Here is a 230,686-nt window from a genome sequence, read left to right on the forward strand (position 1 = left end):
CAACGGTCCCGAGGTGTATGCTAGCAGTATGACCAAAAGGCATTATCGCTTCATCGAATTATTTTACATCGTAACAGGATCTTTCTTGACAGCTGCAGGAATTGCTCTATTTGCCACCCCTGCAAAAATTGCAAGTGGTGGAGTCAGTGGTATTGCAACCATCCTCTACCATACACTTGGATTTGATACAGGATTGGTTATCCTGGTACTCTCCGTACCATTATTTGTCCTTGGTGTAGTAATTTTTGGAAAAGAATTTGGTATTAAATCTCTTTCGGGAACAGTGCTTCTTTCCCTGTTTACCTCTCTCTTGAACCAAATATTTGGCTATGGAGGGGTATTGGACTATACCAATGTCCTTTCTGTATTGCTTTCTGCAATATTCGGAGGCGTAATCATGGGAATTGGTTGCGGACTGGTATTGAAAAGCGGAGCAAATACAGGAGGCACGGATATCGTTGCCCAGATCCTTGCCCGATTCACCCCACTCTCCCTTGGATCTTCGCTCTTTCTTGTCGATACAGTGATCATTGTAGCAAGTGGCTTTTTCTTTGGACTGGAAAGTGCACTCTATGCAACCATAACCCTATATATAATGGGTGCTGTCATAGACAAGGTAGTACTTTCCTTTGGAACCAGATCCGCGAAAACCGTATTCATCATCAGTGAAAAACGAGAAATAATCCAAAAAGCCATTCTGGAGCAACTAGGACATGGCGGTACAATACTTTCGGGCAGTGGAATGTTCACAGGAAGTGACCGTCCCGTTATCATGACGGTTGTCATGAATCACAAATTGGCTCAATTGACCAATATCGTCCACAAAACAGATAACAGGGCCTTTATGGTAGTCCAAGAAGCGTACCAAGTTCTCGGGGAAGGATTCACTCCCATCGAGGAGGCCGCTTGGGCAGGCCTCTCGGACGTAACACAGCAACAAGACAAAAACTAATCAATTGCTCCAGAGTTTTTCCGGGTAATATCCTTGTTCGGTTTTCTTGGCAAGTTCATCATGAACCAATTGACGGTCAGCACTATAGGTCATGCCAAACCAACTTTCCTGGGTTGTATAGAATCGAATTTTCCCTTCATGGTTAGTAACGATTCGACTCGCTCCATTAGGAAGAAAGCACTCAGTTTTCGCAGCGGTTATATTGTCCTTGAGGAATTCCTCCCAATAGGTACCGAAACTGTCAAAAGCCGCTGGTGTAAAACCAAAGAAATTCATCGACACCCATTCCTTGCCTGTCAGTTCAACATCCTGTCCATCGATATGGCTGATGACCTTATCTGCGACATACTCAATTTTTGTATTTTCACGCATGCTGACCAAGTAATTATCCTTGACTGTGCAGATTGCCCTGGATACCGAACCACTCTTGCTCATGGTATGATCAAGGACATACCCTACCATTGCGTGTTCCACACTTCCCTTGGTTACGGAACCAAGATGTTTGGAAAGAATGGAAAAAGCTTCCCTTCCATAGTAGTCATCCGCATTGATAACTGCAAAGGGTTCTTTTACTACATCTTTTGCGCACAGGACAGCATGGATAGTGCCCCAAGGCTTCTCACGATTCGCGGCAAGTTTGACCTGTTCTTTTGAAAGCAAGGTATCCTTTCCCTGGAATACATACTCCGCATTCATATTCTTCGCGATTCGATCGAACAAACGTTCACGAAAGTCGGTTTCGATATCCTTGCGAATAATAAAAACTACCTTGGAAAAACCACTCTTCATTGCATCGTAGACACCAAAGTCAAGGAGAGTTTCTCCATGAGCACCAACGGAGTCAATCTGCTTTACCCCTCCATATCGACTTCCCATCCCTGCTGCTAGAACTACAAGTGTAGGTTTCATATTACAATTCTCCCTTGCCTTATCAAAGGCATGTAAGTTTACAACGGCTAGAGTAAGGAAGTCAAACATCATCACAAGGAACCAATGACAAAACACATGGAAAAATCTTTTGCCATGCGATATGATGCCACCAAGGAGACTTGAGTGAATAATCTGGAATGGTATACAAAAGTAAAAGAATTTTGCCTTCTTTCTGAAACTTGCAAGCAATGCCCCTATTCCCTTTTGAACGAGGACAAGGAAGAGGCGCCCTTGCATTGTTTCAAGAATAAGGAAGCCTTGGAAGCCTTGAGCTCATGGCTTTGCTTACCATGTGAGTCTATAGCGGAAGGTGAACAGGAAAATGACCTCGAAGACAACCAATGGCTCAAGGATCTGATTAACAAACAATTCGAGGATGATGAATCCGATGACGACTTATTTCTTGAGGAAATATTGCATTAATTGACTTCGATACTTAACTGGATGGCAGAAGAATACCAACCACTGGAATAATCATCAGGAACAAAATCCGGAATTTCTGCAATGATCTCTCCGGTTTCATACACGATTTCCTCATTGTTGGCATACACCCCACGGACCCCAAGTTCCTTTTCCATTGCTTTATTTCCAACAACACTCACACCTCCGGTTATATTACTCGAAACCCGGACAGTAAATGGCAACTCACTCTTTTTCCCTTTATCGATGGGTTCCCCTCGGTCATGGGAAAAAGCAAATTGTTTCTCTGAACCTTTCTCACCTGGTTTGATATATAAATGAAACAAGGAATTGCTATTATTGGAAATCAAGACATACGTACCCACATTTATGGAAGTATTCCTATGTTCAGAAAGATTGAAATTCAAGGCTTCCTGATTTTGAACCACCGAAAAAACCTCTGATGTAGACATTCTACCCAGAAGGGCAATAGTGTCGACAGAAAGAGTTTCTGAGCCAAGAGGAACAAGAAGGCTGCTCAATACCATAATGGTCAGTAATATTTTTTTATGAACTCGCATATTATTCTCCCTACTGTATGCAAGCATACTCTCTGTAATAGAGTGTAATTACAGGCAAAACAAGTGTCAAGAGTTTCGTCGTAAATTACGATATTTCAACGAGTGTTAACAATACATTATTTACAACTTATTACACAAAAAGAATTAAATAGATTTAATCTAGTGTCATAGGAAGGGAAAACTATTTCCCTTGACACGAATACTCGCTTAGCCGTACCATTAAGCGATTTTGGGCCCGTAGCTCAGCTGGATAGAGCGTCTCCCTCCGGAGGAGAAGGTCGCGCGTTCGAATCGCACCGGGCTCAATAGCAAGGAATACCCCCTCAGGTTTCCTTGCTTTTTTTGGGTCAAATCATCATTCTCAAACGAATATCACGACTACTCGAGCCGAGCCGAAGTTCAAAACCACCCTCTCCCCTGACAAATTGCCGGGTCACGACATCATAATGGCTAAAGGCTTCTTCGGTAAGTAAAAATGAGACTTCTTTCGACTGACCAATCGCCAAGTTGATTTTTTCGAATTGCTTCAATTCCTGTTCAGGTCGGAATACGACAGGATGTTCTTCATGCACATACAATTGAACCGTTTCCTGCCCTTCAATCTTTCCTGTATTGGTAACTATCAAAGAAACAGCGACAGTACCATCACCACGCTTAATAACCTGCAAGCTTTCATATGAAAAGGAAGTAAAGGAAAGTCCATGACCAAAGGGAAAAGCTACCTCAAGGGCTTGGGTGTCAAATAGTCGATAGCCTACCAGGAGTTCTTCTGTATATGGCATATCCCAGACAGTTCTTTTTGCAGGATCACCTTGCCCTCCTTTTATTCGACTGATCCCAATCTTATCATAGTCTTGGACATAGGAAGCCACCGAGCGATAGTGTGAGAATGACCTTGCCATGGAAAAAGGAAGCTTTCCTGATGGATTGCAACGCCCAAAGAGAATATCTGCAAGAGCCTGGGAGGTACTTGATCCCAGATAGAAAGCATGCAAGACAGCTTTTGCCCCAGAAATCCACGAAGAGGTTTCCATATCCCCACCCCCATGCAAAATGACAACCAAATTGTCATTCAAGGATGCCACTTTGTGGATTTCGGTAATTTCTTCCTTGGAAAGAGCCCATTGCCTGTCATAGGACTCGCTTTCATATATGTTATCAAACCCTGTCGAAAAGACAACGGCATCACAAGACTTTACGCGCTCACGATACCTTGCCTGCCTCCACCAGTGTGTAGGAAGCAGGATCACTTCCACTTTTTCATCCAGCAAACGTTGGGCAAGGTTCACTGATTTTTCCAAGACCTGGATCATGGAAGACCCTCCTCCTGCCGGAACTTGGAAACTATTCCTTCCTCCTACGCAAAGGACCATTTCCTTTCGTTTTTTCAAGGGAAGCAAGGAATCCTGGTTTTTCAACAAAACCACTGACTCCCTTGCCAGTTCAAGGGCAACCTCTGCATGTTCCAAAGTCCCCACTGTTGCCTTTGGATCTACCATAGGTCGTGTAAACAGCCCGGCTTTCTCATAGGCAGAGAATATATGAATCAACTTCGCATCGATATCGGCCATCGAAATGGTACCTGCCTCCAGTTCCTTCTTCAAGGCATCAGGGGCAAACCACTTGGGACCGGGCATCTCAAGATCTACGCCATAGCGTACGGCTTTTTGTGTCGAGTACAAGGAATCCCAGTCGGAAATAACCAAGCCTTCGAAACCCCATTCCCCACGAAGTATCTCTCCTATAAGGTAGGGATGTTCACTGCAATAGGTTCCATTGACTGGGTTATAGCTTGTCATCAACCCCCAGGCTCCTGCCTCGATGGCTTTCTTGAATGCAGGAAGATATAGTTCCCGCAAAGTCCGTTCATCAACCACCGAATTGCATTTATGCCGGTCATATTCACTGTTATTACAGGCATAATGCTTTACTGTGGAAATAATCCCTTCAGATTGTAGGCCTTGGATGTAGCTTGCAGCCATTGTACCTGCAAGATAGGGATCTTCCCCACAATATTCAAAATTTCTTCCTCCGGTAGGGACTCTGGCGATATTGACCCCAGGTCCCAAAAGAATACCAATGCCAAGAGCCCGGCACTCTTCACCAATAGTCTTCCCCACCTTCTTTATAAGGTCACTGTCAAACGAGGCAGCCATTGCAATGGTCGCAGGAAAATCCGTTACCCTCTTTTTCCAACCCCGCAATCCCATTGTTGCATCGCTGGTCCAAACAGGTTTCAGTCCTATACGTTCAACTCCAGGAATGCAAAATTCTTCCGTTCCACTTAGCAACGATAGTTTTTCTTCCTGGGTAAGAGCCTGGAGAATACGTAAGGGCAAGGACTTTTCATCCTCCTTGGACAAAATCAAGGACATGGACTCGGTATCGGAAAGTGGCTCCCGGGGAGCCATCATTTTTATCATTTTTCGTTGGATTATTTTTTTCAGGAACAGTTCAAACCTTTGCATCGGGAACTCCTTGGGTATAGTCCCTACATTATATCATGTGAACACTTGCCTATGCAGGGAAAAAATCGTTACTCTAGATACATGAGCATACGAGTACTCTTCCTAGGTGAGATTGTCGGGAAACCTGGCATAGCCACCGTAAAAGGTGCGCTGAAAAAATTGCGCGAAGATAAACAGATTGACCTGGTCCTGGCAAACGGAGAAGGGGCTACCGGAGGCTTTGGTCTCGGGCGAGCCCATGCCATGCAATTATTCAAGCTAGGTATTGATATTCTCACAGGTGGAGAAAAGATTTACTTCAAGAAAGACATGGTGGAGTTCATTGGCAAGAACCCAAGCATCCTTCGCCCCGCAAACTATCCCCAACAGAATCCCGGTCATGGTGTCAGATATCTGATAGTCAAGGACCAGAAAGTTTGCATCATCAACCTGCTGGGAAATGCAGATTTTCCCAGGACCCATCTGGGCAATTCCTTTTCTTTGGCCCAGATGTTGGTGGACAAGGCCAGGGAAGACAACCAGATAGTATTGGTCCAATATCATGCCTCGACCACTGCTGAAAAAGCCACCATGGGTTTCATGCTGGACGGAAAAGCCTCTGCGGTAATAGGAACCCATACGAAGATTCTCAGTGGCGATGCGCGAATCCTTGAACATCATTGTGCCTATATCACCGACAACGGAAGGTGTGGAAGCCAAACAAGTGTCGGGGGGTTTCTCAGTGAGACGGAAATAAAAAAATACATCTCCCAGATTCCTGCACGGTCAAACGAATGCTGGGATGATCTGGAACTCGTCGGAGTGCTCGTCGATATCGAGAACGACGGAAAGGCAACAAGTATCGAAACAATTAGGATAGCAGTCGACACACCGACTCGCCAGGAGGAATAGTATGTATGAACAGGTAACCATTACCAAAGTCATAAACAAGGATACCATTCAGGTTTCATGTTCCAGCAGCGCTTGCAATGGTTGCAAGGGCGAAACTTTTTGCAACAAGAAAGGAAAGGATTTCGAAGCCAATAATAAACAAGAGCTTGATCTGAAACCAGGAATGACAGTTGAATTATTTCTTAAACCTTCCAGAACCATTGCAGGGACGATGATCACCCTGATATTTCCTCTGGCTCTTTTCCCCGTTGGGTATTACCTCGGATCTTTTCTCACCCATTCCGAGACAATGGGTCTTATTGCAGGCCTATTGGGAATAGGGATTGGCTTTTTGAGTGCCTGGGCATATTTTACGGCAAAAAAAAGCAAGTATCTTCCACAGGTAGACCATATCGTAGACGAAATCGACGAAACGTGAACAAAGTTCCTTCTCTCAATACGAGATTGTCGAAAGCCAAAATGACAGGTATACTTACAACCATGTTCAATCGAGGTATTCTTGGCATGGTTCTTGCTATCACTCTTTTAGTCTCCTGCTCTGCTGAGCAAGGAGTTCCAAAAAACGAGCAAATGAAGGAACAACCAGATATCCAGCTCTCCAACGCAACGTACACAATTGGAAGGGATACGGAAAACCCCATCACCATACAGGCTTCTTCCATCTCCCTATACCTGAAGACCAACAAGGCCTTGTTGGAAGACATCACCTTCGAACAGCAAGACCAGCAAGACCAAGTGGACCTTACGGGCTCAGCCCAGAAAGCAACGGTAGATACCGAAAATTATGACGTACAACTGCAAGGAAGCATCAAGATCAGCAAAAAAACGGAAAATTTTACCATTGAAGCAGAAAATCTTAGCTGGACCAATGATAGCCAACTATTGCAAAGTGACGAGCAGTCTCCTGTATACGTTTCCTTCAACGATGGGGATACAATTTCAGGAACGGGTTTTTCAGGAAACCTGAAGGAAGGAATCTATGAATTCTCTTCCATAGAAAAGGGAGTCCTTGGCAAATGAAAAGGTATTTGACACTATGCCTCCTGCTTACCTTGGCAATGCTTCCCCTCTTTTGTGAGGACATTACCTTTTCCGGTGGCTATACCCGTATGAAAATGCAAGAGGAAAACAAAGTAATAACCCTTGGTAACAAGGCAACCGTAACAGTGGGTTCCCTCACACTCAAAGCAGACAACATTGAGCTTTCAGGAAAAGACTTTTCCATTATCGATTGCACTGGTTCCGTCTCGGTAACCGACTCCGAAAAAGGATTTTCCCTCGTTTCCAAGAACCTGCACTATGACAGAATAGAAAACAAACTCATCGTAGATAGCTGGGTTGAATTGCAAGATGCCACCAATGCCCTGGCTGCATCTGCAGGCTGGCTTGAATTTGACATGGGCAAAGGATCCATTCTCTTGCAAATCCATGCAAGACTTTTCCATGACACCAGTGAGGGACCAATGGTTTGCAAATCCGATATGGTTCGTCTGGATAGAGAGGGACAAACCCTGGTACTTACAGGCAATGCCACCATAGATTGGAAAAACGATGCCTATGAAGCCCAGGTAATACAAGTCAACCTGGAAACCAAGGAAATCAAGATGGATGGGTCAATCAAGGGGACAGTTCATGGCTAATCATTACAACAGCATCCTCGAGATACAACATCTGGCAAAATCCTACGGAAAAAAAGACGTGGTCAAGGATATTTCCTTTTCCATGGAAGCAGGAGAAATCATTGGGCTGTTAGGGCCAAACGGTGCAGGAAAAACTACAACCTTTTTTATGATTGTCGGGTTTCTGAAAGCAAAGAGAGGAAAAATTTTGCTCAACGGTGAAGATTTGACAGACCTCCCTATGTTCATTCGCTCTCAAAAAGGACTCTCCTACCTACCCCAAGAACCCTCTATTTTCAGGAAGCTGACCGTAGAGGAAAATATCCGTCTTGTCGTGGAAACCAGAAAAGACCTGTCAAAACAGGAACAAAAAGAGTTGGTCGAGCAGCTTCTCCAGGAATTTGGCATAGAAGCCCTGAGAAAACAAAGAGGCTATACCCTGAGCGGAGGGGAAAGGCGCCGAACGGAAATTGCCCGGGCACTGGGTTGCAATCCAAAATTTCTGTTGCTTGATGAACCTTTTGCAGGAATTGACCCAAAGGCAGTATACGAAATCAAACTACTGATCAAAACACTTGCAAGAAAAGGTATAGGAATCCTGCTTACCGACCACAATGTAAGAGATACTCTTTCGATTACCTCTTGTTCACATATCATAAGCGAAGGCTCCATCCTGGTCTCAGGGGGAAAAAAGGAATTGCTTGCCAATGTAATTGCCAAGGAAATCTATTTTGGTGAAGATTTTGGGGAGGATTTCTAATGGGCATGTCAACTTCGCTTTCCCTTAGCCAGAAACAGCAGCTGAAACTCAGTCCCCAGCTACTTCAATCCTTTGAATTGATGACATTGCCTCTTGCAGAACTCCAAGAAAAAATCAAGACGGAAATTGAGGCAAACCCAGCTTTGGAACTTCCCGGAATGGGAGAATTATCCTACGAAAAGTATGCTGAGACTGCCAGTCAACAAGAAAAAAAGAGCCAGGAAGAACCGTATTCCGATTCATCCAGCTATGGAAGCGACCTTGGAAGAGGCAACGACCCAGGAAGTGGCAGCTATGATGCAGAAGCTTCTGACCGTCAGCAAAAATTCTTGGAAAATGCCCTGAGTACCGAGGAGACCTTGCAGGAAAGTCTTCTCAGCCAACTTGGATGCGAACATTTGACCACCGCAGAATATGAAGTAGGTGAAATCCTCATAACCGATTTGGATGCCAATGGCTTTTTTCGACAAACTCCCGAAAGTCTGCTCAAGATAGAACAATTGCCGCATATGAAAAAACTGATCAAAGTAATCCAGGGATTTGAACCGATAGGAGTCGGAGCCAAGGATTGGAGAGAATCCTTGGTTCTTCAGGCAAAGAACAAAGGCCTCAATGAGCAGGATATGGCCGTCTTCACTCCCTTGGTATATGAAAAGCTGGAATTGATGCGCGCCAACAAGGAACAAGTTGTTGCAAAACAACTGGGAATTGATATGGAGCAATTGGATAGCCTCTATGGCTTTCTGAAAACCCTGACACCGTATCCAGGACAATCCTTTGCAAATGGACCCCAGAATTATATCATTCCGGATCTTTCAATTCATCAAATCGAGGGAAATCTGGTAATGAAACTGAACGACTCCTCACTTCCCGAGCTTACCATCAATCCTGAATTCGCTTCCCTGGCACAGGATCTCGGTGAATCCGAGGAGGCGAAAAAGGCCCAAAGCTATATCAACCATCATATCAAGGACGCCAATGACTTGATTTTCCAGGTCAAGGTACGCAACCAAACTCTTTATAAGGTTGGCGAAGTGTTGCTCGATTACCAGAAAGAATTTTTCTATAATGGACCACAGTACATCAGGCCTCTTACCCAAAAGACGGTTGCTGACATCATAGGGGTCCATGAGACAACCATCAGCCGCATTTCCACGGCCAAATGGCTTGATACAGATTGGGGCATCATTCCGGTAAAAAAACTTTTCAGCAACTCAGTCGGTGATGAAGGTGAAGAAATTTCCAAGAATGCTGCCAAGGAAACAATTCGGCAAATCATCGAGGAATATCAAGGGAAAAAGGCTTTGTCAGACCAGAAGATCTCAGACTTGCTAAAAGAACGGGGAATTTCCGTAGCACGAAGAACAGTCGCAAAATACAGGAATGAGCTGAATATCGACCCATCTTTCGTACGTGGCACCAATTGACAAAATAGAAAAGTAGCCTTTATATCAGTCCATAGGAAACGGGGTGCTTTCGCACCCCGCTTGTCTTATTGGATATTTATCAATGTTTCTTTATCAGTGTTCCTTAATTTTACCTTTCTCCTTCCGGACAGTAGCTTCGATCTTGTCTGATATCAGTTCAATACCTTCAAAAAGCTCATAGCAATCATAGCTAACCATCTTGATGGTTCCCCATGTGAAATGAAGCTTGGCATCTAAATGATACCCTTGTCCTTCGGTCTCCCGTGTGATTACGATGTCCAGATCCTGAAGATACTCATCTGCGAAATGTATCTTTTCCAATTTCTTGTCCAGGAATGCACGTGTCTCGTCACTCGGATTGTAACGGATGCCTCTGACTGTTAAATTCATAAGCCCTCCAATGACTATAGTCGTATCTAAAAGATAAGACTTGAAATTGGATACGTCAATGGACAAATGCAAATCGAAAGAGGCTTGCGGAACAAGAGTAACAATTGTATAGTAGAATCGAAACAAGGTATGCTTTTTTAAAAGGAGCCAGTGATGTCCGATTTTACCGTCCTAGATCTCTTGGACCTGGATTTGAAAGAACATAACCATCTCAGCCTGAATTGCATCGGGGGCAGGGCTGGTCTCTCCAGGAAAATAACTACCAGCAAGATAAGCCGTCCTGGTTTACCCCTCAGTGGATTCTTCGAAGAATTCAGCAACAACAGCATCCAAGTATTCGGAAGAGGCGAACAAGTATACCTCTCCAAGCTTGAACGGGAAAAAAGCCTTTCGAGCATAGAACACCTTTTCAGTTATGATATCCCTTGTTGCGTATTCTGCGACGATGGTTCCCCGAATGATAGTTTTCTTGAATTGGCCGAGCAATCGGGAACAGCCGTACTCAAGACCCCGCTGATATCCTCAGATTTCTCCCGTCGTCTCTATCAGACTCTTGATGAAGTATTTGCCCCGACCCAGACTATCCACGGGGTTCTTGTGGAAGTGTATGGCATAGGGGTGCTCATTACCGGAGAAAGCGGAGTTGGAAAAAGTGAAACCGCCTTGGAACTGATAGAACGTGGTCATCGGTTGATCAGCGACGATACGGTCAGGCTGAGAAATATCAGTGACAACTATCTTATTGGCATGGGTGAAAACCCCTTGCTTGCCCATCATATGGAAATCAGGGGGCTGGGGATCATAAATTTGGCCAACCTCTTTGGTGTTGGGGCCATCAGGGATCGTAAACAGGTCCAATTGGCCGTGCATCTTGAAGAGTGGGAAGCAGACAAGAACTATGATCGAGTCGGGGAAAGCAGCCTCAATGATACATATCTGGGCATATCCATCCCGATGGTGGTAATTCCGGTAAAACCAGGCAGGAATATTCCGGTAATCATCGAAACCGCCGCCCGTAATGAGAGGTTGAAGAAATTAGGCTATTACTCTGCCAAGGAATTTGATCAAAGTGTGCTCAAATGGTTGGAAAGTGAGTCAGCAAGAAAAATGTATTACATCAATGAGGAGACACTTTAATGGTAGATAGGGAATTGACTGTCTGCAACCGTGCTGGCATCCATGCCAGGCCAGCAGCAAATATCGTAAAGGTAGCCAATAAATTCAAGAGTGAATTATTTTTGGAAAAAGAGACCATGAAGATCAATGGAAAATCCATTATGGGCATCATCACCTTGGGGGCTACCTACCAAAGCAAGCTGACCATGATTTGCGAGGGTCCGGACGAAGAAGAATTGGCCGATGCCATACAGGCATTGTTCAAGAACAGATTTGAGGAGTAATACATGCGAGAACTTACGGATCGACAAAAAGAAGTAGCTTCCTTTATCAGCAAGTTCATCCGAAACAACAATTATGCACCTTCGGTAAGGGATATAGCAGAACACTTCGGTTTTTCCGTAAAAGCCGCCCATGATCATCTCAAGGCCTTGGAAGCAAAAAACGTCATCAAGACTACCGATGGCATTTCCCGTTCCATCGAAATTATCGGAGAGGACTATTCTCCCAGGGCCGAAATGATCGATATCCCCGTCATGGGTACCATCGCCGCAGGGTTACCCTTGATGAGTGAACAAAATACGGAATATCTTCTGAATCTCCCAACCAGCATGCTTCCCAACAACGCCCATTCGACGTTTTTTGCCTTGAAAGTCAGAGGGGACAGCATGATCGAGGAGGGTATCTTTGATGGTGATATTGCCGTTCTCAAAAAATGCGAGACAGCAGATAGCGGGGATATCGTTGCAGCCTCGGTAGGTGAAGATGAACAAGGAATAACTCTCAAAGGGTACTACCCTTCCAACGGAAATATTGAATTGAGGCCTGCGAACTCTTCCATGGGCCCGATCATCACCCGATCCTGCAGGGTGTTCGGCAAGCTTTCCCTGATTATAAGAAACTACGCATGATAGAAGCTTCATACCTCTTGCTCGGACCGGAAACGGGAGAAAAGGAACTGCGACTCAAGGAAATACGAAACGAACTGAGAAAGCAAATCGGGTCAGAACCTGAATTGCATCGTTTCTATCCCTTTGAAACAGAGAATGGGGAAATCTTTGCAGCCCTGGACAACAATTCGCTATTTGCGGATTATCGTCTGGTTCTGCTCAGCCAGGCGGAAAACCTGAGTACTTCCCTGGCAACTTCCCTAGCCCAATATCTGGCCCACCCCAGTACTTCGGCGACTTTGATAATCATATCCAGCGAGAATTCTGTTTCTCCTAAGATAATGAAAGCGGTCTCCCGTGAGAACACCAAGGTTTTCTATGAATTATTTGATAACCAGAAAGCCGATTGGGTACGGGATTTCTTCCGTCGTTATGGACAGACCATAACCTCCGATGCCATTGACTTGCTGTTGGATTTGGTTGAAAACAATACCCAGGAGTTGAGGACCACATGTACGCAACTTGCCTTATTCTGGCAATCCGGTGAAAAAAAGAATGCCATAGGGGCAGATGACGTTGAAGCCTATATCCACCATAGCAGACAAGAAGATGCGTTTACCCTTTTTCCGGAAATTGCCAAGGGAACGCTCAAACAAGCCATCGACACCCTGCATAGCATCCTGGGAAGTGGCGACAGCGGGGCTCCAATCCTATTGGTATCGGGCTTGCTCTGGCAATTCAGGAGACTTTTGTCCATTGAAGAGGCCCTAGCCTCAGGATCCAGTGAATATGAGGCTTTCAGCAGCGCAAATGTGTTGGGCAAAGCTTCTTCGATTCGGAACCCAAAAGACAAGACAACCTACCATATCGCCTTGGCAACATACGATATACGGCAATGCAGGAATATCATTGCAACCCTTGCCGATGCAGATCTGGCCAGCAAGGAAGCTGGAAACGACATGGTGGAATTGGTCCTGGAACAAATGCTCTACAAAATCATTGTCAAGAAAGGCGAGCAAACCAAGGGAATACCCTTTGCCTCCTTTCCTACAGCGTAAGAGCTTTCAGCAACCGCTGGGCAACCACTAGCGGGATATTTCCTTCATCTGCAAGTTCCTTGTCAGTCTTCTTGAGCATTTCATCCATGCTTCCAAACGTCTTCATAAGCTCTTGGCTTCGTTTCTTTCCTATTCCCTCTACAGATTCCAAGAGCTTGAAGGAAGCCTCGTGGCTTCTCATGGCCTGATTCGCATTGGTGGCAAACCGGTGGCATTCATCCCTGACAGCAATCAATAATCGTAGCTCTTCGCTCTGTTCTGGAAGCAAGAGAGCCGGTCTGCCGTCATCAAAGACGATTTCCTCGACATCCTTGGCCAATCCAATGACAGGAATATCAAATAGGGAAAGGTCATCCAGGACTTCCCGTACGGCATTGACTTGTCCCTTGCCTCCATCAATGAGTATAAGGTCCGGCCTCTCAAGATTTTCGTTGAGTATCTTGGTATATCGGCGGGCAACAGCTTCCCTCATCGATTCATAGTCGTCAATCTTTCCTTCGAGGGTCCTCATGTTATACCTTCGATAGTTTGGTTTGTCAGGATTACCGTTACGAAAGGAGATGAGCGAGGCCACGGTATATTTACCGGATAACTGGGCAATATCGAAGCCCTCGATCAAGGAAGGAGGATTTTCCAGGCCAAGGGCGCTGGCAAGTAATTCCAAGGCAGGGGTATTGTCCCTACCCTTAAGCCGCTTTTCTACGTCACGGGAGGCATTTTCACTGGCCATCCGCAAGATTCTGTAATGCTTGCCATCGATAGGGACCGAAACATCAAGCTTGCCACCCAGTTGCTCTGCAAAATATCTCCTGATCAACTCGACATCGATTTCATGGGATACATACAAAAATTGGGGAAGTTTAAGACCATCTGCATAATATTGGACGAGAAAGTTCAACAAAGTCTCGGTCTCGTCGCCTAGAGTCTCTGCCCGATACAGGGCACGGCCTATCAATCGGCCTGACCTCATTTGCATGAGCGATATGGTACAAAGGGGACCTCGCATTTCGATGGAAGCATAGTCCCGGCTCTCTTGGACAAAATCCTCGACTTGCTGTTCTGTGGATATTACCCGAATTGCATTGAGCAAATCACGTTTGCCAGCGGCCTCCTCAAATTTCAGCTCCTTGCTTGCCGCCTGCATCTGCACCGTGAGGTCCTTGATCAGCTGTTCATTATGCCCTTCCAACAAATTCTTGACCGCAATTATGGCTGTATTGTATTCCTCTTGGGAAACCATCCCTGCGCAAGGTCCCGAACAAAGCCCTATATGATAATAAAGACAAGGCTTTTCCCTTTTTCGCAAGGGGATGCCACATCGCCTGAGCGGAAAGATTTTCTTGATCAGGTCCAGGCACATTTCAAGCTTGCCAGCATCGGGAAAGGGACCAAAATAGGATGATCCATCATTGATGATTCTCCGAGTCTTGAACACCTTGGGAAAGGGTTCGGCCGTGATACGAATCATCGGATAACTTTTGCCGTCCTTGAGGGAAATATTATAATGGGGGGAATACTTCTTGATAAGATTGTTCTCAAGTACCAGAGCCTCGTATTCATTTCCGGTAATGATATGTTCTATGCGAACGATTTTTTTGACCAAAGCCGCTGTCTTTGCATTCCTGTTGGCAAGGAAGTAACTGGTAACACGTTTACGTAAATCCTTGGCCTTGCCGACATAAATAATCGTATCGGCCTTGTCACGCATAAGATAGACACCACTGGAATGGGGTAATTCCTTGGCTTGGTCTGAAGGTGGAGTTGTTTCCATGACAATGCTCCCAAAGCTTTCCACTTCGGCTTCACTCTCATAGGTTGCCATCTCTTTCTTTTTCATACTGCTAAGAATACCTATACAGCCTTGTTTTGGCAATCGAGAATCGTTAAACTGTCGTCATGGACACCCCACTCTTCAAAGCCCTGCCTGAAACCGAAAAAAACTACCTGGAAATTCTAGACCAGACCTATCACTTCAGTTTTCAGGAACAACGCTTGCTTATAGAGATAGCAGCCGATCTCCTTCAATGGCAAAAAGGACCTCTCTCAAAATGGATCGACGAGAAGCGGGCGACAAAAGCCCAAGGCAGCAGAAGAGCAAAGATCCTGATGAAAGATCTTCAGGATAAAATTGGCAAGGAACGACAGCAGCCTACAAATTACGAGGACTTCTTTCCAGAAACGAGACTTCCTGATAAATATCAAAGCATCCTGGTTTCCACTGACAAGCTCATGGGCCGTTGCCCGTGTCCCGTGGAAGGCGAAAAAACTCGATGCTGCAATCTCAAGACCCTGGATGCGGTACAGCAGTGCGCCTTCGGATGCTCCTATTGTTCAATACAATCCTTTTATAACAGCCACCAGATACAGGTTGTAGGCAACTTGAAGGAACGGATGGAAACCATTGAACTGGATGCTGATACCTGGCACATAGGAACCGGGCAATCCAGTGATTCCTTGCTTTGGGGAAATGACTTCGGAACCCTGGATGCGCTTTGTATCCTTGCCAACCGTTATCCCGATACCATCCTGGAGCTGAAAACAAAAAGTCACCGTTCGGATTGGATCGAAAGACAAGCCTTACCTAAAAATATTGTTGCAACCTGGTCTTTGAATGCTCCGACCATCATTGAAAAAGAGGAACACCTTACAGCATCTCTTACAAATCGAATACAAACTGCACGAAAGGCAGCGGATAAAAAAATTCCCATAGGTTTTCATCTTCACCCCATGGTCTATTTCGAGGGTTGGCAGGATGAATACAGGCAGGTAGTCGATTTGGTCGTAAATTCCTTTGCCCCGGAGGAGTTGGTAATGTTCTCCCTCGGGACCCTCACCTTTACAAAAGCCGTATTGAAACAATTGAGGGAACAGCATCGTCAGAGCAGAATCCTTGACATGGAACTGACCAGTGCCGCAGGAAAATATTCCTACCCTCTTGCAACCAAGCAAGAGATGTTTTCCTTTGTCTATTCCCTTTTTCCCGAAACCTGGAAAAAAGGAAGCCCCTTCTTTTATCTCTGCATGGAAGATCCCTTGCTCTGGGAACCTACCTTCAAATATAGTTATGCCAATGACAGGATATTCGAAAAGGCCATGAAAACAGCCTATCAAGGCTCAATCAATCGCTTCAGGAAAGCAGGGAATGCATCTTGCCCAGCTTGATTCTTCTCGTAATTCGTTCTTTTTCTCTTGCCCCACACATAGCAAGGCGCTAGACTGATACAGATTTTCCCGGTAAATAAGGACTCTCCATGAATAAACGCAATGATGCCGTACGAGTATTTGATATTCTACCCTATAAACAAGTTTTTCCCTTTGTCATGAGAAAACGAAGTGAAGCCCTGGTTTTCCAAACCATGATCCTGGATTTGACGAAGGCAGTGGAATTCATCAAGAATAACAAAGCTCCTGATGGCAGGAATTATAGGGTTTTTGAACTATTCATTGCAGCTATAATGAGAACCATTGTATTACGACCGGAATTGAATCGCTTCTTGGCAAATAATAAATATTGGCAAAGAAATGATTTGTCCGTGAATTTTGTCGTCAAGGAAGACTATACCGATGATGCTCCTGAACATAGTATGCCTCTCTATTTCAAGGAGGATATGATTCTTCCTGAATTTTCCGAGATCATCAACCAGGCCATCATCGATCAGAGAAAACCATCAAATTCCTCATCTACGGATGATCTTATCAGGTTTTTCCTTCATTTCCCCCAATGGTTCATCAAGCTCTGCGTGGCATTTTTGAGAGTTCTTGATAATCATGGGAAGGCCCCGAAGGGCCTTCTGGAAGCCGATGGCCTTCATACAACTATTTTCATCAGCAATATGGGAAGTATAGGACTGGGAGGGGGAAGCCCCCACCATCATTTGTATGAATGGGGTACCACCAGTTTGTTCGCAACCATGGGAATCATGCGCAGAACTCGCAAGAAGGTCGAGGACAAGACAATTTTCACCGATTTAATGGAAGTAGGGTTTACTGTCGATGAACGAATAACCGATGGTTTTTACTTTACGAAATCCATCAATCTCATGCAGGATTTACTCAATAATCCAGCTTCCTTGATGGAACGGCCGGTGTTGCCACCCAAGCCGCTCACGAAGAAAGAGTTCAAGAAGAAACTAAAGGCTCAAAAAAGAGACCAAAAGGCCGTTATTTCAGCTTAGCTTCGAAAAGTTCCTTGTTCCTGCCGGTAAGAGGGTTGTCCAGACCAGAAAGCATTGATTTGAGCGCAACCATCTCGCTGGCACTGAAGGCAGTACATCCTACTTTATATTCGTCAAAGGCTTCCGTTGCAATCGGGCACACGGCTCTCACCATTTCAAGGATGACCTGGGCATAGGCACGAATCTCGTACTGGGCATGTTCATCAAGCCTCAATTGCAGAAAATGGAAAAGATTATGCAAATCCATTTGCCAATACCATTCTGTGTAGAGGCTCAAGGGAAGGTCGATACGTGACAATTCCCGGGCAATTCCCAGATCGAGCAATTTCGTATAATTCTCATAGCTTCTCTTCTGGTCTTCCTCGAGAATGGCGAGCACCTGGTTTGCCAGGGCGTCATCGACACACTCAAGACAGCGTCCTTGCTTGTTGTCATCACTCTGTAAGTTGATGTGTTCTTTGTCTGGGCGATAGCAGTCGTCGGTCATGACACTGTATCTTCCGCTTATCTCATTGACCCTTCCCGTCCTATGGCGTATCCACTGCCTGGCGACAAAAATGGGCATTCTCAGGTGAAACGTAAAATTGACTTGCTCAAACGGGGAAGTATGGTCATTGCGAAGCAAGTAAGTTATCAGGCCCTTGTCCTGTCGATAGGATTTTGTTCCACTGCCATATGAGACCCTGGCACTCTGGACAATACGTTCATCACTTCCCAGATAATCGACCAATCGGACAAATCCATGATCAAGGACAGGAAATTCCTTGTCCAATAGTTCCTCTGCTGCGTTCACGATGCAATGGGCCATACGTTTTCTCCTTACTTGAATCTATCGCATTATGCTAAAAAAGGCGGGGTTTTACAACAGCCGCATTCTCCCGAGCAGTACCGCCAAGCCTGCTGAACAGGCAGTCTCGGTACGAAGTATCCTCGAACCAAGGGAGGCAGGTATGAAACCTGAGGATAACATCACCTTCCGTTCGCGGTCACTGAAACCCCTTTCAGGTCCTATTGCAAGGACTACTGGGAAATTTGAGGAAAGTTCCAGACTTGAGAGTGGCTTCCCTTCAAGAATATTATCCAAGAATATTCGCTTAGTATTTTCCTGCAGAAGCTGCATACTGCAGTCCAGGGAACGGGCAAAAAGCACTTCACAAATCCCTGTTTCCCCACTTTGCATTGCCCCGTCGACAAGAACGGATTTATATTCCCCTGAAGTATACAGATTTGCATCCTGGTAGGATTTTTCGGTTGTATCAGAACCGGTAAGAATGATCCGCTCCACGCCGAGGCTTACTGCTTCCCTGAGGATCCTCTTCATGCATATGGGACGCACTTGCGCTACAAGCAAGGTTACCGGATAGAGACCGGGACCTTCCGTGGAGTTTTCGACAAAGCTGAACTGAATTCCTGTCTTGTCCATTGCCGTTATGGTGGCAGTTCCCTTGTGCTTGTTGATGATACCGACCTGGAAGCTATCCCCTAGGCCCAGATGGAGAATTTTCTTGATATGTTCACCCCTATAATCTGAAAAAGGGAGAAAGTTTTCGGAAAAAAGTTCGTCAAAAAGGATGATATTCATGGGCAAAAGTATAGCATAGGGAAAAACAAGGGACTAGAGTAAAGGACATGGACAATGTCATCTATATTGCAACAACTCATAACTGTGCTGCCAATTTGGCTGGTGAGGCCTATCTGCTGGGCCAAGATCATGACCATATCCTCTATCTTTGGGTCAACGACCCGTGTATTGTCCTTGGCCGATACCAAAACCCTTTTTCAGAATGCAATCTCGAAGCCATGGAGCGCAACCAGGTACAATTGGTCAGACGCCAGAGCGGTGGCGGGGCTGTGTACCATGACCAAGGGAATCTTTGCTTCACATTCGTAGGAAAAAAAGACGAGGCAACCAAGGAAGATAATTTCCGCATTGTCTTGGATGCACTTGCATCCCTTGGCTTAAAGGGAGAACTCTCAGGAAGAAATGACATTGTCCTGGATGGAAAAAAAATTTCCGGCAATGCCTTCCAGACTACCAAAGACAAGTTTTGCCATCATGGGACCTTGTTGATAAAAAGCGATTTATCGGTGATGGGCAACTATCTTACCCCCAGCAACTCAAAGCTTACCTCCAAAGCAGTAAAATCAGTTGCTTCCAGAGTAGGCAATCTGCAACAGGCTTATCCGGAAATTACGATGCAAGAAGTCCAGGATGCTTTTATTTCAGCGTTTTGCAAGGTATATGGTACAACTCCGATAACCGAAATTGACTTTTTGCATTTTGCCCAGGCCCAGGATAATTATCAGCTTTTCGGAAATAGGGAGACCATATTGGAAAAGACGCCTCCTTTCACTCATTCCCTATCCAATCGCTTTTCCTGGGGAGAGGCTACCTTGCATCTGGAGGTCAAACAAGGAACCATCCAGGCAGCAAGGGTCTATTCTGATTGCCTCGATACAACCTTGGTTCCCCAGATAGAAAGAAAACTGGAAGGTATTCTGTACGGAAAGGAAGCTCTCAGGGCCTTGGCAGAAAACGAAACCGAACCCAGGATGCAAGAATTGTTGAATTTTTTGGCAGGAGAGCTCTAAAGCCCTTCCCTGCCATAGATTTCGATCATACCTCGGAGTCTGTCGACTCTCCAGACATCCAAGTCCAACGACTGAAGTTGCCAGCTCCAATTCCCCTTACCGCAGGTGGAAGGAACATTCATGCGTCCTTCGCTGCCCAAGCCGAGCAGGTCCTGTATAGGAAGAATCGCATATTTGCTTGCACTCATCAGCATGACCCGAAGCATCTGCCAGATAACCTGGTCATCGGGAGCCTCAAGATAACGTCTGACCTTGTCTTTCGTTTCCGCGCCCAGCTCAGTATACCAACCCACGGTAGTATTGTTGTCGTGGGTACCTGTATAGATGACACTGTTATACTGACAATTATGAGGCAGATAGGCATTGGTAGCATCAAGCTTGCCATTCTCCGAAGAAAAGGCAAATTGGAGGATTTTCATCCCCGGAAGGTTGTTTTCGTCTCTCAGTTTTTCGACGTCCTCGGTTATGACACCCAGATCCTCTGCAATGAGGGGAATACTGTCACCCAAGGCTTGCCTGAGAGCTGAGAGAAGTTTCATACCGGGTGCGGGGACCCATTTTCCCTTGATCGCCGTCGTCTCCCCCAGAGGAACTTCCCAATAGGCAGAGAAGCCACGAAAATGGTCTATCCGCACAATATCGCAGAGTTTGAGGGTTTCCTGTATTCTTCTTATCCACCAGGCAAAATGTTCTTTCTCATGTTCTGGCCAGTTATAGACCGGGTTTCCCCATAGTTGGCCTTCAGTGGAAAAAGCGTCAGGGGGAACACCACTGGAGGCGGTCTGCCTCCCGTTCTTGTCCATCTTCAGCAGTCGGGTATTTGCCCAGGCATCAACGCTATCGGGGGCCACAAAAATGGGAATATCCCCTATGATCTCGATTCCATTTGCATTTGCATAGGTTTTGACGGCTTTGTATTGCTTGAAAAAGAAATATTGCTGTACCTTGACCTGTTCTATCTCGTTCGCATAGGTTTCCCTGGCTGTTTTCAATGCAGACGGGTTACGTAGTCCCAGCTCCTTGGGCCACATGCTATTCCAACGGGAGTCGTTATACACAGAGCAGAGGACTTGGTAGAGGCCATAATCTTCAAGCCACCAGTTATTTTCCTGGCAGAAGGTTTCATAGGATTCTTTCTGTTCATTTTTAGGCATCACGAGAAAGGCATCGGCCGCTTTTTTCAGCAGAGGTTCCTTGAAAGAACGAACCAGTTCATAATCAATCCGTTTCTTAGGGAAAACCGGATGAGTAAGTATGTCCTCGATTTCCAGGAAACCGTCATAGACTAGAAGTTTTACATCAATGAGCAATTCATTCCCGGCAAAAGTTGAACGGGCAGCATACGGAGAGTCCCCATAGCCGGTCGGGCCGAGAGGAAGAATCTGCCAAAGTGTTACCTTTGCACGTTTTAATAGGTCTACAAAAGCCATAGCTTCCTCGCCAAGACTTCCAATACCATATTCCGAAGGAAGAGAGGTGGGGTGCATCAACACTCCGCAGCGTCTTTGAAGATGTTCCATGTTTGTCACTATACTGTATTTAACTTGTTTATGGCTATTGGCAAATAATTTGTCATTGCTTGTTTTTAGTCAAAAAATAAGATATAATGGCGCTATGAATTCAGTGCCGAATAATGTTCAATTCACGGTCGGAGACCATGTGGTTTACCCTCTTCAGGGAGTTGGTATAATCAAACGTATAGAGGAACGCATTTTCAGAGGTGCAAAGACCCTTTATTATGTAATTTATCTGGATATTTCCGATATGACTGTGATGATTCCTGTAGAGAAATCAGAAGAGTTGGGTATCAGGGGTATCGTGGAGCAACCGGAAGCGCAAGCGGCCATTGACTCCATTTCCAGTAGATACGAACCAATGCCCGTGGATTGGAAAGCGCGCTATCAGATGAATGTGGACTTGCTCAAGCAAGGTTCAATTGCATCGATTGCCAAGGTAGTACAGGCCCTTTATCACCGGAGCAAAATAAAAGAACTCCCTGTCCAGGAAAGAAAGCTCTACGACAATGCTCTTAGGCTCTTGATTGACGAAACTGCATTTTCGTTGGACAAGGACAAGAAGGAAATCGAAATGCTGGTTTTCTCCAAACTGGAGAAATAGGATGGGGTTCCCTTCACATGCTGTCATAGTAACTGCCGCTGGACACAGCGATCGTTTTAACAAAACAAAGAATGCAAGTGTAAAAAAGGAATATCTAACGATAGATGGCCATACGGTCCTCTATCGTTCCGTTGTTCCTTTTCTCCAGATTCCCAATTGCCAGGCTATTGTAGTAACGTGCCCGAAAGGCATGGAAGATCAGTGTGCCGTAGCTCTAGAGGATATTTTCGAACAGAATATCATTCCTGTGATCATTGCCCACGGAGGCGAGAATCGTCAGGCTTCCGTATACAATGCATTGAAAATAATCCATGACATGACCTTGCCCATCGAATACGTCGCCATCCATGATGGAGCTCGTTGTTTCGTATCCCCCTCCTTGATCATTCGGACCTTGGCTACGGCAACAGTCTTCAAAGGGGCTGTTCCTGCTTTGCCTCCGACCGATGCCTTGAAGACAGTTGATGAAAACGGAGTTCTGTCCGGTCATATTGACAGACGCAGGACCGTTGCGGTCCAGACGCCTCAGATATTCCATTTTCCCGAGATTTTCCAGGCACACCAGGCAGCTAAGGTAAATGAGAAAGTGTATGTAGATGATACAGAGATTTTTTCTGATTTCGGGCAATGCGTGGGAATATGTGAAGGCGAACGCGATAACAAGAAAATTACCTATCTGGAAGATATTCCTGATGCTGAGCAACAGATTGCCCAATACCTGGAGGACCTTGAACAAGGTAGACGCAGTGCTGAGGCAGCCAAAGCCCTGCATATGGCAATGGAAAGCGTAAAGAAGGAACAGGCAACAACATGAGGATAGGGACAGGGTGGGATATACATTCACTGGTTGCAGGCAGGAACTTGATTCTTGGGGGATGCATCATTCCCCATGACAAAGGTGAAGCTGGGCACAGTGACGGCGATGTCCTTGTCCATGCCATTATCGATGCCATCCTGGGGGCTTTGGCCCAAGGGGACATCGGTTCCCACTTCCCTGACAACGATCCACTCTATAAAGATGCAGACAGCCTTCGGTTGCTCAGACAGGTCAAGGAAGAAGAACTCAAGGCCTATACCATCGAGAATCTCGATTGCACCATCATTCTTCAACAACCCAAGCTCAGGCCTTTCATTGACACGATACGAGCAAATCTTGCCAAGGTCCTGGAATTGAACCTCGACCAGATCTCAGTCAAGGCAAAAACTGCTGAGGGCATGCTCAATGAAGTCGGAAAAGGCGATGCGATCATTGCCCAGACAGTCATCCTGCTCTCCCCTATTGGCTGTTGACATACTCCTAAAGATTATTCTATAGTTGGTCCTGCGCCCAGGTGGCGGAATTGGTAGACGCACTAGGTTCAGGTCCTAGCGGGGTCACACCTGTGAAAGTTCGAGTCTTTTCCTGGGCACTTACGGCAAACCTTTGAAAGCAAGAAATTGCAGAGGGGTTTGCCTTTCTTTTTGTCAAAATTATCCCTTCAATTTCTCGACCAGACTTGAGTACTGTACTCAGTTGTGTACTCAATAAGATGGCTCAAATCATTTTCTTGTGGGATGCTGAACGAATATAGATAAAAGAAAAGCCTTGGGTTGCAAAAAGGGACGGCATTCCTTACGTTGTAGTTACCGCACTCCAACAAAGAGGAAAAAGCCGTCCCCATGCATGACACTATCACATTCGCCCATGGCCTAGCAAGCTTCGATGTTACCGTCGATCCCTCCCTCGTACTTTCCAGCACTGGTGAAAGACTGACCCTTACCCGCGGGGTTGTCAGTGGGGAACCACCAAGGGTTTGTCCACACTGCGGTGGCCCGATGGACATCCACCAGGACCATGAGACTACCCTGAGGCATGTCCCCCTGCAGTCCCGCGGCCATCTTTTGCGAGTCGGGCGAAGCCGTTCGCCCAGGGGCATACCCTCAAGTCGGTGTCGCTGGAGTTCTGCATACACCCCTCGATCGTCAAGGACATAGACAAGTCGCGTCTCAGGCGATGGTTCGAGAACAGGCGGCCGACCTCCTACAGCAAGCATATAGCGATAGACGAGTTTCTCCTGCACAGGGGGCATCGCTACGCGACGGTGGTCATCGACCTTGACAGCGGCGACATCCTGTGGTGCCAAGAAGGAAAGAAGAAGGAGCAGGTGTATAACTTCATGGAGTATATGAGAAAGGACTGGATGGAACACGTGGAGGCGGTTGCCATGGACATGAACGCCCAGTACGACAGTGCCTTCGTCGAGCGAGGTCCCTGGATAGCGGTGGTCTACGATGTCTTCCACCTGGTCAAGCTGTACAACGACACGGTGCTGACCGCCATGCGGCGAAGGAAACAGCGGGAGCTGGAGGAGTCAGGGGACCGCCAAGGCTACCAGCTCTACAAGGGAAGCCGCTACATAGTCATCGCAGACCGCAAGACCTTGCGGAAAAAGGACCAGCTGGCCCAAAAGAACAACGGGAGACTCAATTCCCTGGACATGGTTCCCTCCTGAATTTGTTTTGTTATTCAAGAGGGTAAGCGGATGAAGGAGCAACAACAAGTGCCTCTCCCATCCTTATCTTTTGGTAAACTATCTGCTTATCGACTGGTAAACTTTCAAACGATCATGTGGTCTATATTTAGATTATCATAGACACATGCCGCAATCCCTTGGCGGGCAAGTCCTTGATGGTGAAGGCATAGTCATCCAGATAGCCTTGGTAGATGTAGCTGTACAGCGTCTTGGTGCACAGGTGGGTACAGAAGCCAGGCCAGCCATGCCCGTCGAGATGCATGATGAGGGTGTCAGGGGACCATTTGTTCCCCTTGAGCATGTCTGCCATGAACATGAGCTGCTTGCTGTTGCCGCCGATCTTTTCCGCAGGCCCCTTGGCGGTTCCGTTCTCATAGGCACGGTCCTGGGCAAAATCCGCATTGTATTCCAAAGCTTCAGTCAGGTCGGACTTTAGATACCGGACGGATCCCCTTTTCTTTTCGCGATAGATGGTCCTTTCACAGCGTCCCAAGATTTCAGCGATTTTGCTGACAGTCGTTTTTTTCTGCAGCAACTTCTGGATAGTAAACCTCTCCTCATGTTTCAGATATGGTTTTTTCCTTGTCCTTCTACTATCATTGCAGGTGTCCATGCATGCTCTCCTTGATTAGGTTGTGGTAACTCAATCATAGCAGAGATTTTACATGGACCTATTTATTATCTTTTGAGCTCCTCTCAAGCTCTAGAAAAGAGTATTTCCCAAGGTTTGGGCTCTTCTCCCAAACCCTTAGCTTTACTGTCTCTTCATATTACAACCGGGGATACTCACAATTAGCTACAGTTTTAATTGCGATACTAGCTCGATAGGCTTATAGTTAAAACCAATAGAGGTTTTTGAAATGGTAGACAACAGACAAAAACAATGGACTTCTGCTGATGCTTCAGACATTGCAAGGATTAGCAAGGGGAAAAACTCCCACCAGATTTATCACGTTGAAGCTTGGAAGAACAGATGCGGCAATTTATGCTAGGGCATCGCTACTTGATTTTTCACAGGAACCTGCAAATCAATTGACATACAGGGCGAGATAATTTTTCTCGATAATTACACGAAATAAAACAAGGAAATAAAATGGGAGATTTCACTCTATCTGGGTTTTCTGCTGAATCATTTGAGCAATTTGTTCGGGCATTAGCCATAGCTATTTTAGGTCCAGGGGTAATGGCTTTTGGGAATGGCCCAGATGGGGGTAGAGAAGCTACATTCTCTGGAAAATTAGATTTTCCATTTCCATCAAGTGAGCAATGGGATGGATACGGTGTTATACAAGCAAAATTCAAAGAAAGTAATGAAAGCAATGCTATAGACCAAGAATGGGCAAAAAAACAATTAGAGAGTGAATTAATAGCTTTCAATGAAAGCAAAAAAAGAAATCCTAAACCACAATATTATATCTTCGTAACCAATGTCTCTCTTTCGTCAGTTAGCCAGACTGGCGGAAAAGATAAGTGTGTAGAATTATTAAATCAATATAAAGAAATTTTAAATTTACAGGGATTTGCAATTTGGGATTACAATGAACTGATTGCTTATATTCCTCAGTATGATTCAATACGTAAATATTTCTTTTCGTTCTTAACTTCTGGTGATATATTAGAGCCTCTGTTAAAACAAATTACATCTCAAGAGGCTGAAGTAACCAATGATCTGTATATAGATATTGAACGTAAATTGAGAACTGACTCACAACCACGTCTTGAACAGGCTGGAGATAGAACTGATGAAAGACTCTCAATAGCAAATCTATTTTTCGATTTGAGAGCCTCTGAAAAAGCAGATTTAAAAGCACCCGAAGAGGAACGAAATCCTGAAGGGAAATTACCACATGGTATATTATTTGAATTACTGCATGTATCATCTAGAAAATTAGATCCAAAAACGATCTTTGAACTAGAACAGACTAATGATCTTACAGCAGGCTATGTTCTATTGGGTGGTCCGGGCTCTGGGAAATCAACACTATGTCAGTTTCTGGTACAGATCAATAGAGCTGCTATTCTTGATAGGCGTTCAGATCAATCTAGCTACTTGCTACCAACCAGACAGATTATTTCAAATACAAAAAAGGCATGCCTCAATAATGATTTTCCTTGGCCAGCCAGGCCTAGGTATCCCTTTAAAATTGACTTGAATCGATTAGCAAAAGCCCTTGAATCCTCTCAAAATAAGAAATTAGATTTCAGTTTTGATATATATCTCTTGGAAAAAATATTAAATCTAAATACTACCAAAATTCAAAAAATTGAAAATTTTATATCAGTTATGCCACTTTTACTAATTTTCGATGGTTTAGATGAAGTACCTATAAAATACAGAAGTAATATCTTAACTATGTTAAACGACTTTCTAGCAACCGCTAGAACCATCCCAACATCAGACGTTTTTATAATTGCTACTTCAAGATTACAGGGTTACTCAGGAGAATTTAAAAATTGGCCTGTAGCGTGTAAATATATTTTGCCTTTATCCCAAAATCGAGCAATGGATTATATAAAAAAATTTGCAAAGGTGAAATTTTCTGAAGATGATCAGAGAGCAGCCGAATTAACGGATGCACTTAAATTGAGTTTAAAGAGACCCCTGACAGCTCAATTAATGGAAAGCCCCCTACAAGTTTCTTTTATGGCAATAATCGCTTCCGCAAAGGGTGACCCAGGGGAAAATCGATGGCAATTATTCGATAGTTATTACCGAACAATTTATGATCGTGAACAACAGAAAGCAGTTTCAACCTATAATACGGTACTCACTAGTTATAAAACAATAATTGACAAACTCCATTTTGAGGTTGGATTTTGGCTTCAGTACAAGGGAGAATTTTCTGGAGAGAATTCCATAGGTTACTCGTTAACATCTTTTGCTGAATTAGTGAGGAAATATCTGACAAATTATGGAATTGAAGGCGATGAATTGAGTGAATTAGTCGATTGTATCGTTGAAGCAGCGCAATTCCGCCTAGTATTTCTTACCTGCAAAACGGAAAATATTTTATCTTTTGATGTTCGCTCACTACAAGAATATATGGCCGCTGAATGTTTATTATCTGTACCAGACCTAGATTTATTTAAGAATAGATTAAAGAGAATTGCAATAAATCCCTACTGGGATAATGTTGTGTTAATCATGATAACAAAATGCTTCTCAGATACTCATTTGCAAGGATACCAAGATTCTATCCCTTCTATTTGTTTCGATTTAAATAATTCGAAAAAAAATTTGTATAACGAAATCAACCGTGGGTCAGAAATTGCAATCGAAATTCTTTTAAGCGGTGCTGCATCAATTAACATAAACATTCAAAAACAATTAATTATAATAGGATTGGAATTACTTGAATATCCAACATTTGACAAACACCAGATTGGACCTTCTAATGAGCAAAAATTGGCTAGTATTTATAAAGCACGTTTTAAAGAAATATATGCAAATTATTTTCAGCTCCATCTTGGGCAGTCGGATATATATTCAAATCTAGGTGCATGGAACCTAATATTCAAGTTAAGTAATGAGGAATGTTTTGAGGAATTAATTCATACGATGCTGCCAAAACAGCACGATCAAATTGTTGTAATTGCATGGTTATTATCCAATTCTATAGAATATATTGATAGTACAAAATTTGAACAAATTCTAAATCTTCTTTCACCGACAGATCTAACTGATAGCAGGTATAAGTTTTATCAATTTAGGGGAAGAAGTAAAAATCGGGATCCCTTTATTTTCAAATTTGCATACAACCTCTGGATAACTCATAGGCATTCTATACATGTAAGAATTAATAAAAATGACTCACCTATTGACGGATACAGTCTCGGCTTAACTACTATAGAGCAAGATGGATTAGACGGTAATTTATCTGCATTAACAGAGAAAAATATTGAGTGGTTGCCATATCTTATGTTATTAAAATTTGTAGATAACCCAACACTTGGGGAACTACTGAACTTATTAAAGGACTTTTCAGCTAAAAATCTCTTGAAAACTTTACAGGTATCCCGGAAACTTTCACTTCCTTGGCCTTTGTATTTCAGCCTATCCTTCATTAATGACCACACAGACCTCAATGCATTATACCAATTCCTATCAAGTTTTGACCAATCTTTAAATTTGGTAACTTTCGAAGATAACTGGATAAAAGAAGGCTTAACTATTGAAGATTTACTTGATAAAAGGGATTTCACTAAATGGTCATTACAAGACTTTTGGGATTACTGTTTTCTTCATTATGCTTACAGTACAATTACGGTAAAGAGATATGAATTAAATCAAATCCAATTATTATTAGAACAAATTAAGGTTGGAACTCTTGAACAGGAATCTACAATTTGGTGGATTATTCAGGCATGTAAATATTCAGATTTATTGTATTCTATTCTAACTCCACAACAATATTTAGAATTAAACAGAAATAATAACAATTTTTCTAAAACTATCGATTTAGTCGATTGGGTACAAAACAAGCCCCCTGTAGATTTTGAGAATTGGATTGATTTCTTTGATCAATTGGGAAAATGGAGTTTATCAATTGAAAGGTCATTATGGAGTCTGTTGAATGAAGACAGGAGCTCATATTTTGCTGAATGGTGTGAGAAATTTCAAATTGCATATATCCAGCAGCCATCCAAAATTGGACTCTTAAGTTTTATAGGCACACTTTCTATGCTCGGATGTGAAATAGAAATTTTAAAAAAGAAATTATTACCGACTAAATCACTAGATATTGCTTATAAGTCTGAATTGGATATCTTACTAATAAAAATTGGATTAGCAAAGAATTCAACTGATTTTGAAACTTTATTGATTGAATTAAAAGTATTTTTCAATAATAGCGAATATTCACAGAATTCAGGAATGCAAATATTTCGCACTATTGAAGCTCATATACAATTTTCCGAACCGTTTACCGAATTTACAATAAAACTAAAAAACATATTTCCATCAGCTCGCTATATTGAGAAATCAGAATGTTACAATCTATTAAAACGTGTACATAAAAATTATCCTAACAAGTTATTAACTAAAGACTTTCTTTATTTGAAGTTACCTTTATTAATAGAGTAATAAATTAATTTTATGTTATAAAAACAAAATCCATCAGTAAATCATGGGGAGTAGCGAAGTGAAACCAGCTTCGCCTTCCCATTCCGTTAATTTTCAGAGATATCTTTTTTACAGAAATTCCACCAACACTCCAATTGGTTGATAACGTATACTGAAGTTCGCAATTTAAGAGTAGATTGAAAATGGTCATGAGAAGACCCATACTAGTAAGTAACCAAACCACACTAGGAGGGAAAACAACTCATGACCGACTCAAATAGTACCAAAGAGCTGGAGAAAAAGCTACTGTCGTTCATCACGGAAGAGGATCCGATGCTGTGCATGTTGCAGTGGATCACCGAAAAGTTCATGGAGATCGAGGTAGCCAACAAAGTGGGAGCACAGAAAGGCAAACACAGTGCAGAGCGTACTACACACCTCAGTGGAAGTCGTGTCCGACGATTCGATACCAGGATGGGCACGATGTATCTGACCATCCCCAAATTGTGTTAAGTCTAGCGAAAAAGGATAAAATGGTATCAGAATTTCCCTATTTGGGTCGTCCCTGAAAACTAGAATTTTTCTACACTTTTTGGCTCTCCTTTCCTTTCGTAATCGTTACCACCTGGTCTCTCATAAGAGAGTGCTCCAATCTCCAGTCCTTGGTTCCCATATCTATCAGATGGCCGTAATGGACCAACCTGTCAATGATTGCTGTTGCCAGTTGCTCATCGGTCATGAGTTTTCCCCATTCACTGAAGGGAAGATTGGTGGTCACTATCAACGACTTGGTTTCATAGCTGTCGGCTATCACCCTGAACAGGAGCTGGGCATCCTCCCTGCCTATCTGGCAGTACCCCCATTCATCAATGATAAGCATGTCAAGCTTCTTCAGTTCGGACAGGGTCCGTTCCAGCAGGCCCTCGGAACGGGCTCTCGCCAACCGTGCAACCAGCTGGTTCATGGTCATGAACCTTACGCTATACCCCTGGTTGCATGCCATGATGCCCAATGCTATGGAAAGCATGGTCTTGCCGCTGCCGCAGATGCCATAGAAGATCAGGGTGCGTCGTTGCTTGATGAAATCAAGGGACAGCACCTCCTCCTTGCCCATCAGGGCGGGGAACCTCACATTGGAAAAATCATAGTCATCCATGTGCTTTATGCTAGGGAAACCCGCATGCTTGACCATCCGTATCTTGCGGGTCTCGGCCCTGCGTCCCAGTTCGGAACCCAGGAGCCCGTCGAGGTACTCCAATTGTTTCGGCGTACCTGTTTCCAGTGCTTCTTGGATGCTTTCCCGGGAAAAGAAGAATTTCCTCATCCGGGTGGTAAGCGCAACGGTGGACAGCTCCTGTCTTGCCTGTTTCGTCCTCATACCGCCGCCTCCCTTACCGACCTGAGCAATGCATCATACACGCCGAGGTTTACGTTGGTGGGATTGTCGCTTGCCTCGAGGGGAAAGGTTGCCATACGGTTGCAAAGGACAAGCAGGTCCTCCTTGGCAGGGATTTTCCCCTCCTTGCATAGCCTGTTCGCCGCAACGGAGGCCAAGCCGAACCCAAAACGGTCGGCACACTCACTGAGCATGTACAGGCCTCGCCTGCGTCCTGCATTGTCAGTCCGGTCAAGGTATTGCCTGAATCCCCCATCCTCCATCGCCTCCCTCACGGGGCTGTTCATCCAGGCGTTCGGCTTGTAGATGCTCGCCCCCAGCATGGCCTCGATGTCATAGGTGGTGGTGGGGTCGCTGCCATAGGCACGGGGAAAGGTCTTTATGAACGCCCCTGTACCGGTATGTACGGAAATTTCCCATGCCCCCTTGGAGACCAGGACCGATTCAAGCGAATGCCCCGGGCCCAGGACATAGGTATGCCCTGCATCCAGGCAGAGGCATCCGGCCCCGTCTGTCCTCATCGTATCGATCCTTGCCACATGGAAGGGGCTGGAATGCAACGGCAACAGGGCCTTCCTGTCCTGGATGAACAGCTCCTCGCCGGTCTTCCCCTTCTCATAGTGTGGTTCTGCGGCACGGAAGGCAAAGGATTCGGGGATCATCACATCCCTGTTGAAGTCCTGCAACGGATAGGAAAGTTGCAGGGGAGGAACCAAAAGATTCCTCCTCAACGTGCCCACCCGGTTCTCCACGTTCCCTTTTTCCCAGCCGGCACGGATATTGGCAAACCGGGCCATGAAACCGTAATGAAGCCTGAACCTGGTGAAGAGCTCCGATTGCTGCACGATGTTGGCGAAGCGCTTCGCTATCCCCGTGGCATTGTCAAAGACGATGAGGCAGGGTACCCCGCCGATGAACAGGAAGAAATCCAGCAGTCCCTGGCAGACGCATTCCCCATTCTCCCCGGGCAGGATCTCGTATACCGCGATGTTTGCTTTTGATATTCTATAACTCCCCAATTGGGGGTGAAGACATTTTCTTGGACTTTCGAAGGAGCAGGGAATGTATTCATATGAAGAACGAAAGAAAGCGGTATTCTTGTACATGAAGTATGGCAAAAGCATCAGTGCAGTAATACGTGAATTAGGATATCCAGACAGGAAGTCGCTTACTAAATGGTATCGAGAATTCAAAGTGTATGGAGATTTACCAAAAGCAAGCAAACAACGATATACCGAGAAGCAGAAAAATGCTGCTGTTACCTATTACAAGGAATATGGGAGAAGCCTCGCCAGGACCGTGAGGATGCTGGGCTATCCAAGTCGCGCAATCCTGGGGGAATGGGTACATGAGTATCTTCCTGTCTCTTGCCATCCTGTGAAAAGGGGAAAGTCTGTTGTACAGTATACAGACGAGCAGAAGATAGACGCGGTAATCTCGGTTGCCTCAGGGGAGAAAACTGCAAGAGAACTGGAAACGGAGATCGGAGTGACCAGGAGTGCCGTTTCACAATGGAAGCGTCAGTTGTTCGCAAAAGAAGAGAGGGCAACGATGGGCAAGACAAAACCAGGGGAACCGGACAAGGATAAACCCGGACGAGATGCTGAACTCAGGGAAGAATGCGAGATCCTGAGAGAAGAGCGGGACAGGCTGCAAAGACAAGTTTGCCAACTCCAGATGGAAAAAGACATTCTGGAGAAAGCTGCATCCTTGCTAAAAAAAAGGAAGGGCATCGACATTGAAAACCTGTCGAACAGAGAAAAGGCCGTGTTGGTCGATGCCCTTGCCAGAAGATACCGCCTAAAGCATCTACTGGCTTCTGTACACATGGCAAAGAGCAGTTTCTTCTATCAAAGAAACGCCATGCAAAAAGATAAGTATGCCTCGGTAAGGGAACGCTTGAGGACTGTATTTGAGCAAGCCAGGAGTTGCTATGGCTATCGTCGCCTACACGTAATTCTGACAGCGGGCGGACAGGTCCTCTCCGAAAAGGTTGTCTTGCGTCTGATGCATGAGGAGCGATTGGACGCAGGCGTTTCAAAGAGGAAGAAATACAGTTCGTACATGGGCGAGATAGATGCCGGGGTCACGAATCTGCTCCAACGTGATTTCCATGCCGAGAATCCCAACGAGAAATGGCTGAGCGACATCACGGAATTCAGCATTCCCGCTGGGAAAGTATATCTCTCTCCTATCGTTGACTGCTTCGACGGCTACGTCACCTCCTGGACCCGGGGACCGAGCCCCAATGCGGAGATGGTGAACTCGATGCTGGATAAGGCCGTGGGTACATTGAAAGACGGTGAGTGCCCACTGGTACACACCGATCGTGGAGCCCATTACCGTTGGCCCGGCTGGATCGAGAGAATGGATAATGCCGGATTGGTACGGTCGATGTCGAAGAAAGGCTGCTCTCCAGACAATTCGGCATGCGAAGGTTTCTTTGGCCGATTGAAGAATGAGATGTTCTATATCCGTTCATGGTTTGAGGTATCGATTGAGGAATTCTGTGCACAGCTTGATGATTATATCTGTTGGTACAATGAAGAGAGAATTAAAATGTCGTTGGGTGGCAGAAGCCCTATGGAATATCGTAGGAATCTTGGGTTAATATCGTAGAAAAGTCCAACTTTTTGTCCTCACCCCCGACCAGAATTTATTGATATCAAACTCGTGTTTCAGTAAAGAAGACATCAATCCATTGCAGTTGCATACATCTTTTTTGAAATCTCTATCTGCTTTACTGGAAAGTAATTCTTTTATTTTTCTTATGTTGCAACAACGAATCAACTCTTCTTCAAGGTTTTTAACTTGCGGGATACAAAACACACTCTTTATTGCTGATTTTCCGTTAAGGAACTTGATGTTTCTTTGTACGATTGAAGAATCGTCGGTATCTGTATCAAAAACTAGAATCGCGACAGTTCCACGTTTCAATGGTGTCAGATGAGACGGAGAGAACAGCTCTTCAACTACATTGAATTTCTTGACTTTTCCAGGAATGATTATCTGCAAGTCAGTTTTCAGGACCTGGATTATTTTCTCTTCAGTCTCACCTTCCACATAATACTGATAGTTTTGCGCCATATCAACCTACCTTTAGAGTTGGTTAATCCGACTGACATTCGGAGCAATTGAAAACAAATCATTCTCAACTGCTTTTCTCAATGAATCGGTATTCCGCTTCAAGTAGGTATCGGCATATACACATCGCACCCCAAAGCCCTCGCAAACTTTCTCTTTTTTCAAAAACACAAAAGAATGCTTCGGAAGCGTCATGTCCAAAATATCCGTATTATGCGTAGTGAAGAAGAGCTGCTCATTGTTTCCTAATTTTTCTACCATTTTGGCCAGTATCTCTTTCTCCATATCACTGTGGATATACGAAAACTTTTCATCACAATAATAGAACCCATTTTTGTGAGTTATCATCGAAGTAAGCATAATTGCAATATCGATTCCAGACTTTGTCCCGCTTGAAAGCATCTCACCATTCAGAATTCTTTCATCAGTCAGTATTAGATCATGACCGCTTAATTTAATCACATACGACCCTTCGATATCAGTCCCTTCCTTAATCCCCTGGATGGAAGGATCCAAGGCAGACAAGACTATATCAAGAACAGAACAAAAGTCTTTTCTTTCCAAGCGTTTTGTATTCTTAATATTGTTTTCTGGCTGGGGATAGGAAAAAAACCAACCAATACTCTCAACTTCATCGAGGGCTTTGATATAAGAGATCTTTTCACTTTCAAGGTCATCCAGTCTTTTTACACAGGTTTCATAGCTATCCTGTTTGTTTATTGAGACAGACTTAACTACAAGATCGATATCCTCTTCCCGATATGAATCTGCTTCAGTAGGACGTATGGTAGCTTCCACACGATACAAGGTTTTTGTATTTGTAACAAATTCAAGGGAAAATGATGCATTTTTTGTTTTATCATTGATGCAGGAAGTTATCGAATCTGGAGTCTTTTTAGAGATAAAGTTGAAAATTCCCATAAGAGATCTTCCCAACGTCGTCTTTCCAGAAGCATTGGCTCCCATCAGTATAACCAATTTTTTGTACCTAAAGTTCGGGCATTCGCTCAAGAACTCATCTTCAATATTCGAGTTCACGATTCTTTTGGGGTATGCCATATTGATATGGAAATCATTGAAAGTAAAAATATTATTCAATGTCAGGTCCATTACTACCATTGTTATACTCCTTTTATTATTTCGTACTTTACGAACTAATAGTACACCCAATGAATACATATGGCAACCTATTAAACTATTTAAATTGCCACCCTGCTGCCAGGACCAACCAGGATTCTCTTATCATTACCAAAATCAGGAAATACTTCACCAGTAAGTTTGGATGTTCATTCGTGCCCAAAAACTCAAGTTCCGTACGGTCACCACTGCATAGATCAAGTCCTTTCTGGATATTAAGGGCAAATCGCCCAAAGGATTGTTAATTCTTGTTATATTCTTGCGTTTACCATCTGTTATTGGCATAGTACCTACAGGGGAGGTAACAAATGAGTCCAAAAGAAATACTTTGCCAATGGGTCGAGGCCTTCAATAATGCTGATGTCAAGACTCTTGTCGCATTATATGATGACAATGCAACAAACCACCAAGTAGCAAATGAACCCGTCATCGGGAAAACTGCCATCAAAAAGATGTTTGAACAAGAATTCTCCGATGCAAAAATGACTTGCATCGTCGATAATATGTTTGAGGATGGTCAATGGGCTATCATGGAATGGAAAGATCCCCTGGGATTGCGTGGATGTGGGTTTTTTCAAGTAGCCAATGACAAAATCATTTTCCAGAGAGGATACTGGGACAAACTGTCATTCTTGAAACAACACAATCTGCCTCTCGCGTAATGCTCTTCCCTCCCCTGTTTGAATATTTGACATAGACAGGGCTTCATTATACGATTCACTTTAGACTGTGGTTCCTCTTTATTCCCTTACAAACAAACCTAGGATTGCCAACAATGAAAGAATTTCTTGTCCCTACCGTACAGAGTATACTTCGCTATAATGAATTCCCAGGTGAGGGAGTTCCCATTCTCTTCATCCATGGTCTGGGATGCGCAGGGTCATTTGATTATCCACAGGTGATATCCCAATCTGAATTGAACCATGTCCATTGCGTGGCCGTGGATCTATTCGGGGCTGGATATAGTGACCACCCAGAAAATTTTGGTTACTCTGTCGAAGATCATGCCAAAACTCTCCAGCAACTGGTTTCCTTTCTTCATTGGGATACCTATACAATTTTTGGACATAGCCTGGGAGGCGCAATAGCCCTGTCGCTTGCCAATCTGGACAGAAAAAAGGTCTCTTCCATCATCCTCAGTGAAGCAAATCTCGATGCAAGCTCAGAAGGTTCTACCAGCAAATTCATCGCGAACCAACAGATGGACTCCTTCCTTGCAACAGGATTTCAGCACTTGATCGAAGAGAGCAAACATTCGGGAAATACCATGTGGGCAGCGACTCTATCACATTGGTCGCCAAAAGCAACCTATCTCATCTCAAAATCCGCAGCAGAAGGAGTCAGTCCTTCCTGGCGGGAAATCTTGTATTCCCTTCCCTGCAAGAAAACCTTCATCTTTGGAGAAAGAACGCTCCCTACCCCTGAGTACCAAGAACTTTCCTCCCAGAAAATTGAAATCCAGATAGTCCGGGACGCAGGACATTCAATGGCTTGGGAGAATCCCCAAGGATTGGCTCAGGCCATAGCAAAGGTTTTGAACTAACCCAGTTTTGCCGATCGAGCTGAAATTTTCCCAGGAACAAAAGAAAGGAAGTATACATCGTGTTACCAAACCAGATACAAACCTACATCAATACCCATACAGAAGAAGCTTTTGCCCTTCTACAAGAACTTGCAGCCATCCCCGCCCCCTCCAACAATGAAGAACAAAGAGCTACCTTTATCAAGGAGTAGCTGGAACAACAAGGTGCCTGCAAGGTGTTCATCGACGAGTCCCTGAATGTCATCTATCCGATCGGAGGCACAAAGGACAATCCACTTGTAGTCTGCACGGCCCATCAGGATGTAGTCTTCCCCGACACAACCACCTTAGCAGTAACCGTTACCGACGGAAAAATCATGGCCCATGCAGGTTCGACCGATTGCAACATTCCCCTCTCACTGGGAATTCCCAGTGTTTGTCTCGGCTGTTACAACGGAGGGAAAGCCCATACCTATGAAGAATGGGTCGAAATCGCCTCACTTGAGCCTGGCTATCGGGTTGCCTTCAAGATGGTCCTGTCCTATTTCCAAGAAAAACAGGAACTATAGGCTTTTATAGGATACAGCAGTATCCCCCACTTGCAAAACAAGGTCTCTTTCAGGTCCCAGCCTTCCGTTATTTACGGCTAGGATCTAAACAAGCATGCCGTATTTAGATATTTAATATCTACAGTATTATACGGTATATCATACCGTTCTAAGAATATTATAACTGCATATAGTTAGGTAATTGGTATATCCAGGCTTGCCAGCTTCCGGCAAAAAGCAACAAACTGCATTATCACCTGCGTTTTCAAGAAAATTCCTATTGTTGGAAAAACCCATGATTGGTTACATTTTGCTTGTTTTTCATTGGTGTATTGCCCTACAAAAACAACTTTTTGTAATTCCTATCATTTTCCTTTACTTTAATCTTGATTCAGTCGATAAATTATTATACGTTTAACACCTGTTCTATACACCAAGGAGTATAACAATGAAAAAAGCAATTAATCTATTCTTGCTCGTCTCTCTTGTCCTTGTAGGTTCTTTTTCAGCGATCAGCTGTTCAAAGCCTGCTCCCGTTGCCCAAGCCCCTGCACCTGCTGTAGTAGCAGCACCCGTATCTGATGGTTCCGCTGACTTGAAAGTCGCCTATCAAGTAAACGTTGCAAAAGCAGACGATGCCAATTTCTTCTCTTTCACCGGCAATATCCGCTATATGGCAGTTGAAAAAGACCATGCCGATGCAGTAACCGGTGCTTCCGCACTTGGATCCACTCACCTGTTCCATGCTTACCTCTATGATGTAGAAGGCAAGACCACCATGTCGGCCGCAGTTCGCAACTTGTTCCTCTATGGTGTAAATCCCTTCGAGCAGCAAGCTATTGATGACCTCAACGTATCAAAGGCTGCCGACGGTACCATCACCATGCAATATGCCCACCGTGGAACCGCCTACCGCATTGTCACCGACAAGACCGGCAAGCTCAACTTCCCCAAGGGATCTTTTGAGATGAGACCCATCGGCTACATCAAAGGTAGCGCCCCCCAGGTCATCAGCAAGGATTTCTCGACTGACGGGACTGCAGCGACCATTGACTGGGCCAAAGTATGGGACAGCAAGATTGCCAGTGGAAAGTTGGTAGATGACAAGGCAACCTCAAAGACCGGTGATATCAGCAGATATGCTGACGATCCTGCCTCGATGTACTATTTCGATGGCACCTTGATGGTAACCTTCGAGAATGACATTCTCTCCATCAATGGAACCTTGACTGCCGTAGAACGCTAAAACCTACAGCAATCAGCATTATCGAGGTCTTTCCCATTGGGAAGGACCTCATTTTATTTTCAAGCTTCCTCTGGATATAGTACTATGTGTTACGTATACTCAAGGAAAAAGTATAGGAGGTCTGTCTACCTATGAAAATTGCTATATATGGCGCTGGTTCTTTGGGAATCATTTTGGGAGCCTATCTTACCAAAGGAGGTATTCCTGTCGATCTTGTAAACAGAAACATCTCACAAGTCGAAGCCCTGCGAAAAAACGGGGCCCAAGTAATAGGTTCCGTTGCATTTTCCGTACCGGTATCCGCCATGTTGCCAGAGGAGATGCAAGGACCTTACGATATCATTTTCCTTATGACCAAGCAATTGCAAAATGATCAGGTAGTTACCAGCCTCAAGCCCTTGCTCGGTGAGAAAGGAATCCTTTGCACAATGCAAAATGGCTTGCCAGAACGAGGTATTGCCAAGATACTCAAAGAAGAAAGAGTATTGGGTTGTACAATTGCCTGGGGAGCGACCTTGCAAGGGCCAGGTATCTCCCAGCTTACCTCAGAACCTGACACCCTGACCTTTAGTCTGGGCGGAGTGAATCGAAAAAAAGATGATCCATTGCTTCAGGAAGTCAAACATATCCTGGAAAAAATGGGACCCGTCGAAATCGAGGAAAACTTCCTGGGAGCACGGTGGGTGAAGTTATTGGTGAATTCAGCTTTCAGTGGAATGGCTTCCGTCTTGGGTTGCACCTTCGGCGAAGTTTCACAAAACAAGGAAGCAAGGCTTTGTGCCCAGCAGATCATCAAGGAATGCATAGAGGTCGCAAACAAGGCAAACATAGTGATAGAGCCGATCCAAGGCAAGGACATAGTCAAACTCTTCGACTACCATTCAAAACTCAAACAAAGAATCTCTTTTATTCTCATCCCACTGGCCATGAAAAAGCACAATGGTCTCAAACCCAGCATGCTTCAGGATATCGAGGCAGGGAAACCTTGCGAAATAGATGCAATCAACGGAGTTGTTTGCAACTATGGCAAGGAAGTACAAGTACCTACCCCCTATAATGATCTGGTGGTTGAAATCATCCATGGGTTCGAGCAAGGAAAGGGAAAGCCAGGGTTCGATAATTTGATTCGTTTCAATGAGTTGAAAGAAAAGTAGAACACACCCTAGCTATACTGATACATCCCAAAAGAGAAGGAGCCACTATCATGGACAGAACAGGACAAATAATTGATGCAATGATCGAGTATTATCAAAAAGATGTCCGGCGTATCAACCATTGCTTGAAAGTCTATGCCTTTGCGAAAGCCATCGGGGAAATGGAAGGCTTGGATGAAACCACGCAAGAAATCCTTGAAACAGCGGCATTGACCCACGATATCGGCATCAAGAACAGTGAAAAGAAATACCAAAGCAGCGCTGGGACCTACCAACAGATAGAAGGTCCCCCAGAGGCAAGGATTCTTTTGGGAAACCTGTCCATCGAACAAATGATCATCGATCGGGTTTGTTTTCTCATTGCCCACCACCATACCTATCTATCCCAAATCGACCTCGATTTGCAAATCCTCATGGAAGCAGATTTCTTGGTAAATGCACAGGAAGAGGCAATGACAAAAGAGACCATCAACAAAGTCAAAGAAAAAATATTCAAGACGGAAACAGGCAAAAGATTCCTTCAAAACATCTTCGCTTGAGTATATACGAATATATGAACAAAGTATGAGAACTGTCCAAAACAATGGACAGTACAACGGACCCATGCTATATTTTATTTACGAAAGAGGGTTGAGTGTCGAAAACGCCGCTGTTTATAAAAATTGCACGACCGACGTACGGCGCGTACCTGTTGCGCCGAAATCATATTGAAACCATTGGTATGGATATCCTTGCCCAGATACAAGGACCTTTCCTTGTATTGGGCAATCATACGCATACTCTGGATTCCTTTTTTATTTCCGCCGCCTCTCCCGTGCACATCAGATGGGTGGCTGGGGCCTACCTATTCAAGCTTCGCGGAGTCAAGACAATGCTGGGAAGCTGGATCGGAGGAATATCCAAACAACAAGGAAGAAGTGATCTTTTCACAATAAAGGCCATTTCGGCGGCCCTTAAAAAAGGTGAGGTAGTTGGGTTGTTTCCTGAAGGAACCAGGACTTGGGATGGAGAGCCCGTGGGCTTTGACAACGCTACCGCCAAGCTTGTGAGAATGTTCAAGGTACCGGTTGTTATCATCAATCTTGAAGGTGGCTACTTGCTCAAACCTCGATGGGCTGACAAGACTCGCAAGGGAAAGGCAATCTTACGGGTATTGCCTCCCCTGATGCCAGAGACCATCAAAAGTATGACCCTTGCCCAGTTGAAAACCTATCTGGAGTCAAATATCGGTTTTTCTCACCAGGCTTGGCAAAAGCAACACCACACCCCATTCAGAAGCAAAACCAAGGCAAAAGGGCTGGAACGAGTCCTTTACCTCTGTCCAGACTGTGGCTGCCGAAGCTGCCTTACCACAAGCGGGAATTCAGTTGTATGTTCCCACTGTGACATGACCGTAAAATTTGATGAATATGACCATTTTACGCTCGTAAAAGGCAAAAACCCGTTTAAGGATCTTCCTTCTTGGCATACTTGGGAAAAAGAACAATTACGAAACTTACTTCAAAATGAAAAAAAAGAAGACCTGCTCTTTCCTCCTGACCAAGGAGTATTGCTGCAAAAAGGAAAAGGAAATAGATTGATTCGTCTTTCCAAGCATTTTGAACTCACCCTGTCCAGGGAGGGCATGGTTGCCCATACGCTTGAAACCAAGCAAGAGAAAACCCTTTCCTTCCCTTTCGATCAGGTACAGTCAATGATCATCAATGCAAAGTCAACGATAGAACTCTACCTTGACGGAGAATTGTATCGTATAAGAATTCAAAAAGATTCTTCAATCCTGAAATATATTGAATGCTACAAGACTATAAAGGAACTTACCAAAGCTTTACCACTAGAGGTGTCTACATGAACTGGAACTACATAATCCATATTGGCATTATCTCCTTCGCCTTGCTTCTTGCCGCGCTCCTTCGGGCACGTATTCGATTCTTTCAACGGTTTCTCATGCCTGCCCCAATCATTGCAGGGTTGATCCTCTTGGTCTTTTATAATTTTCTTGCTCCCTTATGGAACCTCCAAAATGATTTCCTCGGGGAAATCGTCTACCATTTACTCAATATCTCCTTCATTGCCATGTTGCTACGGGTTACTCCCCGTGACAAAAGCAAGGAAGGGGGGAAAAAGATGCTCGCCGAAAATGTCATGGCAGTAATGGGCCAATACGGCATTCAGTGCACACTCGGACTTTTGACAACAGCCCTATTGATCGCAACTATACAGCCAGATTTGTTCCCGGCGATTGGCTTTACTCTCCCCCTTGGTTTTGAGCTGGGACCGGGACAAGCCTATTCCATTGGTTCGACCTGGGAGAAAATGGGCTTTCGAGGAGGCTCTTCGGTAGGCTTGACCCTTGCAGCGATCGGCTTCCTTATAGGTAGTTTCGGGGGTGTCATACTCATTAACCAAGGATTGAAAAGAGGTTGGATTCAAAAGAAATACAGAGACAAGATCAACAGCAAGAGCATTCGCACGGGGTTTTTCAGCCGGAATCAGAAAGAAAGACCCATCGGGTCCTATCTTTCCACGGACGGGGAATCTCTCGATACCCTGAGTTACCATATCGCCTTGGTAATGTTTACCTACCTATTAAGCTGGGGGTTTCTTACCGGTCTAAGCGCCTTGCTCTCTCTCATCGGTCCCATTGGCAATGAATTGGCTGACAGTCTTTGGGGAATCAACTTTGTATTCAGTGCCCTATGCGCCATCGGAGTCAAGATGGTCATGAGACTCTTCAAGGTGGAAACCACGATTGATAGTGCTACATGCAATCGTATAAGCGGTTTATCCGTAGACCTTACCGTTGCCTCTTCCTTGGGTGCAATCTCTCTGGTAGCCGTACAGGGCTACTGGTTACCAATCCTCGCCTTGGTCATCGTAGGACTATTTTCCACCACCATCATCCTCCCCTGGTATTGTTCCAGGCTGTATGATGACCACCAATTTTACAGGATGCTCTTGATATATGGAACGGCAACCGGCACGCTCCCAACGGGACTGGCACTTTTACGGGTTGTGGATCCTGACTTCGAGACCCCGGTGGCTACCGATTATCTTTACTCAGTCGGTATCGTATTCATGCTTGCAATTCCCATTATATTGAGCATAAATCTTCCGGCTTTCAGCATTACCAAAGGAAAACCTAGCCTCTTCTGGCTTGCCGTAGGAATTTCGGGCATCTATATGGTAGGCTCATTCATTGCCTATATTCTTTTGGCAAAAAAGAAAGCCTTTGCAAATCCTGGGAAGCTCTTTTATACAGAGAAAGCAGAATGACAAGCTAAAGCAGGGAGTCCGTAAAAATAGCGAAAACAGCCCTGTCTTAGCTACGACACCAAGGTCACTCTCTTAATCCATACCTATTGCAATCCCCATTTCCTTGATCGGCAAGAAACCTGGATTTGAAGGGGTTGCAATACCAAAAACCAGGTTTTCTTTCTTTTTAACTACGAAATATTGGCAAACCTCTGGACAAGCCTTGCTGTTTGGTGTATTAGTTATCTAGTGCACTATTATAGACAAGGAGATACCCTATGACCGAACAGGTACAATTGGAAACCGTAGACCAAGGACCAGAGCCTTTGGTGCAAATGCGGGATATCAGCTTCCAGTATGGAAAGAAACCAGTTTTCTCCCATCTCAATTTGGAAATTAAGAAAGGTAATATATATGGATTGCTGGGAAAGAACGGAGCAGGAAAAACTACCTTGCTCAAATTGCTCTCGGGTCAACTGTTTCCTACGCAAGGTTTGATCAAGACCCTTGGATTCGATCCTGAACAAAGGCGTCCTGACATGCTTAGGGAAATATTTTATTTACCGGAAGAATTTCCCCTCCCCAAGATGAAATTGCAAGACTATCTGTCGATGAGAACGCCCTTTTACCCACGCTTCGATAAACAGCAATTCGAAACCTACTACAGGACTTTTGAGCTCGATGTCGATCAAAACATCAATGAACTCTCCTTCGGACAGAAGAAAAAACTGCTTTTATCCTTTGGCCTTGCATCAAATACCGCCCTGCTTATCCTGGATGAACCAACCAATGGATTGGATATACCTTCCAAAAAACAGTTCAGACAAATAGTAGCCTCTGCGATGACTGAAAACAGAACCTTTATCATCTCCACCCACCAAGTCAGGGATATGGAAAATCTCATTGATCCACTTGTTGTTCTTCATGATGGAATTGTAATTTTCAACGACTTTGTCGAAACCGTAACAGACACCTATACCTTGCATCTTTCCCAGACAGAACCAAAACCAGGGGAAGCACTGTATTTTGAGAAAACCCTGGGAGGGTGGATCGTGATGCAAAAAAGAACTGATGAAGACACCAGCCAGACTCCAATCGATCTGGAAACCCTCTTCAACGCTATAATCGAAAACCCAACAACGTTTGCATTCAAAGTATCAGGAGGTATGCAATGAGATTCCTGTATGTAGCCAACCGTGAAATACAGACACGGAAAAAAGAATTGGCAATCTATGCCATTACCATAATTCTCATCCTGCTGGTCCAGGAAACCGCCCAGGCAATATATTCAAACTATAGTGGATACGTAGTGACTGAGACTACCTATGCCAGTTTCTTCAGTGGCCTCTTGCTTATCGGGGGATTCATCCTTACCAGCATAGTTTTTGCAAGGGATATGTTCAGCAAGGAAGGACAGAATGAATGGCTGATGCTTCCTGCCACCTCCTTGGAAAAATTTTTGGCAAAAGCCATTTTGACGGCCTTTGTCTATCCAGTGGTACTTATTCTTGTAATGACAGCCGCCTCGGCAATCATTGAAGCCCTGATGCTTCTTTTCTTCAGGAATCCCTTTGCCATGTTCAATCCCTTTACTTCGGAAGTAGGATCCCTGCTTGCTACATATTTTGTCTGGCAATCGGTCTTTCTCTTAGGTGCCACGGTGTTTCATAAAGCTCAATTCATCAAGACCGTCTTGTCTCTCTTCGTCCTCACCATAGTAATGGGGTTGCTTGGGTTGTTATTTGCCAGAATTTTCTTCCCCCTGATTACCGGAAGCTCCCATTTCTCCAGTGCATTTTTCATTTCCATAGGAGCAGGCAGACAGCAGGCCTCACAAATACCAGGAATGCTTGCTTATATGAGGATAGGAGAAATATTCTACTATGGAGTACTGCCGGTATTTTGCTGGATTACTGCCTATTTCAAGGTCGAGGAGGTCCAGGCAACCGATGCAATTTAATACACACTCACCAATTTATCTCCAAATTGCCGGATATATCCACGACCTGATTCTTAACGGAATCTGGACCGATGGAGAGAGAATTCCTTCGGTACGAGATCTGGCAGTGGAACTTGAAGTCAATCCCAATACGATTGTACGCACATATGCTGTCCTCCAAGAGGAAGGGACCTTGGACAACCAACGAGGCATAGGGTATTTTACAGCTCCCCATGCCAAGGACCTTGTCCTCAAGAAGAAAAGGGAACAGTTTATAAAAACAGAACTTCCCTCACTATTCTCTTCTTTGAAGGTGTTGGATATTCCTCTAGAGGAATTGGAAACTTACTACAGAACGTTCCAAAAGGATGCACAAAGCAATGAAAACAAAGATGAAACGAAGTAATAAAATGTTGATCGGAGCAGGTATTTTTCTTGCCGTCTATCTTCTATCCTCGGTACTTTTTGGCTCTATCATGGTACGTAAGTATGCAAATACTTCAAATTTTGTGAACCATTACAGCTATTCTGTCTCAACCTATTGATAACAGAATACCATCGCTGAATCAGTAACTCCATTTTTTGGGCGTGGTGCTTTTGGGCATCACGTCCTTTTTATTTGGTGAAAAACAGTAAGCCTCACCATATTTATCCATAGAATTACGTACATGGTTCACGATTGCCATATGGTTTTGTTTTTCACTAGGTACCGTTCTTTATTTGTGTCATTTTTTTGTAACATATGACGCAAAATCTATCAGTATTATGTTGAATATGTCAATTTCAATGGATTTCTTTCCATTATCAAAACACTCCCCACACAAACAAGCACAGAGGGAAACATACCACAAGATATACATATCAATATTGTTCACACCAGCGTTTGACCCACCCCCTCCCCCTCGCTATGTTTTATCCAGATCTTTATTCCAGGAGGAAAGCATACCAAATGAAAAAGAATTTCAGAACTTGCTGGGTAGTCTTGGCAATAGTATTGCTCGGACTTACTCCCCTCGTCGCAGCTACCACCTATGAAGGACTCTCGGTGGCAACTTCATATCCTTCGCTTAACGTCAGCAATACCGATATGATCGTCTTTGACCTGACAGTCAAAAATTATAATCTTGCTCCCCAAAGGGTGAATTTATCAGTAGCTGGGTTGCCCACCGGATGGGAATACCAGTTTGTCGGTGGCGGCGGACTTATCAACGCAGTATTTGCCGAACCAGACAAGGCTGCAACGGTCCAATTGTGGGTTGTCCCGACAAAAACCACGACAGCTTCTGCTCACGACTTCACCGTAGTGGCAAAAGGAGAGGACAATGCAAGTTTCTCGCTTCCCCTTACCGTAACGATGGGTCAGAAACTCCCCCAGAGACTCGCCCTTGATACAGAACTACCCACAATCGAAGGAGCAGCAGATTCCGATTTTGCCTTCGAGGTAACCCTGCACAATAACAGTGCCGCAGAAACCTTGGTAGACTTGGCTGCAAAACTTCCCGACGGTTTTACCGCAAAATTCGCAGAGCAATATGCCTCAAAGAATGAAAACACCCTTTCCATTGCAGCTGGGGCCGCAAAGACCCTCAAGGTAACGGTAACCCCACCCCAAGGACTTGCCGAAGGCACCTATCCGGTAACAGTCATTGCCAAAGCAGCAAGTGCAAGTGCCAATGTGAGCGTAAATCTTCAGGTCCAGGGACAAGCTCGTTTAAGTTTGACTGGAGAAGGAGGCTTGCTCAGCGGTAATGCTGTTGCCGGAAAAGAACGGGTAGTTACCCTGGAACTAAAGAATTCAGGAACCGCCGATGCAAAGGACATCAAACTTTCTGCTTACAGTCCGACCAATTGGAATGTAACCTTCTCTCCTGAAAAAGTTGATGTAGTGGCAGCAGGAAAAACCCAGACAGTCAAGGCAACACTCAAACCTTCCTCTCAGGCCATCACTGGTGACTACAGCGTTACATTGAAAGCCGACTCAACCAATTCGGGCAATATCTCCACCCAATATCGTGTAACGGTCAAGACTTCTTCACTTTGGGGTATTGTCTCAATACTGATCATTGCTGCCGCAGCGGTAATTCTGGTATTTGCAATCAAGAAATTCGGCAGACGCTAAGAGGAGGTTTCCATGAAAAGCGAACAAGTGCTGAGCGTCTCAAATCTGAGAAAGCAATATGCAAATGGAACGCTTGCGGTCGATGACATTTCCCTGACACTGAACAGACGAGAAATCTTCGGATTGCTCGGCCCAAATGGGTCAGGGAAGACTACCACCATCCTCATGTTGTTGGGATTGCTCGAGCCAACCGCGGGATCTGTCGATATCCTCGGTTTCGATCCCCTCAGGACACCCCTGCAAGTAAAAAGAAGAGTTGGGTATATGCCTGACACCGTAGGTTTCTATGATACCATGACAGCCTACCAGAACCTTGATTATACAGCACGATTTCTTGGCTTGCCTGCCGAGAAACGACAGGAACGTATCCTGGAAGCCCTGGTGAAAATGCGGTTGGAAAAGAGAAAAGATGACAAGGTCCACACCTTTTCCCATGGCATGAAACAACGCCTTGGCCTGGCGGAAGTACTGGTAAAGAGACCTGAAATTGCTATTTTGGACGAGCCTACCCAAGGGCTCGATCCAGAAAGCGTTGCAGAATTCCTTGCCTTGATAGCCTCTTTGCGAGATACCGAGAACATGACAATCCTCCTTTCCAGTCACCAACTGGAAGAAGTACAATCGGTATGTGACCATGTAGGGCTGTTTTCCAAGGGAAGACTGATCAAGGACGGCACCGTCGAGGAACTTTCCGAACAGGAGTTCGGGGGACGACAAATCATCGAACTGAAGGTAAATTCACAAAAAGATCTCAGTCAGGCTTTCAAGAGCATTCCCCAGATTATAAAAGTGAGCCCTGCAGGAAAGCAACGTTGGAATCTTGAATGCATAGAAGATGTCAGACCTGAAGTAGCCGCTACGGTTGTCAAGGACGGTGTAGGCCTTGTCTCAATGGAAATGCAGATGCATTCGCTGTATGACATTTACAAGGCATGTTTCAAGGAGGTAGCAGATGAAACAACGTGAAGGATCTGCCTTGACTGGCTTGAATGTCGTTTTCCATAAGGAACTGCAGGATTTTACGGGAAGTGTACGCATGGTAGTATTGACCATTCTCATCCTCCTGACTGCAGGGGCAAGCATGTATGTGGCAGCACAAACGCTACGCTCCATTACAGGAGAAGATACCTTCATGCTCTTGGGTTTGTTTACCATTTCCAAGGACCCGATTCCTTCGTTCCTTTCCTTTATGTCCTTTCTCGTACCCCTGACCGGAATTGCCCTGGGTTTTGACACTATCAACGGGGAATTCCAAAATAGGACACTGGGAAGGATATTGTCCCAGCCGATATACCGGGATGTACTGATGTTCGGCAAAGCCTTGGGAGCCTTGGTGGCCATGGCCATCGTTCTTTTGGCCCTTTGGTTGCTGGTCATCGGTTCAGCAATGCTTTTTCTGGGAGTTCCGCCTTCCGGGGAACAAATTGCGAGGGCCTTGGTCTTCTATGTGATTACCCTATTGTATGGAGTCCAATGGTTTGTCATTGCCATGCTTTGTTCAATTATTTTCAGACAGAGCGCAACGTCAGCCTTGGTTGCCATAGCCATTTGGCTCTTTTCCATGATCTTCTGGCCGATGATCTCGCAATTGATCTCCATCGGTATCGGGGGAGACGGAAGTTTTTTGGCTGCAAAACTCAATGTCGTGCTCTCCAGGATCTCACCCTATACATTGTATTCGGAGTCCTCGATAGCTATCCTCAATCCCTCGACAAGATCGTTGGGAGTAGTTCTCTTCTCGCAAATCCAAGGGGCAATGTTGGGATCCCCACTTCCCTTTGGACAAAGTCTCTTGCTTATCTGGCCGCAGATGACCTCTTTCTTTGCCAGTATCCTTTTGTTTTTCACCGGTGGATACGTACTCTTCCAACGACGGGAAATCAGGATGTAACGATAATGCTCTCTCGTGAGCCACGGATAAAACCGTGGTTCACCTCATTTTTCACCTAATGGAACCTTCCTCGATGGTTATTGTCCGTGAACAATACCTCTGAACTTCATCCCTGTTATGGGAGACAAAGACAACAGGACACCGTGCAGACAACAGTGCAGGTTTGAGCTCTGTATCGATGGAATCCTTCAACTCATTATCCAAGGCAGAAAAAGGTTCATCCAAGAGAATTGCCTCCGGTCTTGAAGCCAGAAGCCGGGCAATTGCCACCCGTTGCTGTTGCCCCCCAGAAATACGCAGCGGATTCTGGTAAACAAAAGATGCTAGCTGAACCATATCCAGATACTCCTGGGCAACCTGCTGGGCACGTCTCTTCCAAGTTCCATAGGATTCCCCTGGTTTTCTGCCAACGCCACTCATCACATTCTGCAAAATGGTCATATGGGGGAAAAGTGCATAGGATTGAAACAGATACCCTACCTTCCGATCCCTCGTGGGTATATTGCAAGGAGAAGAGGAATTAAACAGAACTCTTTCATTGAGAATAATGGAACCTTCATCAGGCTTCATTATTCCGGCGATGCTCTTGAGGGTCATGCTCTTGCCGCTTCCCGAAGGACCGAGCAATCCTACGATTTCTCCGGAAGCAACCGAGAGTCTTGCATCGAGGAAGAACGGCTTGCAGCCTTTCTCATTTTTTGTCTTCATTTTGATCAGAACTTCCAGGCTCATGATTTTCCCCTGTTGAACTTGGCCAGACCTATCAAGGAAAGCCCCGAGAGGGCTATGATGATCAGTACCCAGATCCAAGCAGTCTTCATGTCGCCGCCTGATGTGGCAAAGTAGATGGCCATCGGTATTGTCTGGGTCTTTCCAGGAATGTTGCCGGCGATCATGAGTGTTGCCCCAAACTCTCCCAGGCTTCTGGAAAAACTCAAGACCAAACCAGCCAGGATCCCAGGCCAAGCCTCGGGAATCATGACCAGAAGGAATATCTTTCCTTCCCCCATGCCAAGAGTACGAGCCGCCCAAATCCTTTCCTCATCCACTTGTTCGAAAGCACCCCGTGCAGATCGATACATCAGGGGAAAGGAAACGACCATGGCAGCTAGAACTGTCGCATACCAGGTAAAAATGACACTTCCCCCGAACTTTCCAAGCAAAGAACCTATCGGACCATTCTTTCCAAAGATGACCAAGAGGAAAAAACCCAGAACAGTGGGAGGAAGCACCAAAGGCAACGTAAAAAAGGTATCGACCAAAGAGGCCACGGTACCTTTGAGACGCATACTCCACCGAGCGGCAATGGTTCCCAACAAAAAAATCAGGGAAGTCGAAAGCATTGCCGCACGTAAGGATATCAGTAACGGGGAATAATCAAACATGGCTCTCGAGTGCAGTGAAGCCATACTTTGTAAAGACAGCCTTGGCTTTCTCGGTAAACAGGAAATCCTCGAATACCTTTGCCTGAACTGGGTGCTTGGTATCCTTTATCACCCCTACCGGGTAGATGATGGGTTTATGGCTTCCCTCGGGGGCTTGAGCACAAATGACAACACCCGTGCTGATCTTTGCATCAGTTTCATAGACGACCCCAGCCTGCACATTCTCTGTCTCCACCCAGGAAAGTACCTCCCGCACATCCTTGGCCAAGACAAGTTTGGAACCAATCGTGTCAGTGAGTCCAAGGCTTTCGAATACTTGGGCAGCATACTGTCCAGCAGGGACAGACTTGGGTTCTCCCACTCCGATCTTGGTAATGGAAGCATCAGACAATGCCTCAAAACCTGAAAGCTTTTTCGCATCCTTGGCAACAATGAGAACGACTTTATTCTCCAGAATATTCTTGACAGTAGCATCATCCATCAAGCCTTTGGCCTTGAGTGCATCCATTTGCTTGATTCCGGCGGAAAAAAAGACATCGGCAGGAGCACCCTGTTCGATTTGCATCTGCAAGGAACCAGAGGAACCATAATTGCAACGCACCGTAATGGAAGGATTATCCTGCATGAACAAGGAACTCAATTCCCCCATGCAGTTAGTCAGGCTGGCAGCAGCACTTACCAGAATCTCGGTCTTTTCCTCTTCTACCCCTTGGGCACCCACAAAGGAAACACAAACAAGCGAAACAAACAGAACCAGCAACAATTTCTTCATACGAATCCTCCATCTTCAGATATAAAATATTGGTCTAGGAGTTTTGCTCCCCTGCTGAGGGCAAGGTTGCGCACTCCTTCGATTTCCCACTAAGCATCAGCAACCCATGTTCCAAGGGGTTGAGAATGGCATTCAGGTTTTCCACTGCTGCCTTTGGGCTGCCTGGAAGATTGACAATGAGCGTACGTTCCCGGGTAGCACAGACACTGCGGCTCAAGCAAGCCCTATCGGTGATGTGCATGCAGGAAGACCTCATGAGTTCACTAAGTCCCGGTACCTGGCGTTGGGCAATATCAAGAGTTGCCTCAGGAGTAACATCCCTGAGAGAAAGACCGGTACCCCCTGTTGTCAGAAGCAGATCAGCCTGATAGCCATCACAGACTTCAGCCATCTTTGCCGAAAGTTGGACACGGTCATCGCCCAAGAGACTGGTTCCCACCAATTCATACCCGGCAGCCTCAGCCAGTTTGCAAACGGCAGGGGTACTCTCGTCTACCCGAGTTCCCGCATATCCCTTGTCACTGGCACAAAGTACAAATACTCTCATTTTAGAATAGGCTCTGAGGAGCATTCCCGGTTTCAGGACTCCTCCATGCAAGACTCGGGTAAAAACGCCTTGGGTCGGCATGATGCACGTTCCCATTTTCTTGAAGATATCGCATCCTGAATGACATTCCTTCCCTATCTGGGTCAATTCCAAAACTACCGAGCCTGCCATGAAAATAGTCCCAAGAGGAAGCGTGGCAAGATCGATTCCTTCCACCAAGAGATTTTCTCCGAAAGCCCCTTCTGAGACCTCTGCCCCTTGTTGCCTGAATGCTTCTACTTTATCGTACGAAAGCAAGCTCACCTGTCTATGCCAGGTTCCGCAATGGGCATCGCCGTCCAATCCCCATTGGGTCTTGGCCAGAACCTCGATTCGTGGTTCCTTTGCAGTCCCTTTTCCCGAGCTGGTACAGACAGCCTGTATTATTCCTTCCAACATTTTGTCATCCTCCAATGGATGCAAGGGAACAAGAAGTCATTCCCTGCAAGGAAAAATCGTGATGCAACGGTTTTTTTTGCGATAAACCGATGAATGGCAAGCTCAATGGATTCATCTGAATTTCCATTTTCAAGCAGTTGCCTGAGATCCAACGTATCTTGGTGGTACAAGCAACTTTTCAGCAATCCATTGCTTGTCAATCTCAACCGGTTGCAAGTCTCGCAAAAACATGCAGACAAAGCTCCTATAAGACCAACTTCAACTGAGTCATATCTGTGATACGTAGCAGGGCCACGTCCCTTTTCATCTCCCAGAATACTTTGTTGGGGACTTCCATACTGTTGCTCGAGAAAAGTTTGCAAACGTTCGATGGGAACTCCCTTGAGGGAACATCCATTCCCGATGGGCATCAATTCAATGAACCGTACGGAAATTGCATTGGCTTTTGCCAATTCCATTACCTGCACGACTTGGCTTTGGTAGGAATCCAGGAGAGGAACACAATTGAGTTTTACATACAAACCTGCTTCCTTTGCCTTTTTTATACCTTGCAAGACAGGTTCCACCCTACCGCCTCCACTCAAAGTGGAAAAAAGAGTGGCATCAGTGGCATCAAGGCTAAGATTTATGCCATGAAGTCCAGCCTGGGCCAAAGGAAAAGCCATTTGGGGAAGCAGGGAACCGTTGGTAGTCATCTCCATGCGGTCAAAACCAAGTTGGGAGAGAGCTGCAACCAAGGAGGGAAGATTCTTTCTGAGCAAAGGTTCTCCGCCGGTAAGCCGAAGCGTACGTACTCCAAGTTTTTTGAAAATTCTGCATAGATGCACGAATTGATCATCACCAAGCGTTCCCTGTGATTGTCCGGGACCACAATACACACATTGATAGTTGCAACTATCGGTAAGGGAGAGTCTCAGGTAATCGAGGATACGGCCATACCCATCGGTAAGCGAACCTGAGGGGAGACTATCAGTTTGCAGCATAGGTACCGCTTTTTCCTCCATCCTTGAACAGGAGGTGTACATCCTCGATTTGCATCCCTCTGTCGAGGGCCTTGCAGAAATCATATATGGTAAGCAAGGCAATGCTTACACCGATAAGTGCTTCCATCTCCACTCCGGTCTTTCCCGTAGTGCCTACGGTACAAAGCACTTCGATTCCCCGGATTTCACAAAGAAATCGGAAATCGACCTTAGCCGAGGTCAATAGCAAGGTATGGCAAAGAGGAATGAGCGAAGAAGTCTGTTTGGTTGCCATTATTCCTGCAATTCTCGCAGCGGAAAGCACATCTCCCTTAGGAACCTGATTTCCCCCGATGGCATCGAAGGCTTTCTCATTCATACGGATCCGACCACAGGCGATAGCTGTACGTTTGGTATCTTCCTTGGCAGCTACATCCACCATCAAGGCTTTTCCTTCTGCATCGAGATGAGTCAAGACTTCCATCAGATACCTCCCATACCAAAATTACAGTTGGGAAAATGGCAAACAGGACATTGCAGGCAAAGCCCCCCATTTCCCCATCGCGCGATATCCTCGGAGGTCAGGGGAATTCTGGCAACAATGCGAGGCAAGGCCAGATCAAAGACAGTTCTCTTTGCATACATGACACACCCAGGAAGGCCCAGAACGGGGACCTCGTCTATAAAAGAGACCAAGAACATAGCCCCTGGAAGCACAGGAGATCCATAGGTCACGATTTTCGCACCAGAGTCCTTTATTGCCCCCGGGGTTCGGTCATCGGGGTCCACACTCATTCCTCCTGTACAAAGAACCATGGAAGCACCATCGGATACTGCATGCTTGATACATTCACGTATATAGGACTGATCATCGCCCGTATAGATCTTCTTGGTGACTGCAACCCCTACTTCCTGGAGCTTTTGTTCCACCACAGGAGAAAAGGTATCGATTATCAAATCCTTGCTTACCTCGCTGCCTGTTACCAGCAAGGTGCAGTCCTTTATCGAAAAAGGATGGATGGAAAGCAAGGGATTTTCAGCATTGGCAATACAGGAAACCTTCTCCATATGACCAGATTCAATAATGAGGGGAATTACTCGCATCCCGGCAAGTTTATCTCCTATATGCACGACTGAATGGTTGACGCGGGTGGCAATCATGACTTTTTCAAGGCTATTTATTGCAAGGAGTCTTGCAGTATCAATCTCAAGGACGCCCTCTGTCGTTGCCTTCAGCTCAATCTTTCCTTCCTTGATGGCAGAACGTTCCATGAATGCATTCTCGCAGGCTTCACACAAGATACGTGCCCCATCATCCTCATGAAGCATACCTTCCTGCATCTCCCAAACATACAAATGCTCTTTTCCCATGGACAAGAGCACAGGAATGTCTTCTTCCTGCACTATATGGCCTTTACGAAAACGAGCATCCTTGGTAACCCCCACGATTATCTGGGTAAGATCATGGCAAAGAACCTTTCCCACTGCGTCTACGGTCTTGATTAGTTTCATTGGTTCGCCTCCGGGAAATAGGTTTGAAAGCAGGAATCGACTGCCTTGCCGGCTTCAAGGGAAAAGGCATCATAGCGTTGCATGAAGGAACGACCTTGTTCGGTCAATAGGGAACCACCTCCATCGGAACCTCCGATGGATTTTTCTGTCAAAGGATACCCCAGGCTACGTTCAGCCTCCCTGATAATTTTCCAGGCTTTTGAATAGGACATCCGCATGGAAAAAGCAGCTCCAGCCAAGGATTTTTCTTTTTCCACCATATGCAACAGCTGATTGACCCCAGGACCATAAAAGAGGTTTTCTTCCCGGAACCTGATTTTAAGAGAACAGGAAAAAAGCATGGCAACTCCACCGTTATGTTTTTAAAAACATAATGAGTATAAAAGGAGCCATTATATTTGTCAACATACAATGAACCGACCTTTCTTGTAGAACAACTTGGTCACGTATCCCTGGTATCATAAAGTCGTGTGACATTGAACTGAAAAGAAACCTGGATATCCATACACGATCGACATAACATGCAGATTGCTTGCCTTTATCCTATTCCTTCCCATTCACTAGTATTCCAATAGATTTATAAGTATATAACATATATGTACTTATTTGACAAAAATCTGGGTGCTGATATTTCCTGCAGGAAATAAGCATGGTATACAATCAATAGGACCCTATGACCTTCGTTCGACAGCCCAACCTTTTGGAGGCCCGCGATGAAAAGAAATATTTCCTGCGTCTATGTTGCATATTTGACAATGGCACTGACTTCCCTCTTGTTTTTCGGATGCACGTTGGAATCGGGAGATGACAACCCGATACAAAGGACGCCTGACAATCTGCTGTTCATCGAAGAGAGCGTCGATACCAATTTTGGACCGGAAGCAACCATGTGGTTTACGTCTCCCCAAGAGTTTGGATCTGCAAGCTATACCTTGCAATATTCAACCGACAATAAAGCAACCTGGGACAATTTCCAATCTTCTGGTTCCGATTTAACGGCAACGCTTGGCGAGGATAATTTCAGTGTCGATATCAATAGCGATTGCTGGTTGCGACTTTCCATCACGGGAGGGACCTACGACGGGCAAACCTCGAACGAAATGTATTGCACCCGGTGTACCACTGCCGGCTACTTCAAATCCACGGGGCTTGGAGAAGAGATGGCAAATACAGGTATCATGGCTCCCAATGTAGGCTATGGATTGGTTGCCAGTTTTTTGGTTCATAGATTGCCAGCGGATACAGAAATCGTGGATTGCCTTACCTACCAGTGGTATCGACTCGATCCAGAGGATTACGAAAACATGACCCCCGTCCTCGGGGCAAATTCACTTTCCTATACGACGACCAACGAGGACATTGGGTACCGAATGCTCATCAAAGCCACAGGTAACAATGTCGATTTCAATGGCTTTCATCAGCTAATGGCAACCTCTATCGTTAAATAGATACTATTTATAATTAACCTGATCATTGAGTAAGGACCTAAAAGTAAAACTACCTTTTCCCAGAAACCGCTACTCAGGGTTTTCAAAAAATCACTCATTCTTCTCGTGTAAAAACTGAGTTGCATTTCTTTTTATACCTTGAAATACACATAATCGTGAGTAAAGATGCTTTGACTATAGTACCTATATCTCAGTAAATACATGTCCTCTGGCAACCTTTTCTCAAACCTCACTGTTATAAAGGCCATAAACGGAATATAGTCAGTATGGTATTTTCTTTTTTTTTGGAGGGGGGCTTTTCCATGAATAGAACACATAGGGGTATTAGGTTCTTGACGCTGAACGCAATACTTCTTTTACTGGCAATCCCCGTCTTTGCTACCTATTCGCCCAAAAGAATTCCGCTATCATCCCAATTATATGATCAGGTAGATGTCCTCTATAGACTGGAAGGTCTGGGACGACCATCCGATGCCCGTCCCTGGAGCAATGAAGAAGCAAAACAAATTATCGAAAAAATTCCAGATAAGAGGGAAATCCTGAACCTCAAGAAAAAAACCCTTGCTCTTCTCGACACCACCCTTCCTTCAACCGGCTCAAATGATTTTTCCTATAACCTCTCTGCCATCATTGCCTTGGAGGCCTATACACATACAAACAACAAGGATTTTGTTATTCAGGAAGACTGGATTTATGGGGAAGATGAAAGGAAACCCGTGGTCGATTTCCGCATGGAAGCCCAGTTCGGAACAATTTTCTATTTCGGGACGGGTATAGAGGTAGGAGCTGGAAGTTCAACAGGCAATGATGAAACGGAAAACCTTTCCGATTCTGAACTGGGAATAATACTTCCCTCCTCAACATCTTTAATCGAACATATTACCTGGTCTGCACTCTACCATCGGCTTTTTTCTACTAATGCGATAACCACAGAAACCCATTTCAATGCTATTTGGCCTAGCAATTCCCAGATAAATCTTGGAGGAACCTGGTGGAATATCTCGATGGCAAAAGGCCCAATTAGATGGGGAAACGGCAAGAGTGGGGATCTGATAATTGGAGATCATATCAATTCCCAAAATACCCTGCGTTTCGATTTTTACAGCAATATATTTAAAATGGAACTGCTCTATCTCTTTCTTGAGGATTCCCTGGACGAAGAAAATCAAAGAATTTTCATGGGACGAAGATTTGAATTCCAGGCCTCTGATTCGTTGCGACTGACCCTGACTGAGAACGTCATGTTCAGGGGTCCCTCACTTGATCTGAAATATCTCAACCCAACATCCATATACCATAACTACTATAATTCCGATAAATTCAATGCCATTGCCAGCCTGGAGGCAACCTATGCGCCTTGCAAGGGAGTCTTGCTCTATGGGCAGTTTGCCCTTGACCAGTATCAGCAACCCAATGAAACAAAAACCATTGCAAATGCGGCAGGAATATTGGTAGGTGGAGAATTTTCCTGGATATACAAAACCGGGGTCTTCTCGACAAGTCTTGAATATGTGCTTACAGATCCCTCCCTATATCGAAGAGACAAGGTAAATTTTCTTCTGTACAGAGGACAAAAGAACAACGGAAGACCCTATATTTTTGATTATCTTGGGTATCAATATGGTTCGGATAGCCAAGTCCTCCGCTTCGATCTCTCCTATCTTGTTGCAGGTAATTACAAGATAGGGTTCAATGCTACGGCTATACGCCAGGGAGAAGTAGGAATGTATTATTCTACAGGTGATACCGATTCTGCCTATGCCAATATCTTGGGAACTGCCCCAAGCGGCAATATCTTGTCGCAAAGACTGATTGTCGGATTGCAAGGAACTTGGTGGCCTTCTTTTGCACCAGTCAAGTTATATTGTCAGCTAGACTCCATAACCAGATGCACCTATACACGGAGTACAGGCAAAGCCAGTGACTACCAACAAGATTTACAACTAATAGTGAGTTCCACCTTCAATTTCTAGGATTTCCAAACCAGAAAATACCTGATCCTAGCTTTCATCAACCAAGACAGAAGAAACCGTATGAAGGTCCTTCAGAAGCGTTGACATTTCATCCATACCAAAACGACTGTTCGAAGTAATGGTACACCCCATTTCCCGGGGAATGGACAGGGCACTTTGTTGTGTACGCCTTCCTTTGTCCGTGAGGGTAATGGTTACACTTCGTTCGTCATTCTTGTTTCTGTTTCGATCGACGAATCCAGAGGCTTCCAATTTTTTCAATACAGGGGTCAACGTTCCCGAGTCAAGGAAAAGACGCTCCCCAAGATCCTTGACCGTTACACCGTCCTGTTCCCAAAGAGCCAACAACGTAATGTATCCCGTATAGGTAAGCCCAAAAGGCTCAAGCAAAGGCTTGTATTTCTTTATGATCTCCTTGGAACAGACATACAAGGCAAAACAAAGTTGATTATCGAGTTTTTGTATTTCTTCCATAGCTATGACTCCTGTAAATTGTGTACAATAGTATTGTGCAATATAAATATAAAACAATCAAGGGGAAAGAGGAAAACCTTACCTTGGAAACAGTACGTAAGGATTCTTTTAAAGAAAGCTGACGTAGTATTTTATACGTAAGCTATTTCTTTATAAAAAAACAAGTAATACCATTTTCTTTCTTGAAGCAACTTCATAAAAAGAAGTATTATCGCTACAGAAAAGGATCCCCATGAACAATAGACTCCAACGTTTGGCAAAACCCTACCTCATGATTCTCCCTGCCTTGTTCCTAGCTTATTTATTTTGCTATCGACCATTTTTCAGAACAGTGGCCAATAGCCTTTTTGCCATCTCCAGGACAGGAAAAAAAGTTGGTTTTGTCGGTTTGGAAAATTATGCAAAACTCTTTGGAAGCGAGTCCTTTCAGGCAAGCCTGTCAAATACCCTACGTTTCACGCTCTATTTTGTACCGAGCAACATTCTGGTAACTCTTTCGGCAGCTTTGCTATGCAACAGAAAAGGACGGCTCGCCTCGCTGCAGAGCATCCTGTTTTTCATTCCGATGGCCATTGCCTTAAGTAGTGCCATGATGCTGTTCAAGATGTTGTTCAATCCATCCATCGGTGTCATCAATTCACTCTTGAAACTGGATATACAATGGTTCAATGACCCCAAGGCAGCCATGGCCCTATTGGTAATGGCAGGAATTTGGTTGGATATTGGATTTGATTTCCTGCTTTTTGCAGCAGCCTTGAGAAGTGTTCCCCAACCCTTGAGTGAAGCAATGCTTCTCGATGGAGCCTCAAAGAGAACGATATTTTTCCATCTCCAGATTCCATTTCTGGCCCCTACCCTGATATTTGTCCTTTGCAACAACATCAAGGATGCCATGCTCATCTGTTCTCCGGTCATCATTCTCACCGAGGGAGGCCCTTTTCGCTCCACCCAGACCTTGGTTTACCAAATGTTTCTCGAAGGGTTCAAGAGCGGGAATTATTCATTGGGATCAGCTCTCGCGACTGTCATCTTTACCCTGACCTTTGCCATTTTGCTTATATTGCTTCAATTTGAGAGAAGGAGGGTATATTACCAATGAAAAAAGCCCTCCCTGTCCTGACAATGATTTTTGCCCTGATCGTGGTATTTCCTATTTTCTATAGCCTCAGCGGATCCCTTTTTTCTCCTGCTGACTTTTCAAGCACCCCGGCACGACTCTTCCCTACCACCCTGACTTTCTCCAACTATACCAGGGCCTTTGCCCAATCCCATTTGACCCGGTTCTTTGTCAACTCGTTCATAACGGCCACCTTCGGGACTCTATTGAGAATGACCATCAGTATCCTTGCTGCCTACTCGTTTTCCTTCCTTTCTTTCAAGGGCAGGGATTTCTTGTTCATCGTGATCATCGCCACCATGCTCTTGCCCGGAGATGCCCTGTTGATCGAAAATTTTACGACGATCAGGCATTGGGGCTTGCTGGATACCTATCTGGGAATAATCAGTACCTCCTTGCTGGCCCCTGTGCATATCTTTATGCTGCGGCAATATTTCAAGACGGTCAGCAAGGAATATAGGGAAGAAGCTATACTCGAGGGTTGTACGGATAAGCGCTTCATCGTTTCCCTGCTACTTCCTTTGAGCAAGAGTGTATTGATCATCCTCGCCCTTCAGTCCTTTACAGGAATCTTCAACGATTACCTTTGGCCTCTTCTGGTAACCAACAAGGAATCAATGAGGACCGTACAGGTGGGAATCACTATGCTGGGGTTTTCCGAGACGCTCGATTTCGGTCCTGAATTTGCCGCGATATCAGTTTTGATGAGCCCGATACTCATCACATTCATCCTCTTGAGAAAAAGAATACAAGAAAGTCTAAGCACTCGTTTTACGGAGAGATAACCTATGAAAAAAAGAATCTGGTTTATAAGCATTGTACTTCTATGTACGACCCTTGGCATTTTTGCCCAGGGACAGACAGAGCAACCCTCTGTGGTCAGAACGGTAACTTGGTGGCATTCAAACAGTGGATTGCTCCAGACGGCCGCCGACAGCATGGTAGAGGAATTCAATGCAACAATAGGAAAGGAAAAAGGGATTGTCGTTCGCTCAGTCTATCAGGGGAAGTCAAATGACGTACTTACCAAGACAAAAGCCTTGTTGCAAGAGGATGGCAATACCGATTTGCCTGATTTGGTCCAACTCGATGCTTCGGCGGTACTCGACATCCGGGATAGCAAATACCTCATCAGCATGGAAAAACTGGCCAAGGACGATTCCTTTGACCTGAACCAGATATTGGAGGCTTGCAAGCTCTCGGTAACCTACAAAGGCGAGATGATCGGCATGCCTTTCAACAGTTCCACCATCATGCTCTACTATAATAAGACAGCTTTTGAAGAGGCAGGAATAAAAGAGCCTCCGAAGGATTTGGATGAACTTGCATCAGTGGCAGCAAAACTGGTGCAGAAGGATGCCAAGGGAAAAACAATTCGCTATGGGGTTGCCAATGTACCGACTACGTATGAATTATGCGTATGGCTCGGGCAACAAAACGGAATGAGTTTGATAACCGACCAGGAAAATGGGCATACAGGACTTCCCACGAAGGTTTTGTTTGATGAAAACGGAACCATGTCAACGTTTCTGAAAAAATGGAAAGCTCTCTATGCAACTGGCGCCCTGGAGAACCTTACCAGTGATGTGAACTCAGAATTTTCCAGCGGAAAGGTTGCAATGATGGCCGCCTCGACCAGTAAGCTTACCACCGTGTTGCAGATGGTTGGGAACCGATTTGAATTGGGTGTTGCCAACCTTCCCAGGGTCAATGACCAGGCCACGGGAGGCGTGAATGTGGGGGGAGGAGCTCTCTATGCCTTTGATAATGGTTCCGGTAACAGCCAGGCAACCTGGGAGTTCGTAAAATTCGCAACCTCAAGCAAACAACAACTTGCCTGGCATATAGCCACAGGCTATTTCCCGGTCAATAAGCAGACCTATAAGGACCAGGATTTTATAACCTATAACAATGAACATCCCTTATTTGCAGTTGCCATCAAGCAATTGCAAGAAAGCAATCCCCTTGTCCAGGGCATATGGGTTCCCAGTGCCTACCAAATCTATTATGCCTTCCAGAGCGGAATATTGAAAATGCTTGTAGAGGATCAGGGAGTCGAAGAGACAACCCAGGCCTTGGCCAAGGAAATCAATGGCTACCTGACTGACTATGCACAGGCAAATCCCCAATAGGAATTGAATTGGGAGCCAACCAAGCATCCGGTGCCGAAAAAACAAGGACTGGATGCTTTTTTATTATTCACGAAAACGACAGCGTTCCTTGAAATCACAGGATAGACATCCCTTGCCCGGGCATTGCTGAAAATCATCATTGGTTTCCAACTGACGGACATGCCAGGAAAGATCATCCACCTTTTTCTCCAACTGAGTTTTCTTCTGCAAGGATTCACTGAGCTTGGCTCGATATTGGCGAAGCAATTCATAGCGCCGTTTTTCACCGGTCGCATCTTCCTGGGCCATAAAGATAATCGATTTGATCTCACTCAAGCTGAAATCCAATTCTTTCAACTCCATGATACGTTTCAGATAGACACTATCGGCATCGGAATAATAACGCTGGCCTCCATCTGAACGACTTCTGGTCTTGAGCAAGCCCAAGGACTCATAATAGCGGATGGTCCTTACTGTTACGTTGCATTTGTGAGCCAATTCCCCAATTCGATATTTTTCTTCCTGCATACCCTTCTTTGTACCATAAACTCAAGCAAAAGGACAACTTCCATTCCTTAGGGATTATCCAGAAAAAAGGAAATCATAGCATGAAATACTTTCAGAACACATTATCAGAGAAAAGAATCAAGGAAATGGACATCTGCGACCGCCCCAGGGAACGAATGCAAACCGTAGGGGCCGATGCCCTCTCCGATGCAGAATTACTGGCTATCCTCATAGGTTCAGGCAGCAAGGAAAACCCAGTGGGAAAAGTTGCCCACGAATTGCTGACGCTTATCGACACCAAGCCAACTATTGAATATGAGGATTTCAAGCAAGTCAAAGGACTGGGACCTGCAAAAGGTGCCATTATTTTCGCAGCCTTGGAATTGGGTAGGCGGCGGCTTCCCCTCAAGCGAAGACAGATCAGCCAACCAGGAGATATTTACCCCCTTATCAGGCACTATGCAGATCGGCAACAAGAGCATTTCATAGTTACCTCACTTAACGGGGCCCATGAGATCATCTCCATCCATGTTGCCTCTGTCGGAACGATCAACAGGACTCTGGTGCATCCCAGGGAGGTCTTTGCCCCTGCCATCGAACAAAGGGCCGTGGCAATCCTGGTTGCCCATAATCATCCTTCCAACATAAACGGCGGGGAAATAACACCGAGTGCGGAGGACCTGGATGTCACCAGACGCCTGAAACAAGTAGGAGGAATTTTGGGTATTGCGGTCATCGACCATATGATCATCGGAGGAGAGGGCTATTACAGCATGTTGGAGCATGAGGTGTTGTAGAAAAAAAGGTACCTGCCAACACATAAAACAAATCGCCTGCTTGATTGAAGCAGACGATTGTCTTGGCTTTGTCTAGTAGTGAATCTAGCGGCTATGACGTCCCTTGAGGACTTCCACGACTTCACTGAGTTTCACATTCTTCTCGGCAAGCAAAACCAAAAAGTGATACATCAGATCGGCAGCTTCACCTAAAAATAAGGTCTTGTTGTCATCCTTGCTCTCGATGACCAGCTCCACGGCTTCTTCCCCAACCTTCTGGGCAATCTTGTTCAGTCCGCGACTGAAAAGGTGATTGGTATAGGATCCCTCCTGGGGGAATTCCCTTCTATCACTGATTACCTGTTCCAGGTAGAACAGGAATTCACTGGAAGAGACCGCCGCAGGGTCATTGACCTCATTGAAACAGGTATCGCTGCCTGTATGGCAGACCGGTCCCGTAGGAATTGCCTTTATCAGAAGTGTGTCGTTGTCACAATCCTCGATAATTTCCCGGACCTGAAGGTAATTTCCGCTGGTTTCACCCTTCGTCCATATTTTTTGCCTGCTTCGTGACCAGAAAGTTACCAATCCCCTGTCACGGGTAATCTGAAGTGACTCTTCATTCATATAGCCAAGCATCAAAACTCTACGGGTAACCGCATCCTGAATAATAGCGGGGATCAACCCATCCTGTTTTGTAAAATCAAGTCCCATTTCAAAATCTCCTTACTGCAGGTTACGCATAGTTATACCATGTCGAGAAAGAAAAATCTTCAGTTCCGGTATGTCTATTTCATGAAAATGAAAAATAGAGGCTGCCAAGGCCGCATCAGCCTTGCCAGTCGTAAAAACATCGACGAAATGTTCCATCGTCCCTGCCCCACCACTGGCAATTACAGGAATGCCGACGCTCTGGCTAACCCTTCTGGTCAAGTCCAGGGCAAAGCCCCCCTTAGTTCCATCATGCGCCATAGAGGTAAGCAAGATCTCCCCGCAGCCCCGACTGTAAGCTTCCTGGGCCCAGGAGATCACCTCGCGCCCGGTAGGAGTGCGTCCTCCATGAACATAGACTTCCCAGCCTTCGACCCCATCCTTGTCAAAGGCAGGGTTTTTTCTGGCATCGATGGCACAAACTACGCATTGGGAACCAAATTGCAAAGCCAAGCTATCTATGACCGAAGGTTTGGCAACAGCCTGGCTATTGATGGAAATTTTATCTGCTCCGCTATCCAGCAAGATGCCCACATCCGATACATCCCTGATGCCGCCACCTACGGTAAAAGGTATGCCAATATGATCGGAAATCCGTCGCACCAGGGCACTGAGCGTACCCCGATTCTCCACCGTTGCGGTAATATCAAGGAATGTCAGCTCATCGGCTCCTGCGCGGCTATAGGCCCCTGCAAGCTCCACTGCATCCCCAGCATCCCTGAGATTCACGAAGTTTACACCTTTTACCGTTCGTCCGTCCCTGATATCGAGACACGGAATAATTCGTTTAGCAAGCATCGCTTTCCTCCCTGAATGCGCTCAGTTGTGCAAGGGAAATATTTCCTTCATAGAGGGCTTTCCCGATTATGGCGCCGTCCAAACCGGCAGCTTGGAGATTCTGCAAATCTTCAATCGAGGAGATTCCTCCCGAGGCAATCAGACGAAGGGACTTGCGTTTTTCCAAAAGCGTTTTATAAAGCGCAAGAGAAGGTCCGCCCAACATACCATCACAGGCAATATCGGTACAGATAACCCTCTCAAAGCCCTTGGATAGGAACATATCGATAAAAGGGCCAAGCTCCCATCCAGAAGATTCGGTCCAGCCAGTAGTGGCAATTTTACCATCCTTGGCATCGGCACCGAGAATGAGCCTGTCCTTTTTAAAAACTTCAAGCCATTGGAAAACCAGCTCAGGATCCTTGGCAGCGATGGATCCGCAGGTCACCATGGACGCTCCTGCATCAAAAGCTCTTCTCAGGGACTCAATTTTCTTTATCCCGCCCCCGAAATCTATGACCAAGGAAGTATTTTTTGCTATGTTCTCCAAGGTTTTCAGGTTCACGCTTTCCCCGCCCTTGGCACCTTCAAGATCGACAAGATGCAAGCGAGTCAAACCAGAAGCTTCAAAACGCTTGGCCATTTCCAAGGGGTTGTCACTATATTCCTTCTTAGAAAGATAGTCCCCTTGGCTAAGCCTGACGCAAGCTCCCCCTATGAGGTCTATCGCCGGAATCAATTCCATCATAGGGCCTCCAGGAAATGTGCGAGAATCCTCTCTCCTACATCACCGCTTTTTTCAGGGTGAAATTGACAACCCCAGAAATTGTTTTTATGCAGGGAAGCTGAGAATGTAATTCCGGCATAGGTCGTGGAGGCAATGGTTTCCTCGCAAAGCGGAGCATAATAGCTGTGTACAAAATAACACCAGCGATTGGTTTTCAGTTCCGAAAACAAGGGATCATCCTTGCAATCAATGGTGTTCCAACCCATATGCGGAATTTTCTCTCCACTATCCAAGGGAAACTTCACAATGGGAACATCAAAGATCCCCAAGCATTGCGCATCATTTTCCTCACTGTGGGAACACATGAGTTGCATTCCCAGACAGATTCCCAAAAAAGGTTGCTTCAAGGACTTGAGAACTCCATCCAGATTGATTTTCCTCAGATATTCCATGGCGGTGGAGGCTTCTCCGACCCCTGGAAAAATTACTCGATCGGCACTTGCAAGCAATACAGGGTCATCGGTAACTGTTGCCTCATACCCCAATCGATGGAGTGCACAGAGCACTGAACGCGTATTTCCTGCATTGTACTTTACGATGGCAATGTTCATAGGACCCCCTTGGTTGAGGGCAGGCTATCCGACCAAGGATACCGATGGACGGCTTTTTTCAGTGCCCTCGAGAAAGCCTTAAACAAAGCCTCGGCTTGGTGATGCGTATTTCCTTCGGTTACTTTCATGTTCAGGTTGCACTTACTTGCATCGCAGAAGGATTTGAAGAAGTGCTCGAACATCTCAGTGGGAAAGGTTCCTACATATTCCCGTCGGAAAGAGACATCCCATATAAAATACGGACGCCCGGAAAAATCCAGGGCTACCTGGGCAAGGACATCATCCATGGGAAGCAATTCAAAGCCATAACGCGAAATACCCCGTTTATCCCCCAACGCTTCACCTACAGCCTGGCCAAGAGCCAAGGCAACATCCTCAACAGTATGGTGCTCGTCGACAATAAGGTCGCCATGAGCATGCAAGTGAATATCCAGACCGCTATGCCGGACCACTTGTTCGAGCATATGATCAAAGAATCCGATACCTGTGGCAATGTGTCCATTCCCATTTCCATCAAGATTCACCGAAAGCTCTATCTGGGTCTCTTTAGTTTCCCTCACCACCGTGGCAGTACGGTTGATACGTTTCGTATCCCCGAGCAAAAAACCTGCCACAGAAGACCATTGGTCGCAAATATAGATGCAGGTATCCTTGAGGTTCAGTTCCAGGGCTCTGCCCTCTTCAAGCTCATTAGCCCTGGAAGGGTCGGCAAACCAGATAGCCTTGCAGCCCAGGTTATGGGCCAACTCAACATCAGTGAGGCGATCGCCTATCATCACGGAATGCTCCAGATCATACTCGCCAGTCATATATTCAGAGAGCATCCCAATCTTGGGTTTTCTACCCGGGCAATTATCGGAAGGAAGGGAAAGATCGATATGAACAGCATCGAAATCGATGCCTTCTCCCTTGAGGGTGTCCATGATGCGTTGATGGGGAATGGAAAAAGCTTCCTCAGGAAATGAAGGAGTTCCTACTCCGTCCTGATTGCTCACCATGGCAAAATAAAAATCTGATTCCTTTCTCAACCTGGCAAGGGCATTGAATACCCCAGGGATATAGATAACCTTTTCCAGGGAATCAATCTGGTCTTCTATGACGATGATTCCATCCCGGTCAAGAAACAGAACCGGCCTATACATCTTATTTTCCATCCGTAACCACCTTATAAGCATTCAAACAAGCAAGTAATGTATTGTTTTCCTCTTCGTTACCAATGGTAAGACGCAGGCAATTCAAACAGTTCTTTTCCTTGCTCCGATTTCTTACGATAATACCGTTTTCGGCAAGGTATCGATAGACACCAAGGGCATCGGTTACCCTGACCAGCAAGAAATTTGCATCACTGGGATAGATTTTTTCCACGCAAGGAACCTGAAGCAAGGCTTTTTCCATTATTAAGCGTGATTGCAAGAGGTCCTCTAGAACTTTTTTGACAGTGGAAGCCTCTTTGAGGGCAGCTAAGGCAACTTCCTGGGAGGGGCCCCCTACATTATACGGGTATTTCATACTGGACATCACCGAGCACATCTCTTTGCTTGCAACCAATATTCCTATGCGTGCATTGGCCGACGCCCAACACTTGGAAAGAGTTCGCAACACCACCAGATTCGGGAAAGTATCCAACAAGGAAACAGCACTGGCATAGGGAGAAAAATCGAAATAGGCCTCATCAACAATGGTAATACCGTCAAACATCGTGCAGATACGCTCTATCTGTCCGAGGGGGAACGCATTGCCACTTGGATTGTTGGGACTGCAGATAAAGAGCAATTTACAACGTGAATCTTCGGTTCTTTGCTTCTTCTCTTCTCCAAGGAATTCCTCCAATCCATCAAAATCAATGGCAAAATCCTCTGTCAAAGGGACCTGTTGTACCTTCACATCATTGATATCGGCAAATACGCGATAGGCTCCATAGGTAGGAGGCATGAGCAACACAGAATCCTTAGCTGGCCTGCAAAACATCCTGAAGAGATTATCTATGATCTCATCGCTGCCATTTCCCACAACCGTATTGGCAAAAGGAAGTCCCAGAACTTCATCTATTGCCTGGCGAAGAATCGTACAAGAAGGATCGGGATATCTGTTTCGATTGTGACTGCCCACAAAATCCCGCCAATTCTCGTTTGCATCAAGATACACCTCGGCCTTTCCCGTAAAATCATTCCTGGCACAACTGTACGGAACGAGGTTTGCTATATTTTCACGAAGCAATTCTTTCATGCTTTCCTCCCCAATCGTAAGGTTACTGCATTCTTGTGAGCTGGAAGTTGCTCAGCTTCCGCCATGGTCTCAATCGTAGGTCCAAGATTCTCCAATCCTTTTCTGGTCAACGTCTGGATGGTCAATTTCTTGATAAAGGAATCGACACTCACCCCGCTGTAGCTATGGGCCCATCCATTGGTAGGAAGCGTATGATTGGTGCCACTGGCGTAATCGCCGGCGCTTTCACAGGACCAAGGCCCCAGAAACAAGGACCCTGCATTCCGAATCAAAGGTTCCAACTCCCCTGGGTCGGTCGTATTGATGATCAGGTGTTCAGGTCCATAGGCGTTTACCATGGAGGCCACGGTCTCAAGTTGCCTGGCTACCAGGGCATGGGAATGGGAAAGAGAGGGAAGCAGGTATTCGTGCCTTCCAAGAGAAGCAATCTGATCAGAAAGCTCAGCTTCCACCTTGTCGATGAAAGCAAACCCTTCTTCCCGATCTGCCTGGACCACCAACATAGCCTGACTGTCCTTTCCATGTTCTGCCTGACTGAGCATATCGCTTGCGACAAAGGAGGGATCAGCATCAGGGGTTGCCACCACCATGACTTCACTGGGACCAGCCGGCATATCGATGGAACAGCATTCACTGCTGACCTGAATCTTTGCGGCCATGACATATTGATTGCCCGGGCCGAAAATCTTGTCTACCTTATCTATCGTTTCGGTTCCATAGGCCAAGGCCGCAATGGCCTGGGCCCCACCAACCTTATAGACAGTCCCTACACCGCTTTGTTGGGCGGCATAGAGAATGGCAGGATGGACAGAACCATCTTGGCGCGGAGGAGTACACAAGACAATATCCTTGCAACCGGCAACCTTGGCAGGAATGGCAAGCATGAGGACGGTAGAAAAAAGAGGAGCAGTGCCTCCGGGGATATAGAGGCCGACCTTGTCCAGGGGAACTATCCTTCGGGCAAGGAATACACCTTCCATTACCTCAAGGGATTCTGCCTTTGGCATCTGTACCTGATGAAAGGAACGAATATTATCAGAGGCCAGCTGAATGGCATCTTTCAGGTATTGTGAAACCTGCTCCTCGGCAATGGCAAACTCCAAAGGAGAAACAATAAGCGTTTCCAGCTCCACCTTATCAAAGGTTTTTTCATAGGCAAAAAGAGCTGTATCGCCTTGTTTCTTGACGGAAGCAAGGACCTCTGATACTATTTTCTCCACTTCCCTGCCCGCAGGAATATTTCGCGTAAGCAAAGAATCCAAGAGCGTTCCGTTTGGTTCAAAGTCTCGGCTCAAGTACGCCATGATCTTCTCCTATTCGGTCATTTTCTCAATCGGGGTAACCAGGATTCCCTGTGCTCCCAAATCTTTCAATTGCTCGAACACTTCCCAAAAAGTATCCTCAGCAACTACCGTCTGTACCGAGACCCAGCCCTCTTCCATCAAACGAGTAACCGTGGGACTCTTCATGCCACCAACAATTCTTGCAACCTGGGCCAGATGTTCCTCAGGAAGGTTGAAAATTACATATTTATAGTTATTTGCACGCATGACGGCATCGAGACGAAGCATCAATCGCTTGAGAATCGTAGCCTTACCTTCGTCTCCCATTTCGTTGCGTCCTATCATGACCGCGGTAGAGGTATAGATTGCCTCGACTTCCCGAAGACCGTTCATTGCAAGGGTAGCCCCGGTACTGACCAGGTCACAAATGGCATCGGAGATCCCAACAGCGGGGGTTACCTCCACGGAGCCGGAGACCTGGACAAAAGAGGCCTGAACCTTATTTTTTTCAAGAATGCCCGAAAGGATATGCGGGTAACTGGTGGCAATACGTTTTCCTTCAAGCGAAGAGAGTCCCGTATAGGTAAAATCATTGGGGACTGCGATACTCAGGCGACACTTGGCAAACCCCAGGTCCCTAATGATGGCCAAATCAATGGCTTGCTCGTCATATTCGTTTCGCCCCACGATTCCGATATCAGCCACCCCATCCCGTACATACGTAGGAATATCATCATCCCTGACATAGAGAAACTCTATGGGAAAATTGGAGGCTTGCTCCTTGAGAACCCTTGAGTCCGAACCAAATTTTATGCCACAGTTCCTGATGATTTCCAAGGATTTCTCACTGAGCCTTCCGCTTTTCTGAATTGCAATTCGCAACATTTTTTCCATGCCATACTCCTTTAAATACGAAAAACCTCCGCGACATGCGGAGGTCTGTATATATAAGAACAGTCCACACCTGTCTACGGTTGGTTATACAATACGTGATGGTGAAGGCTGTAATGGTTCTTGTTCATGGCACAACCTTACTATTTGAAAGAAAGTTGTGTCAATACCAAAGAGAAATACTATTTACAGAAACTTTTATTATTCATACAGTATTTCCATCATGAAAACAACAATCACACTCGAAGTTGATCTCGAAACACTCAGAAAAGCTGAGAAAATTCTTTCGACCCTTCCCTGCACCCTGGATTATGCAGTCAATCTATTGCTGGAAGAAACAATCAAGGAAGGCATGCTGCCTTTTGTGGATACCGAACAAAAACAACAGGAAGAAAACCGAAAACTCGCCTATGGGGAAATCGACTACCAAGATAACATTCCAGGGGAAGGACTCTTTGACCTAGGTCCTGAAGCATAGAAATAACACTTTTTGAAACAAATTGACCTACCTTTACTTAGCATGATACAATTTTCATACGGTTTTCGATTCTTTAAAATCTGTAGATAAAGGTAACCCCGCTGATGAAATTATTTGTTTTCATATTAAACAACGAAGAATACCTCGAAGAAGTGATGGAAGCATATATCGAAGCTGGGATCAGCGGTGCGACAATCCTTGATTCAGAAGGAATGGGCCGGTTTCTTACCTATGAAGTCCCTCTCTTTGCAAGTTTCAAGGATTTCATGAAAGGAAACAAACCTTACAACAAAACAATTATCTCCGTAGTCAAGAACGAGGAGTCCATAGGCAAGGCAAAAACCTTGATCGAGGGAATCGTCGGCCCTTTGGATAAAGCAGGCACAGGCATTATGTTTACGCTACCGGTAGACTGGGCAGCCGGATTGGTCGGACAAAAGGAAGAGGAGTAACTATGTCAGGGATTTGTAATTTACTCGATACACAATGCATTCTTCTCGATTTGGACAGCCAGGATTTACAGCAAATACTGGAAACCTTGGTAGGAACCCTTTCGAAGGTACATCCCAAGGAAGCTCCTGTTCCCATGATGGAAAAGGTTTTCACAGACCCAGGGTTTTCGACTGTCTGCATGGGTTTGGGATGCGCCATTTCGCATGCTCGTTGTACGGAAATGGAAAAGACCCTGATCGCAGTTGCCAGACTCTCTCCTCCCTGTGATCTTGGAGCCGATGACAAAATACCCGTGTCCCTGTTCTTCTTACTGATAGGACCACAGTCGAGCCCCATGTTCCATATCAAGATCCTTTCTCGCATTGCCAGACTTCTCCATGAAAGTGACTTTCGGGAGAAACTGGAGAAAGCCAAGACTTCCGAGGAGTTTCACCAATTGATTTGTCAAAAGGAGCAGTAGATGCAGGCTGAAAAAAAATGGGATCTGCTACGATGTTTTTTCACGACCCTGTTCTTGTTCATTGTCTGGATACTCTTTACTGCTGATTTTAGTTGGTTTTCCCTAACCTCCGGGCTTTTCGGTTCTTTGTTGATTGCCTCGACTACCTATGGCATCTTCATTCCCTATCACCAGGCAAACCTCCATTTCTTCATACCCAATCCCTTTGCCCTGGTCGTATATATCCTGGCAATGATATTCTTCGTCTTTCAATCGAGTTTCAAAATGCTTTGGGCCGTCATTACGGGAAAAATCAACCCCAGAATCGTCCATTTCAGGACCCACCTTCGTTCAGACATGGCAAGGATGACCTTGGCCAATTCCATTACCCTTACCCCGGGAACCATAATCCTTGACCTGAATGATGACCACATGACCGTACATTGGGCGTTCAGTTCTACAACCCATGCAAAAGTTGCCGGAGAGGCCATCAAGGGCAAGCTAGAACGAATAGTCGGCAAGGTATGGCCATGAGAATACTTATGTTGCAAACAATGCAATGGTTCCTCATTTTTTGTGCAGGAATGTGCATTCTGCGTATCCTAATAGGACCATCGACTGCCCACCGTCTCGTTGCCTTGAATGTACTTTCTGCCCTTGCCTTGGCCTTTCTGGTAATCCAGGGATTGAAAAAAGGACGGGCACTCTATCTTGATGTCGCCTTGGTGTACGATATTTTCGGCTTTCTTGGGTTTCTGGCTATCACCAGGTTCCTCAAGAAAAGCGATGACGGAGTACAAGAGGAGGAGTCGCCATGACCGTGCAGGAAATCATTGCCCTGCTATTCTTTGTGCTCGCAATAATCTTCGGCCTTGGGGGAATATTGGGCATGTTCCGTTTCAAGGATCCTTTTTCGGGAATGCAAGCCGGTTCACTTTGCGGAACGACCTCAGTTCTGTGCATTTTCTTCGGTTGTCTGGCCCTTGCCGATTCCTTTGCCCTGGTAGCCAGGGTACTGATTCTCATCACCTTCTTTTGGATATCAGCCCCGACGGGAACATCCATTGTTGCCCGTTTCGTCTGGGATTATTTCGCCCCTGAGGAAAAAAAGAACAAACAACTTACCAAGCCTGGAAACAAGGAGAACCGATGACTACAGTGCTATTGATACTCGTGGTAATCCTGGCCCTCTATTCGGTAGTTTCCACTGATCTGCTCAATGGGGTTTTTGCCCTGTCGGCAATCAGTATAGTATCAGCCTTGATTTTCATCCTTGCCAAGGCCCCGGATGTTGCAATTACCGAAGCAGCAGTCGGATCAGGGGTATCCACCTTCATCTTCGTCTGGGCTATACGGCACACACGAAGAAAAGACCGGGAGGATCAATGAAAGCCAAGGCATTTTGGAAAAACCTGCAGATCAGCATTACCCTTATCTTGGTCGCCCTGGTACTATCTCCCCTGCTTATCTTTTCATTTTCTCCCCAAACCCTTGCAAGGGACTATATGCAAGCACACGCAACCTTGGAGACAGGAGCAAGCAACCTGGTCAGTGCAATCTATCTTGGTTACAGGGCTTTTGATACCTTGGGGGAAACCATCGTATTGCTTGTCTCAGTAACGGGAACCCTTGCCCTGCTTGCCCAAGGATATAAAAAGGAGAATACCCCAGGAACCGAAAATCAGAAGGTTTCCTTTGCCCTTTCCCCTGAAAAACGGAAAGCCAACAAAATGAGGACCAACCTCATGGAAGTAGTTTCGGGAAAATTGGGTCCGATAGTTCTCTTGTTTGGATTCTACGTGATGTTATATGGTCATATTTCACCGGGAGGCGGTTTTCAGGGAGGCGTGATAGTTGCATCCGCAATGGTATTTTTGGCATTGGGAAACCATACGGAAACCCAAATAAAACTCAACGACCCTGCAATATTGGCTCGTATAGAGGCTGCTTCCTTTCTTATTCTGGTTCTGGTTTCCCTCAGCGGAATTCTCATTGGCCCTCATCCAGGATCAACGGTAAAATATTCGATTATCCTGTTGAATGTAATTATAGGATTGAAAGTCGGAACGAGCATTGGCATGATGTGCATCGCCATGATGGGGAAAAACCACAATGATTGATCGACTATTGATAGGAATGCTGTTTTTGATAGGCTTCTGGGCAATTATGGCAAAGAAAAATATAATCAGGAAAATTTTTGGACTGAGCCTTATCAATAGTGCCGTAGTGTTGTTGTTTGTACTTGAAGGGGCACGTATCGGAACGGAGGCCCCAATCCTTGAAGCCTCAGTGCAATCTGTCGTGGACCCCATTCCCCAGGCCTTGATGCTCACAGCCATAGTAATCGGAGTTTGCATGACAGCCTTATCCCTGGCTTTGGCTTTCAAGTTATTCAAGGCTACAGATTCATTCGACATCGATGAAATAAGGGAGAAGGTATACCATGAATCTTGACCAATGGGTTTTTATGCCATTGATTCTTCCCCTTCTGGGAGCTTCCCTCGCATTTTGCAGTAAGGCTTTTCTCAAGGGAAAACCTGCAATACTGGCAGAATATCTTGCTGCCTTTGTAGGAATTGGCATTCCCTTTCTCACCCTTGCAGTACTTTTTGCCCCAATTGCCAATGGTGGAACGATCCAAGGGGTGGTTGGTTCCTGGAAATCAGGAATTGCCATATCCTATCGGTTTGACGGTTTCTCCTGGCTCTTGGATATTCTTAGCCTGACCTTGGCTCTTGCCTCCTGGATCTATAGCAGGGCTTCGGCAATGAAGAAAGGCCCGTTTACGGCCATCCTGCTCATTCAACTGGCAGCACTTGCGGCCACCATGATGACCTATGACCTCTTCAATCTCTTCGTCTGCCTGGAAGTGCTCGGAGTGACCTCCTATGTAATGATAGCAATTTCAGAAAAGAATGGATCGGCCTTGGCTTCCTTCTCCTATTTAATGGTCAGTGCCACCGCCATGGTCTTCTTTCTTCTTGGAACGTATGGGCTCTATACACTTACAGGTAATCTTTCCTATGAAGGAATAGCTGCGAACCTCCAAAATCTGGGGACAGCAGAAAGCCTTACCTATAGCGTTTCGCTTACCTTCATCGTGCTGGCCATAGCCTTGCGTGTAGCAATCATGCCTCTTTCCGGTTGGTTGAGCGACGCCCATTCCATGGCTCCCCATGCAGTATCCGCCATGCTCTCGGGGGTATTGCTCAAGACCCCGCTCTTCGCTCTGGCAAAGTTGATTTCCTTGCTCCCCAAAGGGCAAGAGGTAGGTCTTCTGTTCGCCTATGCCGGGTCTCTCTCTGCCTTGTTCGGGGTCATCGCTGCCCTTTGCCAAAAAGATGCCAAGCGATTGCTTGCCTACCATTCCATCAGTCAGATTGGCTATGTCGTCACCGCTTGGGGAATGGCCTTATATGCAGGGCTGGAGACAAAGGAAGGAAAGCTCTTGATGGTGGGAGCCTTGCTGTATGCCCTCTACCATGGATTATTCAAGGCCTTGCTTTTCCTAGGGGTCGGGACTGCTACCGATTATGCAGGAAGCCGGGATGTCTATGCAGTACGAAACGCAAATAAAAGCCTTCGCCTCGGTGGCGAGAGACTTCCCCTTACCCTGATTGCTTTCTGTATCGGAGCTTTTTCGATTGCTGCAATTCCCCCTTTCAATGGGTTCTTTTCCAAAGCCCTGCTGACTTATTCTGTTAAGGGAACCTTCCATTATTATCTTTTGACCTTGGCTGGGGCAGGCACGGTAGCTTCCTTTATAAAACTATCCAGAATTTTCTGGCCACGGAAAAAACAGCCGGGGATTACCGCTATAGCAGTGAAAGAAACAGGGAAACCACATTTTCCCCTATCCATCCATGTATCCCTGCTATTTTTATCGCTTCTGTGCATCCTGACAGGGATGTATGCACAGTCCATCTACAATATGTTTGCAAACTTGCTAGGGGTTGCAGGAAAGTCTTTTGCCTTCTATTCCGAGGCAAATCTCTTCAAGACCCTCTATACGGTGCTTTCAGGCATTATCCTTTTCTTCCTGGTCTCTTCCAGGATCGGGTCCAAGGTCTTGGGCTCCTTGAGAAAACTACCCCATTATTTCCAGGATCATTTCTTTGCCTTTATCCTTGCCTCGACTGTTTTGGGGTCTTACCTCTACTTTGTCTAATCACCTGAAAAAGCACAGGAGACAGTCAGATGCACTGTCTCCTGTCCGATTCTATCACAGATATTTTTGCATTTTATCCAAGGCTTGCTTGACCTGAAGCTTTTGTTCTTCATCCAAGATGTCAAACGGCTTACGGCAGGGGCCCACATCGATTCCTTGCAAGGTCATGCAGTACTTCGTCGAAGAAAAGATTCCTGTCGTCACCAAGGACTCAATGAAATCATTGAGGTCATGTTGAAGGATCTGGGCTGTCAGGATATCGTTCTTTTCGAAGGCTTCCCGAATGAGACCAAAAATCCTTGGGCAGATATTTACGGTGGTACCAATGGTAGCAGTAGCTCCTGCAGCCATGCTGTACAGCCAGATTTCATCAAACCCGTTGAAAATAGTCTTGGCAGGAAAAGCTTGGGAGATTCGTTCCAACTCATAGAGATTCATCGACGTATGCTTGATACCTACGACTTTCTCATTTTCCAGCAAGGGGTTCCCCTTGGAAAAGGAGATGCCGGTAAACTGGGGAATATTGTAGACAATTACCCCAAGATCGATGGAATCGATTACATCCGCATAATACTGATTGACCTCTTTCTGACTGTAATGGTAATAGATTGGGGGGATGAGCGAGACAGCGGCAGCTCCGCATTCCTGGGCATGCAGGGAAAGGGCGATGGCTTCCCTGGTCCCCAATGATCCTGTATGGACGATGAAGGGAATATCTTTTCCTACTTCCTTGGCCACGGTTTCCACGATGGCCATACGTTCGGTTTTTTCAAGCAACAACCCTTCACCCGAGGAACCACAACAATAGAACCCCTCGACACCACGAGAACGCTCAAACCGAACCAGTTCCTTCAACTTTGGCAAATCAAGTTCCCTTGTTTTGGTAAACGGAGTGACCAAGGCTGAATATATCCCATTTTCCTTGAATGGTTTTTCTACCATGCTGTCCATCCTCCGTCCACGACGAGGTTTGATCCTGTCATGTATTTTGAGGCATCGGATGCCAGGAAAATCATGGAACCGTTATATTCGTCTGCCTGGGCCATGCGTCCCATGGGCATTCTTGCACAGTAATTTTTCTGGAAAGTAACATCTTGGGTCTCTCTCCAAACACCAGAGGGAGTAAAGGTATTGACCCTTATACCCGCCTTTCCCCAATAGGTGGCACAATACCGGGTAAGATTGTAAATTCCTGATTTCGCTGCCGAATAGGCAACAGGCTTGATAAATGGTACGCCTGTCTGCTCTTTCTTATAGGTATAGATATCTTGCACAGGGCTGACCATTCCGTAGATCGAGCCAATGTTTATGATCGAACCACCCTTGTTGGCGGCAACCATGGAGGCCCCGACGGCCTGGGTCATCAAAAAGGTCCCTATAAGATTGGTTTCCACGACTTCCCTGAAGACTTCTTCCGGGAATTGCTCAAAAGGACCGGAAACCTCGGGAGGAGCGCTGGGCTGGGTATCTATTCCTGCATTGTTTATCAGTACATCAGGAGTTCCCCACTGAGCTATCACTGTGGCAAGGGCCAGATCGATCGACGCCTTGCTGGTAATATCGACAGGACAGAGAAGAATATTCTTGCTCGTCGCGACATCAGAGCCCAAGGCTTTTATTGCTTTTTCCTGGCCAACCGACCGAGAAAGAACAGCTACCTTAGAACCTCGCGCATGGAATTCCTTGACAAACTCGGCACCTATCTGGCCCAAGCCTCCGGTAATGACTACGACTTTATCGGAGACATCGAATAATGAATCTTTCATGAACAACCCCTTACAATAGTATTTTCCAGAATCAAAGAGAATAAAGTATCTTATGCTACAAGGCATCTATTCTCTCAGGCAAAAAATCAAGCACCCAGCAGTTTTCCAGGCAACCAAGTTACCAAGGATGGGATGAAGGAACACATAAATAGCACGATTAGCAGAGGACCTATGAACGGGAGAATTGATTTATACATCCGATTCAGATCAATCTTGGCAACATCAGAGATGATAAACAGGCAAACTCCAAAAGGAGGAGTCACCTGGCCGATCATCAGGTTGAGAACCATGACTACACCAAACTGTACAAGATCGATTCCCAGGCTGCGAACAATAGGGATAAGGACCGGAATCATGAGGGTAAGAATTGCCCCTGGTTCCATGAACATTCCCAAAATAAGGAGAATAACATTGATAATCAACATAATGATGATAGGACTGTTGCTTATTCCAAGAATGAAATTGGCAATATCATTGGAAATTCCTTCCTTTACCATTACGTAGGAAAACAGAAGAGAAGTTCCTATGATAAACAAGGTATTTGCCGAAGTCAGCGCCGACTCAAGCAAGCATTTTTTAAAAGTTTTCCAATCCATGGTGTGATAAACCGCAATGGCAATCAGCAGGGCATACGCCACGGCAACACTGGAGGCTTCAGTTGGAGTAAACCAACCAGCAGTAAACCCACTGAGAATGATTAGGGGGGTGATGATTGAGAGAATTGAGGCAATGAACTGCTTCCCCAAGGCCTTCAGACTAAAGGGAAATCTGGGGTAGTTTCGCTTAATGGCAAAAAAGAACACCATGATCATCAAGGCTACACTCATGAGAAGCCCTGGGATTACACCGCCGATAAATAACTCGGAAACACTTACACTTGCTACCGAACCATAAATGATCAAGGGAATACTGGGAGGAAAAATAGGACCGATAACAGACGAAGCAGCAGTAATAGCCGCGGAAAAATCATCGTCGTATCCATTGGAGGTCATGGCTTCCATCTCGATTGTTCCCAATCCACCGGCGTCGGCTGCCGCGCTACCGCTCATACCGGCAAAAATCAAGCTTGCAACAACGTTTGCATGCCCAAGGCCACCGGGAATCCAGCCAACAAGCCTTTTTGCAAAATCAAATATCTTCTCGGTAATTTTGCCAGCATTCATCAGATTCCCTGCAAGGATAAACAAGGGAATTGCAATAAGAAGAAAAGAATCAATGCCGGATACCATTTTTTGACCAATGACCATCAAAGGATACCCCAGGCGTATACAGCCAAGGATGGCACTGGCTCCGATAGAAATACTGATAGGTACCCCTATCAATAACATGACGACAAAGGTTATAAAAAATAAGATCATCTGGACACCTCAGATACAGAAAGTTCCGGTTTTTTCAGGGTATGAATCTTTTCGAGGATTTCATATACAGACTTAAGACAGAGGAATACTCCTACTATTGCCAAAGGCAGATATTGCCATACTTTGGCAAAATGAGGCATCGACGAAAAAAATTCCGTACTTATAAAAGGATAGAGACCAACAAATGAGATAATCATAATCAGTCCGAGACACATGGCAATAAGCTTGTGGAGAAACCAAAAAATAGTTGTCAGGGGTTCCTTGGTCCTAATGAAAATCATATCCAGGGAAATCAAGCGATTTTGATCATAGAGGACAATTATTCCCAGGAACGCCATCCACAAGAACATAAAACCGGCAAGCTCAGTCATGCCACTGAACGATTTATCCAGGAAATTCCTGAGAAACAGTTCATTCAACATCAGCAAGACAATGCCTGCTACAAGACACATTAGCAAAACTGATACAACTTTTACAAATCCATCCAGTATTTTTTTTATGACTTTCATGGGAATGGTCCTTTTCAACGATTGGGAAAATTAAAAACATAAAGGTGGCGGAGTGATCGTTCACCCCGCCTTTTTAAGCTATTTTGCAAGAATGGCATCAATAATTGACTGGTTATACCAACTTTCCTGGGCATATTGCTTGTAGTAAGCACTACCGCCCAATTTATCTTTGAAACTCTGGATATCAGGAGTTGTATCAAACTGCACTCCTGCTGCCTTTAGAGTTGCCTCAGCGGTCTCATTGTCAGCCTGAATAGTGTCGAAGGAATATTTTGCAGCAATGATTGCCTGTTCCTTAAGAAGATTCTGCTGGTCAGCAGACAGTCCATTCCAGGACTTTGCATTCATGGCCATGGTACAACCCATCCACATATAATTTATATAACTGTAATACTTGATATCATCATAAGTGGCATTTGCAACAAGATGGTAGGTTGCATTGTCCTGTGCTTCAGCTGTTCCATTGGAAAGAGCAATGGCCAATTCGTTCAAAGAAAGAGCAACCGGGGTAGCCCCGAGGGCATTCCAGACATCAAGGTACATCTTGCTGGTTGGAACACGGATTTTCAGACCTTTTACATCGGCAACAGAATGGATGGGTTTTTTCGTGGTTGCAATATGGCGCATACCATTGTCCCCTTCCGAGAGGTATACAAGACCGGCTGAGGTCATATCTGCAAATATCTGTTCTCCGATATCGCTATTTACAATTTCATAGGCTTGATTTGCATCCTTGAACAAGAAGGGCAAGTCAAGAATCTTTGCCTTATCATAGAAACTGGTAAACCCGGAGGTACCGGCAAAAATGATATCAATCGTGCCCATACGGGTAGATTGCAAGGCCTCGGCATCGTTGCCAAGTTCACCAGAATGATGTGCATCCAAAAGAATCTGGCCATTGGAAGCCTTCTCAACTAATTCCTTGTACTTCAAAACTGTTTTGGTAGGAACTGAGTTTGCATTGCCGGGAGAATACACAGTCAATGTTATTGGTTTGATATTCCCTGTTGCAGATACAGTTTCCGTTTTGCCTTGTGCAAATGTCATTGTTGTACAAACAACAAGCACTGCCAACACTGATAGAATCTTTTTCATACACGAGCCTCCATTATTGTATGATGCCAGATTGTCTGACAACCTAGTATCACTATAGTTGAGGATACCACAGATTTTTCCCTTGTCAACTGATTTCTCCCCGACAATTCGAGTTTGACGCTTCGTAAGAATCATGGTAGTCTGTCATCGGACAAAAATATGAAAGAAATAAAAAGAGTATCCGTAACAACCCAAGTCGTAGATTCAATCAGGGATTCAATTATCAATGGACAATTTGCAATTCATGAAAAACTTCCCTCTGAATTGAAACTTTGTGAGTTACTCAATGTCAGTCGATCGACAGTCAGGGAGGCAATGCGCTCTCTGCAAGCAGAAGGCTATATTGAGCAAATCGCGGGGCGAGGTTCGTTTGTCAGGGATAACCAGAAACATGACTATGAAACCATTCGCAATTGGTTTATAGAATCTGCACCAAACCTCAGGGATTCAACCGAGGTAAGGGAGGCCTTTGAACCTCTGCAGGCACGGATGGCAATTCAGAGGGGAACCGAAGAAGAGTTGAAAGAACTGCAGAGGATCCACCAGGAGTTTGTAAAGGCAACCAAGGAAAACAATGTTTCCGCCCTCGCCTCCCTGGACGAACAGTTCCATACCCAGATTTGTGTAATGGCACACAATGCACTACTTGAAAAGATCAATATGCTTTCCATCATGGAACTGAGAAAATATCGGCTTTTGTCCATCTCCGTGAAGACAAGCTCCGAGAATACCGTGATGGAACATGGCCTTATACTCAAGGCAATCGAAGAAAAGGATACCAACAGGGTAACCACGGCGATGCTAGCCCATCTGGGAAGTTCTATGTCGGACATCAACAAGGTTCTGGAAGGACAAAAATAAGTTCGATACCAGACCCTGGGTAAAGCAAAAGCCACGGTTTCCCGTGGCTTTTGTTATCGTAGGATATACTTGGATATATCGAGAACTCGTATCTCCTATTCACCCAGAATTGAATCAAGATCCAACTCACAGGCAATGGTAGGCATGCTGCAACCCCAGCTTTCCAGGACCGCAGGATGAACTTCCCCAAATACACCAAGCTTCTTTCCGTTGCACAGTATCACTGCACAACGTCCTTCAATGAAACGTGGATCATTTTCCAGGGCTCCAAGGGTATATTCCTTGTTGACAAAGTACATGATCGTATTTACATAGGAAGAGGCTTCATTGAATCCCATGACACTGTTGGAGGCCAAGAATCCAAGATTATTACGGGTAGTCGTTCCACTATTATCCGCAGGACAAAGATAGGCGACCTTTCCGATTTCAAAAATATTATGAGGGAAGGTAGCATGCCCACTCACACTCTCGCTTTCCAACAAGGAAGGAATGATCGAAGGACGTACTACCTCGAAATTTTCACTCATGGGATTGGAAATATAAATATAGTCTTTCCCGTCCACATGCATGTTTTCGACGTATTCTCTCTTTGAACCGAGATAGTTGTACACCATTTCCTGATACCCTAATCCCACCATGATATCTTTCACTTTCCTGGAGAATTCCTCGACAGCGGAAATACGACCAACGGTAAAATCGCGGGGCATTTCCGGCTTGAAGTTACCCAGGCCATAACCGATCATGATATCCTCGACCAAATCGACGGCATGAAGGAAATCATTCCGGTACTCAGGAACCGTAGCATAGAGAACATTCTCGGAACAAAGGGCAAAAATTCCCATTTTTTTCAAAGCAAGGATTGCTTGATCACCGGTAAGTTTCTCTCCAAGCGTCTTATGGACCAAGGAAAGAGGACAAGAGATGGGATCCTGGAAATAGTAGGGAACGGTCAACTCACTGCCAAACTCGGTCTCCTCAGGGAACAGTACCTTAACAGGAAGGATTTGGAACCCAAGATCAGCCATATCGCAGGCCATAATGGAAGAAGCAAGCAGCAAGTCCCTGAGATTGGGGCCGGAAAGCTCTACAAACAAGGCATTGTCACCAACCTTGACAGAACCGATACGGTCACTGTTAATTACAGGGGGGAACGAAAGCGCATCCCCATTGTCATCACGCAAATAGGGAAACACCTTCTTATCGGCGACAATATATCCGTAATCCTTCCCCTTTGGATGGTCCGAGCACATCTGACGGAGCGTCATGCTCTCTGTCATCCCAAGCGGAACGAAACTCGTGGTATCGGGATTAACTCCTTCATAATGGACAGGGTACTTGATAAGGTCGGAACGATAGATTCCCATGGCAATGGTCTTTCGTTTACGGCCAAAATTGAAACAGAGCTTTTCCTGACTCTGGATAAGTGCAACCAAATCCTCGTCACTGACAGTATGACCCTTTACTGCAAACCCAATGGAATAGGGACGCACTTCTGCTACTGATTTATCCACGATGAGACAACGTCCCTCATTGTCGAAGGTCTCGTCCTTGGTAGAGAAGAAATCATACAGAGTCTCCCCCTCTCCCCAGTATGAGCGCAATTGACGAGCAATACCTGCCGCCGACCAAAGGTCAGGCCTATTGGTATCGTTGAGTTCTATCTTGATGGTATCACCTTCGTGACCATCCAGTTCAGCCTTTGCAACAGGGAAAATATCTTCCATCTCGCTATCGGTAAGCGTCTTTCCAAGCAAGCTGTAGAATTGCTTGCCTGTGGTTTCAATCTTTGGCATTAGTTTCCCCTCCTCGTGCGAACTGACTCGATATTGGGAGTAAACAGTTCACGCAAATCATTCAAGCCAAGATGCATCAAGGCCATTCGATCGATTCCAAGGCCCCACGCAAGAACCGGTACATCAATACCAAGTGCCTTGGTCACCTCGGGACGGAAAATTCCGGCTCCGCCAAGTTCGAACCATCCCAGGACAGGATGCTTGATATGCACTTCGATGGAAGGCTCGGTAAAGGGGAAATAACCGGGAACGTATTTGACTTCTTCGGCTCCGGCGATCTCCTCGGCAAACATCTTCAGAAGTCCCAACAAGGTCTTCAAGTTGACATCCTTGCCCAATACTATACCCTCGGTCTGATAGAAGTCGGCACCATGGGTGGCATCCACCTGGTCATAGCGGAAACAACGGGCAACACCAAAGTACTTGCCTGGAATCTTTGCCTTGGTCAATTGATGGGCCGAGAGCACGGTTCCTTGGCTACGAAGCACCTGACGACGAGTAAATTCATGGTCAAAACTATAGCCCCAACCACGACTGCCAGTATTCCAACCATTCTCATGGGTCTGGGCAACCTGGCTGAGCCAGGGTTCCTCGATCTCCTTGCAATGAACGGGGTCCTTGACGTAATAGACATCATGTATATCACGGGCACTATGGAATTGAGGCATGAACAAGGCATCGCCATTCCAGAATTCATTCTCTACCAGGGGACCATCAAATTCCTCAAACCCAAGGGAAGCAAGCTTATCCTTGACCCATTGCAAATAATTTCCATACGGATTGTGCCTTCCGGGAATCAAACGGGAAGTAGGGGCATTGAGCCCATAGGGCCTGAAAGTCCCACTCTTCCAACTTCCCGAAGTAAGCATCTCTGCGGTAACCGAACCAAATTCATCACCGGTTATATTTGCATCAAATACTGCTTTCTTGGCAGCCTCGCCTTCTTCTGTCAGGGTATATACAAGATCTTCACGCTCGATTACCTTGAACGGCGAACCATTGGCTCCGCGTTTCTTGGCTATCTTTGCCATGGCAGTTTTTTCCAGATCGGAAAGAACACTCTCCTCAAGTTCCCCTGCAAGACCTTTTTGCAAAAGACTTGCGGTACAGAGAATATCCTCGGGAAGTTCATTTTTCTTGATTTCAGCCTTGTTCTCACTGTTCATCCCGGTTACACCAGCCTTGGACAACTGTCCAAAGGCAGAACCGACTTCACTCTTTTCAAGGCCCAAAGCCTCTGCAAGCTGAGGAAGGAACTGGGGACCATTACTCTGGATAAAGGTAAAAATGCGCTGGGCAGGGGTTCCTTTCTGTTGTTGCTCCCTTCCGAGATCTGTCAGTTCATAGAGTACGCGATTCGTGCGGCTCTTTTCGACAAGGTATCCCTTTGCGCACAACCAGCTAAAAGCCTGATTGCACTGCCCCACTTTATAATCCAGCTCCTTGATGATGCGCTCTGCGGTAATATCTTCCCCAACAGCGACATGCCTGAGCAGACGGACTTCGAGCGGATGCAAGTTCTTTACATCGATATCCATTCTGTTTTACTCCTGTAAGTCAGCGCCGCGGAATTACCGCGGCGCAGGTAGTACTTATTCTATCGGTTACGGACAAAAAAGGAAAGTCTCTTTCCGTCAGAAAAGCTTCCTCACTGCACAGACAATTTCTTCTTTTGTCGGAATTACCTGCTTTTCCAGTTCAGGAGAAAAAGGAATGGGCGATTCTTTCCCGCAAATTCGTACGACAGGAGCTTCCAAATTAGTAAAACAGACAGGATCGGAGCTGATAAGAGCCGCAACCTCGGCTCCATAACCACCGAATTCCGGGGCATCATGAACAATGACTACCCTGCCGGTCTTCCTTACTGAAGCAAGAAGCCCTTCCCTGTCTAGAGGTTTGAGCGTAGAGAGATCCAAGACCTCAGCTTCAATCTCATCCTGGGCAGAGAGAATCGCGGCTGCCTCGAGACAGGTAATGACCGCATGGCTATAACAAACCAAGGTAACGTCGTTTCCCTTTTTCTTGGTAAAAGCCTTGCCCAAGGGCAATAGATACCCGCTATCACCTACAGGACCCAGGGAGTCATACAACATCTTGTGTTCAAAGAATAGAACCGGATTATTGGACCGGATTGAAGTTTTCAACAATGCCTTGGCATCCCCGGGACAGGAAGGAGCAACAATGACAAGCCCCGGAACATTGGCAAACATAGCCTCCAAGCTCTGGGTATGCTGGGCTCCATGTCCCGTTCCGCTGCCCATGGGGGTTCTCAGGACCATGGGACAGGACAACTGCCCCCCACTCATGAATCGGAGTTTTGCCGCATGGTTTATCAACGGGTCACTGGCAAGAGTCGAAAAATCCCCATACATAATCTCGACAATCGGTCTGATACCCAACATGGAAGCACCTACGGCCAGTCCCGTAAAAGCTTCCTCACTTACCGGGGTCTCCAGAACCTGTGAGGGGAATTGTTTGCCCAGAGTCCCGGTAACCTTGAAACAACCTCCATACAAACCGATATCTTCGCCAAGCAAGACCACTGAAGGATCCTTGGTCATCTCTTCTGATAAGGCATCGTGGATTGCCTGTCGGTAACTTATCCTGGTATTTTTCGTGCAAACCCCATAGGTTTGTTCCTCATCGCCAGAGAAGAGATATCCCATTGCCTGTTCAAGGGAAATATGTACGCCCTTCAAGGCCTCGGCATCAGCAGCAGCCTGATTGATTGTCTGGATAGCCCCTTGGATGATCGACTGGACCTCATTTTCCGTAAAAAGCCCACAAGAAACCATTTTCCGGGAAAAATTCTCGATGGGATCCTTTGCTTTCCACAGTTGCTCCTCTTCCCTGCTTCGATAGACACAACCATCACTTTTGGAATGTCCGCAATAGCGATAGGTCTGGACCTCCAAAAAATAGGGGCGAGAGGTCTTGCGGATATACAAGACAGCCTTCAGGACTGCCTGATAAACCGCTTCGACATCGTTGCCATCGGCTACCGAATAGTCTATGCCATACCCTAGGGATCGGGAGGCAATGGAGTCTGTCGATACAGCTTCACGTGTGGGAGCACTCATTCCATACCCATTGTTTTCACAAAAAAACAGAAGGGGAAGATTCCAGACGGAAGCGATGTTCATGCTTTCATGCAAAGAACCCCTGCTTGAAGCCCCGTCGCCAAAAATGGCAACCCCAATATTTTTTTTCTGTTGTCGTTTCAAGGCAAAGGCAAGGCCAAGAGCCAAGGGAACCCCGCTTCCCACTACAGCAGAAGCCCCTGCATTCCAATGTTCCGTGTCGGTCATATGCATTGAGCCACCCAGTCCTTGGCATATGCCATCGGAAGAACCGAACATCTCACTGAACATCTTGCGCTCGGAGGTTCCCCGCGCAATCGTATGGCCATGACATCGATGGGTGGGGACAATCCAGTCTCCATCCTGCAAAGCCAGGGACAAGCCTGCCTGAGTCGCTTCCTGCCCATTGGAAAGATGGGTGGTGCCATGCATTTGTTTGTGTTTGAAAAATTCGTCGATTCGTTCTTCGAAATGACGGGAACGAACCATGAGAGAAAGGGCGTATGTCGCCTGTTCCTTGGAAAAGTCCATCTCTGCTCCTTGGGGAGATATGCAGTCTCCCTTTTTTCAAGCCCAAGCGGGCCCGAAGCCTAACTTACGGTCCAAGCCTACTGATTGACCAGGATTGTGTCAATAAAACCTATGTAAGCCGTATGGTAATCCCCATCACGATAGTGCCTTTGGATTTCAGGTAAGAAAAATTGGGTCTCATCGATTTCCATCACCGAAGCCTTCGTGCAGGAAAATACAAGCTTTGCCTGCTTGAAGGAAACCCTGTCCACTTCATCGGGAGAGGGAATGGGAACTGCTTTCAGACCAGATTCAACCACCTTGTCAGTCTCCCGTCCACTATGTTGCCCACACCACAGGAGGGCTTCCTTCATTTCAGGGCCAAAAAAGGAACAAGTAAAGCCTTTTGAGGTTTCCATGAATTGATGGGTATAACGGCTTCTGCGTACAAAGGCAATCAATACATTCCTGCCCCAAAGCACTCCCATCGTTCCCCAGGAAGCCGTCATCGTATTAAATTTATCGGTGGTTCCCGCAGTGAGGAGAAAACCATCGCTGCCAATAGCGGAAAAAGGATTCATTTCCAGAAGTTCTGCCGAGACCTCAGTAAACATACCAGCCTCCTATATAGTACCTTCCAGTGTAACAATCGCAAAAAGTGTGGTCAAGTAGTCAATTCCCTTGACCCCCTTCATGTCCTTTATCTTCATTAGTGCAACATTCAGCGACATTGACATTGCCCTGTTTTTCTTGTATTCCTAAACAATACAGACATCACCAACGACAGCCTTAAGAAGTTGAGTTGAGGAGGAAAAATGAAAGATTCCCTCGCGATCCCTGCCTTGACAGAGGATCTTGTACGTGTTCTGATCGATGCAGACACGATTAATCGGAGAGTCGACGAGCTAGCCCGCCAGATTAGCGCAGATTACGGTGCAACTGGAGGCAACCTCCTTGTAGTAGGAGTACTGAAAGGCTCCTTTATTTTCACTGCTGACCTGACCAGAAGGCTTTCGATAGACCATGTTGTCGACTTTATTGCCCTTTCCTCTTACAAAGGGGATACAAGCGGCAATGTACGGCTCTTGATGGATACCAGAGAAAATATGGAAGGCCGTCATGTATTGATCATCGAGGATATCCTCGACAGCGGGAACACTCTCGATTACCTCATTCGAAACTTCAAGACACGCAATCCAGCCTCGGTAAAAACCGCAGTATTGCTTGATAAACCGGATAGACACATCGTACCTGTCGAAATCGACTACCTCGGGTTTACCATCCCTGACGTGTGGGTCGTAGGATACGGTCTGGACTATGCCGAAAAACATAGGACCCTTCCCTATATCGCAGAGATGTACCCACAAGCCTAAAGAGGAAGCAATATTCATGGACACCGATAAATTATACGTCAGTTACAACACAGTTCACAAATTGGTGAAGGGACTAAGCGAGCAACTCCTTGCTTCCGGGTATGACCCCGAGGTAATCGTAGCCATCGGAAGCGGGGGATTCATTCCGGCCAGGATTATCAAGACCTTCATCAATCGTCCCATCTACGCAGTAGGAATTTCCTATTACGGCATTGACAAGACCCACAAGGACCATCCCACCAAGATACAATGGATTGATGAAGTCCAATCACAACTGCGAGGCAAGAAGGTCTTGCTTATCGATGAGGTTGATGATACCCGGGCTACCTTGGCGTATTGTGTAGGGGAACTCTTGAAGTATGAACCCGCAGAAATTGCCGTATTGGTTCTCCATAACAAGCTCAAGGAAAAGGATGTGCAATTTCCCATCGAGATCAAGCGCTATTTCGCAGGTTTGGAAACGGGAAATATCTGGATTAAATATCCCTGGGATGCCATCGATATAGAAGAACATACAAGATTGGAAGAAGAAATGCTTGAATCACTGAGAAAGCAGGGCAAGGAGTTGTATAAATGAACAACGTTACATCAATAGTAGGTGCTCAATGGGGCGATGAAGGGAAAGGGCGTATCGTGGACTACTTGGCTGTCCACTCCGACATGGTTATCCGCTATCAAGGCGGGGACAATGCCGGTCATACCGTAATCAATGACAAGGGAAAATTTGCCCTCCACATCATTCCCTCGGGAATATTCAATCCAGAGACCATCAATATAGTCGGTGCCGGAACCGTGGTAAATTTTGACACCATGGCCTCGGAACTCGATTCGATCGCAACCAAGGGAGTTGTAGTCGAAAACCTATTCATTGATAAACGTGCCCATATCATTATGCCGTATCATTGCATGCTTGACGGTGCCGAGGAAAATTCCAAGAGCAAAAATTGGCAAATTGGAACTACAAAACGGGGAATCGGTCCCTGTTACAGTGACAAAGCCTCCCGTTCTGGCATACGTGCCGTCGATTTGCTCGACCCTGAACGTCTTGAAAAGAGACTGCTCATGGCTCTCCCCCGCAAGAATCGCGACCTGGCCTTCTATGGCCTTCCTGAAGTAACCCTTGAGGACATGATGGCTCTTTGCGCCAAATGGAGAGAACGTTTCGGCGACAAGATAATCGATACGGTTCCTGTTGTCCGCCAAGCCTATGAAGACGGAAAGAAGATCCTTCTGGAAGGTCAATTGGGAGTCATGCGCGACTTGGACTGGGGTATTTATCCCTACACCACCAGCAGCAGCCCAACCTCGGGTGGAGCAACAGTCGGTGCAGGACTTGCCCCAAGCAGGATCGATGAAGTCATCGGCGTGGCCAAGGTATACGCTACCAGCGTAGGTGGTGGTCCTTTCATGACTGAATTGCTGGATGAGACCGGCGAAAGACTTCGCATTAGCGGAGGCGAATTCGGGGCAACCACAGGAAGACCTAGAAGAACAGGTTGGTTCGATGGTGTGGCAGCCGATTACTCTTGTTGGATCAATGGATTCACCGGCATTGCCCTTACGAAACTCGACATCCTCGATACCTTCGAGAAGATCAAGGTGAGCGTAGCCTACCGCATCAATGGTGAAATAGTAAAACAATTGCCTGAGACGGCTTTGCAGGAAATCGCGGAACCCATTTATGAAGAATACGATGGTTGGATGTGTGACACCAGCAAGGCTCGCAAATGGGAAGATCTCCCCAAGAACGCACAGATTTATTGCAAGCGTCTCGGGGAACTGGTGGGAGCTCCTATCAAATACATTTCGGTTGGACCGGAACGAGACCAGATCATCATTATGTAACTATTGAAGAACCGTTTTTAAAACAGTCTTTCCAAGAGAGGGTTCATTGCAAGAAATATTGCAGTGGACCCTTTTTCATTCTCCATAAATCTGTTTTGGACCATCGAGAATTGCCCTAAAGTATTGCATAGTCCACATCTTGGCTTCACTTCCTTTTCTCTCTTTTACCAACGTATAGGTCTTGAGCGTACTCAGATACACATTCCTGCACCCATAGAGGCGGCAATACCGTTCCCAAAGAGAAATAATGGGAATGGAAAACGAGGAATAGATAAGAGGCAGCAAAGTGTTCTGGGTAATAAGGCACAGTTCGTGGTGAAATTCAAAAAGTGACTTTGCACAAGAAGACGGATCTTCCCCTTCCTTGAGCTTTTCTAAAAAGGGTTCAAGGGTTTCGATTTCGGCATCGGTAGCTTTATCAACAATCAAATCGATGGACAGGAGGTCAAAAGCCATTCTGATTTCCAGAATCGAACGTATCTCGGCCCGTCTGAGAGAACCCCCATTATAGTTCATGATGGAAAGAATCGCCCCTACCTTGCCCTGCCGACGAAAATCATTGACAAAGACACCAACCCTGGGACGAATATCCAAAAACCCTTTCCCTGCCATTTCGGCAATCCCTGCATTGACAATTGTCCTGCTGACACACATTTTTTCCGATAATTCCCGTTCTGAGGGAAGCTGGGTCCCGATCTCCAATTTCCCCGACAAAATCATATCCTCTAGCTGTCTTATGAACAAATCTTTCAATGATGGTGCATAGATCTTGGCGAACTCCATGGCCTCCCCCTTCTCTGGCTTCTGGTAATACCAGCATAGCATACACCCTAAAAGTTCAATTTTCTAGTATAGAACTCACTTGTTTATAAAAAATTACCAATATATAGATATTTTTTTATTGGTATATTGAAAACTTCCATGTTACGATATCTCTGGTAATACCAATCATACTTTTTAGGGTCGTTTGCCAAGTCCTCCAAAATAAAGGACCAGGCAACAGGAGGGGAGAAAAACATGTTTCTATTTCAGGTACAGCCTTGGTACAACTGGCTAATGTTGCTGGTAATTTTTGGTCTGCTGATTCTCTTGAACGAAATCAGCCGTCGTTCCCAAAAGGGAGGATTCTTCCTTTTCGTGATTCTTCCCCTTGTACTGACGATTTTCGTTTGGCCCAAGACAACCAAGAATACAAGCGTTGATGACTGGTTCCATTATGCCAAGGTCTATTCATCCTTGGCAGGATGCATCGGGTTCTGGGCTATCAGGAATTTCAAGGTTCTGAATACCAACAAATGGGCACTCAGTTTTCCCCCTTTGATCTTGGCAGTCAATATTATGGAAGCAGTTGTCAGGGACTTTCAGGTAGGTGGACTGGGTTTGGTCAACCAGGCCTTTGAAGGAATGGCAACGACTAGCGGAATCTGGAACTATATGAACGGAATCGCGGGAATTCTTAACATCATTACCATTACCGGTTGGTTTGGCATCTGCATCTCAAGAAAGAAAAGCAAGGATATGCTCTGGCCAGATATGTGCTGGTTCTGGATCGTGGCCTATGATATCTGGAATTTTGCCTATACCTATAACTGTCTGGCCGATCATGCCTGGTATTGCGGAATTGCCCTACTGCTGGCCCCTACCGTAGCGGCCTTCACGCTCTCCAAAGGAGCTTGGCTCCAACACCGTGCCCATACCCTTGCCCTTTGGTGCATGTTTGCCATGACCATGCCCTCTTTCATAGACCAATCGAAATTTGCAGTACATTCAAGTCAGAATCCCCATGCTCTCTTCTTGGTGAGTCTTCTTGCTCTGGTAGCGAATATCGCAGTACTTGTCTTCATGGTTTACAAGATTATCAAGACACACAGAAATCCGTACAAGGCAGAACTCTACACTGACCTTGCTTGTTACAAGACCATCAAGGCTGAAGCAGTCTGATTGACAAAGGAGGAGAAAGATACAATGAAGGAATTCAAGATTTTAGAAATCAAGAAAAGTGTATTTGAAAACAACGATGAACGTGCAGAACAACTGCGACAGGAACTCAAGACCAAGCATATCTTTTTGCTCAACCTCATGTCGTCCCCCGGTTCAGGCAAAACAACGACCTTGAAACGAACCATCGAGGCCCTGAAAGATGAGTTCCATATCGGGGTAATGGAAGCCGACATTGATTCCGATGTTGATGCAAAGACCATCTCGGAAACGGGAGCAAAAGTAATACAGTTGCATACTGGAGGTATGTGCCACCTGGATGCAGAGATGACAAGCCAAGGTCTAAAAGGACTGGATACCGAAGGTCTCGACCTGATCATCCTGGAAAATGTCGGTAATCTCGTATGCCCGGCAGAATTCGATACGGGATCAGCCAAGAATGCCATGATCCTCAGTGTTCCCGAGGGCGATGACAAACCCTTGAAATACCCTTTGATGTTCACCATCTGTGATGTGCTGCTGATCAACAAAATCGACGCAGCCGCATTCTTTGACTTTGATCTAGAGGCCTGTACCCAACGGGCAAAGGCGCTGAATCCGAACATGCAGGTAATTCCCATCTCGGCCAAAACTGGTGAAGGAATGGAAGCGTGGGTTGACTGGTTACGTGACGAAACAAAGACTTGGAAAGTATAAAGGATAGCGACATGCAGGAAGTAAAATACAAAGTATTGGAATTTGCAAACAAGGTAAGTAAAAAGAAAATGGGAGAAAAGGGAGCCATAGGGCCACAAGATCCCGAATATATGATACTTGAACCCGTCGTTACCGAACAGATGGGTGAGGTTGCCCTGGCCCTCGAATTCAGGAAACCCCAGAGCGTTGCCGAAGTCGCTGCAATTTGCAAGAAAGATGAAGAGACCACTCGAATACTCCTGGAACAATTGGCCACCGATGGAGTCTGCTTTGTGAACAACAAGGAGGGTGTCGACAAATATTGGTATGACACCTGGGTTCCGGGAATCATGGAAATGATGGCCAACAATCTGGAAAATGTGCATAAACATCCCCAGATCGCACAGGCTTTCAACGACTATGGAATTGTCAGGGGAGCCAAGTCGGTCGGAATGTTTCCCGTTGGGGTCGGCTTGATGCGCGTAATTCCCATCGAGACCGCCATCTCGGGAGAAACCAGAAGAGCTTCGTACGAAGAAATTTCCAAGTATCTCAATGAAAGCACAATCTTTTCGGTATCTGACTGCGCCTGCAGAACCGTACGGGAGTCCATGGGAGAGGGCTGTGGCCATCTCAAGGAAGATATGTGCATCCAATTGGGTCATGCCGCCGAATACTATATCAGGACCAAGAGAGCCCGTCAGGTAACTCGCGAGGAAGCCTTTGAAATTATCAGGAGAGCCGAGGAGAATGGGCTCATGCACCAGATTCCGAATCTCGATGGAAGCGGAAAAACCCATGCCATCTGCAACTGCTGCGGGTGTTCCTGCCTTTCGCTGCGTACCGCGGAGATGTTCTACAACGTAGACATGGTCCGTTCCAACTACGTCTCCGTGGTGGACAGGGATAAATGCGTGGCTTGCGGTGAATGCGTACAGAATTGCCCAGTCAACGCTCTCCATCTGGGACAGAAGTTATGTTCCTCCAAACCGGTCGTGGACAAGATTGAACGGAAGTATACACCTCGGAACAAAGAATGGGGACCTGAGGAATGGAATCCTGAGTATCGCACAAACCGCACCGATGTCGTGGATTCAGGAACGAGTCCTTGCAAAACAAACTGCCCTGCCCATATATCTGTACAAGGATATATCAAGTTGGCCTCACAACAACGCTACACCGAGGCCTTGGAATTGATCAAGAAAGAAAACCCCTTCCCTGCTGTCTGTGGCCGAATATGCCCAAAGAAGTGCGAGGATGCCTGTACCCGCGGCGATATTGATGATCCTCTTGCCATCGATGATATCAAAAAATTCATTGCAGAACAGGATATGGATGAATCCAAACGTTTCATTCCAAAAAAACGTCATGATTATGGCAAAAAAATAGCCATAGTGGGTGCGGGCCCCTCGGGTCTTTCCTGTGCCTATTACCTTGCCATCGACGGATACAAAGTGACGGTTTTCGAGAAACAACAACTTCTTGGAGGAATGCTTACCTTGGGTATTCCTGCCTTCAGACTGGAAAAAACCGTAGTGCAGGCAGAAATCGACATTCTCCGTGAAATGGGAGTGGAATTCAAGACCGGTATCGAGGTAGGCAAGGATATCTCGCTGCAGGAACTGAGAGAGCAAGGCTACAAGGCTTTTTACCTTGCCATCGGAGCCCAGCAAGGAAGGAGCCTCGGCATAGAGGGTGAAGAGGCAGAAAATGTCATCTCCGGTATTGAATTCCTTCGGGAAGTCAATCTTGGTTCTGACAAGAAACTTACGGGAAACGTGGTTGTCATCGGAGGCGGGAATGTAGCGATTGACGTCGCCCGTACCGCTTCAAGGGTAGGCTCACAATCGGTAGCCATGTATTGCCTGGAAGCCAGAAACGAAATGGTTGCCCTTCCAGAGGAAATAGAGGAAGCGGAAAATGAACATATCGCGATGAACAACTCCTGGGGACCGAAACGCATCGTACTTACTGAAGGCAAGGTTACCGGTGTGGAATTCAAGAAATGCCTATCTGTCTTCGATGAACAGAAAAAATTTCATCCGGTGTATGATGAAGAACAAATCATCACGGTTCCCGCGGATGCAGTACTGCTTTCCATCGGACAATCGATAGAATGGGGGACACTGCTTGAGGAAAGCAAAGTCCAGACAAAACCCAACAAGGCAGCCATTGCCGACTCCTTCACTCTCCAGAGTGGAGAACCCGATATATTTATCGGCGGTGATGCCCTTACCGGCCCCAGATTCGCCATCGATGCCATTGCCCTTGGCAAGGAAGCAAGCATTTCCATCCATCGTTTCGTACAGCCTGGCCAGAGTTTGGTAAATGGACGGGATAGAAGGGAATATACAGCCCTCGACAAGGAAAGTCTTGTTTTGGGAGATTACGATACTACTCCCAGGCAACGAGTTGCACCAAACCATTCGAAGGCCCTTTCCTTTTCTGATAACCGGGGGATCCTTACGGAGGAACAGGTCAAGAAAGAGACTGATCGTTGTCTGGGATGCGGAGCTACAATCGTTGACGAGTATCTGTGCGTAGGATGCGGACAATGCACGACCAAGTGCAAGTTCGAGGCCATTTCCTTAAAGAGGGTCTATGACGGGGCAGGGCTTTCGTATGAACAGGTCAAGCCGGCAGTAATAAAGACGGCACTAAAACGCAAGGTCCGCATTACCGTACAAAAAGTGCAGGATGTCTTTACAGGGGCAAATTGATGCATGAACTCAGCGTAGTCATGGAAGTGGTGAAAATAGTCGAGAAAGCCATGCAGGAAAACAATTTACAACAAGTAAAGACGATTGTACTGCAAATTGGGGAAGTCTCTTCCATGATTCCTCGGTACCTCCATGAGTGTTTCCCTGCCGCTGTAGATGGAACTGCTTTGGAAAATTCCAAACTGGAAATCGAGATACTACCTGCCAATGCCTTGTGCAAGAATTGTAAAAAGGTATATCCCCTTGTTCCCAACAAGGGGGTATGTCCTCAATGCGGAAGCAACCACAAGGAATTACTGGGGGGAAGAGAGTTTTTTATCAAGGAGATCGTGGCATGCTAGCGACCGCAATTGATCGTAGCGAAGTTGTTTCCTTTTTTGATTCCCAAGCTCCTACCTGGGATTTTGGTCGTAAGCCCTGCCCCAAGAAACTTGAGTCAATACTGTCATTTGCGGATATCCAAGCAGGGGATAGGATATTGGATGTCGCCTGTGGAACCGGTGTCTTGTTTCCCTGTTATCTTTCGAGAAAAGTTACAGGCATTGTCGGGGTTGATATCTCATCAAACATGATAGCCAGGGCACGCGAAAAATATAAGGAGTCTTGCATTGAACTGTATAATCTCGATATTGAACAAGCTCGTTTTGATCAATTGTTCGACAAGGTCATGCTATTCAATGCCCTCCCCCATTTTCCGTCACCTGGCAGATTGGTGGAAATGCTTGCCACTTTTACCAAAGTCGGTGGCCGGCTGACCATCGCCCATGATATGGGAAGAGTTCACCTCAATTCCGTACATTGTCATAAGGCACGGGGAGTATCGCTGGAACTCATAGGGGAAACAGAACTGGCTTCCCTTCTTTCGTCTTTCTTCACTGTCGATATCGTACGATCGGACAAGGATATGTATGTTGTCTCGGGAATAAGGAATCGTTTATAAAGAAGAAAAGCTATCGCCTTTGTCTGATAGACTGAAGCGGTAGCTTTCTCTCTTTTTTTGATTCAAGTATTTTTCTCTGTCACTTACCGGTAAAACGGGAAAGAAATTCCTTGGTTCTCAAATTCGTGGGATTCGCGAAAATTTGTTCTGGAGGACCTTCTTCTGCTATCTTGCCTTCATCCATAAAAACAACATGGCTGGAAATTTCGCGGGCAAAGGACATTTCATGGGTAACCACCAACATAGTCATGCCCTCTTTTGCCAAAGCCTTCATAACATCGAGTACCTCACCTACCATCTCAGGATCCAAGGCAGAGGTCGGTTCATCAAAAAGAAGAATTTCAGGCTCCATGGCCAGAGCCCTTGCAATGGCAACGCGTTGTTTTTGTCCACCGGAAAGTTGCTGGGGCTTGGCATTGATATACGCCTCCATCCCAACTTTTTGCAGATAAAAAATGGCAGCTTGCTTGGCTTCCTCGGTCTTTTTCTTCAGAACCTTAGTCTGGCCCAACATACAGTTGGCGAGAACCGTGTGATTATTGAATAAATTGAAGGACTGAAAGACCATCCCAACCTTGGCACGATAGGCCACTTCATTGACAGTACCATTGACTACATCCTTGCCATGAAAGTGGATTTCACCCGAAGTCGGATCCTCCAGCAAGTTAATGCATCGAAGCAATGTGGACTTACCCGACCCGGAGGCTCCGATTATTGAGGTTACATCATTTTTCTTGACCACAAAATCGATATCCCTGAGTACTACGTTGGTTCCGAACGTTTTTGATAGATGTTGTATCTGTAATATCTCCGCCATTATAGTGAACCTCTTGTTCTCTCGTTATAGGAGTTCAATCCACTGGTAAATGCCAAGGTATCGGCAGTCGCCAAATCGAAATTCGCAGGACCATCCATCTTGTTTTCCAGATGGCGAAGGATTCTCGAACAGGTGAAAGTCAGTATGAAGTAAATTATCAGTGTGACCGTTGCCGCTTCAAAATATGTATACAGGGCTCCTGCAATACTTTTGAAGGTAAAGAAAAGTTCCACAGTCCCAATAATGGAAAGAACACAAGTATCCTTGATATTGATAATCAGGTTATTGCCTATCTGTGGCATGATATTTCTCAAGGCCTGGGAAGGATGACATTCATCATGGTCTGGAAATGGGTCATTCCAATGGCCTTGGCCCCTTCTGTCTGACCTGGATCAACAGAAAGAATTCCACCACGAACCGTTTCTGCCATATAGGCACCGGTATTGATGGAAACAATGAGAATGGCAGCTTGCCACATTCCCATATTTACATTGAACAACTGACTTGCGCCATAATAAATAAAGGCAGCCTGAAGCATCATGGGAGTCCCACGGAAGAATTCTACGTAGATGGCCAGAAGAATCTTGACCACTTTCAGCAGACCTTTTTTGACTGGACTCGTTTTTTTCCTCGGTGTAATAGTCTGGACAATTCCTACGGCAAACCCGATGAGACAGCCCAAGGCCGTACAGATCAAGGCAATAGCCATAGTGGTAGCAGCCCCCTTGAGTAGGGAGCCACTATATTTTTCCACTATAAATACCATACGCTGGAAAAAATTCATTTCAGATATGGACATATAGATTCCTTATTAGTTAGTTGACAAAGGCTGTACTGAGATAGCTTTATCCATCATGGTATTGAAATCGACAACAGTAAGTGTTGCAAGAACCCCATTGATGGCCTTGGTAAGTTCAGGATTTTTCTTGGAAACGGAAACACCAATGTTGATATCTTCCTGACTGACCTTGAAATCATCTGAACCACCGGTAAAATCAAGAATCTTCATGTTGGGATACGCAACTATGGCAGCCTGTGCAGTCGGCATATCGGTACAAATAAAGTCCACACGCTTGCTGTTGAGGGCTACGAGCATTGCAGGAGCTGATTCCTGTGCAGGAAGCACGTTTGCCTTGGGGATCTGGGGAAGACAGGTGTCGTACCAAACGGTTCCCAGCTGGCTGGTACAGGTACCACCACTAAGATCGGTAATTCCCTTGGCTGAAGCATACTTGCTATCCGAGTTGGTAAGACAAACAATGGAAGCATAATAATAAGGAGTGGTAAAATCCACCATCTGCATACGGTCGGAAGTAATGGACTGACCTGCAATGACACAATCGACAGAACCGGACTGTACGGCAGGTACCAGGGAATCCCAGTCCAATTTTACGATCTGAAGCTGATATCCCAATTTCTCGGCGATAAGCTTGGCCATCATGACATCATACCCGTAGGCATAGTCATTGGAGTCGGCAATAGGCACGGCACCGTTGGAAGCATCTGTCTGGGTCCAGTTATAGGGAGCGTATCCACATTCCATTGCCACTCGCAAGGTCTTCTTGGAAGTCGAAGCGGCAGCTGTTGTTTTCTCACTGCTCCCTTGAGCAAAGACCACCCCGGTCATCAAAGCAATCATCAATGCTACTGTTACAATTCTTTTCATTCGTTTTTCCTTCCTAAAAATGATTTTAGAACTTATAAAACTTGCTACAGGACTGAATTCCACTAGAAATCCAATTCTGGTAACACTCAAAACCAATACGCCCAAGCATAATTTTTTGCCAATCCAGAGAGAACCCCAAAAACTTCTCATCGTGTTTGCCAAATATCGGAGATTCTTCTCTCCTTGTGGACAATCCAAGAGAATTAACGGGCTTTATTTCTAACAGCATACATGGTGGTTATTTTTTTTTCAAGTTGTTAGAAATATAATTTGATTGTTATTTTGATAACAATAGAAACATTTTGATTTTCTGCTTTTCTTTTTCACTTTCCGAAGAAACCTTGCCAACACAGGGATTTGCTAATCACAGAACCTCTATATACCACAATAGGGATAAAAGCATTTTGTTATGGAAATTCACTCCATTCAGGAAAGAATGTGCAGACTGTCAATTTGAGATAATACCAACAAAAACGCCCTATCAAAAAGATAGGGAACATCAATAACGGGAAAGGTCATGAAAATTTTGATACCAAACCAGGACCTTCCTACAAAGATTATTCTTAAAGCTCGATCATTACCTTGACCACGTCTGGATGGTTGGCTGCGGCATAGGTATAGGCCTCAACAGATTTTTCGAAAGGAAAGGTTTTGCTGATCAATCGCTTTACATCAATCTTTCCCGCACTTACCAGAGCAGCGGCCTTATCGAATTCATTGGCGTAACGGAAAACCGTCTCAATGCTAATCCCTCGTCCCTGGAGAAAAGAAACATCAATCGATACAGGTTCTGAAGGAATACCGACGAGGACAACTTTACAGCCAGGGCTGGCACATCGAAAGAATCCAGGATACACCGGACCATACCCGCTGGCTTCAAAGATTCTATCAACCCCAAGGCCCCTGGTATACCCAAGAATTGCATCTTCGAGATTTTCCTTGGCAGAATTAATCGGAACCAAGTTCGGATAACTCGCCGCTATATCCAATTTTGGTTGCTGCACATCGCTTATATATACTTTCGAACACCCCGCGGCCAAGGCACTGAGTGCTACCATAATGCCTATGGTCCCACCACCTATTACCAAAGCGGTAGCTCCTGGTTCAATTCGGGCTTTCTTCGCCGCTTCCATTCCAATGGCCAAGGGTTCCATCATGGCCCCTTCGGCAAAACTCATATTATCCAGCAATCGGATACAAAACATTGCAGGATGCACCACCTCTTCCCGCAGACAACCTTGAATGGGTGGAGTTGCCCAAAAGCGAACCGCCGGGTCGATATTATAGTTTCCTTCCAAGGTCTCCTTGCTTCTGAGATTCGGAATACCTGGCTCCATACAGACACGATCCCCTACCTTGAAATTCTTTACCTGTAAACCGACCTCGGTAATTACACCCGCAGCCTCATGTCCGAGAATCATGGGCTCCCGTACTACGTAGGCCCCTATCGCTCCATGGAGGTAATAATGAATATCCGAACCACAGATACCGCAGGCCTTGATTTGGATCCGTACATCCTCAGGACCCACGGTTTCCTCTATGGAAAAATCACGTAGGCTCAGCTTTAACTTTTCCTCTAATACCAATGCTTTCATCACACGTCCCCTTGAAAAGATTCGATACTCATTAGCAGGGCATTCCAACAGGAATGCCCCAACCAAACCTACATTGCCATTACCAGCAGCAATATCCGCCGTCTACGATAATATCGCTTCCCGTGGCGTAATCAGAGGCTTTACAGGCAAGATACAAACAGGCTCCCTGCAGGTCTTCTACGGAGGCCATTCTCTTTTGGGGAATCAACCGTATCCATTCAGGTTCCATTTTCTTTCCTTCCGGACTGGATAGAAGTTTTTCTACCAACTCGGTCTTGGTATATCCGGGACTTATTGAATTGACCCGCACCCCGAAGGGAGCCCATTCCGCTGCCAAGGACCTGGTCATATGCAATACCCCTGCCTTGGATGCATTGTAAGCAACTTGGTTCTGAGGTGTATTGGATATATGGGCACTCATTGAGGCAGTATTGATGATCTTCCCGTACCCTTCCTTGATCATATACTTTGCTTCTTCCCTGGCACAAAGAAAAATACCATCCATATTCAGGGACATAGTCTTTTTCCACATTGCAAAAGGCATAGTCAGTGCATCGCTCCAAATACCCATTCCTGCATTGTTCACTCCAATGGTCAGCTTTCCCCAGGCCTCGACGACACTTTTCACCATTGCAATCACTTGATCAGGATCTGTTACATCGCAAGCACAGGCCATGGCCTCAATACCCGCTGCCTCAAGGTCTTTCACCGTCGCAGCAGCAGTATCTGGATTGATATCGACAATTGCGACCTTCGCCCCGGCCTCTCCCAAGGCAAAAGCATAGCCACGCCCAATTCCCTGCGCTCCACCGGTCACCAATGCTGTTTTTCCTTTCAAACTGAATCTATCCAAAATCTTTTCACCCATTGTGAACCTCCAAACTATCCCTAGTATTGTATCTAGCAAGCCCTTTGCAATTATTGTTGTGGCTTGATCATCACTTTCATTACGCCTTCTTTTCCTTCGACCAAAGACTGAACACCCAGACTAAAGGAACTCAGGGGAAGAATGGGGTTGATCAGGGGACGGACATCAATTTGATGGCTTTCCATCAGACGGAGTGCCTGCATCGAATTACGTACGGATGTATAGGTCCCTATTATTTTCAGACTCCTTGAAAATATCTCAAATGGACTGAGTTGGATCAGCAAGTCATTTTTGGGAACTCCGAAAAACAAGACAGAACCACCGGACCGTGCAAAGTGCAGACTGTTTTCCAGCAAGTATTTTGTACCAGAAGCCTCTATGACTACATCAAAAACTTGCCCTTTGAGCAACTCAAGGTCATTGAAAACCTCATCGGCGGCATAGGCCTTGGCCATTGCAAGCCTACTGGGATTCTTGTCAACCTGGACAATCGTGCTGGCACCACGAATCTTGGCAGTCCGGGCAAGCAACATTCCAATGGGACCAGCTCCGAGCACCAATACACGATCGCCCAGTTTGAGAGGAATCTGTTCAATCCCATGCAATACGCAGGACAGTGGTTCGCAAAAAGCTCCTTCATCGAAGGAAAGGGAACCGATGGAAAACACCGCTTTTTCCGGTGCCTTGACATATTCGGCCATTCCACCAGGTCTGGAAACACCCACTCCCTCCCAATGAACACAAAAATTCTGTCGGTTCTCGAGGCAGTTCTCACAATCATCGCACGCAATGTTAGGTTCAACGGCCACATGGTCACCTACCTGTATCCGTTTTGTCAGTTTTCCGACTTTTTCGACAATGCCACTGAACTCATGTCCGGGGATAATCGGATAGGAACCAAGATATTCTCCGTGGAAAATATGAACGTCTGTTCCGCAAATACCACTGGACATGACCTTGATCAATACCTCATCGTCCTCAATGACCGGCATCGGTGCTTCCTGAACGGAAATCACTCCAGGCTTTTCAATCAATACGGCTCTCATAGGGCATCCTCCTCATTCCAAATTCTATACAATGCATCATTGATCGGTTTCCCGCTCTCATACAGTTTCTCAAAAATTGGATATAATCTTTCATATTGTCTGGTCTTTGATTCATCCGGAAGGACTCGGTCCTTGGTAACTTCCCAATGAATCATTGCTTCCTCAAGTGTAGAAGAAGCCCCGATGGCAACCATTGCAGCCATCGCCGCTCCTCTGCCTGACCCTTGGGTTGGCTGAGGATGAATATCCAGAGGCTTTCCCAAGACATTGGATAACAGTTGCAGGAAGGGACGATTACGTGCCACACCGCCAAGAACTGTCAAACAGTCATAACCAAAACCCAGTTGAGTATAGACCTCCAGAACAGAAGCCAAGGCAAAAGCCACTCCCTCATGCACGCTCTGAGCTATATCCAGAGGTCCCTGGGAAAGCGAAAGCCCCACAAAGGCTCCCCTGGCCTTGCTATCCCAAAATGGAGAGCGATCACCAAGCAGGTAGGGCGCAAATAGAATGCCCTTGCTTCCAGGACGACACTGCCGCAAATGGTTTTCGACCTCCGAGCGTTCCAGCCCAAGGGTTTTCATGATCCAGTCAAAAGCGATACCTGTACATTGCACCGTACCGCATACGTTGACATGCTCGCCATCAAGATCGAAAAAATGCTGCAATCTCATATCTTTATCAGGAACTACTTGGGTATTGAGCGTACTGATCCAGGCACTGCTACCAAGACAAGCATAGGCCTGACTGGCATCTTTCATTCCTGCCCCACGAGTCGCACAAGCAGCATCCCCTGCTCCCATGGATACGGGAATTCCTTGTTTCAATCCCAAGACAAGAGCTGCGGAAGAAATAAGATGACCTCCGATTTCCGTACTTTTTCGCAGCCTGGGGAAACGGCAGGGATCAAGGCCCAAGCTGGCAAGAAGATCGCCATCCCAATCTTTTTTTTGCATATCCAAGGCTCCGGAAAGGGAAGCATCACTAAAATCGCTTTCCCCGATTTGCCCGGTAAGCTTACTACGCAAATAATCCTTGGAATTTACAAAGAAGGCCGTTTTCTCATAGTTTTCCCGTTCATGACGAAAAATCCAATGGATCTTTGACAAGGACAAATGCTCGTTCACCCGATTTCCATGCAAGAGAAACCCTTCAGGTTGTATTTTTTGTATCAGCGTACTTTCTTCAAGACTCCGTGTATCACTATGGATGAGTTCAGGCCGGACACTCCGCCCCTGCCTGTCCAGACAAAGCGCACCATTCATGTGCCCGCTTATCCCGATACCTATTACCTGGGTCCTGCCCTGCTCACTCAGATCCTTAGTTCCTTCAATGGCAGCTTGCCAAAAATCCTCTGGATCCTGTTCCACACAACGCTGTCGATAGGTTGTCGGATACGAAACAGAAACCTGTTCAGTTTCATTTCCCGCAAGATCGAACAACATTGTCTTTACGCTGGTAGTTCCAATGTCGTATACAAGGATTCGTTCAGTCATTCCTTTACGGCTCCCATTGTCAGTCCCTTGACCAAGGCTTTCTGGCTCATCCATCCGAGAATGAGTGCGGGTAGAATGGAAATGGTGGAGGAAGCTGACAACTGGGCAACAAACAAACCTTGCTGTTCACGGAACCTGGACATATAGACTGACAAGGTGGCCGAAGGATTCCCAGTGAGATTGAAAGCAAGAAAAAACTCGTTCCAAATCTGTACGGCAATGATCAAACCTGCACTGATGATACCGGTACGGGCAAGGGGTATTGCCATGAGCACCATCTGTTGCCAACGGGAACATCCATCTATGCGGGCTGCCTCAAAGATATCTTTCGGCAAGTCACTGAAAAATGAATGAATCAGCCATACGGCAAGAGGAATGTTGAATCCGATATAGGCCAGAAGCAATCCCAGGGGATTGTTTTTGAGATTGAGTTTCTGATACGTGATGAACAAGGGAATCAATACTGCCACTGGAGGCAATAAAATCGTAGTGATGAACCAGAGATATATCTTGCCAGAACTATCCTTGGTCTTCAACTTACCAAAGACCAGGGCAAAGGCTACAGGAATTCCAAAAAGGAGGCTGATTCCTGTTCCCAGGATTACCTGAAAGACTGAATTCTTCAGGTACGCGATCATCGTGGGATCGGACAATACCTTCTTATAAGTCTCAAGAGTCGGTGAAAACCTGAGAGAAGGCTTTACAGCCTGCTGTTCTGTCTTGAAACCCGATAGGAACATATAGAGAATAGGAAAAAAATAGGTAATGGCAACAAGGTAGATTATCAGAGCCAGGACCGTTTTCTTGACAATCTTTCTGATGCGCATGGAGCGCTGAATTTGAGAAAGGCTTCTTGTTTCCTTGATTATCATCAGATACTCCTTTTTTTGATCTGCGTGTACAGTGTTCGTATCAAGATCAACGTAAGGGCAACGGTAATTACCGCAAGAGCACCCGCCCGCCCTATTTGGTTCGAATATACAGTTTGGTAATAGACGTAGAAGGGCAAGGTATAGCTGCTCTTCCCCGGACCACCGTTGGTAGTGACAAGAATCAGGCCAAACTCCTTGATCAGGAAAACCAAGCCCAGCATGACGGCCACCCGTACCTGGTTCGAGATCAAAGGCAATTTGATCAAAAAGGTTCCTTGCAACCAATTGACCCCATCAAGTTGCATGCAATCCGTCAGATCTTTTGAAATTCCCTGCAATCCGGCCAGGAGAATCAATACGAAAAACGGCATCCATTGCCAGATGAATAGCAAGATAATGACTCCGACAGGATGATAGCTGATCCAATCGACAGGTGTAAAATTGAGTTTCTGGGCAAGGACTCCATACCAACCGAAGATAGTATTGAATATCGTCGTTTTCCAGATAACCCCACTGGCCGTTGACATGACAAAGAAGGGCCCGAGTATCAACGTCCTGGCTACATTGATGAAGGGAACCTCATTATCAAGTAACAGAGCCATCAAGAACCCCAGTATGGTACATAAGCCCAGGGAGATTCCCGTAATGAGGACCGTTTGCCAGAGGATCTGCCAGAATTCAATGCTTTTTATGAAGAACCAATAGTTTGAAAAACCTGCAAACACGGTTGGAATATCGGGACGTGAAAGATTCCATTTGATAAAAGAAAAAATAATGGTAATAAGAAAGGGTATCTGCGTCATGACAGCAACAAAAACAACCCCCGGGATTATATAACGATAATCCGTATGATAGTGAATATGTCTTTTATCTGGATGAGGCAGGACCAATTTGATTGTCGACATTTCGGGCCCCGACAGAATTGTATTTTGTTTTTCCATATGCACTCCTACAATTGAACATGAGTATCTCGAGGGAGGTCAAAATCTTACAAAAAGTAAGAAACAGGTCCGGTGGTGAATTCCACCGGACTGAAAATCAGATACATACCCAAAACAGGTCTTTATTATTTCTTGTAATTACCATCAACTGCAGCCTGTTCAAAAACAGCCTGGGTCTTCTTGATAGCCTCATCGAGACTGGTCTTGTTCACCACATAGTCGGCCAGATATTCAGTCATTGCGGTACCAATATCAGCAAATTCCGGAATGGCCATATACTGCAACCCGACATACGGGGCAGGATTGAGTGTAGGCTTGGTGAAATCAAGGTTCTGAAGGGTTTTCAATGTGATTGCCGCATACGGAGCCTTTGCATATTCGCTCAATTCGTAGGTACTATAGCGATTGGCACTGGGAGTCGTACCGCAGGAAGGATCCTCTTTCAGCGTCAAGGCAATATAATCCTTGCTGGTCGCCCATAGAATGAAGTCAAAGGCAGCTTGTTTTTTTGCCGTAGTGGAGTTTGGATTGATACACATAGTCCAGTTCCACAACCAAGCCGTATTCTTCTTAAGCAATTCATGTGGTGCCATTACATACCCGATATGGCCTTTGACAGCACTATCGGAAGCTTCAAGCGGAGGGGCCAGGGATGTGGCATCATAATACATTCCGCATTTACCACTCGACATCAGGGCAATACACTCATTGTAGGTATAGCTAAGGACATCTTTCTGACCGGCTTCGGTAAGAATTTTCTTATACATCATCCAAGCATTGCGCATGGCGGGAGTATCAATGGTGGCATTCCAATTCATATCATAGAATTGAGCGCCGAAAGCATTGATCATCGTAGTAAACGGAGCACCGCTCATTCCCCAACCAGGAGCTCCACGCATGGTCATTCCGACAATACCATTTGCAGGATCATTGATCTTCTTGGCAAATGCATATACCTGGTCCCAAGTCGGTTCCTCGGGCATGGTCAGGCCTGCCTTGGCAAATAGATCCTTGTTATACATAAGGAATGAAGTCTCTCCGTAGAACGGAACACCATAGGGAATGCCATCCAGGGACACTGAATCCAACATACCTTTGATAAGATCATTGTAATCATACCATTGCTTCTGATCAGATGACATCTTGTCAAAATACGGTTTCAGATTCTCCAGCCAACCATTCTTGGCCCAGGTCTGGGCCTCATACGGTCCGATATAGATAATATCGTACGTACTGTCCTTGGTTGCCGCACCTGTTGTCAGTTTCTGGCGAAGGTCATTCTCGGGAAGCACCGAGATATTCACCGTTACTCCGTCAGCCTTGTAATACTGTTGGGCATACTTAGCCAGAGCCTGGGACAACGGATTGTTTGCCAAGGCAATATTTACGGTTACCGGGCCAGGAGCAGTCTTGGTCGCTTCGGAACCCCCTTGGGCAAAGATTGCCGATGTTGTCAGCAACAATACCAGAGAAATAAATACCGTCAATTTCGTAACCTTTTTCATAATTCCCTCCTTTTGAAAATTATAGAAAAATATGTACACTACTTGGTCTTTTGGATTTGTCTGATTTCTTTACATGCTATGGCGCAGAACCAAGCGAGTCGGAATGCGCACAATCTTGTCTGGTTGTGAATTGGTCTTGTCAGAAATACGTTCATAGACTAACTGACCGGCCACAGAACCAATCGTATCAGGATCCTGTTTGACTGCCGAAATACTGGGTGTCGTCATGGAAAGCCAGAAAGAGTCATCAAAGGTCATGAAGGCAATTTCCTCAGGTACCCTGATATTTGCTTCCCGTAGGTAATTATAGACACCGATGGAGGACAGGTTATTTCCTGCAAACAAGGCCGTCACCTCACCACCCTCGATCAATTCCCTCGTCTGGGTATAGGAAATACCATGGAGCAACTGGCTCTGGGAAATCGAAACCGAATTGTCACCGGTCATAATGTAATTTTCATTCACCTTGAGTCCCGCTTCACTGTGGGCCTGTCGGTAGCCATCGATACGTTCTTTCATCGTGGAGTCATTACGACTGGTCAGAAATCCAATTTTCTCATGCCCCTTCTGTATCAATTGCTTCACACCCAGATAGGCACCTTCCATATTGGTCGATAACACCATGTCACTCGTAAACCCAAGAGGCTTGCGATCGACAAACACGACAGGGACATCATGGTTCTCCAGAATCAGATGCAAGTAGCTACAATCTTCACCACTTATTGCCAGCACCAAACCATCAACCGAAGAAGCAAGCAAATTCCGGACATTTTCAATTTCATTTGCCTTTGATTCCTTGCTGTCCATCAAGGCAACATGATAACCATAACTTGCCAGACTCTGTTCAAGACCGATCGCGACATTCTGGAAAAAATAGTTGGAAAGATCAGAAACTACAAAACCAATTACTTTGCTCTGGCCTTTCCTGAAATTCCTGGCCAAGGGATTTATCCGATAGTTCAGCTGCTTTACCGCTATCTCTACCTTTTCCTTTGTTTCAGAGCGAACATTCTTTGTATCGTTGAGTACATTGGATACTGTTGCAACCGATACTCCCGCAAGTTTAGCTACTTCCTTAATTGAAACTGCCAACTTTTCCTCCACTGAAATTAAAGGGTTTACTTCATAAGAAAATAGTAACCCTCCATATTTGGATTGTCAACAAAAATTTATATATAAAGGAATTAGATAATTTTTATAGTGTTTTTTTCTCTAAATTCCATCAAATTTCAGACCATCTAAAAATCTAAATTTAAACGATTAACCATATAAGTTAATCGTTACACCAATCTTTTGGAAAGAGAATAAAAAACAGAACAATCCTATAGCCATGACACCAGGATTTTTTGTCTCTTTTTTTATTTCTTTTCCGATTTTTTTTAGAAAGATTTCTTGAACAAGGGATTTTCAACGCCTTTGCAAAAGCAATGACAACAATCTGAAGCAACAAACTTCCATTGCTTTTGGCGCTAAAAAAGGTTGCCAGGGAAACCCTGACAACCCTAGAAAAATACTATGTGTTTTTGGCTATACAGCAGTAGCAGCAGTTTTATCCTTATTGAAGAACAGCTTTCTTACTGCACGTATTCCGATATCGAGCCCCAAGGCAAGTATCAGTATGCCGAAAATAAGTTGCATACCATTGGTTCCGAAAACAAAGGTTCCAGATCCGAGGGTTGCAAAGTTCTTGATGATGATCTGGGTCAGAGCCGTATAGGTGACGGCCAACATGATGAACATGGGAATCCAGACGATCTTTCCGTTGCGGTTGGTATTCTGCATAAACAAGGCAACTGCACAAAGCGCCAAGGCAGAAAGCATCTGGTTTGCAGAACCAAAAAGCGGCCAGATATTTGCATATCCAATTTTAGCCAGGATATAGCCAAGAACCAAGGTCAGGATGGTTGCGAAATATTTGTTCACACAAATCTTCTTCCAGCCACTCAGTTTGCTGATATCGGTATCGCTGTCCAAGAAGAACTCTTGAAAGGAAAGGCGTGCAACACGTGCCACGGAATCCAGCGAGGTCAGGGCAAACGCGCTGACGGCAAGAGTAATGATCGTGGAGCTCAATTCATTGGGAATACCAAGGACTCCCAAGAAGGCTGCCACTGACTTGGCAAAGATTACCGGAGCACCGTCACCGGCAGCAACCGTACCAACCTTGGCCCCGACGCACACAAGGGCAATGACGGCTAACAACGATTCCACCAACATGCCACCATAACTGATAGGAAGCATATCTTTTTCGCTCTTAACCTGCTTGCTGCTGGTTTCACTGGCAACCAGGGCATGGAAACCAGAAACAGCACCACAAGCAATGGTAACAAACAAGAACGGGAAGATATTCTGCCCCTTCACATTCCAACCGGCGAAAGCAGGAAGATTCATTGCGGGATGAGCTACGAATATACCGACCATGGCGGCAACTATCATGAATATCAAAAGAAAACTATTGAGAAAATCCCTAGGCTGCAACAACGCCCAGACAGGGGTAACCGACGCCACCATTATATATAGGAAAACAATGACCAACCAAGCACTCCTGGGAATATAGGAAGGGAAAAGCATTCCCAAGGTAATACAGGCAACAAGCAATAGAATGGCAATAATGGTCATGGTCATGCTGGTAGGCTGTTTTTTCTTGATATAAAACCCAAAAGCCACCGAGACAAAAATAAATAGGACACTGGTTGAGGCAGTAGCTCCATTGATAAACTGATGGACTCCGTTAGCTCCGATACCATTGAAGGAAACCGCAACGATATCGCCAAAGGCTGCAATTACCAATATACAAAAAAGCCAACTGAACAACAGGAACAATTTCTTTCCGGCTTTTCCGACATACAATTCGATGATGTATCCGATGGAACGACCTTTATTTCTAACTGAGGCGAACATTGAACCAAAATCCTGGACTCCCCCAAAAAAGATCCCTCCGACGATGCACCAAAGAAGCACGGGAACCCACCCAAACATGGATGCTACAATAGGTCCTACAATAGGAGCAGCTCCTGCAATTGATGCAAAATGATGTCCAAAGACAACCTGTCTGTTAGTTGGAACATAATCGACACCATCTTCCAATTCCACGGCAGGAGTCTTTCTGGAAGGGTCTACCCCGAACAATTTCGACAATACCTTCCCATAAAAAAAATAGCCACTCAGAAGTGCTATTCCCCCAATCAAGAGAACAATGATTCCATTCATTTTTCTTCCCCAAAACTCATCTCTGAGTACATTATTATTTCAACACTATAATACGGAATGTATGCAAGTTCCAGTATTTTTATGCAAATTTCATGCTAGATTTTTCTTCAATCTAGCATGCTTTTGCAAACGTAGCGCAAAATAGATATAAGAAATACAAAAATTTTGGATATTTTTTGGGAAAAACGACCTTTTTCACTTTTTCCAAACCCACAAGAAATGGATGCAAAGTGGCAGAAAACCGGTTTTTATCAACTAAAAAAGAAGATCCTCATCCTTTCTCATTCGCAGAAAGGCTTACCTGTTGGCTAGCCTTCTTTACTTCATATTTCCTTTGTAGGTCTTCTAGTTTTCTGTAGCATTGGAAAAAGGCTGGAACCAAGAAGAAATCAGCCAAGATCCAAGCCACGGGAGAAGCAAAACACACTGCGGTAAAATGCCATACGGGTACGGCAAACAAGGCGACTCCGATTCTTGCAATCATTTCAAAAATACCAGAAAACACGGCAAATCTGCTGAATCCCATCCCCTGAATCATAAACCGGACAATATTGACCAATGCCAAAGGAAAATAAAAAGCGCTGATGATTATTAAAAATAAATGTGCATTCTCGATAATTTGTACATTGTCGGACCCCAGGAACAATAAACATAATTTGGCACCAAAGAAATACATGACAATCCAGGCGACGATCGAATAAAAAAATCCTAAAAGGGAACTGGCTCGTACTCCTTTCTTGAGACGCTCAAACTTACCTGAGCCAGTATTCTGGCCTCCAAAGGTAGCCATAGTGGTTCCCAGGGCATCGAAGGGAGTACTGAAAAACATACTTATCTTCGAACCGGTGGTAACGGCCGCAACTATTCCGGAACCAAGGGAATTAACGGAAACCTGTAGAATGACACTGCCGATGGCAGTAATGGAATACTGCAACCCCATGGGAATCCCTACATTGCAAAGCGTCTTGAAATGCCGGGGCCTGATCTTTTTTTCATCTTGGGAAAATTGGAGAATTTCAAACTTTTTTGTCATATAGACAAGACAGGCAATGCCAGATATTCCTTGGGAAATAATCGTTGCAAGAGCAGCTCCTGCTACATCAAAGTGAAAAACCAAGATGAACAATAAATCCAGGCCGATGTTCATGAGTGAGGACAGGATCAGAAAATAAACAGGCGTCTTACTGTCACCCAGGGCACGAATGATTCCCGATACCATGTTATAGAGGATAATCAAGGGAATTCCATAGAAAATTATACGGATATAGGAGATAGCCCTGTCGATGATATCTGGGGGAGTCTGCATGGCAACAAGTATGGGACGGCAAAAAAGTGAGGTAAGTACCGTAAGGACAATTGAAAAGATAATACTCAGGATTCCAGCATTGAAAGCATATTGGCGCATGAGGCTAAAGTCCTTTGCCCCAAATTTCTGGGCAACAGGAATTGCAAATCCACTGCATAGGCCCATGCAGAAACCGATGATAAGGAAATTGACCGACCCAGTGGAACCAACGGCCGCAAGGGCTTCCACCCCGAGGCTTTTCCCTACAATAACAGTATCTACAACATTATAAAATTGTTGAAAAACGTAACCCAGCAATACAGGTATGGAAAAACCAAGGATAAGTTTCATTGGACTTCCGTCAGTCAGATCTTTCGTCATATTCCCTTCTCGATGGACGCTCGATAACCTAAGGTAACAAACATAATCCATCCGTAGACGACACTCTTTCACAAAGAGGAAAATACTGCAATACAGTCTGTGCCAAGATTCATATAATCGTACGTAACACTGATAATTATTGCTTTTACCAACAAAAACATCATAGGCTTTTTCATATTTCTACCTCACCATTTTCTGTTGCTGACAAAATCCCTGAACCAATAACACAAACAATATGTCCCCTCCCCCAGTTCAGATGTTCTTTTCTTGCTTCTCAGAAAACCAAGGACAGAAGACAATACACAAAAGAACAGTGACTCTGGAAAGAGGAAGACTCATACTCAAAAGGGAAAAAAACAATTTTAGTTATTGACATATGCCAGTAATGAATGTAAGGTATGTATGTAAACGACATATGTCAATAACTATCAAGGAGGCTCAAGTATGCCAGCAAGAGATGGATCAGGTCCAAGAGGCCTTGGCCCCATGAGGGGAAACGGATTGGGAATGTGCAATTCCCAAATGGAAAGAAGAGGTCGCAGTGGCCACGGTTTCGGACCGAGACAATGCAGCGCTTCCAGAAACACGGTGCAACTTTTGGAACAGAAAAAAATTCTGGAACAAAGATTACAAATCCTGGAAGAAAAACTGGAAAACCGTTAAAGGGGTATCTTTGTGCCAAGACCAAGAAAGTGGAGAAATGTCTGCTGTTTGCCAGAAAACAACCGATTTGGCCCCATCGGGTCATCGCTCGACCAGGAACATGCCGTCTATATGACAGTTGACGAATACGAAGCCATTCGTTTGATTGACTTGGAAGGATTTACCCAGGAACAATGTGCAAACCAGATGCATGTTGCAAGAACTACGGTTCAAGGAATCTATGACACTGCCCGGACGAAACTTGCCCAAGCATTGGTAAATGGAAAAGTTCTCTTCATTGAAGGAGGAGAATACCACCTTTGCGATGGACATGGCCCTGGATGCACCTCCGGGAATTGCCATCGATTTGGGTGCAACAGCACCATTGAAGAAATCAAGACTACATAACCTGGAAATCCAGGGAGGAACAACGTATGATAATTGCCATTCCATCAGACGGCGAAAGCCTCGACACTTCCGTATGCGTCTCTTTTGGGCGTACTCCTTTCTATTGCCTGTATGACACAGAGACCAAAGAGTGTGAATTCAAGGTAAACGAAGCTGCTGAGAGCCCAGGAGGGGCAGGCATCATGGCCGCCCAAACCTTGGTGGATAAAAAAGTAGCTACTCTCATCACCATACGATGCGGAGAAAATGCGGCAAAGATATTGCAAAGTGCAAATATTAGCCTGTACAAGGCTCTTGATTTGAGCATAGCCGATAATATCGATGCTTTTTTAAATAAGAAACTTTCCGTCCTTGAGTCCATACATCCGGGCTTCCATAATGGCCACTAAAACGTCTTTGCCCACCATTGCCATTCTCAGTGGTAAGGGAGGTACGGGCAAAACCCTGCTATCGGTTAATTTGGCCGCAGTGGCGGGCACAGCGACCTACATCGATTGTGATGTAGAGGAACCCAACGGGAACCTCTATTTTAAACCTTCTGATAAAGAAACAACCGAGGTTTCGGTTTTGATACCCAAAGTTGATGACCAACGGTGCATTGCCTGCCATACCTGTGTTGATTTTTGTGCCTTCCATGCCCTTGCCTTGATAGGCAAAAACTTGATGGTCTTCGAAGAGGTCTGCCATTCTTGTGGTGGGTGTATCCTCACCTGCCCCGAACAAGCCCTTTTTGAGGAAAACAAGACCATCGGAACTATTGAGATTGGCAGATCAGATAACGTAAGAACCATAACGGGAACGTTGGATATCGGACATGATTCAGGAGTGCCGATAGTCAAGCAACTGCTTAAAATTGAGCGTGAGGGAATGACCTTTATCGATTGCCCGCCGGGAAGCAGTTGCATGGTAATGGAAAGCATCGCCGATGCTGATTTTTGCCTGTTGGTTGCCGAACCTACCATCTTTGGAGTTCATAACCTGGCGATGGTCCTGGAACTGGTCATTCTCATGGGAAAAAAACATGCGGTTGTCCTGAATAAATGCATGGAGGGGGAAAACCCTGCCGAGGAATTTTGCAAACAACACAACGTGCCTATTGTAGGGTTCCTACCCTTTGACAAGAAACTGGGAGCCCTGCATTCACAGGCCCTGATCGCCTCCAGGGAAAAGAGTGAATTCCAAAAACTCTTCTCATCGATCCTCCAGACCATACGCAAGGAGCTTGACCATGAAACAGTTGCTACTGCTCAGCGGTAAGGGAGGAACGGGCAAAACCACCGTTGCCAGTGCCTTCATTGACCTTCTAAAGGCCAAGGCGTATGCAGACTGTGATGTCGATGCCCCAAATCTTCATTTGATACACAATCATTTTCCTTCTGAGCAAGATACGGACTATTTTAGCTTTCCCAAGGCAAAAATTGATGAAAAAATCTGTATTGACTGCGGGAAATGCATGGCAGCTTGCCGCTTTGATGCCATTCACCGCAAAGAGAGATATACCGTGGATTCCCTGACCTGTGAAGGTTGCAAGACGTGCACCTTGGTATGCCCTGTCTCTGCGATTTCCATGCAAGAAGCAAAGGCCGGGGAACTGCATCTATTTGCGGATGCACAGTCTGTATTCTCGACTGCTACCTTGAAAATGGGAAGCGGTACCACAGGAAAACTTGTTACCAAGGTAAAAGAGCAACTGAAAAAGAATGCTCCCAAAACCGATATTGCAATCATAGACGGTTCGCCCGGCATTGGATGCCCGGTCATAGCTTCACTTGCTGGTGTCGATCTGGTCCTTATTGTCGCGGAACCATCGGTTTCCGGGGTTTCCGATATGCTCAGGATTATACAGACCGCATCTCAATTTCAGGTCAAGGTTGTCGTGTGCATCAATAAATATGATACCAATGTCCAGCAAAGTGCCCTTATAGAAGCTTTTTGCTGGAAAAAAGAAATTCCCTTCATGGGAAAGATCCCCTTTGATAAAGAAGCCATAAAAGCAATAAACCAGGGAAAAACGATTGTCGAAGTCGATTGTGATTCTGGTCTTGCCGTGCGATCGGTATTTGACAATACCATGCATTTGCTAAAAAGGAGTACGTGACCATGCAAATCATTTCTTTACTGGAAAATTCAACAAACAACCCCTTGCTTGGCTCTGAACATGGATTGAGTCTTTTTCTGGAGTCAAACGGCCATAAAATTCTCTTCGATACCGGAGAAACGTCACTGTTTGCAGAAAATGCCCGTATCTTGGGAGTAAATTTGCAAGATATTGATTGTGTTGTCATTTCCCATGGACATTCTGATCATGGAGGAGGCTTGCAAACCTTTCTTGCCCTTAACAAGACAGCCAAGATCTTTGTCCGGGAAGATGGTTTTGGGCCCTACTACTCCCAAAGGGAAGATGACGCCTATCACTATATAGGATTGGACAGGAATCTCTTGGAATCCAAACAATTGGTATTTACAGGAGTGGAGCATCAACTATATTCAGGCATATCCTTGTTCTCGGGAGTTACGGGGACCAAGTTTTTCCCAAAAGGAAACAAGACACTCTTGAAGAAAATAGGAGAAACCTATATTCCCGATGATTTCTCCCATGAACAAAATCTGGTCGTAGAGGAAGAAGGTGTCTGCCTGTTGATCGCTGGTTGCGCCCATAGGGGCATCGTCAATATTCTCGAGGCTTTCCATACAAAACGGGGATATTTTCCAACTCATGTCATTGGGGGATTCCATCTTTTCAATCATAGGACGGGAGAACCGGAAAGTGACGAAACTCTCTCGCTAATTGCTACCTATCTGCAAAAGACCGGGGCAAAGTTCTACACCTGTCACTGTACAGGAGCTTATAGTTTCAATTTTTTACATGCCAAGTTAGGCAATACCATCGAATATCTATCGGGTGGCACCCACCTGACCATCGAGAAGGAGAAAAATATATGAGTGAAGGATGCAACGAGCAATGCGGCTCCTGCAATGAGGATTGTACAGATAGGAAGGCAGAAGAGAATTTTGACTTCCGGGCAAAGGAAAATAGCCAAAGCAGCATCAAGCATGTCATTGCGGTCGTAAGCGGAAAGGGAGGCGTAGGCAAATCCCTGGTGACCTCTCTTCTGGCTGTAGCAATGAGCAAGAAAGGTTACAAGACAGCGATACTCGATGCCGATGTAACCGGTCCTTCAATTCCCAAGGCCTTTGGACTTACAAGCAAGGCAGTAGGAAGCGAGGATGGTATTTACCCTAATATCACCAAGGAAGGGATCAAGGTCATGTCCATCAACCTGCTTGTCGAGGATGCGACGGCCCCTGTTCTCTGGAGAGGCCCCTTGATTGCCAGTACCGTAAAACAGTTCTGGACTGATGTTATGTGGGGTGATATCGATTATCTGTTCATCGATATGCCCCCGGGGACCGGGGATGTACCGTTGACGGTTTTCCAGTCCTTGCCGGTCGAGGGCATCGTCATGGTCACCTCCCCTCAGGAATTGGTTTCCATGATTGTCACCAAGGCAGTAAGGATGGCCGAGATGATGAATATACCAATTGTCGGATTGGTTGAGAACATGTCCTATTTCGCTTGTCCCGATAATGGCAAGAACTATCAGATCTTCGGAGAAAGTCATATAGAGGAGATTGCCCAAGCCCATTCAATTCCGGTTTTGGCCAAACTTCCTATTGACCCAAACATTTCCAAGGCCTGTGATGCAGGAACGATCGAGGACTATGAAGGAATTTGGTTTGAAGATGTCGCAAATATACTAACGAAAATGGAGAAGAAATCTATGTTGAAAATTGCAGTAGCTAGTGATCAAGGAAATGTTTCAGGCCACTTTGGCCATTGTGAGAGCTTTATGCTCTTTGATTGCGAAAATGAGAAAATCACTCATATCGATACGGTTCCGAACCCAGGCCACAAGCCAGGCTTCCTTCCGGTATTCCTGCATGAGCAAGGGGCCAATGTAATCATTTCAGGCGGTATGGGCGGTGGTGCCGTAGATATTTTCAATGAGAAAGGCATCGAGGTTGTTGTCGGAGCCACAGGAGCTGCCAAGGATGTGGTAGAAGCCTACCTGGCCGGCAAACTCAAGTCCACTGGTTCGGTTTGCCATGAACACCAACATAAGGATGAATGCGGGGAATGAAGAGTCCTTCTAAAAAGGATCGTTTTAAAATAACTCTATAAACGCATAGTCTTGGACTAAAATAATGCAGTACCTTATACGAATAAGGCACTGCATTGTCTTTGAACAACAGGTATTGCCAGCGAGCCTGGAAAATAATTCCGGCAAATCCATCAAACCAAGAAGAATACCTTCCAAAGTCTCAACAAGATAAGATTAACTCTTTCTCTGCTTCACCATCAGAGGAATATAAAATTTTAAAAAAATAAGTTTTCAAATCCGCTTGTAGAACTGCGGTAGATTTTCCTTTCACCCATTTTATTTCCAATTCGTTCTCCTTGTTGGTATTCTCAATCGTGATATCCCCATCAAAAGCAGGAAACGAATTCCTAAACTTCATGATCTGATACATTTTGCATAGAAGAGGCCTTTCAATCTCTCGCTCAACCTCTTTTTTGGAATAATAATGCCGGTTGATATCCCGACCGACCTTTGTTTTCTCTAGCAAAGTGATGTCATTTTTCCCAGCCAGAAGACCCACATAATAAATCTGCGGAATTCCAGGCGCAAAAAATTGGATGGCACGTGCCAGTAAATACGCATCGTCGTCATCTCCGAGGGCAGAGTAATAAGTACAGTTCAGTTGGTAGACGTCAAGATTATTATATACCGATGTATTATAGATTCTCTTTACGTTGGCACCTTTGGAAAATAAGAATTCCGTGGTCTGGTCAATCTCTTGTTGTGTCATCAATCCCTTTACATCAGCCACACCAATCCCGTCATGCGTGTCCAATGTCGTAAACTGTTTTCTTGGACAGATTTTTAACCAATTAACCAGATTTTTATTTTTTCCGGTGTAAAGTGCATTAAGTAGCAATAGGGGAAGCGCAAAATCATAAACCCAATACCCCCTATCCGCCAACTTCATCTGAATCGAATAGTGCTCGTGGATTTCTGGCAGGATACAGACGTTTTTGTCTTTCACGATGCTCTGACAATAGTTGAGCAATTCGAACGTTTCAGGTTCAACGAAAAAGCAATTTGTCCCAAGTTTCTTTATAGCATAGGCAAAAGCATCCAATCTGATGATAGAAGCACCATGATCCGATAGTTTCTGCAAGGTATCGCAAATGAAAGCTTTCGTAGTTTGCGTGCTGACAGCAAGGTCAACCTGCTCATCGCTAAAAGTGCACCACACTTTTTCGGTCGTGCCGTCATGAAACGTTACATCAAGATATGGTGCTCGGGGTTTTCTTTTATAGATAAGATCAATGTCATGCTGTGTAGGCTCCTTGTTCGGCCAGAAATCTTTATATCGTAAAAATAAATCTTTATAGACGGACTGCTCCTTATTCAGTAAAAAATCCTGAAAATACAGAGAATCAGTAGAAATGTGGTTAATCATGAAATCAACCATAAGATAATAACGATCAGAGAGGACCTTGATATCGTTCCAATCTCCAAATGCAGAATCAACAATCTCGTAACTTGTAGGAGCAAAACCACGGTCTGCAGAAGACGGGAAGAACGGAAGGATATGCAATCCCCCGATGATGCCTTGAAAGTGCTTATCCAGAATCTCATATAATTCTTTCAGATTCTTCCCCATACTGTCTGGATAGGTAATAAGCATAATTTGATTTCTAATAGTCATAACTCTTCTTTTCCTCACGATTTCTGTTAGTCTTTATTCTATTTATAAACGATGGTGACAAGTATCATGCAACTGGAATGGAAACAAGGGAATTGCAGAAGGTAACATCATATTCTAGCAATTTCCTATGCCATTCACCAAATCAAGAAGTTCTTCCTTGAACCTTTAACTGCACCAATGCAAACTCAATATAATCTGGCCCTACCCTACAACATTGCCAAACAGGGCACGAACCCCTTTTGCCTGCTCCAATCTTTGGTATGGACCTCAAGGGGTTTGTTCCACGAGAAAAAGAACGTGGAGAAAGACACTTTCAAAAGCTTCTTGACATGCTCGCTGTTGGATTTGACCGTACCGTCTATATGCGAATTCCCACGATACGGATAGGGTCCTTGAAAAAGTTGCTTTATCCCAACAATAGAACCATTTGGCTGTTTCTGTTGCAATATTTGGAATATGTGAGCAAGAAAGTCTTTCATTGCATTTCGCGAAGGTTCCAAAATTTCTTCACTACCCATAAATTCATGGTCTATAACATTCATTTTTTTACTCTAATAATACTGATCAAATCACTAGCCGTCATATTTTAGCTTTCGATTCCGCCAAACGCCCGTTTGAGGGCTATAATATACTCTGTCCTGCACCTTTCGCAAATTTCAGTCTTGTTCGCAATGAAATCAAACCCATGGAAGCATCCTGGATACATATGAAATTCCACAGGAATCCCGGCTCTGGCTAGCCTTGCAGCATAATCAATAGTTTCATCCCGAAAAGGATCCTGCTGCCCGATACAAAGATATGCCGATGGCAGGTTGGTTAGATCTTTTGCACGGGCAGGTGCCGCATAGGGGGATACCGTACCTGAAAAATCATTTCCCAAATACATCTGCCAAGCTATGATATTATTCTCCCGATTCCAGGCCTTCGGCATAGCATCCTTATTGATTTCATAACATGAGGCTGTGTTATTTCTGTCGTCTATCATCGGATAAAGCAACATTTGAAACAGAATTTGCAGTTCTTTACGATCACGTGCCATCAAGGCAAGCGCCGCAGTCAACCCACCTCCAGCGCTTGGACCTGCGATTGCGATTTTCGAGCGATCGATCCTTAGCTCAGGGGAGTTGTCCACCATCCATTTAAGACCTGCATAAGAATCCTCGATCGCTGCAGGATACACATGTTCCGGCGCAAGTCGGTAATTCACTTGCACGACGACACAGTCTGTTTCCTGCACAAAACGTTCGCAGATTCCATCCTCGAATTCAGGTTTTCCAAGAACATAACCACCACCATGGCTCCAAAATAAGGCAGGAAGAATATGCTCCTTGTGATCAATCGGTTCATAAATTCTAATCGTCAAGGGGCAGGCAGGGCCTTGGATAGTTCGTGTGGTGATGAGCACGGTATCCAAGTGTTCCATTTGCGTAGCAGGAAGAGATCGGGCATCCGCAAGGCCACTTTTCAAGTCAATGACCGAAGCCGCCTCTAGAATCGGCTGCAATTCTTTCAATATAGTATTTTTCATTTGTGAATCATCCTAAAATATACTCTCTATAGATATTAAAACTGGTACTAAGAGCTAAGCGACCAAAGAATTGCCTTATGGATATATTCAATCCAGAAATCCCAGTTGTGGATTCCAGGGGCTTCAATATAAACATGTTCTACGTTCTCCTCAGTCAAGAACTCATGGTAGTGCCGGTTTTCCTCAATCAGAAAATCTTCGGTGCCACAGGCCATATAAATATTGGGAATCACGACATTATCCATTTTGAGTTTCCGAATCAACGCCTCTGGATCCTTGTCACTTCCCAGCAGGCTGTCCAGATTTCCGAAAACCCGCAAATAATAGCGATAATCAGCAAGAAAATCCTTATAGTCGGATGTAATTCCAGCAATATTATGCAGAATCAGGGCAGAAGAAAGCGCAATAATATTGCCGAAACAATTGTATTTCAATCCTGTTCGAAGTGCACCGTAACCACCCATCGAAAATCCACCGATACAAGTATCCTCTCTCTTTTCAGAAAGAGGAAACATGCTACGAGTAAATTCTACGAGTTCATTACCGACATACTCTCCGTACAACTCTCCTTTGTCAGCATCATCCAGATAAAAGCTGTTGTTTCCCGAAGGCATGAAAACTGCAAAATTATATTTTTCTGATAGTTCCTGAATCCTTGATCCACCCAACCAGTCTGTATAATTGCCAGAGTAGCCATGAAGTAGATAGAAAGATTTAACAGGGCGTTCAAAGGACTTTTTGTCCCTTACTTCTTTTTGTGCGTCCATAGGAAGCAAAGCATTGAACGTCTCAATCCTGTTTAGAGTCCTAGAATGAAAATTTACTTGCAACAATGCCACACAACACCTCCTATTTCAAATGGATCGGATTATTTCACCGCACCTATTGAAATTCCTTTTATTATATATTTCTGTAAAAGCAAATACAGTAGCAGGACAGGAAGCATTGTAAGAAGCAGCCCTGCCATCAATGGGGTAAAATCAACACTGTACGAAGAGAAGAAGTTGAATGTTGAAAGAGGAAGTGTCCTTAAATCAGGAGACATGAGAACCAAGCTAGGAAGCAGGTAGTCATTCCATATCCACAACACATCGAGAACGACGACAGTTGATAGAACGGGCTTCAGCAACGGCAGAATAATTTGGAAAAAGGTCCTCACTCGGGTGCTTCCATCGATTGAAGCGGCTTCTTCCAACGCGACCGGAATTCCTTTGATAAAACCGTTAAAAGTAAAAGTGGCAAGGGGAATTCCGAAACCGAGATACATGAAAAGCAATGCCCCTCTGGAATCAAGGAACCCGATGGTTCCATAAATTGTGACAAGCGGAATCATTACCACTTGAAACGGTATTGCCATTGAAGCAGTCATGATGAAAAACAGTATCTTATTGATTTTCCAGGGAAGTCTTGCAAACAAATAGGCTGTCATGGAAGCAAATAAGATGACAATTACCACACCGACAACAGTAATGAAACAAGAATTCAGAAAACCTGCGAAAAAATTCATTTTATCTATAGCTTTGACATAATTATCAAAACTAAACCGAGTAGGCCAGGAAAACGGATTTTCTACAAATTCCTGGGTTGTTTTAAATGTATTCAGAATGGTTATGAGAAAGGGAGAAAGAAAAATGATAAGAAGAAAAGACAAAGCAATCATTTCAACCGCACTAACAAATTTTTTTGAGGTTTTCATCTAGGCTTCGACCTCCAATTTTTTCATTAGTGATGATTGTGTCAAGGCAATGGTTGCAACCAAAATAAACAAGACAACCGCTTCTGCCTGGCCCATACCGTATTCATTGGAAAGGAATGCTTTCTGCACGATATGGTAAGACGCAAGTTCCGTAGAACCATAGGGGCCACCGTTTGTCAGTGCAAGATTCAAGTCGTAGGTTAAAAAGGAACGTGAGATGGAAAGAAACAAGCAGACAACGATGCTTGAAATAGAAAGAGGTATAATAATGGAAAAAATCCTTCTGAATTTTCCGGCACCATCTATCGTAGCCGCTTCCAGGATATCTGTCGGTACACTTACAATTCCTGCTATATATACAATCATCAGATAGCCCATCAATTGCCAAGAATTAACAATTACTAGCGTCCAAAATGCCTTATCGGTGTCCGAAAGCCAAGAAGTCTGGAACAGTGACCAGCCATATTTCTGTCCCATGAAAGGTAACACCTGGGAAAAAAGGAACCGCCACAGATACCCCAGTATGAGTCCTCCAATCAAGTTGGGAGTAAAAAAACCAGTCCTGAAAAATGTCTGTTTCTTCAATCCCTTACTCAAGATGAGCGCTAAAGAAAATGCTCCCACATTTGAGATAATGACACTCAGCAAGGCATATTTAATGGTGAACCACAGTTGGGTCAAGTATGTCTTATCCGTAATAATTTGTTTATAATTTGCAAAACCAACAAAAGCGTGCGTGCCCGTCGCCATATTCCAATTTGTAAAGGTCAAATAAAGACCGAATGCCAAAGGAATTATAACAACAGCGCTAAAAGCGAACAAGGAAGGTCCTCCAAAGATAAGGAAGGTACCTATATTCTCAATCTTTTTCTGTTTCATCGTATCAATACCTCTTTATCTCACCACTGAAAGTAAGAGGAAAGGCTTTCACCTCTCCTTGTACTTTCAAGTGGTCTCTGTAAATCCTAGTGGGCAGTCTGTGATTTCCAATACGTCATCAATTCAGCGGTAAGCCCTGCACGATCTATCTTTCCTGCCAAGTATTTCAACATGGAGTTACCCGTCATCGTGTAATAATCGGACGGAAGGTACGTGAGGATGCCAATATTGATAGTTTTGCCGGATTTGATATATGCAGAAGTCTGATCTGAAATAACATTGTCGCTCTTGGCGGTAACATCCTTATAAGGAAGATTGAAGCCCATTTTTTGAACCAGTGCTTCTTGGCCTTCCTTGCTTGTCAGCGCCCATTTCACGAAATCCTTGGCAGCAGCCTGCTGTTCTGGTGTAGAACCAGAATTGTCGATTGCCCATAATTTTGGTTCACTGACAGGAATCTCGGAATTGCCGTAATCACTTGCATTGTTACTGAAAGGCACTGGCATGATGCCATATTCCTTGTCAATTCCTTCCAAAGTGCCAATCTGTGACCAAATCCAGTCTCCCATGAAGAAGAAAGCAACTTTTCCGGTCGCAAAATCCGAAGCATCCTTTGCATAATCTCCGACAAGAGGATCATTTCCCCTGTAATTATATTTTTTCAGAATGTCAAAAGTGTCCATCACATTGTTGTATATCTGGTTTTTACCCAAATCAAGGGAACCATTTTCAAGGTTTTCAATAAATTTGCGTGAATCGTCTACGTTTTTTGACTGCAAGGCATAGACAAGAGCGAGATAATGGGCACCAACAGACCAATTCGCGCCATGAATCATAACAGGAGGAACACCGGCGTCCTGAATCGTCTTGAACAGTTCTTCCAGATCATCGCGGGTCTTGATAGTGGATGGATCAAACGTTTTGCCAAGAGCTTTGTCTACTACGCGTTTGTTGTAGAGCAACCCATATCCCTGCACTGTATAGGGAATACCAATGAGTTTATTATCCAGCAACGCAGAATCAATGGCGCCGGATTGGGCAATACCATCATAATAGCTCCTTTCGCTAGTGAAATCCATGAATTTGCTTTTATATGTGTAGATGGTACCGATGTCCAGGTTTGCAATAGTAGCTGGTTTCTTGGATGCAAGGAGCGACTGGAACTGTTGGATTTGCTGTCCTCCTATCGGGGTAGGAATAAGCGTTATGGTAACATCAGGATGAGATTCATGGTAGGTCTCGAACAAATCAGAAAACTGAGTGTTCACCTCTGCGGAAGTATTGAAGAATGTGAGGGTAACTTTTTCGTTGCTGCCTCCACTATTTGCGGAAGCACTTTGCGAATTGCTATCTTTTCCACATCCCATCAGAAAGGATAAAAAGAGAGCCATAACAGCCAAGGCCAAGAACTTTGATTTTTTCATTCAGATTCCTCCTCAATTTTTTATAACGCTTATGTATTAACCGGTTGACATATAGATGTCAAGTGACTAATGCTGCGCTTTTCTTATGCAAAGATGATACCATAGTGTTTAATGAGAAGCTATACAAAAGATTTTCCTATAAAAATAATGCCATAAGTACAATTTATGACATTCGATTGACATATAATCTCCACTTTCATAGAACCAATAAATAGCTTATTAGCAAGCATTCTTTGCAGAGTAGAAAAGCTATAAATGAATCTGAAGTTAAAAGCGTAGATTCGTATTGGAGCGCCTCTCTATCAGAGTATAATAAAATCAGCACCAGGATGCATGGGTATCAATGGGTGGCAGGCTTTCTCTTTCGGCCTATCATCAAAAGAACATACCTGATCGCTTTCAATGCTCAATTTACATCCATGGGGACAAAAGCATTTCTTTATTGCCATGATACCAGGCTTATGATTCAATTTTTTTAACCATAGGAATTGCATCATGAGGGAAAACCCCACGAAAAAAGTGCAATTATCGCTCTTGCGAATCAAGAAAATGCCAGCAAAGCATATTTTTCATATTGGTTATTCTTGCTATACAAGGTATGCAAGCAAGCCAAGCATCTGTGATTCGATAACATTCTTGCCTAAAACCAGGGGAAACGTGACTAAATCTGATAGATAACGCATTCACATTCCTTATGCAATTTTCCATACAAAATTTCTTCAGGTAGATTCCCTTTGGATTAATGTGACATTCAGCGTCAAGGAGGTTGGTCCCATACGTCCCTCCTTGGCTCCGAGCAACAACGTAAAGGCCATTTCAGCCATTTCCTTGAGGGGTTGATGAATGGTTGTAAGTGTAGGACTTGTCATACGCGATAGAGGAATATCATCGAAACCGATGACCTTGATGTCCTCGGGAATCCTGATTCCCATACTATGGCATACTTGTATGAACTGCGCGGCCGCAACATCACTTGAGCAGAAAATTCCATCAGTTTGAGGAAAAGTTTTCAGAAGATTATTGAAAAAATCATGGTACTCCATGTTTTCATACATTGTCTCTGAAAAGGAAATCTCATGGTGTATGACATGCATTTTTTCGCATACTTGAAGAAAGCCTTGCGAGCGCTTATCAGCGGGCATGGTGCTACCTTGGACCCCTGCAACATGAAGAAGGTTCTTGCAACCTTTTGCTATAAGATGCTCCGCTGCTATTTTTCCTCCCTGCTTATTATCACATTCAACAGAGGCCGTAGCATGTTCTCTCATCCGTTCAATGGTAACGACCGGAATATCCATATCCTTGAGCCGGCTGGTAGAAAAAAGGCCAGAGCAGAGAATAATTCCCATGACACGGTTTTTTTTGCACTGTTCGAGAAGAGTCGCCTCTTTTTCTTTTTTTCCGTTAGAAAGCAACAAGAGCACCTGATACCCTGCCCTTCCTGCAGTTCCCTCTATACTTTCCACAAGATTTGCAAAGTACGGGTGACGGATGGAAGGAGCAATCACTCCAATAACCGAAGAGGAGGATTTTGATAATGCACGCGCAAGTTCATTTGGCTGATAATTCAGTTTCTTCATTGCCTGGAAAACTTTTGCCTTCGTCTCCTCGCTTATATAACCGCGGCTATTCAAGACCCTGCTGATCGTACCGATAGAGAGTCCTGTTTCCTTAGACACATCCTTAAGTGTTGCCATTTACTTTCTTCCTCATGGAGTTCTCCCCTCAATTTCAAAATCTCTTGTACTCCAAAAATGTATGTGCCTATTTTGCGCGAAACTTTCAGGAAGCTCAAGATGCAAAGGCCCCTAGTATTCTCCTGTAAGACAGTTCAAGTAGAGAACTATCAAAAATGAATATAATTTTCCCTTTCTCTCTCTTATGGCATTATTCATTGAGCATTTCTTTGACAATGGATCCCAAGGGACATATGCATTTTACTATGACTTAAAAGTTCAGTCATCGGATAGATTGGATCGCTTGACCTTTGAAGGGTAGGTATCGAAGACCTCCCGAAAAGTTTCAGAAAAGCGATTGACGCTTTTATATCCCACGGCAAACGCTACATCGGTTACCGACCGACCTTCCTTCAGATAACTGGCCGCCAGATTCATCCGCACCTTCCTCAGATACCCATAGAGAGTATCTCCATAGACATCCTTGAACAACGTCTTGAGCTTCGTGGGGCTCATGCCAGCCAGATGGGCAAGTTTCTCCACAGAAAGCGATTGGTCAGGATACTTGAGAAAATAGGTGGCAACGGAACACAAACCCATCCTGTCCTGGGAATGATAACGCGAACAATTGGTACAGGAAGCACAAAGTTCATGGGTATTGTTCGTCAGATAGAAAAGAAACCGATCCAGGGAATCCAGAAGGAGTCGTGAGGCAGAGAGCCCCTTGCCCTTATCCTTACCCACCTTCTTGAACAAATCCAGTACATATTCGGTTGCAATTTGTGTGGGCAACCCTTCCAAGGCATGTACGATTTGCACAGAATCATCTGAATACCGCTTGGACAGGTAGGATCGAAACTGTTTCTCAGTATAGGACATCTTTACGAAACGGACGGTACGCCCGGAAGAAAAGGTGAAGGATCTATCAGAGGAGGATGAGGTCGGCATCAAGCAGGAAACCTCTGCATCCTTATCGACTTCAAGAGAAAAGCAAAAGGGACGGTCTGAATCGGGAAACAAATCAAGGGAGGATACGGTAAAGGGAGCATAGAGGAAAAGATCAGCCCGCAAAAGCGCCATGCTTTCATTCGGTCGAAAAAGCTGCATAAAACCATAGCCTAGGGTTTGAGGTACCATATAGGTTGTCATCGCTCCGTCTTCCGTCCTATTCCAACCAGCTGTCTGCAAGGCCTTGCAGACAGAAGAGCCACCACTACTTTCCACCCTTTTCCGCCTTGTCAAGAGAATCCAGGGCCTGCGATAAAGTACGCCATCCAAGAACGGCACATTTAACCCGTGCAGGCATATGGGATACTGTAGAGAATATTGCTGCTTCCTGCAACCGAGCAGCCCCATCCTCGTCCAAGGTTCCGCTGTGTATCATATCCATGAACAAAGTCTCGAGTTCCCGTATTTCTCCCAATTCCCGGCTCCTGACCAAATCGGCCATTATGGAGACCGAAGCCTGCGATATTGCACATCCACTTCCCGTAAAGGAAATATCCTCGAGCTTTCCTGCTGGAGAGATTTCCAACTCCAGGGCAATTTCATCTCCACAGCTGGGATTTACTCCAGGTTGCACCAGGGTAGGATGGACCAGATGACGCTTGTTGCGCCCCGACGCATTGTGACTCATGATGACCTGTCGATACATTTCGTCAATGTTCATAACCAAAAACCCTCCTTGCGTGCAGCAAGCCCACAACCAGTGCATCAATGTCGGCCTTGGTATTGTAGATGGAGAAACTGACCCTGCAGGTCGCCGGAACTTGCAGAAAATGCATCAGTGGCTGGGCACAATGGTGACCGGCCCTGATGGAGATTCCATCCTCATCGAGTATCGAGGCGACATCATGGGGATGAATGCCCTCAACAGTGAACGTAATGATGGGAAACTTTCGTTCCCCGGTCAGGGGCTTCCCATACATCTTGATCCAAGGGAATTTTGAAAGTCGTTCCAAGGCATAGGTGGTAACCTCAGCCTCCACTTCACGTAGGGTTTTATATCCGATTTTCTTGATGTACTCGATGGCTGCCTGCAATCCCACGGCAGCAGCGACGTCGGGAGTTCCTGCCTCGAACCGCTGGGGTATCGGGGCAAACGAAGACTCCTGTTCCTGCACGTACTCGATCATATCCCCTCCGGTAAGGAAGGGTGGCATGGCTTCCAACAATTCCCATTTTCCATAGAGAACACCTATTCCCATCGGACCAAACATTTTATGTCCTGAAAAAGCTGCAAAATCGACATCCAGATCAGAAACATCCAACGGGGTATGTCCAATACTCTGAGCGCAATCAGCAATAACTATCGCACCCACACTATGGGCCTTCTTTATAAGTTTTTCGGCAGGAAGTCCAAGTCCCAATACATTGCCCACCAAGGCAAACGATACGATTTTCGTGCGAGAAGAGATCTTTTTCTCAATTTCCTCTTCCGAATAAATACCATCGGAATCGGGATAGAGAAAGACCAGTGAAGCCCCGGTCGCCTTGCAGGCCTGTTGCCAGGGTACCATATTGCTATGATGCTCTGAAACGGGAATGACGATTTCATCCCCTTTTTGCAATACCATACGAGCATAGGTCCAGGAAAGGAGATTCAAGGATTCGGTGGTATTACGTGTAAAAACGATGCAATCGCTACTCTTGCTATGAATAAAATCGGCAACTGCCTGCCTAGCTCCTTCATACAGCTTGGTCGATTCTGATGACAGACGATAGACCCCACGATGAGGATTGGCATTCCACCGCCTGTAGTAAGTATCCATGGCCTCCAGAACGCAAGCTGGATGCTGATTCGTTGCTGCATTGTCGAGATAGACAAGACGCTTTTCTCCCACTTGATGGGAAAAAATAGGAAAATCCTTCAAGAAGGTAGCATCATTCATGGCGATTCATCCTTTGTTCGACTTCGGCAAGGACTGCATTCTGCAAGACCTCATCAGTGATCATGGCGGCAATGGGGGCAAATTGGGCCTTGACCAGGTTTTTTTTTGCCAGGGCTTCGTCAAGTCCCCGGCTCATCAAGTAAAAAAGTGCATTCTCATCGATCCTACCGGTACTCACGGCATGGGCTCCCTCGACATCCTCTTCCCCACAAAGGATCAAGGGAACAGACCTATTGTGCACAGTAGGACTGAACATAAGCGAGTATTCCTGCTGCGCTCCCTTGCTCTGAGAAGAACCGACCTTGAAATCAACAGTTCCCCGAAAGACCTTTGAAGCGGAATCGAACAAAGCTCCCCTGGCAGTTATGTTTGAAACAGTGCGCTTGCCCCGGTGCTCGATGACGTAGTTCATATCCATCAATCGAGTTCCATCAGCTAAATACATGCATCCAAGATTGAAAGAACTGTCGTCTCCTTCCAAAACAACCTTCGTATTGCCAAAAGTCTTGCCCCCTCCAAGCAAAACATGAACCAAAGAGACGGTTGCCCCTTGGGCAAGGTGAAATCCGGTATTCTCGAAATCGATGGACGAACCATCAAGCATCTGGACCTGCACTAGGGTCAGATGGCCATTCAAGCCGACCTCCACGTGGGTTCCCCCTGCATGGAATCGGGAAACTCCATCTGCAGTGGAGCGATACGATTGCACGACGGTCGCCTGGGCTCCCTCACCCACCAGGATGGCTGTATCGTCCACAAGCGAGGGGTTTTCATGCAGGTCATATGCTATTTCAATCGGCTTCTCCACTAAGGAATATCGATCAAGGCGAAGGAGAAATCCTGCATTATCGCTCGCTGATACGAAGGCATCGACTTCTGGCCCACCCCCAGAGGGAATAGCCAGGACTTTCTTGCGTTCCTGAGTTGACAAGGCAAAGGGACCTACGGCATAACCTGGCCCAAGAGGAGGCACAGGACGCTCTTCAAGCGGAGGGATATCTGGATAGGGAATCTGAAGATCAGCTCCGTTCATCTTCAGATGACGCCAGGTAACGACGGGAATCTTGTTTACGTTTTCCAAATGCAATTGCTGCACGTTCTGTTTCATATGCATTATCAGCCGATGCTGCCCTCCATTTCCAAATTAATCAGATTGTTCATCTCAACGGCATATTCAAGCGGAAGTTCCTTTGCCACAGGAGCAGCAAAACCTCGGACGATCAAGGCCTTGGCCGCATCCTCTGCGATGCCACGGGTCATCAAGTAGTAGATCGCCTGGTCGCTGATCCTTCCGATTCTGGCCTCGTGACCGATGTCTGCCTGGTCGTTCTGGATATCCATACCGGGTATCGTGTCGGAACGGGAAAGGCTATCCAACATCAAGGATTCACAAGAGACCGTCGACTTGACTCCGGTAGCCCTCGGAGCGACCACCACCTGACTACGGGTTATCGAAACGCCACCATTCTTCGATATCGACTTCGTATTGATCGAGGAAGTCGTATTGGGTGCGGAATGAATGACCTTTGACCCTGTATCAAGCACCTGGTTCTTGCCGGCAAAGGTTATGCCGGTAAATTCAGAATGAGCCCCTTCACCTACCAGCATACTGGAGGGATAGAGCATAGAGACATGGGAGCCAAAGGAACCGGAAACCCATTCGATGGAACCGTTCTTCTCCACTCGTGCTCGTTTGGTATTGAGATTCATCATGTTCTTGGACCAGTTCTCTATGGTCGAATAACGCAGATGAGCCCCCTCGCCTACAAACAGTTCCACACAACCTGCATGAAGGTTCATGACATTGTACTTGGGAGCGGAACATCCCTCTATGAAATGTAGGCTCGCTCCCGGTTCAAGAATGATAAGCGTATGCTCGAACTGCCCGCTTCCTGCCGCATTGAGCCTAAAATAAGATTGCAATGGCACCTCAACATGCACGTTTTCAGGCACATAGACAAAAGAGCCTCCTGACCATACCGCTCCATGCAAGGCGGCGAACTTATGATCGGTGGGGGGGACAAGCTTCATGAAATGCTTCTTGACCAAGTCCTCATGTTCGGTCAGGGCCGACTCCATGTCGGTATAGACGACACCTTGGTCCGAAACCTCTTTTTTCATATTGTGGTAGACCACCTCGGAATCATACTGGGCACCCACACCCGATAAGGCTTCCTTCTCGGCCTGGGGAATTCCCAGTCGCTCGAAGGTATCCCTGATCTCGGCAGGTACATCCTCCCAGGATCCCTTCATGTCAGTCTTGGGACGGAGATAGGTCACTATCTCATCCATGTCCAGCTCTTCAAGCGAGGGACCCCAGATAGGAAGAGCTATCTGGTTGTAGACTTCCAGGCTATGAAGCCGGAAAGCAAGCATCCAAGGTGGTTCTTTCTTCTCACGGGAAATTTCGGCGACAATTTCGCCAGTCAGGCCACGGGAAACCTTGAATGCTGAATTCTCGGCATTACGGAAATCATATCTGGAAAGATCAACCTCATCCAATTGTGTTTTCATCGCACTCATGCCAGTTTTTCCTCCGCTTCGATAAAGGGCGCATAGCCCTGTTTTTCTATGGTACGAATCAATGAGGCATCCCCATTTGCGACCAGGTGCCCCTTGACCAGGATATGCACGTAATCAGGGGTGATGCTCTCCAGTATCTTTGTATTGTGCGTTATGATCAGAAGGGCATTGGAATCGTTATGGAAGGTTTCTATGCCCTTGGATACAATGCGCACTGCATCGACATCGAGTCCTGAATCCGTTTCATCCAAAATTGCCAATTTGGGATCCAAGGCCAACATTTGCAGAATTTCCGATTTCTTCTTCTCGCCTCCCGAGAACCCGACATTCAGATTTCTGTCAGCATATTCATGATCCATGGCAAGTGTTTTCATCAGTTTCTTCAAGGCAAGGTTGAAGATGAAGACATTCTCCTCTTCTCCCTTCACCGCTCCCTTGGCAGTTCTCAGAAAGTTTTCCAAACCGATGCCGGGAACTTCCTCGGGATTCTGGAACGAAAGGAACAATCCCATTTTAGCGCGTTTGTCCGTTGCCAATTCGGTGATGTCCTTGTCAAGAAAATAGATGGAACCATGATCCACCTTGTAGGAAGGATGTCCCATGATTACATTTCCCAGAGTTGACTTCCCGGCTCCGTTGGGACCCATCAATACATGGATTTCCCCGGTTCGTATAGTCAGGTCGATATGCTCCAGCAATGTCTTGTCATTCACTCCTGCCGTTATATCTTCTATTCTCAATAATTCAGTAGCCATGGTTGATTTCTCCTCTACATACGATAATATAGTATCTTTATAGGACTAATTAATATCCTTTAAAGACATTTTTAATGCATTTGCTATGGATTTTGGTAAAAAAAGGTGGAACCATCTCTTTGAAAATAGAACTGCCATTAGATTTTTCAACTCAATTGAAACTATATCCAGCTAGGAAAGCGACACTCAATTATTGGAATTTGATAGCCTGGAATTCATATTTCCCAAAGGAAGTACCCATACTTTTTTCTTTGCCGAGTGAAAAGAAATAGGAGTTAAGCAGAGGTAAAAAACATCAGAGATCATAATCATTGGCAGTAAGCAATATGATTTTTATCCCAAAAAAGCTGTTTCTTGCCTAGTATTTCTGCAAGCTCTTTTCTATAAAATGGCAATATCGTACTTGCCTGATTCTTTTTCCTCTATCCGATAGGAAGCCAGGGAGAGCTTGCATTCATCGGCAAAAGCCTTGCATTCAGGATATCGATCATTGACGAACTCAGGCCTATGGGCATCACTATTGCAGAGGACCTTCACTGGATAGTTTGCTGCAAGCTTCCAGAACTCCGAAAGTGGATAGGCATAACGAAGACCCCTATCGGTTTCAATCTTCTTTTTCCTCATTCCGTTCGCATTTATTTCCAGGGGAATGGCGTTGCTTGCGGCACACTCCAAGATTGCCTTGGAACAGGCAATGGCCTCTGCATCCCAGGTTCTGTAATTATAGGTAAAGACATCTGGATGGGCGCCAAAAAGGAACAATCCTGACTGAAGTGCTTTCAAATACATATCGGTATAGGCAAACAAATCCTTTGGGCCCAATCTGTTCCCAAACAGGGAAAACTCAGTATCAAGGTCCAAGGAAAGATCGTGTACTCCGAAGAGAAGATAGTCGCAACCAAGTTCTCCCAGTATGTAGTCGGTATAATAACTTTTGTATTGTGGGAGGTAATCGCATTCGAGGCCCCGGAGAATGACAAGTTTTTCTGCATAGTCTTCCCGTATTGCCAAACAATCCTGGTTGTAGGGTAGAAGCATTTGCCGGGGCATTCTGGTACGTGCCCAGCGATCATCAAAAACCGGACAATGCTCGCTGAAGCCAAGAACTTGCAACCCTTGTTTCAGACCTTGTTCTGCATATTCCGACACTTCTCCGACTCCGTGGCCGCAGTAATAACTATGAGTATGGAGGTTTACCACCTCTTGGGTATAGGTTTGTTTATTCATAAAGGTAAAGTGGGTATAGTATCGGAAATATTGGAGCTTTGTTCAACCTGCAAGGTTACGATCATCAAAAATACCTTCTAGCTTTTTCGGCAGGAATGAGTGCTTCCTCCGGTAGCTTTTGACTGATTAACTTGTTAATGACAAATATCTTATTGCAACATCTGGAAAATAAAGGATTTTTTTTGTTTTTTTTATTGGCAAGTGATTGACTCATAGGGTGAAATACCCAATTATGGGGCTACAAAAACTCTTCAAAAAAGGAGAATCATCATGGTTAAGATCTTTTCTAAAATGTATATTCTCCTCTCTATTCCAGCCTGATAATATGTTTTTTAACCTTGGTCGCAAGGTTTATTTCTATACACTGATCCAGGGTATGGCTTATGTTGACCTGGACGGGCGGAAATCATAATACCAGGAGGTTTTGCTATGGGCAAACCTACCAGAAAGCTTCATTTCATGGCTATCGTGGCGGTTGTATTGGCCGTTCTCTTTCTCTTCGGCTGCAGCAAGGATAGTGCGTCGGAAAACGGAAAGGCCTCAACAGGAAAACGCAAGTTGTATATTTACAACTGGTCGTATTACACTCCCGATTCTCTTATCGAAGCATTTGAGAAAGAATACAACGTTGATGTCGTACTCGACTACTTTGCCTCCAATGAGGAAATGTTTGCCAAACTCATGGCCAGTGGCAATGCCGGATATGACTTGATCTTCCCTTCCGGGGATTATGTCTCCATCATGAAGAATCTGAATATGCTAGAAAAAATGGACAAGACCAAAATGCCAAACCTCAAGTATATATCCCCGATTGCCCTTCAGAAAGCCACCTATGATCCTGAAATGGATTACTCTGTCCCCTATTATATGGGAGCTGCCGGTATTGCCGTAAACAAGTCCATGGTCAAGGATTATGAACATACCTGGAACATCTTCGGAGATACCAAACTTGCAGGCCGCATGGTAATGATGGACGATATGCGTGAAGTTCTTGGCGATGCACTCAAGTACCTCGGATATTCGGTAAATTCCACCGATGCTGCCCAGCTGGAAGAAGCTCGCAAATTGGTAAATGATAAATGGAAACCAAATCTCGTCAAGTTTGATGCCGAAGGATTTGCAAAATCCTTTGCCTCTGGCGAATACTGGGTAGCCCAGGGATACGCAGAGGGTATTTTTGAGGAACTGCCTGAAGACAAATGGGACAATGTTGATTTCTTCCTCCCTGAGAAAGGTGGTCCCATGTACATCGATTCAATGTGCATTCCCAAGGGCGCCCGTAACTATGACCTGGCCTTGGAATTCATAAACTTCATCCAAAAGCCCGAGAACTATGCCCAATTCCTCGATCGTTTCCACTTCCCTTCCTCAGTTAACACCGATGCTTCAAAATATACCACGACTACACCATTCTATACGGTGGATATGCTGAAGAACTATGAATTGAAGGATGACCTCGGGGCAAATCTGGAAACTTACAACAAGATTTGGGAGACCATCAGATACGTCGATTAAGTTGCATTGACCATAGGACGCATTGCGGGGTAAAGTTTGGCATAAGTGAGGCATTTATGACCGGTTATACCCATGACACGTACATCTCTACGTTTACTTGGCGATATGGAAGCGATGCAATGCGTTCCATTTACAGTGAAGAACACAAACGGAAATTGCTCAGAGAGGTCTGGATTGCGTTGGCTACGGCTCAACGTGATGCAGGCCTTGTCACTGAAGAACAACTTTGTGAACTGATTGCCCATAAAGATGACATTGATATTGAACGTGCAAGCGAGATTGAAGCTGAGATTCATCATGATCTGATGGCAGAGATCAAGACATATGCCGAACAATGCCCGAAGGGTGGAAGCATCATCCATCTCGGGGCTACCAGCATGGATATTTTGGATAACATGGATGCCCTGAGACTCAAACAGGCCCTGTCCCTTACCATCGAGAAAACAAAAACCTTGCTGCAGACTTTCATTGACAAAATGGATATCTATGCAGACAAAGCTTGTATGGCATTTACTCATATACAACCTGCTGAACCGACAACCGTCGGGTATCGTTTTGCCCAGACAGCCCAAGACTTGATTGCCGACCTCGAGGCTTTGGAAGCAGTAGAGGCCTCGATCAGGGGAAAAGGTATGAAGGGGGCTGTGGGAACCTCAGCCAGCTACAGGGAATTGTTGCTTGGTACCGGAATGACCCCTTTTGCAATGGAAGAGAAAGTGATGGCCCAATTGGGAATAAAATCCTTTACGGCAGCCACTCAAGTCTATCCTCGCAAACAAGATTGGCGAGTAGTCAGCACTCTTAGCGGGCTTTGTTGCACTCTCTACAAGTTCTTTATCGATTTCAGGATTTTACAGAGCCCTCCCATCGGGGAATGGAGCGAACCCTTCGGGGCCAAGCAGGTAGGCTCCTCTGCCATGCCTTTCAAACGAAACCCAATCAATAGCGAAAAAATTGACAGTCTTTGCAGATTTGTCTCTTCCCAAAGTGAAGTACTCTGGCAGAATGCTGCCTCTACTTTGCTCGAAAGAACCCTGGACGATAGTGCCAACCGTCGGTTTGTCCTTCCCGAATGCTTCCTGTCCGTCGATGAAATTCTCATGACCGCGACAAAGGTCGTAAGCGGTATGCAAATACATGAGACTGGGATCAAGAGGAATCTCGATACCTATGGACTCTTTGCCGCAAGCGAACGTCTTATGATGGAATTGGGACGAAGAGGAGCCAACAGACAAGAGATGCATGAGTTGATTCGCAACCATAGCTTGAAAGCTTGGACGGAAGTCCAGGAAGGAAGGGCAAATCCGCTTGCAGACTCCTTGAAGTCCGATCCTGTGGTCCTGAGCTACATGAGCGAAGAGGAAGTACTTGCTTCCCTTGATGCCGAGGGTTATGTGGGCGATGCCCCTATGCGCACTCGTCTTGTCATTGCAGAGGCGAAAGCAGCCCTGCTAAAATAGATTGTCCAGGGGTGTCGGGCCCTTGCCGGCACCTAGGCAATATTAGAGAAGTTACAAAGGGGATATAAACATCAAACCAATAGCCCTGATAACAGGAGTCAGCAGAAAAATTGGAATAGGCGCATCGATTGCAAGGACCTTGGCCAAAGCTGGCTGGGACCTGGCCTTAACTTATTGGCAACCTTATGATGCTACCATGCCCTGGGGTAGTAATCCCAGGGAAGTCGAGTCACTCGTGAAAGAACTCAAGGACCTGGGTGCAAATATATTTATCATTGAAGCTGATTTATCCGATGTCCAGACTCCCTCAAGGGTGATACAGCAAACAACCCAGTCCCTTGGAACTATCACGGCGCTCATACTTTCCCATTGTCACTCGGTTGATAGTGATATCCAAACAACTACCAAAGAGAGTTTTGATCTCCATTTTGCAGTAAATACCAGAGCTACCTGGTTATTGGTTCGCGACTTCAGCGGCCAGTTTTCCAGTGAGTTTGGGACAGGACGTATCATAGCTATCACAAGCGACCACGTTGCACACAATTTGCCCTATGGGGCAAGCAAAGGGGCGTTGGACCGGATTGTGTTGGCGGCAGCCGAAGAAAACCGAACGAAAGGAATAACTGCAAACGTGATCAACCCAGGGGCAACCGATACAGGGTGGATGCAAGAAGAACTTATGACAAATATAAAGGATGCGACGTTTCTCAATAGGATAGGCAGGCCTGAGGACTGTGCAAACCTTGTTGAATTTCTCTGTTCTGAAAAAGGCGGATGGATAAATGGTCAGCTCATCTACAGCAATGGGGGCATCAGATTCCAATAACCCATTGGTAATGGGATAACAGTTCAATATTCTCCAGAAAACAAGACTATAAAGTCCTTATCCAAGAATCGAGGAATAGATGAGGTAGTAGATTGCCATCCTGACGAAACGAATCTGGCAAGCAGCAAAAACTGGCAATGGTTTCAACTTCAGAATCCCTGCTATACAGCATATTGTAGAGAAAGGAAGTGGAGTCAGTCCGGAAATGACAATTGCCCAGATTCCATACTTTCTGAGAATCTTCTCCGAATCATCTCCTGCCAGACGAAGCGTCAAATTCTTGATAAACGGAATCAACCCGATGAGCCTTCCCATCAGGTAGGCACTATAGGCTCCTGCCATGGAACTCACGCCCATGACAAGAATTGCTGTCATTGGATGCCAGGAAAGCACAAAAGGCCACATCATATCCGGCGACAAGGGCAGAATGAGCAGGTCTACCAGATAGACAAAGATAACCACTCCTTTCATACCAAAATCGTTGATGAATTTCTGAATGGAAACGGAATTGCTGAATGTCTTCAAATGCATCAAATGGATAACAAAGAAAATCAATAACAGAAACGTAGCTGACGCAAGGACTGTCTTGAAAAGCAACTGCTTGAAATCCAGGGTGCCATCCTCAAGCATCAGGCTTTCTTTGGAAAATATTCTTTTCAGTCTTTCGAATACCTTCATAAAAAATTCCTGAAAGACTTGAAGAACTCAGCAGCTTTCCCCTTCCCTGCACCTTGCCAAACTGGGGGCCGTCCCCCTCCCTTACCTTCAATAGGAGCAAGCAAGGAACTCCTTACCTGATTGAAATCAAGAAAGAGTGCAGCTTTTCCTCCAAGGGCGACCAACCAAAGCAACCTGTCCCCCTCTTCTTTCGCTGCACAGAGTGCCAAATCAGGAAAGGAAGCAAAAGCCTGGGAAACCTGCTTGAAATCCAAGTCCTCAGGCACTTCCCAGAAAACCAGGGGAATTCCATCTTTCATTTCTGCTGTCTGCACCAGAGAGGCAAGCAAGACTTCGGCAAGTCGTTGCTCTTTTCTTTGCAACAAGGATCTATCCTGTGAAGCCTGACGCAGAGAGGCTTCTGCCACTTCCACAAGAGTCTCCCTCTGTGCCGAATAAAGAGAACAGAGGGAAGCAACGATACGGCGATTTTCCCGTATTTCTGCCAGCGCCTCGATTCCTACGGAAAATATCAGGCGAATATGACCACGGAGTTTTTCCTGGGAAACATATTGGAACAAGCCCACTTCACTGGTGTTGGCAGTATGCAAGCCTCCACAGGCAATGGTATCGATGTCATCGACAACAACCAGACGAATTCCGTCACCTTGGACCTTTATGGAACGACGAAGACCAAGAGCTTCCGCCTCTTTATGAGTATGCACTTCATAATGCACTGCATGAGCTTCCCCGATGGCCTTGTTCACTGCATCCTCTATCTGGTAGCAACGAGACTCCTCAAGATAAGAGGCATCAGTCTCGATGGTCAGTAGTTTTTCCCCTTGGTGTACGCTTACCGTGCCAATTTTGAACTGGGAATACAGGACTCCACTGGCAATATGCTGAGATGTATGCATACGCATGTAGTGATATCGATGAGGCCAATCGAGTGTAAGGGTTACTTGGTCCCCTACCGAAAAAGAAGGATCCTTGACCTTATGAAATATCTGTTTCTTGTCATCCTTTACCGTATCGAGCAAAGGGCATCCTCCGAGAACACCTCGGTCCCCGGGTTGCCCTCCTCCTTCAGGATAACAGATGGTCTGATCCAGAATTACACCTTCCTCACCAAGAGCAAGGACCTTGACTTCCAAGGTCTGGAGATACGGCTGTTCATAATACATTGCTCTTGTTGTCATTGAAAATCCTTTTTAATTTTGCATGGTCAAATGGTCGTCAACTGGCAAAGCGGTTTTTGCCACGGGAAGATGAAATTTATATCTGATGGCCAAGAGCCTGATAAAGAGCACTACAAAAGTACAAACCAGGAATCTGCCCAACAAGCCCAAGGGAGTATATTCCAGGGACAGATACATAATTCCTCCGATAAAGGAAGCGGTTGCATAAAAATCGCTTACAAGAACAGTGGGGATAGATCTAGTCATGATGTCCCTGATAACCCCACCACCGACAGCGGAAAACACTCCGCATAGAAGCTGACCTACCGGGCCAATACCATACATCGATCCCTTTGCAACCCCAAGAGCCGTAAAAACGCCCAACCCGATCGCATCCAAAAACAGGATGACTCTCCATCGGCCCACAAATATGGGAGCAAGAAAAAATACCACGACACCTGCAGAAGCACATACAATAATGTAAGCACTATTGGACAAGGCGGCAACCGGAGTTGCCCCGATGAGGATATCGCGAAGCATGCCACCACCGCAACCTACTGTACAGGCCAGTACGATGACTCCCAGAAAGTCCAATTTGCAACGAACGCCCTTGACCGCCCCGGTTATTGCAAAAACAAGCGTACCGAAAATATCGAAGGCATAGATAATTGATTGTTCCATTTCCATATCGGGAAGCGTATCATCAAAACCAGACTTGTCCAAGAAGGGTATTATGGGTATCTTAGTAAAAGTTGCAAGGAGAACATGATGGCACTCATAAAATCAGCATGGGAAATCGCTTTGGAAAAGACAGAAACATTGCAGGTAGATTCCCAGAAAATCAAACACGACCTAAAGATCAAGGAAGGACGTCAGCTTGCCGCTGCCTTTCTTATGGATATAGATGTTACCAAAGAAGAGACAGCAGAGAAATTGGCCTCGTATACCGGTGAAGACAAGACCCTTATACAGGAAGGCATGGCTCTTACCCTGCTTGCAAACTTGATGTTACCCCGGACTTCCAATTTCCAGGATAATTTCGCAAAGGTAGCTGCGCTTGCTTCGATTATCAAACCGGACGATGCAGAACTTTCTGACCTCATGGGACAGATGGAAGGATTCTTTTCCCAATATTTCAAGAACCAAGAAGACTTGATTGACCGAATGAAACAACAATTCGGCCCGCAACTAGAACAAAAACAGGCTCAGATGAGAGCGCAATATGGCTCTGACTTCGTAATCAGACCTGAACAAGACCCTGAATTCATGAAACTATTGGACAAGAATCTCTCTCAGCTCGATGCCCAGTACAACAATATCCTCACCCAGGCAAAGGAGCAACTCAAGACGTTACTCATTGTAGAGTAAAAAGATTTTATTTGAAATAGTTGCCTAGCTTTTCGCAAGTAGGAAATAAAGGCCACTCTTATAAAGGGTGGTTTTTTTGTGGTTCACCGGATATTCTTCAGTAGGAAAATATCGGTTGCCAAACTTGAACTGGGAAAAAGAAGTCAAAGAACTTAAAATTCCTTGCAGAACGCAAAAAGAAGTGAAAAATATTTGAGTTGTTGCCATAATAATTTCACTTGTTTGAGAACAAATCAAAAATACTCTACGCCAATAGAGTATTTTAGTTCAAAATAATGCTGGATCATTGGTCTACATGAAAACATCAAGAGACGACAAAAGAAAAGGCCACCATGGTTTTCACCCTAGCGACCTTTTCTTTTATCCATACACGATATCAGTTCCAGTATTTTTCCATCCGTTTTACCAAGGACAGCCTATAGGCTTCCCAATCAGTAATTGGATGCAAGGCAACACCTTCTTCACAAGCTGCTTTCGCAACTGCGACAGCCTCATATTCGATGACCCGGGGATCAAACGGCTTGGGCACGATGTAATTACGACCAAAACTGAATTTCACTCCACCATAGGCTTTTGAAACTGACTCAGGAACTGGTTCCTTGGCCAATTTGGCCAAAGCCAGGGCTGCGGCCATCTTCATGCCTTCGGTTATCTTTGAAGCCCTTACATCCAAGGCACCACGGAAAATAAAGGGGAAGCCCAGAACATTGTTTATCTGGTTCGGATAATCGCTTCTGCCGGTTGCCATGATGAGATCTTTTCGAGTGGCAATGGCTACATCATAGGCAATTTCAGGATTGGGGTTGGCCATGGCAAAGACAACGGGATCCTTGGCCATGGAAAGTAGCATCTCGGCTGTTACGCAGTCGGCAACAGAGAGTCCCATGAAGAAGTCGGCTCCCACCATGGCCTCTGCAAGAGTCCTTACATCACGCGCAGTCGCAAATTCTTGTTTCTCGGTGGTCATCCCGGCGGGCCTGCCCTTGTAGATGACGCCCTTGCTATCACACATGACAATACGCTCACGCTTGACACCGGCAGATACAAACATCTTTGCACAGGAAATACCGGCAGCACCGGCTCCATTGACTACAACCTTGACTTCGGAAAGTTTTTTCCCAACGACCTCACAGGCATTCATCAATCCTGCCGTTGCGATGATAGCAGTCCCATGCTGGTCATCGTGGAAGATTGGAATTGGGCATTGCTTGATTAGTTCCTGTTCAATCCTGAAACATTCGGGTCCCTTGATGTCCTCAAGGTTCACTCCGCCAAAAGTCGGACAGAGAGCTTTCACGATCTGAATGACCTTCTCGGGATCTTTCTCATCTACTTCGATATCGAATACATCGATATCGGCAAATCTCTTGAACAAGACACCCTTTCCTTCCATTACAGGCTTGCTGGCCAAAGCCCCTCGGTCACCAAGACCCAGGATTGCCGTGCCATTGGAAATGACAGCAACAAGATTTCCTTTGGAGGTATACTTGTAGGCATCCTCAGGATTCTCTTCAATGGCCAATACGGGCTTCGCAACCCCTGGTGTATAGGCAAGACCCAAATCATCTGCTGTTTGGCAGGGTTTGGTAGGAACTACGCTTACCTTTCCGGGAACACCATCTAGGCAGTGGTAGGCCAGTGCCCTTTCTTTCAATTCATCGCGCATATCTGACTACTCCTTATTTATTCTCAAAATCCCAATGATAATCCATCTTGAATCGGTCTCGAAGCGTTACCATAACCTTCTGCAAGGAGGGAGGAACCGGGCAACCATGTTCCAAACGGTACTGGTAAGCAAGATATTCTTTCTCTCCGGCAGTGAAAATATAGTCTTCACCAGGAGCTTTCTCACTTGCACGTAACTGGCGGCAAATGGTTCCGGCAATACGCTTGAAAGTCTCAAGCCCCATGAAATGCTCAGGATCGATGGCAATGAAGAAATGCCCAAGAGGATACGGAATCGGCTTGTGATTCTCATCAAAACCATTGAGCGCTTTCATCCAGGCACCATCTTGCAAGGCAGCGCAAAGAATTTCCACGACTGTTGCATACCCGAAGCCTTTGTAGCCACCGGTCATATCCCCAATGCCCCCGAGCGGAGTAAGGGCAGCTTGTCCCGTGGTAAGATCAACCAGGACTTGCTTCGTATCGGTTCTGGTCTTTCCCTCATGATCGATGACCCATCCTGGAGGGAGTTCTTTTCCTGCCCTTCCATAGACTTCAATCTTTCCTCTCTGGCTTACGGATGTAGCACAGTCGAGAACAAAGGGGAAGGCTTCATCAGTAGGAAGCCCAAAGGTAAGGGGGTTTGTCCCGAGCATATTTTCCACACCAAAGGTTGGTGCGATGGAGGGACGGGCATTGGTACCGGTAACACCGATCATTCCGGCCTGGGTTGCCATGGTTGCATAATATCCGGCAATTCCATAGTGGTTGGAATTACGTACGACGACCATTCCCATGCCATATTTCTTGGCTTTCTCGATGGCCATGTCCATGGCCTTCTTTCCGACTACATGCCCCATTCCATTATGTCCATCGAGAACTGCGGTTGCATCCTGGTCCTTGACAACCTCGATGTTGGTAATGGGATCCATGATGCCAATGTCAATGCGATCTATATAGATAGGTTTGAGTCGGCCGATTCCATGGCTGTCAATTCCACGCTTATCGCTTTCGATAAGGACATCTCCAATGATCTTGGCATCAGATGCGGGAATTCCTGCATGAACCAAGGCATCTACCATGAACTTCTCAAGTTCAGGAAAGTGAATCCAAGCACAATCTGCGTAATGGTCGGCGTATTCATCCAAAAACTTCATATGATCCTCCTAAATTTTTTCTTCAGCTATCAATACTTGCAAACCTTCAGGGGTTTCCATTTGCTCGATTATATGACCGCCATTTTGGTCGGTCACCAAGACATCCACTCTGTCCAGGGATACTGTCTTGAAGTTCGAGACAACCCCTATTTTGTTTCCACAGGCAACGACGATGACCTTTCCTACGGTATGTTCAATCATGGCTCGGGTGGTCTCTGCCTCTTCAAGTACCGGGGTCGAAAGCCCTGCGGTAAGAGAAAATCCATCAACCCCTATGATTGCTTTATTTGCATATACTTCAGATACGATATAGGACGAAAGTGAACCTGATACGGAATGGGAACGGGGACGATAGACACCACCTGCGAGGATGAGCCTGATTTGTTCCTGCTCCTTGCAAAGCCAGATGGCATCGATGTTATTGGTTACTATGGTGACTTTTTTTCCGAGGGCAACGATTGCCCTGATGGCCTCAAAGGTCGTGGAACCGCTGTTCACGTACAGCGTATCCCCTTCCTCAATCAAGGTTGCGACCAATTTCCCTATTGCTTCCTTTTCGTCAGGGAATTCCGAGGCTTTCTGCAGATAATCAGGTTCAACAGGAAGATTTCTTCTGGCAGCAGCTCCCCCATGTGTTCGTTCAACCAGGCCATCCTTGGCCATTTGGTCAAGATCCCGACGTATGGTAAGTTCACTGACTTCCAGTTCCCCGGCAAGGTCGGCAACATTCACCGTTCCGTTCTTGTTGATAAGGGAAAGGATGTATTGGTGCCTTCCTGCAGGAATAGTCGACATAGAAGCTCCTTGAACGTTTTTGAACATTTACCTATGAACACTTTCATAATATAATCATAAACATTCAAATGTCAACAAAATGCTTACAGCTTTTCCTTTTTTGCATAAAAAAACCTGCATTACACACAAATGCAGGTCACACGTTGAAATTTAGATTTTCCTAGAAATAGACAACCGGGTTGTAGACTGTATATCCTGGATAATAGCGAGCATGCCGGAATGCAAAACTCGAACCAAAAGAAAAGCCTACATAGGGAATGACGTCCCCTGACAATCCTGATACCCTGGAATTATTTACAATATGCAGGAAGGCAACATTTGAGTAGGCTCCCACGATAAATCCACAATCCCATCGTTCATTGCCGGCAAACCTGAAACGAGCACCGAGATCGAGACCAAGCCCGAGCTGCTGTTCTGTATTATTTGCTATATCATCTGTTCCTGTCAGTGTATAGGAAGGTCCTACCGAAAGGAAACCAATGACGCCACCGGCAAGAATGGTCGTGAAACTAGGCCCCGTGAAAAGAGATATTCTCAAAAAATTCGGGGTTGCATCAAGAGAAAAGGATATCGCCATTTTGGTTTCCAAGCCGATATCAGAACCATTGGGGAAGACAAACCAAGAGAAATCATAGCCCAGGGCATCCGTCTGCCCGGAAGTGAGCGTCAAGCTTGAGTTATAGGGATAATCATAGATCACCGAGGAATTCGCCCAGGTTTCCGGAGCAGCAGCAAAAAGCCCCGTTCCCAGAAACAATAACAGCAATGAAATGACCAACATATGCTTCTTCATGAAAAATCTCCTTCTTTGGCAAGACTCAGATAGTTCTCAACAATTTCCTCTTGATTATCATTAAATATTCTGTTATGGTCAACTGTACGAAATTCATGGTGCCATACCCAAGTGGTAAGGGAAAGGTCTGCAAAACCTTGATGCATCGGTTCGAATCCGATTGGCACCTTTTAAAGAAGGCAACTCCAATTTTATGGAGTTGTTTTTTTGTCCGAAAAGCAGGACATGGAAACGCACTGACAGGTCTTGCTATGATTCTTAACGTAAGAATTGCACAACATCTTTGCAAACCGAAAACTCTTAGCCCAAATAATAAAAGATGGCTGTCTAGCCATCTTTTATTATGGGATAGGTTTAAGGTCTCTAGCCTGACATACAGACAATGAGATGTTTGATATAAATTGGCAAGGAAAATACCTGACCCTAGTTCTCCTATCTGGTCTTTCCCAGATAGGCAAACTTGATTGCCTCGTCCTCAAGCAATACCTTTCCAGGCCCGGTCATCGAGATGGTACCTGTTTCCATGACATAGCCACGGTCAGCAGTCCTGAGGGCGACGTTGGCGTTCTGCTCTATAAGCAGAACAGTTACCCCTGCCTCGTTGATCTTCTTGATGATCGAGAAAATATCCTTGACCACCAAGGGAGCCAGACCAAGGGAAGGTTCATCCATCATGATCACCCTGGGGTTGGCCATCAAGGCACGCCCTACGGCAAGCATCTGCTGTTCCCCTCCCGAGAGAGTTCCCGCCAACTGCCAGTGTCGTTCCAAAAGCCGGGGAAAGAGACTATAGACCTTCTCAAGATTCGGTTGCACGGTCTTTTCATCTTGCAAGTAGGCGCCGATCTTCAGATTCTCCAAGGTGGTCAGGTTCGGAAATACCCTTCTGCCCTCGGGAACCAAGACAATTCCCTTCTGGACAATCTTCTGGGTATCGAGGCCATTGATTACCTCCCCATCATAGACAATGGTTCCCTTGGTAATGGGAACCAATCCCATGAGGGAACGCAAGGTAGTGGACTTCCCTGCCCCATTGGCCCCGATGAGGGTAACAATCTCATGCTCATTGACATCGAAGGAGATACCATCGAGAGCGACGATACCACCGTAACAAACTTTCAGGTCACGTATTTCTAACAGGCTCATACTTCTTCAACTCCCAGATAGGCTCTGATTACAGCCGGATCGTTTTGGATTTCCTTGGGATTTCCCACGGCGATTGTCTTGCCATAATCGAGTACATAGATCTTGTCGGAAATATCCATGACCAGATTCATATGGTGTTCTATCAAAAAGATCGTCAGGTCGAACGTTTGCTTGATCTCCTGGATAAACAAGGCAAGTTCCTCGGTTTCCTTGGGATTCATACCTGCTGCCGGTTCATCGAGCAACAGAAGTTTGGGCCCGGTAGCCAAGGCCCTGGCGATTTCCAGACGACGCTGTTTTCCATAGGGCAAGGAAGAAGCCTTCTCATTGCGGTGTTCACTCAGGCCAACCGTTTCGAGCAAGGTATCGGACTGTTCATGCATCGCCTTCTCCTCTGCCTTGTTGAGCATGAAGGTAGAGCGAAGCAAGCCTGCCTTGATATGGCAATGCTTGGCAATCAAGACATTTTCGAAAACCGTAAGTTCCTTGAACAACCTGATATTCTGAAAAGTTCGGGCCATACCCAGATACGTAATCTTATCGGGAGTATTGACCACCTGCTTCTCAGAGAGGGTCTTATAGCTTCCGTTATAGATCTTTTTCATCTTCGACCGGGGATAATTCTCGCCGATCACCCGGTTGTCGAAGGAGACCGCCCCGTTAGTCGGGGAATAGACTCCGGTAATTACATTGAAAGCCGTAGTCTTGCCGGCCCCGTTGGGTCCGATGAGGGCAACGATCTTTCCGGTAGGTATCTCGATATTGAGGTCATCAACGGCAACAACACCACCAAATTGCATGGTCAGATGATCAGTCTTCAAAAGGATGTCGCTCATTTGGCACCCCCTTCAGCCTTTCTTTTTTTGCCAAAGAATGCAAATAACCGATCCCAGCTGAATTCATTGCTGCCCATCAACCCTCTGCGGTATACCAATACCACGACCATCAAGAGAATGGAGAAGATGATCATTCTGAAACCAGTCCTGAAAAGAGGAACTTGCCAACCGAAAAGATTCAAGGGTTGGTCAAAGAACCTCAACCACCACTCCTTGGAAGCTGTTACCAAGAAGGCACTAAGGATGCTACCGGTGACACTTCCTATACCGCCGATGACAACGATAAGAAGGATGTCGTAGGTCAGGGAGATGGAGAAGGTCTTCGCCTCGATGGAACGCATGTACATAGCAAGCAAGCCACCGGCAAGCGCAGAGAAAAAGGAACTGACAACAAAGCTCATCTCTTCATGCTTGAAAAGATTTATTCCCATGGCCTCTGCGGCGATCTCGTCCTCGCGAATTGCCTTGAAGGCCCTTCCGTAGGAGCTCTTGATCAAGAACATCATGAACGCTACGCAAAGGGCGACAATGACAAACGGCGTTACCAGGGAAGGAACCAAGCCACCGAACATCGCCGGGAAGGTCGGAATCTTGTTCAACCCGTAGGAACCATTGGTGACCTGGTCCAATTCAGGGGCAGAAAAGATTGCACGCACGATTTCCGAGAGTCCCAGGGTAGCAATGGCCAGATAATCACTCTTCAACCTGAGTACGGCAATACCCACCAAGGCAGCAAGCAAGGCAGCAAACAAGGCTCCGAGCAGCAAGGCAATGAAGGGAAACAAACTCTGGAACCATGCAGGAGAATTGGCGACCATGATCTTGAATCCCCTGATCGCCGGGCTGACTCCATTCATATAGTAGACACCGTCAAGATTCTTGACAGGAATTAGCAAGATAGCGGTTGTATAGGCACCGATGGACATGAAGCCTGCCTGTCCGAGGCTGAACAACCCGGTAAACCCGTTGAGCAAGTTCATGGAGACCGCGACCAGGGCAAGGATTGCACTTTTCTGCAGAATGGAAATCAACATCCCGTTGCCCGATTTATGGAAACTCAGCCAGTAAAGGAGAGCAACCAATACGACAGAGGAAACAATAGTGAGTATGGTGTTTCGTTTTACTTGCATAGGTTATACTTTCTCCACGGTTTTTTCGCCGAACAGTCCGGTCGGTCGGACAAGGAGCATTACGATTAATAAAAGAAAGGTGAAGGCATCGGAGAACGTCGAGTACCCAAGGGCAACAAGCAACGTTTCCACGATACCGATGAAAAAGCCACCAATGACGGCCCCTGGGATATTCCCGATACCACCGAAGACAGCGGCAACGAAACATTTGAGGCCAGGCAGGGTTCCCGAAAAAGGTGTCACGGACATTCGATCAGTAAAATAAAGGATGGAACCAACAGCGGCCAAAAAGGAACCGATGGCAAAGGTGATGGAAATGACTCCATTGATATTTATTCCCATGAGTTTCGCTGTTTCGAAGTCCTTGCTGACGGCACGCATTGCCATGCCTGTCTTGGTCTTGTTCACCAATATCATTAAAAGGATTACAAGGATGATGGTAATGATGGGGGTAAGCAAGGTAACAAAGGAAGCACTGAGTTCCCCGAGATGATAAATTTTCTTGAGAAACGGAATTTCAGGATACCCACGGGGAATTGCAGTAAACAGATAGGTAGCCAAATTCTGCAAAAGATAGGAGACACTGATGGCGCTGATCATGATGGACATCCGAGGAGCACTTCTCAACGGTTTGTAGGCTATTCGCTCAATGCCAACTCCCATCAGGGTAGTCACTACCAACGTTACAATGATAGCAATGGGCCAAGGCAAGCTGGCTAGGGAAAAAATCATGAAATATCCGGCCATCATAAAGATATCGCCATGGGCGAAATTGATCAGACGAAGAATACCATAGACCAAGGTGTAGCCTATGGCAATCAGAGCATACGCTCCTCCAAGTGAAATTCCCGTCAAGCAATGTTGCAGGATTGTTGTCATACTCATCCGAAAGTCTCCCTACCCACAATTATTAATATCTTGCAGTTAATAATTATACAAAAAGAACAAGAAATATCCGGGGCGGTAACCGCCCCGGAAGGCTTATGCAGGATCCAGTTTATTTTACGCTGACAGTCTTGAGGAACTTGAATTGTCCGTCCTTGACGATCTTGATAAAAGCCATATCCTTGGCCGCATCACCATTGGCATCAAAGGCAATGGCACCGGTTACGCCTTCGATCTTTACACCGACCAGGGCATTGCGAATAGCTTCACCCTTGGTGGAATTTGCAGTCTCGATAGCCTTGAGGGCAACGAGATAGGCGTCATAACCAAGAGCGGAAACAGCAGGAATAATCTCAGGCTGATTGTTTTCTTTCAGGAAGGCAGGGAAATCCTTGATGAATTTTGCAGCTTCGGCAGTAGCAGGTTTTGCACCATCAAAGAAGGTAGAGAGAACAACGCCTTCGGCACTTGCCCCTGCATTCTCGATGATCGAGGAATTTTCCCAGGTATCACCAGCCATGATCTTTGCTGTAATTCCAAGTTCACGAGCCTGCTTGATGATAAGCGGAGCGGTGGCAATGGAGGATGGAGCAAAAACAACTTCAGGATCGGCGGCCTTGATGTTGGTCAAGATTGATTTGAAGTCAGTGGTGTTGGTCTGGAAACGCTGTTCACTGACCACTTGGCCACCGAGGGCTGTGTAGGCTTTGCTGAAGAAGTTTCCAAGACCTGAGGAGTAATCATCACCGAGTTGTGTGATGATAGCGGCCTTCTTTGCCCCTTCTTGCCAAGCATAGTTGGCCATGACGGTTCCCTGGAAAGGATCGAGGAAACATACACGGAAATAATAGTCATTACCCTGGGTTACCTGGGGGTTGGTGCAAGAGGCACCGATGGCAGGAATCTTGTTGTCCGCGAAGATATCGCCGGCAGCAATGGATACGCCTGAGCCATAAGAACCAAGGATTACGGAGGCGCCGCTGCTGATAAGGCTCTGGGCTGCACTCACTGCTTCAGTCTTGTCCGATTTATTGTCGGCCTCGACGAGTTTTACCGTATAGGTTTCGCCATTGATGGTTACGGTTGGATATACTTTATTCGCATATCTCATGCCCAGGACTTCCTGGTATCCACCACCACCATTTTCACCGGTCTGTGGTTCAAATACCCCGATAACCACTTCTTTTTCCTTGGTCAGTTTCTCTTCTGAATTGCCATTGGCAAATACGAATGAGCAGGAAAGAAGAACAACCAACAAGCAAACAGTAATTTTCTTCATACAAACCTCTCCACACACGTAAGATGCTGTTATTATTGCCGAGAGTATTGTTTCTTTGCAACAAAAAACATACAGCATCAGCAAAATTCTTGACTCTTGGGCAATTCTTTGCTGAAAAATGGTTGCATTTCTTATTTATCACACCAATAAAGGTTGCATAAAAAGACATTGAATAGCGAAACCAGAGGAAAATTCCTGCATTTTCCATCTTCCAAAATAAACCTTATATCTAAGGAATAGAGATACAAACATCAAACTAAACGTGAAAGGCATGTACAAACTTAGGCAAAACTTATCACGTAACTTGGTTATTCAGAGAACCTACTTTGTACCAGAAAACTAACAAAAGGGATTATTTCCTAAACATATCACGTAAACTTATGCGCATTTGTCATATGTTTGCAATATAGTCAATATTATTAATTCTTTATATTATATATATTAATAATTTTTTTTAATTTTTTTTAATATTTTAATAAAAATTATTTTTTTTGTATTGACATAAGTCTTCATTCTGCGTATTATCAAAGTGTGCTCAGGGAAAGAGCAATCGAATGAAAAGAAGCTTGCATAGGAGCTTGGAGCTCCCTAAAGGAAGAAAAAAATGAAAAAGACTATTGCTATCTTGCTTGTAATGACAATGGCGTTGGTTGGGGTATTTGCTACTACTGCAGCAATGCAAGTAACGACAGTTGTTGCTGAAAAAGCTAACGTGAAACTTACTGCTTATTCAACTACAGGATTATTGACTGCAACATCAACTTTGGCAGCTTTTGATGCTTTGACGGCACTTGGTGCTACGGCTCCTGTTACGGTAGGGAAAACTGCTGTTGATGTATATACACCTGTTGCTAATCTGAATTTCTTCAGTAACCAAACTGCTGCATTCACAACTACCTTTACGGCAAAAAGCATGTATGTTACAGGTACAAGTACTAGCACAAGTAGAATTGATTATACCGTGAAGGTTGGTGATACATCACCAGTATCACTTCTTTCTACAGATGCAGGCACGGCAGCATCAAGTTCTATCGAGTTAAAAGGTGTAACAACAGCTGGATCAGTAGCTGGAACGTTGCCAATCGCAGTTAAAGTAGTTGATGCGGATTGGGATGCAGCAGCTCAAGGCACTTACGTTGGTGATATTACCTTTACCTTCACCGCTGTATAAACTTTGTAATAATCAAATTCATTTAATTATGGAGCTACCTTTAACTAGGTAGCTTTTTTTGTTTTGGTAACAAGCAAGAAAATAACAGCATACTGTCCACACTATATACCGTCTTGATCATGTTGTTGGTTTGTTTCAGTGGCTTCTAGGAGATAAAAAAGGGGACATACAAGACGATACTTTCCATTCTGAAGTGAATCATTTTATTGAACGCTCTGAACATCGGTATCTGCACCACAGGGCTTCCCAAGAGCCGCAACCATTGTTTGAGGCCGCCCCTTATAAATTGTCTGTCTGAGCTTCCTTGCCTTGAGAGACAACCTTAACCTTTACAAAATTATCTTAGTTGGCTTTGCTATAAAACAAATCATATGAATGAAAAAGGATGAATACAATCATCTTTTTCTATGCCTTCCCAATCTCCCTCGTACTCTCTCTCACCATCAATAAGGTAGGGATGGTTACTTTGCGAGGCAGGCGTCCATTCTCTGCTATCCTGGAATTAAGAAGCTCCACTGCTGCCTGAGCTATGTCCTGCATGGGAATCCGTACCGACGTCAAGGGAGGATCAACGTACTTGACCGAGGGAAGATCATTGAATCCAACGATGCTCATATCGTCAGGCATATGTATCTCAGCCTCATGGAACCTGGTCATCACCCCGATTGCCATAGTGTCATTCGCACAGAACACGGCACTGGGCCTAACTGATTGTTGCAAAAGTTTACCGGCAAGCAAGAATCCCTGGTTGAAGGAAAGGTTATCCCCTTCAAGTAACAAGGATTCAGTATCAAGGCCTTTGGCCTTCATGAATGAACAGTAAATTTCCTTCCTTGTATCGCTCCCCTTACCACCACAGTCCCCGATTACCTTACCACCGATGAATGCAATATCCCGGTGCCCCAGCTCATATAAATAATCCAGAGCCTGGAGCGTCCCTATCCAGGCATCGGCAAGTACGGAATCGAAACGGGAAGGATCAGGACAAGAATCAATAAAAACAATCCTGTCCGTATAGGCAGTGAACTTCTCGATCTGCTCGACTGTGAATCTCCCAATGGCAATCATCCCGTCGATCGCATTGTTCATGGAAGGGACATACTCCCCGTCTATGGAAATAAACTTGAACGTATCGATATTATTCTTCGACAACTGCTTCTCGACGGTTGTCATCAAATAAAGATAATAAGGGTCCTCAACCAGGGCAGCCCCGTTGTACCATTCGACAATGGCAATAGTACGGCGATTTGCCTGGTCTTTCTTAACGCGTTTCCGTTGGGACAACGGAGCGTAATCCAATTCCTCCGCAATTGCCAGCACCCTCAGTTTCGTCTCATCACTGACACTCAAACTGACATCATGGTTGAGAACCCGAGAAACGGTTGAAGAAGAGACTCTTGCCTTGTTTGCGATATCCTTGATTGTTGCCATATCTACCTTACTATCAGAAAAATGTCATCTACCAACTACCGCTATGGCTCGTCAGTATCATTTAATACAATCCTAATATATGTTCAGTTCCCAAACAAGTAAAAGTTCATTATTCTTTTAGTAAAGTTTAGTAAACTTTACTTGACAGATAGTAATTAGGCTTTATGCTAATAAAAAGAACAATGGTAACTAACCATACCAGAAAAATCAGGGAGCCGAAGACAATGAAGAAATCCCATTTTCTTGACAGCAAGAAAACAGCGCAATACATATTCATTCTTCCCAGCATCTTGGTCTTTTGTTTTTCAATTGCCATTCCGTTTATCATGGGAATCAACATTGCCTTTACCGATTGGAACGGAATTGCCCCCACTTATAATTATGTAGGACTGAAAAACTTCATCAGTTTCTTGCATGACCCACGAATCGTACAACCAATACAAAATTCCCTGAAATTTGCAGTACTGGGAACAATAGGCAGCAATGTGGTATCCCTGGGTCTCGCCTTGCTGGCTAATCAGAAAACAAAGGGAATGAAAAACTTTGCACGCATGGTTTTCTTCATTCCTGTCTGTTTCAGTTCAATCCTTACTGCTTTTATCTGGGGATTCATCTACAAGGAAGTCTTTTCCGAACTATTTCATATAAACAGCATGCTCGGCAATCCAGCCATGGTAATACCTGCCATTACGACAATGGGAATCTGGAATACCTCCGGTATCAACATGCTCATCTATCTTGCAGGACTCCAAGGAGTTCCCCGCGACCTGTATGAAGCAGCCCTCATCGATGGGGCAAACGTCTGGAAACGATTTTTGCATATTACCCTACCATTTCTGAATGCAGCCTTCACCGTCTGTTTCACCCTATCCCTGACCTCTTGGCTCAGAGAATTTGCAATGACCTTATCGGCAACAGGTGGTGGACCGGGAGGATCGTCCAGAACTATATCGATCTATATCTTCGAAAATCTATATCAATACAACAAAGCCGGATACGGTCAGGCCGTTGCCTTGTTCTTCGCAATTTTCCTCGGCCTTGTAGGAACCCTTGTCTCAAATTTCTTCAGGAAGCGGGAGATTGAACTATGAACCATACAAGAAACAAACGAAAGTCAATCCAAACAATCCTGCTGATACTCCTGACCCTCCTGTGCATGGCAGTTTGCTTATTTCCGATTTACATCGCCTTATTGACCTCCTTCAAGTCACCTCTGCAAATAGCAAATTCCATCATAGCCTTTCCCAAGCCACTCTATCTGAAGAATTACCTGACAGGACTTACCGAAAGCAACTTCCTTACTTCCCTGAGAAACAGTGCACTTGTTACGTTTCCCTCTGTCACGTTCATCGTCCTCATCGCCTCCATGGGAGGCTACACCATTGCCCGCAATGGAAAACGAACCCACAGTATCGGAGCAATGGAAAAAGTGTATCTCCTCTCGCTCATGATCCCATTCCAGATACTCATGATTCCCGTATATAAAATGTTCAAAACCCTTGGGCTACTGAATTCCCTGTTCGGGGCAGTCTTGTTTGAGATTGGGTACAGCATTGCCTATGCAACCTTCCTCTATATCGGTTTTGTAAAATCGGTGCCCAAGGAGCTGGAGGAAGCTGCGCTGTTGGATGGCTGCAACCCCTACCAGGTATTTGGAAAAGTTGTATTCCCGCTTTTGACACCTATCAGCTCAACCGTCGCTGCCCTGCATATGATGTGGATATGGAATGACTTCAATATCGCCCTGATTCTTTTGCAGAAAGACTCTGTCAGAACCCTGACAGTAAAACAATATTACTTCTTTGGTCAGTTTTCCTCGAACTATGGAATGGCCTTTGCCGCATCCCTCATTTGCATGACTCCCATTCTGCTCTTCTTCTTCCTCATGCAAAGGTACCTAGTCGACGGAATTACCGCAGGAGCAGTTAAATCCTAAAAGCTCATGATCACGCATTGAAAATAATAGGGAGGATCATCGCATGAAAAAAAGATTTTATCTGGTATTGTCGTTGTGCTTGCTTTCGACTATGCTTTTTGCAACCGGAACAAACGAGACAAACAAGACAAACGGAAATCAAGGTGAAACGAAGCAAGTTCAATTCACTTGGATGCACCACTTACAGGAAAAAGGAAAACAAGCCTGGGTAAACACTCTTGTCCAGAATTATGAAGTGGAACATCCGAACGTAAAAATCAACGTGGAATTGCTTCCTTCGGACCAGTACAACACAATGCTCAAGACCAGGATTGCCTCAGGGGATGCCCCTATGATCTTCGATCTGGGCAACCAACTGTTTAGCGAATTCGTTGATGCAGGGTATTGTGCGGATGTGTCCGATATGAAGGGCATGGAGAACTATGATGCTGCAACCATTGCACAAAGTACTGTCGATGGAAAAGTCTATGGCGTGTGCATCGACAAGAATGCCTACTGCATGTTCTACAACAAGGATATCTTTGAAAAGTATGGACTTTCAGTACCTACTACTACTTCTGAACTTACTGAAGTTTGCAAAGTATTGGAAGCAAACGGGATTACCCCGATCGCTGCACCTTTCTCCGAACTTTGGTGCCTTCGCTACTATGACATGGTCTTGACCGATGTACAGTGTTGCATGGACAACGAAAATTGGTTCAAGGAGAAAATGACCCAGCAAGTACCGTTCTCCGAAGACCAGGCCTTCAAGGATTGTGCAGAGATATTCTATAGTTATAAGCCATACTGGGGGAAAGATCCGTTTGGGACCAAATGGAATGATGCCATGAATATGGTCGCAACTGGAAAAGCCGCCATGACCCTCAACGGGTCCTGGGCAATCGATGGCATCATGGGGATCAACCCTGACGTCAGACTCGGCGCCTTTGCCTTCCCGACTTCCAAAGATTCTTCGGGAGCCGTCATGATCGTGAAACCAGGCAGTTCCTATTGTGTCTACAACAACACCAAGGAACCAGAGGTTCTCGCCGCAGCCAAAGACTTCTTCACCTATATGTCCTCGAAGGAATCTGCGACCTACTTTGCCCAGTATGCCCACGGCCTAACCGGCAGTGTCATCGACAGCAAAGTCGACATTGAGGCTCTCAACGATATCAATGCCTACAAGGGTGACAATCTGTATGTGCAAGCCAATCTGGTCGTATTTACCCCAGAGTTCCAGAACACTTTGTTCGAAACCCTGACCCAATATGCCATGAAAAACACATTCGACGTCAACGCTTTCTGCAAGGAACTCGATACTAAATACAAAGCACTGCAGTAAATTTCAGCTTTATCCAAAGACAGGCAACCTCCATTCGCCTTCAGGCGAACAATGAGATTGCCTGTCTTTCATTTTACCAATTCCCTATCTTAATTAAACGATCTTCCCTCTTCTACCAATTCTCCGATATAGCCTGACAATAGCCTGACAATGCAGCACTAGCCTTTATAAATACACCTACAGTACAAATAAACTTTTTTTCCTGATAACAAAAACAAATTCATTGAAAACAAATATATGTACCCATAGCCACATGATACTCATAAATTGCCAACACAAATGACATAAGAATTTTATCTAATAAATATATTATTTTTATGCATTGTATAACTATATCTTTCACTAATGATAATAATTCCTATTTATAGAGTATTTACTCCGGATTGAATTGACATATGTTTCATTCTTTTATAGTATAATTCATACAAGAACCATAGATACCAGAGGAGTTGAAATCTCCAAAAGGAATAATCATATGAAAAAAAATATTATAGCAATACTTTTAGCTACTTTTATAATACCTTCCTTCGCTTTGTTCGCAGCACTTCCGGCACCTTCCGACCTGTATCTCCTGACTTCCATCTCAGGAATAAACCTGATGAAAATAACCGAGAGTCAGTTCAACCCCTCCACGCCCAGCGTGTATGCCTTCAACAATGCAACCGCCAACCCAACAAATGAGACAGTGTCGACAGATACCGACGGGGATACCATTGCCTGGTTGAGTATCCTAACCAACAGGAGAACCGGTTTTACGGTGGAAATGACAGCCACCCCTCTTGTTTCAGCTGACACAGAAAACACCTATGAGATCAACTACATTGCAACAGTAGGCAGTGCAACCTACAACACGTCAGATGAAACGGGAACAAATTCCATTACTGAAGATTCCGGTATAGCAGGCCTTTCCGCTTTCAGTTATGCAATAGCAGTGGACCTTGATGACAATGAGTTTGCCATGGCTCTGGCAGATACCTATACAGGGACAATCACCTTCACCTATACCGCTAACTCTTAATTAACAGTAAAGGTATTCATTACCCAAAAAAGCAAAGGCCCAAGGATTCCAATCAGAATCATCTTGGGTTTTTCTGTTTATGGCAACCTCTTCAATATCTCCCAACGCCTTCCCCAGAAAAAAACCAAACGACAGGACATTACCTACCTTTCTCTTCATCCATTGACAAATCAATTTCCAGACTTGATTATTATTGTGTAGAAAATCATCAGGAGAGAAACACCACTTTCCAAAAGAAGAGCATAATGACAAAAAATCATCCCTGGATTTTCCTGACAATCATTCTCTTTCTCGGTGGACAAGCACTCTTCGCCGACGGTCTTCCCTCGTCTACAGGACTTGATCTCTGCGTGCCCATTCAAGGGACTAGCAACATCAAGATTACCGACGAGACCAACCATAATCTTTCCACTCATGATTTTGATACTGCTCCCATCTTGTCCGAATACACTGTCCAGGATGCCGAACAAACTGATACCATTGCCTATGTTCATGTAAAAACCAATAAAAGAAACAATTTCACGCTCACTATGACAGCTACTCCCCTTATCCAGGCCGAAAGCTCTTCCAGAATCGACTACACGGTATTTCTGGATTCCTCCTATCATTATGATACAAAATCATCAGAGAACAACCAGAACATCCTTACCGATGGTAATCAGGGGAACGGAACGACAGATCCATTCCCGGGAAATGGGTATGCCTATGGACTCTTGAGAGTCTTTTCCTATCCTGTCTCCATCGATTTGGAGGACCTCTCCTATGAGGCAGCCCTGGAAGGCACCTATGGCGGCACGATCACCTTCACCTATACATCCAATTAAAAATTGACCTAGCTTCTTCCAGCATAGCTAAAGATTCAAAAAACAAACGACACATTCATTCTTGTATAAAGGCAAGATCAAAACTTGTCAAAAACGCCTTTCCTCAAAACCAATGGCAAACAATGTTTTCCCTAAGTAAACTCTGACGAACTTCTTCGTCAGGAGAAGTGTACAGATACTTCGCTAACAGTACATAACATATGACTTAACTTATAATATAAAAAGATTTATGGAACAATAGCATTACCATTAAATTAAATATCTTCTCTCATTCTCATATCAAACAACATCCTATTGTCATATGTATGGAATATACAAAATACTTTTATTTATTTATTATATATATAATTAATAATATTTTAGAAAAAATTTTAATTATTTTATGATTTATTTATTACATCTATTGACATAAGTCTTCATTGTTTGTATTGTTAAGTCAAGTTCAGGAAAAGGACTTACAAAAATCTTGCATAGGAGCGAAACTCCTAAAGGACTACGAAATGAAAAAGAATATTATTGCCTTGATTGCCATAGCACTGATCGCCACTGCCGGGTTGTTCGCAACTGATAGCAAGACACTGGACCTCAATACCCATATTTCTGGTATCAACCTGATGTCGCTTTCATCAGTTCAACTTACGACCTCTACGGTAACTGCATATAACACGGCATTGGCAAGTCCTGTTTCCACGGCAACCCTAAACAGTTCAGCCGCTTCGGGAACCCTGGCTTATCTGAACATCCTGTCCAACAAGAGAACTGGCTTTACCGTAACAGTAACTGCGACTCATCTTGCAGGAACAAACGGAAATCCCTACACCATCGACTATAGCGTAACTGCCGGATCTGCTTCCTATGATACTTCAGCCTCCACCCATACAGGCAACACTCTCGCTCCTTCTGCTAACCTCACTGGCCTTACCGCCTTCAGTTATGCAGTATCTGCCGATCTCAATGATTCACAATATGCAGCAGCCCTTGAAGATACTTACACAGGAACAGTCACCTTCACCTACACTGCAAGTTAATATACGTACTACAAACTTTCATCTCCATGACTGAAAGCTATCCTAATCGGGTAGCTTTCTTGCTATATGTTGACCAAGCAAGAAACTTCCACTAGCATAAGGTTGCTGGTTCTGGAAAAACGGAACGGGGTGTGATTCCCCGACGGTCCCGCCACTGTAATCGATGATGAAAGCAGAGTTTACCATTGTCCTTGGGACGAGAAGGTCTGCAAGTAAATAGAATCGTAAGTCAGGAGACGTTTCCAGATTTAAATTCTTCGTGGAAAAAGAGACAGCTTAAAAGACGATTTCTGTATTTCCGTCACTCTTCCACGAAGAAAGCACACTTTTTACTGGAGGCCCTTCATGAAGAAGCGCGGAATCTTCTCACTGGTCTTGTTGCTTGCTGTCCTTACGACGCTTAGTGCACAGGATTACACAGACATCGGAACTGCCTACGAACTCGTCGTCTCAGACGCAGCCTTCGCAGAAGCAGAAACAAACAGTTCTTCGAGCGTTACTCTTATAACCTCTGATCAAATCAAAGCCTATGATGCCGAAACGACCGCTGAACTGGTTAACAAGGCAATAGGGACGACCTTCTCCTCTTATGGTGCCCTAGGCGCAGCCCAGAACGTCCAGATACGCGGGGCTAGTTCGGACAAAACCGCCGTATATCTTGATGGAGTTCCACTTTCCTCGGCCCATAACGGAGTCTATGACCTCTCATCCATCCCTGTTGGAATGATTGATCATATAGAGATAATCAAGAGTGGATCAGGAAACCTGGGAAGGACCAATGCCATCGGCGGTATGATCAACATCATCACCAAGAAAGGCGAAACCTCAGAGACCCCCTATACCCTCACCGTGGAGAATGGGTCTTTCCTCCCTCTCTCCTATGGGTCTGCAGATAAGCATAACTGGGCTTCCCTGGTTGATAGCCAGAAACTCGACCTCTCCTATTCAAACAATGTACAAGGACTTGGAGTATCGGCAAACTTGGGAGGAATTATTGCCCAGAATGCGTATACCTATGAAACCGATACAGATAGGGCTCTCAGGGAAAACGCAGGGGTATATAATTTACATGGCAACCTCAACCTAAACGGCACTGTGGGAGAAAACATTACTTTTCAATCAAACAACCTTGCTTTCTTCCAGAACCTTGAGGTTCCTGGAACAATTACCTGGGCATCTCCTTTTGATTACCAGAAGGACACCCAAGTCACGACAAACAATACAGTCACCTATGACAACCTTGACCTCGGTCCACTTCAAAGTTTGAAAATGACGTTGGCCTATACCTATGCCAAGACCTTCTTCCATGACGATGATAGCACGGACAGCACCCATAACAAGCACAAGGGATATGCCCAGATTGAACAGAACTGGAATTTAGGTGAAAACTATTCCTTGGTCACCGGTATCGACACAGCCCTTGACTATGTAGACAGTACCTCGATCGGGAAAAAACAGCGCGTTATGCCTTCTGGCTATGCCAATGGAAGCATCTATCTGCCTGGCGATCGTCTTTCCTTGCATCCGAGTATTAATGTTGCCTATATCAGCGACACAGAGGCCGTATCGCCAAATGCTTCCCTTGGGGCAATCTACCTACTCTCAGATAACGCCACGGCCAAGGCAACAGTCAGCTATGCCGAGAATGTACCGAATTTCAGTCAACTGTATTGGCCTCTCGAATGGGGCTATCATGGCAATGCTGACCTTGAAACAGAAAAAGGTATTAACGGCGACGCAGGATTCACCTACTCAATTGGACAGCTTTCTTATGAAGGGGGCTTGTTTGCCAGGGATATCTACAATGCAATTGCCGCAAACGCCGACGATAATTACGTTCCATATAATATTGCCCATAGCATGTATTTCGGAACCGAACAAAGTCTCAAACTTGCAATCGATACCTATTTCACCATGCAGGTAAGTTATCAATATAACAAGAGTTTTGACCTTTCGAATGGACAAACCGTTTCCGATAATGTTGAAGTCTCCACCGTACGAAAGCATACTGCAAAAACTTCGCTCACCTATAGCAACGATAGTCTTGATGCTACACTTTCAGGAGAATATTTGGGGAAAACCACCTATACCGATCCCATTGTCCTGGTTAACGTGAGTGTCAATGTACAGATTACCAAGGCACTGAAGACGTATGTTGCAATTGACAACCTGCTCAACTCTTCCTATGCCCTGTACACAGGGTATCCTATGCCAGGGACCAAGATCCGCCTCGGTGGATCCTGGAATTTCTGATATGGAAATAACCAATCTTTTTTCACTTATGCAAAAGGGAGGAGCGGTCATGTGGCCGCTCTTTGCCCTGTTGATCATTACCCTGGTTGTGGCTCTCGAGCGCACAATAACCTTGCTCTTGCTCCGTCGAAAGGGCAAGACAGAACGTAAGACAAAACTGGAAAGTCCATTGTCCATCCTCGATCTCATTGCCATGATCAGTCCTGTAATCGGCTTTCTGGGAACAGTGACTGGAATGATCAATGCCTTCAAGTCAGTATCGGAGGCAACCTCCGTACAGCTTCAGGTCGTCGCCTCAGGGCTCTATGAAGCCTTGTTCACTACGGCTTTTGGCCTCATCATATCCATTCTGGCCACTGTTCTGGGATTTCTCCTGGATATGGCTATAGGAAAATTATGCGCAGAAGAAGACAAGATCTAGCCCAGCCCAGCGACATTGCATTCTTGCTCATTATCTTTTTTCTCCTTCTTGCAGGAGTTGCGGCCTCCCAGAGCCTCGACCTCAAGATAGGCCCAAGCTCCAAAAAAACAATTGAAAATCTTGTATTGACCCTTCATCAAGACGGATCCCTTTCCGAGGGAGACACTCCCACTACACTGAACGAGATTGCCAAACAAATGGCAAATACCACCAACCTAACAGTCCTGGTCGAACAGGAGACTCCTTGGCAGGAAATAGTGGACATACTCTCATTTGCCCAGAACCAAGCAACGCCTTCGGTTCAATTGAGGCTTCTGCCATGAGAAAAAAACGAATTTCACCTTCAACTGCCATGACTGACATAGCTTTTCTCTTGCTTCTTTTTTTCCTTATTCTTGCCATTTCCACCATGTTGACGCCAATTCCCCTGGAACCGGCACAAAGCGAGACTACAACCCAGGCGGTATCCAACAAACCTGTATTGATCATTGGTTCTGATGGAACCCTGTTCTATGAAAATGAACCTATAGACCCGGCAGTCCTGCCAAAAGAAGAAGAAATTACACTTCTTGCTGATAAAGACACTCCCTTCAGGCTGATTTCCCCAGTTCTCAATGCCCTGAAGAAAAACGGGACCACTACTGTTCACTGTCTTGTGGAGCAAAGCCAATGAAAAGACGCTACACACTTTTGCTTACCCTCGCAATAACAACTCTTTGCATAGGATGCCTATTCATTCCTTTCAGGACCCAGATCATCCTGCAACCAAAGCTAGGTCATGCAACCTCAGCTACCCTCTCTTTCGTAGATAGCATTGCCCAGCAAGGATCTAGTGCAACAAGGCAGGAGCAACCTGTAGCTGAGGAGCAACCTGTAACTGAGGAACAACCTGTAACTGAGGAACAACCTGTAACTGAGGAGCAACCTGTAACTGAGGAGCAACCTGTAACTGAGGAGCAACCTGTAACTGAGGAGCAACCTGTAACTGAGGAACAACCTGGAACTGAGGAACAACCTGGAACTGAGGAACAACCTGGAACTGAGGAACAACCTGGAACTGAGGAACAACCTGTAACTGAGGAGCAACCTGTAGCTGAGGAGCAACCTGTAACTGAGGAGCAACCTGTAACTGAGGAGCAACCTGTAACTGAGGAGCAACCTGTAACTGAGGAGCAACCTGTAACAACTATGGCAAGCCCTGCCTTCAAGGATGCTTTGCCTGTCTCTTCCATTGATTCACCTTCCAGCATTGAGCAACATGCCGCTTCCTCTCTTTCAGAAGAAGTACAACCTATAATGATCAACGGGTACTATGAAGTGTCCTCGGTGGATAAAGGGCCCCAATTCGATCGTTCGGTTCTCTCAGGTCGAATTCAATACCCAGCGATTGCAAAACGCCAGGGAAAGGAAGGGGAAGTAGTTCTCCGATTGTTCATCTCTTCCTCAGGAAAAGTAGAGAAAATCACCATAGTCGAGGACCCTGGTTATGGCTTTGCAAAAACCGCAGTCAAGGCTTTTTCGGGATTGAACTGCACACCTGCCTTGTTGAAAGGGAAAGAAGTTGCAGTAACCTTGCTCTACCCTGTACGCTTTACTCTGAAGTAAGCAAACGCTTGGTCAATTGCTTTAATGAATGAAAGATAGAATCCGCAGGAATAAACGCCCAGGATTTTGTTCGCTTCAACACCAAGCCTTCGACCACTTGCTCAACCGAATAGAAGTTTCCCCCGATTCTTGCATTGTCATACGGACAAAAAGCCTTGGCATAATAGAGCGTCTTGGTTTCACCTGCCTTGATGGTAACTGTAGTATTTGCACCAAGAAGGGTATCAAGAGGATTCAGTGCCTTGTATCCGCCATAAAACCTATTGGTCCCGGAACCACAATTAAGGGAATATTGCTGACTCATCCCTCCTGCGTACAAAGACCAGGGAGTTTCGGTTCTCCCTCCATATTCAAAAAGGAAATTGTTGAAATTTACGGGGATATCATCAGGACCAAGGGCATTTGGTCCCGGGAAAAAAGTAAAATAAATCATCTGTTGGCGAGGATTGATTACACTTGTCCAACCCAAATTGGAAGAACGAGGCACCAAACCTAAAATATAATCAGTTTTTCCGATCGGGTAAGGAACCTCTGTAAGGTCATTCGTCCCACCCCCTTGCAAAGGAGCTTTCTTCCAATCATCAAATTGAGTATCAGGGGCCAAGCGGGAAACAGAGCCATACAACTCCCCTTTCGGAGCAGTAACCCAAGACTGGGCGCAAGAATTGAGGACACACCCCGCTTCAAGGAAAGGTGAGCCTATTTCATTGTTCCAAGCCGCAGTTACGACCAAATCGGTATCGTTAGTATTGGTAATGACGCAAGCAGTATAATGGACAGGCTGATTGGGTAGCAGCATGTCAACTTTTCGAACCTGCCATTTTTCCTTACGGTTGCGTACCGTACTCATGAGCCAGATACCACCGAATTCAGGATCGGTGCCATACCTTTCGACCATCCAGTAGGCACTGGGGGTAAATCCACCATAGCCTTGCAAGGAAGCAAGCTCTTGGGTAGGGGCTGGCCCAAAATTAGGAAAACAAAAATATGAACCGGCCTTATGATAAAGATGGGGACTGCTTTTCCAGAATTCCCTATTCTCATCGCTGTAAACAGAAGTTCCGGTTCCCCTGAAATCAGGAAGAAAATTGGCGTTGATACGCACCCCACTCGGAGTCAGGGAACTAAACTCCAGCTCCATTCCCCCTTGGTCTTCCAAGACAACCCTGACCAAATCGTTGTTCAGTACCGTAGCATTACGGCTTTCCCAAAGTCTCAGTCTGCGGATATCCATCTCTCTTCTCCTAAAATTCCCAAAAATCGGGATGCCTAAAACCCTTTGTCACAGTATACTGTTAGCAGATATCCTCTCATTTATCAAGGAGAACCAAATGATTACCAAGAAAGACCAGTGTTTCTCACTCTCAACCAAAAACACTACCTACCTTTTCTCCATAACTGAGACAGGGCATCTGGAACATTTGTATTATGGCAAGAAACTTGGTCTCCAGTCGATAGATATCGATGCTCTCAGCGAAAAACGCTCAATTCCAATCGGAAATGGTACAGCCTACAACACGGAACATCCCAATCTCTTCATGGGAAATATCTGTCTTGAGTATTCTACCATGGGCAAGGGTGATTATCGTGAAAGTTCAGTGGATATTGAATATGGCCGCGGCATGCATACCCTCGATTTTGTCGTCAAGAACTTTAGGATATTGCAAGGTAAACCAAGAACCTTCGGGGGTCTGCCGGAATCATACGGAGACAAGAATCTCTGTAGCACTCTTGAAATTACCCTCAAGGATACTTGCCTGCCTATTCGTCTGGTACTCACCTATACAGCCTTTGAAGATTCCGATGTAATTACCAGACGAACAACGCTTTTCAATGACAGCGACAAACCCATAACAATACGAAACCTGGCCTCTATGCAACTCGATCTTGATGAGAACGATTGGAATTTCGTCACCTTTGACGGAACTTGGGCAAGAGAACGATACATGCATGAGAGAGCTCTCCAGCCTGGCATATTGATAAATGATAGCAAAACAGGGATCAGTTCAGCAGATCACAACCCTTGTGTTTTCCTTACCAAGCAGGGAAACACTCCCTCTACCGGGGAATGCATCGGATGCAACCTCATCTATAGCGGCAATCACCGAGAGTTGGTGGAAACCTCCCCATTCGGAAAAGTCAGGCTCTTGACTGGGATAAATCCCGCAACCTTCAGTTGGGAACTTCCCAGCCAGGAACGATTCCAGAGCCCTGAGGCAATATTGACCTATTCCTCGCAGGGAATGAACGGAGCCAGCAACAATTTCCATTATTTCATCAATAACCATATTATCAGGGGACCATGGAAATTCAGGGAAAGACCAATTCTCATCAACAATTGGGAAGCTACCTACTTCAATTTCACGGAAGAGAAACTCATACATCTTGCCAAACAGTCAGCTGAACTGGGAATTGAATTATTCGTCCTTGACGATGGTTGGTTCGGAGTTCGGGATGATGACACCACCAGCCTTGGGGACTGGCAGGTAAACCCAAAGAAACTCCCTTCGGGCTTGGCTTCCCTTTCTTTGGAAATTCATCGACTGGGCATGATGTTCGGACTTTGGGTTGAGCCAGAGATGATCAGTATAAAAAGCGAACTCTACAAGAAACATCCCGACTGGATGGTTGCAATCCCAGGTCGACTTCCCAGTGTAGGGCGAAATCAATACTTACTCGACCTTACCAGAACAGAGATTCGGGAATATTTGTTCAAGACACTCTCGGAAGTATGGCACCTTGCAGATGTCAATTATATCAAATGGGATATGAACAGAACCTTTTCAGATCTGTACAGTGCCAATAGCGAAATGCATAACCACGGAGAGTTTTTTCATCGATATGTCATGGGCCTGTACGACTTGCTCTCCCGTCTGACGGCCGCCTTCCCCAATGTATTGTTTGAATCCTGTGCAAGCGGTGGCAACCGCTTCGATCTTGGCATGCTGTGCTTCATGCCACAGACCTGGACAAGTGACAATACAGATGTCCTCAGTCGGCTTTTCATCCAGGAAGGAACATCCTGCGGGTATCCCCTCTCTACCATGGGAGCCCATGTCAGCAACTCCCCCAATCACCAGACCCTGAGAAAAACAGATTTGGAGTCTCGGTTCAATGTCGCTTCCTTCGGAGTCCTTGGGTATGAATTGGATATCACAAAGCTCTCCCGACAACAAAAGGAAGCTATCAAGGCCCAGATTTCCTTCTACAAGGCCCATAGGGCAATACTGCAATTCGGTACCTTTACCAGGATAAAACTGGCCAATAGCATTTCCAACCAAGTTGTATGGGCAGTACACAATGCAGAGAAATCAGAATTCCTGGTTCTTTTCGCACAAAAACTCAATCAAAGCAATCCTGCAAGTGACAAACTGCGAATAGAACAGGCAGATAGCGAAGCACTCTATGAAGTCTTTCCAAGACAACAAAAAATTGATCTCAAGATGTTTGGCGATCTGATCAACAGACTGAGTCCCATAACAATAGCCGAGGGAAGCAAGACCCAGGAAGTCATCAGCAATACAATCTCTCTTGACAGCGAGATTGAGCATTACCGGGTTACCGGGGAATTGCTGGCCAATGCGGGTATCAAACTCAACCAACAATTCGGGGGAACTGGCCATGATGCCGAAACCCGGGTCCTGGGTGATTTCGGCAGCAGGATCTATATTCTCAAACGAATCAACTAGAACGCAAGCAAATCGGTGATTTCTGTTGCGGATACGCTCTGTAGATAATGAGAACGCAAAAAGGACATATGGTCGGTACTTCCGTATAAAAGAGCTCCCTTGAGAATTCCCTCATCCAGGAAATAGGCTTCGTACCGATTTCCTGACAAGAAGTTGAGACTGGGTCCTGTCACGTCTCCAACACTGACAACATCAAGCTCCGCATCCTTGAACCGGGTCATCAAGGCAGGCGGAGTATACTCTTTTGATTGTCCGAGCAAGGTGGCAATGACACTCTGGGCCATACCGATGGCCACAGGAAGGATTCCGGGGACCTGTCCCTTGTACTGGGCACAATCACCAATGGCAAATATATGGGGATCGCTGGTTTTCAAGTTCTCGTCAACAACAATACCTCTCGCTACCTCAAGGCTTGCTTCCATGGCCAAGGAAGTCTCAGGATTGACCCCAAGCGAAAGGATCAAGGTCTTGCAAGGAACCTCGGGCTGTCCTTCGACAACCAAGGCCTGGATTCTCCCTTCTGCATCGACACGACTTCCCGTGGATTTGACACCCTCCAGGATTCCAAGACCATCAGACTCGAGCCGAGAACGCAAGAGCTCAGCTCCCTTTTTATCGAGCTGCCGAGCCAGGATATGATCGGCTGCTTCACAAACCGTTACTGAATACCCCTTCTTCATAATTGCCAAGGCAGCCTCAAGCCCAAGCAAACCGCCACCAAGGACAACTACAGGATCAGAAATGGTCTTACTGATTGCAAAGGCATCCTCCAAGGTCCTGAGAGTATGCACTCCCTTGTTTTGGGAAAAACAGCCCAGCACCCTACCCCTGCTACCGGTAGCCAGAACCAAGTAATCATAAGAAGTCGTTTCTCCACCATCCAGAACAAGTTCTTGGGTAGTACGCTGTATCTTTCTGACTGCCTTATGTACAAGATAGGGAGGCTCCTTCACTGAAGGAAGGGCCGTGAGCGCAACTTCATCACATAGCAACTGGGGAAGTTTGATCCGGCTGTAAAAACCATACGGCTCCTCCGAATACAAAGAAACCTCGACACCCTGGTTTGCAAGCCTCTCGGCTACCATTGAACCAGATACACCATTTCCAACTATACATACACGCATATGTTCTTTACTTCCTTATAACAAAACTATAACACAATCGAACGACTGTCCACAGTGAATCAAACTACTTGTCCCAATGGGCACTGAACGGTATATTAGGGGAATCATGGAACCGAACGTCATTTTACTTCAAAAAAGCAGCTTACCCTCTGTTTCTTTTTACCAAAACCTGGAACGTTGCCAGGCAATTCGGAAAATCGTGTTTGTCGAAGGTCAAAACGTACCTCCAGACATTGATATCGATGGTCGTGATCCCAACTGCAGCCATCTTCTTTTACTTATCGGGAAAAAGCCTGCAGGAACCCTGAGGATGCGAAAAACATCAGAGGGGACCAAGCTGGAGCGTGTTTCGATATTGAAAGAGTTCAGGGGATGCAACTACGGGAAACTGTTGATTCAATGTGCCCTGGCTCTCTCTGATCTTCCTGTATACATCCATGCCCAGGTACAAAGTGAAGGTTTTTACAAAACCCTTGGGTTTCAGGAAACTGATCCCACGATTTTCTATGAAGCCAACATACCCCACAAGACCATGCATTGGTCGGGAACATCAATAGGAGTACTTCCGTGCAACATCACAAGACTATCGTAATTGCAGGAGCGGGGGTTTTCGGTACAGCAATGGCCGAACGTCTCGCCTGGAACGATACCAATACAGTCATACTTTGGACAATCGAGGAAAATGTCGTTGAGGATATCAACAAGAATCATCGCAACAGTAAATACTTCCCGACCCATTTTCTCAATACCACGATACGTGCGACAAGCGACAAGGAAATATTCAGGTCAGCGGACTGTATCCTGCTTGTCATTCCCTCGAAGGCAATCGTTCCTTTCACCAAGGATATCCAGTCAATGACCAAACCAGGTTGCATGGTTATCAACCTTGCCAAGGGAATGAGCGATGACGGTGCATTCATTACCGAAAACATCCCTTTTGCAAGGACTGCCAGCATGAAGGGCCCGACCTTTGCCATAGAGGTTCTCAATGGACTTCCCTCTGCCTTCACCTTCGGGGGAAGCAAAGCCGATTATCTGGAATTCAAGGAAGAGGTGCTCAAGGATACAGGATTGTACCTTGACCATACAGAAGATGTCAGATCAGTGGAATTGATGAGTGTCCTCAAGAATATGTATGCGATAGGCATTGGGCTTGTCTCCGGTCGTTTCAATTCACCCAACGTCGACTTTCTGGTCTATACGAAAGCTGTCAATGAGATGCGCCGATTTTTGACTCTCTTTGAATGCGACCCCCAGACAATATTCTGTTACTGTGGTCTGGGGGACCTCGGACTCACCAGTCTGAACGACCTCTCCAGGAACAGGACCATGGGCTTGTTGATGGGGAAAGGCTTCTCCATAGATAACAGCGGAAGCTCATCTACTGTAGTCGAAGGCTATAGGACCATACGGCTCATGGGTGAAATGACCAGAGACAAGGGTGTCAAGGAAGAATACCCACTGGTCCAGGCACTGTATCGATTACTCAACGAAGACGAATCGATCAATGACTACATGATGGCAATATTTTCCTGATATAATCAAAAACACGACAGGGAGGCAAAACCTCCCTGTCGTAGTAGCGTCCATTACTTTTTTTCTTGGGAAAACTTCAAAGATTATTCAACCCTTTACGCCGCCAACCATCAAACCAGACACAAAATATTTCTGAATGAATGGGTAAATAATGAGTACAGGAAGCATTCCAAGTACCATCACTGCCATTTTCAGATTACTATAGACATACGTACCGCCACCAAGCGAATCATCACCTTCAAACATCAACCCACGCAAGACGACCTGCAAAGTATATTTATGGCTGTCATTTACAAACATGATTACCTCGAAGTACCTATTCCAGAAACTTACGAAGTAAAAAAGTGTAACTGCGGCCAAGACTGAGATGGAAAGCGGTATGACAATACGAAGAAGAATTGACATTTGGTTACAACCATCCAGAGTTGCCGATTCGATGAGAGATTCAGGAATACTCGACATATAATTCTTGATAATAATTATATTGAATGTCGAAACGGCTACTGGAATGATGATAGCAGCAAAACTGTTTATCATCCCAAGCATTCTGACTACGATATAAAAAGGCATGATACCGACATCAAACACCAATGTAAAAGTCAGCAATTTCATAAGTACTTTACGACCTATCAATTCTTTTCTCGAAAGAGCATAACCGAAAGGAATTGAAATTACCATGGAAAGAAGTGTACCTACTATTGCTACAAAAAGGGAATTGCGAAAAGCAAGCATATAGCCGCTATGTAGTACGCGTATATAATTTGACAGCGTAAAGGAATGGGGAACCAACAAGTAATCACTTCCCATCACGTCAATATCCTTTGCAAAGGATGTGACGATAACATTCCAGATAGGAACAATAAAGATAAGGCACACCAGAACAAGGATGAATATGTCGATTGCTAAAAAGACCTTACGCCCAGCCGATTGTTTTATCGTGTTGTTTTTTTGATTTTGCATTGTTTCTCCCTCCCTACAGAATGGGTTCATCAAGGAACTTACTGCTCATTTTATTGGTCGAAAGAACAAGGGTAAGACTGATAATTGAAGTGAACATACCGACGGCAATTGAGTAGCCGATATCCCCTGAAAGTACACCTTCTCTATATACATACGTCTGGAGCACATCTGCTACATCATAGACAGCCGCATTATACATGACCAAAACTTGTTCGAAGATCAACAGGACATGCGAAAGATTGAGCAAGAGCATCATTACAATGGTCGACCGAATACTTGGCAATGTCACATACCAAAGTTTTGCCCACTCTCCGGCTCCATCAATCGTAGCTGCTTCATACAGTTGAGGCTCAACTGTGGTCAAGGCAGCAACATAGATGACCGTTCCATATCCCATCTGCCTCCAAATATAGGAAGAAATCAAAACAGTTCTAAAATGGGACACACTGGCCATGAAGTATACAGGTTCTCCTCCAAAAGCTTTTATCACTGCATTGACTGGCCCTGCAGTGGGTGATAGCAAATTCACGAAAATGCTACCAATGACTACCCAGGAAAAGAAATATGGAATATAGATGATAAACTGGATTACCCGTTGACTCTTTAGGCTCCTCAATTCGTTCATCAATAAGGCCACGATGATAGGAATTGGAAAATAGAATAGGATATTGGCAAAACTCAGAATAATTGTATTCTTGAATGCTTTCCAGAAAATCATAGAAGAAAGCAGTCTCCTGAAATTCTCAAACCCCACAAAGGAAACCTTTGCGCGAAACCCATAATCGGTAAAGGCAAGTCCAAGACCTAGCATGGGAAGGAACTTAAACAGGATATACCACAAAGTTCCTGGAATTAACATGACCAATAACCATTTTTGATTTTGCATTCTCATGGCAAGAGGTTTCCTTACCATATATCCTTTTCCGACTTCAGTCGTTTGTTTCTTAACCATACCAATCCTCTTACCAAAAGTATTTTATATCAGTGAATAATTTCCCATCCACTTGATTCTATGATGCACCTAAAGACGATTTCCTAAAGTTCATGGATATTATTGCAGTGTTTGTATATTGTCTTTGTGCCCGAAAGGAAATTCCCCAATTCATTCGGCTGATGCCCTCCGACCCAAAGATCCCAAGGTCCTGAGACAGATCGAATCGTTCCGTCGTCTGATACTACCGAAAACCGGTCATAGGGTATATGTATCTTGGCAAAGGTTGTTTCACCTGCACTTATAAACACTCGAACAAAGCCACAAAGCACTGGGTGAATAGGTGCATCTTTATCAGGAGTATGGCACCAAGCAAAAGCAACCTCTTCTCCCCCTACCTTTCCGACATTGTTGATAGCAAAAGAAATCTGAAGGCCAACTCCCGCCTGGCTTTCAATCACCAAATCAGAATATTCATATCTGGTATAGGATAATCCATAGGCAAAGGGATAAATGGGTTCCTCCAAAAAATATCGATAAGTTCGGTTTTCCATCGAATAATCGGAAAAATCAGGCAAATTTGCATTCGCTTTATAGAAGGTCACCGGTAGCTTTCCAGAAGGATTACAGAAACCAAAAATCAGGCGGGCAATAGCCATACCACCCGATTGTCCAGGATACCAGCCCTGGACCACCGCCTTGATATTCCCAAAGCGTTCCATTTCTGGATCCAAAGCCCCACCGGAAAGCAATATAAGAACAATAGGCTTGCCTACGGCATCAACAGCTTTCAATAAATTCCGCTGGCATTCAGGAAGAAGCAAATTCCTTTTATCACCTGCTATACCCCCATTTCCGTCATCATGCATCTCACCTTCGATGGATTCATCCAGACCAAGGCAGACAATGCCTACATCGCTCATTTGCATCAAGGTAACAGCTTCCGAAAGTCTATCGTTCATCTCTCCCAGACGTTCTACATTCGATTTATCCAAGGCACTACCTTCCGAATATCTGACACGGGAGGGTTCCCCAACCAAGGAACGAATACCCTCAAGAATCGTAACATTCCGGGAAGAAGTACCATGATAATTTCCCCAGAGAACCTTCCGGCTATCGGCGTTGGGACCAATGACAGAAAAACGTAAACACGCATGTGGGGATAAAGGCAAAAAATCATCTTCATTCTTGAGCAATACCAACGATTTTTCGGCAACTGCAAGACAAAGATCAGCATGTTCATCACAGTCTACGGAATCAAAAGCAATATCATCGTAAGGGGTTTCTGCCGCAAACAAGCCAAGTTGCAGCCTAGTCATCATAACGCGTACACATTCTTCACGCGCAGTACTTTCGAGTATCAATCCCTGTTTATAGGCACTTTCAAGCGCACCATATTCGCAGCCACAATTCAAATCACACCCAGCATTCACTGCTTGCGCAACAGATTCCACGAGGTTTTTGGTAACCCTATGCCCTTGGTGAAAATCCCTTATTGCCCAACAGTCGGAAATAAACATGCCAGAAAAATTCCAAGTATCACGCAAAAGGGTCTGGATCATTGGCATCCCACAACAGGGATCTCCATTTACACAACTGTAAGCACCCATGACACCATTGACCCTTGCTTCTTCAACACAGACCTTAAAAGCAGGCAAATAGGTTTCTGCAAGATCCTTTGCGCTGACAAGGGCATTGAACGAATGCCGACCTGCCTCAGGACCACTATGTGCAACAAAATGCTTGATACAGGCCGCGACTTTTAAAAAATAAGGGTCATCACCTTGAAGACCCTGGATATACCCCTTGCCCAGGACGCCCGTCAAATACGGGTCCTCGCCAAAAGTCTCCTGGCCGCGTCCCCATCGAGGATCCCTGAAGATATTGATATTCGGAGACCAAACAGAAAGGCCTTTATAAATTCCCCTGTCTCCCAAACGGGAAAAGGCATTGTACTTCGCTCGTTGTTCCGTGGCAACGACAGAACCGATTTGTTTCATCAATGAAGGATCGAAGATGGATGCCAATCCAATGACCTGAGGGAAAACTGTTGCAGTACCGCTTCGGGCAGCACCATGAAGCCCTTCATTCCACCAATTATAAGCCGGAATATGAAGATGTGGAATTGCAGGCGCTGAATGAAGAAGCTGGCTAAATACTTCTAAAAGAGACATCCGAGACACCAATACCTCAGCTTTCTCTCGTATCTGGCTTTCCTCTATTGAACAGTGCTGCATTACCTTTTTCCTAGCCTTTTATTCGACAATCATTCGTTTTTTTATAAAAGACTCCCGAGTCCTGGTTGCCACAGCCAGGAACCGAGAGTTTACCTTACAGGGTATTAACGGGAAGCATTCAGATCTGCAAGAATCTTCTCCCCATCAATGCTCTTCCAGAAATTCTGATATTCCTTGAGTCCCTCCTCAAGAGTCACAGTACCAACAATAATCTTGGTCGCAACGGACTCTCGAGTACTCTTGATCGAGGGAGAAACTCTATCATAGGCATCGGAGACCCCTACAGGCACATCCGATGCATGGTTGGGTCCAAGATTTGGCTGGGCCCCAAGAATGTTTGCCCGCTGGGCCTTCAATCCATCAATCATGGCCTTGGGAAGCGTGAATGCCAAATGGTCGATATCAACATTGAGGAAAGAGTCACTGATCCAGTTCAACGTATATTTGTAACCGGCGTTTGCAGCCTTCTTAGTCGGCACAATGGCTCCATTTTCATCCAAAGTATAATGAAAATCCTTCAAGCCAATTCCATAGAAGGCAGGGTACAATTCAGGATCAGTAACAATCGATTCAATCACTTTCACTGCATCTGAGGGATGCTTGGTCTTGGAGGAAACTACCCAGGCAGTCTGGGTTGCCTCATTGAGGGACCCTCCATCACCATGAGGCCCGACAAGCTTGTAAATAAGAAACATGTCAGTCGGTTTATTTGCTGCTGCGGTATTCTGGACATAGTTAATATAGTTTGTTACATAATCGATATCCGACGCAGATTGGGCAGTATAGGTTTTTTCCCTCATTGCACTATTTTCGGTCGTAATAAATTCTCGATTGAGAATACCCTCTTCGTAAAGCTGATGCAGATAGGCAAGGGCCTCAGACATCTGAGGGGTCTGGAAACCATCGATGAATTTGTCATCCTGCAGATACAACCCACCCCAAGCGCCAAAAGAGTTATAGAAATACTGGAAATTATCAATCCATTTGGGGAACGTAAAAGGTGTAATACCCGTCCCGACCAGTTTTTTCATTTCCGTGACAAATTCAACTGTGGTGGGCGTATGTGATAAGGTAATGCCATATTTTTCCATAATATCCTTGCGAAGATACAGGACCTTCGATTTCGGGTAATTATAGGGAACAAAATATACCTTGCCATTTACCTGTGGGGCACTGAACAGGGAAGAATCCAACTTTGACAGGACCGGAGATTGCTTGATATAATCCGTCAAGTCCAATAACTGACCACGGGCCACCATTTGAGGAATCTTGGTCATTGCCTGAGAAACTACGAACAAATCGGGGGCATCTCCACTATTCACCAAGGTTGCAAGTTTATCGGCGTAACTGGCAACAGGAGGAATGATTGGGGAAACGCTAGTTCCTGTTTTGTCCTTGATCATATCCGTAATAGCTCCTTGGAGCTCAGCATCGGAACTAAGTCCATAGGTATTGTCTGCCGTAGCGAGTGACAAGGTGTATGCGGACCCGTTTTCCTCTGTCTTTCCGTTTGCAAAGACGGAAACACTTGTAGTTGCCAACAAGATAAGACAACCTACAAGTACTGTTTTCAATTTTGTAGACATAAAAGATATATCCTCCTTAAACTTTCTCAAATTCCCTACCGAGATTCAAACCTAAAAGAAATCGCAAAGACGCCATAATCCAAGACGCTTTTATCCCTTGGAGGTTTTGTAAAGTATATGATGGCATTTACGTGCCGTCGTTATCAGAAACACAGAAATAGTTATACTTTTTCGTATATGGCATACAAATCTTGTATATGACAGGAATACCTTTCTATATACTGCAATAGATATTTCACGTGCTTTTCATATTGAAAAAATCTTTTTTGGTCGAAAATCCTCTAGAAGGATTTCCGAAAAACATACGACTCCTTACCAAGGAAAAACAAATCGGATACAACAGACAATGAATTATAAGATCACCTTTTCCGCTCGATTCCATTACCGTCAGGGTAGCGGTGTAGGACGTCATTATCATCCCGACTATCAGATTCAACTCATCTATAGCGGAAGTGCAATAACCCATCTCAACGAAAATTGCATTGCCCTAGGTCCCGGTGATATTTTATTCCTCAAGAAAGGTAGCTACCATGATTTTACTGTAAACGCAAAGGAAGGCATGAAAACACTGGAAATAAAATTCTTATCCACCGATCCTGATATGGATCAATTTCTGGATACCATAAAACCTTTATTCCGCGACAATGATCGCCAATTATTCAATATCTTTTCACGTATAGTTCTTGAAGGTCAACGTAAATCTATTTTTTATAGGCAAATGTCTGAATCCCTTTTAATGGAGAGCCTGATTACCATGCAAAGGATCTGCGTTGCGCAAGACGCCCCCGTATTCGAGACGGACTCAGCAAAGGCACGCCCCCCGAAGGAAAGCGTCTCACAGTTAATTGAATCTGTTGATGATTATATTGCTCGTAATATCAACAATAATTTCACACTTGCTGAAATGGCTGAAAGCATCGGATATAACCAAGATTATCTGTATAGGACTATAAAAAAGGAAATCGGAATTTCGGCGGTACAATATATAAACCGCATTAAATTTGAAAGGGCAAAACAACTCATCCAGCATACGGAATTATCTTTGACAGAACTTTCCTGGAATCTAGGTTTCGATAATTTACAGTATTTTTCTCGATTCTTCCGTAAATATGCGAACATTTCACCCTCGGAATATAGCGCCAAGGTCAGGGCATCCATCCGCACTGATTATTGATTTAGTGCAAATACCTACGAAAAAGTATAAGCAGTTTTATTTTTCCGACAACAGCTCTTTTACAAACCAGCGTTATAATCATTCATATACATCTTGTAAATATGCAATATGTACTTTTCCGGAGGGTTATAAAATAATGGAAAGAAAAAAACGGTATGCGCAAGTAGGAACCGGAGGCCGCGCACGTATGTACTATGAAGCACTTGCGACCACATATATCTCCGATGAGGATATTGTTGCCTTTTGCGACCAAAGCCCAACCAGGATGCAGTATGCCAACAACATACTTACCCAGCAATGCAGCCATAAACCGGTTCCGACCTATGCCCCTCACGAATTCGAGAAAATGATAGATGAACAAAAACCCGATGTCGTTATCGTGACCTCAATCGACAGGACTCATGATGATTATATCGTTCGTGCCATGGAAAAGGGTTGTGATATCGTCACGGAAAAACCAATTACCATCGACGAGCACAAGGCACAACGTATTATCGATGCACAGAAGAGGACAGGCCGTCATATCAGGGTAGCTTTTAATTATCGATATGCACCGCACCATACAAAGATCCGTGAACTACTCATGGACGATACCATTGGGCAAGTATTCTCAGTGCATTTCGAATGGTTACTGAACATACAGCATGGAGCGGATTATTACAGAAGATGGCACCGCAACAAGATCAACAGCGGAGGGCTGCTTGTTCATAAGGCAACTCATCATTTCGATCTGGTCAATTTTTGGTTGGGAACAACTCCTGAAAGAGTCTTTGCGCTCGGCAACCTAAATTTCTATGGACGGGCAGCAGCCGAAAGTCGTGGTGTAGAAACCTTCTATGATAGATGCCATGGCAATGCAGCAGCAAAAGATGATCCCTTTGCCATTGACATTGAAAGTAATCCAACCTTGAAGGGGCTTTATCTCGATGCCGAGGCAGACAGCGGATACATACGGGACAGAAGTGTTTTTGCCGATGATATCAGTATCGAGGATACAATGTCTGTCTTGGTGAAGTATCGAAACGGCGCCCAAATGTCTTATTCACTTAATTCATATATGCCCTGGGAAGGGTTCAATGTTACTTTGAATGGAGCAAAGGGACGTATCGAATATACGGCCTTGGAAAAACCCTATATCAACGCAGGTGGAGACAAACAGGATGAAGGAGCCACTGTCTATCATAAGATTCATGTCTGTCCAATGTTCGGGAAAGCCTATGAAGTTCCCATCGCAGAAAAAGCAGGGGGCCACGGAGGAGGCGACCCGGCTTTATTGGATGACATTTTTCTTGCCACCCCTCCCTTCGACCCCTTTCATCGTGCCGCAGACTTCCGTGATGGCATAAATTCTGCCTTGACAGGTATTGCAGCAAACAAATCCATCGCCTCAGGGCTCCCTATCGACGTGCAAACATTGGTTCAATGGTAAAGACTGGTCAAGATTCATCACGATCGATGACAAAGGAGATACATGTGCAAGATATACATTTGCTCTTGGAAGATTTCTCAGGGTTTGGGCTTGGTCCCTTTCCCTATGACCCCGACCACTCGGCAATGGGAGAATACCATTTTTACCCAGAGCAGGGCGATAAAGGCCAATGGTTTGACCCAATTGCGGATTTTGATTACAAAGGTCCCTCTTGGCTGATTACTAACCCTACATTGAAAGGCTTCCATGTCATGGAGCAAATGCGCATGACAAAACCAAGACCTAAAAAAGCAGTTCCGATTCTCCGTGCAGGAAGTACGGACTGGACCAATGTAACCATCTCAGTAAGTTTGAGAGCTTTGACAGCTACTCAGATCTGTGGGTTTTTATTCCGATATCAAACAAGCATGATGCACTATGGAATCTTTCTGGTACCAGGAGGAATTGCCTTGCATCGTGTAGAAAAACAGGAACGAACAGTTCTATCATATTGCGAGATACCCTGGAGTTGTGATACTTTCCATGAACTTTCTGTCGAAGTAAAAGGATCCCACATCCAAGGATTTCTTGATGGAAAGCCCTGTCTGGAAACCGAAGATGCCAGATACACCACGGGTTGCATGGCCCTGTGTGCCTGCATGCCTACCCAATATGCTTCCGTTTCCGTAACCACGGATGATGCAACCTTCCAGACACTTGAGAAAAAACGTTCCCAATATGCAACAAAGCTAGCGGAGCTACGTAGCCGACATTCGAAACCCAAACTTTATAAATCCATTGATTTGCAAAATTTCGGAGCAGGCCGTCAAATTCGTTTCGGACATCTTACGGGAACAAATGAACTTTTCTTTGTAATTTGTCAGCATCAGAGACGAGTCTACAAGGATCGTTATCCTTTTATCAGTTGCATGACTGCTGTCAGCCTGGAAACAGGCGCAATGCTTTGGCAAATGGGAGAGCCACGGGACGACGAGGATATCATAAACCTCACTACCGATCTACCCTTCCAGATCTATGATATTGATGGAGATGGATATGACGAAGTGCTCTGCTCCTGGGACTATTCCCTATTCATTCTGGATGGAAGAACCGGAAAAACAAAAAAATCGATACAGACTCCTCGAAATGATGATCCGCCAGAGTCTGTCTGTGCACTGGAATTCGGTGAATATGCCTCGGACAGACTCAATGTGGATGCCATACGAATTGTCAATGTTCGAGGCAAGGAAAAACCTTATGACATCCTTATCAAAGACAGGTATGCACGAATCTGGATTTATACCGAGAATCTTGAACTCCTTTGGAAATTCTCTCACAATAATACAGGACATTTTCCCTATGCCCATGACTTCAATGGTGATGGCAAGGATGAGATCTTCAGCTGTTATAATATGATTGACAGCAAAGGCTCACTCGTATGGGAATTACCTATTGAGACCGATCATACGGATGAGATAATCATAGGAAAATTGGATCCTGACCTGGATGAAGAAATCCTTGCCATTGTATCCGGCTGGGAAGGATTCATGCTTGTAGACAAACAAGGAAATATTCTATTCAGGGATATCAATGGACATGGACAACGTATCAGCACAGGAAAATACAATCAAGACAAAAAAGGATTCCAAATTTGCACCTCCACCTATTGGGGAAATAATGGAATAGTCTATTTGTATGATTGCAAGGGAACAGAATTATGGCATAAAGAAATGCTATGCAATGGCAATATTCTGGCCCCGGTGAATTGGGATGGCAACGGAACAGAATTAATCTTGCTCAATGGTGATTCCGAAAAAGGAGGCATTATTGACGGAGAGGGAAATGTCGTCGTCCAATTCCCCGAAGATGGGCACCCTACCCTTTGTGCAGAAGCATTGGATGTCACTGGTGATGCCCGTGATGAGATTATTCTGTGGGATAGACACAAACTCGTTATTTACACGCAGGAAACACCTACGCTTAATCAAGCGGACAAGTGTGAATATACACCGGAAAAATATCCGATGTACAATGCATCTAATTACCGTGGAGAATTTTCATTTCCCAAATGGCGACATAAATAAATAGGTAGCAATCAATAAAAAATGACGGGAAATACCTGTCATTTTTTTGTCCGTAAATCCAAACAATTTTTGCTATGAACCAAAACAGCAAGTTGCAAAACCAAAAAAAACTCCCTCAAGCTTGCACCCTTGAAGGAGTTCCGCATAATGCGGGAAATATATCCTGCCGTTACCTCAGATCTGAGGGGGAAAAAACTAAACAGGATATGAACGGTGAGCCATATTTCAGGTATTCACGCGTCGGACATATATACTATACCAGTATCTTACAGAAAAGTTAAGCCTTTTCACAAAAATATTGCAGATAAGCCAGTATCCAAGCAAGTGTTTTCAGGAAATACAAATACTTTACATATAGGTAGTTATTTCCCACACTTTTACAGTTGAATAAGGGTTATTTATAAAGCGATGGATTGCATTCCCTGGAAAAGGAATGTTTTTTGGCCTTTTCCAGAAACATCATCCTGCAGGATATCGTGGGGCATTACTTCAATTGCCATTTGTATTACAGTCCCTGCCGGATAAGAAAAATATTTACAGGGCAACGGGAAGGATTACGGTCCTCATAGGTGAATCATTTTGAGGCATGGACAAGAAACCATATAAGAAAATGGTCAAGAACCTTGGATTAATCGATCAGCTCGTGGAAGAACATGCCGAGGGACAGGTACCGTACAGACAACCAAGTGCTCTATGGCCTTACCAGCAAGCCACAAGGAACCATTGAGTGTAAATAACACATTCCCCTCTACCGATTACAGTCCTCAAAGATTATTTTTCCCCTAGTATTCGACGAACGAGGATTTATGGTGAGGTTCTCAAGAGAAATCTCATCGGCGTGCCGAAAGAAGAAACCGTACGCAGGCAGGTCACCGAAAGCATTGCTTTCTGGATAATCCACGATGTTCTCATACAGGGGATGCTTAATATCAAGTATCTCCGTATTATCAAGATATGTCGCTGAGAAGTCCTTGATTGAAATATCCCTGATTCTCCCCGTATGGCTTTTGTCGGACCAACCTGTAACAAGACAGGGAATCTCCATGTTTTCCGCCTTGATATTCTCTATCTTGATATTTTCAATCGTACCCCCGTATTTCTTTTGTACTGCATCCTCTTCGTTTGCAAAACCGAATTTGTTACGTTTGTTCAGACAGATAAAAACCGGACACACAATATTATTCATCCGTATGTCCTTTATTCGAATATTCCTGACGGAAGCTCCATCCGCGGACTCAATTGAAATTCCACCTACTCCACCAGGATAGATGTCTGGCATAATGAATGTACAGTCTTCAACGCTGATGTCTTCAATGTCATAATACGTTTCAGTTCCAATCTTAAATGCATTCATCACAGAACATACAGTACAATCCCTGAATGTAATGTGTTTGGATGGCCCCATAGTCAACGAGGCATCTTTCACATTCAATCCATCATGGCCCTGTGCTAATGGTGCCTTCACGCATAATCCGTCATCGGCTGTCGAAATGAATACATGGGACACGGTGACATTCTGGCTACTCATCACGTCAATCCCATCCGCGTTTGACACATGCCGGTTGTTATCAATCACCATATCTTTGACTGTGATATACTCTGAATAATCTATATCAAGCGTCCAGTCAAGAGAATCCTCAATGAGAATATTCTCTATCTTGATATGATGTGAACCGCGAACCCAAACAGTGTACATAGGGCGGTTGATGTCAGGAGCTTCCGTATTCCATCTGTTATCAGCGTATCGGATACGTTCCCTATAGGCAAAGCGAATTGTATCTTCAGGATAACCGAGTGGATCTAGAAGCTGTGGGGGAAGCTTTGTATAACCCAGTGGTGTGAGTCTCGGTTCTGTTCGTGGAAGATTGACAAAAAACTCACCGTTGCCGTGAATCTTCCCTCCCCCCCTGATGGTAACGTCGTGGACATCCTTTACTGAAAGAAGGGCATCATTGTATTGGCTGAGGTCTCTCGAAGCTTTGAGCGTGGAACCATAGTCAATGAAAAGAGTCGTATCAGAATACAAAGCTATGCTTCCGACAATGTATACCCCTCCTGTCACCACCACAGTTCCTTTTGTCTTTACCGCCGCCAACGCAGCTGCGCAGAAAGCCTCTGTGGAAAGGTAGTCGGTATCAGGTACTGCGCCGAATTGTCGGATATCATAGACATTTTCTGTTGGAATAGGCATTCTGTAAATATATTGATCATACGGGATACCCTTCAGGTAATCCCCTTTGTAGATAATGCCGTTATCTGGATAGGTTGGTATATCTTTATGTTGTGCCATTGTATCTCCTCAATCAATTATTTGGCTGTTATCGGTGTATTCGCGGAAGGTCAGGAATTCTTTTCCTCCGACATATAGGTCGGGGAAAGAGAATTCAGGCTTGTACGCTCTTGCCCAGGAAAGAAATTCAGGGAAACTTTCATGTTCTTGCTTGCTTCCCACTATGACCAGGAAGGGGACCTGGTCAGCCTTGTAACGTATTTCACAGTCAAAGAGCATGTCATCATGGTTCAGCCTTGCGACAGGGCACCAGAATGCAAGATACCCTTTTTCCTTGCGACAAAAAATCCATGGCCCGTCATAGTTCACTTCATCGAACCGTTCATGAGGAAGATATGCGTGGACAAAATGGATGGGATGATTGTCCGGAATACAGAAAATTCCACCCAAGAGGCTTCCTTCCTGCCTGAGAGCAGGGAAAATACCATTGCCATGCCAGTATCCTGGGCGGAGGCTCGATTGTTCGCAGGATGCGCCCGGATGGTTCATGAAGAACACCGCCTCGGAAGAGAGCGCGGCGTACCACAGGTGCTGCTGGTATCCATAGCAACCACTTTGAAAACAGCTTGTTCCATGAAAACGTTCGTTCATGGATTTCGTGTAGCTGTGTTTCTTCAGGTCTGCATGGCCTGAGAGGATGGTATTCTCAAAACGCTCGAAATTATCACGTCGGGGGGATGCCACTGAGGTTAGAATATAATCAGCGGTTTTTTTTACAAAAATCCGTGCATTGCCTGTTGTATACGAGGTATCCTGATCATAGCGGATCAGATTCTCCAAACCTGCTTTGAATTGGTATTTGGAAGTAGCAAAAAAGCTTGTCCACCCTTCAGCATAATCATAGCAGATTCCGTTTGCCTCGAGAGCCAGAATTGAATTGGCAGCGCCACGAAAAGGAAAAAGACAGTCCCGGTAAACACGGCCCATAGGAGCAATGACAGCACCATCAAAAACCTGAAGACCCAGCTGGGCGATCATGATATCAAGGATAGCCTCAGCTTTGCTGCTCAGTTCCTTCTCTGCATAATCATATACATTCAGAAGAGCGGCAAACGTAACACACATATACACGGCGCTGAGGAATTCTTCAAAAAGTGAGTCATATACATCATCAAGCCAGTCGGATAGTTTTGTGCGTGCGCTTGTACTGAGTTGTTTACCTGTTTGCATGGCTTTTTCAAAAAAGTCATCAGGATACATTTTTCCAATTTCATAGGCACAGAAATAGAACATGAGGCTATGATTTTCACTCCAGAAGCACATTCCATCTTGTCCTTCCATATCCATCCAATAACGGTATGATAGAAAAACATCCCGTGCTTTTTCTGCAACTTCATTATCCAAGGAGTAATTATGCAAGTATCTGATGAGCCCGGAAAGGATGAAATCCGAGCAGTCTACCCTTCTATCAATCAGGTCCAGGTCATCAAGCAGCAGCTTCCGGTCCTCGGAAGCTTCAATATTCAATGCTTTTCGGGCAAGGATGTTGAAGATTGAAAAGCCATGGTCACCCCTATCGAGGGTCTTGACTTGTGCAATTTTTTTGAAAATATAGTCATTACGCTCTTTTTTATCTGGAATATCCATATGCAGGGATGATATGTTGGCGGCAACCTGTACCCTGCGAGAGAGCCCGCAACAGGTTATATCTGCCTGGGAATATTCATTGTTAATTTCAAAAACTGATTGTTGCGAAATGTCGGTACAAGGTTTGATATAGTCTGGATGGTATTCTGGACTTACATCCGGGTAGCTCTCACTTGTGCCTTTTGGAGCGGGAACAGAGAAGACCAAGCGACTTTTCTGACATGTCAGGTTGTCCAAAAATGCTATGGCAGGTCTATACTTTTCTTCAAATGCAGGAATAGGGAACCTGATGGAAAGTCCAGCCCTATCGGGTAAGACTTGAATTCCGAACAGGTTGTAGGTATCTCTTACACCGAGATTTTCTGCTTGGATGACAAAAGTATTTTGGCCTTCATGAAGAGATAAGGATACCTTTTCCCGTCTGATCGGCTTATAACGTGGTGGAGAAATCGTGAGGACAAGATTTCCATCATGATAAAGGCCCAATGACATATAAGTCCAGACGGACAGTTCCACATTTTTTTCTTTCTCAGCGAAAATTGATGTTGCGGCACTAAAAGATATGCGTTGAGGTGTCGAATAAAAAGAGGAGCAATCGAGAAAAATATTGGCATAGGAGTATCGTGGAGTCCAGTCTTGTATTTTTAGGTAATTTTCAGGAAGTGTCTTTTGCTTTATTGTGACAACATCCTTTCTCATAAGCATTTCAAGCTTTAGCTGGTCCTTTTCCCGGAGTTTGGAAAAATAGGGAGTTTTTACAACCGGCGTAACAAGATAGTCCAAAATGAAGCCATCTTCAGAGAATCGATTCATATGCATCATCCTTACTTCATAATAATTATGAACAATAGAGAGTGGTGTGCCGGAGACCTGTTTCAGCCTTTGACGGCACCTGAAGTGGAACCATTCATAAAGTATTTGCTAAAAGAGACATAAACAATGATCATTGGGATTACCGCTATGGTTGCCCCTGCAAACATGATTTCCCAGGAAGCTGCTCCGTCTCCTGAGTTCTTGAGCATATTTACCCCGACCGTCAAGGGACGCATCTTATCATTGGTCATAGTGAAAACCAGAGGGAGTATATATTCGTTCCAGCCCTGTCGGAATGAGAGCAGGGCAATAGTCGCGATTAACGGCTGAAGTACGGGAACTATAACGCGCCAGAATGTGCCAAAGAAAGAACATCCGTCAATTTTAGAGGCTTCATCAAGTTCTTTCGGGACCGAGTTGACATACCCCCTGGCAAGGAAAATGTACGTTGCCTGTCCCATTCCCGCTGAGAACAGGATTACAGAAATCAGGCTTCTATTCATATGAGTCTTGGTTGCAAGTTCAAACAACGGCCTGATGGAAACTGAACCGACATTGATGAACAGGAACATGACGAAAGTTCCAAAAATCAGTTTTTTTCCAGGAAAGTCGGTTCTTGAGAATACATACCCAGCCATTGTGGAAAAGAATAATGACAATATCATTACACCACTGGCAATAATTATACTGTTTCCTGTATATATCGCGAAATTAGCCTGTTTCCAAGCATTGACATAATTTTCAAAATGAAAGACTGAGGGAAAAATGTTCGCACCACCGATAAGAAGTTCTGTACGTGACTTGAAAGATCCCAAAGTAATATAGACTACCGGAAAGATTGCCACCACGGCAAGAATACTCAACAGCACAATGAGAGCAGCTTTTCTTGCCTTATCTACTGATGAGAGAATCTCATGACTTTTTCTCATATGTTTCTCCTTACATAACATCGTCAAGCTTTTTGGAGAGCTTGAGATATAATAATGTTACACCGCCGACAATGATTGCGGATGCACAAGACAGTAACGCCCCGTATCCAATCTGTGGTTGGGTGACGTTGTATGCCGAACCAAAGATAAGGTTATAAATATAGAGGAACATGACCATGGATCTGTTGCCAGGGCCGCCACCGGAGAGCACCATGATTGCTTCGTAATCCTTGAAGGCACTTGTGATGGCTAACATCAGTACAACTTTAAGTACAGGGCTGAGCATGGGAAGCGTAATCCTGAAGAATGTCTGGGATGTAGTGGCACCGTCTATTTTGGCCGCTTCATACACATCGGATGATATTCCGTTCATACCAGTAATGAAATAGAGCATATAGTTTCCAAAACCGCCCCAGACTGCAAGAACGGTAACCGCAATCATTACATAATCTGGACTGGTAAGCCAAGGTATCTGCCGAGAGATCATTTGATTGAGAATACCGTTGCTTGTGGCGAAAATGAAGCTGAAAATCATGCCGGAAATTGAAGAACTGATAACCGTAGGCAAGAAATAGACCAATCTGAATAGGGAAGAACCGGCAATTCCTGAATGTAACAGTACGGCTACGAGGAGAGCTAGGGGAATGATGAATATTATCTTGTATGTAGCATATTCAAAGGTGTGTCCAACACTTTCCCAAAAATTAGTGTCATGAACCATTCGTATGATGTTTTGCATTCCTGTAAAGTTTGCAGTAAAACCGTTGTAATCATAAAGAATGTATTTAAACATCCAGAAGAAAGGGTAGATTGAGCAGATGATAAGCAGAATAACAGCAGGGGACAGCATAAGTCCAGCTTGGATCGCATTCTTTCTTCCCATCCTGTTACGTCTGGTTTTTTCCTGCGTATTGGTTTTTACCATAAGAATCTCCTAAAAATCTTAAACCGAGTAGAAGGGGAACTCACTGCCCCAACCTCTCTCTCCACCACACCATAAGGTTTCGCAGTGGGTGGTTCAATCAAACGACATTACCAGTTTCCGCACATGTCTGCTTCCATCAGCAACCTTCAAGCCTCTTCATTCGAATATTCTCTGCACAGGAACACCTGAAAATCCAGTTTGGCATCAAGCTTCACCCATCTACACTGCAACAGGGTGCAGTAGTTGCTCGATACCTAGCCGGTTATCTTGGATATCCGCCATTCAGGGAAGCCGTCCGTTTTTGCGACTCTCGGACGGCTTCCTTCGCACAGTCATTCGCAGGATTGCAATTGCCTTAAGCTAGAGCTCCTGCCTCCTGGTAGTACCGCACCTACGGTGAACTTTCACCATCGAGTCATTGTTCATGCTGGGCAAACAAGAAAATCCCTGGGAGAGGCCAGGGATTCTGAAGCATGCCCAGAATAGAAGGGCTTCTCTCTGGGCGTGCAACAATTATTTTGTGAGGTATTCGAAAGTACCGCTGTTTGGCTTCTGGGGATTGTAATCCTTAATGATCAGGCGTTTCACAGTACCGTTCTTGATATCGCGTTCTAGAGCATCATTGTATCTCTTGTTCAGGTCTGCAATGGTTGCATCTATTGTCTTGAAACCCATTACGCAGTTCCAGAGAGTAGTCCTGTAGTCATCTCCGGAAATATTGACCACCGGAGGTTGTGGATAGACAGATTCATAATCCAGAAGAGAGAAGTCAGCAAGACGACCAATCTTTGTCTTATCAATCAAGCCGTCCATGTAGGAAGTGATTGGCAAGCAATACCCGCTTTCAAGATAGCCTTTGAGGAACTCTTCTCCTTGGAAGAAGCTGATAACCTTCCATGCTGCATCCTTGACCTTTGAATTTGAGACAATGCCCCAACCCTTTGACGGAGTAATCTGCAATGCGCCAGTAACTTTACCCGTGAGTGTAGGAACTTCAGCCGTAGCCCATTCAAAATCTTTTACAGGAATCTGAGAAGTAAATACTCCTGCTTCCTGGGAAGCATTTGACCAGAGAGCAAACGATCCTACAGCAAATTGGGCTCTCATCATATCAACCTGCTGCTGGTCAGGATAAGCGATGCTCTCATCAATAAATCTCTTTCCCTGTTCGAGAATCGGTCGGTAACCAGAGAAATCAAATTTACCGTTTACGTAATCATAATAGAAAATACCAGAACATTGTGCCGTCATTTCAAGAAGTCTCTCGAATGGAGATGATGACGTAAATCCAATACCATAGTACTTCCCTTTTCCGTTTACCGTGATGGCCTTTGCCATGTCAATGTAATCAGAAAGCGTTCTTGGTATTTCTGTATAACCAGCGGCTTTCAATAGATCTTTGTTGTAAATGACCCGAACGCCAGAACGCATTCCGGATGGAATCCAGTAGGTATTGCCTTTGGAAACGTTGAGACCTTCATACTTGTGCGAGGCCGGTTCGTTGACTTTTATGTACTCAGGGCTCTTTGCGATATAGGAATCAAGTGGATTGAGAATCCCAGTGTCTGCAAAAAGGTTCAGAGGCAATGAGTTCGCACCTACTACGTCCGGAGCGTCACCGCTCTGGAATGAGAGCTGGAGCATATTTTTGTAGTTCTCTGTTACAACTGTCAGCTCAATTTTGATGTTGTCGGTATTATTTGCATTATACTCATCAACTTTCTTCTGGACATAGTCAAGATCATGTCTATCCTCTGTCCATACCTTGACAACAGTAACTTCTCCTGCTGAGACTGATTTCTCAGTTGAGCCATTAGCAAAGAGCATCGCTGGCAACAGACATACCATCAGCATGATAACAATAGATTTTTTCATGTTCTCCTCCTTATAAAAGCCATGAAAGCCATTTCTAGTTTTATATTCCCCCAGTTTTAAAGATCTCGATAGTACACTTTCTATTCCAAATGTATCAATTTCCATTATATGGCAAATTGAAATTTATTCTTGACGGGAATACATATTGCCAACAGACTGGTCCTACCATGTGATAAATTTTGATAAGGTCTAGTTGTCACTCATTTTTTAGTTATGTTTGAAGGCTACTCAGATGAGAAGGGTAAACTCCGATAGGAGGGTTTTGATGATGAACAATTGTTTTTCCTGTATTTTGGCAGATGATGAACCGACAATTCTTTTAAGTCTCGCGAATTCTCCAATTTGGGAAGAACAGGGAATAAAAATAATTGCAAAAGAAGACAATGGGCAGGGGGCGTTTGAAAGTATCCAGAATCTCAAGCCTGATTTTGCCATCTTGGATATTCGGATGCCAGGATTGTCAGGACTTGATGTACTGAAAAAGTGCGCTGAAACTGGTTCCAGGACACAGATAATTATCATTTCTGGGTTTGATGATTTCTCATATGCCAAGGATGCGCTTAAGTATGGAGCAAAAGCATATATTCTGAAGCCTATAGATTACACGGAACTCTCAGATGAACTTAGGATCCTTGGCATGAGACTGAACAACGAACGTAATGCAATTGACCAAGTCAAGCATCCAGCCACCACATTCTTCAAAGATCTGATTGAGGGGAGAGTCATTGATTCTTCTCTGATTGTGAAACTTCTACCCTCCTTGAATGAAGCCCTTACCGACACTTCCTGCTATGTTATGTTTATCAGTTTTTCTTCTACGCTGTCCAATGAGGCCTATGAAAAGACTCTACCGCTTCTTGAAACTTGTCTGGAAAAAATCCGGCACAAGATATGGTTTCGGGATGCAAAATCACTGGTAGGAATTTTTAATTTCGGTACGGAAACGTCATACGAGGTAGCCTCTGCCTTTCTGGAATTACTGACTGACAATGATTATCCCGACACTGTTATTGGTATAGGAGATGTGGTCCCTGGCCTTTATCAATGCCCTTATTCGTATAACAAGGCCCTCTCGGCAGTAACTTACCGGCTTTACAGCAACGATAAGCACATATTCACTTCCCTCGACATCTGTACCATACCGCCACCAGACAGGAATCCCTTGCAGAATGTGGATATGGTAAGTTTCATTTTGACTGGAAACCTTGATAAGATTGAAAAAGGAGTGAAACAATTTATGGAGACACTACTCTATGTACCGATGCCCAGTCCAAATTATGTATACTCCCTGTGCTATTCTTTTGCTGAGAATGTATCGTCATCTTTACGTCCTGTACTTCCCGAAGGTGCAGTAAAATCGATTTACAAGGAAATTCCTCTCTATGTTTCTTTGGACGGGCTTATCGGTTGCCTGAGTAGTTATTTTGCAGACATCGAACACTACATCGAGAGTCTGTACGGTATGGAAAAGGCATCTTTGATTCTCGAGGAGACCAATGGAATTTTTGAGGATGATGATGAACTAATCCGTAAAGCCAAACTCTACATCAGGGAAAACATACAGAATAAAATCTACATTTCGGATATTGCCTGTAACGCTAATCTCTCCGAGTCATATTTTGCCATCTATTTCAAGAATAAGACCGGGCAGACGCTCCGTGATTACCTATTGAAGGAAAAAATGGAATGGGCTGGAAAGATTCTGTTGGAAAAAAATATAAATATTGAGGATATTGCTTCCCGTTTGGGGTACAGCGACTACCATGCATTTTCCAGGGCCTTCAAAAAAATTTATGGAAAGACACCCTCCACATTCCGATTGAAGGCAGTCAGATGAAACACTTTCGAAGTATTGATCAGACACTGGGCTTCATGTTTGTTTTCATTGCTGTCTTCCTGGCAGTGATGCTGCTGGTATTTACACTCGTCAGCTATACTTACCAGATGCAGAAGACTTCTCATGAGGAAGCAAGGAATCTGAACAGAAAAAGCGAAAGCATCATGAGTATAAATCTCGATATGCTCTACAGTTCATTTATTTTTGATTTCGGTACCGAAGAGTTCTCAGCTGAACTGTGGAATATGGTCCATGATGATGCATCCTATGGACAAACTCGCTATGCTTTCCAGAATGAATTGAATTCATTTTCCCAGCACAATTCTTTTCTGATCTCCGCGGTGGTTTATGATCCCGCGAAGAAAATTTGCTATTCCCTTTACAAAGAAAGGGTTCTCCCTGATGCCGAAGAGATTCTTTCAGATGAGGACTTACAGTCTATCAAGGGTATTACATGGTTACCGTCCCGTGTCACTCCGTTTGTTTCTCAAGATCCTGTAATTTATTTAGTTTTTCCCATAAAGTCTGGAAGAATAGCCAGTTTTTCAGAAATTCCCAATGCCGCGGATGCATATATAATTGCTTTCATCAACGATGCACTTCTAGAAGATTTTTTGACTCTAACTGATTTTCAAGGCAATGCCCATACCTTGTTCCTTTTTACAGAAAACGGACGTATGATTAAAGGAATTGGAAAGGATAGGAATGATGAACGGATCATCAATAAAATAAAATCCGTACTGACGTATCCTGTTTATGAAGATTTTACATCAATAATTACTATAGGAACAATTCAGAACAAGATGATCCATGTAGTTGTCTATACAGACAAGGAAGAGGTTTTTGCTTCCCTGCTTTCTGCTATGGCTGTGATTTATATGGGCATACTGCTTTTCATAGCCATCTTGATGCTGGGAGCCCGTCGATTTTTACGGAAAAATATCAGTCGACCACTCAAGGAGGTCATGTATGGTGTCGAAAGGATTAAGGACGGGGATTATGAATATCGGCTCAAGATCTATGAAAATGATGAAATTGGAGAATTAGCCGAAAGAATCAACCAAATGAGCATCCGAATTACCGAACAGATGGGGTCCATTCGAGAAAAAGAAGAACAGCAGTATAAAACTGAGCTCAAATTACTGTCCGAACAACTCAATCCTCATTTTATTTATAACACCTTGGAGTATATAAGGCAGAGTATCCTGTCCCATTCAGACAAAGGTGCTGATATGATGATCTGGCATCTGTCGAGATATCTGAGAGCTACATTGGCTCAGGGACGTGATCTTGTTCCAATCAGCAGTGAAATAAAGCATATCAGTTCATATGTGAAAATCATGGAGAGCCGTTTTGCGAGCCCTATCAATCTTATTATTGATGGAAAACTGGGTATGGAGAACTGCCTTGTGCTGAAGACAATGCTTCAACCTATTGTAGAAAATGCAATCAAACACGGCTTTAACATTGATTCCAATGGATTGGTTGTCTACAACCCAACAATTGAAATTCGTTTTTTTCGCGAAGACAACAAGATTATCCTAGAGATAAGTGACAGCGGTAGGGGATTTAATGTTGAAAAAGTAAACGCCATCATGCGAAGCAAAACAGAGGTAGGCAAGCATATCGGTCTTGCCCACACATACAGTCGGATTCAGAATTTTTATGGCATGGGAAATGCGGACATTGAACTTTCCTCCATACCCTACTATCGCAATGTATTTAAGATCATTGTACCGTATTCAGGCCAAGATGAGTGAGAAACTGAAAATTATTTCACTCTCATTTATAGCGTACCGGTCATTGAGTTTCGGACCACAAGAGGCTGATCCTACGCCGCTCATCCTGTAATCTATATGAAGCAAGAGAGAATTGCTCGAAATCAGTTCCCAGTTGTGTTTTTTTTCTGCCAGCTCTGAGTCTGTATAATATGAGGCATTGAAGCTGAACGGAGTATCAGATTCAAATCTGAGCCCTTTTACTTCAATCCAACGAGTACCGTAATGGCTTCCATTTTCTTGTGGCCTGACATAGTCCTCAAAGAGGTCTTTCACTGGAGATGTAAATACATCTAGATGTGAGGCCTGATGTTTGTCCTCGTAGCTTTCGTACGGTCCATAACCATAATATCTCAAGATGTTTTTCTTGTCCTTTTTCAAATTGAATAGCAGTCCAAAACGCGGGAGGTCCGGAAAGGCGGTATCTTTGATAGCTTTGCAAATACAGTCAAGGCTCCCGTCAGAGTGAATCGTGTATGCCGCCTCACATTTCAAGACAGGTTGTTTGGAAACCGGTCCTAGGACAAATGAAAAATGGAGTGTCACGCTGTATTCCTTACGTTCTGCCTGCGCGGCAAAGGTTCGGACCTTCAATGAATCAAAACCAGCTTCATACCATGATGATTTTATATTGGCATCGTTATCAGTCGGAGCTCTGAAAACTGAATACTCACTGATATCAGCTAAAAGTTCTTGGCCATCCCTGACAAGAGCTGACAATGCAGCTTTCTTTTTGTTGAAGCAATACGAGAAGCCCTTTCCCGAAATGGTGAAGCTTTCTTCATCTTCCTGAAGCTCAACAGGTGTTTCAGGGGATATCCGTACTGTTTGTTTCTTTTTGAGAAAAAGAGGAAACTGGTCAAAACCAGCTTGGGAATCTTTTTTTACAAAAGAAGATCCATGTTTTCTGTAATAAACGATAGTCAGATAGGAATCGTCCTCTGTCAAAGGAAACTCTTTTACAGTTTTTGATTTTTTCCCATACAGAAGACAAGGAAATTCAAATTCTCCTTTTTCAATCAGTTTTCCTTCTTTTTTTATTTCATATTTCGCATAGAGATAGTCTGATGCATTCGAAAAAAAGAACATCTGGTTTGAGAACGAAAGACAGGCAGCCGTTTCTGTATACTTCATAACGGCTCGAACAGGTCGGAGGCAGTTTTTATATTCCAGTAGTCCGACATGTGGCCGTCTGTCAGGGTAGGTAAGCCCATCCATGCAGAAATTCCCGTCATGAGGTTTTTCTCCGGCATCTCCCCCGTAATGATAGATGGGTCCATGAACCTTATCCTCTCCTTCATACGTGGCATGGTCACACCACTCCCAGGCACACCCTCCCATTGAGCAGGAGTTGGAATAGATGGCATCAATGTATTCTTCGATATCACCTGGGCCATTTCCCATTGCATGGATGTATTCACAGAGGAATACCGGCTTGAGACCTTGATAGTTTTTGATGAATGAGGGAGAAGCATACATATAGCTGTCTACATCAAGTTCAGATGTGTCTATGAGAAAACCATCGGAGACAGCGCGTTGGGCTCCTTCATATTGAATTGGGCGTGTTGCATCAAGCGTATGGACCAGAGCTGCAGCATTTTCCATATTCTTCCCCCAACCACTTTCGTTGCCAAGGGACCACATCACTATCGCGCATTTGTTCCGATGTTCCATAACATTCAGAAGGTTACGGTCCACTATCGCTTTCTCAAAGGCTGGGTCTGAGGCTAAAAGTCCAAATGCATCTTTTACCACGACATCTTGCAAACGAGTCACTCCATGACACTCAAGATCAGCTTCCGCCACAAGATAAAAGCCGGCTTCAGCGCATAAATCGTAAAACCAAGGAGTTGAAGGATAATGGCTTGTCCTAATGGCATTGAAATTGGCATCCTTCATAAGCTTCAGGTCTTGTTTTACGTCCTCCCGAGTGACAACCGGTCCTGTCTTGGGATTACTGTCATGGCGGTTTGTGCCAAGAAGCTTGACAGGTTTTCCATTAACAAGAAAGCTTGTTCCTTCTACTTTTATTGAGATGAAACCGACATGCTCTGTAATACATTCTTCGCCAGCAGAGATCTGCAATGTGTAGAGATAAGGGTCCTCTGCTGACCATGGTCGGACGTTCTCGACACAAAAACTGACCCTGTGCGTTACAATTGCCCTGCGAATAAATTTCTTTTTGTCATAAAGCGCTATTTCTATTGGAATCTGTCCAGCAGCGCTAGTCGTTGTAAAAGAAAAGAGTCCCTTACCGTTTTCATACTCAGATGTGATGACATAATCTCCAATATGTTTTTCTGGACGGGTGACGAACAATACATCCCTGAAAATTCCTGAGGTACGGAATTTGTCCTGATCTTCAAGATAGGTCCCGTCTGTCCATTTCAGGACGAGGACAGCAAGGCGGTTACCTCCAGTTTTGACATGTTCTGTAATATTGAATTCACTGATATTGTGTGATACTTGGCTATAGCCGATTTCCTTGCCGTTAAGATACAGGAAAAAACCTGAGTCAACGCCTTCAAATACAATAAAGTATGACTTGCCTGCTTCTTTTTCCAGGTCGAAATCCTTTATGTATGTGCCACATGGATTATCTGCAGGTACATAAGGAGGATCAAAGGGTATGGGATATTGAATATTCGTATACTGTTTTTGGTCGTAACCAAGCATCTGCCATACAGAAGGAACGGAAATCATCTCAAATTGTGATTTATCAAATTCGGGGTAAATAAAAGTTCCATTCGCTTCTTCTACTGAAGGATAGTATTTGAAGGCCCAGTCATCTCCAGAAAGAAGAATTGTTTGATTTTTTCCATTTTTTATATAGGGGGTGAAAAGACAGTGAGGTGCTTCTGTATTGACGTGGATGATTTCAGTGTTTTCATAATGTCGTGGAATTTTCATAACTGGAAGGTAACACAGATATTTTCTTCTTTCATTAAAATTTTCCGATAATTGAAGAATGATACCGCAATCATGGAAAAAGCCCCATACACAGAAAAATATACCCTGTTAAAAAATTAAAAATGCCACTTACAATTGGGATATGAAAGAATACATCGAAAATGTGATAGCACCTCGAATCAAGGGCGATGGAGGATGGGTTGAATTCGTTTCTTACGAAAAAGGAAATCTGTTGTTGATTTTCCGAGGTGAATGTTCCAAATGCATTGTACTGGATCGTTGCTGCACTTGGATTGAGCAGGAAGTGAAACGTGATCTGGGCAAAGATATGAAAGTAATTGGCAGAAGGGTCAGACCTTTCTTCTGGGATGTAAATTGAAGGAGTAGGAAATGGCCTTTGTTGAGGTGATAAGACGAAGTTTAAGATCAGAGGAATGGACCGACTTGCGGTTCGGTTACCTGAAACGTGGCATCATAAAAGACTGTCAGGAGATTACAGGGCTACGGATTAAGGATCGCATCCAGACAGGCGATAATTCCTATAAGGACATCTCTGATTGGAGAGATTTGGCAAAAGACGACATCATATTTACTCCAGACGGCAATATTATCATCACTGGGCAGGGTATGATAAGTGAAAAATTCAAAGGTCATGAAGTGTATCTGCATCTGCATACAGCTGCAGAAATGATAGTGAAGGTCAACGGTAGTTTTGCCGGTGGAATGGATCCCAACAGGAATCGTCTTCTGTTGAATCCTTTTGTAGGGACCGATGGTCTGGTGAATTTTGAAATAGAGGGCTATAACCGCAGCAAGCCTGATGATGAACGAAACCCAGATACAATGAATGATCGTGGCTGTCGGCAGATTTTCCAGGGACTCTATTTTGTAATCATCAACAAGGATGTCCTTGACCTGTATTATGATCTGATAGCTCTCATTGATATTGCCAAGAGTCCGCATTTTGATGAAGATTACCGCTCATATCTCAATAAAGAATTGGAGACAGCACTCAATTTAGTGGATTTAACCACCTATGAAGGAGCAGATAAGTCACGAAAATACTTGGATGAAAAAGTTTTTTCCAATAGGGATTTCAAATCAAGCGGTAATGTGGCCCTGGTAGGACACAGTCATCTTGATATTGCCTATTACTGGCGTCGCATTCACACTGTCCAGAAGAATGCAAGGACAATTCTGATTCAGATGAGGCTCATGGACCGTTATCCTGATTTCAAATATTGCCATACCCAACCGTTCTTATATGAAACGCTTGAGAAGAATTATCCTGAACTCTTTTCTGAACTTAAAAAGAAAGTCAAATCCGGCCAGTTTGAACCTGTCGGTGCAATGTATGTTGAACCCGATTGCAATATTCCAGCCGCTGAATCCTTAGTCCGGCAGTGTCTCTATGGCCAGCATTTTTACCGAAGGGCTTTTGGTATTACTGTTGATTCAGCGTGGTTGCCTGATGTTTTTGGAAATAGTTGGATACTCCCCCAGATTCTGGAAAAATCAGGCGTGGATTACTTTGTCTCAAACAAGATGTCTACCTGGAATGATACCAATCGTTTTCCTCACAATAATTTTGTTTGGAAAGGCATTGACGGGTCAAAAATCTATGCCTGTGTACCTCCTACGCATTTTATTACCTGGAACATGCCTAGTCAGGTAAAAGAGAATTGGGACGCCTATATTGACAAGGAATACGGTGGACAGACTCTTTCAATGTTTGGGTATGGAGATGGAGGAAGTGGTGCCACTGAAGAAATGATTGAGTTGATGCATCGTTTTGACCGTTTGTCCATCATGCCGCATACGGAGCATATGAGAGCTGATGAATTTCTGCATAGGAATCTCAAGGACAATGGAGCCCTTGAGGTTTGGGATGGTGAACTCTATCTTGAAATGCACCGCGGTACATTTACTACAAAGAGCCTTCTAAAGCGTTATAATAGAATGCTTGAATTCAGATTACGGGATGTGGAATTGCTTTTTCTCTGTCGTATGAATGAGGGCCTCCGGTATCCCGCTGAAGAACTGCGCGCTTTATATAAGCAACTGCTGCTCAATCAGTTTCATGATATTATTCCAGGAAGCCATATCAATCCTGTATATGAAGATGCCATAACTGATTATAGGGCTATGGAAGACAGTCTTGATAGGCTTGTCGGAATCGGTTCTGGATATCTTTTCAATACATTGAACCATTACAGGCGTGAACCAGTATTCATTGAAGATACGAATGGCAAGTTTGCGAGAAAAGGTAGGAGGGGGGCATATAGGCTGGTAGAGTCGGAGGGCCTTTCTTCTATTCCACTTCCCTCGCCGGAACCGGAAGATTCTTCTACCTGGTTTAGCTGTAAAGGATCAACTGTTCAAACTGGATATTATCGTCTGGTTTTTAATTCCGATGGGTCTATCTCTTCGCTGAAAGACAGAAATACTGGTAGGGAATATGTGAATGGTTGCATCAATAGATTGCACCTGTATCAGGATATGCCCGGAATGTATGATTCATGGGATATTCTGCCCAACTACAAGGATATTGAGTATGAACTGGTTGTGATGGAGCCCTTTCATTTCGTGCAGGCGGACAGCCAGTGTGCTCTTTTCTCCGTGACTTTGAATACCCCTGAATGCAAAAGCTCTTGGACGATGCTCATCAAGGTGTTCAAGGATTCGCCACTTATTGAGATCGAGAATCTTGTAGATTGGAATGAAAAGCACCGATTGGCTAAGACGACTTTCAATATCAATGCTTTATCAAGAGAGTTGGTGTGTGATACAAGTGCAGGTTACATCAAACGGGAAACACACCGAAATACCTCATGGCAGAAGGCCCGTTTTGAATGTTGTTGCCATAAGTGGTGTGATTTTTCTGAAGCAGGAGGAGGAATAGCCGTCATCAACGAAGGTAAATATGGTGTGGGCATTGAGGAAAATGGATTCTCCCTCAGCCTCCTACGAAGCAATATCCGACCAGACATCATATCCGATATTGGAAAGCACAATATCATTTATGCAATTTATCCTCATAATGGCTCTTTTTTGGATGCTGGTGTGAACCGTCTTGCGTTTGACTACAACGTACCTTTCCTTCCGACTGGTGCACCTTATTCCTTGCCTTGGCGTTTCCCTGGGTTGTATCTACAGTCGGCAAAATTGTCTGAGGATGAAAAAAGTATTGTCTTCCGTCTTTCTGAACAAGACGGTGGCCGTGGTTCATTTGCCTTGGGTGGAGTATACAAGACAATGAATATGCTTGAAGATGTTACAGGGGAATGTACTGAACTGGAATATAAACCGTTTGAGATCATTACGATTGCAAAAGAAATAGGATTGTGAAAAAGTAAGTCTGATTTTAGATGGTGAAGAGGGGCTGTTTCAAAAGTCATGACAGAGATCTGGCATTGGGGCAGCCTCCTTGCTTGAGGTTGCAAGCTGGGAACCCTCTCTCCAGCGTTTCAAGCCTCTCCCGTATTACTTGCTGCCGTAAAAAGAGTCCTTATACTCCTTTACGCTTTGCTTGCGTTGTATGATGGGATGCTGCTCCTGCCCGCGTATGTACTTGGATGGTCGCTTCAGATAGTACCCTTCCGCCCAAAAGTGCCGGTTGCCAAACTTGTATTTCAAATTTGCAGGCTTGCCGAACATCATCAGTGCACTCTTTCATCAAGCTCGATACACTCATCTTGGGAGAGAGGCTCATCAGCATAGGCACATGATCGCTCATCAGGTGCCCTTGCATCCTCACAGCGAGCGCAGGACAGGTCCCACACTCTGCCTGTATGATTGTAGAGTATCCCTCTCCTATATTTTGGTAAGGACACGATAGGATATTTGAACCTCCATTTCGTGTGGGCAAAAGAATTTTCTTTACCCATAACATAGGGGAAGTTCTCTCCTATCAATACATCTCAAAAACCATCGAAATGGAAGCAGAAACTGTCAAGGAACCAGTCGGGACCTCAGTACCCATGGCAAGGGATTCAGAAGCCAGCATTGTTTTTGCCCGTACAGAATACCCGTTCGAGGCAAAGGAAGATTCACTGATGGAAACAGGTTTTCCAACCTTCATGAAAGAACTCGTGGCATACATCTCTGCCTTTGCAAAGGCATCATCAACAGCCTTCTTCCTTGCTTCCTGAATGGACGACGTCTTGTCTTCCTTGTCAAACCTGACAGAGTCAAGCTGGATTGAGGAAACTTGTCCCAATTGGTCTATGACGGTACCGATGCTTGCAAGATTACGCAAGGTCACGGAAAGACTCTGGCTTGCAAGTTGCCCTGACAGAACCTGTTTCTGATCGATCCAATCGTAGTTGGGTCTCAACGTCAATCCTGTAGTCGTGATATCCTTGTCGGCAACCCCGTTCTTTCTCAACACAGCAAGCAACTCAGCCATCTTTGCATTTGCTAAAGCCTGGGCTTCGCCTGTAGTGGGCGCCTGTTCCTGAACCTGGATGGAGAATGAAGCAATATCAGGTTGCAGCACAACTTCGGAGGTACCAGTTACCTCTATGGTACGAACCACAGAATTCTGCTGTCGGGAACTGAGGCAAGAAGAAAATAGCAACAGCGTTGCAAGCGCTAGGGCAAGAAAGGAAACTTGACGAATTTTTTTCACAAAATCACTCCTTTGTCGTATAAAGAAACGGTCTTTTCTTGGCTTCCCTCAAAAAGAATCCCAAGGCAATCATCATGATACCATTATCATAAAGCCCCGTACCCATGGAAGCAATAACTTCATCAACAGACACGGAAAGGACATCCAACTGTTCATTGGGGTCAAGGCTTTGATCCGCGACCAAGGACAAGCCTTCTGCAAGATAGAAATGAGTCCGATTATTCATGAATGCAGAATTGGGGCTGACATTGCCAAGAGCAGTAAGAGGATCGGATACAAGTCCGGTCTCCTCTTTCAACTCCCTCAAGCCTGCAACCTGGGGATCCTCCCCGTGTTCAATCACTCCTGCGGGAAATTCTCTCGTCACGGAAGAAGAACCATGGCGAAACTGCTGGACCATTACAAACATCGGTTTCCCGTTTTCAGCCCGGTACCAAGGAATGACAGTGACCCAGTCTGGGCTATCCACTTCGACAAAACGGGAAGTCCGGCCATCGGAGGAAGTCCTTACGATGGAACAGACATCGAAAATGGGTCCTTTATAAACCCTTTCCCTCTCCCCGCTCTTCCAAACCAGATGCTCGAGATCGCTACTTTCCCCTACATTGAAGGGATCTCTCATGATCACTCCCCCTTTCTTGAAGAACAGTTGCTACTACAGGAAGCACAAGCAGAAGGCGCACACGTTCCTGTTCCTGCAAAATCGGTGGATCGGGAGGTGGAACAAGCAGTTCCTGCATTGATGATCTCGGCAATCTGCTTGATAGCCATAGAACAGGCACTTCCCGGTTTTGCCTGCAGATAACTCAGACCGGCATCCTCAGCTTCCCTGAATGGAACCTCTATGGGAATTCTTCCCAAAAAAGGTACTTTCATGTCTTCTGCCATTTTCTTTCCACCCCCGATGCCGAAAAGAGGAATTTCCTCATTGCAATGGGGACAGATCAGACCACTCATATTTTCCACGATTCCAAGTATTGCAACCTGGAGCTTTCTGGAGAAATTCACCGAACGACGGGCATCGAGGATTGCTACTTCCTGAGGCGTCGTAACAATGATGGTACCGGTAAGTTCAGGAATGCTCTGACAAACAGTCAACTGCTCGTCGCCTGTTCCAGGAGGGGAATCGATAAGCAAATAGTCCAGTGTTCCCCAGTCGGCCTGGGCCAAGAACTGACGGATTGCCGCCATCTTCATGGGTCCTCTCCAAACAATCGGGGCATCACGGTCGGGAATGGCAAAAGCCAGGCTCATTACCTTGAGCCCCGGTCGTGCCTCGACAGGGAAAAAATTCTTGCCATCGTCCTCGGTCTGCAAAATTCCATCTTCACATCCAAGCATCTTGGCAACATTGGGGCCATGCAAGTCGGTATCCAGAATACCTACCGTACAGCCTCTGTCCACCAAGGCATTTGCCAAATTTATGGTAACAGTGGTCTTTCCTACTCCACCCTTACCGCTCATGACGAGAATTTTTCGTCCAATTTTATCCATGTGGGTCCTGATTGCCTTATCTTCGGCAATTCTCTCTGCAAAATCCATTCCCTCTGCCATATTGGAATTCACTCCTTGCAAAACTCATTTTCAAGGGAAAACATACGATAAAGAGGACAAACAGACAAGTGTCCCGCTTCCGAGGGGCCCTTTCTTTTTTCTGAAGGCACAGACGCTTCTTTCTTCAGTTCCTCAGGGTTTCTTTCCTTTTTAAAATTGGAATTGCTGTATTGACAACACTTTGCAACAACAGAAATAAAGTTGCATTATATTAAATTACCATTTATTCTGGCTTTACTTGAAAGACTGTGACTATATCTTGTATACTATTTCACGGTGAATTCGTCGTAGGCTTTATGCCTCGACCACTATTATACAATCAGGAGTTCGTATGATATTCTTAACGCAGCTACCTAAAGAACAGCTCATTGCCCAGTTGCACAATGGAATTACCCTTATGCTACTCGGAATGGGAACAGTATTCGTGTTTCTTACGCTGCTTGTCTTTTTGACAAAAGGCTTAAGCGCATTTGTCAAAAAGTTTGCCCCTCAGAAACCCGTTTCCCTCGTAAAGGCACCAGTACAAAACGTCACCGTAGCCTCTGGCTCGGAAGCAGAAATTGCAGCGGCAATCGTTGCTGCACTTGTAAAATCCAAACAATAAGATACTAACCGGAGGTTATCCTAAAAATGAAAAAACAAGTTAAATTCATGTGCACCGCATTCCGCGACGGATTCCAGTCTGTCTATGGTGCTCGTGTGTTCACCAAAGATTTCATGCCTGCCGTCGCGGCAGCCCGCGAAGCTGGCATTACCCATTTTGAAGCTGGTGGTGGTGCCCGCTTCCAGTCTTTGTATTTCTACACAAACGAAGATGCCTTTGCAATGATGGATGAATTCCGTCAAGTCGCTGGCCCCGATGCTGATTTGCAGACCCTCTCCAGGGGTGTCAACGTAGTTGGTCTCGATTCCCAACCAAGGGACATCATCGACCTTCACGCCAAACTCTTCAAGAAACACGGTATTTCCACTATCAGGAACTTCGATGCCTTGAACGACGTCAATAACCTTATCGATAGCGGCCGAGCCATCAACGAAGCAGGGCTCAGACATGAAGTCACCGTTACGATGATGAGCCTTCCCCCCAATACCACGGGAGCTCATGATCCTGACTTTTACGAAGGCGTTCTCAAACAAATCCTTGAAGCCGGAATCAAATTTGAATCAGTTTGTTTCAAGGATGCCTCGGGAACTTCGACTCCTGCCTATGTCTTTGAAACCATCAAGCGTGCCCGCAAGTTGCTTGGCAAGGACATGAACATTGTATTCCATACCCACGACACCGCTGGTGTAAGCATCCAACAGTACATGAATGCCCTTGATGCCGGTGCAAACCAGATTGACCTCTCCATGGCTCCTGCCTCCGGTGGCACTTGCCAGCCCGACATCGTCACCATGTGGCATGCCCTGAGAGGAACCGATTATGATCTGGGAATCGACATCATGAAGATTCGCAAGGCTGAGGAAGTCTTCAAGGATTGCATGAAGGACTATATCATTCCTCCTGAAGCCATGACGGTCAATCCTGAAATTCCGTTCTTCCCACTTCCCGGTGGAGCCCTTACGGCAAACACCCAGATGCTCAGGGATAACAAGCTGATGGATAAGTATCCTGCCATTGTAGAAGCAATGGGGGAAACGGTAGCCAAGGGTGGTTTCGGAACTTCAGTAACTCCTGTTTCCCAGTTCTATTTCCAACAGGCCTTCAACAATGTCATGTTCGGACCTTGGAAAAAAATTGCAGAAGGTTACGGAAAGATGGTTCTCGGTTATTTCGGCAAGACCCCGGTCGCGCCTGATGCAGAGGTAGTCAAGGCTGCCAGTGAGCAACTCAAGCTTCAGCCAACCACTGAGAAAGTCGTTGATATCAACGATGCCGACCCTACCAAGGGCATCAAGGTTGCAAAAGCTTTGCTTGAAGCTGAAAAACTTCCGCTTACCGATGAAAATATCTTCATCGCAGCCTCCTGTAAGGAAAAAGGCATTCTGTATCTGACAGGAAAAGCCAAGCCCAATGGGATTCGCAAAATCGATCGCGAAGCAGAAGCTGCCAAGGCCAGCGGAGAATATACCGTTACCGTCAATGGCAAGGCTTATGGTGTCAAGCTCGGAAAGAGCAACGCAATGGTCAATGGCGTGGATTATCCAATGAGCATTGCAAACGGAATCGACAGTGCTGCAATCGCCGCGACTTCTGCAACAACTACCGAAACTGCATCAGCTTCCCTTCCTACCGGTGAAGGAGTAACAATCAAGGCTCCGATGCCTGGATTGATCCTCCGCATTGAGGCAAAAGTCGGTCAAAAAGTTGCCAAAAACCAATGCATGCTCGTTATGGAAGCCATGAAAATGGAAAATGAGATTTATGCTCCCTGTGATGGCACCGTAACAAAAATCTGTGTGACCCAAGGCCAACAGATGCAAAACGATGACGATCTTATCGTAATCGCCTAAAGGAGAATGCTGAGATGATTGGTTCCGCATTAAATAACCTCTGGCAGTCCACAGGACTGTTCGGATTTCTAGGGCTGGCAGACGGCTTTGGAATCGGGAGTCTAGTAATGATCCTGATTGGCTTTCTGCTTCTCTACCTTGCCATCAAAAAGGGATTCGAACCCCTTTTGCTGGTACCTATCGGGTTCGGCTGTATCATGTCCAACATTCCCATGGCCTATATCGCTGGCATAGATCCTTCTACGGGTAGCGCAGGGTTCATCAAATTGTTGTTTGACATGGGTATCAGTTCCGGACTGTTCCCGATCTTGATTTTCATGGGCGTTGGTGCCATGACTGACTTTGGACCGCTTATTGCCAATCCAAAGACTTTGTTGCTCGGAGCCGCTGCCCAGTTTGGTATCTTCGTTGCCTTGCTTGGTGCCCTTGCCTTGAGTTTCATCCCCGGGATTAACTTCTCACTGCATGATGCTGCCGCAATTGGTATCATCGGAGGTGCTGATGGACCTACGGCAATTTACGTAACCAGCAGATTGGCACCGGATTTACTCGGCCCCATCGCCGTAGCTGCCTACAGTTACATGGCCTTGGTTCCCATTATCCAGCCCCCAATCATGCGCCTCTTGACTACCGAACACGAACGGAAAATCAAGATGCAACAGCTCAGACCGGTAAGCAAGCTCGAGAAGATGCTCTTTCCGTTGATTGTATTGACAACGTGTGCGATTCTACTCCCCTCTGCCACCCCGCTCATCGGTTCTCTGATGTTCGGTAACCTGGCCAAGGAATGTGGCGTTGTAAACAGGCTCTCCGATACCATGCAGAATGCCTTGATGAATATCGTAACGATTTTCCTTGGCTTGGCTGTAGGTTCGAAGATGGAAGCTTCACACTTTCTCAACCTCAACACCCTCGGTATCCTGCTTCTTGGAATGATTGCCTTCAGTATCGGAACAGGTACAGGAGTCTTGATTGCCAAGTTGATGAACAAGCTCGATCCGAAGCATCCCGTCAACCCCCTTATCGGAAGCGCAGGCGTATCGGCAGTTCCGATGGCTGCCCGAGTCTCCAACAAGGTCGGACAGGAATCGGATTCCCAGAACTTCTTGCTCATGCACGCCATGGGCCCGAACGTAGCTGGAGTCCTTGGTTCTGCGGTTGCCGCAGGTGTCTTGCTGGCAGTTGTTCCCTTCATGGAAATGCTGTAGAAAGTATGCTTTCAATCCAGAAAGTTTGCAAAGGTCCGTCATTTGACGGGCCTTTGCTCATTCTCCCCGTTTTCCCTGCATTTTGGACTACCAATGAAACCAACTCTCAAGTATAGTAAAGCTATGTGGTTAATCATTATTTTTAGCATTCTCGTCCTGGATATCCTTTGGAATACGTTCCTTTGGGGTTATAAGGACAGGAATATCACTGATATCGAAAGTGATGATGCTGCCTGCTTTTGCGAAGAGGCAAAAAGCATCACCCTGAAAGGAAACAATACAAAAGCCATCATTCTGGTCCATGGCTATCCGTCCTCTCCTAGAATGTATGAATATAGTGCAAAACGCTTTTTTGAAGCGGGCTATGACGTATATGTACCACTTCTGCCAGGATTTGGCACCGATGTCAAGGAATTTGAAAAAACCAACTTCACCCAATGGTTCAACTATCTCTGTCGGTATTATGAAAAGATACGAGCCGATTACCCTACTGTTTTTGTCCTTGGCACCAGTATGGGAGGCTTGATGACCCTCAAGCTCGGAGAGCTCTATTGCAACACCCCCAAGGCTCCCAACGCCTTGGTCTCCATTGCTGCTCCAGTTGTCTACAATAGTATTCGTGATCATATCATCACGGATTGGCGATTTTCCTTCATGCGTACGATAGCCCTCTTCAAACCTACCTTTGCGGCCAAGACCGTCAAGGGAAACCCGAAAAGTGAGGATGGCAATGAACTATGGACAGGATACTCAGGTCTATTCATCAAACAAGGCATAAGTCTCGTACATGCCATGCCTCCGGTGCGAAAGGACCTTGGTAAAATTACCTGTCCCCTTTTCGCCATTCAGGATGTCGGAGACAAGACAGTGCCCTTCGGCAATTTGAAAATCATCCAGAAAGAAAACAAAAGCACTGATTTCAAGACCCTCGAAACAAAAATGGGAAATTTCAACCATACACATCATGCTTTGCTCTTGTATCGGTCAATACAAGGCGAATTGACCGATACCATCCTCGATTTCCTCAAAGACAAGGAGTAAAACCAATGCCAAAACGAGAAGATTACATCAGTTGGGACGAATATTTCATGGGAGTTGCCGTACTCTCATCAATGCGCAGCAAAGATCCAAACACTCAAGTTGGAGCCTGTATCGTCAATAGCGAAAAAAAAATTGTCGGTGTCGGCTACAACGGGCTTCCCCTTGGCTGTGATGATGATCAGGCTCCTTGGGAACGGGAAGGAGAATGGCTCGACACCAAGTACCCCTACGTCTGTCATGCCGAACTCAATGCCATACTCAATAGCATTAGTAACAACCTCAAAGGTTGCACCTTGTATGTAGGGCTGTTCCCCTGTAATGAATGTGCAAAAGCGATAATACAGTCCGGAATCAAGGAAGTCATATACCTTTCCGATAAGTATGCCGATACTGACAATACCAAGGCTTCCAAATGGATGTTTGATCGTACAGGGGTCACCTATCGAAAACTTGTCTACAAACATCCGTCCATTACGCTGAGTTTTTGATCATGATCCTGACAGTCTGCCTAAATCCTACATTCCAAAATACCATGCTTTTCAATTCCTTTTCCCTAGGAGAAGTAAATCGTTGTGCAACCCATTTCCTCGACGCCTCCGGCAAAGGAATGAACACTGCCAGGATTTTATCCCAACTGGGAGAAGAGGCAGCCTTGCTTACTCATCTGGGGGGCGCCAGAAAAGATGAAATGCTCGCATTATGCAGAAAAGATCAGGTACAGATGCTCTATGCAGACAGCAAGAGTGAAATCAGGACTTGTACGACCCTCATTTTTGACCAGATCTGCACGGAACTGGTCGAGGAGCCCCAAAAGGTGGCCCCTTCAACCGAACAAGAAATACGAAAGCTCTATACAAAAGCCCTCAAGACTGCCTCTGCCGTAATAATTTGCGGCACCCGTGCCCCAGGGTATAGCGAAAACATCTATAGTGACTTTACCTTTGAAGCAAAGCAACAAGGAAAATTCGTACTCCTGGATGTAAAGGGCCACGATTTGCTTTCAGCCCTTCCCTTCAGACCAGATGTCATCAAGCCAAACCTCTCCGAATTCGTGCAAACCTTTTTTGACCGGACGATTGGTGAACAGGAAGCTACCGAAGATATCAAGGAGCAAGTCCTGAAAAAAATGGAAAGCCTCCATTCTCTTTATGGATGTTCAATTGTCCTTTCCAGGGGACAGCAAGATACTTGGGTTTATGATGGTTCGTTATACACCTGTCCCGTAGAAAAGGGACACGTGGTCAACACCATTGGCTGTGGCGATACGCTCAGTGCCACCCTTACCTCAGAATTGGTAAAACGACACAACCTACAACAGGCAATTGCCCTTGCAAGTCATTATGCAACAAAAAACGCTGAAAACATTCATCCCGGGTCCATCATATAATTGGATTTTTATGCGTAGAGAGATATTTCCTGAAAATAAAGTATATCTTGCAACAAAATTATTACCAAAGTATCAAATTGCATTTCACCTTATAAAACGAAGTACAATACTCCCAAACTTTTTTATCAACTCAAATTACGATAGGCTTTGACAGGCCCCTGTCAATCCCTCTATACTGGGAAAACCTAATTCCCACCTAGTGGGTTGCCATTCATGAGGAGAGAGTTTTATGAAGAGACTACTGACAATTGTTTTATGCCTTGCCATGGTTAGTTCAGCAGCTTTTGCAAATGGAAGCAAAGAAACCGCCCCTGTTGCTGATTCTAAATCAAATGTCGTGAAGATTGCTTTGATCATTGAAAACACCATTGATGACAAAGGCTGGGGTCAAGCGATGCATGACGGTATACTCGAAGCTCAAGCTGCCATGCCCGGACGTATCGAATACAGCTACAGTGAGAAAATGAAACCTGTCGATGCAGGTTCTGCTGCCCGCCAGTATGTAGCCCAAGGATACGACATCATCATTGGACATGGTGCCCAATACAAGAATTTGATGCTTGAAATGGCTGAAGAGTATCCCAATGTTACCTTTGCCTTCGGGACAAGTTCTGAAGTCGGTCCTGCAAATGTGTTCACCTATATGCCCGAAAGTGAAGAAACCGGATATCTTTCTGGCTTGATCGCAGGACTTACCACCAAAAAGAATACCATTGGTATTGTCGGTCCTGTCGATGGTGGTGATGCCGCCCGTTACAACCGTGGTTTTGTTCTCGGTGTACAGGCTGTCAATCCTACTGCCAAGATCATGGTAGCCCATACCGGTTCTTTCGGGGATTTCGTAAAAGCCGGTGAAGTAGCCCAGTCCCAGATCAAAGCCGGGGCAGACGTACTTACAGGTTCCTCCCAACAAGCTCTCGGAGCCCTTCGCGCCGTAGCGGATTACAAAGACCAGCCAATCTATTGGGTCGGTCAGGACCTTGCTCAGCTCAAGATTGCCGAAGGCTACAAGTGCATAGCTGCTTCTTCCTATAACTATGCCTCCGTCATCAAAGGTTTCATAGAGAAACGTGATGCTGGTATCAAGGGTGGGGAATGCATTCCCATGAACTTCAAGAACGGTGGATTCATATTCCAGTTCAACGATGCATTCAAGACCCTGTACACAGGAGCCATCGAAACCAAGGTCAACGAAGCTCTTGCAACCTTCAAGGCAAAAGCAGGAACCATCGATTGGAGCTCTGTCGATTACTCCAAGCTTTAATCTCGTAGTACAAAGAGTCATGGGGGAAATTTGCCCATGACTCTTTTTTGAATGTATCCGGAGGATTCCCATATGGATGTAAATGCAAACAAGATCACGAACCTTCGAGTAGAACATATTACCAAACGCTTTCCCGGGTTCTTGCCAGTGATGACATCTCTCTTTCGATTGGAGAAGGGGAAATAATGGCCCTCGTAGGAGAAAACGGAGCAGGAAAAACCACCTTGATGAACATTCTGATGGGTCTTTACCAAAGCGATGAAGGACGTATCCTCATCAATGGTAAGGAGGTCAAGTTCCGCTCTCCCAATGACGCATTTGCCGCAGGGCTGGGTATGGTGCACCAACAGTATATGTTGGTACCCAATATGACAATTCTCGAAAATATCGCACTGGGATTCAAGAAGGCCTGGACTCCTTTCAAGCTGGACTTGCAAATGGTACGAGAGCGCATTCTGGAAATCTCGCAAAAATATGGACTGGTCGTAGACCCTGATGCCTACATCTGGCAACTCTCCGTAGGAGAGCAACAAAGGGTGGAACTGGTCAAAACCCTTTGTCTCGGTGCTCGTTTTCTTATCCTTGACGAACCGACAAGTGCCTTGACCCCACAGGAAACCGATGAACTCATTGTCCTCCTTAAAAGGATGTCCAGTGAGCTTTCCATCATCTTTATCAGCCATAAGCTACAGGAAGTGAAGGATCTTTCCGACAAGATCGTGATCCTTCGCCATGGTTCTGTTGTCTTTGAAGGTAAAACCAATGAGCATTCCCCCAGTGACATTGCTGCCTTGATGACCGGCCATGAGGTGGAATTGCCCCAGAACGACGAACCTCCCTGCACCGGGGAGCCTGTATTGGAGATCAAGGATCTCGAAGTAAAAAGCGATCGTGGATTTCTGGCTCTCAAGAAACTGAATCTTTCCATTCGGGCAGGGGAAATAGTAGGTTTGGCAGGGGTTTCGGGAAACGGCCAACGTGAATTGGCGGAAGCCATCAACGGGCTGAGGAAAGTTGAGGATGGACAGATACTCTTCTTCGGGAAAAATCTTGCAAACAAGTCCCCCAGTCACATTATAGAATCAGGAATGGGGTATATTCCGGAAGAGCGAAATACTGAAGGTATTGTTCCTTCCTTCTCCATGAAGGAAAACCTTATCCTCAAGGATACTTCCCATTCCCAATTCTCGAAACACTCATTTCTCAATCAAAAAGAGATTGAAAGGAATGCATCTGACCTACGGGTCAAGTTCGATATAAGGAGTCCCAACACTTCGGTTGCGGCAGGCTCCCTCTCCGGCGGAAACATCCAAAAGGTAATCCTAGCCCGTGAGTTATCAAGAAAACCAAAATTTCTGATTGCCGTATATCCGATCCGTGGCCTCGATTTGGGGGCAGCGGAATTCATTCATAAGCAACTTCTGGAAAAACGTCGCGAAGGTATCGGAATATTGCTTGTCAGCGAGGAACTGGATGAAATTCTGGACCTCTCTGACCGTGTAGCCGTTATATTCAAGGGACAGATACAGAAAGTACTGGATAGAAAGGATGCAAACCGAAGAAGTCTCGGCATCCTGATGGCAGGAGTGAACGATGACCAAGCAATTTAGGATTATCTACAAAAGTGCCATCATCATTCTGGCTATTGCATCAGCAATGATGATCGGAGCAATCATTCTCTGGACAATTGGGGCAGATGTACTGAAAACCTATGCCGTCATTCTTTTTGAACCACTTAAAAGTACCTTATCCATAAGTGAGGTCTTGCTCAGGGCTATTCCCTTGACACTCATTGCCCTGGGTATCTCCGTCGCCTATCGTAGTGGTATCATCAATATCGGCGCAGAAGGCCAGATGGCAATGGGAATACTCGGCACGACAGCAGTGGCCCTTTTGTTTCCAGACCTTCCCAAACCTGTATTGATGCCCATGGCAATCCTTGCAGGAGCCCTTTGCGGAGCCTTCTGGGGCTTTATCCCTGGAGTACTCAAGGCAAAGCTACAGGTAAGTGAATTACTATCCACCGTTATGCTCAACTATATAGCGGCCCAGTTCTATACCTTTTTCCTCCGTGGACCGATGCTCGACCCTGCTGAAATTACGATGGGAAGCGGAACTCCCCAATCCATGCGTTTAACAAAAAATATCTGGCTCACTCGTTTCTTACCAGGAACCAGATTGCATACAGGTCTCTTCCTTGCCCTTGCCTTGGCACTCATCATTTACTTGGTCCTTTGGAAAACCTCCTTTGGGTTCAAGATGCGTGCAGCCGGAGCAAGTGCCCGCGCTGCCAAGTACGGTGGTATCAATGTATCCTGGTATCTGGTAATTGCCATGGCCATCAGTGGAGCATTTGCCGGTATCGCAGGATTCGTTGAGGTTGCAGGTGTACACAGAAGGGCAATAGAGGGGATTACCGGCGGATACGGTTTCAGCGGTATCGTAGTAGCCCTTTTCGGGGGCCTCCACCCCGCAGGGATCATCCCTGCTTCCTTCTTCTTCGGACTCTTGATCGTAGGCTCGGAAATGACCCAACGAATGGTCGGGGTTCCCGCCAACATGGTCAATGTACTGCAGGGTATCATCATTCTGGTAATCGTCTCCACCCAAATGGTGCTTGCCGATCCGTATCTGATGGAAAAAGTCTGGCGTAAATTCCAGAAACTTACCTACCACACCAAGGAGGTGGAAGCATGAACTTTGTAGAAAATATCCTTTCGCTAGGCGTCCCCTTCTCCGTTGCCCTCTTGATTGCTTCCCTTGGGGAGATGTTCAACCAACGGGCAGGTATCTTCAACCTCGGATGCGAGGGCATCATGGCCATGGGAGCTTTCTTGGGCATGTTGGTTCCTTTTACAGTCGGACAAGGTGGGACAACTCCCCAGATATATAATTTCCTGGGCCTTGCCCTTGCCATGGGAGTCGGAGCCTTATTTGGATTGCTCTTCGGATTGGTCGTAATAATCTTTAGGGCACCTCAAGGCATAGCAGGTATCGGACTACAGATGTTCGGGGTAGGAACAGCAGGTACCCTCTTCCGTCATTTCGTCGGAGGTTCCCAAAGTATCCCTGGCATCAATGATCTCCCTATCCCTGGACTCTCGAAGATCCCCTTTTTTGGACAGATTCTTTTCTCCCACAACCTATTGGTATACTTGACCTTTGCCTTCGTCCCGGTTTCTTGGTACATCCTTTTCAAGACCCCTTGGGGGCTGAAAGTCAGGGCAGTAGGTACCAATCCTCGGGCAGCGGATTCAATAGGTATCGAAGTAAACAAGATACGGTTCCAGGCCTTGATGGTCGGCGGAGCCTTGGCAGGCCTTGCCGGAGCTTATCTGAGTCTCTGTCAGGTCAAGATGTTCAGTGACGAGATTATCGCGGGACGTGGCTTCATTGCCGTTGCCTTGGTATATTTCGGCCATTGGAATCCGGTAAAGATCATGGGAGGAGCCTTGCTGTTTAGTTTTGCCCAAGCCTTTCAGTTGGCAATCCAAGGACAGGGAATCAATTTCCCGTACGAATTTGCCGTTATGCTTCCCTATGTAATGGTAATCATCGTCTTGGCCTTCAGTAGGGAAAGTCAGTTGTTGGGGCCTACGGCTCTGGGGAAGCCTTTCAATAGAGAAAAGAGAACCTGACGCCTTCGGGCAGCCAGATATTGACCGATTTCTCATGTGTTGGGAAGGGGGCTGCGTTGCAGTCCCCTTCCTTTTATTACATCAGGAATGATCTTGCTTTCCAAGAAACTATACAGAAGACCTATCCCATGGGAGAACGGATGTATCATCCTCTCAATTCATCAAGAAAATTGTTGATCAGTACATTAATATTATATAAGATAGTACTTGATGAACAAAAAAATGCCTTGCTGGCATCTTTTATAGGAGGGGATCCCGCCGTTTTTACGGACAGATTCACTCCGATTTTTTTGCTTTCCAGACTTTTACCGTTGAACAACAATTACAAGTAATGATTGTTTCGGTCTAACATAACTAGACGAACTAATTATATTTTATAAATTAGTCTACTTTGAGTTGACAATATTTATTAGTTGGCTGATACTAAATCTATGATTATCAGAGAACTCTACCTAAAGAAAATAAGACCATTTTATGAGCTCAACCTTATCAAGGTAATTTCTGGCGTACGGCGTTGCGGGAAATCAATCTTGTTGTCCCAAATTATGAATGAAATCAAAGCCAAGACAAATGAAAAGCATATTATCTTCTTTGACGCAGAAGACATTGGTTTGAGAAAATACAAAAATGATCCGGAAGGATTCTATTCCTTAGTTTCATCAAGCATTGTCGATTCTGATAAATACTATATTTTCTTGGATGAAATCCAATACATTGAAGACTTTGAAATAGTACTGGCCTCATTGCAAGCAAAGGTTTCTTGTTCAATATTCGTAACTGGTTCTTGTTCCAATCTTCTGAAAGGAAAACTTGCAACCCGACTCACTGGGCGTACTGTTGATTTTGTAATCATGCCTTTTACCTATAAAGAAACCATCCAATACCTCGAGACCAAAGGAATACAGGCAACAGAAAAAACTTTCACTGATTATCTCATGTGGGGTGGTTTTCCTTTACGTCTGGATACTCAGGAAACAGGAAATGCAAGAAAACTCATGAATGATTTATTCCAAGGAATAATAGCCCGGGATATCTTTGATAATGGGTTATCTGTTTCAAGAACGTCCTTTTTAAACGTAACTTCTTTTATCCTTTCTTTATCAGGCAATACCATTTCACCTTCAAGCATTGCAGGAAATATGTCCTTTTATGAAAAAGAGAAAATCTCAAGACAAACTCTCTATGACTATCTCAGAATCCTGGAAAATGCCTATTTGGTTACCCCAATCCAAAGATACGATATCCTTGGAAAAAAGGCCTTGACCACTATGCAAAAATATTATGCAGTCGATCCCTCTTTCATAACGCTCAACAAGAATGGGAGAGAAACCTCTTCTTTGTCTTTCTCCCTTGAAACGGTTATATGCAATGAATTGATTGCCCGTGGTTATGAAGTATATATTGGCAAGGCAGGAAAAGCCAAAGTGGATTTCATTGCCTGTCAGGAAGGAAAGAAATGCTATCTGCAAGTCGCCTATGATCTCAAGGGGGAGGAAACGCAAACACGTGAATTCGGGGCTTTCCTTCCCATAAAAGATACCTGCCCACGATTCATCATCACCAATGAAGCGTATGATTATTCAAGAGAAGGAATAAATCATATCAATGCCATTGATTTCCTTACCGGAAAGAAAGACCTGTTTTTTAGTTGAAAAGAGATACTGACTTTATTACAAACAACACAGGAAAAAAACCGGCATCTTTACAAACAGATTCACTCAGATTTTTTTGTTTTCCGCCAATCTCAAAGTAGACAATCCAGATCTTTCCAAGCGAAAAAGACCTCCCCTGCAACAAACTACAACCGCTTATTGACTATTTGCCTTTTTCAAGGGAAACTGTACCGGTATAGCATCACAGACCGAAGTATCCCTTGCCAGGATGCTGACGCTAAGCGGCTAACACATGTACCCAACCTAATGGAATATCCTTTTATACTCAGGCACATTGCAGGAAAGGGAAATCGGAGGGCAAAGCTGTGTATGCTTTCAGCGTGAACGGAAAATCTATTACCTATGACGGGGAAGATAAAAAACTTCTTCGTTTTCTTCGTGAGGACCTACAGCTTACCGGGACAAAAGATGGTTGCAGCGAAGGGGCCTGCGGGACCTGCACCGTCTTGATCAACGGAGTAAAGACAAAAGCCTGTGTACCGTCCCTCTCCAAACTTGAAGGCAAACAAATCATTACCATAGAAGGGCTATCCGAACGAGAAGCGGAGATATACTCCTACTGTTTTGCAGAGGCAGGAGCCGTACAATGCGGATACTGTACTCCCGGTATGATCCTTTGTGCAAAAAGCTTGATAGATACTGAAAAGAACCCTACGCAGGAGATGGTCAAGAAGGCCATCAGGGGAAACATTTGCCGTTGCACGGGCTACAAGAAAATTGAAGAGGCCATTTTGCTGGCAGCCACGTTTTTTCGTGAAGACAAGCCAATCCCTACGAAAATCGAACATCCCAGGCTCAATGAAAAATATCGTCGTACCGATGCAATTGAAAAAGCCCTCGGTACAGGCATGTATACCGATGATATCCGTATTCCCGGCATGGTCTATGCGAAAGCAGTCCGTTCGGCCTATCCCAGGGCAAGAGTCCTTTCAATAGATGCAACAGAAGCCCAGAAGCACCCTGATTTTCTTCATCTTATTACCGCAAGGGATGTACCCCAGAATATTCTGGGACACCTTACCCAGGATTGGGATGTCCTTATTGGACAGGGAACAGTTACCCGCTATATAGGAGATGCCATATGCCTGGTAGTCTCGAAAAAGTGGGAAACCTTGAATGAACTGGCATCCTTGATAAAAATCGAATATGAAGTACTTAAGCCAATACTTTCCATCGAGGAAGCCCTATCAGATGATGCACCGTATATCCACGAAAAAGGAAATATTCTTTCGGTGGAACATATTGTACGGGGCAATGCCGACTCAGCCATAGCAGAGGCCAAACATGTAGTCAAGCGAACCTACCATACCCCCTATACCGAACATGCCTTCATGGAGCCAGAATGTGCTGTCGCGCTTCCTGAAGGTGAGGATGGCGTTCTGGTCTATACCTCAAGTCAGTCCATCTATGATGAACAGCACGAAATCTCCAGAATGTTGCAACTCCCCCCTGAAAAGGTCCATTGCCATAGCATGCTTGTCGGTGGAGGTTTCGGGGGCAAGGAAGACATGAGCGTTCAGCACCATGCAGCCTTGGTTGCCTGGATATTGAAAAAACCGGTCAAAGTCAAACTCAGCAGACAAGAAAGCCTATCGGTACATCCTAAACGTCATCCGATGGACATAGAGCTTACCACTGCGTGCGATGACCAAGGCAGGCTTACCGGCATGAAAGCAGTCATCCTGGCCAACACCGGAGCCTATGCCTCTCTGGGAGGCCCCGTGTTGCAACGAGCCTGCACCCATGCCTCTGGTCCGTATAACTTCCAGAATTTCGAAGTCCTCGGGAAAGCTATCTATACAAACTTGGTTCCTTCTGGAGCTTTCCGCGGTTTTGGGGTAACCCAAAGTTGCTTTGCCGTCGAGTCGAACCTCAATTTGCTTGCCGATGAACTGGGTATTGATTATTGGACGATCCGGAGAATAAACGCACTCAAAAATGGAGACATCATGCCCAATGGACAGATAGCGGGTCCAGATACTGGCATAATCGAATGTCTGGAAGCCGTAAAAGAGGACTTCTTTGCTTCAAAGCGCGCAGGTATTGCCTGTGGCTTCAAAAACAGTGGCGTTGGCGTGGGAGTTCCCGATACAGGACGTTGCATTCTCTCCGTTGAACAGGGAGTGGTTCACATTCGTACCAGTGCAGCTTGTATGGGACAGGGCGTGGCCACCATGTGCATGCAAATGCTTGGCGAGACCTGCAATCTAGAAACTTCCGATATGCTTGTTGAACGACCCGATACCATCCGCACCCCGGATTCCGGAACCAGTACAGCCTCACGACAAACAGTATTTACGGGAGAGGCTGTCAAACGGGCAGCCCTCCAGTTGAGGAAACAGCTCAAGAAAAATAGCCTTATTTCATTGGAAGGACAAGAATTCCATGGAGAATATACCAGCATAACCGATCCCATTACTTCAACAAAAAAGAATCCGGTCAGCCATGTTGCCTATAGCTACTCAGCCCAAGTAGTCACCCTTGATGAAAACGGAAAACTAGAACACGTAACAGCTGCCTGCGATGTCGGAACACCTGTGAACCTCCAGGCTCTGACAGGACAGATTGAAGGCGGGGTCGTTATGGGTCTGGGCTATGGACTCACTGAAGACTTTCCCCTGAAAGAAGGATACCTGGATGTAAAGTACGGCACCTTGGGACTATTGAGATCCACTGATGTGCCGGAAATTGAGGTCAAATTGGTAGAAGGTCCCCAGAAAAGTCCCATTGCCTATGGCGTAAAAGGTGTAGGTGAACTATGCACCATCCCGACAGCCCCTGCCTGTCAGAACGCCTATTTTCGGTTTGACGGGAAATTCCGTACCTCGCTTCCCCTGGAAGAGACTGCCTACAGGAAGAAGAAACAATAGTAAAGCTGCCAAAGACTTGGCGCAGTTGTCTACATACGCTTCTTTTGCCAATTTCTACAGATTGTTTTGCTACCACTACCCTTTCTTTATGAGCCCTGTTGAGAATCTCTCATTATTGTGCATCAATAGAGAGGAATACTCTCTTGGGACTCCCTATACTCTGGTTATAAGAGGAAAAGCACATGCAGTGGCTGGAAAAAATCAATGAGGCTCTATCGTATATCGAGGAAAACCTGGACGGGGAAATATCCTATGAAAGGGCAGCCAGTATCGTAGGTTGTTCCACATACCACTTTCAGAGGATGTTCTCGTTCATGGTGGGAATTCCTCTCTCCGAGTATATTCGGAGGAGGAGACTTACCAAGGCAGCCTTCGACCTACAACAAGGAGACAAGGTTCTCACCGTGGCATTACGCTACGGATATGAATCCCCGACCTCCTTCAATCGGGCATTTCAGAACCAAAACGGATTATCGCCCTCTGCTGCACGTAAAAAGGGAAACCTGCTCAAGGCCTTCCCTCGCATAACCTTTACATTATCGATCAAGGGAGCAGAAGAAATGAATTATCGCATTGAAGACAAGGAATCATTTACCGTCGTAGGTTTTTCCCTGAAGCTGGAAAAAGATTCGGACTCATCCTTTGACATCATTCCCAAGTTCTGGGATGCCAAAGAGAAATCTGGGGACATTGCTCGACTATGTACACATATGGGACAGGAACCAAAGGGTCTGTTGGGAGTATGCTGTACAGGTGACCAAGACAAGGATTGGATGTATTACATCGCAATTGCCTCGGATAAACCAGTACCCCAAGGATTGGAATCACATACCATCGATTCAACAACCTGGGCAATTTTCTCGGGAAGAGGAGCCATGCCAAAAGCCATTCAAGACCTCCAGAAGCAAATTATGAGCGAATGGCTCCCCTCTTCTGATTATGTATTTGGAACGGCCCCCGATATTGAGCGCTACATTACCGAAGATACTACTGATCAGGAATTCGAAGTCTGGATTCCTATCCAACCAAAGAAGTAATCCTTCACAGACCCTTGGGAAATGGGAATATGCGTGGTATCATATTCCCATGATACTAAAACACGCGCGATACATCGGAAGCGACCACTTGGTTCATACGGGCGATATCAAGATTTCCTCCTCGATCATTGGCGAGATTGCCGATAACCTGGCCTCCCAGGGGGATGAGGAAATGTATGACTGTTCTTCCTATATCATCATCCCTTCCCTCTCTGACTGCCATGTACATACCCCAGATACCCTAGGCAGGGGATTGGACCGTGACCTGTCCCTGAAACAATGGTGCAATGACACCGTTCAGGGAAAATTGCAAAAATTCATCTTCGATTACCTAGACAACAACGTACATACTCCTGCTTTCAGGACCTTGGTACTCTATTCCTACATACAATACGTCAGGAACGGAGTCTCCTTCATCGTGGAGACAGGAGAAGCGGATGAATCATCCCCCATTCTACAGGAATGTGCCCAACAGATAGGGATAAAGGGTATTGTCGACTATTATGAACAATACCCGACGGATGTGGCCGAAACAGAACTCATCTGCCAAGGCATCCATCTTCCTGAAGAAGAAGAGCTTGACCAAGAAGGTCTTCTGGAAACGAGAAATCACTATGAAATCGACCACCCTTATCTGATGACCCACTGCCTGGAAACAAGTTGGAGACGAGCGGACATCGAGAAAAAATTCGGGCTATCAACAATTGAATTGCTTGCAAGAGAACATATGCTGGGAAAAGAGACCATTTTGTTTCATTGCGTGGAAACCACGGGACAGGATATTGCCCTTCTTGCCAAGCATCAGGCAAACGTCGTCCATTGTCCTCTTTCGAATCTGCGAAGCGGAGCTGGCAGCATGAATCTCTGTGCCATGCTCCAGCAAGGAATAAATGTTGTGCTGGGAACTGACTTTGCAACCCATGATATCTGGGACGTCATGCGAGCTACCTATGGTGAGTTGAAACAAAGTCTGAGACAAAATCAGTATTCTGCTGATACCGTATTTGATATGGCAACAAAGCATGCGACAGTTTTTTCCCAGAAAGTCGGATATTCAGGGCAAATCGAGGAAGGCTCGAGTGCCGACCTGGTTTTCATCCGAATAACTGATGCGATCAGCCCACTCGTTTCCCTTCCAGACTTTTCCAATGTCCTGCATAACCTGGTCCTCTATACTAGGAAAGATATGATCAAGAGTGTTATGTCCAACGGAAAGTGGATACTGAAAGACAACCAATTCATGACTGTAGATGAAGAACAGGTACTGAAGGATTATTCCTTGATTGTGGCTCAGTTGTTCCAGGATTTCCAAGAATAGAGATTACGCGAATAGAAGCAGGGACTCCCTTTGCAAGATAAAAGGAGTCCTTTTTCATCGAAAAACTGCAAGCGAGGGGTATCAGTTTACTTGGTTGAAGGAATTGTATTCTTGTACGTATCCCAATTTGCAACCAATTCATCGACTACCGTCGAGCCAACAAGGAATCCGTTCGTCATCCCCATGGAGAAGGCTCCTGAACTGGCATCAAGGCTTTCAAGAACCGTCTGACCCTCATACGGTTGATCATAGTTGACTATGTCCCGACATACCAATAAACGGTCAAGCAACCCATAATTCATTGCGGCAACAGCAAAAGCATTGTCTTCCATCTGGGTAACCATATAGGCTCCTGCCTCATAGGATGCACAAACTTCATCTGCATGCAAGGAAGAATGCTTTCCGTGCCAATAGTTGTCCCCAGTAACGGAAACACCCATACGGACAGCGGGTTTTTCCAAAGCCTCTTCACTTCCATAGTTTGCCCGGTAGGCTTCGGCCTTGGCATCATCGACCAACACTACATCCTTGGTTGTTGCATATGCCCAATTTGCCAAATTCTGGTTCAGTTTGATATAACCTGATCTATCATAGCCGTTGCTACGCATAAAGGTTGCCGTTGTCCCGGGAGCGATATCGGATTCTGTCCAGGAATGTCCCAAATCATAATCAACCAATTCCTTTGCCCAGACTACATCACCGAGGGTTCCTCTTGTAGGAGGCATGCCACCACAACCGGAAACCAGTATATACGTGTGGGAAGTATCGAACCGAGGGTCGGAAAGAATGGCAGTAAGCGTGGAAGAAGCCTGGGCTTTTCCCATTCCTGCTATACATCCCGCAATACCAGCATCATTGATATACAAAGTCAACGGCATGGTATTGAGATTATAATCCGTGGCTCCGTCAAAATACTTTTCATAGTAATGCTGGAATTCACCTGCAAAATCACCTTTATTGGATCCCACTTCAAACATATCCAGGACGAGGACTTTGATCACAGGCTTTTCCACCACGCCTTGTGCTCCAAGATTTGTTGCAAGAAAACACATAACCAGCAACAAACATACCACTTCAAACCTTTTTTTCATCTGATTTTCCTTAAAATTGTTCTATTTTGCAAAAGATACCAGAACTATCGTTGCAAAGACAAGCGTTTCAAGATGACATATTCACTTTTCCAGGTTTCTTGAAAGAAAGGATAATTTACCAATACATAACACTATGACACTTTTTGTAAATATGTTAAATTAATACTGACTGGAGATTGGTCTCCACGGATATACCATCAAGAAAAGGAAAAAGCCGATGAATATAGCACGCTTCGACAGCCTCATGACCTCGCTTCGTACCGTATCGGATAACCTTGCGAAAACGTTGCCCATCAAAAAAATCAGTAGTTTTCTCGAGGAAATACAGCTTACAAAACCAAACTGGCCTGAACTTCGCATTGGCAGGCTCGTTGCTTCCGTTCCAATTGTACAAGGAGGAATGGGAGTAGGAATCTCTCTCTCTTCTTTGGCCTCTGCCGTTGCAGAAGCCGGAGGCATCGGTGTCATTGCAGCCAATGGTATCGGTCTGCTTGAAAAAGATTATTTTCAGGATGGGCAGGCTGCCGGACTCAGGGCCTTTCGAAGGGAAATTCGCACTGCCAGGGAAAAAACCAAGGGAATCATCGGAGTGAACATCATGGTGGCACTCAATGATTTCCACCAAATGCTCGATGTTGCCATCGAGGAAAAGGTCGATATCGTCTTTATGGGAGCAGGTCTTCCCATCAAGGGACTTCCTGTCGAACGAATGCGCGAGAACGGAGTTGCGATAGTACCCATTGTAAGTTCTGCCCGGGCCACCGAAATGATTTTCAAGATGTGGGGGAAAATTTACAAGGACATTCCTGATGCCGTGGTTTTTGAAGGACCTCTTGCCGGGGGACATCTGGGATTTACACCTGAGCAACTGGATGACAAGGCTTTTCAATTACAAGCAATCGTTCCCCAAATCGTTGAGGCACTGATTCCTTTCAGCGCGGAATATGGCAGGAAGATTCCGGTTATTGCCGGAGGCGGGGTATATTCTGGCAAGGATATCCACGACACCTTGAATCTAGGAGCCGCAGGCGTACAGATGGCAACTCGTTTTGTTGCGACCGATGAATGCGATGCCGATATCAAGTTCAAGCAAGCCTATGTAGATTGCACCAAAGAACAGATCGGCCTTATAAAAAGCCCCGTGGGGATGCCTGGAAGAGCAATCCGTAATGACTTTATCATTGATGCAGAGCAAGGACGGCGCCCTGCCTTCAAATGTGCTTGGAAGTGTCTTGCCAGTTGCAAGGCCCAGGATGCAAACTATTGCATTTCCATTGCCTTGAACAATGCCCGCAAGGGACTTCTCCGCCAAGGTTTTGTATTTGTTGGTGCAAATGCCTATAAAATCAAGTCCATTGTTCCCGTAGCCTCTTTGATAAATGAACTGGCCGAAGGGTATTGGCTTGCAGCCCATGAGAAAGTCTCAGTGAAACTGGAGAATCTGGTTGCCCGTGCAGAAAAACTCTGGAATACCTATGAAGGAGTCGATTCCGTGGTAAAAGAACTGGGAAAAGCCTATGTCCAAGCCTTGCAAGCATTCCCAGAAAGACTACCGAAGAATCCATTGCCTGAATTACGCACCCAATACAACAAAGCAATGTCAAAAGCCCGAAACCTGCAATTCCAGATAGCTGAGCATGTGGTAGGTGCCTGGGATCTTCTACATGAAGGAACTTCCGTTCCTGTTTCGTCTTCGAATAATTAAAAAGTTGAAAAACATACAAGGATGGCCGTTTTGGAAAAACTCCAGAATGGCCATCCTTGTATTGTTTGTTTATTTCGATTGTTTACAGAAGTCGTTCACTTCCAGAATAAATTTCCTCTGTCTTGAGGACCGTAGCTCCATGTCCAGGATGTTTTTTCGGATTCCAGCTTTTCATGAAATCAAAATAATCTCCTTCAGTACAGTATTCCAGGCTCCCCTTGATCTGGTAGGATTTGCCCTCCTTGGTGATGAACAAAAGCGTGGCCTTGCTACCTTTCTCAATATTCTCTTTTGTTTTCAAAAAATAGTTATTGGCAATGACAATCTGGCTCTCTTGATACAAACCAACACAGGTGGCATAAATGCTGTTGGGCATTCCTAGCCCATTTGTAGTAGTAAAAACTACTGCCCCATCTCTGTTTGCCCAAGCTTCCAATACTACTTGCGGTAATTTCTGCATGTTATCCTTCCTTATATTAAACTACTTTCTCAAACTGGCTATTATACAAGTCTGCATAGAACCCATTCTTTGCAAGAAGCTCAAGATGCGTTCCCTGTTCAACGATATCGCCATCCTTCATGACAAGAATCAAATCTGCATTGCGAATGGTCGACAAGCGATGGGCAATGACAAAACTCGTCCGATTCTCCATAAGGGTATCCATCGCCTTTTGGATCAATATCTCGGTTCTGGTATCGACACTACTTGTCGCTTCATCAAGAATCAGAATCTTCGGATCTGCCAAAATAGCCCTGGCAATCGTAAGCAATTGCTTCTGCCCCTGGGAAATATTATTGGCTTCCTCATTAAGGACCTGGGAATAGCCATCAGGCAAGGTTCGCACAAAATGGTCTACTTGTGCGGCAATAGCTGCTTGCTTGACCTCTTCATCAGAAGCCTCAAGCTTGCCATAACGGATATTGTCCGCGATAGTCCCATTATACAACCAAGTATCCTGCAAGACCATTCCAAACAACGAACGAAGTTCACTTCTCTTGAAATCATTTATATTTCGACCATCAAGAAGGATTGCCCCAGTTCCTACATCATAATAACGCATCAGCAACTTGACCATGGTTGTCTTTCCCGCACCGGTAGGACCTACGATGGCAATCTTCTGTCCAGGTTTAATGCATGCACTGAAATCATGGATGATCGTCTTATCCGGATTATAGCCAAAGCTAACCTTGTCAAAGCAAATATTGCCATCGACTTCTACTGTATTGACAGAATCAGTATCGGAGTTGTTGCGCTTGATCGACAAGGCATTCTCAGCTTCATGGATCTCTTCACCTTCTTCCAGAAACTCAAAAACCCTCTCCGCTGCCGCGGCAGTCTGCTGGAGAATGTTGGATATGTTGGCAACCTGGGAAATTGGCTGGTTGAATGAACGAACATATTGGATGAAGGCTTGAATTCCCCCTACCGTTATGGCACCGTTTATGGCAAGATACCCGCCAAAGATACAGATGGCAACATACGAAAGGTTTCCGATAAAGTTTATGATCGGCATCATCAAGCCAGAAAGGAAATTTGATTTCCAGGCAGAATGATACAAGGCTTCGTTATATTCGCCAAAGATTCTTGCAGAATCCTCCTCTCCGTTGAAAGCCTTGACCACTGTATGGCCACCTAGCATCTCCTCTACGTGTCCATTCACCTTCCCAAGAAATTTTTGTTGATTCTTGAAGTGTTTCTGCGATTTCTTGATGATGATCATCACTACAATAAAAGAAATCGGAATGACACACAAAGAAACCAAGGTCAGATGCCAGCTAATCGAGAACATCATGATGACAATACCAATGATCGAGGTCACCGAAGTGATGATTTGCGTCATACTCTGGTTCATGGTCTGGCTTATCGTATCGACATCGTTGGTTATTCTACTCAAGACGTCCCCATTGGAGGTCTTGTCATAGTAACCCAGGGGAAGACGGTGCATCTTTTCACTGATGTTGTTTCTAAGCCGAAAAGTTACCTTGGCAGTAACACCACTCATCACAAATCCCTGCAGATACATGAAAAGGGCACTGAAGACATAGAGGCCAATCAAATAAAGGAGTATTTGTCCAATCCTGGTAAAATCAATGTTTCCGCTTCCACCAATCTTTGCCATGATACCGGTGAACAGGACATCTGTTGCCTGCCCCAGCATCTTTGGTCCAAGAATCGTGAACACGGTGGAAATAATGGCAAGGATCCACACAAACAGTATCGTCCAGGAATACTTACCAAGATAATTGATCAATTTGGACATCGAGCCAGTAAAATTCTTGGCTTTTTCTCCTGCCATCATGCCATGCATACCCGGGCCACCCATAGGACCCCTCTGGGGTTTCATTTTTGGTTCATTTGAATTCTGACTCATGCAAGTTCTTCCTCTGAAAGTTGCGAAGACGCAATTTCAAAATACTGTGGGCAAGTTTCCAGTAATTCGGCATGAGTCCCGCGTCCAACGATTTTGCCTTCATCCAGTACAAGAATCTGCTCAGCCTTCATGATGGTGCTTACACGTTGGGCAACTAAAATAACGGTGCTCTCTGAAGTATGTTCCTTGAGAGCTTTGCGAAGCTGCATATCGGTCTTGAAATCCAAGGCGGAAAAACTATCGTCAAAAATGAGTATCTCGGGATTCTTGATCAAGGCTCTGGCTATGGAAAGCCTTTGCTTCTGACCTCCAGAAACATTCGATCCTCCCTGGGATATACTTGATTCAAAGCCCTCTTCTTTTTCAGTAATGAATTCAGAAGCCTGGGCTACCCTGGCAACCGTTTCAATTTCTTGTTGGGTAGCATCCTTTTTTCCATACGTGAGGTTGGAGGCAATAGTGCCCGAAAGCAATACACCTTTTTGGGGAACATACCCTATCCTCTCTCGCAAGTCCTTCTGTCGTACTTGCCTGATGTCTACACCATCGACCAAAATACTTCCCGCGGTAACATCATAGAACCGCATGACCATATTCGCGATCGTCGATTTTCCCGAACCAGTGGACCCAATGATGGCCGTCGTTTTTCCTGGTTCAGCAATAAAGGAAACATCCTCAAGGGCATTCTCTTCAGCTCCATGATATCGAAAGGAAACATTTCTGAATTCAACCAAGCCCTTTCTGGTCGAATCAAAATTCTTTGGATCCTTGGGATCGATGATGGAATTCTCTGTTGTCAGTACCTCGGAGATACGGGAAGCAGAAACTGCAGCCCGTGGGGCCAGAATGAACATGACCGAAAGCATCAAGAAGGACATGATGATTTGCATGGCATACTGCATGAAGGCCATCATATCACCGACCTGCAATACGGAATTGGCTATCTGATGTGCACCAACCCATACAATTGCCAGCGAGACACCACTCATTACCAGAGTCATCACGGGCATCATCAGGGACATGATCCTGTTTACAAAGAGCGTAGTGTCCGTAAGATCATCATTGGCGAGCTCGAAACGTTTCTTCTCATAATTCTGGGTTCCGAAGGCACGGATTACCATCAACCCGGTAAGATTCTCACGGGATACCAGATTCAGTCTATCAACAAATTTTTGGATGGCCTTGAATTTTGGCATGACAATGGCCATCAGTATCATGATCACTCCAATAAGGACAAGACAGGCAACAGCGATGATCCAACCCATCGATGCCGATTTTCCCAATGCCATGAGGACTCCACCTATGCCCATGATCGGGGCATAGCAGATCATTCGGATTCCCATCATAAAAAATCGTTGTATCTGGGTTATATCATTGGTGCAACGGGTAATAAGGGACGCAGAGGAAAATTTGTCGAATTCATTGCTGGAAAAACTCTCAATCTTCTCAAACACATCCTTGCGCAGATTCTTTGCAATGCCTGCGGCAATTCGGGATGAGAGAAAACTTACCAATACTGTCGCTACTCCACCCAAGAGGGCTATGAGCAACATCCTGAATCCTATTCCCAGGATGTAGGAGGACTGGACTGACGAGATATCAGCACCAAGCTCAGTAAGAAAGAGCCTTGAAAACATTATGCCACTTTGCTTGAGTATCGAGGCATTGTTGGAAAGTGCCTCTTGGTGGGCAGTTTGTATGACATCGGCTGGAAGTCGATCCAACATTGGTTGCGCTTGGTATAACTTGGCTATATCCATGGATTTCGTATCAATACTCATATTGGCAGTAGTGCCAGCCTGACTTTCCATTGCCTTCAGGCTATTGATCATGGTCCAGGTTGCTGTCCCAAAGGCCGTATCAAGCGCTTGCAGATCGCTACTCGTCAGGGAAGTTCGTACAAAAATCTTGTCAGTTGCCTTGGGATATTCATTAGTATCGGCAGCTACCAACGAATAACTCGTATTGACCAGGGTTTTTTCGTTATCATCCATGAACGTAGTAATAAGCGTCATTGCCTTCTGGCTCAAGGCAAGGGGAGATGCATCGACGATCCCATTTTGCTGGATACCTACGTTTACGATGTCAGACATATAATTGGGCAGATTCAATTCACAAATGGCCTGCACAAACAAAGTGGCTATGGTCAGGACCAAGCCAAACAAAAACGGTTTCAAATACCGGGACAATTTAGTCAAGATGTATTTCCTTCTCAAATTCCTGAAGGGGAAGATCCTTCAGTTCTTCAGAGATATCGGTCAAAAGGCTTACCAGGGAAATCAACTGTCGAGTATTAGCCTCACCAAAGCGAGCTATGGTAAAGTCCATCCGATCATTGAAAAAACATTTAGCCTTCTTTAGGATATCTTTTCCTTCCTCTGTAAGAGTCACCACAATTTTTCTGCGGTCATTTTTATCTATTTCCCTGCCGATATATCCTTTTTTCTCCAAGGAATTGAGCATCTGGGATACTGCAGGTTTTGTAAAATGCGGATGGTTCTGCATCTCAGAATCAGCAATATCAGATCCAGAGCAAGAGACATCCTTTCCTATTCTATCCAATACGAAGAATTCACCCATATTCAGTCCAATATCAGGAGGAAAATTTCTGCCCACTTTCTTTAACCGGTGCATGGCAGCAATCAACTCTTCCTTTAAGACAACATCCATTTAATTGCATCCTTAATTATTAACATGATTAATTATTAATAGTAATAATATTCAGTATAGTACTAAAAACGTATCCTCCTAGGCAAGTAAAAAAGATGTAATTATCATGAATATTGAATGTTCTCCCCTTGAAGAAAAAAATTCCCCCATCTCCATGGGAAGGAGGAGGGATTATATTCTATAAAATGCAAGTTAACAGCAGCTGTAGGAATAATCTGAATTTCCTGTTTTGTAAACAACAGATCAAGTTTTTGCTCCACTCTGTCTAGATCTTCCTTAGTAGGTATTTCCATTAGAAACCTCCTCTTCTCGTTTGTTTGGCTTTTTTGCTTCCGTCATTGCTGAACTATAGGAAAATAGGTGTTTCCTTTATTGATTTTCTCAATGACTGCTTCTCGGAGTCAAGCTTTCTGAAATTTTCCAGATTTCGCCACTGCAACGTCCATTTTTTTCATTTTTAGGGTTCAGATCAATATTTACATATATTTAACTTGTTAACCATTTTTAGTCAAATTTATTTAACTTTTGTTTGTGTGGGCTTATACTCCTAAATATGGAAAAAGAAATGCAGGGATATCAGTTCTGGAAAAGAATTGAGAATTTGAACCAATATGAAAGTCTCAAAGTTTTGGCTAAAAAGGCTGGACTTAATTACCCGTTGATAAAGAATCAACGATCTGCTGCACGATTACTAAAAATATTAAATGCATATATTCTTGCAAAAATGAGCAATACCTCAATTGAGTATCTTTTAACAGATAAAAATTCACGGACGTCTCAATATCCTCTGCGGGGAATAAGAGTGGCTGATAAATTATGTAAGGTTCCTTCACGAAATTTTTCAACAGTTGAAACTATGATTCTGTCGTTGTCAAATGAAGAGGACACTAACAAACAGTCCGTTCTGGCATAATTTACGATTTCAACATGTGGAAAGAAAACTACAAACAGTAAAACGAGTAAAGGTGATTTCTGATGGGTAAGATGGACCTTTTATATAGATTCGTTGGTAAATTTGAAAATAAGAAGGGAAGAGCGGTATATGGAAACGTCCAGTTTAATTTGGTATTGTTAATTCAGAGAGTTCCGCTGTTCGGAACATTGAAATAGTGGAAAAGTAGTATACAAAATCTGAAAAGCTTTGTATGAGGAGAAAAATTATGAGTCTAATAGTTTCGTTACGTGTTCCTGATGGATTAGTCATCGCTGCCGATAGTTTAGCAACTGGTCATCAAGGCATAGATATTAGTTTCAAAGGAATGACATTAAGCTGTCCTAAATGCCATACGATTATTCCAGGGGATAAGTTAAAAATGCCCCATACTTCATTCAATATTCCATTTTCTGCTTCATCCTATACTCAGAAATTGATAAGCATTGATGATAAATATGCGCTATCTTTTTTTGGTTTGGGTGTATTGTCAAATAAAAGCATCTATTATCATATACAACTACTGCAAAAGACAGGTAAATTGAAAGATAAGACATTATCTGAGACTGCTGATATTATCATAGAATATTTTATGATGGAGCTCGAGAAGAATTTTCAAGACTATAAAACAAATGCACCAAAAGACTGGGCTCCAATTGGATTTCATTTGGATGGATTTGAGGATAATCCCGATGGTACAGATCTACAAGAAGGTGTTACATACGAATTACATCTCGGAAAGAATTCAGAGAAAATTCGTCATGCTGATATAGGATGCACGGGGAGCGGTGAAAATGACATAATGCGAAAATTTTTCCAAATGGGGGAGAATTCTCGAGACAAGATTAGATATCCTTTACTTTCTCTCCAAGATGCAATAGACTTAAGTACATTCCTTATTGATACTACTAGTAAATTCCAAAGATTTGGAAGAACTATTCAGACAGTGGGAGGGAATATTGATGTTGCGTTGATAACCCCATTTCATGGGTTTCAATGGATTCGACGGCAAGAACTAATGGAGAAATTAGAAAATGGGAAATATAAGGTTACAGGAGCTTAGAAGTCAGGATCAGAGTGTGACTCTGACTGGTGTAGAAATTACAGTAAAAGATTTGCCATATTATAATTTCAGTGTAAATCCTCATTCAGTGGATAGTTCAGAATTGGAGGATCAGACAGTCATGGCTGAGATTTTTACAAAATATCAGCAGGCATGGGTTAGCCTCGCAAAATAGCCCAGGATTTTTCAGTGCTCAGATTTCTTACAGAAGACGAGATTATTAAATTGCAAATTGCCACCATTGAACATCATGGTGGTGATTTGTTTTCTCTCGGTTGTTTGCTTGGTGATTTGAAATATATTGTTGAATCTGTAAATCTAGAAGTTTTCGGAGAACCTCGATATCCCTCGATTTATGATAAAGCTGCATTTTATTGTACCAAGATAATTCAAGAGCATATTTTTTATGATGGAAATAAACGAGTGGGAATTCTAAGTGCGTTCTTTTTTCTCAAAATCAATAATTATACCGAATGTGTTGATATTTCTAATCAAGACATTGAATCGTTAGGGATATCAGTTGCTACTAATCATATGGACCTTCTTTCTGTTTCCCTGTGGTTCAAACAAAGATTTTATTGTATTGATGCAATCATTTACTGATATTTGTTTATATAATAACAAAAAAATAAAATATATCTATAACAAACCAATAGTTATAGGTTTCAAAGCTTCATAGAGGTGCCTGTATATTTCATACGGACGTTCATAGAGTAAGTGATTTTCTGGGTTATAGGGGATATCAAGCAGATCATCCATAAAGCAATCGGCAATTTTTTCCTCCATGATCCCGCATCCAATACCAGCAAGCAAGGAAGCACCAAGACAGGATCCCGGGTTGTGTTTCACATACTGCAGATCATATCCAATGACATCAGCCATAATTGACCGCCATAACATACTCTTTGAGCCCCCGTTTGTAATGAAGACTCTCTTGATAGGTAGATTCAACTCTGAAAACACCTCGATGTGATGGCGAAAACTAAAGGCAACCGCTTCAAGCATCGCCCTGTAGACATGGGCTTTCGTATGGGAAAGGGACAATCCATAGATTACACCTTTTGCATTGACATCAAAAAGAGGCGTCTTTTCTCCTAAAAAATAGGGTAATATCACAACTCCTTCAGATCCAGGAGTGACGAATTCCGCCATTTTATCCATTTCCAAAAAATCCGTAAATGAAAATTCATTCTGGAACCATTTGAGCATTGAACCGCTACTGGCAGTACAACCATTGAGTAAAAAAGGAACGTCTCTACTACATCCATAGTCAATGAAGAGTCTGTTATCAGTAACCAAGAAATCCAAGGCAAGCAGGATATCTCCCGCTCCTCCAAGTTTGAGAACCAAGTCCCCCGGTTTTCTTGCTCCTGTACAATACGAAGAGGCAATATGGTCTGCAGTACCGGCAATAACAGGAATTCCTGCCTGTAAACCAGTGAGTTCTTCAAGCTTCTTTGTAGTCATTCCTACTATATCAGTTGTTTGAGAAACAGGGGGAAGCCAGCTCCGTTCGATACCGGCAAGAGGAAACAATGCGTGCAACCAACAAGCTTCCTTTATATCCCACATGCCACTTTCCAGCGCCCAGTTATGTTCAACCTGGACAATCCCTGTCAATAAATACGCAATATAATCATACGAACCAAGGATGAACTGAATCTTGGCAAATACTTCAGGACGATTTCGAGATATCCAGAGAAGTTTGGGAAAGAGGTGTTGTTGATTGACCTTATTTCCCGTTTTGGAGAAAAACCAATCAGGATCGATTTGAGCTTCCAATTCCTTGATTTCCCGTTCCGACCGGATGTCATTTTGT

At 45.0% G+C, this 230,686-nt stretch carries 223 protein-coding genes, 3 tRNA genes, 1 pseudogene and 1 riboswitch (1 of these 228 only partly in view); of the genes and pseudogenes, 121 read left to right on the top strand and 106 right to left on the bottom strand.

Features of this window, described 5'->3' with window-relative positions; translation table 11 throughout:
• The first annotated feature begins 28 nt into the window (after positions 1-28).
• Positions 29-952, top strand: a complete 924-nt coding sequence (locus ACHZBG_RS03940; protein ID WP_320128143.1) for a YitT family protein — start codon at positions 29-31, stop codon at positions 950-952.
• Here ACHZBG_RS03940 and ACHZBG_RS03945 read toward each other — a convergent pair whose 3' ends face one another.
• Complete coding sequence (locus tag ACHZBG_RS03945; protein ID WP_320128144.1) at positions 953-1,861, bottom strand: sugar phosphate nucleotidyltransferase; 909 nt, start codon at positions 1,859-1,861, stop codon at positions 953-955. It abuts the gene before it with no gap.
• Positions 1,862-2,005: 144 nt separating this feature from the next.
• Between ACHZBG_RS03945 and ACHZBG_RS03950 the strand changes: the two genes are divergently transcribed.
• The gene (locus tag ACHZBG_RS03950) at positions 2,006-2,305 is read left to right on the top strand and encodes a hypothetical protein (RefSeq protein WP_320128145.1); all 300 of its coding nucleotides are present in this window, start codon (positions 2,006-2,008) and stop codon (positions 2,303-2,305) included.
• On the opposite strand, the gene ACHZBG_RS03955 is transcribed toward ACHZBG_RS03950, so the two are convergent.
• Positions 2,302-2,862 (bottom strand): hypothetical protein, encoded by a 561-nt coding sequence (locus ACHZBG_RS03955; protein ID WP_320128146.1) that lies wholly within the window; start codon positions 2,860-2,862, stop codon positions 2,302-2,304. The two genes, ACHZBG_RS03950 and ACHZBG_RS03955, sit on opposite strands and share 4 nt — an antisense overlap.
• Positions 2,863-3,093: 231 nt before the next feature.
• On the opposite strand from ACHZBG_RS03955, the gene ACHZBG_RS03960 reads away from it, so the two are divergent.
• A tRNA-Arg gene (locus tag ACHZBG_RS03960) sits at positions 3,094-3,167 on the top strand.
• Positions 3,168-3,209: 42 nt separating this feature from the next.
• Here the strand turns inward: ACHZBG_RS03960 and ACHZBG_RS03965 are convergent.
• Positions 3,210-5,330 carry a glycoside hydrolase family 3 N-terminal domain-containing protein gene (locus ACHZBG_RS03965; protein ID WP_320128147.1) on the bottom strand — a complete coding sequence of 707 codons (2,121 nt, stop codon included), beginning with the start codon at positions 5,328-5,330 and terminating at the stop codon, positions 3,210-3,212.
• Between the two features lie 81 nt (positions 5,331-5,411).
• Here ACHZBG_RS03965 and ACHZBG_RS03970 point away from each other — a divergent pair, with 81 nt between their 5' ends.
• From ACHZBG_RS03970 to rpoN, 6 genes are all read left to right on the top strand, one after another.
• Complete coding sequence (locus ACHZBG_RS03970; RefSeq protein WP_320128148.1) at positions 5,412-6,221, top strand: TIGR00282 family metallophosphoesterase; 810 nt, start codon at positions 5,412-5,414, stop codon at positions 6,219-6,221.
• Between the two features lies 1 nt (position 6,222).
• Positions 6,223-6,639 (top strand): SoxR reducing system RseC family protein, encoded by a 417-nt coding sequence (locus tag ACHZBG_RS03975; RefSeq protein ID WP_320128149.1) that lies wholly within the window; start codon positions 6,223-6,225, stop codon positions 6,637-6,639.
• A gap of 62 nt (positions 6,640-6,701) precedes the next feature.
• Positions 6,702-7,241: an LPS export ABC transporter periplasmic protein LptC gene (lptC, locus tag ACHZBG_RS03980; protein ID WP_320128150.1), complete on the top strand. Its 540-nt coding sequence runs from the start codon at positions 6,702-6,704 to the stop codon at positions 7,239-7,241.
• Positions 7,238-7,861, top strand: coding sequence for an LptA/OstA family protein (locus ACHZBG_RS03985; RefSeq protein ID WP_320128151.1), 624 nt, complete (start codon positions 7,238-7,240; stop codon positions 7,859-7,861). The genes lptC and ACHZBG_RS03985 overlap by 4 nt, the downstream gene beginning before the upstream one ends.
• Entirely contained in the window at positions 7,854-8,600 is a 747-nt protein-coding gene (gene lptB, locus ACHZBG_RS03990; protein ID WP_320128152.1) for an LPS export ABC transporter ATP-binding protein, read from the top strand. The genes ACHZBG_RS03985 and lptB overlap by 8 nt, the downstream gene beginning before the upstream one ends.
• Complete coding sequence (gene rpoN, locus ACHZBG_RS03995) at positions 8,600-10,027, top strand: RNA polymerase factor sigma-54 (protein WP_320128153.1); 1,428 nt, start codon at positions 8,600-8,602, stop codon at positions 10,025-10,027. Before lptB ends, rpoN begins: the two co-directional genes overlap by 1 nt.
• Positions 10,028-10,120: 93 nt before the next feature.
• On the opposite strand, the gene ACHZBG_RS04000 is transcribed toward rpoN, so the two are convergent.
• Complete coding sequence (locus ACHZBG_RS04000; protein WP_320128154.1) at positions 10,121-10,417, bottom strand: HPF/RaiA family ribosome-associated protein; 297 nt, start codon at positions 10,415-10,417, stop codon at positions 10,121-10,123.
• A gap of 153 nt (positions 10,418-10,570) precedes the next feature.
• On the opposite strand from ACHZBG_RS04000, the gene hprK reads away from it, so the two are divergent.
• From hprK to holA, 4 genes are read left to right on the top strand one after another with little or no spacing between them, the layout of a single operon-like run.
• Positions 10,571-11,554, top strand: a complete 984-nt coding sequence (gene hprK / locus ACHZBG_RS04005; protein ID WP_320128155.1) for an HPr(Ser) kinase/phosphatase — start codon at positions 10,571-10,573, stop codon at positions 11,552-11,554.
• Positions 11,554-11,817 carry an HPr family phosphocarrier protein gene (locus tag ACHZBG_RS04010; RefSeq protein ID WP_320128156.1) on the top strand — a complete coding sequence of 88 codons (264 nt, stop codon included), beginning with the start codon at positions 11,554-11,556 and terminating at the stop codon, positions 11,815-11,817. Before hprK ends, ACHZBG_RS04010 begins: the two co-directional genes overlap by 1 nt.
• 3 nt (positions 11,818-11,820) lie before the next feature.
• Positions 11,821-12,444, top strand: coding sequence for a transcriptional repressor LexA (lexA, locus tag ACHZBG_RS04015; protein ID WP_320128157.1), 624 nt, complete (start codon positions 11,821-11,823; stop codon positions 12,442-12,444).
• Positions 12,441-13,481, top strand: coding sequence for a DNA polymerase III subunit delta (gene holA / locus ACHZBG_RS04020; protein ID WP_320128158.1), 1,041 nt, complete (start codon positions 12,441-12,443; stop codon positions 13,479-13,481). The genes lexA and holA overlap by 4 nt, the downstream gene beginning before the upstream one ends.
• On the opposite strand, the gene uvrC is transcribed toward holA, so the two are convergent.
• Positions 13,471-15,318, bottom strand: coding sequence for an excinuclease ABC subunit UvrC (uvrC, locus tag ACHZBG_RS04025; protein WP_320128159.1), 1,848 nt, complete (start codon positions 15,316-15,318; stop codon positions 13,471-13,473). The two genes, holA and uvrC, sit on opposite strands and share 11 nt — an antisense overlap.
• A 59-nt stretch (positions 15,319-15,377) precedes the next feature.
• On the opposite strand from uvrC, the gene ACHZBG_RS04030 reads away from it, so the two are divergent.
• Both ACHZBG_RS04030 and ACHZBG_RS04035 read left to right on the top strand, forming a co-directional pair.
• A complete protein-coding gene (locus ACHZBG_RS04030; protein WP_320128160.1) occupies positions 15,378-16,643 on the top strand; it encodes a spore photoproduct lyase family protein in 1,266 nt (421 codons plus the stop codon).
• 89 nt (positions 16,644-16,732) lie between these two features.
• Complete coding sequence (locus tag ACHZBG_RS04035; RefSeq protein WP_320128161.1) at positions 16,733-17,656, top strand: 2-oxo acid dehydrogenase subunit E2; 924 nt, start codon at positions 16,733-16,735, stop codon at positions 17,654-17,656.
• Here ACHZBG_RS04035 and thyX read toward each other — a convergent pair.
• Both thyX and ACHZBG_RS04045 read right to left on the bottom strand, forming a co-directional pair.
• Entirely contained in the window at positions 17,643-18,464 is an 822-nt protein-coding gene (gene thyX / locus ACHZBG_RS04040) for an FAD-dependent thymidylate synthase (RefSeq protein ID WP_320128162.1), read from the bottom strand. The two genes, ACHZBG_RS04035 and thyX, sit on opposite strands and share 14 nt — an antisense overlap.
• A 51-nt stretch (positions 18,465-18,515) precedes the next feature.
• Positions 18,516-19,238: an RsmE family RNA methyltransferase gene (locus tag ACHZBG_RS04045; protein ID WP_320128163.1), complete on the bottom strand. Its 723-nt coding sequence runs from the start codon at positions 19,236-19,238 to the stop codon at positions 18,516-18,518.
• Positions 19,239-19,285: 47 nt separating this feature from the next.
• On the opposite strand from ACHZBG_RS04045, the gene ACHZBG_RS04050 reads away from it, so the two are divergent.
• A complete protein-coding gene (locus ACHZBG_RS04050; protein WP_320128164.1) occupies positions 19,286-20,248 on the top strand; it encodes a lipoate--protein ligase in 963 nt (320 codons plus the stop codon).
• On the opposite strand, the gene malQ is transcribed toward ACHZBG_RS04050, so the two are convergent.
• The gene (gene malQ, locus ACHZBG_RS04055) at positions 20,245-21,768 is read right to left on the bottom strand and encodes a 4-alpha-glucanotransferase (protein ID WP_320128165.1); all 1,524 of its coding nucleotides are present in this window, start codon (positions 21,766-21,768) and stop codon (positions 20,245-20,247) included. The two genes, ACHZBG_RS04050 and malQ, sit on opposite strands and share 4 nt — an antisense overlap.
• 94 nt (positions 21,769-21,862) lie before the next feature.
• Here malQ and ACHZBG_RS04060 point away from each other — a divergent pair, with 94 nt between their 5' ends.
• From ACHZBG_RS04060 to ACHZBG_RS04085, 6 genes are all read left to right on the top strand, one after another.
• Positions 21,863-22,366 (top strand): CarD family transcriptional regulator, encoded by a 504-nt coding sequence (locus ACHZBG_RS04060; protein WP_320128166.1) that lies wholly within the window; start codon positions 21,863-21,865, stop codon positions 22,364-22,366.
• A gap of 1 nt (position 22,367) precedes the next feature.
• The gene (locus tag ACHZBG_RS04065; RefSeq protein ID WP_320128167.1) at positions 22,368-23,180 is read left to right on the top strand and encodes an IspD/TarI family cytidylyltransferase; all 813 of its coding nucleotides are present in this window, start codon (positions 22,368-22,370) and stop codon (positions 23,178-23,180) included.
• On the top strand, positions 23,177-23,656 hold the full coding sequence (gene ispF / locus ACHZBG_RS04070; RefSeq protein ID WP_320128168.1) for a 2-C-methyl-D-erythritol 2,4-cyclodiphosphate synthase: 480 nt from the start codon (positions 23,177-23,179) through the stop codon (positions 23,654-23,656). The genes ACHZBG_RS04065 and ispF overlap by 4 nt, the downstream gene beginning before the upstream one ends.
• 35 nt (positions 23,657-23,691) lie before the next feature.
• Positions 23,692-23,775: transfer RNA gene (locus tag ACHZBG_RS04075), tRNA-Leu, on the top strand.
• 250 nt (positions 23,776-24,025) lie between these two features.
• The gene (locus tag ACHZBG_RS04080; RefSeq protein WP_320128169.1) at positions 24,026-24,340 is read left to right on the top strand and encodes a hypothetical protein; all 315 of its coding nucleotides are present in this window, start codon (positions 24,026-24,028) and stop codon (positions 24,338-24,340) included.
• The gene (locus tag ACHZBG_RS04085) at positions 24,295-24,858 is read left to right on the top strand and encodes a transposase (protein ID WP_320128170.1); all 564 of its coding nucleotides are present in this window, start codon (positions 24,295-24,297) and stop codon (positions 24,856-24,858) included. The genes ACHZBG_RS04080 and ACHZBG_RS04085 overlap by 46 nt, the downstream gene beginning before the upstream one ends.
• 127 nt (positions 24,859-24,985) lie before the next feature.
• Here ACHZBG_RS04085 and ACHZBG_RS04090 read toward each other — a convergent pair whose 3' ends face one another.
• Entirely contained in the window at positions 24,986-25,492 is a 507-nt protein-coding gene (locus tag ACHZBG_RS04090) for a helix-turn-helix domain-containing protein (RefSeq protein ID WP_320128171.1), read from the bottom strand.
• A gap of 480 nt (positions 25,493-25,972) precedes the next feature.
• On the opposite strand from ACHZBG_RS04090, the gene ACHZBG_RS04095 reads away from it, so the two are divergent.
• Positions 25,973-29,962, top strand: coding sequence for a hypothetical protein (locus ACHZBG_RS04095; RefSeq protein WP_320128172.1), 3,990 nt, complete (start codon positions 25,973-25,975; stop codon positions 29,960-29,962).
• A 243-nt stretch (positions 29,963-30,205) separates the two neighbouring features.
• A complete protein-coding gene (locus tag ACHZBG_RS04100; protein ID WP_320128173.1) occupies positions 30,206-30,454 on the top strand; it encodes a transposase in 249 nt (82 codons plus the stop codon).
• A gap of 70 nt (positions 30,455-30,524) precedes the next feature.
• Here the strand turns inward: ACHZBG_RS04100 and istB are convergent, their stop codons facing one another.
• Together istB and ACHZBG_RS04110 are read right to left on the bottom strand one after the other, a co-directional pair.
• Positions 30,525-31,319, bottom strand: a complete 795-nt coding sequence (istB, locus tag ACHZBG_RS04105; RefSeq protein WP_320128174.1) for an IS21-like element helper ATPase IstB — start codon at positions 31,317-31,319, stop codon at positions 30,525-30,527.
• Entirely contained in the window at positions 31,316-32,077 is a 762-nt protein-coding gene (locus ACHZBG_RS04110) for a hypothetical protein (RefSeq protein WP_320128175.1), read from the bottom strand. The genes istB and ACHZBG_RS04110 overlap by 4 nt, the downstream gene beginning before the upstream one ends.
• Before the next feature lie 66 nt (positions 32,078-32,143).
• On the opposite strand from ACHZBG_RS04110, the gene ACHZBG_RS04115 reads away from it, so the two are divergent.
• Both ACHZBG_RS04115 and ACHZBG_RS04120 read left to right on the top strand, forming a co-directional pair.
• The gene (locus ACHZBG_RS04115; RefSeq protein WP_320128176.1) at positions 32,144-32,338 is read left to right on the top strand and encodes a hypothetical protein; all 195 of its coding nucleotides are present in this window, start codon (positions 32,144-32,146) and stop codon (positions 32,336-32,338) included.
• Between the two features lie 61 nt (positions 32,339-32,399).
• The gene (locus tag ACHZBG_RS04120) at positions 32,400-33,956 is read left to right on the top strand and encodes an IS3 family transposase (protein ID WP_320128177.1); all 1,557 of its coding nucleotides are present in this window, start codon (positions 32,400-32,402) and stop codon (positions 33,954-33,956) included.
• Here the strand turns inward: ACHZBG_RS04120 and ACHZBG_RS04125 are convergent.
• Both ACHZBG_RS04125 and ACHZBG_RS04130 read right to left on the bottom strand, forming a co-directional pair.
• Complete coding sequence (locus ACHZBG_RS04125; RefSeq protein WP_320128178.1) at positions 33,945-34,424, bottom strand: hypothetical protein; 480 nt, start codon at positions 34,422-34,424, stop codon at positions 33,945-33,947. The genes ACHZBG_RS04120 and ACHZBG_RS04125 overlap by 12 nt on opposite strands.
• 12 nt (positions 34,425-34,436) lie before the next feature.
• A complete protein-coding gene (locus ACHZBG_RS04130) occupies positions 34,437-35,540 on the bottom strand; it encodes an AAA family ATPase (protein ID WP_320128179.1) in 1,104 nt (367 codons plus the stop codon).
• A gap of 326 nt (positions 35,541-35,866) precedes the next feature.
• On the opposite strand from ACHZBG_RS04130, the gene ACHZBG_RS04135 reads away from it, so the two are divergent.
• From ACHZBG_RS04135 to ACHZBG_RS04210, 16 genes are all read left to right on the top strand, one after another.
• Complete coding sequence (locus ACHZBG_RS04135) at positions 35,867-36,220, top strand: nuclear transport factor 2 family protein (RefSeq protein ID WP_320128180.1); 354 nt, start codon at positions 35,867-35,869, stop codon at positions 36,218-36,220.
• Positions 36,221-36,333: 113 nt separating this feature from the next.
• Positions 36,334-37,101: an alpha/beta hydrolase gene (locus tag ACHZBG_RS04140; RefSeq protein WP_320128181.1), complete on the top strand. Its 768-nt coding sequence runs from the start codon at positions 36,334-36,336 to the stop codon at positions 37,099-37,101.
• A gap of 59 nt (positions 37,102-37,160) precedes the next feature.
• Entirely contained in the window at positions 37,161-37,292 is a 132-nt protein-coding gene (locus ACHZBG_RS04145; protein ID WP_320128182.1) for a hypothetical protein, read from the top strand.
• Between the two features lie 24 nt (positions 37,293-37,316).
• Complete coding sequence (locus tag ACHZBG_RS04150) at positions 37,317-37,649, top strand: hypothetical protein (protein WP_320128183.1); 333 nt, start codon at positions 37,317-37,319, stop codon at positions 37,647-37,649.
• A 427-nt stretch (positions 37,650-38,076) separates the two neighbouring features.
• Complete coding sequence (locus ACHZBG_RS04155; protein ID WP_320128184.1) at positions 38,077-38,874, top strand: hypothetical protein; 798 nt, start codon at positions 38,077-38,079, stop codon at positions 38,872-38,874.
• Between the two features lie 131 nt (positions 38,875-39,005).
• Complete coding sequence (locus ACHZBG_RS04160; protein ID WP_320128185.1) at positions 39,006-40,028, top strand: ketopantoate reductase family protein; 1,023 nt, start codon at positions 39,006-39,008, stop codon at positions 40,026-40,028.
• A gap of 50 nt (positions 40,029-40,078) precedes the next feature.
• On the top strand, positions 40,079-40,567 hold the full coding sequence (locus tag ACHZBG_RS04165; protein ID WP_320128186.1) for an HD domain-containing protein: 489 nt from the start codon (positions 40,079-40,081) through the stop codon (positions 40,565-40,567).
• 95 nt (positions 40,568-40,662) lie between these two features.
• Positions 40,663-41,877: a lysophospholipid acyltransferase family protein gene (locus tag ACHZBG_RS04170; RefSeq protein WP_320128187.1), complete on the top strand. Its 1,215-nt coding sequence runs from the start codon at positions 40,663-40,665 to the stop codon at positions 41,875-41,877.
• Positions 41,874-43,301, top strand: a complete 1,428-nt coding sequence (locus ACHZBG_RS04175) for a sodium:glutamate symporter (RefSeq protein WP_320128188.1) — start codon at positions 41,874-41,876, stop codon at positions 43,299-43,301. The genes ACHZBG_RS04170 and ACHZBG_RS04175 overlap by 4 nt, the downstream gene beginning before the upstream one ends.
• 257 nt (positions 43,302-43,558) lie before the next feature.
• Positions 43,559-44,455, top strand: coding sequence for an ATP-binding cassette domain-containing protein (locus ACHZBG_RS04180; protein ID WP_320128189.1), 897 nt, complete (start codon positions 43,559-43,561; stop codon positions 44,453-44,455).
• Positions 44,452-45,240, top strand: coding sequence for a hypothetical protein (locus tag ACHZBG_RS04185; RefSeq protein ID WP_320128190.1), 789 nt, complete (start codon positions 44,452-44,454; stop codon positions 45,238-45,240). The genes ACHZBG_RS04180 and ACHZBG_RS04185 overlap by 4 nt, the downstream gene beginning before the upstream one ends.
• A complete protein-coding gene (locus ACHZBG_RS04190) occupies positions 45,230-45,625 on the top strand; it encodes a GntR family transcriptional regulator (protein ID WP_320128191.1) in 396 nt (131 codons plus the stop codon). The genes ACHZBG_RS04185 and ACHZBG_RS04190 overlap by 11 nt, the downstream gene beginning before the upstream one ends.
• Complete coding sequence (locus ACHZBG_RS04195) at positions 45,600-45,764, top strand: hypothetical protein (protein ID WP_394699323.1); 165 nt, start codon at positions 45,600-45,602, stop codon at positions 45,762-45,764. Before ACHZBG_RS04190 ends, ACHZBG_RS04195 begins: the two co-directional genes overlap by 26 nt.
• A gap of 404 nt (positions 45,765-46,168) precedes the next feature.
• Positions 46,169-47,338 carry an NEW3 domain-containing protein gene (locus tag ACHZBG_RS04200; RefSeq protein WP_320128193.1) on the top strand — a complete coding sequence of 390 codons (1,170 nt, stop codon included), beginning with the start codon at positions 46,169-46,171 and terminating at the stop codon, positions 47,336-47,338.
• 12 nt (positions 47,339-47,350) lie between these two features.
• Positions 47,351-48,304: an ABC transporter ATP-binding protein gene (locus ACHZBG_RS04205; RefSeq protein ID WP_320128194.1), complete on the top strand. Its 954-nt coding sequence runs from the start codon at positions 47,351-47,353 to the stop codon at positions 48,302-48,304.
• The gene (locus ACHZBG_RS04210) at positions 48,291-49,229 is read left to right on the top strand and encodes an ABC transporter permease (RefSeq protein WP_320128195.1); all 939 of its coding nucleotides are present in this window, start codon (positions 48,291-48,293) and stop codon (positions 49,227-49,229) included. The genes ACHZBG_RS04205 and ACHZBG_RS04210 overlap by 14 nt, the downstream gene beginning before the upstream one ends.
• Before the next feature lie 51 nt (positions 49,230-49,280).
• Here ACHZBG_RS04210 and ACHZBG_RS04215 read toward each other — a convergent pair whose 3' ends face one another.
• Genes ACHZBG_RS04215 through ACHZBG_RS04250 form a run of 8 tightly spaced genes read right to left on the bottom strand, consistent with a single transcriptional unit; the run spans position 49,281 to position 55,186 of the window.
• Complete coding sequence (locus tag ACHZBG_RS04215; protein WP_320128196.1) at positions 49,281-49,961, bottom strand: ATP-binding cassette domain-containing protein; 681 nt, start codon at positions 49,959-49,961, stop codon at positions 49,281-49,283.
• Positions 49,958-50,614: a molybdate ABC transporter permease subunit gene (modB, locus tag ACHZBG_RS04220; protein WP_320128197.1), complete on the bottom strand. Its 657-nt coding sequence runs from the start codon at positions 50,612-50,614 to the stop codon at positions 49,958-49,960. Before modB ends, ACHZBG_RS04215 begins: the two co-directional genes overlap by 4 nt.
• Positions 50,607-51,386, bottom strand: a complete 780-nt coding sequence (modA, locus tag ACHZBG_RS04225; protein ID WP_320128198.1) for a molybdate ABC transporter substrate-binding protein — start codon at positions 51,384-51,386, stop codon at positions 50,607-50,609. Before modA ends, modB begins: the two co-directional genes overlap by 8 nt.
• A 34-nt stretch (positions 51,387-51,420) precedes the next feature.
• Positions 51,421-52,371 carry a molybdenum cofactor synthesis domain-containing protein gene (locus ACHZBG_RS04230; protein ID WP_320128199.1) on the bottom strand — a complete coding sequence of 317 codons (951 nt, stop codon included), beginning with the start codon at positions 52,369-52,371 and terminating at the stop codon, positions 51,421-51,423.
• Positions 52,356-53,354 (bottom strand): radical SAM protein, encoded by a 999-nt coding sequence (locus tag ACHZBG_RS04235; protein ID WP_320128200.1) that lies wholly within the window; start codon positions 53,352-53,354, stop codon positions 52,356-52,358. The genes ACHZBG_RS04230 and ACHZBG_RS04235 overlap by 16 nt, the downstream gene beginning before the upstream one ends.
• On the bottom strand, positions 53,341-53,817 hold the full coding sequence (moaC, locus tag ACHZBG_RS04240; protein ID WP_320128201.1) for a cyclic pyranopterin monophosphate synthase MoaC: 477 nt from the start codon (positions 53,815-53,817) through the stop codon (positions 53,341-53,343). Before moaC ends, ACHZBG_RS04235 begins: the two co-directional genes overlap by 14 nt.
• Positions 53,817-54,845, bottom strand: coding sequence for a molybdopterin-binding protein (locus ACHZBG_RS04245; protein ID WP_320128202.1), 1,029 nt, complete (start codon positions 54,843-54,845; stop codon positions 53,817-53,819). The genes moaC and ACHZBG_RS04245 overlap by 1 nt, the downstream gene beginning before the upstream one ends.
• Entirely contained in the window at positions 54,842-55,186 is a 345-nt protein-coding gene (locus ACHZBG_RS04250; RefSeq protein WP_320128203.1) for a LysR family transcriptional regulator, read from the bottom strand. Before ACHZBG_RS04250 ends, ACHZBG_RS04245 begins: the two co-directional genes overlap by 4 nt.
• A gap of 372 nt (positions 55,187-55,558) precedes the next feature.
• Between ACHZBG_RS04250 and ACHZBG_RS04255 the strand changes: the two genes are divergently transcribed.
• The gene (locus tag ACHZBG_RS04255; RefSeq protein WP_320128204.1) at positions 55,559-56,293 is read left to right on the top strand and encodes a hypothetical protein; all 735 of its coding nucleotides are present in this window, start codon (positions 55,559-55,561) and stop codon (positions 56,291-56,293) included.
• 302 nt (positions 56,294-56,595) lie between these two features.
• Positions 56,596-58,266: a hypothetical protein gene (locus tag ACHZBG_RS04260; protein ID WP_320128205.1), complete on the top strand. Its 1,671-nt coding sequence runs from the start codon at positions 56,596-56,598 to the stop codon at positions 58,264-58,266.
• Positions 58,267-58,293: 27 nt separating this feature from the next.
• On the opposite strand, the gene ACHZBG_RS04265 is transcribed toward ACHZBG_RS04260, so the two are convergent.
• On the bottom strand, positions 58,294-58,740 hold the full coding sequence (locus ACHZBG_RS04265; protein ID WP_320128206.1) for a MarR family transcriptional regulator: 447 nt from the start codon (positions 58,738-58,740) through the stop codon (positions 58,294-58,296).
• Positions 58,741-58,972: 232 nt separating this feature from the next.
• Here ACHZBG_RS04265 and ACHZBG_RS04270 point away from each other — a divergent pair, with 232 nt between their 5' ends.
• Genes ACHZBG_RS04270 through ACHZBG_RS04280 form a run of 3 tightly spaced genes read left to right on the top strand, consistent with a single transcriptional unit; the run spans position 58,973 to position 61,989 of the window.
• Positions 58,973-59,839: a sugar ABC transporter permease gene (locus tag ACHZBG_RS04270; protein WP_320128207.1), complete on the top strand. Its 867-nt coding sequence runs from the start codon at positions 58,973-58,975 to the stop codon at positions 59,837-59,839.
• Positions 59,836-60,642, top strand: coding sequence for a carbohydrate ABC transporter permease (locus tag ACHZBG_RS04275; RefSeq protein WP_320128208.1), 807 nt, complete (start codon positions 59,836-59,838; stop codon positions 60,640-60,642). The genes ACHZBG_RS04270 and ACHZBG_RS04275 overlap by 4 nt, the downstream gene beginning before the upstream one ends.
• Positions 60,643-60,645: 3 nt before the next feature.
• Entirely contained in the window at positions 60,646-61,989 is a 1,344-nt protein-coding gene (locus ACHZBG_RS04280; protein ID WP_320128209.1) for an ABC transporter substrate-binding protein, read from the top strand.
• A gap of 63 nt (positions 61,990-62,052) precedes the next feature.
• Here the strand turns inward: ACHZBG_RS04280 and ACHZBG_RS04285 are convergent, their stop codons facing one another.
• Positions 62,053-62,496, bottom strand: coding sequence for a MerR family transcriptional regulator (locus ACHZBG_RS04285; protein ID WP_320128210.1), 444 nt, complete (start codon positions 62,494-62,496; stop codon positions 62,053-62,055).
• A gap of 80 nt (positions 62,497-62,576) precedes the next feature.
• On the opposite strand from ACHZBG_RS04285, the gene radC reads away from it, so the two are divergent.
• Positions 62,577-63,272, top strand: a complete 696-nt coding sequence (gene radC / locus ACHZBG_RS04290) for a DNA repair protein RadC (RefSeq protein ID WP_320128211.1) — start codon at positions 62,577-62,579, stop codon at positions 63,270-63,272.
• Positions 63,273-63,356: 84 nt separating this feature from the next.
• Here the strand turns inward: radC and hisIE are convergent, their stop codons facing one another.
• Genes hisIE through hisG form a run of 8 tightly spaced genes read right to left on the bottom strand, consistent with a single transcriptional unit; the run spans position 63,357 to position 70,480 of the window.
• The gene (hisIE, locus tag ACHZBG_RS04295; RefSeq protein ID WP_320128212.1) at positions 63,357-63,965 is read right to left on the bottom strand and encodes a bifunctional phosphoribosyl-AMP cyclohydrolase/phosphoribosyl-ATP diphosphatase HisIE; all 609 of its coding nucleotides are present in this window, start codon (positions 63,963-63,965) and stop codon (positions 63,357-63,359) included.
• 12 nt (positions 63,966-63,977) lie between these two features.
• Entirely contained in the window at positions 63,978-64,760 is a 783-nt protein-coding gene (gene hisF / locus ACHZBG_RS04300) for an imidazole glycerol phosphate synthase subunit HisF (protein ID WP_320128213.1), read from the bottom strand.
• Positions 64,750-65,487 carry a 1-(5-phosphoribosyl)-5-[(5-phosphoribosylamino)methylideneamino]imidazole-4-carboxamide isomerase gene (gene hisA, locus ACHZBG_RS04305; RefSeq protein WP_320128214.1) on the bottom strand — a complete coding sequence of 246 codons (738 nt, stop codon included), beginning with the start codon at positions 65,485-65,487 and terminating at the stop codon, positions 64,750-64,752. The genes hisF and hisA overlap by 11 nt, the downstream gene beginning before the upstream one ends.
• Positions 65,484-66,077 (bottom strand): imidazole glycerol phosphate synthase subunit HisH, encoded by a 594-nt coding sequence (gene hisH / locus ACHZBG_RS04310; protein WP_320128215.1) that lies wholly within the window; start codon positions 66,075-66,077, stop codon positions 65,484-65,486. Before hisH ends, hisA begins: the two co-directional genes overlap by 4 nt.
• Positions 66,074-67,231, bottom strand: a complete 1,158-nt coding sequence (gene hisB, locus ACHZBG_RS04315) for a bifunctional histidinol-phosphatase/imidazoleglycerol-phosphate dehydratase HisB (RefSeq protein ID WP_320128216.1) — start codon at positions 67,229-67,231, stop codon at positions 66,074-66,076. Before hisB ends, hisH begins: the two co-directional genes overlap by 4 nt.
• The gene (gene hisC / locus ACHZBG_RS04320; protein ID WP_320128217.1) at positions 67,221-68,303 is read right to left on the bottom strand and encodes a histidinol-phosphate transaminase; all 1,083 of its coding nucleotides are present in this window, start codon (positions 68,301-68,303) and stop codon (positions 67,221-67,223) included. Before hisC ends, hisB begins: the two co-directional genes overlap by 11 nt.
• On the bottom strand, positions 68,300-69,607 hold the full coding sequence (hisD, locus tag ACHZBG_RS04325) for a histidinol dehydrogenase (protein WP_320128218.1): 1,308 nt from the start codon (positions 69,605-69,607) through the stop codon (positions 68,300-68,302). The genes hisC and hisD overlap by 4 nt, the downstream gene beginning before the upstream one ends.
• Positions 69,608-69,616: 9 nt before the next feature.
• Entirely contained in the window at positions 69,617-70,480 is an 864-nt protein-coding gene (gene hisG, locus ACHZBG_RS04330) for an ATP phosphoribosyltransferase (protein ID WP_320128219.1), read from the bottom strand.
• 220 nt (positions 70,481-70,700) lie between these two features.
• Between hisG and ACHZBG_RS04335 the strand changes: the two genes are divergently transcribed.
• The 10 genes from ACHZBG_RS04335 to ACHZBG_RS04380 all read left to right on the top strand — a co-directional run bounded on the left by ACHZBG_RS04335 (position 70,701) and on the right by ACHZBG_RS04380 (position 76,015).
• A complete protein-coding gene (locus ACHZBG_RS04335) occupies positions 70,701-70,955 on the top strand; it encodes a hypothetical protein (RefSeq protein WP_320128220.1) in 255 nt (84 codons plus the stop codon).
• Positions 70,956-71,059: 104 nt separating this feature from the next.
• Entirely contained in the window at positions 71,060-71,407 is a 348-nt protein-coding gene (locus ACHZBG_RS04340) for a hypothetical protein (RefSeq protein WP_320128221.1), read from the top strand.
• A gap of 2 nt (positions 71,408-71,409) precedes the next feature.
• Positions 71,410-71,868, top strand: a complete 459-nt coding sequence (locus ACHZBG_RS04345) for a PTS sugar transporter subunit IIA (protein WP_320128222.1) — start codon at positions 71,410-71,412, stop codon at positions 71,866-71,868.
• On the top strand, positions 71,869-72,381 hold the full coding sequence (locus tag ACHZBG_RS04350; protein WP_320128223.1) for a Na+/H+ antiporter subunit E: 513 nt from the start codon (positions 71,869-71,871) through the stop codon (positions 72,379-72,381).
• Complete coding sequence (locus ACHZBG_RS04355) at positions 72,378-72,665, top strand: monovalent cation/H+ antiporter complex subunit F (protein ID WP_320128224.1); 288 nt, start codon at positions 72,378-72,380, stop codon at positions 72,663-72,665. Before ACHZBG_RS04350 ends, ACHZBG_RS04355 begins: the two co-directional genes overlap by 4 nt.
• A complete protein-coding gene (locus tag ACHZBG_RS04360) occupies positions 72,662-73,000 on the top strand; it encodes a monovalent cation/H(+) antiporter subunit G (RefSeq protein WP_320128225.1) in 339 nt (112 codons plus the stop codon). The genes ACHZBG_RS04355 and ACHZBG_RS04360 overlap by 4 nt, the downstream gene beginning before the upstream one ends.
• Positions 72,997-73,236, top strand: a complete 240-nt coding sequence (locus ACHZBG_RS04365) for a hydrogenase subunit MbhD domain-containing protein (RefSeq protein WP_320128226.1) — start codon at positions 72,997-72,999, stop codon at positions 73,234-73,236. The genes ACHZBG_RS04360 and ACHZBG_RS04365 overlap by 4 nt, the downstream gene beginning before the upstream one ends.
• Entirely contained in the window at positions 73,233-73,967 is a 735-nt protein-coding gene (gene mbhE, locus ACHZBG_RS04370; protein WP_320128227.1) for a hydrogen gas-evolving membrane-bound hydrogenase subunit E, read from the top strand. Before ACHZBG_RS04365 ends, mbhE begins: the two co-directional genes overlap by 4 nt.
• The gene (locus tag ACHZBG_RS04375; protein WP_320128228.1) at positions 73,960-74,301 is read left to right on the top strand and encodes a sodium:proton antiporter; all 342 of its coding nucleotides are present in this window, start codon (positions 73,960-73,962) and stop codon (positions 74,299-74,301) included. The genes mbhE and ACHZBG_RS04375 overlap by 8 nt, the downstream gene beginning before the upstream one ends.
• On the top strand, positions 74,291-76,015 hold the full coding sequence (locus ACHZBG_RS04380; protein WP_320128229.1) for a proton-conducting transporter membrane subunit: 1,725 nt from the start codon (positions 74,291-74,293) through the stop codon (positions 76,013-76,015). Before ACHZBG_RS04375 ends, ACHZBG_RS04380 begins: the two co-directional genes overlap by 11 nt.
• 54 nt (positions 76,016-76,069) lie before the next feature.
• Here the strand turns inward: ACHZBG_RS04380 and ACHZBG_RS04385 are convergent, their stop codons facing one another.
• The 5 genes from ACHZBG_RS04385 to ACHZBG_RS04405 all read right to left on the bottom strand — a co-directional run bounded on the left by ACHZBG_RS04385 (position 76,070) and on the right by ACHZBG_RS04405 (position 80,743).
• Positions 76,070-76,957, bottom strand: coding sequence for a dihydrodipicolinate synthase family protein (locus tag ACHZBG_RS04385; protein ID WP_320128230.1), 888 nt, complete (start codon positions 76,955-76,957; stop codon positions 76,070-76,072).
• Positions 76,951-77,781 (bottom strand): SDR family oxidoreductase, encoded by an 831-nt coding sequence (locus ACHZBG_RS04390; protein ID WP_320128231.1) that lies wholly within the window; start codon positions 77,779-77,781, stop codon positions 76,951-76,953. The genes ACHZBG_RS04385 and ACHZBG_RS04390 overlap by 7 nt, the downstream gene beginning before the upstream one ends.
• A gap of 86 nt (positions 77,782-77,867) precedes the next feature.
• Positions 77,868-79,139: a TRAP transporter large permease gene (locus tag ACHZBG_RS04395; protein ID WP_320128232.1), complete on the bottom strand. Its 1,272-nt coding sequence runs from the start codon at positions 79,137-79,139 to the stop codon at positions 77,868-77,870.
• Positions 79,136-79,648 (bottom strand): TRAP transporter small permease, encoded by a 513-nt coding sequence (locus ACHZBG_RS04400; protein WP_320128233.1) that lies wholly within the window; start codon positions 79,646-79,648, stop codon positions 79,136-79,138. The genes ACHZBG_RS04395 and ACHZBG_RS04400 overlap by 4 nt, the downstream gene beginning before the upstream one ends.
• 78 nt (positions 79,649-79,726) lie before the next feature.
• Positions 79,727-80,743 (bottom strand): TRAP transporter substrate-binding protein, encoded by a 1,017-nt coding sequence (locus tag ACHZBG_RS04405; RefSeq protein ID WP_320128234.1) that lies wholly within the window; start codon positions 80,741-80,743, stop codon positions 79,727-79,729.
• A gap of 159 nt (positions 80,744-80,902) precedes the next feature.
• Here ACHZBG_RS04405 and ACHZBG_RS04410 point away from each other — a divergent pair, with 159 nt between their 5' ends.
• Entirely contained in the window at positions 80,903-81,604 is a 702-nt protein-coding gene (locus tag ACHZBG_RS04410; protein WP_320128235.1) for a FadR/GntR family transcriptional regulator, read from the top strand.
• Between the two features lie 95 nt (positions 81,605-81,699).
• Here ACHZBG_RS04410 and pheT read toward each other — a convergent pair whose 3' ends face one another.
• The 4 genes from pheT to ACHZBG_RS04430 form a co-directional block, all read right to left on the bottom strand.
• A complete protein-coding gene (pheT, locus tag ACHZBG_RS04415; RefSeq protein ID WP_320128236.1) occupies positions 81,700-83,397 on the bottom strand; it encodes a phenylalanine--tRNA ligase subunit beta in 1,698 nt (565 codons plus the stop codon).
• Positions 83,397-84,935, bottom strand: a complete 1,539-nt coding sequence (locus ACHZBG_RS04420) for a phenylalanine--tRNA ligase subunit alpha (protein WP_320128237.1) — start codon at positions 84,933-84,935, stop codon at positions 83,397-83,399. The genes pheT and ACHZBG_RS04420 overlap by 1 nt, the downstream gene beginning before the upstream one ends.
• Before the next feature lie 96 nt (positions 84,936-85,031).
• Positions 85,032-87,008: a dehydrogenase E1 component subunit alpha/beta gene (locus ACHZBG_RS04425; RefSeq protein ID WP_320128238.1), complete on the bottom strand. Its 1,977-nt coding sequence runs from the start codon at positions 87,006-87,008 to the stop codon at positions 85,032-85,034.
• 77 nt (positions 87,009-87,085) lie between these two features.
• On the bottom strand, positions 87,086-87,601 hold the full coding sequence (locus ACHZBG_RS04430) for a flavin reductase (RefSeq protein ID WP_320128239.1): 516 nt from the start codon (positions 87,599-87,601) through the stop codon (positions 87,086-87,088).
• A gap of 201 nt (positions 87,602-87,802) precedes the next feature.
• On the opposite strand from ACHZBG_RS04430, the gene hpt reads away from it, so the two are divergent.
• Genes hpt through ACHZBG_RS04445 form a run of 3 tightly spaced genes read left to right on the top strand, consistent with a single transcriptional unit; the run spans position 87,803 to position 90,205 of the window.
• Positions 87,803-88,360, top strand: a complete 558-nt coding sequence (gene hpt / locus ACHZBG_RS04435; protein ID WP_320128240.1) for a hypoxanthine phosphoribosyltransferase — start codon at positions 87,803-87,805, stop codon at positions 88,358-88,360.
• A 16-nt stretch (positions 88,361-88,376) separates the two neighbouring features.
• Entirely contained in the window at positions 88,377-88,937 is a 561-nt protein-coding gene (locus ACHZBG_RS04440) for a phosphoribosyltransferase (RefSeq protein WP_320128241.1), read from the top strand.
• Positions 88,934-90,205: an adenylosuccinate synthase gene (locus ACHZBG_RS04445; protein WP_320128242.1), complete on the top strand. Its 1,272-nt coding sequence runs from the start codon at positions 88,934-88,936 to the stop codon at positions 90,203-90,205. The genes ACHZBG_RS04440 and ACHZBG_RS04445 overlap by 4 nt, the downstream gene beginning before the upstream one ends.
• Before the next feature lie 75 nt (positions 90,206-90,280).
• On the opposite strand, the gene ACHZBG_RS04450 is transcribed toward ACHZBG_RS04445, so the two are convergent.
• Entirely contained in the window at positions 90,281-90,988 is a 708-nt protein-coding gene (locus ACHZBG_RS04450; protein ID WP_320128243.1) for a GntR family transcriptional regulator, read from the bottom strand.
• Between the two features lie 234 nt (positions 90,989-91,222).
• On the opposite strand from ACHZBG_RS04450, the gene ACHZBG_RS04455 reads away from it, so the two are divergent.
• The 5 genes from ACHZBG_RS04455 to ACHZBG_RS04475 are packed head-to-tail and all read left to right on the top strand — an operon-like array spanning position 91,223 to position 96,478.
• The gene (locus tag ACHZBG_RS04455) at positions 91,223-92,146 is read left to right on the top strand and encodes a DUF5692 family protein (protein WP_320128244.1); all 924 of its coding nucleotides are present in this window, start codon (positions 91,223-91,225) and stop codon (positions 92,144-92,146) included.
• A 24-nt stretch (positions 92,147-92,170) separates the two neighbouring features.
• Positions 92,171-92,839: a hydrogenase nickel incorporation protein HypB gene (gene hypB, locus ACHZBG_RS04460; RefSeq protein WP_320128245.1), complete on the top strand. Its 669-nt coding sequence runs from the start codon at positions 92,171-92,173 to the stop codon at positions 92,837-92,839.
• A gap of 11 nt (positions 92,840-92,850) precedes the next feature.
• Positions 92,851-95,538 carry an FAD-dependent oxidoreductase gene (locus tag ACHZBG_RS04465; protein WP_320128246.1) on the top strand — a complete coding sequence of 896 codons (2,688 nt, stop codon included), beginning with the start codon at positions 92,851-92,853 and terminating at the stop codon, positions 95,536-95,538.
• Complete coding sequence (locus tag ACHZBG_RS04470) at positions 95,538-95,879, top strand: hydrogenase maturation nickel metallochaperone HypA (protein WP_320128247.1); 342 nt, start codon at positions 95,538-95,540, stop codon at positions 95,877-95,879. The genes ACHZBG_RS04465 and ACHZBG_RS04470 overlap by 1 nt, the downstream gene beginning before the upstream one ends.
• The gene (locus tag ACHZBG_RS04475) at positions 95,873-96,478 is read left to right on the top strand and encodes a class I SAM-dependent methyltransferase (protein ID WP_320128248.1); all 606 of its coding nucleotides are present in this window, start codon (positions 95,873-95,875) and stop codon (positions 96,476-96,478) included. Before ACHZBG_RS04470 ends, ACHZBG_RS04475 begins: the two co-directional genes overlap by 7 nt.
• A 79-nt stretch (positions 96,479-96,557) precedes the next feature.
• Here the strand turns inward: ACHZBG_RS04475 and ACHZBG_RS04480 are convergent, their stop codons facing one another.
• From ACHZBG_RS04480 to ACHZBG_RS04545, 14 genes are all read right to left on the bottom strand, one after another.
• Positions 96,558-97,295 (bottom strand): amino acid ABC transporter ATP-binding protein, encoded by a 738-nt coding sequence (locus ACHZBG_RS04480; RefSeq protein WP_320128249.1) that lies wholly within the window; start codon positions 97,293-97,295, stop codon positions 96,558-96,560.
• Positions 97,295-97,609 carry a hypothetical protein gene (locus ACHZBG_RS04485; RefSeq protein WP_320128250.1) on the bottom strand — a complete coding sequence of 105 codons (315 nt, stop codon included), beginning with the start codon at positions 97,607-97,609 and terminating at the stop codon, positions 97,295-97,297. Before ACHZBG_RS04485 ends, ACHZBG_RS04480 begins: the two co-directional genes overlap by 1 nt.
• Positions 97,606-98,094, bottom strand: coding sequence for an amino acid ABC transporter permease (locus ACHZBG_RS04490; RefSeq protein ID WP_320128251.1), 489 nt, complete (start codon positions 98,092-98,094; stop codon positions 97,606-97,608). Before ACHZBG_RS04490 ends, ACHZBG_RS04485 begins: the two co-directional genes overlap by 4 nt.
• Before the next feature lie 12 nt (positions 98,095-98,106).
• A complete protein-coding gene (locus ACHZBG_RS04495; RefSeq protein ID WP_320128252.1) occupies positions 98,107-98,961 on the bottom strand; it encodes a transporter substrate-binding domain-containing protein in 855 nt (284 codons plus the stop codon).
• 563 nt (positions 98,962-99,524) lie between these two features.
• Positions 99,525-100,556, bottom strand: a complete 1,032-nt coding sequence (locus ACHZBG_RS04500) for an NAD(P)-dependent alcohol dehydrogenase (RefSeq protein WP_320128253.1) — start codon at positions 100,554-100,556, stop codon at positions 99,525-99,527.
• Positions 100,557-100,635: 79 nt separating this feature from the next.
• Positions 100,636-101,424 carry a glucose 1-dehydrogenase gene (locus ACHZBG_RS04505; RefSeq protein WP_320128254.1) on the bottom strand — a complete coding sequence of 263 codons (789 nt, stop codon included), beginning with the start codon at positions 101,422-101,424 and terminating at the stop codon, positions 100,636-100,638.
• Positions 101,425-101,474: 50 nt separating this feature from the next.
• A complete protein-coding gene (locus ACHZBG_RS04510) occupies positions 101,475-102,470 on the bottom strand; it encodes a zinc-dependent alcohol dehydrogenase family protein (RefSeq protein ID WP_320128255.1) in 996 nt (331 codons plus the stop codon).
• Positions 102,467-103,966, bottom strand: coding sequence for an FGGY family carbohydrate kinase (locus ACHZBG_RS04515; protein ID WP_320128256.1), 1,500 nt, complete (start codon positions 103,964-103,966; stop codon positions 102,467-102,469). The genes ACHZBG_RS04510 and ACHZBG_RS04515 overlap by 4 nt, the downstream gene beginning before the upstream one ends.
• Positions 103,963-104,838: a carbohydrate ABC transporter permease gene (locus ACHZBG_RS04520; protein WP_320128257.1), complete on the bottom strand. Its 876-nt coding sequence runs from the start codon at positions 104,836-104,838 to the stop codon at positions 103,963-103,965. The genes ACHZBG_RS04515 and ACHZBG_RS04520 overlap by 4 nt, the downstream gene beginning before the upstream one ends.
• Entirely contained in the window at positions 104,838-105,779 is a 942-nt protein-coding gene (locus ACHZBG_RS04525; RefSeq protein ID WP_320128258.1) for a sugar ABC transporter permease, read from the bottom strand. Before ACHZBG_RS04525 ends, ACHZBG_RS04520 begins: the two co-directional genes overlap by 1 nt.
• Before the next feature lie 125 nt (positions 105,780-105,904).
• Positions 105,905-107,284, bottom strand: a complete 1,380-nt coding sequence (locus ACHZBG_RS04530; RefSeq protein ID WP_320128259.1) for a sugar ABC transporter substrate-binding protein — start codon at positions 107,282-107,284, stop codon at positions 105,905-105,907.
• Positions 107,285-107,353: 69 nt separating this feature from the next.
• Positions 107,354-108,376 carry a LacI family DNA-binding transcriptional regulator gene (locus ACHZBG_RS04535; RefSeq protein ID WP_320128260.1) on the bottom strand — a complete coding sequence of 341 codons (1,023 nt, stop codon included), beginning with the start codon at positions 108,374-108,376 and terminating at the stop codon, positions 107,354-107,356.
• Positions 108,377-108,811: 435 nt separating this feature from the next.
• Positions 108,812-110,494, bottom strand: a complete 1,683-nt coding sequence (locus tag ACHZBG_RS04540) for a carbon starvation CstA family protein (RefSeq protein WP_320128261.1) — start codon at positions 110,492-110,494, stop codon at positions 108,812-108,814.
• Positions 110,495-110,765: 271 nt separating this feature from the next.
• The gene (locus tag ACHZBG_RS04545) at positions 110,766-112,160 is read right to left on the bottom strand and encodes an MATE family efflux transporter (protein WP_320128262.1); all 1,395 of its coding nucleotides are present in this window, start codon (positions 112,158-112,160) and stop codon (positions 110,766-110,768) included.
• 444 nt (positions 112,161-112,604) lie between these two features.
• Here ACHZBG_RS04545 and ACHZBG_RS04550 point away from each other — a divergent pair, with 444 nt between their 5' ends.
• Genes ACHZBG_RS04550 through ACHZBG_RS04580 form a run of 7 tightly spaced genes read left to right on the top strand, consistent with a single transcriptional unit; the run spans position 112,605 to position 117,352 of the window.
• Complete coding sequence (locus ACHZBG_RS04550; protein WP_320128263.1) at positions 112,605-112,823, top strand: DUF5320 domain-containing protein; 219 nt, start codon at positions 112,605-112,607, stop codon at positions 112,821-112,823.
• A 12-nt stretch (positions 112,824-112,835) separates the two neighbouring features.
• A complete protein-coding gene (locus ACHZBG_RS04555) occupies positions 112,836-113,210 on the top strand; it encodes a DUF134 domain-containing protein (protein ID WP_320128264.1) in 375 nt (124 codons plus the stop codon).
• 26 nt (positions 113,211-113,236) lie between these two features.
• Positions 113,237-113,599, top strand: coding sequence for a NifB/NifX family molybdenum-iron cluster-binding protein (locus ACHZBG_RS04560; protein WP_320128265.1), 363 nt, complete (start codon positions 113,237-113,239; stop codon positions 113,597-113,599).
• Entirely contained in the window at positions 113,589-114,467 is an 879-nt protein-coding gene (locus tag ACHZBG_RS04565; protein WP_320128266.1) for an ATP-binding protein, read from the top strand. Before ACHZBG_RS04560 ends, ACHZBG_RS04565 begins: the two co-directional genes overlap by 11 nt.
• Positions 114,439-115,308, top strand: coding sequence for an ATP-binding protein (locus ACHZBG_RS04570; RefSeq protein WP_320128267.1), 870 nt, complete (start codon positions 114,439-114,441; stop codon positions 115,306-115,308). The genes ACHZBG_RS04565 and ACHZBG_RS04570 overlap by 29 nt, the downstream gene beginning before the upstream one ends.
• A gap of 2 nt (positions 115,309-115,310) precedes the next feature.
• A complete protein-coding gene (locus ACHZBG_RS04575) occupies positions 115,311-116,153 on the top strand; it encodes an MBL fold metallo-hydrolase (RefSeq protein ID WP_320128268.1) in 843 nt (280 codons plus the stop codon).
• Positions 116,150-117,352, top strand: a complete 1,203-nt coding sequence (locus ACHZBG_RS04580) for an iron-sulfur cluster carrier protein MrpORP (protein ID WP_320128269.1) — start codon at positions 116,150-116,152, stop codon at positions 117,350-117,352. Before ACHZBG_RS04575 ends, ACHZBG_RS04580 begins: the two co-directional genes overlap by 4 nt.
• Positions 117,353-117,533: 181 nt before the next feature.
• Here ACHZBG_RS04580 and gtfA read toward each other — a convergent pair whose 3' ends face one another.
• From gtfA to ACHZBG_RS04650, 14 genes are all read right to left on the bottom strand, one after another.
• Positions 117,534-118,988, bottom strand: coding sequence for a sucrose phosphorylase (gene gtfA / locus ACHZBG_RS04585; protein WP_320128270.1), 1,455 nt, complete (start codon positions 118,986-118,988; stop codon positions 117,534-117,536).
• A gap of 586 nt (positions 118,989-119,574) precedes the next feature.
• Positions 119,575-120,516, bottom strand: coding sequence for an alpha/beta hydrolase (locus ACHZBG_RS04590; protein WP_320128271.1), 942 nt, complete (start codon positions 120,514-120,516; stop codon positions 119,575-119,577).
• 47 nt (positions 120,517-120,563) lie between these two features.
• Positions 120,564-121,355 carry an alpha/beta hydrolase-fold protein gene (locus ACHZBG_RS04595; protein ID WP_320128272.1) on the bottom strand — a complete coding sequence of 264 codons (792 nt, stop codon included), beginning with the start codon at positions 121,353-121,355 and terminating at the stop codon, positions 120,564-120,566.
• A gap of 29 nt (positions 121,356-121,384) precedes the next feature.
• Complete coding sequence (locus tag ACHZBG_RS04600) at positions 121,385-122,212, bottom strand: carbohydrate ABC transporter permease (protein WP_320128273.1); 828 nt, start codon at positions 122,210-122,212, stop codon at positions 121,385-121,387.
• Positions 122,213-123,091, bottom strand: a complete 879-nt coding sequence (locus tag ACHZBG_RS04605) for a sugar ABC transporter permease (RefSeq protein WP_320128274.1) — start codon at positions 123,089-123,091, stop codon at positions 122,213-122,215.
• An 86-nt stretch (positions 123,092-123,177) separates the two neighbouring features.
• Entirely contained in the window at positions 123,178-124,515 is a 1,338-nt protein-coding gene (locus ACHZBG_RS04610) for an ABC transporter substrate-binding protein (RefSeq protein ID WP_320128275.1), read from the bottom strand.
• Positions 124,516-125,234: 719 nt separating this feature from the next.
• Positions 125,235-126,212, bottom strand: coding sequence for a LacI family DNA-binding transcriptional regulator (locus tag ACHZBG_RS04615; RefSeq protein WP_320128276.1), 978 nt, complete (start codon positions 126,210-126,212; stop codon positions 125,235-125,237).
• Positions 126,213-126,470: 258 nt separating this feature from the next.
• Complete coding sequence (locus tag ACHZBG_RS04620) at positions 126,471-127,415, bottom strand: helix-turn-helix transcriptional regulator (RefSeq protein WP_320128277.1); 945 nt, start codon at positions 127,413-127,415, stop codon at positions 126,471-126,473.
• Positions 127,405-127,860: a Fe-S cluster assembly sulfur transfer protein SufU gene (sufU, locus tag ACHZBG_RS04625; protein WP_320128278.1), complete on the bottom strand. Its 456-nt coding sequence runs from the start codon at positions 127,858-127,860 to the stop codon at positions 127,405-127,407. The genes ACHZBG_RS04620 and sufU overlap by 11 nt, the downstream gene beginning before the upstream one ends.
• Positions 127,850-129,082 (bottom strand): SufS family cysteine desulfurase, encoded by a 1,233-nt coding sequence (locus tag ACHZBG_RS04630; protein WP_320128279.1) that lies wholly within the window; start codon positions 129,080-129,082, stop codon positions 127,850-127,852. The genes sufU and ACHZBG_RS04630 overlap by 11 nt, the downstream gene beginning before the upstream one ends.
• Entirely contained in the window at positions 129,075-130,190 is a 1,116-nt protein-coding gene (locus tag ACHZBG_RS04635; RefSeq protein WP_320128280.1) for a SufD family Fe-S cluster assembly protein, read from the bottom strand. The genes ACHZBG_RS04630 and ACHZBG_RS04635 overlap by 8 nt, the downstream gene beginning before the upstream one ends.
• Before the next feature lie 8 nt (positions 130,191-130,198).
• Positions 130,199-131,605 carry a Fe-S cluster assembly protein SufB gene (gene sufB / locus ACHZBG_RS04640; protein ID WP_320128281.1) on the bottom strand — a complete coding sequence of 469 codons (1,407 nt, stop codon included), beginning with the start codon at positions 131,603-131,605 and terminating at the stop codon, positions 130,199-130,201.
• Positions 131,602-132,360, bottom strand: a complete 759-nt coding sequence (gene sufC, locus ACHZBG_RS04645) for a Fe-S cluster assembly ATPase SufC (RefSeq protein WP_320128282.1) — start codon at positions 132,358-132,360, stop codon at positions 131,602-131,604. The genes sufB and sufC overlap by 4 nt, the downstream gene beginning before the upstream one ends.
• Before the next feature lie 381 nt (positions 132,361-132,741).
• Positions 132,742-133,587: a histidinol-phosphatase gene (locus tag ACHZBG_RS04650; RefSeq protein ID WP_320128283.1), complete on the bottom strand. Its 846-nt coding sequence runs from the start codon at positions 133,585-133,587 to the stop codon at positions 132,742-132,744.
• A 429-nt stretch (positions 133,588-134,016) separates the two neighbouring features.
• Here ACHZBG_RS04650 and ACHZBG_RS04655 point away from each other — a divergent pair, with 429 nt between their 5' ends.
• The 3 genes from ACHZBG_RS04655 to ACHZBG_RS04665 all read left to right on the top strand — a co-directional run bounded on the left by ACHZBG_RS04655 (position 134,017) and on the right by ACHZBG_RS04665 (position 137,388).
• Entirely contained in the window at positions 134,017-135,102 is a 1,086-nt protein-coding gene (locus tag ACHZBG_RS04655; protein ID WP_320128284.1) for an extracellular solute-binding protein, read from the top strand.
• 56 nt (positions 135,103-135,158) lie between these two features.
• Positions 135,159-136,562 carry an adenylosuccinate lyase gene (purB, locus tag ACHZBG_RS04660; protein ID WP_320128285.1) on the top strand — a complete coding sequence of 468 codons (1,404 nt, stop codon included), beginning with the start codon at positions 135,159-135,161 and terminating at the stop codon, positions 136,560-136,562.
• An 88-nt stretch (positions 136,563-136,650) separates the two neighbouring features.
• Positions 136,651-137,388, top strand: a complete 738-nt coding sequence (locus ACHZBG_RS04665; RefSeq protein WP_320129228.1) for an SDR family oxidoreductase — start codon at positions 136,651-136,653, stop codon at positions 137,386-137,388.
• 57 nt (positions 137,389-137,445) lie between these two features.
• Here the strand turns inward: ACHZBG_RS04665 and ACHZBG_RS04670 are convergent, their stop codons facing one another.
• From ACHZBG_RS04670 to ACHZBG_RS04680, 3 genes are read right to left on the bottom strand one after another with little or no spacing between them, the layout of a single operon-like run.
• On the bottom strand, positions 137,446-138,066 hold the full coding sequence (locus tag ACHZBG_RS04670) for a VTT domain-containing protein (protein ID WP_320128286.1): 621 nt from the start codon (positions 138,064-138,066) through the stop codon (positions 137,446-137,448).
• Positions 138,063-139,244, bottom strand: a complete 1,182-nt coding sequence (locus tag ACHZBG_RS04675; RefSeq protein WP_320128287.1) for an alanine--tRNA ligase-related protein — start codon at positions 139,242-139,244, stop codon at positions 138,063-138,065. Before ACHZBG_RS04675 ends, ACHZBG_RS04670 begins: the two co-directional genes overlap by 4 nt.
• A gap of 12 nt (positions 139,245-139,256) precedes the next feature.
• The gene (locus ACHZBG_RS04680; RefSeq protein WP_320128288.1) at positions 139,257-139,946 is read right to left on the bottom strand and encodes a trimeric intracellular cation channel family protein; all 690 of its coding nucleotides are present in this window, start codon (positions 139,944-139,946) and stop codon (positions 139,257-139,259) included.
• A gap of 45 nt (positions 139,947-139,991) precedes the next feature.
• Here ACHZBG_RS04680 and ACHZBG_RS04685 point away from each other — a divergent pair, with 45 nt between their 5' ends.
• Positions 139,992-140,591, top strand: coding sequence for a DUF6657 family protein (locus tag ACHZBG_RS04685; protein ID WP_320128289.1), 600 nt, complete (start codon positions 139,992-139,994; stop codon positions 140,589-140,591).
• Positions 140,592-140,967: 376 nt separating this feature from the next.
• Here ACHZBG_RS04685 and ACHZBG_RS04690 read toward each other — a convergent pair whose 3' ends face one another.
• From ACHZBG_RS04690 to ACHZBG_RS04705, 4 genes are all read right to left on the bottom strand, one after another.
• A complete protein-coding gene (locus ACHZBG_RS04690; protein WP_320128290.1) occupies positions 140,968-142,257 on the bottom strand; it encodes a malic enzyme-like NAD(P)-binding protein in 1,290 nt (429 codons plus the stop codon).
• Between the two features lie 13 nt (positions 142,258-142,270).
• On the bottom strand, positions 142,271-143,413 hold the full coding sequence (locus ACHZBG_RS04695; protein ID WP_320128291.1) for an Ldh family oxidoreductase: 1,143 nt from the start codon (positions 143,411-143,413) through the stop codon (positions 142,271-142,273).
• Positions 143,414-143,422: 9 nt separating this feature from the next.
• The gene (locus tag ACHZBG_RS04700; protein ID WP_320128292.1) at positions 143,423-144,208 is read right to left on the bottom strand and encodes a DeoR/GlpR family DNA-binding transcription regulator; all 786 of its coding nucleotides are present in this window, start codon (positions 144,206-144,208) and stop codon (positions 143,423-143,425) included.
• 160 nt (positions 144,209-144,368) lie between these two features.
• Complete coding sequence (locus tag ACHZBG_RS04705) at positions 144,369-145,001, bottom strand: hypothetical protein (RefSeq protein WP_320128293.1); 633 nt, start codon at positions 144,999-145,001, stop codon at positions 144,369-144,371.
• A 97-nt stretch (positions 145,002-145,098) separates the two neighbouring features.
• Between ACHZBG_RS04705 and ACHZBG_RS04710 the strand changes: the two genes are divergently transcribed.
• A tRNA-Cys gene (locus ACHZBG_RS04710) sits at positions 145,099-145,170 on the top strand.
• A 263-nt stretch (positions 145,171-145,433) separates the two neighbouring features.
• On the opposite strand, the gene ACHZBG_RS04715 is transcribed toward ACHZBG_RS04710, so the two are convergent.
• The 5 genes from ACHZBG_RS04715 to ACHZBG_RS04735 form a co-directional block, all read right to left on the bottom strand.
• Entirely contained in the window at positions 145,434-146,147 is a 714-nt protein-coding gene (locus ACHZBG_RS04715) for an ABC transporter ATP-binding protein (protein WP_320128294.1), read from the bottom strand.
• Complete coding sequence (locus ACHZBG_RS04720; protein ID WP_320128295.1) at positions 146,144-146,983, bottom strand: ABC transporter ATP-binding protein; 840 nt, start codon at positions 146,981-146,983, stop codon at positions 146,144-146,146. Before ACHZBG_RS04720 ends, ACHZBG_RS04715 begins: the two co-directional genes overlap by 4 nt.
• Positions 146,980-148,113 carry a branched-chain amino acid ABC transporter permease gene (locus ACHZBG_RS04725; RefSeq protein ID WP_320128296.1) on the bottom strand — a complete coding sequence of 378 codons (1,134 nt, stop codon included), beginning with the start codon at positions 148,111-148,113 and terminating at the stop codon, positions 146,980-146,982. Before ACHZBG_RS04725 ends, ACHZBG_RS04720 begins: the two co-directional genes overlap by 4 nt.
• A 3-nt stretch (positions 148,114-148,116) precedes the next feature.
• A complete protein-coding gene (locus ACHZBG_RS04730) occupies positions 148,117-148,998 on the bottom strand; it encodes a branched-chain amino acid ABC transporter permease (RefSeq protein WP_320128297.1) in 882 nt (293 codons plus the stop codon).
• 112 nt (positions 148,999-149,110) lie between these two features.
• Positions 149,111-150,277 carry an ABC transporter substrate-binding protein gene (locus ACHZBG_RS04735; RefSeq protein ID WP_320128298.1) on the bottom strand — a complete coding sequence of 389 codons (1,167 nt, stop codon included), beginning with the start codon at positions 150,275-150,277 and terminating at the stop codon, positions 149,111-149,113.
• A 604-nt stretch (positions 150,278-150,881) separates the two neighbouring features.
• Here ACHZBG_RS04735 and ACHZBG_RS04740 point away from each other — a divergent pair.
• Positions 150,882-151,448 (top strand): hypothetical protein, encoded by a 567-nt coding sequence (locus tag ACHZBG_RS04740; RefSeq protein ID WP_320128299.1) that lies wholly within the window; start codon positions 150,882-150,884, stop codon positions 151,446-151,448.
• 405 nt (positions 151,449-151,853) lie between these two features.
• Here the strand turns inward: ACHZBG_RS04740 and ACHZBG_RS04745 are convergent, their stop codons facing one another.
• On the bottom strand, positions 151,854-152,879 hold the full coding sequence (locus ACHZBG_RS04745; protein WP_320128300.1) for a LacI family DNA-binding transcriptional regulator: 1,026 nt from the start codon (positions 152,877-152,879) through the stop codon (positions 151,854-151,856).
• A gap of 164 nt (positions 152,880-153,043) precedes the next feature.
• Here ACHZBG_RS04745 and ACHZBG_RS04750 point away from each other — a divergent pair, with 164 nt between their 5' ends.
• From ACHZBG_RS04750 to ACHZBG_RS04765, 4 genes are all read left to right on the top strand, one after another.
• On the top strand, positions 153,044-153,970 hold the full coding sequence (locus tag ACHZBG_RS04750) for a carbohydrate ABC transporter permease (RefSeq protein ID WP_394699325.1): 927 nt from the start codon (positions 153,044-153,046) through the stop codon (positions 153,968-153,970).
• A complete protein-coding gene (locus ACHZBG_RS04755) occupies positions 153,967-154,815 on the top strand; it encodes a carbohydrate ABC transporter permease (protein WP_320128302.1) in 849 nt (282 codons plus the stop codon). The genes ACHZBG_RS04750 and ACHZBG_RS04755 overlap by 4 nt, the downstream gene beginning before the upstream one ends.
• 43 nt (positions 154,816-154,858) lie before the next feature.
• Positions 154,859-156,139, top strand: a complete 1,281-nt coding sequence (locus ACHZBG_RS04760; protein WP_320128303.1) for an extracellular solute-binding protein — start codon at positions 154,859-154,861, stop codon at positions 156,137-156,139.
• Between the two features lie 475 nt (positions 156,140-156,614).
• Entirely contained in the window at positions 156,615-157,157 is a 543-nt protein-coding gene (locus ACHZBG_RS04765) for a hypothetical protein (protein WP_320128304.1), read from the top strand.
• Here the strand turns inward: ACHZBG_RS04765 and ACHZBG_RS04770 are convergent, their stop codons facing one another.
• The gene (locus ACHZBG_RS04770; protein ID WP_320128305.1) at positions 157,158-157,316 is read right to left on the bottom strand and encodes a hypothetical protein; all 159 of its coding nucleotides are present in this window, start codon (positions 157,314-157,316) and stop codon (positions 157,158-157,160) included.
• 86 nt (positions 157,317-157,402) lie between these two features.
• Between ACHZBG_RS04770 and ACHZBG_RS04775 the strand changes: the two genes are divergently transcribed.
• The 7 genes from ACHZBG_RS04775 to ACHZBG_RS04805 all read left to right on the top strand — a co-directional run bounded on the left by ACHZBG_RS04775 (position 157,403) and on the right by ACHZBG_RS04805 (position 163,288).
• Positions 157,403-157,981, top strand: coding sequence for a hypothetical protein (locus ACHZBG_RS04775; RefSeq protein ID WP_320128306.1), 579 nt, complete (start codon positions 157,403-157,405; stop codon positions 157,979-157,981).
• 500 nt (positions 157,982-158,481) lie between these two features.
• Positions 158,482-159,009: a hypothetical protein gene (locus ACHZBG_RS04780; protein WP_320128307.1), complete on the top strand. Its 528-nt coding sequence runs from the start codon at positions 158,482-158,484 to the stop codon at positions 159,007-159,009.
• 89 nt (positions 159,010-159,098) lie between these two features.
• Positions 159,099-159,271: riboswitch (cobalamin riboswitch) on the top strand.
• A gap of 83 nt (positions 159,272-159,354) precedes the next feature.
• Positions 159,355-161,262, top strand: coding sequence for a TonB-dependent receptor domain-containing protein (locus tag ACHZBG_RS04785; protein WP_320128308.1), 1,908 nt, complete (start codon positions 159,355-159,357; stop codon positions 161,260-161,262).
• A gap of 1 nt (position 161,263) precedes the next feature.
• The gene (locus tag ACHZBG_RS04790) at positions 161,264-161,683 is read left to right on the top strand and encodes a MotA/TolQ/ExbB proton channel family protein (protein WP_320128309.1); all 420 of its coding nucleotides are present in this window, start codon (positions 161,264-161,266) and stop codon (positions 161,681-161,683) included.
• Entirely contained in the window at positions 161,659-162,006 is a 348-nt protein-coding gene (locus tag ACHZBG_RS04795; protein ID WP_320128310.1) for a biopolymer transporter ExbD, read from the top strand. Before ACHZBG_RS04790 ends, ACHZBG_RS04795 begins: the two co-directional genes overlap by 25 nt.
• Entirely contained in the window at positions 162,003-162,356 is a 354-nt protein-coding gene (locus ACHZBG_RS04800; protein WP_320128311.1) for a biopolymer transporter ExbD, read from the top strand. The genes ACHZBG_RS04795 and ACHZBG_RS04800 overlap by 4 nt, the downstream gene beginning before the upstream one ends.
• Positions 162,353-163,288 carry a TonB family protein gene (locus tag ACHZBG_RS04805; RefSeq protein ID WP_320128312.1) on the top strand — a complete coding sequence of 312 codons (936 nt, stop codon included), beginning with the start codon at positions 162,353-162,355 and terminating at the stop codon, positions 163,286-163,288. The genes ACHZBG_RS04800 and ACHZBG_RS04805 overlap by 4 nt, the downstream gene beginning before the upstream one ends.
• Here the strand turns inward: ACHZBG_RS04805 and ACHZBG_RS04810 are convergent.
• Positions 163,275-164,522, bottom strand: coding sequence for a hypothetical protein (locus ACHZBG_RS04810; protein ID WP_320128313.1), 1,248 nt, complete (start codon positions 164,520-164,522; stop codon positions 163,275-163,277). The genes ACHZBG_RS04805 and ACHZBG_RS04810 overlap by 14 nt on opposite strands.
• Positions 164,523-164,619: 97 nt before the next feature.
• Between ACHZBG_RS04810 and ACHZBG_RS04815 the strand changes: the two genes are divergently transcribed.
• Complete coding sequence (locus tag ACHZBG_RS04815; protein ID WP_320128314.1) at positions 164,620-166,977, top strand: alpha-galactosidase; 2,358 nt, start codon at positions 164,620-164,622, stop codon at positions 166,975-166,977.
• Here the strand turns inward: ACHZBG_RS04815 and ACHZBG_RS04820 are convergent.
• Positions 166,974-168,101 (bottom strand): FAD-dependent oxidoreductase, encoded by a 1,128-nt coding sequence (locus ACHZBG_RS04820; RefSeq protein WP_320128315.1) that lies wholly within the window; start codon positions 168,099-168,101, stop codon positions 166,974-166,976. The two genes, ACHZBG_RS04815 and ACHZBG_RS04820, sit on opposite strands and share 4 nt — an antisense overlap.
• Positions 168,102-168,207: 106 nt before the next feature.
• Here ACHZBG_RS04820 and ACHZBG_RS04825 point away from each other — a divergent pair, with 106 nt between their 5' ends.
• Both ACHZBG_RS04825 and ACHZBG_RS04830 read left to right on the top strand, forming a co-directional pair.
• Complete coding sequence (locus ACHZBG_RS04825; protein ID WP_320128316.1) at positions 168,208-168,693, top strand: GNAT family N-acetyltransferase; 486 nt, start codon at positions 168,208-168,210, stop codon at positions 168,691-168,693.
• The gene (locus tag ACHZBG_RS04830) at positions 168,669-169,637 is read left to right on the top strand and encodes an NAD(P)H-dependent glycerol-3-phosphate dehydrogenase (protein WP_320128317.1); all 969 of its coding nucleotides are present in this window, start codon (positions 168,669-168,671) and stop codon (positions 169,635-169,637) included. Before ACHZBG_RS04825 ends, ACHZBG_RS04830 begins: the two co-directional genes overlap by 25 nt.
• An 87-nt stretch (positions 169,638-169,724) precedes the next feature.
• Here the strand turns inward: ACHZBG_RS04830 and ACHZBG_RS04835 are convergent, their stop codons facing one another.
• From ACHZBG_RS04835 to ACHZBG_RS04850, 4 genes are all read right to left on the bottom strand, one after another.
• Positions 169,725-170,597, bottom strand: a complete 873-nt coding sequence (locus ACHZBG_RS04835) for a carbohydrate ABC transporter permease (RefSeq protein ID WP_320128318.1) — start codon at positions 170,595-170,597, stop codon at positions 169,725-169,727.
• Between the two features lie 13 nt (positions 170,598-170,610).
• Complete coding sequence (locus ACHZBG_RS04840; RefSeq protein ID WP_320128319.1) at positions 170,611-171,549, bottom strand: ABC transporter permease subunit; 939 nt, start codon at positions 171,547-171,549, stop codon at positions 170,611-170,613.
• A gap of 83 nt (positions 171,550-171,632) precedes the next feature.
• Positions 171,633-173,765, bottom strand: a complete 2,133-nt coding sequence (locus ACHZBG_RS04845) for a glycoside hydrolase family 3 C-terminal domain-containing protein (RefSeq protein WP_320128320.1) — start codon at positions 173,763-173,765, stop codon at positions 171,633-171,635.
• Positions 173,766-173,869: 104 nt separating this feature from the next.
• A complete protein-coding gene (locus ACHZBG_RS04850; protein ID WP_320128321.1) occupies positions 173,870-175,351 on the bottom strand; it encodes an extracellular solute-binding protein in 1,482 nt (493 codons plus the stop codon).
• Between the two features lie 346 nt (positions 175,352-175,697).
• Here ACHZBG_RS04850 and ACHZBG_RS04855 point away from each other — a divergent pair, with 346 nt between their 5' ends.
• The 4 genes from ACHZBG_RS04855 to ACHZBG_RS04870 all read left to right on the top strand — a co-directional run bounded on the left by ACHZBG_RS04855 (position 175,698) and on the right by ACHZBG_RS04870 (position 180,744).
• Complete coding sequence (locus tag ACHZBG_RS04855) at positions 175,698-176,525, top strand: AraC family transcriptional regulator (RefSeq protein ID WP_320128322.1); 828 nt, start codon at positions 175,698-175,700, stop codon at positions 176,523-176,525.
• Positions 176,526-176,661: 136 nt separating this feature from the next.
• On the top strand, positions 176,662-177,954 hold the full coding sequence (locus tag ACHZBG_RS04860) for a Gfo/Idh/MocA family oxidoreductase (RefSeq protein WP_320128323.1): 1,293 nt from the start codon (positions 176,662-176,664) through the stop codon (positions 177,952-177,954).
• 44 nt (positions 177,955-177,998) lie between these two features.
• Positions 177,999-180,017: a hypothetical protein gene (locus ACHZBG_RS04865; RefSeq protein ID WP_320128324.1), complete on the top strand. Its 2,019-nt coding sequence runs from the start codon at positions 177,999-178,001 to the stop codon at positions 180,015-180,017.
• Between the two features lie 586 nt (positions 180,018-180,603).
• On the top strand, positions 180,604-180,744 hold the full coding sequence (locus tag ACHZBG_RS04870; RefSeq protein WP_320128325.1) for a hypothetical protein: 141 nt from the start codon (positions 180,604-180,606) through the stop codon (positions 180,742-180,744).
• A 21-nt stretch (positions 180,745-180,765) separates the two neighbouring features.
• On the opposite strand, the gene ACHZBG_RS04875 is transcribed toward ACHZBG_RS04870, so the two are convergent.
• From ACHZBG_RS04875 to ACHZBG_RS04895, 5 genes are all read right to left on the bottom strand, one after another.
• Positions 180,766-182,307, bottom strand: a complete 1,542-nt coding sequence (locus ACHZBG_RS04875) for a glycosyl hydrolase family 28 protein (RefSeq protein WP_320128326.1) — start codon at positions 182,305-182,307, stop codon at positions 180,766-180,768.
• Positions 182,308-182,316: 9 nt separating this feature from the next.
• Positions 182,317-184,707, bottom strand: coding sequence for a hypothetical protein (locus tag ACHZBG_RS04880; RefSeq protein WP_320128327.1), 2,391 nt, complete (start codon positions 184,705-184,707; stop codon positions 182,317-182,319).
• A gap of 62 nt (positions 184,708-184,769) precedes the next feature.
• Positions 184,770-185,636: a carbohydrate ABC transporter permease gene (locus ACHZBG_RS04885; RefSeq protein ID WP_320128328.1), complete on the bottom strand. Its 867-nt coding sequence runs from the start codon at positions 185,634-185,636 to the stop codon at positions 184,770-184,772.
• Positions 185,637-185,646: 10 nt separating this feature from the next.
• Positions 185,647-186,561 (bottom strand): sugar ABC transporter permease, encoded by a 915-nt coding sequence (locus ACHZBG_RS04890; RefSeq protein ID WP_320128329.1) that lies wholly within the window; start codon positions 186,559-186,561, stop codon positions 185,647-185,649.
• Between the two features lie 513 nt (positions 186,562-187,074).
• Positions 187,075-188,436 (bottom strand): extracellular solute-binding protein, encoded by a 1,362-nt coding sequence (locus tag ACHZBG_RS04895; protein WP_320128330.1) that lies wholly within the window; start codon positions 188,434-188,436, stop codon positions 187,075-187,077.
• 265 nt (positions 188,437-188,701) lie between these two features.
• Between ACHZBG_RS04895 and ACHZBG_RS04900 the strand changes: the two genes are divergently transcribed.
• Entirely contained in the window at positions 188,702-190,273 is a 1,572-nt protein-coding gene (locus ACHZBG_RS04900) for a response regulator (RefSeq protein WP_320128331.1), read from the top strand.
• Positions 190,270-192,033 carry a histidine kinase gene (locus ACHZBG_RS04905; protein WP_320128332.1) on the top strand — a complete coding sequence of 588 codons (1,764 nt, stop codon included), beginning with the start codon at positions 190,270-190,272 and terminating at the stop codon, positions 192,031-192,033. Before ACHZBG_RS04900 ends, ACHZBG_RS04905 begins: the two co-directional genes overlap by 4 nt.
• Here the strand turns inward: ACHZBG_RS04905 and ACHZBG_RS04910 are convergent.
• On the bottom strand, positions 192,016-194,961 hold the full coding sequence (locus ACHZBG_RS04910; RefSeq protein ID WP_320128333.1) for a glycoside hydrolase family 2 TIM barrel-domain containing protein: 2,946 nt from the start codon (positions 194,959-194,961) through the stop codon (positions 192,016-192,018). The two genes, ACHZBG_RS04905 and ACHZBG_RS04910, sit on opposite strands and share 18 nt — an antisense overlap.
• A 142-nt stretch (positions 194,962-195,103) precedes the next feature.
• Here ACHZBG_RS04910 and ACHZBG_RS04915 point away from each other — a divergent pair, with 142 nt between their 5' ends.
• Positions 195,104-195,340: a NifU family protein gene (locus tag ACHZBG_RS04915; RefSeq protein WP_320128334.1), complete on the top strand. Its 237-nt coding sequence runs from the start codon at positions 195,104-195,106 to the stop codon at positions 195,338-195,340.
• 11 nt (positions 195,341-195,351) lie between these two features.
• A complete protein-coding gene (locus ACHZBG_RS04920; RefSeq protein ID WP_320128335.1) occupies positions 195,352-198,309 on the top strand; it encodes a glycoside hydrolase family 38 C-terminal domain-containing protein in 2,958 nt (985 codons plus the stop codon).
• A 135-nt stretch (positions 198,310-198,444) separates the two neighbouring features.
• On the opposite strand, the pseudogene tnpA reads toward ACHZBG_RS04920, so the two are convergent.
• The 4 genes and pseudogenes from tnpA to ACHZBG_RS04940 form a co-directional block, all read right to left on the bottom strand.
• Positions 198,445-198,848 (bottom strand): annotated as a pseudogene (tnpA, locus tag ACHZBG_RS04925) (IS200/IS605 family transposase).
• Positions 198,849-198,871: 23 nt separating this feature from the next.
• On the bottom strand, positions 198,872-199,591 hold the full coding sequence (locus ACHZBG_RS04930; RefSeq protein WP_320128336.1) for an SIMPL domain-containing protein: 720 nt from the start codon (positions 199,589-199,591) through the stop codon (positions 198,872-198,874).
• Positions 199,592-199,595: 4 nt separating this feature from the next.
• Positions 199,596-200,213 (bottom strand): NUDIX hydrolase, encoded by a 618-nt coding sequence (locus ACHZBG_RS04935; protein ID WP_320128337.1) that lies wholly within the window; start codon positions 200,211-200,213, stop codon positions 199,596-199,598.
• Positions 200,214-200,215: 2 nt separating this feature from the next.
• Positions 200,216-201,145 (bottom strand): Mrp/NBP35 family ATP-binding protein, encoded by a 930-nt coding sequence (locus ACHZBG_RS04940; RefSeq protein ID WP_320128338.1) that lies wholly within the window; start codon positions 201,143-201,145, stop codon positions 200,216-200,218.
• 331 nt (positions 201,146-201,476) lie between these two features.
• Here ACHZBG_RS04940 and ACHZBG_RS04945 point away from each other — a divergent pair, with 331 nt between their 5' ends.
• The 14 genes from ACHZBG_RS04945 to ACHZBG_RS05010 all read left to right on the top strand — a co-directional run bounded on the left by ACHZBG_RS04945 (position 201,477) and on the right by ACHZBG_RS05010 (position 219,035).
• Positions 201,477-201,749 carry an OadG family protein gene (locus tag ACHZBG_RS04945; protein WP_320128339.1) on the top strand — a complete coding sequence of 91 codons (273 nt, stop codon included), beginning with the start codon at positions 201,477-201,479 and terminating at the stop codon, positions 201,747-201,749.
• Positions 201,750-201,775: 26 nt separating this feature from the next.
• Positions 201,776-203,599 carry a biotin/lipoyl-containing protein gene (locus tag ACHZBG_RS04950; RefSeq protein WP_320128340.1) on the top strand — a complete coding sequence of 608 codons (1,824 nt, stop codon included), beginning with the start codon at positions 201,776-201,778 and terminating at the stop codon, positions 203,597-203,599.
• Positions 203,600-203,613: 14 nt separating this feature from the next.
• Entirely contained in the window at positions 203,614-204,807 is a 1,194-nt protein-coding gene (locus ACHZBG_RS04955) for a sodium ion-translocating decarboxylase subunit beta (RefSeq protein ID WP_320128341.1), read from the top strand.
• 123 nt (positions 204,808-204,930) lie between these two features.
• The gene (locus ACHZBG_RS04960; RefSeq protein WP_320128342.1) at positions 204,931-205,848 is read left to right on the top strand and encodes an alpha/beta fold hydrolase; all 918 of its coding nucleotides are present in this window, start codon (positions 204,931-204,933) and stop codon (positions 205,846-205,848) included.
• Between the two features lie 5 nt (positions 205,849-205,853).
• Positions 205,854-206,336, top strand: a complete 483-nt coding sequence (locus ACHZBG_RS04965; RefSeq protein WP_320128343.1) for a dCMP deaminase family protein — start codon at positions 205,854-205,856, stop codon at positions 206,334-206,336.
• A 44-nt stretch (positions 206,337-206,380) separates the two neighbouring features.
• Positions 206,381-207,235, top strand: a complete 855-nt coding sequence (locus ACHZBG_RS04970; RefSeq protein ID WP_320128344.1) for a PfkB family carbohydrate kinase — start codon at positions 206,381-206,383, stop codon at positions 207,233-207,235.
• Positions 207,236-207,464: 229 nt separating this feature from the next.
• Positions 207,465-208,499 carry a BMP family protein gene (locus ACHZBG_RS04975; RefSeq protein WP_320128345.1) on the top strand — a complete coding sequence of 345 codons (1,035 nt, stop codon included), beginning with the start codon at positions 207,465-207,467 and terminating at the stop codon, positions 208,497-208,499.
• A gap of 185 nt (positions 208,500-208,684) precedes the next feature.
• The gene (locus ACHZBG_RS04980; protein WP_320128346.1) at positions 208,685-210,109 is read left to right on the top strand and encodes an ABC transporter ATP-binding protein; all 1,425 of its coding nucleotides are present in this window, start codon (positions 208,685-208,687) and stop codon (positions 210,107-210,109) included.
• Positions 210,093-211,196 (top strand): ABC transporter permease, encoded by a 1,104-nt coding sequence (locus ACHZBG_RS04985; protein WP_320128347.1) that lies wholly within the window; start codon positions 210,093-210,095, stop codon positions 211,194-211,196. Before ACHZBG_RS04980 ends, ACHZBG_RS04985 begins: the two co-directional genes overlap by 17 nt.
• A complete protein-coding gene (locus ACHZBG_RS04990; protein WP_320128348.1) occupies positions 211,193-212,137 on the top strand; it encodes an ABC transporter permease in 945 nt (314 codons plus the stop codon). Before ACHZBG_RS04985 ends, ACHZBG_RS04990 begins: the two co-directional genes overlap by 4 nt.
• Before the next feature lie 431 nt (positions 212,138-212,568).
• On the top strand, positions 212,569-213,789 hold the full coding sequence (locus ACHZBG_RS04995; RefSeq protein ID WP_320128349.1) for an ATP-binding protein: 1,221 nt from the start codon (positions 212,569-212,571) through the stop codon (positions 213,787-213,789).
• 326 nt (positions 213,790-214,115) lie between these two features.
• Positions 214,116-216,680, top strand: coding sequence for a selenium-dependent xanthine dehydrogenase (gene xdh, locus ACHZBG_RS05000; protein WP_320128350.1), 2,565 nt, complete (start codon positions 214,116-214,118; stop codon positions 216,678-216,680).
• Between the two features lie 182 nt (positions 216,681-216,862).
• Complete coding sequence (locus ACHZBG_RS05005; protein ID WP_320128351.1) at positions 216,863-217,717, top strand: AraC family transcriptional regulator; 855 nt, start codon at positions 216,863-216,865, stop codon at positions 217,715-217,717.
• Between the two features lie 49 nt (positions 217,718-217,766).
• Entirely contained in the window at positions 217,767-219,035 is a 1,269-nt protein-coding gene (locus ACHZBG_RS05010; RefSeq protein WP_320128352.1) for an amidohydrolase family protein, read from the top strand.
• Between the two features lie 86 nt (positions 219,036-219,121).
• Here the strand turns inward: ACHZBG_RS05010 and ACHZBG_RS05015 are convergent, their stop codons facing one another.
• The gene (locus ACHZBG_RS05015; RefSeq protein ID WP_320128353.1) at positions 219,122-220,126 is read right to left on the bottom strand and encodes a purine nucleoside permease; all 1,005 of its coding nucleotides are present in this window, start codon (positions 220,124-220,126) and stop codon (positions 219,122-219,124) included.
• 217 nt (positions 220,127-220,343) lie between these two features.
• On the opposite strand from ACHZBG_RS05015, the gene ACHZBG_RS05020 reads away from it, so the two are divergent.
• Positions 220,344-221,831: a nitronate monooxygenase gene (locus ACHZBG_RS05020; protein ID WP_320128354.1), complete on the top strand. Its 1,488-nt coding sequence runs from the start codon at positions 220,344-220,346 to the stop codon at positions 221,829-221,831.
• A gap of 82 nt (positions 221,832-221,913) precedes the next feature.
• Here the strand turns inward: ACHZBG_RS05020 and ACHZBG_RS05025 are convergent, their stop codons facing one another.
• From ACHZBG_RS05025 to ACHZBG_RS05045, 5 genes are all read right to left on the bottom strand, one after another.
• Positions 221,914-222,291, bottom strand: coding sequence for a pyridoxamine 5'-phosphate oxidase family protein (locus ACHZBG_RS05025; protein WP_320128355.1), 378 nt, complete (start codon positions 222,289-222,291; stop codon positions 221,914-221,916).
• 16 nt (positions 222,292-222,307) lie between these two features.
• Positions 222,308-224,203: an ABC transporter ATP-binding protein gene (locus tag ACHZBG_RS05030; RefSeq protein ID WP_320128356.1), complete on the bottom strand. Its 1,896-nt coding sequence runs from the start codon at positions 224,201-224,203 to the stop codon at positions 222,308-222,310.
• Entirely contained in the window at positions 224,200-226,401 is a 2,202-nt protein-coding gene (locus ACHZBG_RS05035; RefSeq protein ID WP_320128357.1) for an ABC transporter ATP-binding protein, read from the bottom strand. The genes ACHZBG_RS05030 and ACHZBG_RS05035 overlap by 4 nt, the downstream gene beginning before the upstream one ends.
• Positions 226,394-226,873, bottom strand: coding sequence for a MarR family transcriptional regulator (locus ACHZBG_RS05040; RefSeq protein ID WP_320128358.1), 480 nt, complete (start codon positions 226,871-226,873; stop codon positions 226,394-226,396). The genes ACHZBG_RS05035 and ACHZBG_RS05040 overlap by 8 nt, the downstream gene beginning before the upstream one ends.
• Positions 226,874-226,977: 104 nt before the next feature.
• Positions 226,978-227,166 (bottom strand): hypothetical protein, encoded by a 189-nt coding sequence (locus ACHZBG_RS05045; RefSeq protein ID WP_320128359.1) that lies wholly within the window; start codon positions 227,164-227,166, stop codon positions 226,978-226,980.
• A gap of 260 nt (positions 227,167-227,426) precedes the next feature.
• On the opposite strand from ACHZBG_RS05045, the gene ACHZBG_RS05050 reads away from it, so the two are divergent.
• The 4 genes from ACHZBG_RS05050 to ACHZBG_RS05065 all read left to right on the top strand — a co-directional run bounded on the left by ACHZBG_RS05050 (position 227,427) and on the right by ACHZBG_RS05065 (position 229,470).
• Entirely contained in the window at positions 227,427-227,786 is a 360-nt protein-coding gene (locus tag ACHZBG_RS05050; RefSeq protein ID WP_320128360.1) for a hypothetical protein, read from the top strand.
• Between the two features lie 247 nt (positions 227,787-228,033).
• Positions 228,034-228,867 carry a hypothetical protein gene (locus tag ACHZBG_RS05055; protein ID WP_320128361.1) on the top strand — a complete coding sequence of 278 codons (834 nt, stop codon included), beginning with the start codon at positions 228,034-228,036 and terminating at the stop codon, positions 228,865-228,867.
• Complete coding sequence (locus ACHZBG_RS05060) at positions 228,839-229,042, top strand: hypothetical protein (protein ID WP_320128362.1); 204 nt, start codon at positions 228,839-228,841, stop codon at positions 229,040-229,042. Before ACHZBG_RS05055 ends, ACHZBG_RS05060 begins: the two co-directional genes overlap by 29 nt.
• A gap of 14 nt (positions 229,043-229,056) precedes the next feature.
• Positions 229,057-229,470 (top strand): type II toxin-antitoxin system death-on-curing family toxin, encoded by a 414-nt coding sequence (locus tag ACHZBG_RS05065; RefSeq protein WP_320128363.1) that lies wholly within the window; start codon positions 229,057-229,059, stop codon positions 229,468-229,470.
• A 36-nt stretch (positions 229,471-229,506) separates the two neighbouring features.
• On the opposite strand, the gene ACHZBG_RS05070 is transcribed toward ACHZBG_RS05065, so the two are convergent.
• Positions 229,507-230,686 carry the 3' portion of an FGGY-family carbohydrate kinase gene (locus tag ACHZBG_RS05070; RefSeq protein ID WP_394699327.1) on the bottom strand. It continues 305 nt past the right edge of the window, so 1,180 of the gene's 1,485 nt are visible here — the last part of the coding sequence; its start codon lies beyond the right edge, outside the window; the stop codon is at positions 229,507-229,509.

The sequence above is a fragment of the uncultured Sphaerochaeta sp. genome (genome assembly GCF_963676625.2).
In the GTDB taxonomy this organism is placed as follows: domain Bacteria; phylum Spirochaetota; class Spirochaetia; order Sphaerochaetales; family Sphaerochaetaceae; genus Sphaerochaeta.

Coding starts and splice junctions, on each gene's coding strand:
- ACHZBG_RS04375 (WP_320128228.1), top strand. CDS start 73,960: ATGATTGATCGACTATTGATAGGAATGCTGTTTTTGATAGGCTTCTGG.
- ACHZBG_RS04115 (WP_320128176.1), top strand. CDS start 32,144: ATGAAGCCTGAACCTGGTGAAGAGCTCCGATTGCTGCACGATGTTGGC.
- ACHZBG_RS04890 (WP_320128329.1), bottom strand. CDS start 186,561: ATGGTAAAAACCAATACGCAGGAAAAAACCAGACGTAACAGGATGGGA.
- ACHZBG_RS03965 (WP_320128147.1), bottom strand. CDS start 5,330: ATGCAAAGGTTTGAACTGTTCCTGAAAAAAATAATCCAACGAAAAATG.
- hpt (WP_320128240.1), top strand. CDS start 87,803: ATGAAAGATTCCCTCGCGATCCCTGCCTTGACAGAGGATCTTGTACGT.
- ACHZBG_RS04430 (WP_320128239.1), bottom strand. CDS start 87,601: ATGTTTACTGAGGTCTCGGCAGAACTTCTGGAAATGAATCCTTTTTCC.
- ACHZBG_RS04590 (WP_320128271.1), bottom strand. CDS start 120,516: ATGAAAAATACTATATTGAAAGAATTGCAGCCGATTCTAGAGGCGGCT.
- ACHZBG_RS04235 (WP_320128200.1), bottom strand. CDS start 53,354: ATGCTGCAAACTGATAGTCTCCCCTCAGGTTCGCTTACCGATGGGTAT.
- ACHZBG_RS04685 (WP_320128289.1), top strand. CDS start 139,992: ATGGCACTCATAAAATCAGCATGGGAAATCGCTTTGGAAAAGACAGAA.
- ACHZBG_RS04940 (WP_320128338.1), bottom strand. CDS start 201,145: ATGGCAGAGGGAATGGATTTTGCAGAGAGAATTGCCGAAGATAAGGCA.
- ACHZBG_RS04400 (WP_320128233.1), bottom strand. CDS start 79,648: ATGAAAGTCATAAAAAAAATACTGGATGGATTTGTAAAAGTTGTATCA.
- hisIE (WP_320128212.1), bottom strand. CDS start 63,965: ATGGGACTTGATTTTACAAAACAGGATGGGTTGATCCCCGCTATTATT.
- ACHZBG_RS05020 (WP_320128354.1), top strand. CDS start 220,344: ATGAATATAGCACGCTTCGACAGCCTCATGACCTCGCTTCGTACCGTA.
- hisG (WP_320128219.1), bottom strand. CDS start 70,480: ATGGAAAAAATGTTGCGAATTGCAATTCAGAAAAGCGGAAGGCTCAGT.
- ACHZBG_RS04450 (WP_320128243.1), bottom strand. CDS start 90,988: ATGGAGTTCGCCAAGATCTATGCACCATCATTGAAAGATTTGTTCATA.
- sufB (WP_320128281.1), bottom strand. CDS start 131,605: ATGAGTGCGATGAAAACACAATTGGATGAGGTTGATCTTTCCAGATAT.
- ACHZBG_RS04345 (WP_320128222.1), top strand. CDS start 71,410: ATGTCAGGGATTTGTAATTTACTCGATACACAATGCATTCTTCTCGAT.
- ACHZBG_RS04495 (WP_320128252.1), bottom strand. CDS start 98,961: ATGAAAAGAATTGTAACAGTAGCATTGATGATTGCTTTGATGACCGGG.
- ACHZBG_RS04165 (WP_320128186.1), top strand. CDS start 40,079: ATGGACAGAACAGGACAAATAATTGATGCAATGATCGAGTATTATCAA.
- ACHZBG_RS04480 (WP_320128249.1), bottom strand. CDS start 97,295: ATGGCGGAGATATTACAGATACAACATCTATCAAAAACGTTCGGAACC.
- ACHZBG_RS04195 (WP_394699323.1), top strand. CDS start 45,600: ATGAAAACAAAGATGAAACGAAGTAATAAAATGTTGATCGGAGCAGGT.
- ACHZBG_RS04050 (WP_320128164.1), top strand. CDS start 19,286: ATGGACAATGTCATCTATATTGCAACAACTCATAACTGTGCTGCCAAT.
- ACHZBG_RS04465 (WP_320128246.1), top strand. CDS start 92,851: ATGCAGGAAGTAAAATACAAAGTATTGGAATTTGCAAACAAGGTAAGT.
- ACHZBG_RS05050 (WP_320128360.1), top strand. CDS start 227,427: ATGGAAAAAGAAATGCAGGGATATCAGTTCTGGAAAAGAATTGAGAAT.
- ACHZBG_RS04265 (WP_320128206.1), bottom strand. CDS start 58,740: ATGGAAGAAATACAAAAACTCGATAATCAACTTTGTTTTGCCTTGTAT.
- ACHZBG_RS04965 (WP_320128343.1), top strand. CDS start 205,854: ATGCCAAAACGAGAAGATTACATCAGTTGGGACGAATATTTCATGGGA.
- ACHZBG_RS04580 (WP_320128269.1), top strand. CDS start 116,150: ATGAGTGAAGGATGCAACGAGCAATGCGGCTCCTGCAATGAGGATTGT.
- ACHZBG_RS04950 (WP_320128340.1), top strand. CDS start 201,776: ATGAAAAAACAAGTTAAATTCATGTGCACCGCATTCCGCGACGGATTC.
- ACHZBG_RS04270 (WP_320128207.1), top strand. CDS start 58,973: ATGAACAATAGACTCCAACGTTTGGCAAAACCCTACCTCATGATTCTC.
- ACHZBG_RS04140 (WP_320128181.1), top strand. CDS start 36,334: ATGAAAGAATTTCTTGTCCCTACCGTACAGAGTATACTTCGCTATAAT.
- ACHZBG_RS04840 (WP_320128319.1), bottom strand. CDS start 171,549: ATGGTTAAGAAACAAACGACTGAAGTCGGAAAAGGATATATGGTAAGG.
- ACHZBG_RS04870 (WP_320128325.1), top strand. CDS start 180,604: ATGGACAAGAAACCATATAAGAAAATGGTCAAGAACCTTGGATTAATC.
- ACHZBG_RS05010 (WP_320128352.1), top strand. CDS start 217,767: ATGATACTAAAACACGCGCGATACATCGGAAGCGACCACTTGGTTCAT.
- ACHZBG_RS04380 (WP_320128229.1), top strand. CDS start 74,291: ATGAATCTTGACCAATGGGTTTTTATGCCATTGATTCTTCCCCTTCTG.
- ACHZBG_RS04545 (WP_320128262.1), bottom strand. CDS start 112,160: ATGACGAAAGATCTGACTGACGGAAGTCCAATGAAACTTATCCTTGGT.
- ACHZBG_RS03945 (WP_320128144.1), bottom strand. CDS start 1,861: ATGAAACCTACACTTGTAGTTCTAGCAGCAGGGATGGGAAGTCGATAT.
- hisB (WP_320128216.1), bottom strand. CDS start 67,231: ATGGAAAATAAGATGTATAGGCCGGTTCTGTTTCTTGACCGGGATGGA.
- ACHZBG_RS04180 (WP_320128189.1), top strand. CDS start 43,559: ATGACCGAACAGGTACAATTGGAAACCGTAGACCAAGGACCAGAGCCT.
- ACHZBG_RS04910 (WP_320128333.1), bottom strand. CDS start 194,961: ATGAAAATTCCACGACATTATGAAAACACTGAAATCATCCACGTCAAT.
- ACHZBG_RS04230 (WP_320128199.1), bottom strand. CDS start 52,371: ATGTTGGAAGGAATAATACAGGCTGTCTGTACCAGCTCGGGAAAAGGG.
- ACHZBG_RS04825 (WP_320128316.1), top strand. CDS start 168,208: ATGGAACCGAACGTCATTTTACTTCAAAAAAGCAGCTTACCCTCTGTT.
- ACHZBG_RS04845 (WP_320128320.1), bottom strand. CDS start 173,765: ATGCAGCACTGTTCAATAGAGGAAAGCCAGATACGAGAGAAAGCTGAG.
- ACHZBG_RS04655 (WP_320128284.1), top strand. CDS start 134,017: ATGGGCAAACCTACCAGAAAGCTTCATTTCATGGCTATCGTGGCGGTT.
- ACHZBG_RS04575 (WP_320128268.1), top strand. CDS start 115,311: ATGCAAATCATTTCTTTACTGGAAAATTCAACAAACAACCCCTTGCTT.
- ACHZBG_RS04705 (WP_320128293.1), bottom strand. CDS start 145,001: ATGAAGAAGCATATGTTGGTCATTTCATTGCTGTTATTGTTTCTGGGA.
- ACHZBG_RS03940 (WP_320128143.1), top strand. CDS start 29: ATGACCAAAAGGCATTATCGCTTCATCGAATTATTTTACATCGTAACA.
- ACHZBG_RS04505 (WP_320128254.1), bottom strand. CDS start 101,424: ATGGGTGAAAAGATTTTGGATAGATTCAGTTTGAAAGGAAAAACAGCA.
- ACHZBG_RS04670 (WP_320128286.1), bottom strand. CDS start 138,066: ATGAAGGTATTCGAAAGACTGAAAAGAATATTTTCCAAAGAAAGCCTG.
- ACHZBG_RS05055 (WP_320128361.1), top strand. CDS start 228,034: ATGAGTCTAATAGTTTCGTTACGTGTTCCTGATGGATTAGTCATCGCT.
- ACHZBG_RS04470 (WP_320128247.1), top strand. CDS start 95,538: ATGCATGAACTCAGCGTAGTCATGGAAGTGGTGAAAATAGTCGAGAAA.
- ACHZBG_RS04010 (WP_320128156.1), top strand. CDS start 11,554: ATGGTAGATAGGGAATTGACTGTCTGCAACCGTGCTGGCATCCATGCC.
- pheT (WP_320128236.1), bottom strand. CDS start 83,397: ATGCCAAAGATTGAAACCACAGGCAAGCAATTCTACAGCTTGCTTGGA.
- ACHZBG_RS04935 (WP_320128337.1), bottom strand. CDS start 200,213: ATGAGAGATCCCTTCAATGTAGGGGAAAGTAGCGATCTCGAGCATCTG.
- istB (WP_320128174.1), bottom strand. CDS start 31,319: ATGAGGACGAAACAGGCAAGACAGGAGCTGTCCACCGTTGCGCTTACC.
- ACHZBG_RS04980 (WP_320128346.1), top strand. CDS start 208,685: ATGGCCCTCGTAGGAGAAAACGGAGCAGGAAAAACCACCTTGATGAAC.
- ACHZBG_RS04490 (WP_320128251.1), bottom strand. CDS start 98,094: ATGTCCATATCTGAAATGAATTTTTTCCAGCGTATGGTATTTATAGTG.
- ACHZBG_RS04820 (WP_320128315.1), bottom strand. CDS start 168,101: ATGCGTGTATGTATAGTTGGAAATGGTGTATCTGGTTCAATGGTAGCC.
- ACHZBG_RS04790 (WP_320128309.1), top strand. CDS start 161,264: ATGGAAATAACCAATCTTTTTTCACTTATGCAAAAGGGAGGAGCGGTC.
- ACHZBG_RS05060 (WP_320128362.1), top strand. CDS start 228,839: ATGGGAAATATAAGGTTACAGGAGCTTAGAAGTCAGGATCAGAGTGTG.
- ACHZBG_RS04795 (WP_320128310.1), top strand. CDS start 161,659: ATGCGCAGAAGAAGACAAGATCTAGCCCAGCCCAGCGACATTGCATTC.
- ACHZBG_RS04510 (WP_320128255.1), bottom strand. CDS start 102,470: ATGAGAGCCGTATTGATTGAAAAGCCTGGAGTGATTTCCGTTCAGGAA.
- ACHZBG_RS04945 (WP_320128339.1), top strand. CDS start 201,477: ATGATATTCTTAACGCAGCTACCTAAAGAACAGCTCATTGCCCAGTTG.
- ACHZBG_RS04755 (WP_320128302.1), top strand. CDS start 153,967: ATGAACCATACAAGAAACAAACGAAAGTCAATCCAAACAATCCTGCTG.
- ACHZBG_RS04955 (WP_320128341.1), top strand. CDS start 203,614: ATGATTGGTTCCGCATTAAATAACCTCTGGCAGTCCACAGGACTGTTC.
- ACHZBG_RS04440 (WP_320128241.1), top strand. CDS start 88,377: ATGGACACCGATAAATTATACGTCAGTTACAACACAGTTCACAAATTG.
- ACHZBG_RS04920 (WP_320128335.1), top strand. CDS start 195,352: ATGGCCTTTGTTGAGGTGATAAGACGAAGTTTAAGATCAGAGGAATGG.
- ACHZBG_RS04995 (WP_320128349.1), top strand. CDS start 212,569: ATGATTATCAGAGAACTCTACCTAAAGAAAATAAGACCATTTTATGAG.
- ACHZBG_RS04130 (WP_320128179.1), bottom strand. CDS start 35,540: ATGGTAGTAATGGACCTGACATTGAATAATATTTTTACTTTCAATGAT.
- ACHZBG_RS04190 (WP_320128191.1), top strand. CDS start 45,230: ATGCAATTTAATACACACTCACCAATTTATCTCCAAATTGCCGGATAT.
- modB (WP_320128197.1), bottom strand. CDS start 50,614: ATGTTTGATTATTCCCCGTTACTGATATCCTTACGTGCGGCAATGCTT.
- ACHZBG_RS05005 (WP_320128351.1), top strand. CDS start 216,863: ATGCAGTGGCTGGAAAAAATCAATGAGGCTCTATCGTATATCGAGGAA.
- ACHZBG_RS04385 (WP_320128230.1), bottom strand. CDS start 76,957: ATGGTAGAAAAACCATTCAAGGAAAATGGGATATATTCAGCCTTGGTC.
- ACHZBG_RS04915 (WP_320128334.1), top strand. CDS start 195,104: ATGAAAGAATACATCGAAAATGTGATAGCACCTCGAATCAAGGGCGAT.
- ACHZBG_RS04210 (WP_320128195.1), top strand. CDS start 48,291: ATGAAACAACGTGAAGGATCTGCCTTGACTGGCTTGAATGTCGTTTTC.
- ACHZBG_RS04650 (WP_320128283.1), bottom strand. CDS start 133,587: ATGAATAAACAAACCTATACCCAAGAGGTGGTAAACCTCCATACTCAT.
- ACHZBG_RS04355 (WP_320128224.1), top strand. CDS start 72,378: ATGAGAATACTTATGTTGCAAACAATGCAATGGTTCCTCATTTTTTGT.
- ACHZBG_RS04340 (WP_320128221.1), top strand. CDS start 71,060: ATGAAATTATTTGTTTTCATATTAAACAACGAAGAATACCTCGAAGAA.
- ACHZBG_RS04090 (WP_320128171.1), bottom strand. CDS start 25,492: ATGGACACCTGCAATGATAGTAGAAGGACAAGGAAAAAACCATATCTG.
- purB (WP_320128285.1), top strand. CDS start 135,159: ATGACCGGTTATACCCATGACACGTACATCTCTACGTTTACTTGGCGA.
- ACHZBG_RS04560 (WP_320128265.1), top strand. CDS start 113,237: ATGATAATTGCCATTCCATCAGACGGCGAAAGCCTCGACACTTCCGTA.
- ACHZBG_RS04775 (WP_320128306.1), top strand. CDS start 157,403: ATGACAAAAAATCATCCCTGGATTTTCCTGACAATCATTCTCTTTCTC.
- ACHZBG_RS05045 (WP_320128359.1), bottom strand. CDS start 227,166: ATGGAAATACCTACTAAGGAAGATCTAGACAGAGTGGAGCAAAAACTT.
- holA (WP_320128158.1), top strand. CDS start 12,441: ATGATAGAAGCTTCATACCTCTTGCTCGGACCGGAAACGGGAGAAAAG.
- ACHZBG_RS03975 (WP_320128149.1), top strand. CDS start 6,223: ATGTATGAACAGGTAACCATTACCAAAGTCATAAACAAGGATACCATT.
- ACHZBG_RS04675 (WP_320128287.1), bottom strand. CDS start 139,244: ATGACAACAAGAGCAATGTATTATGAACAGCCGTATCTCCAGACCTTG.
- ACHZBG_RS04720 (WP_320128295.1), bottom strand. CDS start 146,983: ATGAGCGACATCCTTTTGAAGACTGATCATCTGACCATGCAATTTGGT.
- ACHZBG_RS04280 (WP_320128209.1), top strand. CDS start 60,646: ATGAAAAAAAGAATCTGGTTTATAAGCATTGTACTTCTATGTACGACC.
- ACHZBG_RS04970 (WP_320128344.1), top strand. CDS start 206,381: ATGCTTTTCAATTCCTTTTCCCTAGGAGAAGTAAATCGTTGTGCAACC.
- ACHZBG_RS04885 (WP_320128328.1), bottom strand. CDS start 185,636: ATGAGAAAAAGTCATGAGATTCTCTCATCAGTAGATAAGGCAAGAAAA.
- ACHZBG_RS04475 (WP_320128248.1), top strand. CDS start 95,873: ATGCTAGCGACCGCAATTGATCGTAGCGAAGTTGTTTCCTTTTTTGAT.
- ACHZBG_RS04730 (WP_320128297.1), bottom strand. CDS start 148,998: ATGAGTATGACAACAATCCTGCAACATTGCTTGACGGGAATTTCACTT.
- ACHZBG_RS04260 (WP_320128205.1), top strand. CDS start 56,596: ATGAATAGAACACATAGGGGTATTAGGTTCTTGACGCTGAACGCAATA.
- ACHZBG_RS04565 (WP_320128266.1), top strand. CDS start 113,589: ATGGCCACTAAAACGTCTTTGCCCACCATTGCCATTCTCAGTGGTAAG.
- ACHZBG_RS05025 (WP_320128355.1), bottom strand. CDS start 222,291: ATGCAGAAATTACCGCAAGTAGTATTGGAAGCTTGGGCAAACAGAGAT.
- ACHZBG_RS04985 (WP_320128347.1), top strand. CDS start 210,093: ATGACCAAGCAATTTAGGATTATCTACAAAAGTGCCATCATCATTCTG.
- ACHZBG_RS04525 (WP_320128258.1), bottom strand. CDS start 105,779: ATGGAAAAACAAAATACAATTCTGTCGGGGCCCGAAATGTCGACAATC.
- ACHZBG_RS04520 (WP_320128257.1), bottom strand. CDS start 104,838: ATGATAATCAAGGAAACAAGAAGCCTTTCTCAAATTCAGCGCTCCATG.
- ACHZBG_RS04810 (WP_320128313.1), bottom strand. CDS start 164,522: ATGGATATCCGCAGACTGAGACTTTGGGAAAGCCGTAATGCTACGGTA.
- ACHZBG_RS04630 (WP_320128279.1), bottom strand. CDS start 129,082: ATGAATGATGCTACCTTCTTGAAGGATTTTCCTATTTTTTCCCATCAA.
- ACHZBG_RS04770 (WP_320128305.1), bottom strand. CDS start 157,316: ATGAAGAGAAAGGTAGGTAATGTCCTGTCGTTTGGTTTTTTTCTGGGG.
- ACHZBG_RS04445 (WP_320128242.1), top strand. CDS start 88,934: ATGAACAACGTTACATCAATAGTAGGTGCTCAATGGGGCGATGAAGGG.
- ACHZBG_RS04570 (WP_320128267.1), top strand. CDS start 114,439: ATGAAACAGTTGCTACTGCTCAGCGGTAAGGGAGGAACGGGCAAAACC.
- hisD (WP_320128218.1), bottom strand. CDS start 69,607: ATGGCGTACTTGAGCCGAGACTTTGAACCAAACGGAACGCTCTTGGAT.
- ACHZBG_RS04245 (WP_320128202.1), bottom strand. CDS start 54,845: ATGAAACTAATCAAGACCGTAGACGCAGTGGGAAAGGTTCTTTGCCAT.
- ACHZBG_RS04550 (WP_320128263.1), top strand. CDS start 112,605: ATGCCAGCAAGAGATGGATCAGGTCCAAGAGGCCTTGGCCCCATGAGG.
- mbhE (WP_320128227.1), top strand. CDS start 73,233: ATGAAAGCCAAGGCATTTTGGAAAAACCTGCAGATCAGCATTACCCTT.
- ACHZBG_RS04805 (WP_320128312.1), top strand. CDS start 162,353: ATGAAAAGACGCTACACACTTTTGCTTACCCTCGCAATAACAACTCTT.
- ACHZBG_RS04875 (WP_320128326.1), bottom strand. CDS start 182,307: ATGGCACAACATAAAGATATACCAACCTATCCAGATAACGGCATTATC.
- ACHZBG_RS04100 (WP_320128173.1), top strand. CDS start 30,206: ATGACCGACTCAAATAGTACCAAAGAGCTGGAGAAAAAGCTACTGTCG.
- ACHZBG_RS04760 (WP_320128303.1), top strand. CDS start 154,859: ATGAAAAAAAGATTTTATCTGGTATTGTCGTTGTGCTTGCTTTCGACT.
- ACHZBG_RS04815 (WP_320128314.1), top strand. CDS start 164,620: ATGATTACCAAGAAAGACCAGTGTTTCTCACTCTCAACCAAAAACACT.
- ACHZBG_RS04785 (WP_320128308.1), top strand. CDS start 159,355: ATGAAGAAGCGCGGAATCTTCTCACTGGTCTTGTTGCTTGCTGTCCTT.
- ACHZBG_RS04740 (WP_320128299.1), top strand. CDS start 150,882: ATGAAAAAGACTATTGCTATCTTGCTTGTAATGACAATGGCGTTGGTT.
- ACHZBG_RS04900 (WP_320128331.1), top strand. CDS start 188,702: ATGATGAACAATTGTTTTTCCTGTATTTTGGCAGATGATGAACCGACA.
- ACHZBG_RS04860 (WP_320128323.1), top strand. CDS start 176,662: ATGGAAAGAAAAAAACGGTATGCGCAAGTAGGAACCGGAGGCCGCGCA.
- ACHZBG_RS04000 (WP_320128154.1), bottom strand. CDS start 10,417: ATGAATTTAACAGTCAGAGGCATCCGTTACAATCCGAGTGACGAGACA.
- uvrC (WP_320128159.1), bottom strand. CDS start 15,318: ATGAAAAAGAAAGAGATGGCAACCTATGAGAGTGAAGCCGAAGTGGAA.
- ACHZBG_RS04780 (WP_320128307.1), top strand. CDS start 158,482: ATGAAAAAGAATATTATTGCCTTGATTGCCATAGCACTGATCGCCACT.
- hisF (WP_320128213.1), bottom strand. CDS start 64,760: ATGCTTGCTAAACGAATTATTCCGTGTCTCGATATCAGGGACGGACGA.
- ACHZBG_RS04610 (WP_320128275.1), bottom strand. CDS start 124,515: ATGAAAAAATCAAAGTTCTTGGCCTTGGCTGTTATGGCTCTCTTTTTA.
- ACHZBG_RS04035 (WP_320128161.1), top strand. CDS start 16,733: ATGAATAAACGCAATGATGCCGTACGAGTATTTGATATTCTACCCTAT.
- hisA (WP_320128214.1), bottom strand. CDS start 65,487: ATGATGGAATTGATTCCGGCGATAGACCTCATAGGGGGAGCTTGCGTC.
- gtfA (WP_320128270.1), bottom strand. CDS start 118,988: ATGACTATTAGAAATCAAATTATGCTTATTACCTATCCAGACAGTATG.
- ACHZBG_RS04835 (WP_320128318.1), bottom strand. CDS start 170,597: ATGCAAAATCAAAAAAACAACACGATAAAACAATCGGCTGGGCGTAAG.
- ACHZBG_RS04205 (WP_320128194.1), top strand. CDS start 47,351: ATGAAAAGCGAACAAGTGCTGAGCGTCTCAAATCTGAGAAAGCAATAT.
- ACHZBG_RS04095 (WP_320128172.1), top strand. CDS start 25,973: ATGGGAGATTTCACTCTATCTGGGTTTTCTGCTGAATCATTTGAGCAA.
- ACHZBG_RS05030 (WP_320128356.1), bottom strand. CDS start 224,203: ATGAGTCAGAATTCAAATGAACCAAAAATGAAACCCCAGAGGGGTCCT.
- ACHZBG_RS04725 (WP_320128296.1), bottom strand. CDS start 148,113: ATGCAAGTAAAACGAAACACCATACTCACTATTGTTTCCTCTGTCGTA.
- ACHZBG_RS04800 (WP_320128311.1), top strand. CDS start 162,003: ATGAGAAAAAAACGAATTTCACCTTCAACTGCCATGACTGACATAGCT.
- ACHZBG_RS04880 (WP_320128327.1), bottom strand. CDS start 184,707: ATGAATCGATTCTCTGAAGATGGCTTCATTTTGGACTATCTTGTTACG.
- ACHZBG_RS04160 (WP_320128185.1), top strand. CDS start 39,006: ATGAAAATTGCTATATATGGCGCTGGTTCTTTGGGAATCATTTTGGGA.
- ACHZBG_RS04410 (WP_320128235.1), top strand. CDS start 80,903: ATGAAAGAAATAAAAAGAGTATCCGTAACAACCCAAGTCGTAGATTCA.
- rpoN (WP_320128153.1), top strand. CDS start 8,600: ATGGGCATGTCAACTTCGCTTTCCCTTAGCCAGAAACAGCAGCTGAAA.
- lexA (WP_320128157.1), top strand. CDS start 11,821: ATGCGAGAACTTACGGATCGACAAAAAGAAGTAGCTTCCTTTATCAGC.
- ACHZBG_RS04530 (WP_320128259.1), bottom strand. CDS start 107,284: ATGAAAAAGGTTACGAAATTGACGGTATTTATTTCTCTGGTATTGTTG.
- ACHZBG_RS04250 (WP_320128203.1), bottom strand. CDS start 55,186: ATGCTTTTTTCCTGTTCTCTTAAAATCAGGTTCCGGGAAGAAAACCTC.
- ACHZBG_RS04200 (WP_320128193.1), top strand. CDS start 46,169: ATGAAAAAGAATTTCAGAACTTGCTGGGTAGTCTTGGCAATAGTATTG.
- ACHZBG_RS04395 (WP_320128232.1), bottom strand. CDS start 79,139: ATGATCTTATTTTTTATAACCTTTGTCGTCATGTTATTGATAGGGGTA.
- ACHZBG_RS04155 (WP_320128184.1), top strand. CDS start 38,077: ATGAAAAAAGCAATTAATCTATTCTTGCTCGTCTCTCTTGTCCTTGTA.
- ACHZBG_RS04365 (WP_320128226.1), top strand. CDS start 72,997: ATGACTACAGTGCTATTGATACTCGTGGTAATCCTGGCCCTCTATTCG.
- ACHZBG_RS05015 (WP_320128353.1), bottom strand. CDS start 220,126: ATGAAAAAAAGGTTTGAAGTGGTATGTTTGTTGCTGGTTATGTGTTTT.
- ACHZBG_RS04275 (WP_320128208.1), top strand. CDS start 59,836: ATGAAAAAAGCCCTCCCTGTCCTGACAATGATTTTTGCCCTGATCGTG.
- ACHZBG_RS04905 (WP_320128332.1), top strand. CDS start 190,270: ATGAAACACTTTCGAAGTATTGATCAGACACTGGGCTTCATGTTTGTT.
- lptC (WP_320128150.1), top strand. CDS start 6,702: ATGTTCAATCGAGGTATTCTTGGCATGGTTCTTGCTATCACTCTTTTA.
- ACHZBG_RS04360 (WP_320128225.1), top strand. CDS start 72,662: ATGACCGTGCAGGAAATCATTGCCCTGCTATTCTTTGTGCTCGCAATA.
- ACHZBG_RS04700 (WP_320128292.1), bottom strand. CDS start 144,208: ATGTCGACTATTCCTGCAGGAAGGCACCAATACATCCTTTCCCTTATC.
- ispF (WP_320128168.1), top strand. CDS start 23,177: ATGAGGATAGGGACAGGGTGGGATATACATTCACTGGTTGCAGGCAGG.
- moaC (WP_320128201.1), bottom strand. CDS start 53,817: ATGGAAGTCTTGACTCATCTCGATGCAGAAGGAAAAGCCTTGATGGTG.
- ACHZBG_RS04060 (WP_320128166.1), top strand. CDS start 21,863: ATGAATTCAGTGCCGAATAATGTTCAATTCACGGTCGGAGACCATGTG.
- ACHZBG_RS04990 (WP_320128348.1), top strand. CDS start 211,193: ATGAACTTTGTAGAAAATATCCTTTCGCTAGGCGTCCCCTTCTCCGTT.
- ACHZBG_RS04255 (WP_320128204.1), top strand. CDS start 55,559: ATGAAAAGAAATATTTCCTGCGTCTATGTTGCATATTTGACAATGGCA.
- ACHZBG_RS04690 (WP_320128290.1), bottom strand. CDS start 142,257: ATGCGCGATGAATTGAAAGAAAGGGCACTGGCCTACCACTGCCTAGAT.
- ACHZBG_RS05040 (WP_320128358.1), bottom strand. CDS start 226,873: ATGGATGTTGTCTTAAAGGAAGAGTTGATTGCTGCCATGCACCGGTTA.
- ACHZBG_RS04600 (WP_320128273.1), bottom strand. CDS start 122,212: ATGAAAACCTCAAAAAAATTTGTTAGTGCGGTTGAAATGATTGCTTTG.
- ACHZBG_RS04175 (WP_320128188.1), top strand. CDS start 41,874: ATGAACTGGAACTACATAATCCATATTGGCATTATCTCCTTCGCCTTG.
- ACHZBG_RS04455 (WP_320128244.1), top strand. CDS start 91,223: ATGTTTCTATTTCAGGTACAGCCTTGGTACAACTGGCTAATGTTGCTG.
- ACHZBG_RS03955 (WP_320128146.1), bottom strand. CDS start 2,862: ATGCGAGTTCATAAAAAAATATTACTGACCATTATGGTATTGAGCAGC.
- ACHZBG_RS04500 (WP_320128253.1), bottom strand. CDS start 100,556: ATGAAAGCATTGGTATTAGAGGAAAAGTTAAAGCTGAGCCTACGTGAT.
- ACHZBG_RS04425 (WP_320128238.1), bottom strand. CDS start 87,008: ATGGACTTTTCCAAGGAACAGGCGACATACGCCCTTTCTCTCATGGTT.
- ACHZBG_RS03985 (WP_320128151.1), top strand. CDS start 7,238: ATGAAAAGGTATTTGACACTATGCCTCCTGCTTACCTTGGCAATGCTT.
- hisH (WP_320128215.1), bottom strand. CDS start 66,077: ATGAACATTGCCATCGTAAAGTACAATGCAGGAAATACGCGTTCAGTG.
- ACHZBG_RS04715 (WP_320128294.1), bottom strand. CDS start 146,147: ATGAGCCTGTTAGAAATACGTGACCTGAAAGTTTGTTACGGTGGTATC.
- ACHZBG_RS04045 (WP_320128163.1), bottom strand. CDS start 19,238: ATGAATATCATCCTTTTTGACGAACTTTTTTCCGAAAACTTTCTCCCT.
- ACHZBG_RS04855 (WP_320128322.1), top strand. CDS start 175,698: ATGAATTATAAGATCACCTTTTCCGCTCGATTCCATTACCGTCAGGGT.
- ACHZBG_RS04350 (WP_320128223.1), top strand. CDS start 71,869: ATGCAGGCTGAAAAAAAATGGGATCTGCTACGATGTTTTTTCACGACC.
- radC (WP_320128211.1), top strand. CDS start 62,577: ATGAAATACTTTCAGAACACATTATCAGAGAAAAGAATCAAGGAAATG.
- ACHZBG_RS04405 (WP_320128234.1), bottom strand. CDS start 80,743: ATGAAAAAGATTCTATCAGTGTTGGCAGTGCTTGTTGTTTGTACAACA.
- ACHZBG_RS04765 (WP_320128304.1), top strand. CDS start 156,615: ATGAAAAAAAATATTATAGCAATACTTTTAGCTACTTTTATAATACCT.
- ACHZBG_RS04695 (WP_320128291.1), bottom strand. CDS start 143,413: ATGAAGTTTTTGGATGAATACGCCGACCATTACGCAGATTGTGCTTGG.
- ACHZBG_RS04515 (WP_320128256.1), bottom strand. CDS start 103,966: ATGACTGAACGAATCCTTGTATACGACATTGGAACTACCAGCGTAAAG.
- ACHZBG_RS04975 (WP_320128345.1), top strand. CDS start 207,465: ATGAAGAGACTACTGACAATTGTTTTATGCCTTGCCATGGTTAGTTCA.
- ACHZBG_RS04285 (WP_320128210.1), bottom strand. CDS start 62,496: ATGCAGGAAGAAAAATATCGAATTGGGGAATTGGCTCACAAATGCAAC.
- ACHZBG_RS03970 (WP_320128148.1), top strand. CDS start 5,412: ATGAGCATACGAGTACTCTTCCTAGGTGAGATTGTCGGGAAACCTGGC.
- ACHZBG_RS04960 (WP_320128342.1), top strand. CDS start 204,931: ATGTGGTTAATCATTATTTTTAGCATTCTCGTCCTGGATATCCTTTGG.
- ACHZBG_RS04125 (WP_320128178.1), bottom strand. CDS start 34,424: ATGGCGCAAAACTATCAGTATTATGTGGAAGGTGAGACTGAAGAGAAA.
- ACHZBG_RS04135 (WP_320128180.1), top strand. CDS start 35,867: ATGAGTCCAAAAGAAATACTTTGCCAATGGGTCGAGGCCTTCAATAAT.
- ACHZBG_RS04335 (WP_320128220.1), top strand. CDS start 70,701: ATGAAAACAACAATCACACTCGAAGTTGATCTCGAAACACTCAGAAAA.
- ACHZBG_RS04185 (WP_320128190.1), top strand. CDS start 44,452: ATGAGATTCCTGTATGTAGCCAACCGTGAAATACAGACACGGAAAAAA.
- lptB (WP_320128152.1), top strand. CDS start 7,854: ATGGCTAATCATTACAACAGCATCCTCGAGATACAACATCTGGCAAAA.
- malQ (WP_320128165.1), bottom strand. CDS start 21,768: ATGGAACATCTTCAAAGACGCTGCGGAGTGTTGATGCACCCCACCTCT.
- ACHZBG_RS04065 (WP_320128167.1), top strand. CDS start 22,368: ATGGGGTTCCCTTCACATGCTGTCATAGTAACTGCCGCTGGACACAGC.
- ACHZBG_RS04420 (WP_320128237.1), bottom strand. CDS start 84,935: ATGGATATCGATGTAAAGAACTTGCATCCGCTCGAAGTCCGTCTGCTC.
- sufC (WP_320128282.1), bottom strand. CDS start 132,360: ATGGCTACTGAATTATTGAGAATAGAAGATATAACGGCAGGAGTGAAT.
- sufU (WP_320128278.1), bottom strand. CDS start 127,860: ATGAACATTGACGAAATGTATCGACAGGTCATCATGAGTCACAATGCG.
- ACHZBG_RS04120 (WP_320128177.1), top strand. CDS start 32,400: ATGTATTCATATGAAGAACGAAAGAAAGCGGTATTCTTGTACATGAAG.
- ACHZBG_RS04735 (WP_320128298.1), bottom strand. CDS start 150,277: ATGAAGAAAATTACTGTTTGCTTGTTGGTTGTTCTTCTTTCCTGCTCA.
- ACHZBG_RS04605 (WP_320128274.1), bottom strand. CDS start 123,091: ATGAAACAGAAAAAGATTGAGAATATAGGTACCTTCCTTATCTTTGGA.
- ACHZBG_RS04635 (WP_320128280.1), bottom strand. CDS start 130,190: ATGAAACAGAACGTGCAGCAATTGCATTTGGAAAACGTAAACAAGATT.
- ACHZBG_RS04850 (WP_320128321.1), bottom strand. CDS start 175,351: ATGTCTACAAAATTGAAAACAGTACTTGTAGGTTGTCTTATCTTGTTG.
- ACHZBG_RS04895 (WP_320128330.1), bottom strand. CDS start 188,436: ATGAAAAAATCTATTGTTATCATGCTGATGGTATGTCTGTTGCCAGCG.
- modA (WP_320128198.1), bottom strand. CDS start 51,386: ATGAAGAAATTGTTGCTGGTTCTGTTTGTTTCGCTTGTTTGTGTTTCC.
- ACHZBG_RS04615 (WP_320128276.1), bottom strand. CDS start 126,212: ATGGCAACACTTAAGGATGTGTCTAAGGAAACAGGACTCTCTATCGGT.
- ACHZBG_RS04750 (WP_394699325.1), top strand. CDS start 153,044: ATGCTAATAAAAAGAACAATGGTAACTAACCATACCAGAAAAATCAGG.
- ACHZBG_RS04215 (WP_320128196.1), bottom strand. CDS start 49,961: ATGAGCCTGGAAGTTCTGATCAAAATGAAGACAAAAAATGAGAAAGGC.
- ACHZBG_RS04390 (WP_320128231.1), bottom strand. CDS start 77,781: ATGAAAGATTCATTATTCGATGTCTCCGATAAAGTCGTAGTCATTACC.
- ACHZBG_RS04540 (WP_320128261.1), bottom strand. CDS start 110,494: ATGAATGGAATCATTGTTCTCTTGATTGGGGGAATAGCACTTCTGAGT.
- hisC (WP_320128217.1), bottom strand. CDS start 68,303: ATGAAAGAATTGCTTCGTGAAAATATAGCAAACCTCGTTCCGTACAGT.
- ACHZBG_RS04080 (WP_320128169.1), top strand. CDS start 24,026: ATGCATGACACTATCACATTCGCCCATGGCCTAGCAAGCTTCGATGTT.
- hypB (WP_320128245.1), top strand. CDS start 92,171: ATGAAGGAATTCAAGATTTTAGAAATCAAGAAAAGTGTATTTGAAAAC.
- thyX (WP_320128162.1), bottom strand. CDS start 18,464: ATGGCCCATTGCATCGTGAACGCAGCAGAGGAACTATTGGACAAGGAA.
- ACHZBG_RS04030 (WP_320128160.1), top strand. CDS start 15,378: ATGGACACCCCACTCTTCAAAGCCCTGCCTGAAACCGAAAAAAACTAC.
- ACHZBG_RS04745 (WP_320128300.1), bottom strand. CDS start 152,879: ATGGCAACAATCAAGGATATCGCAAACAAGGCAAGAGTCTCTTCTTCA.
- hprK (WP_320128155.1), top strand. CDS start 10,571: ATGTCCGATTTTACCGTCCTAGATCTCTTGGACCTGGATTTGAAAGAA.